Origin of the sequence: Pseudohaliea sp., from assembly GCF_040217025.1 — a bacterium.
GTDB lineage: Bacteria > Pseudomonadota > Gammaproteobacteria > Pseudomonadales > Halieaceae > Pseudohaliea.
In genome coordinates, this window is sequence record NZ_JAVJOA010000008.1 from 968,045 (window position 1) to 1,197,154 (window position 229,110).

The following is a 229,110-nucleotide window of genomic DNA, read 5'->3' on the forward strand; positions in this document are numbered from 1 at the left end:
CACCCGGGCAAGGCGGATCGCGCAGGCTGGGGCACAATTCACAGTTTCGGCGCGCTTTCGATGCAGAGGATTCAGAAATCCTCCGACCAGTCGTCCTCGAAATCGGAGAACTCGTCCTCCACGACGCCGTCGCGCAGCCGGGCAGCCCGCTGCTGCAGGTAGGCATCGCGGATGAAGATGTAGCGATCGCCGGACATGAGCTGGTCCGACTCCAGCAGCCGCGCGCGTCCGTGGACGATGCCGACGGTGAACAGGCTCCAGGTCACCGTGGAGTCGTCGAGGTAGAAAGGCACAGAGGCAAAGGTATCGACCAGCGTGCCGGTACCGCTGCGGATGGTGCGCGGGCCGAAGAGCGGCACCACGACATAGGGCCCCTGGGGCACGCCCCAGGCGGCGAGGGTCTCCCCGAAGTCGGCGCGGTGGCGCTCGATGCCGAGCTCCGTGGCGACGTCGAAAAAGCCGAACATCCCGAGCGTGCTGTTGACCAGGACCCGCCCCGCGGAATCCCGCGCACCGGACCACTTGCCCTGCAGCAGCGAATTCACCGCCCGGTTCACGTCGAGCATGTTGCCGAAGAAGTTGCCGATGCCCATCTGCATGCTCTGCGGGACCACGTAATCGTAGCCCTTTGCCGCCGGTCGCAGCAGGAAGGTATCGAGCATGTCGTTGAAGGCGAAGATGGGGCGATTGATCGCTTCCAGGGGATCCACGTCGCTGCCCTGCGCGAACTGGGCGCAGGGCAGGGCGAGGGTTAGCACCAGGATCAGACGAGCAAGCATTTTTGTTCCCCGAAAACGTAACCGGCAATCTTAAGCCGGCGGCCGCGGCGGTACAATATCACCATCCTCACGATCGTCACCGTGGCATGCCAGCGCGAGCGCGGCGAACTCGGCGAGCTGGCCGCGCCCGTGCTCACGGAGCGCCGCGGGGGCGAGCGGCAGCTCGGCCGCCAGGTCGTCGGGGAGCCGGCCACCCCGCCGCCCGGGTGTCTACTGCACTGTCTTGAGAAGACGGGCGGTGGCGGGTGTTAATTCCATGAAGCGAACGTACTCCTGCCGGTCACCACGGCTCTGCATGGGAGTCTCCGGTGCCGACCGTCGACTCATCTCAGCGCGGGTGCGCGGCCAGCCAGGCCTCGCAGTCCTGCCACTGGCGGGCCAGGCGCTTGGCCGAGACGGGGCGGGACGTGCCCAGCTGCTGGGCGAACAGAGAAACTCGAAATTCTTCCAACATTTCGCTGTAAGTCATTATTTCTTCTGACATAAGCCGCACATGAGGCCGCTCGGAAAGCAGCGTGGCGAGCGGCGCGCCCAGGGTCTCGAGCTGCGCCCGGGCCTGCTCGTCCTTGCCCGGCTGCGCCGGCAGTCGTTCCAGCCGGTGGTCCAGCGCCTTCGCGTAGCGGGGGTACTGCGCGAACCGGTCGAACGGGGTGGCCAGGATGAAGCCCGGCCGGAAAAGGTCCGCGAGCTGGTCCTCCACGTCGGCGACCGCCTCGGGCCACTGCCCGGCCAGCTTTGCCAGCCGGGGCCGCGCCGCCGCGAGCGGTCGAAGCGTATTGCGAAGCCGCTGTTCCAGCTCGTTGGCGACCGCAACGAGCCGCCCGTTGCCCCGCTGGACGGCAGCCTCGAAGGTCTCCGGGTCGCGGCAGTCACCCGCGCCCAGGGCGCAGGCCTCGAGCACCGCCGCCGCGAGGAGATCGTCGACCAGCGCCTCGCGCTCGAGGCCGGCGGCCGCGAACAGCAGCTGATCCTCGTTTGCGCGCAGAAGCTGCTTGCGCAGGTTGCGCAGCGGCCGCGACAGCTGCAGGGCCGCGAGCCGCGCCAGGCCCTTGCGATGGCTCGCCAGCGCATCCTCCGCATAGTCGAAGAGCCGGATGGCGACGCTGTCGCCGCGGTCCTCGAGCGCCGGAAAGGCCACGATGGCGACCCCGGCCTGCTCCTCGCTCCAGCGCGCGGGCAGCGCGCCGAAATCCCAGGTCGTGATACCGGCCCGCGCAGGCCCCGGGGCACCGGGGCCGGTCACGGCGGCGGCGGTCTCGTCGCGGAAACGCGCAACCAGCGCGTCCAGATCCCGGGCCTGCGCCAGCAGCCTGCCCTCGGCATCCACCACGCGCACGTTCATGCGGTAGAAATCGTCCAGGGCCGAGGGATCGAAGTCGGCGGCCTCGACGCGACAGGCGCCGAGGCGGGACAGGACCGGGGCGAGCGCCTCGGGCAGCGGCCGGTCCGCCGGCACCAGGTCGCCGAGGGCGGCGGCCACTGTATCCGGGACCGGCACGAGGTTGCGCCGGATACGCTTGGGCAGGCCGCGCACCAGCGCCTCGCACTTCTCCCGGAGCAGGCCGGGGACCAGCCAGTCAAAGCGATGGCGCGGCACGCGGTTGAGCAGCGCGACCGGCACCGTGACCGAGACGCCATCCGCCTCGCCGCCCGGCTCGAAGCGATAGGCGAGCGGGTAGCGCTGTCCCTCCCAGGTCAGCTCGTCGGGGAACTGCGCTTCCAGGTCGTCCCCCGGCATGCGGGCGGCGAGCTCCGCCCGGGAAAGGCGCAGGCCGGCATCGGCCCCGGGGGTGCGCTTCAGCCAGCGCGCGAGCTTCGCCGCCGTGGTGATGTCCGCCGGCAGCCCCTCGTCGTAGAACGCGAACAGCACCTCCTCGTCCACCAGCAGGTCCCGGCGCCGGATCCGGTTCTCGAGGTCCTCGAGCGCCGCGGCCTCGGCGAGGTTGTGGCGCAGGAAGGCGGGCTGTTGCCGCCAGCGCCCCGGCACCAGGCCTTCCCGGATCAACAGTTCCCGCGCCAGCGGCGGGTCGATGGGGCCGTAGTGCACCGTCGTGCCATCGCTCACCGTCAGCCCGAACAGCGTCACCCGTTCCGTGGCCACCACCCGGCCGCTGCCGCGCTGCCAGCGCGGCTCGTAATGGTGGCGCTTGAGCAATGCGGGGTTCGCCGAGAGCAGCCAGTCCGGCTCGATGGCGGCGGCCGTGCGCGCGAACACCCGGCTGGTCTCCACCACCTCCGCCGCCACCAGCCAGGGCGGTGGCTTGCGATGCAGCGTGGAGCCGGGAAAGACCCAGAGCTTGCGGTTTCGCGTGCCCAGGTATTCACGCCCCTCGTGGCGCTGCGCGACGTTGGCCAGCAGGCCGGGCAGCAGGGCCCGGTGGATGGCGGTGTAGTCCGGCTCCTCGGCGAGCCGCGAGGGCACGGCGATACCCTGCTGGCGGCAGGCGATGCTGAGCTGCCGGTGGATATCACGCCACTCCCGCATGCGCAGGAACGAGAGATACTCCTGCTTGCAGAGCTTGCGCAGCTGGTTCTGGCTGAGCGCCTGGCGCTGCTCCTCGAAGTAGCGCCAGAGCTGCAGGAAAGCGAGGAAGTCCGAGCGCGGATCGCGGAAGCGGGCATGCGCCTGGTCCGCCTGCGCCTGGCGGTCCGCCGGGCGCTCGCGAGGGTCCTGCACGGCGAGGGCACTGGCGATGACCAGTACCTCCGGCACGCAGCCGTGGTCGCTCGCCGCGAGGATCATGCGCCCGGCGATCGGGTCGACCGGCAGCCGGGCCAGCTTCCGCCCCAGCGGCGTGAGCCGGTGCTGCGGGTCGACGGCGCCGAGCTCCTCCAGCAGGCGGTAGCCCTCGCGCACCCCCTTGCGCTCCGGCGGCTCGAGGAACGGGAAACGCTCCACCGCGCCCAGGCGCAGGTCCAGCATCTGCAGGATCACCGCCGCCAGGTTGCTGCGGCGAATCTCCGGGTCCGTGAAGGCGGGCCGGGACAGGTAGTCCTCTTCACTGTAGAGCCGCAGGCAGACCCCCGGGCCGATACGCCCGCAGCGCCCCTTGCGCTGGTCCGCGCTGGCCCGGGAGATGGGCTCGATGGGCAGGCGCTGGATGCGGGAGCGCGGACTGTAGCGGTTGATGCGCGCCTCGCCCGGATCGATCACGTAGCGGATCCCGGGGACGGTGACCGAGGTCTCGGCCACGTTGGTGGCGAGCACCACGCGCAGGCCGCGGCGGCTACGCGGGTCGAAGACCCGGGCCTGCTCCGCCTGGCCCAGGCGGGCGTAGAGCGGCAGCACGTCGAGGCCCGCCTCGCCGCGCAGCGCATGGGCCAGCTCGCGGATATCGCGCTCCCCGGGGAGAAACACGAGCATGTCGCCGCGGGGCCCCCAGGCACCGTCACGCACCTCGCGCACGCGCTCCGCCAGCGCCTGCGGCGGGTCCCGGTCGGTGCCGGGTTCCGGCGGCAGGTAGTGGGTCTCCACGGGGTAGGAACGCCCGGGCACTTCCACCACCGGCGCCCCGTCGAAATGCCGGGAGAAACGCTCCACGTCGATGGTGGCGGAAGTGATCACGACCTTCAGGTCGGGGCGCCGGGGCAGCAGCCGGTGCAGGTAGCCGAGGAGAAAGTCGATGTTGAGGCTGCGCTCGTGGGCCTCGTCGATGATCAGCGTGTCGTAGGCCCGCAGCTCCCGGTCCCGGCGCAGCTCCGCGAGGAGAATACCGTCGGTCATGAGCTTGACCGCGGTCTCGGGGCCGACGTTGTCCTGGAAGCGCACCTGGTAGCCGACCAGGGCGCCGAGGGGTGTCGCCAGCTCCTCGGCAATGCGCCGGGCCACGTTGCGCGCGGCGAGGCGCCGCGGCTGCGTATGGCCGATGCGCTGCTGGCGGCCGCGGCCGAGCTCCAGGCAGATCTTGGGCAGCTGGGTGGTCTTCCCGGAGCCGGTCTCGCCGGCGACGATGACCACCTGGTGACCGCTGAGCGCCTCGGCGATCTCCCCGCGCAGCGCGGCGACCGGCAGGTCCTCGGGGTAGTGGATCGGCGGGATGGCGCGCAGCGTGGCGGTGGCTTCCGGCTCAGTCATCGCGAAGGGTGGCGCACCCGCGGGCGCACCGCGGCGTCAGCCGTTGTCGGGGGCCTTGTCTGCGGCCTTCTCTGCGGCTTGCTCAATGGCCGCCTCACCGGCCGCCAGCTCCGTGGCCCCGCCGGCCGCCGGCTGCTCTGCGAACTGGCCGCGCTCCAGGTACATGAGCTGGAGCACCACCGAGGGCTGGCCGCTGCCGGCATCGGCGCCGAGCACGAGCACGCTCGCTTCACCCTCCTCCACGGTCACCGCGGAGATACCGAAAATGACCACGTTGGGATCGTGCTCGGCGTGGAAGGTCTTGACCGGTTTCTCCTCGCGCAGGGCGTCGGCGATGTTGGCGACGAGCAGGGTCACGCCCGCACGGAAGGCGCCGAAGTTGAGCCGGCCGCGGTACTCGCTGTGGTCCAGGGCTACCTCGAACCGGACCTCGGAGCCGTCCTCCATGCGCACGCGGGTCAGCGGCACCGGCTTGCCCTCGCTGATCTCGCGGTAGAGGTTCTTGGCCTCCGTACGGGTCGCCTCGAGGAATACCTTGTGCAGCAGGTTCACGGACAGGGTCAGGAACTTGTCCGTGGGAAGCGTGTGGGTCTGGGTCCCGGCCATGCTGGTCTCGCGCGTGTCGCGTTCCGGTGTGGGTTGCGGTGTAAAGAGCCGCGAGTCTAAACGCTGCGGCGGGCCATGGCCAGCGCCCGCCTCTGCTATCCTTGCGCCCCTCACGCCGCCGGCCCCGCGACCAAGATGGACCCACAGCAAGCCCCCTGGCGCCCCCTGGCCACCGCCGAGCTCGACTGGGAGCCCGGCGGCGCGCCGCGCTCGCGCCGCTACGGCGACATCTACTTCTCACCCGATGACGGCCCGGCGGAAAGCCGGCACGTGTTCCTGGCCGGCAGCGGGCTCCCCCGGCGCTGGCGACAGCACGACGCCCCCGTGTTCCGCGTCGGCGAACTCGGATTCGGCACCGGCCTGAATTTCCTGGTGACCCTCGCCGCGCTGCAGCGGGAGGCGCCGGCGGGGCTTCGGCTGCACTACTGGGCGGTGGAGGCCGAACCCCTGCGGGCGGAGGACCTCGCGCGCTGCGCCCGGGCGCTGCCGCCGTCCCTCGCCGCGCCGGCCGCGACGCTGGCCGCCCAGTACCCGCCGCCGGTGCCCGGCGTGCACCGCCTGTGCTTCGACGACGGCCGCATCGTGCTGGACCTGTACTGGGGCGACGCCGCCGCGGCCCTTGCAGACCTCGCCAGCCACGGGCGCCGCTGGTTCGACGCCTGGTACCTGGACGGCTTCGCCCCGGCGCGCAACGCCGCGCTGTGGGAGGAGGCGCTGTGGCGGGACCTGGCGCGCCTCAGCCGGCCCGGCGCCACGGTCGCCACCTTCACGGCGGCGGGCCGCGTGCGCCGCGGCCTCGCCGCGGCCGGCTTCGCCATGGCCAGGCGGGAGGGCTTCGGGGCCAAGCGCGAGTCGCTTCACGGGCAACTCGCCAGCCCCCCGCCGGCTGCGGCGGAGGACGGCACGCCCTGGGACCTGCCGGAGAACCCGGCCCCGGCGCCGTCCAGCGCGCTGATCGTCGGCGGCGGCATCGCCGGAGCCTGTGCCGCCGCCGCCCTCGCCCGCCGCGGCGTGGCGGTCACGGTGCTCGAGGCCGGACCGGTGGCCGGCCGCGGATCGGGCAATGCCCAGGGCGTGCTGTTCACGCGCCTGTCGCACCGCCACGCGCCGCTCACGGACATCGCCCTGCTCGCCTACCTCGACGCCGCCCGCAGCTACCGGGCGCTGTTCGACGCGGGCAGGCTGCGTGCCGGCGACGACGGCGAGCTGGACGGCTGCTTCCACATGGCGGGCCCCAAGGTACGCCTCGACCAGCTCGCGCCGGCGCTCGCGGCCGTTCCCGAGCTCGCCGAGGTGCTTGACCCGGCGGCCGCCGCAGAGCGGCTCGGCGTGACGCCCGCCGCCGGCGGACTCTGGCTGCCGCACTCGGGCTGGCTGCACCCCGCCGCCGCCTGCCGCGCCCTGCTCGCGGGTAGCGGTATCACGCTGGTGGAGCACTGCGGCGAGGTGGCGCTCGCGCGGGAGGACGGCCGCTGGCGGGCGCTGGCCGAGGGTGGCCGCCACTGGTCCGCGGACATCGCGGTGGTCGCGGCCGGCGTCACCAGCGCGGACCTCGCGGACCTTCACTGGCTGCCGCTGAGGCCGATCCGCGGCCAGGTGAGCGCGCTGCCGGCGGCGGCGGTGACGGGCAACCTGCGCGCACCCTTCTGCCACAGCGGCTACGTCACACCGCCGCGTGACGGCATCCTCAACTTCGGCGCGAGCTTTGCCCCCGGGGACGCGGACCGGTCGCTGCGCCGGGACGAGCACCGACACAATCTCGAGGCCCTGGCCGACGCCGTGCCGGCCTGGGCGCCGGCGCTCCGGGCCGTGGACGCGGCCTCGGTCGCCGGCCGCGCGGAGCTCCGCTGCGGCGCCCCGGACTACCTGCCGCTCGCCGGCCCCGCACCGGTACCCGCCGCCTTCCGGGAACGCTACGCCGGCCTCAGCCGGAATGCCCGAGCCGCGGTGCCGGCGCGCGCGCCCTGCGTGCCCGGCCTCTATCTCAGCACCGGGCACGGCTCGCGCGGCCTGAGCAGCGCGCCGCTGGCGGCAGAACTGATCGCCAGCCAGGCCTGCGACGAGCCACCGCCGCTGCCGCGGCCCCTGGCGCGCGCCCTCGCCCCGGCGCGCTTTATACTGCGGGAACTGATCCGCGCCGGGGGCACCCCATGACCCGTGATTTCGTCTCCGTTCTGTCCGGCTTCCTGGCCTGCCTCTCCGGCGTCCTTGCCAGCGCCGCGCTGGCGGAGGCGCCGACGCAGTACGGCTACCGGGTGCTCGAGCAGCGCCCGCTGCCCCGGGACAATTTCGTCCAGGGCCTCGAGTTCGACGGTGACACGCTCCTGGTCGGCACCGGGCAGTACGGCCAGTCGCGCATCCGGCGCTACGCGTTCCCGGCGATGACCCTGCTCGCCGAGCAGCGCCTGCCGCCGCGGCTTTTCGGCGAGGGCATCACCCGCTACGGCGACCGCATCTTCCAGCTCACCTGGCGCGCCGGCTTCGGGGTCGCCTGGGACGCGACGGAGCTTAAGCCGGTGGCCCGCTTCGCGCTGCCCGGGGAGGGCTGGGGCCTGACCCACAACGAGACCTCGCTCATCTACAGTGACGGCAGTGCCACGGTGCGCTTCCTCGACCCGGCCACGCTGCAGCCGACCCGCGAGCTGGTCGTACGGCGCGACGGCAAGGCGCTGCCGCGGCTCAACGAGCTCGAGTGGATCGACGGCCGGCTCTGGGCCAACGTCTGGACCACCGACCGCGTCGTGATCATCCACCCCGACAGCGGCAACGTCGAGGCGGAGGTGGACCTGGCGGGGCTCCTGCCCCTGCCGGAGCGGCGCCGCGATACGGACGTGCTCAACGGCATCGCCCGGGACAGCGCCGGGCAGACGTGGGTGACCGGGAAGCACTGGCCGTGGCTCTACCGCATCGAGCTGACGCCCGCGGGCACGCGCGCACGGGACCTGCAATAACGCTACAATGGCGCCTTTTCAACCGACGATTAGCGGAGCGCCATGAATATCGCAGAAACCCGCCGCCCGGTCGGTCACCCGGCCTTCGAGGGTATCCGGGAAGCACGCATCCCCGCCCTCAACCTGACGGTGCAGCACTTTGTCCACCGGGAGACCGGCGCCCTCCACTACCACCTCGCCACGGACAACCCGGAGAACGTCTTCCTGGTCGCCTTCCGCACCGTGCCCGAGGACTCCACCGGCGTCGCCCACATCCTCGAGCACACGGCACTCTGCGGCAGCGAACGCTACCCGGTGCGCGACCCGTTCTTCATGATGCTCCGGCGCTCGCTGAATACCTTCATGAACGCCTTCACCAGCTCGGACTGGACCGCCTACCCGTTCGCCAGCCAGAACCGGAAGGACTTCGCCAACCTACTCGACGTGTACCTGGACGCGGCCTTCTTCTCCCGGCTGGACCCGCTGGACTTCGCCCAGGAAGGACATCGGGTGGAGTTCGCCGAGCCCGAGGACCCGTCGAGCGACCTGGTCTACCGCGGCGTCGTCTACAACGAGATGAAGGGCGCCATGAGCTCGCCGGTGGCCACGCTGTGGCAGACGCTCTGTGAACACCTGTTTCCGACCAGCACCTACCACCACAACTCCGGCGGCGATCCGGCCGCCATCCCCTCGCTCAGCTACGAGCAGTTGACGGCGTTCTACCGCAGCCACTATCACCCCTCGAACGCCATCTTCATGACCTTCGGTGACATCCCCGCCGAGGAGCACCAGGCCGTGTTCGAAGAGCGCGCTCTCGGGCGTTTCGAGAAACTGGAAGAACACATCGCCGTTACGCCGGAACAGCGCTTCCCGGCGCCGAAGCAGGTGACCGCGCCCTACGCCTACGACGAGGGCGACGAGCTGACCGGCAAGACGCACGTGGTTCTCGGCTGGATGCTCGGCGAGAGCGCGGACCTCGAGGCGATGCTGGAGGCACAGCTGCTCACCAGCGTGCTGCTCGAGAACAGCGCCTCGCCCCTGCAGCATGCCCTCGAGACCACGGACCTGGGCAGCGCCCCCTCGCCGCTCTGCGGTCTCGAGGACGGGATGCGCGAGATGGTCTTCTGCTGCGGCATCGAGGGCAGCGAGGCGGAACACGCCGACGCCATCGAGGCGCTGGTGCTCGACACGCTCGAGCGGGTAGCGCGGGAAGGCGTGCCCCAGGAGCACGTGGAAGCGGTGCTGCACCAGCTCGAGCTGCACCAGCGCGAGGTCGGCGGCGACGGCTTTCCCTACGGGCTCAGCCTCATGATGCAGGCCATCGGCAGCGCCACCCACTACAGCGACCCCATTGCCGTGCTGGACCTCGAGCCGGCCCTGGAAGTCCTGCGGGAAAAGATCGCCGACCCGGGCTACCTGCCGGCCCTCGCCCGGCGCCTGCTGCTCGACAACCCGCACTGCGTCACCCTGGTGATGACGCCGGACCCGGAGCTCTCCGCCCGCCGCGCCGAGGAAGAAAAGACGCGCCTCGCCGCCCTGCGCCAAACGCTGGATACCGCCGGCGAGCAGGCGATCGTCGAGCGCGCTGCCGCCCTGAAGGCACGGCAGGCCGCCGAGGACGATGCCAGCCTGCTGCCGAAGGTAACCCTCGAGGATGTGCCGGCCGAGCTGCCGCGCCTCGCCTACCACGAGGATGAAGCCGCGGGGCTTCCGGTGACCACCTACGAGACCGCCACCAACGGGCTGGTCTACCAGCAGCTCGTGGCGCCGCTGCCGGCGTTCGACGACGAGGAGCTCGCGCTGCTGCCCCACTACACGGGGACGGCGACAGAGCTCGGCCTCGGCGACGCCGACTACCTGCAGACCCAGCACCGGCAGTCGGCCGCCGTGGGCGGCATCAACGTGTACACGAGCATGCGCGGCGACGTCGATGACGCGCAGCGGGTCCGCGCCACCCTGGTGCTGTCCAGCAAGGCGCTGCAGCGCAAGGCGGGCGACCAGCTGGCGCTCATGCGCGACACGCGGGAGGCGCTGCGCTTCGACGAACTGCCGCGGCTGCGCGAGCTCGTCGCCCAGCAGCGCGCCCGGCGCGACCAGTCGGTTACCGGCCAGGGTCACAGCCTTGCCATGGCCGCCGCCTGCGCGGGCATGAGCCCGATGGCGCGGCTGCAGCACCGGTCCACGGGCCTCGCCGGCCTGCGCAGCCTCCGCGCCCTCGACCGGGCCCTCGGCAACGACAGCGAGCTGCAGGCCTTTGCCGGCCGGCTCGGAAAGCTGCACGAACGCCTCACCGCGGTGCGGCCGGAGCTGCTGACGGTAACGGAACCGGGCAGCCGGGGGGAATTGCTGGAGGCGGCGCAGTCGCTGGCGGTCACGCTGCCCGCGGGCACGACTGACGGCCTCGCCCTCGCCCCGGTGCAGGAGCGCCGCGGCGAGTGCTGGCTGACCAATACCCAGGTGAATTTCTGCGCGCAGGCCTATCCCACGGTACCCGTCGGGCACCCGGATGCGGCGGCGCTCACGGTGCTCGCGGCCTACCTGCGCAACGGCTTCCTGCACCGGGCGATCCGCGAACAGGGCGGCGCCTACGGCGGCGGCGCTTCCCAGGACTCGAGCATCGCGGCCTTCCGCTTCTTCTCCTACCGCGACCCGCGGCTCACGGAGACGCTCGACGATTTCGACGCCTCCCTGCGCTGGCTCGGGGAGCGCGCGCCGGACCCCGCGGCCCTGGAGGAAGCGGTGCTCGGCGTCATCGCCAGCTTCGACAAGCCCGGCTCCCCGGCCGGCGAGGCGCGGCAGGACTTCCATAACCGCCGCTTCGGCCGCAGCCACGAGCAGCGCATGGCCTTCCGCCAGCAGGTCCTCGCGGTCAGCCACGACGACCTGGCCCGGGTTGCCGCCGAATACCTGGTGCCGGAGCGCGCCAGCACCGCAGTCATCACCGGCGCGGCGCAGCGCGACGCCACCGCGGCGCTCCGCGAACGCCTGGACCTGGCGCTCTGCGAGCTGCGCGACTAGCTCCTGCCGCGAACGCGGGCCTGCGGCGAGCCGAAAGCCGGCCGGGTCAGGGCGGGCGCAGCTGTGGCAGCGGGCGGCGCAGGCTGAAGTAACCCGCCGCCACCGGCGTTCCCGCCGGCGCAGCGAGCAGGAGCAGGCGACCCCGCCCGTCTTCGCCGATAAAGTCACGCTCAAAGGCGGCGCGCGACAGGCGCACGTTGCCGCGCGCCGGGTCGGCCAGCTCCACCGCGCCCGGCGAAACCCCGCGCAGCACGGCGAAATGCGGCTGCCCCCGCGGCGCCAGCCAGGCAATGACCGGTGCCCGCAGCGCATCGAGCGCGCGGGCGCTTACCGCAACGCCGGTCGCGGCAAGGCCGCGCGCCTCGGCGAGGCTGGCGAGCGCCCGCAGGGAGACGCCCTGCCGCCGCAGGCCATCGCTGCCCGCAGCCTCGAGCAGCTCCGCTTCGCTCGTCGGTCGCAGGAAGTAGTGAGTCAGCAGGGTCGCCAACGCGGCGGTGCCGCAGCTGAAGTCGCGCTGCTGGCGCACCACGCCGGCGTCGCGCAGCGCGACCCAGGACTCGAAAGCGGACGCCCCGTGCGGCCCGCACAGAAGCGCCAGCGCAACGACGCGGCGGAGCAGCCGCCTCAGCTGCCGGCGAGATCCTCGAGCGCTCTGCCGGTGTCGTCCGCCAGCTCGCGCCGCGCCCGGCGCTGCGCGAGCACCGCGCAGACAACACTGCCGAGGGCAAAGGCACCCGCGAACGCAGCTAGGCAGGCCATGCCGAGCGTCGGCCGCCCGGCGAGGAAGCACAGGATCGCGATGCCCGGCAGGGCCGACAGGTAGATAAGGCTCGTGCCGAAACGGTAGCGCCAGTACAGGTTGCGCCGCGCGCGCAGAGCCGCCTCCCGTTCTCCGCTTGCGATCAGGTCTGTCAGGGGATGTTCCATGGGCACACCTCCATTGGCCGCGGCCGGACGCTGAACCGCGGCCCCGGGGGCCGCGGAAGCGCTTCACTTCAGGTTCGTGGTGCCCGCGCAGCTCAGGCACCCTCCACCGGCGGCGGTGTAATTGGGTACGTAGACACCCCAGAAATACGCCGACAGCGCGAGGTCAGCCCCGACCACGCCGAACACGAAAGCGGGCAGCCATCGCCCCTTGGTACTTTCCAGCTCCCCGGGTGTCAACCGCTCGACGGCCCCCGCGGGCAGCCCGGCAAAGGACGCCTGCAGCGGGTCGACCGCCTCCGCCGGCCGGGCTGCCGCGGTGGACGCCATGGCGACGAGGCCGCCGGCGAGCAGCAGGGAAGACAGCGTGCGGGTAGGGGTCGGTTGCTTCATTCTGCCTTGCTTCATGGTGTGATCCTCCTTGATCATCGTTGGCTATCCCGGGCGATTGCCCCGGATCAGAACGTCTGCAGCAGTTCGAGGGACAGGGCGCCACCGCTCTCGGCGGCGCCCAGCGGCAGCCGGCCACGCAGGAAGAGCGTGCCGCCCGCCCAGGGGCCGACAGCCAGGCCGAGGTCGACGCTGCTGCGCAGGCGCGTGCCCCCGATAGCGCGGCGGGCGATGCGGTCCGGCTCGCGGCGGCTGAGGCCGAAGCCGCCGATGAGCGTCACCCGGTCGTTGACCGCGAAATTCACCGCGGCATCGGCCGAGAACAACGCGCCGGGGCGACGGCGGCCGGCAGCACCCGCGACGGGCGCTTCGCGCTGGTAGCGGGCGGCGAGGGAGAGAACGACCGGGTCCAGGGGCCGGTACCAGGTCGCGCCGAGGCTGCCGCGGGTCGCGCGCTGCCACCCGTCGCCGGAGCCCAGCGGCCGGCCGAGCGCTGCGACGCGCGCGTCGAGCAGCAGCGAACCGGCGACCCCGCGGGCGGCCAGCCAGTTGGCACCGAGCACGAGACGCTCGCCCGTACCCGTTGCCGTGAACTGCCCGTCCAGCTCCCGGCGCAAGCTGCTGCGCTCGTAGCGCGCGTTCAGCTCAAGGCGTGGCGTCAGGCCGTAGCGGAGGCCGAGGGACGACTGCTCGACCGTGAGCTCATGCCAGGCGAGGGTCGGCCCTTGCGGGCCGGGCCGCAGCGCCGGCTCCCGGTGACTGCCGCGACTGCTGCCCAGGGTTGCCGTCAGGCGGTGCTCGCTGACCAGCAGTGCCTCGATAGTGAGCGGCAGCTGGGCTCCGGCCGGTGCTGACAGGGCGCCGGCGAGCAGGCCGGGGACCAGGGGTGGCAGCTGTCGGGTTGCCGGCGCCATGGCACATTCCTCGGGAGACGCGTTCCCCCCAGCTTCGCAGCCCGCGACGCCGAAGTGGACGCCCGTTCCGGTCACTCTTCAGCCCTTTGTGCGCGGGCTTGCCGATGACGGAAGCGGGTTCCATACTGCGCCCCGCATCCGAACACCCGCCGCTGGAGGCCCCATGCAACCGCGACCTGCCCTTCTCCTCCTGTTCATTGCCGGCCTGCTCGCCGGCTGTGCCTCGCTGACCCGGGAGGCGCAGGACGCGGTCCTCGCAGAGCTGCCCTCTCCCTATGGCGTGAGCTTCAGCGACCTGCGCCGCTATCCCGGGGAGGTTGTCTGCGGGCGCTACACGGCCCCGGATGTCCAGGGCCTGCGCAACCGGACCGACGATTTCATCTATACCGATGGCACCGTCTACCGCCGCCCGAGCGCACAGCAGAAGGCGCTTTTCTGTACCACGGAGCCCGCGGCAGCGCTCGAGCGGGAGCTGGGCATGGAACCCTGGGAGGACGGCGACGGCACGCTCGGCACCATCCGTGCCGACCTGCATGTCCTCAGCGAGGCGATCGCCGCCCATGCCGAGGCGAAGGGCGATGTTCCCTTCCAGGGTCTCGAGGAGCTGGCACCGCCTGCGGCGACCTTCCTCCCTGCCCTGCCGAAGGACCCCTGGGGCAACGCCTACCACTACGAACTCGGTCTCGGCGGGCGCTCGCAGCGCGACTACCGTCTGTACACCCTCGGTGCGGACAACCGCCCGGGCGGCACCGGCGCTGACGCGGACGTCACCCGGGAGCACCTGCCTTACCTCGACCGGCTGGACCGGCTCTGAGACTCAGGCGGGCTGCAGGGGGAAAAAGACCGGCAGCAGCAGGAGCACCGTGCTCGAATAGGCGAGCGTGACCGGCAGGCCGAAGCGCAGGTAATCGGCGAAGACGTAGCTGCCGAGGTTCTGCACCATCAGGTTGGTGGTGTAGCCGTAGGGCGTCAGGAAGCTCGCGCTGGCGCCGAAGGCCACGGCGAGGGCAAAGGGCGTGGGGTCCAGGCCGTAGCTCATTGCCAGGCCGTAGGCCACGGGAAAAGCCAGCGCGGCGGCCGCGTTGTTGGTCATCACCTCGGTCATGACCAGCGTACCCAGGTAGACGCCGGCCAGGGCAATGAGCGGCCCCCGCCCGGCCACGGCATCGTGCAGGCCGTCCGCCAGCAGCGCCACCAGCCCCGTATTGGTCAGCGCCTGCGACAGGGTCAGGGCCGAGGCGATGATCAGCCAGAGGCCGAAGGGGAAGCGCCGGCGCAGCTCGCTCGCGCGCACGATCTTCAGGCCGACCATCGCCATGAGCAGGAGCGCCAGGCTCTTGACCAGCGGCACCAGCTCCAGCGCCGCGAGGGCAACGGCGAGCAGGAGGCCCACGCTCATGAACAGGTCCTGCCAGGGCCGCGTGGGACGGCGCAGGGCGCTCTGATCCACCACCAGGAAATTCTTGTCGACGTTGCGGCGGGAGGCAAAGTCCGCGCCGACGGCGAGCATGAGACTGTCGCCGGCCTGCAGGGTGATGCTGCCGAGCTTGCCCGACAGGCGCTTGCCGCCCCGCCGCAGGCCGACCACCGCCGCATCGAAGAGCGAGCGGAAGCCGCTCTCCTTGATGGTGCGCCCCTCGACGGTGGCGCCGGGCAGGAGAATCACCTCGGTGAGGTTCCCGCGCAGCAGGCCCTCCTCCACCGCGAACAGCGACAGACCGGGAAAGCGCTCGAGCACGCTCAACCGGGAGATGTCGCCGGAGAAGATCAGCTTGTCGCCCGCCTCGATGTACTCCTGCGGCGACACGGGGGAGATCAGGTGGTCGCCGCGGACGATCTCCACCAGGAACAGGTCATCCAGCTCGCGCAGACCGTTCTCGGCGATGCTCCGGCCCACGAGCGCGGAGGCTTCACCGACCTCCGCCTCCACCAGGTACTCGTCGACGCGCACCGATTCCCGGCGGTGCGACGGCAGCAGCCGGGAGGCGAGCAGGATGACCAGCAGACCGACCAGGGCGGCGCAGCCACCGACCGGCAGGAACGCGAAGAAGGGCAGCCCCTCGCCGCTCACGTCCTCGAGGAAGCTGCTCACGATCAGGTTGGTGGAGGTGCCGATCAGCGTCGTGGTGCCGCCGAGGATCGCCGCGTAGGACAGCGGCATGAGCAGCCGCGAGGGCAGGTGGTCCCGGCTGGCGCGCACCGAGTGGGCCAGGGTGGCGACCACTGCGGTGTTGTTGACGAACGCCGAGAAAAGCCCCGTGACCGTGCACAGGCGCAGCAGGCTGCGGTAGTAGCTGCCGTTCACGAGCCGCGTCGACAGGCGCTCGAGCCAGCTCAGTTTCTCGAGGCCTACGGACACCAGGAGCAGCAGGATCAGCGTGACGAGGCCCGTGTTGGAAGCCTTGTCGAGGAGCTGCCCGGTGTCGACCAGGCCGAGGAGGTAGGCGAGCGCCATGGCGCCGGTAAACAGGGCGACGGGCCTTACGCTGGTGAAAACGAGACCGCTGAACAGGCACAGGAAGATAGCGGCGATCGCGACTTGCTCGAGCATACGACCCGTGACCCTGGAAGAAGCGCCAAGGATACGCGGTCGCAGCACCGCGGCTCAAGGACCGGCCCCCGGCGTTCCGCGGGCCCCGGCTCAGGTCAACAGCAGCGGCAGCGCCGTGGCGATACCCACGGCGCTGCTGGCGAACAGCACCGTGCCCACCCGCAGCCCGAGGGCCCGCCCGCCGAGGACCCAGGCCACGGCGCCCTTGGCCGCGTTGTTGGCGGCTGCCGCGAGCACCATAGCAAACGCCGCCACCTCGGCGGCAAGCTCGCTGCTGCTCATGCGGCCGAGCGACAGCGTGATCGCATCGACATCCGTGATACCCGAGGCAGCAGCCAGCGCGATCACGCCGCCTTCCCCGAAGGCCTGCCGGAGCGCCTCACCGAGCAGCATGATCAGTGCGAGCAGGGCGCCGAACCCCAGCGCCGCCCGCCACTCGAAGGGATTCTTCAGCGGTGAAGCCAGGTCGACGCGGGCGTGCCGGGCACGGCGCCAGTAGAGGCCGATGGGCAGGTAGACCACCAGGCCCATGGCGAGGGCCGGCAGCGCGAGCGGCTCGAGCAGCGAGCGGTTGAGCAGCGTCGCCACCAGCACCATGCGCGGCAGCATGGTGCCGCAGGCCAGCAGCACTCCGCTGGCCAGCGCGGGCACGGCATCTTCATTGCCGCGCGCCGCCCGCGACAGCTGCAGCGTAAGCGCCGTGGAGGAGGCGACGCCACCGGCGAGACCGGTGACCAGCAGGCCACGGCGCGTTCCCGCGATGCGCACGGCGAAGTAGCCGACGAAGGAGATCCCGGCGATCAGGATCACCATCCACCAGATCGCGTGCGGATTGAGCGCCTGCCACGGCCCGAAGCCCCGGTCGGGCAGCACCGGCAGCACGACCACCGTGAGCAGGAGCATGAGGATGCCGGCTCGCAGCTCCCTGAGTTCCAGCGCACCGAGCCAGCGATGCAGCGTGGGCTTGTAGCTGAGGAGCAGCGTCGCCACGACTGCCGCGGCCGCGGCCACGCCCGCCTGCCCCCGGGTCGCCAGGGCGCCGAGCAGAAAGACGAGCAGTCCCGCCGCCAGGCTGGTGATACTGATATCCGGCGTGTGCAGCGCCTCCACCACGTGGGCGACGGTCAGCGTCGCCACCAGCCCCAGGAAGACCAGCCCGAGCAGGAGCGCACCACCCTCCCCCGTCAGCAGCCCGGCAGCGCCCCCGAGGAGACCGATGAGCCCGAAGGTCCGCACCCCGGCGACGCGGCCGCCGTCGGGCGCCGAACGCTGCTGCCAGCCGCGCTCGGCGCCGAAGAGCAGGCCGATGCCCAGGGCCACCGCGAGGTGAAAGAAGTCCGGGTCCACGCTGTCCATGGCTGCAGTCTCCCGCCGGCGGGCGCCCAAGTCCATGGCCGGGCGCCGGCGCCGCCTTTTGCGCTAGACTGTGCCCCCCGGTCAAAACCCAGCCAACCCGCCCCGACAGCCAGCAGAACACAGCAGGAGGACCTCTTGAGCAAACGCATTCCCCGCTCTGCCGACAACGACTACAGCGAAGAGATCATCGCCGAGCGCCAGGCCTTCATCGAGGCCAACACGCCGGCGCGCCTCGAACATACCCGGCGCTATTCCTTCGACCCGCCGGAAATGGCCGGCAACATCGAGAACATGTTCGGGGTGGTCCAGGTCCCCATCGGTCTCGCCGGCCCGCTGCTGGTCAACGGCGAGCATGCGCAGGGCGAGTTCTACGTGCCCATGGCCACGGTCGAGGGCACCATGCTGGCGAGCTACAACCGCGGCATGAAGGTAATCCGGGAGGCCGGCGGCGTCACCACGACGGTCGTCGGCGAAGCCATGCAGCGGGCGCCCTGCTTCGTGTTCCGCGATGCGCGCGACGCGCGCGATTTCGAGCAGTGGCTCGTCGAGCATGAGGACGCGATCCGCGCGGTCGCCGAGAGCACCACCTCGGTGGGCAAGCTGCGCGAGATCGAGCACTACAACGCGCACAACTTCGTGTTCACGCGCTTCGATTATTCGACGGGCGACGCCGCCGGCCAGAACATGACCAGCCGCGCCACCTTCGTGGCCTGCGAGTGGATCCGCGAGCAGTACCCGAAACTGAAGAACTACCTGCTGTCCGGCAACTTCGACACGGAGAAGCGCACCTCCGCGGTCAACTCCCTGAAGGGCCGCGGGCGCCGCGTCACGGCGGAGATCACCATCCCCCGCAAGGTCCTCGAACGGAACCTGCGGATCACGCCGGAGGCCATGCACTACGGCCAGGGCATCACCACCCTCGCCTCCTTCCTGACCCAGTCGTCCAACAACGCGGCGCACCCGGCCAACGGCCTCGCCGCGCTCTACCTGGCGACCGGCCAGGACATCGCCAACATCGGCGAGTCCAACCAGTGCACCACCTACAACCGGGTGACCCGCGACGGCGACTATTTCTTCTCCGTGACCCTGCCGGCGCTCATCGTCGCCAGCTATGGCGGCGGCACCAACCTGCCGACCCAGCGCGAGTGCCTGCAGATCATGGACTGCCACGGCAAGGGCAAGGCGCTGAAGCTGGCGGAGATCGCAGCGGGCCTGGTGGTAGCCGGTGAACTGTCCCTGGGTGCCGCCACGCGGGTGGACAAGGAGACGCGTCAGAACGAGTGGGTCGACGCCCACGAACGCCTGGGTCGCAACCGCTGAAGGCATCGCTGCCGCGGTGTCGCCAACGTGGTTGCAGTGACCGGCGAACAGCGCTAGGTTGGCGGTGACTCGATCAGGGAGAGATCAGCCGCATGGTCACCTACGCACTCACTGCACTCACCGTGGTCGCGCTGCTGCTCTTCCTGCTGGGCAGGAACAAACGCGGCGCCGACCACTCGGGCCGTCGTGCCTTACCCGTGCGTCACACCGGTCCCTACGCGGCGGTGTCCCTGGAACCGGCACCGATCGCCTGCGATGCCGCCCAGCGCTTCGCCGGCAGGCGCTATCTGCGCGACGAGGCCCCGGGCGTCCCGCTCCGGGACTGCGACGGCCGCCGCTGCGGCTGCCGCCTGGTCACCCACCCAGACCGGCGCCAGCTCGGCACGGACCGGCGCCTGGGTCTTGGCCTGCAGAGCGAACGCTACCTGACCAGCGGCAACAACGATCGTCGGCAGGCGCCTCGCGGCCGCCGCAGCAGCGACCTCGCAGCCATCTGACCGCAAAGCCCCCCCCCGGAGAAGGAGCACCGCGCCATGAGCCATACCGCCCTCGGCGTGCGCGCCTATCGCCGCGGCCTCGCGGAGCTGGGCAACGGCAGCTGGGCCTGGCTGCAGCCCGACGGCGGCTGGGGCTGGTCCAACGCCGGTCTCGTTACCGACGGCGACCAGTCACTGCTGGTCGACACGCTCTTCGACCACCGCCTCACCGCCGAGATGCTCGCCGCCATGCGCGACGCGTCGCCGGCGGCACGGGAAATCGACCAGCTGCTGAATACCCACTCGAACGGTGATCACTGCAACGGCAATGCGCTGGTGCCCGAGGCGGACATCATCGCCTCCCGGGCCTGCGCGGAGGAGATGCCGCACGAGAGCCCGGCCATGATGCAGGGGCTGCGGGAACAGGCCCCGGCGCTCGGCGAGGTCGGGGAGTTCTTCCTGCACTGCTTCGGGCGCTTCGACTTCGACGGCATCGAGCAGCGCCTGCCGACGCGCACCTTCGAGGGCGAGCTCGACCTCGCGGTCGGCGACAAGCGGGTGCACCTGAAGCAGGTGGGCCCCGCGCACACGGCCGGCGACGTGATCGCCTGGGTCCCCTCGGAGCGCCTGGTCTACACCGGGGACATCCTGTTCATCGAGGGCCATCCCATTTTATGGGCGGGGCCGGTTCAGAACTGGCTGGACGCCTGCGACCATATCTTGGCCCTGGACCCGGCCCTGGTCGTGCCGGGCCACGGCCCGGTCACCGACGCCCGCGGCGTTCGTGCCGTGCGCAGTTACCTCGTGTACCTGCGCGACGAGGCCCGCAAGCGCTTCAACGCCGGCATGCCGGCGCTGGAAGCGGCGCGGGACATCAACCTCGCGGACTACGACAGCTGGGGCGATGCGGAACGCATCGCCGTCAACGTGACCGTGCTCTACAAGGAATTTGCGGGCGACACGTCACCGAATGACGTGCTCGCCCTGTTCGGCCTCATGGCGCAGCTGCACCGGGACCGGCGCCGCTGACCGGCGCTTTCGCCGACGCTTTCACAGGCGCTTTGACAGGCGCTTTCGGCCCGAAGGCCAGCAGGACGTTCCCGGGCATGTGCTCGTAGATGCCGTAGCCCGACGTCACGTAGAGCATACCATCGGCAAGGACCGGCCCCGCCGCACCGCCAAAGGAACCGCCCCGGCCCTCATAGCCGCCGAGGGCATCGAAGGAGCGCACTGTGTCGTAGGACCAGAGCAGGTCGCCGCTGTCGGCGTCATAGGCGCGCAGCACGCCATCCATCGCGCCCGCGAGTACCGCCCCGTCGATCGCCGACGCCGGCGCCGAGATGCCCGGCTGGCAGTGCTTGCGCTCACCGCAACGGTCTTCGTGACGATGAAACCAGGCAATTTCACCGCTGGCCACGTCCAGCCGGTACATGCCGGGGCGCGCTTCACCGGGCCAGCGCGGACCGCCGTAAAAATCGGACACGGGCACGTAGAACGCATCCCCGGCCACGGCCATGCCGAAGTGGATGCCGCCCTGGATACCGCCGCGGCCGAGCTTGCGCTCCCAGAGCAGCGCGCCGCTCCCGTCCGGGTCCAATGCGTAGACCTTGCCGGATTTCTGACCTGCCAGCACCACGTCGTCGCCATCGCCCGTGCGGGCGATTATGGTCGCGGCCCCGAAGTCGTAGTCCGGGCCGTCCTCGGCCGGGCAGTTCGCATCCTCCTCGAGCTCGCAGGCGATGTTCCAGGCATCGCCCTCGGTGACCTGGGTCACCCAGGCGATGGCGCCATCGGCGAGGTCCATGGCGATGATGGCGTCGCTGTGCCCTTCCGACGGCGAGGAATAGTTCTCGCCCGTGCCCACGTAGAGGCGGCCGCGGGCGGGGTCGATGCTCGGCGTATTCCATACCGGCGCGCCGGACGGTGCCAGGATCGTCGTCCCGGCGGCATTGGTGCCTGCCGCTGCAGGTGCCTCGGGGATCGTGTGGGACTTCCAGCGCCGCTCGCCGCTGTGGGCATCGTAGCGGACCACCGCGCCGCGGAAGGAGCAGCACTCGTAGCCCGGGTCCGCCGCCGCGGTGACCTCGAGGGAAGACAGGGAGACATAGAGAGCGCCGTCGTGCAGCGCGGGGGCGGCGGTAATCGTGAGGCTCGGGTGATCGTCCGGCCGGTCGCGCCAGAGCAGCTCACCATTGCGGGCATCGATGGCATAGACGTAGCCCACCAGGTCGCCGAAGTAGAGATAGGGCGTCTCCGGGTCCGGGTCCGCGACGATGCCGGTGCGTACCTCGGCAACCGTGGGGAACTGCCAGCGCAGGCAGCCCCGCTTCGCATCCAGCGCGATCACACCGCTGCTCTGGCTGCCCAGGTAGACATTGCCGTGCGCCACCGCGGGCTGGGAGCGGGCGCGGATGGCGTCGGGGAAGCGCACGGCCCACTTGAGCTCGAGGTTGTCGAGGTCGGACGCGGTCATGCCGGCCAGCGACGGCGGGAAATAGCGCTGGTTGCCGTTGTTCACGCCCCAGGCACCGACGCGCACGACGCCAGGCTCGATGGCGGTGGCCTCGCAGCGCGGGGCCACTTCCGCCGGCACCGCCGCCAGGTCCTGCCCCGAGAGAAACTCGGCCACGGCCTCGCGCTCACCGCGGCTCAGAGCTGAGGCCTGCGGCTGCATGATGCCCTCCTCCATGGCGGCCAGGATCACCCGCGCCGACATGAGCTGCAGCATGGTCTTCTCCGGTGCCTTCTTCACGGCGCCGCCGTGGCAGCTGGCGCAGTGCTGCTCATACACGGCAGCGCCATCGACCTGCCCCGGGTCCGTCGCGGCGGCCGCCCCGGCGGCGAGGGGCAGCGCGCCGGTCGCGAGGCTCGCGGCGAGCAGTGCCGCCGCGCCGCGCCTACGAGGCTGACGGGGATGGAGAGCCTGCAACATGGTGGTGTCCTCTTGTCGCTGTTCAGTCAGGTCGTTCTGTTCACCGGGAGTGCGCGTTCCCGCCGGCGCGAGCAGCCACCGAAGGCGCCGGCTGCGCTACCATGGTGGCCCCGCACGCATGGACGTCCAACCAGGGCAGGGAGAAGCCATGGCACTCGATCCGGAAGTCATCCCGCTGCTCGCGCAGCTCGAGGTGGCCGGTTTCCCGGACCCGGACGGGGCAAGCCTCGAGGAACTCCGCGCCGCCGCGGTGTTCCCGCCGCCGGAGGTGCCGACACCGGTCGCCGCGGTGGAGGCGCTGCAGGCGCCCGGGCCGGCGGGACCGGTTCCGGTGCGCTTCTACCGGCCCGAGGGGCCGGGACCGCACCCGCTGGTACTGTTCTTCCACGGCGGCGGCTGGGTGGTCGGTGACCTCGACAGCCACGACGAGACCGTGCGCCGTCTCTGCGCAGGCAGTGGCGCGGCCTTTGCCTCGGTGGCGTACCGGCTCGCGCCGGAAGCGCCCTTCCCCGCGCCCCTCGAAGACTGTTACGCGGCCGCTGCCTGGGCGGCGCAGCATGCCGACGGCCTCGGCATCGATCCCGCGCGTATCGCCGCCGCCGGTGACAGCGCGGGCGGCAACCTCGCCGCGGCGCTCTGCCTGCTGGCGCGGGAGCGCGGCGGGCCCTCGCTCGCACACCAGGTGCTGATCTACCCGGTGACCGGCGCCGACTTCGACACGGCTTCCTACCGCGAACACGGGGAAGGGCTTTTCCTCACCCGGGCGATGATGCAGTGGTTCTGGGACCAGTACGTACCGGACCCGGCACAGCGGACTGACCCCCTCGCCGCACCGCTCGCAGGCGATGCCACGGGGCTGCCGCCGGCCACCATTCTCACCGCTGAGTACGATCCGCTCCGGGACGAGGGCGCGGCCTACGCGCACCACCTGCAGGCCGCCGGTGTGCCGGTGACCTACCGGGACTTCCCGGGGATGATCCACGGCTTTCTCGGCATGACCGGCGTGCTCGGCCAGGCCGGGACGGCCCAGGCCTGGCTCTGCGCTCAGCTGCGCACGGCGCTGGCTGCCTGAAGGACAGGGCCCGTGGGCTGGTCGGCCGGCGCTCAAGGCAGCGGATCCACCCGGTAGCCCGCACGCGGGAAATGGATCGCTACCCGGCCGAGCGATGCATCGTCGCGGAGGATCGCGATCTCCCCGGCGTCGAGCACCAGCAGCTCGCCGCAAGTGGGGTCCCGCCCGTAGTCGTCGGGCGCCACCCGCACCCTTGATCCCGCCGCCAGCCGCGGCCAGGCGCCCTCGGCCACCTGCGGCCCGGTAGACGGCTTCGCCTCGCGGGCAATCCCCAGCGCAGCCTCGGCGTCGAGCTCGCTGCGCTCGCCGTGGCCGAGCGCGGCCACCCGTGCCTCCCAGTCGCGCAGCCGCGCAAGCGGCGCCAGCAGTTCGTCACCCCCGGCGATGTTGCCGCGGCACATCCACACGGGACTGAAACAGGCCAGGTCCGCCCAGCCGGGCGCGTCGCCGAGGAGCCAGGGCCGGCCGTCCGCCAGCATCTGATCGAGCTGGGCAAGGCCCGCAGCGAACTGGGAGAAGAAATGATCCGGCGGGGCGCGCAGGTCATCGTCCTCGAGGAAGTCGAAGAACGCCATGCGGTCCTCGAGCACCGGCGCGGGAATCTGCTCGTTGGTACCCATCGACAGGGCCGCACCGGGCTGGAACAAAGCCGTATCGCTCCAGTAGCCGAGCGCCAGCGCCACGCCCTCAGTGCCACCGGGAAACAGGCTGGGCCCCGGAAAGCGGCGCTCGAGTTCGCGGACGATGTGCCGGGTGTCGCAGTACACGTCGGCGCCGATCTGCAGCACCGGCGTCTTGCGATAACCCCCGGTGAGCGCCGTGAGCGCCGGCTTGGGCATGACCATGGGGATCTGCACCGACTGCCAGGCGAGCCCCTTCAGGCCCAGCGCCAGGCGCACTTTCTCGGCGAAGGGTGACGGGTCGTGGTGATGGAGAATGAGGTCGCTCAAGGGCACTACCCCGATCAAGCTTGACGGTTGCAGGACGCCCGCCGCCACCCGAACGGGCGACGACGGCGCGATGAAAACAGGTCCAGTGGCGGCCCGCGGGCCGCCACCGGCGGTCAGCTGCCTCTACCAGCTGAAGTCGATGCCACCCTCGATGCCGAGAGTTACCGGCTGACCGTAGTAGGACATGACCCACAGGTTGGCTACCGGCAGCTCACCGAGACGGTACTCCTCGTCGGTGAGGTTCCTGCCGAAGGCACGAACCCACCAGGCGCCGTTGTCCGGGCGGAAGGTCACCGCGGCGTTCACCAGCGTGCGCTCGTCGGTGATGCCGTCCGGCGTGTCCGGCACCGCCGTGTAGGCGTAGGTCGCCTCGTCGACGTAGTTCACGTTGAGGTTCCAGTCCATGTTGCCGCCCATGAAGCGGTGGTCATAGAGGAAGTCGACGTTGTAGGTCCACTCCGGCGCCCGGGCGACCGGGTTGCCGTCGAGAACCGTGTCGATCGTGCCGTCGAAGTTGGTGTCGGCCTGGAACTCGTTGAACTCCGACTCCAGCCAGCCAAGGCTGCCCTGGATGCGGAAGTTGCTGCTCAACCGCCAGGCGCCCTCGAACTCCATGCCGTAGACCTCGATCTCGGCGGCGTTGAAGAAACGCGTCTCCTGGAAGGTACTTTCGTTGACGCCGTCGCCGTCCCGGTCCGCCTCGATCTCCGCCAGCAGCTGCTGCTGCGAGTCGTCGTAGGTGACGTAGAAGCCGGTGAGGTTCAAGCGCAGGCGGCCGTCCATCCAGTCGGAGCGCATGCCGATCTCGTAGGAGTCCGCAGTCTCCGGGTCCGTCGGGCGGGCCTGGATCGGCTCGATGGGGTTGCCGCCGGTACCGGTCTGGTCGTTGTAGCCACCGCTCTTGAAGCCGCGCGAGTAGGTGCCGTAGAAGTACAGGTCGTCCGTAGGCTCGTAGCTCAGCGTCAGGCGCCAGGTCGGCTCCTCCCATTTTTCGTCATCGCGCACGACACCCGTGGGGAAGCGCTGGAAGTCCGCGGCATTCAGGGGTTCGCCCAGTTCACGCCAGGTGAAGTTCGGGTCGAAACCGCCATCGAGAGCCTGGATGAAGACCTGGTTGCGGCCGGTCCACTCCTTCTCCTCTTCCGTGTAGCGCACGCCAGCACCGAGGGACCAGGTGTCGTTGATCTGCCAGGTGCCGTCAAAGTAGATGGCCATGGCCTCGGCATCCTGGCCGTTGGAGAGGACCTGCGGGTTGTTGTTGAAGAACAGCGGATCGCCGAAGAGCGCGCCCGCGTCGAGGGTCATGTCGACGAAGCCCAGCACCTGGGCGACCGAGAACAGCGTCTCGTCCTCCTGGTAGAAGGCGCCGGCGACGAAGTTGAAGGGACCTGACAGGTCCGAGGAGATCCGCGCCTCGAACTGGGTGGTCTCTCGCTCGTCCTGGCGCGTCGCGTCGAAGAGCGAGACCGGGCCGACTTCACCGGTGTAGGTATTCGCCAGCCAGGAATCCGTCTCGCGGCGGCCGCCGAAAAAGCTCAGCGTGTAGGCGTCGCTCATCTGCCAGTCGACGTTCAGGTAGAGCCCGTCCACGTCGATCTCGTGGCCTTTGGAACCCATGTCGAGAAGGACACCTTCGCGATTCGACACGCCGGCCACCTTCACCCGGTCGCCGCCGGGGTCCCGGGTGAAGCCCAGGGCGTTGAACACGTAGGCACCGTCCGGCGTCTCGTTCACCGAGGGCGGGGTGTCGCCGCGGTCGCGCACCATCTCGTAGGCGAGGTTGATATCCAGGCCATCGGTCGGCTGCCAGCGGAACTTGAAGCGGCCGGAGAAGATATCCGTACCGCCGATATCGCTGCCGTCACCCTGGCCGGTGGCGCCGACCAGCGGGTAGTTGACGCCGAAGTCGGCCACCGGGCCGAAGGAGGCGCCATTCTCGTAGTAGCCGTCGGACTCGGACTGCATGACGGCGGCGCGGAAGGCGGCCGTCTCGCCGAGGGCGAGGTTGGCGATGGCCCGTCCCTCGAGGCGGCCGAACTCGGCCACCTGGCCGCGGACGCTCAGCGTGTTCGCACCGAGCTCCGGCCGGTTGGTCTTCACGTTGACCACGCCGCCGGTGGTGTTCTTGCCGAACAGCGTGCCCTGCGGACCGCGCAGGATCTCCACGCTCTGGATATCGAGCATATCCACGTTCGCCGTCTGGATGTGCGGGATGACCATGTCGTCGACGATCACACCGACCTGGTTCTCGAAGTAGAGGATAATGCCGTTCTGACCGACGCCGCGGATGGCGAAGTTGGCCGAGTTGAAGCCCGGCTGCTTGCCGTTGACCACATTGGGCGCGTACATCAGGACATCGCCAAGATCGGTCGGCGCCAGCCGGTCGACCTCGGCGCCGGTGATCGCGGTCACCGCCACCGGCGTGGTCTGGATGTCCGTCTCGGCCCGCCGGGTGGCGGTCACGAGGACCTCCTCGAGCTTGCTGTCGTCTGCGGCCTGGGCCAGGGCGGTTTCACCCGTGAGTGCCAGGGCGGGGGCCATGGCAACGGCCAGGGCCAGCTTCGTGCGCTGCCAGCTGCGGCAGCGGTTCTTCGGGGCTTGGGCTTGCATTGTTATGCTCCTTTATGGGCTATGCCTGTATGAATCCAACGACTTGCGGTTTCCTGAAACACCTTCGATCTCTGCTTTCCTGGCTTTCCTGCCTGCTTCGCTACCTGCTCACCACCAGCTACACTGCCGCGCCTAGGACGCAGCCAGCCGCCGCTCCAGCTCCACGTGGAAGTGGCGCAGCCGCTGTTCCTGTTCACCCCAGAGCTGGCCGGCGAAACCGCGGGAACGCATGCCCTGCTGTACCACGGGCAGCAGGGACGCGTCCTGGCTCAGTACGAGGCCCAGCTGCGGGTCTTCTTCCAGGATGTAGTGTTCCGTGGCCGGGCGCACGGCGCCGGTCACGTCCGTGTCCTCCGGCAGGCCCATCCACGCCGGCGGACTGTAGTCCGGGTCTTCCGCCGGCAGCATGAGCGTCATGGTGTCGTAGTAGAAGCGCTCCGGATCCGTCTCGTGCGGAATGAAGCGCATGAGGAATACCGCCTCCGGGTGACAGCCGATCTGCACGTTCGGGAAGATGCCCGTCGCCCAGCTGTCCGAGAGCTGGCCGTCGGTGAAGCGCTCGTACTCGAGGCCGAGGCGGTCCGAGCGCTCGCGCTTGGCCTGCTGGATGGCGCGGCGCACGTCAGCGGCGGTGCCGTCGAAGCCCGTCGGGTCGATGCCGGCATCCTTGAGCATGGCCTCGAGCCCGTCGTTCACCGTCGACTGGTCTGCGGCGCGCGGGCTCGGCTGCCCGAGGGGAACGATCATCCGGCTCGCGCCGTTCGGGTAGAGATCGTACTGCACGTTGAGGTCGCCCATGACGCCACGGGTCTCCGGGTGCACCGCGTGCAGATGGTAGCTCTCGTAGAACGCCTCGACGCCGACCTTCCAGTTGGCGCCCCACTCGCTGCGCACGTGGCGGACCACTTTCATGCGGTCGATGCGGTAGGCCTCGAGGTAGCCCTCCGGCAGACCGATGGCCTCGGCGAGCGGCGGCGCCTCGCCCTCGCTCATGTTGATGAAGACGATACCGGCGTGGACCTCGCAGTGCACGGCCATGAGGCCGGGGCGGTGGGCGACCACCTCGGGGCGGAAGGTCTCCTCGTCCGTGATCCGGCGCAGGCTGCCGTCGTTATTGAAGCTCCAGCTGTGGAAGGGGCAGACGATGACCTTGCGATTGCCGCGCTCTTCCGAGAGCAGGCGCGAGCCGCGGTGGCTGCACACGTTGTAGAAGGCGCGTACCCCGTCCTCGGTCAGCGTGACGATGATCGACTCGTCCCCGATGTTGAACAGGAAGTAGTCACCGACCTTCCCGAGATCCGCGGTGACGCCGGCGATCAGCCAGCTCCGGGTCCACAGCCGGTCCCACTCCTTCCGCATGTAATCGCGGCTGAAGTAGCCTTCCTTGCCCGCCCGCTCGACGCCGTTGTCGATGTAGGGCTGCTTCGCTTCCAGGGAGTCCGCGGGCGCATCGGGGTTGATGATAGCGACGGGAATGGCATCGGCATTCATTTCACACCTCCATTTTCGTCCAGCCGGAACACCGGCAGGGAAAGATCTTCTGACCATTGTTCAAAGCAGACCGTGACCGGCGCGCCGACTTTCACGGCTTCCGGCTCACAGCCGATGATCACTGACATCATGCGCGGCCCCTCGGCGAGGTCGACCAGTGCAATGGTGTAGGGCGCTTCGTACGCGGGCGACAGGCCCCGGCGCACCACCGAGAAGCTGGCCACCGTGCCGTGCCCGCTCGCCGCCTCCCAGGCCGGCGCATCGGCGCCGCAGGCGGTGCAGAAGGGCCGCGGGTAGAACTGCCAGTGGCCACAGGAGGGGCAGTGCTGCAGGCGCAGCTCGCCCTCGCGGCAGCCGGCGAAATAGGGGGCCGCGAGACCGTCGGTACGCTGGGGCTGGATCCGTTCCACCTTACACCTCCCGGCCCAGGACGAGCGTCGCGTGGCTGGACATGATACCGCCCTGCGCGTGCACGAGGCCCGCCTCCGCGCCCGCGACCTGGCGCTCGCCGCACTCGCCGCGCAGCTGGCGTACCGCCTCCGTGAGAGCGAACATCGCGCCGGGATTGCCGGGATGGCAGTGGGACAGCATGCCGCCGTGCGTGTTGACGGGCAGCCGGGCGCCGGGGCCGGTGCCCTCGCTAGCGAGGTAGGTACCGCCCTCACCCTTTTCGCAGAAGCCGAGGTCCTCGAGTTCGACGAGCACCGTCGGCGTAAAGCAGTCGTAGAGCTGCGCGAAGGCGAGGTCCGCGGGGCCCAGGCCGGCCATGGCGAAGGCTGCCGCGCCGGACTCCCGCGCTGCAGAGGCGGTGAGGTCCCGGGCCTGGCTGATGTGTTCGTGGCTGTGTCCCTCGCCGAAGCCGAGGCAGTAGACCGGCGGCCTCGCCAGGTCGCGGGCGCGGTCGGCGCGGGTCAGCACCACGGCCGAGCCTCCGTCGGAGACCAGGGAGCAGTCCAGCAGCCGCAGCGGGTCGGCGATGGGCCGCGAGGCGAGCACGTCGTCGACGGTGATCGGGTCGCGCTTCTGCGCCGTCGCGTTGCGCGCAGCATGGGCGCGCGTATCGACGGCAATGCGCGCGAAGTGCTCGGGACGGGTGCCATAGCGCGCCATGTGCGCCTGCGCGATCAGCGCGTAGTAGGCGGGCACCGTCGGCCCGTAGGGCTGCTCGAAGTCCGGGTGCCCGGTCGATGACTGCATGCGCATCGCCTGGTCGCGGGTGAGGCCGCTGCGCAGGCTGTCCGCCATGGCGAGGACGACCGTATCGACCTCCCCCGCCAGGATCGCCGCGGCCGCGTGGGCCAGGGCCGTGACGGTGGTGCCGCCGCCCGTGGGCAGGGTCAGGCACAGCTTCGGGAACAGCTGCAGGTACTCCGCCATCGCCTCCGCGTGGTACAGGATCGGCTGCGCCATGGCGTTGCAGGTGATGAGGCCGTCCACGTCGCCGAGGGCCAGGCCCGCATCGGCCACGGCACCGCGGATCGCCTCGGCGCAGAGCTCCGTCGGCGTCACCCCGGGGACGACGCCGACCGCCGTGTCGAAGGCGCCAACGAGGGCAGTGGCGGCCCGCAGGCTCACGACGCGCCGCCTCCGCCGAGGCGTACGGTCGCCTCACCCGGTACCAGCGTATCGCCGGAATCGTTGCGTACCCACAGGGTCAGGGCGGCCGTACCGGCGGCTTCGTCGACCGACGTGATCTCGCCGCCGACGTGCAGTGCGTCGCCGACGTAAGCTGCGCCGCGGTTGGAGTAGCTAATGCGCTCGAGGTCGCCGTCGCCGTCGAGCCATTCCTCGACGCACTGGTGCAGCCAGTCACCGAGAAGCGGGCCGGCCACCACCAGGCCCGGATAGCCCTCCACCTCCGTGGCATAGGGGTAGTCGAAATGGATGCGGTGGGCGTTGTAGAGCACCGCGTTGTAGAGGAACAGCTGGATCTCGTCGCAGCTGCGGGTGAAACCCGGCAGTGCATCGCCGGCCTTGAGCTCCCGATTCGCCGTCACAGTCGTCACCGCAGGATCCTCGTGGTCTTTTCCCGGATTACCAGTTCGCCCTCGTCGTTGCGTATCTCCATGACCAGCTCGTAAAAGATGAGCGGCCCGGAACGGCCGCGCTTCTCGTAGATATCCGTGAGGGTGCGCGTCGCCGTCAGCCAGTCGCCGGGACGAACCGGTTTCAGGTACTCTATTTCGAGCCCGCCGGCCATGGCCTTCTCCAGCGGGAACTTCGGCAGCAGCTTGTCGATGAAGACGCCGTCCGGCGACAGCTCGTCCATGGTCACCACGTCCCAGAACAGCGGCACGTGGAACATCGGCGGCGCCACGTCCCCGTCGAGATAGCGCTGCTGCCGGTTGCCGGTGGCGATCGCGTACTTGCGGATCTCCCGGCGGGTCACGAGCTCGCGCCGCGGCGAGTCCTGGCGGCCGATATTGGCGAGGAGCTCCGGCGTCAGGAGCGTTTCCTCTGCGGCCGTGTTGCTGGAACTAGACATTCTTTCCGTGCTCCCGCCAGTAGGGTTCGCGCAGGTCGCGCTTGAGAATCTTGCCCGTGGGCGCCTTGGGGAGGCTCTCCACAAAGTCGACGGAGCGCGGCTTCTGGTAGGAGGCCAGGTGCTCGCTCGCGGTCGCGATGATCTCCGCCTCGGTGGCACTCATCCCGGGCTTCAACACCACCACCGCCTTGACCGCCTCGCCCCACTCCTCGTCCGGCACCCCGAACACGGCGGACTCGAGCACCGCGGGGTGCTGGTGGATAGCAGCCTCCACCTGGGTACTGAAGATGTTCTCGCCACCGGAGATGATCATGTCCTTGGCGCGGTCGACGATGTAGACATAGCCGGCCTCGTCCCAGGTGGCGACGTCACCGGTATAGAGCCAGCCGTCACGCAGGGTCTCTGCGGTCTGCTCCGGCTGGCGCCAGTAGCCGACCATGTTTGCCTCCGAGCTGACGATGATCTGGCCGGGCGTCTGGCCGTCCCGGGGCACGTCGTTGCCCTGGCCATCGACAACGCGCAGCGTCGTCATGAACGCCTCGCGGCCGCAGGAGGACAGGCGCCCGGCGTGCTTGCCCTCGACCGCTGCCTGGTGATCCTCCTGGGACAGGAAGCTCATGGTCATGCCCTCGGTCTGCCCGTAGCCCTGGATGATGGTGCAGGGAAAGGCCGCCAGGGCCGCTTCCACGACCTTTCGCGGCATGGGCCCGCCGCCGTACTGGATGTTGCGCAGGCTCGACAGGTCGAAGCGGTCGAAGTCCTCCACGGCCATCATCCAGTTGAGCATGGTGGTGACCCCGAGGAAGGCGGAGACCCGCTCGCGCTCGATCACCTCGAGGGCGAGCCGCGCCTCGAAGTTGATCAGGACCACCGGGCAGCCGTGCGCCATGTAGTTCATGGCGAGGACTACCGGGATATGGAACATCTGGCCGGTCAGCATGTACACGTCGTCGCGCTGCACCCGTTCGGCGACCGTCTGGTTGACCATGCCCGTGAACAGGGACCGGTGCGTGTGCAGGGCGCCCTTGGAGCGGCCGGTCGTGCCGCCCGTGTAGAGGATCAGCACCGGATCGTGATCACCCACGCTGTCGGCGATCGCCGCTTCGGCGTCGCTGGCTGCCCCGATCAGCTCTTCATAGTCACCATCGGGCCCGAAGCGCAGCCAGTTGGGGAGCGACACCTGCGTGCCGAGCGTATCGACGACCTCATCGAAGTCGCCGGCGTAGGCCAGGGCGCGGGGCTCGCCGTCTTCGATGATGCGGGCCAGCTCCGCCGTGCCCAGGCGCCAGTTGAGGGGCTGGAGCACCAGCCCCACCCGCGCGCAGGCGAAGTAGAGCTCCATGTACTCGATGCAGTTCTTCGACAGGACCGCAACGCGATCACCCTTCTCGGCACCTAGGCTGTCCAGGAGGCCGTTGCCGAGACGCCGCACCCGCTCGTCCAACTCGCCGTAGCTGATCCGGCGGTCGTTGGGGATATCGATAAGCGCCGGCTGCTGCGGCTGCATGCGCGCTGTCTTCGCGGGGATGCGACCGATATTCATGGCGGGTCAGTAGGCCTTTTCGAGATCGAGATGCCGGCGCACCAGCTCGCACCGGCTCCCGTCAACGATGACTTCATCGCGGTAGATGCCGGTGCACAGGAGCTGCGCCTCGCCGTGTTCCGTGGCGAACAGCGAGAGGTAGGAGACGACAGGGATGGCGCCGTCCACCGTCGCCTCGCCCGCCGGGGGATAGAAAACGTTCGACACGACATGACGGCGCTTGTCGGTCTGCTCGTCCCAGGCGCCGCGCATGAGGCCCATGATGCCCTCGCGCCCCTCGAAGGGGCCGATGAGGTCACCGCCGGCAATGCGAAGGGAGAACACCGCGTTTTCGGCAAAACAGGCACTAAGCATGGCGTCTTCCTGCTCGTCGAGTGCGAAGGCTGCGCGCGAGAGCAGATCGCCGATGACGGCACGTGCCGCAGGGCCAGGTAAAGGTGTGGCGTCAGCCATACTCGGATCCTCGATTCGCTTATTCGATTTATGGCCGCAAGGCTAAGCCTTATTTGAAGAAGATTCAAACACAAAATTTTGGTAGCTTTGCCGGGCCTCTGCAAGGAAGCCGACCTCTTGGACAGCACCGCCAGCGCGCAACGAGCCCCCCGGAGCAGCCGCCAGGCCCGCAGTGCGGAGCGCCGCCGCCGCATTTTCCAGGCGCTGCACGACTGCGTCATCGACAAGGGTTACACGCGCACGACCCTTGCGGACATCGCCGCCGGGGCCGGCATGTCGGCGAGCCACCTCCTCTACTACTTCCGCGGCAAGGAAGACATTCTCGAGCAGTACTTCGAGAACGTGTCGGAAAAGTTCCTCGCCCGCATCGGCGACCGGGGCGACGCAGCGGCCAGGGACCGCATTGAGCATCTCGCGGACCTCTGGTTCCGCGGCGAGGCCAGCACGCGGACCGAGATCGGCTTCATGCTCGAGTGCTTCGGCGCCGCCGTGCACGACGAAGTACTGCGCGTGACCAAGGCCGAGTTCGACCTGCGCTGCAAGGACCACCTCGTCGCCATCTTCCGGGCCGCGCCGGCCTGTTACCTCGGAGACGATGGCGACGCCGCAGAGGTCGCCTACGCGATGATGATCGGGCTGCGTTCCGCAGTCTATTTCGACCAGGCGATGGACCTGGCAACGGCCCACCGCATCTTCCGCGACACCCTGCTCAAGATCGCCTCGCTAGAGGACGCCTGACCCTCCCTGTGCCCGCCCTGGTGCGGGCTCCATTTCGGTTCTATTTCGGCACTCTAAGGGTCCCATGATGGCCCGGCGCGGCCCTTGCTCGCCCAGAAAAATTTCTTATTAGCACTTGAAAAAATCCAATATGGCACTATGATGCCCTTCGTAACGTCAAATGTTACCTTTCTACACACTTTGCGAATCCTGGAGGATACTGTGAAACACTTCACCTGGCTGGCCATCCTTGCCAGCGCCGTGGCCGCTGCCGAGCCGCCGGCGCAGGACGCCCCGGTTGTCGACATGGCCGTGCTCGAAGTCGAGCGCGATACGACGGCAGATGACGCGCTGGGCGCCCCGCTGAAGCGGATTGCCGAGGAGCTGGACCGTGCCCTGGAACTGCAGCTGGCGCCCGAGGACGAGGCACCGGAGCTCGAGGCAGACTACGTCGCCTCGATACGCTGACCGCCCGTGCAGGCCGGCCGCCGTGCGCTTGCCGGCACCGGAGCGATGGCATAGAATCGCGCCCTCTCTCGGGCCGGCATAGCTCAGTTGGTAGAGCAACGCATTCGTAATGCGTGGGTCGGAGGTTCGAATCCTCTTGCCGGCACCATCTTTACAACACGGTTCCTGGCCTCCCCCGCCGCGTTTGATTGCGCCACGCTGCACTGCAGGCGCGCCGCCAGAGCCTTGCGCACGGCGCTGCGACGCACAACGATGCGACAGGGCACCGCACCGGCAAGTCCGCGCGCGCGCCCGGCCCGTAACAAATCTGATACCCTGCCGTAGCTGACCATGTTAGACGCCCTCGACCCCGTCCTGCTGGCACGCGCCCAGTTCGCCTTCACGGTCGCGTTCCACTTCATATTCCCGGCCCTCTCCATCGGCCTCGCCAGCTACCTGGCGGTGCTCAACGGCCTCTGGCTGTGGACCCGGGACCGAAGCTACCTGGCGCTGTTCCAGTTCTGGATCCGCATCTTCGCCCTGGTCTTCGCCATGGGCGTCGTATCCGGCATCACCATGTCATACCAGTTCGGCACCAACTGGTCGGTGTTCTCCGATCGGGCCGGACCGGTCATCGGGCCGCTCATGGCCTACGAGGTGCTCACGGCCTTCTTCCTCGAGGCGGGCTTCCTCGGCATCATGCTGTTCGGCCGCGAGCGCGTCGGCGACCGCCTGCACATGCTGGCGTGCGCCATGGTCGCGGTCGGCACGGCGCTCTCCGCCACCTGGATCCTCGCAGTCAACAGCTGGATGCAGACGCCGGCGGGCTTCGAGGTGGCCGCTAATGGCCAGTTCCTGCCGAAGGACTGGCTTGCGATCATCTTCAACCCCAGCTTCCCCTACCGCCTCGCGCACACCCTGACGGCCGCCTACCTGACCACGGCCTTCATGGTCGGCGGGGTGGCCGCCTGGCACCTGCTGCGTGGCCACGGGCACAGCGCCCCGGTGCGGCGCATGTTTTCCATGGCCCTGTGGATGGCCGCCATCGTCGCCCCGCTGCAGGTCTTCATCGGCGACCTGCACGGCCTCAACACGCTCGAGCACCAGCCGGTGAAGGTGATGGCCATGGAGGGGCACTACCGGAGCTACCCGGATGGCGCACCGCTGATTCTCCTCGGCCTGCCGGATTCCGCCGCCGGCGAGGTGCGCTACGCGCTGGAAATTCCGAAACTGTCGTCGCTGATCCTGAAGCACGCCCTCGATGCGCCGCTGGCGGGTCTCGACACGGTGCCGCCGGAAGAGCACCCGCCCGTGGGCGTGGTGTTCTGGGCCTTCCGGATCATGGTCGGGCTCGGGCTGGCCATGGCGGGCCTCGGCCTGTGGAGCCTCTGGGCCCGCTATCGCGGCCGCCTCTACGAGGACCGCTGGCTGCAGCGGGCGGCCGTGGCCCTCGCGCCGTCGGGCCTGGTGGCGGTCATCGCCGGCTGGGTCACCACCGAAGTCGGTCGCCAGCCCTGGACGGTCTACGGTGAGCTCACCACCGCCGCCTCCGTGTCGCCGATCGCCGCACCGGCCGTGGCCACCTCCCTGCTGATCTTCGCCGTGGTCTATTTCCTGGTCTTCGGCGCCGGGATTTTTTACGTGCTCCGGCTCATGGTCCAGGGCCCGGACACGGTCAGCGGCCCACCCACGGACGGACCCCTGCGCACCGCGGGCACCGTGCCGGCCGTCCAGTTCCAGGAAGTCGCGTCAAGGGGAGGTGCGTCGTGGACCTGACCATCGCCTGGGCCGGCCTGCTGGTGCTCGCCGTCTTCATCTACGTCGTGCTCGACGGCTTCGACCTCGGTATCGGCATGCTGTTCGCGGCTTTTCCCGAGCGCCGCGACCGCGACCTGCTCATGAATTCCGTGGCGCCGGTCTGGGACGGCAACGAGACCTGGCTCATCCTCGGCGGGGGCGGTCTCTTCGCCGCCTTCCCGATGGCCTACGGGATCTACATGACGGCGCTCTATACGCCGATCATCGCCATGCTGCTCGCTCTCGTGTTCCGCGGCGTGGCCTTCGAGTACCGCTGGCGCACGGAACGCTGGCGGCGCTGGTGGGACCGGGCCTTCATCCTGGGTTCCGCCGTCGCTGCCCTGGCCCAGGGCATCGCCCTGGGCGCCGTGCTCCAGGGCGTTGCCGTGGACGGGCGCAGCTACGGGGGCGGCTGGTGGGACTGGCTGACCCCCTTCACGCTGCTCACCGGGGTCGCGGTGGCGGTCGGTTACCTGCTCCTCGGCGCCTGCTGGCTGGTGCTGAAAACGGAGGGCGAGGTGCATGACCGCGCCCGGCGCATCGCCGTGGTCACGGGCGGCATCACGGTGGCGATGATCGGCGCGGTCAGCCTGGCCACGCCGTTCCTGGAGGCTACCTACTGGGAGCGCTGGTTCACCCTGCCCACGGCGGCGGTGGCCGCGCCGGTCCCCATCCTGGTCGCCGTGCTCAGTACCTGGCTCTACCGCTCCCTGACCCGGGACGGGTACGATCTCGCGCCGTTCCTGCTCACCCTCGGGCTCTTCGCCCTCTGCTTCGTGGGCCTGTGCATCTCGCTCTGGCCCTACATAATCCCCACCTCGGTGACACTCTGGGAGGCCGCGGCCCCGCCCTCCAGCCAGTGGTTCATGCTGGTCGGCGCGCTGGTCATGCTGCCGCTGATCCTGGGCTACACCGGCTACGCCTACTGGGTATTTCGCGGCAAGCTGGACCCGGACGAGGGCTACCACTGATGAGCGGCCAGCCGCTGCCGCCCGCGCTGCGGCGGCTGCTCTGGTTCATCGCGCTCTGGGGTGCGGGCGTGCTGGCCGTCGGCGCCGTGGCCTTCCTGCTGCGCGCCCTGCTGCTCCCCGCCTAGGCCGCGAAGCGGTCCGTCACCGCCACCAGGGCGGCCGCGTTGCCGCCGTCGAAGGCGGAGTGGCCGGCGTCGGGCACGAGGTGGAATTCCGCCTCCGGCCAGGCCCGATGCAGCATCCAGGCCGTCGCCGGCGGGCAGACCACGTCGTAGCGCCCCTGGACGATTGCCGCCGGGATGTGACGGATGCGGTCGATTCCCTCGATCAGTTGTTCCGGGCGCTCAAAGAAGCCGCCGTTGACGAAGTAGTGACATTCGATGCGCGCCATTGCGAGCGCCGCCGCGGGCGCATCGAGCTGGGCCACGAAATCCGCCCGCGGCCGCAGGAAGCTGGTCGACGCCTCCCAGACGGACCAGGCCCGCGCTGCCGCGAGCCGCTCCTCCTCATCCGGCCCGGTCAGCCGCCGGTGAAAGGCCTGCACGAGGTCATCGCGCTCGGCCTCCGGTATCGGCGCGAGGTAGGCCTCCCAGGCGTCCGGGTACATTTCGCTGGCACCGTACTGGTAGAACCAGCGGATCTCCTGCTCCCGCAGCAGGAAGATACCGCGCAGCACCAGTTCGCTGACCACCCCCGGATGGGCCTGCGCGTAGGCGAGGGACAGGGTGCTGCCCCAGGAACCGCCGAAGACCAGCCAGCGCCCGATGCCGAGGGTCTCCCGCAGCCGCTCCATGTCGGCAACGAGGTCCCAGGTGGTGTTCGCCTCCAGCGATGCATGGGGCCGGGACCGGCCACAGCCGCGCTGGTCGAAGAGTACGATGCGGTAGCGCTCCGGGTCGAAGAAGCGCCGCGCGTCCTTGCCCGCCCCGCCCCCCGGGCCGCCGTGCACGAAGAGGCAGGGCTTGCCCGCCGGGTTGCCGCACTGCTCGTAGTAGATCTCGTGGCCATCACCCACCGCCAGCCAGCCGTGGTCGTAGGGATCGATCGGGGGATAAAGGGCATCCATGCGCACGGGCTCTCTGTCTCGGGTTGGTCGGCCCATGATGACCCCTCGGCAACGGGCGCGGCAAGATCGCCCGGCGCGATGCTCAGAAGGCGAGCGATTGCTGCCCCGGGGCCGGCTCCGCGACGGCGGCCGCCGGCGGCCCGGGCGCCGCGAGCGCCGAGAGCGCGATCCCGAGCAGCCGGATGCCCCGCGCCGGCGGCAGCAGCGGCGCGACGGCCGCGGACGCCAGCTCGCGCAGCCGCTCCGGCGTTTCCACCGGCACGGCCACGGAGCAGGCCCGGGTCAGCAGCCGGAAATCCGAGTACTTGACCTTCACGGTTACCGTACGACCGCGCAGCGGCTGCGCCTCGACCCGCGCCCAGAGCGTGTCCGCAATCCGGTCCAGCGCCGCCTGCACCGCCGCGCTGTCTTCGAGATCCTCACCGAAGGTACGCTCCGCGCCGATGGACTTGCGCTGCCGCTCGGGCCGCACCGGGCGCTGGTCTTCCCCTCGTGCCGCGCCGTAGAGGTAGCCGGCAAACTTGCCGAAATGCCGCTCGAGGAAGGCCCGCTCGCAGGCGCGCAGGTCGGCCCCCGTGTGAATGCCCAGCCGCGCCATGCGCTCCGCGGTCCGCGGCCCCACACCGTGAAAGCGCCGCACGGGCAGCGCCGCAACGAAGGCCGGCCCCTGCGCCGGCGTAATCACGCAGAGCCCGTCCGGCTTGTGCTGGTCGGAGGCGATCTTGGCCAGGAACTTGTTGTAGCTGACCCCCGCGCTCGCCGTCAGCGCCGTCTCCTCGCGGATGGCCGCCCGGATGGCCTGCGCCGTCGCCGTCGCGCTGCCCAGGCGAGCCCGGTCGGCGGTCACGTCGAGATACGCCTCGTCGAGCGACAGCGGCTCCACCTGGTCGCTGTAGCGCGCGAAGATGCTCCGGATCTGCCGGGAGATGTCCCGGTAGTGGTCGAAGCGCGGACTGACGAACACCAGCTCGGGGCAACGCCGCTTCGCCGTAACCGACGGCATCGCCGAGCGCACCCCGAACACCCGCGCCTCGTAGCTCGCCGCCGCCACCACGCCCCGGCGCGCCGACCCGCCCACAGCCACCGGACGCCCGCGCAGCGACGGATCGTCCCGCTGCTCCACGCTGGCGTAGAACGCGTCCATATCGACGTGAATGATCTTGCGCGGCGCGGCGTCGGCTTCCTCGGTCATGCGCGAAGCTTAGCCCAGCATGCCCCTGAAAAAGAAAGCCGGGCGCCCTGGGGGGCGCCCGGCCCGGGTCGTTGCGGTCGGGTCTAGAAGCGGTAGGTGCCCTGCACGGCGTAGGTTGCCGGGCGGTCCAGGAACTTGTAGTAACCCATGCCCGTGCCACCGGTCAGCGTACCCGCCAGCGGGCCTTCGCCGCCGTAGGTCACGACGTCCTCGTCCGTAAGGTTCTGCCCCACGAACGCGACTTCCCACTGCCCGCTGGCGGCACCAAGAGCCACGCGTAGGTTGACCCGGGTGAAGCTGTCCTGCTCACTCCGCGGGTCGAGGGTCGGGTTGAAAATGTAAGAGTCGCTGTAATTGAGGTCCAGGGTCGACCGCAGCTCGAGGCTATCGCCGAGGGGGATCACGTAGTCAGCGATGAGTGACCCCGTCCATTCCGGCGTGTACTCCTTGCGCTCGCCGGTAGCATCGCAGGTCACGCCATCGGGCTGCACCGAAGCGGGGTCGAGCACCTCCTGCCCAAACCAGCACTGGTTGTTCTTGAAGTCCGTGTACTCGAAGTCCAGATAAGCCAGTGCAGCTGAGAGCGTGAGCCCTTGCGTAACGAGCCAGCGGCCGTCCAGCTCGACCCCGGAGATTTCCGCCTCGCCCGCGTTCTGTACGTTGAAGCCGAGCACGCCGTCAAACTGGCTGGTTTGCAGATTGGTGTATTCCGTGTAGAAGGCCGCGATGTTCAGCTCGGCCGTGTCGCCGATGCCCATTTTCGCGCCGACCTCGAAACTCTCGGCAGACTCGTCCTCGAACTCGAAAACACCGACGATGTCTTGGCCACCCTGGAGCAGGTTCACCGCGTTGACCACGCTCGGGTCCGGGTGGCCGTTGGAGCGGATGTCGAAACCGCCGGCCTTGAAGCCCTCGACGTAGGTGGCGTAGAGCATCATGTCGTCAGTGGCATCCCATTGCAGTGTCACCAGCGGGTTGAACTCTTCTTCCTGGCGATTGCCGTTGATCGTATCGTACGGCTCGATCGCAAAGGCGCCAAAGAGCGGATTCAGGCCGAACAGGATGTTCGGGGTCTGCCCCGAGGGATCGGTAGCCGGCAGCGGCGCTCCTCCCTCGAAACCGGCCGTTGCGAAATGCACCTGCTGCTTCGTGGCAGACTTGTCCTCTTCACTGTAGCGCCCGCCCAGCACGAGACGAAGGCGGTCGTTGATATTCCAGGTTGCCTGGGCGAACACCGCCCACATGTCACTTTCCTGATTCGCATTTCGCCGAGTGCTGATGTTCGCGAAGGCGGGGTTGGACACTCGCAGGAGGCTGGTGTCACGGACGCTGATCGAGTCAGCGAAGTCGAGTTCGTTGGTCTGGTAATACAAGCCGACGATGTAATCGACAGTTTCTCCGCCCGCCGAGCTGAAGCGCACCTCCTGGCTGAACTGTTCGAACTCCTCGTTACCGAAGGCGTCAAACACCGTCGCGCTAGTGAAGTCACAGTCACAGAGTTGGAAATAGTCGTACTCAAGCCAGCCCGTGGTCGCGGTCAACGTACCGCCCGCGATCTGGTAGTCGAGTTCCAGTACGAAGACATCCGACTGGTTGTCGTGGAAATCACCATTGCCGCCGCGGACCCGGTCGAGTTCACCATCCACGCCGCTGTACTCGATCGGCGGATCGAAGCCGAGCAGGTTGTTACCGGCCGCAACCGCCGTATCGAGAGCTGTGATGTAGTCCACCCCGACCCCGGTACCAGCAAGATCCTCGCGGACGATGCTCTGCGTCATTTCCACGTTGCGGCCGTTATCGTCAAAGTCGGAGCGTTCATACTTTGCCCAGATGGAAAGGCGGTCGGTTGGCTCCCAGAGCAGTGAGCCACGGATGACCGATTCTTCTTCCTGCTTTTCGTCATCGCCGTTGAAGGTATTGGTGTAAGGCCCTTCCACGTCGCGATACAGAATGCCCAGGCGCCCGGACAGGCTGTCAGTGATCGGACCGGAAAGAACCAGCCGGTAGTCCTGTCGCTCCTCTTCCGTCTCATAGAGTGCGGTGATCGAACCCTCGAAGGTGTCCGTCGGCCGGGCAGTGACCATGCTGACCGCGCCGGCGATGCTGTTCTTGCCGAAGAGAATCGGCTGCGGCCCGCGCAGGACCTCGATGCGCTCGAGGTCGAAGAGCGGCGCACGCGCAAGCTGGCCCCGACCGTAGTAAATGTTGTCCACGTACATGCCTGTGGACTGCTCGAAGCCCGGGTTGATGCCGGAGCTCACGCCGCGGATCGTGATGTTGTTCGAGATGCCGCTCTGGTTCATGGAGAAGTTCGGCACGTAGGTCGTCAGCGCCTCGAGGTTGGTGATATTCGCCTCGACGAGCTTGTCACCGCTCACGGCGCTGACCGAGATCGGCACGTCCTGCAGGCTCTCGGCCCGCTTCTGGGCGGTGACGATCACCTCTTCGAGCATCAGGTCCTGGGCCTGGGCGCCGGCCGCGAGGGCCAGGGCGAGGCCCGCGACCAGCGGACGGCGGTGGACGAATAAAGGACGTACTTGCGGTGCGATAGGCATGGCGTTACCCCGTAGTTGTCGTTATTTCACGGGACCGGCGGCGCCGGTCTTTTTATGCAACCGACCCTAGCATAGCAAAACGCCGCCGCACCGTACCTCCAATTTTTGCCAATTTTGCCGCCCTGAGCGGCCCTCAAACCGGGTCAACCTCCCTGCTTGGGACCCACCCAGACCTGCTGTGCGTTGACGAAGGCATGGATGCCGTGCGGGCCGAGTTCACGCCCGTACCCCGAGCGCTTGACCCCCCCGCTGGGCAGCCGCGGGTCGGTTTTGACGATGCCGTTGACGGCGACCTGCCCCGTGTCCAGCCGCGCGGCGATGGCCTCGGCACGCGCGGTCTCGCCCCAGACCGAGGCGGCGAGGCCGTAACGGGTGTCGTTGGCCATGGCGATCGCGGCCTCCGCATCGCCGGCGCGGAGCAGTGCCATGACCGGACCGAAGGTCTCCTCGCGGGCAGCGGTCATCGCCTGGGTCACTTCCGTGAGCAGCGTGACCGGGTAGAAGAAACCGCCGCCGTCGGGCAGTTCACCGCCGAGACGGCAGCGGGCGCCCGCGGCCACCGTTTCCTGCACCTGCCGGTGCAGGTTGTCGCGCAGGTCTTCGCGGGCGATGGGGCCGACATCCGTGCTTTCCTCGCGCGGGTCGCCCACGGTGAGCGCCGCCAGCCGCTCCTCGAGCAGCGCCGAGAGCTCATCGTACACCGCGTCCTCGACGATAATGCGCTTCGCGGCGATGCAGCTCTGCCCCGCGTTGATGATGCGCGACAGCGTGATCACGTCGGCCGCCGCCTCGAGGTCCGCATCGGCGAGAACGATGCAGGGGTCCGAGCCACCCAGCTCGAGCACCGCCGGCTTGATCTCGGCGGCAGCAAGCGCGGCCACCGCCGCCCCGCCGCGGTCGGAGCCGGTGAAGGAGACCGCCCGCACGCGGTCGTCCCGGATGACGTCCGCTACCGCGGCGTGGTCCATGGGCAGGTCCTGGAAGAGACCCGCGGGCGCACCGACCTGCTCGAAGAGCGCCCCGATGGCGGCGGCCGAGGACGGCACGTGTGCGTCGTGCTTCATGAGGCAGGTGTTGCCGGCCATTAGCGCCGGTGCCGCAAAGCGGAAGGCCAGCCAGAAAGGCGCATTCCAGGGCAGCACGCCGAGCACCGTGCCGATGGGCAGGTGCTGCACGTAGCTGTGGGTGGCATCGGACGCCAGGGACAGCGGCTCGAGGTAGGCCTCGGCGTGCTCGGCGTAGTGGTCCGCCGCCCAGGCGGCCTTCTCCACCTCGCCGCGGGCTTCGCGGATGGGCTTGCCCATCTCCTCGGTCATGAGTGGCGCCAGCTGCTCGACGTCGTCGCGCATGCGCTGTGCCACCGCGCGCAGCACCTCACCGCGCTCGGCGAAGCTGGCGCGGCGCCAGTCCCGGAAGCAGGCGTGGCTCGCGGCGAGCGCCGCCTCCACCTGCCCCGCGTCGGCGTAGGGCACTTCCCGGAGCAGGTGACCGGTGGTCGGGTCAATCACTCTCTGCATGGGTGGCTCCCTGGTTCTTGCGATGGTCCGTACGATGCTCGTGATGATGGTCCTCGCCATTGGCCTTCGCGGCACGCGGCGGTGCTGCAGCGGACGGCTTCGTGCTGCCGGCGGCCTTGCCGCTCGCCGGCTTCAGCACGAAGTCCCGATCGAGCGTGAAGAAGCTCTCGCAGCCGTCGGCGGTCACCAGGAAGGTGTCCGAGATGCCGACGGTCTTGTTGCCCTCCACGCCCCACATCCAGGGAATGAGGTGGAAGGTCATGCCCTCCTTGAGGACCCGCGAGTCGCCCTGTTTCAGGCTGATGATGTAGCCCTCGTCCCAGGACGGCGGGAAGGCAATGCCGATCGAGTAGCCCGAGCGGGTGATCAGGCTGGCGCCGACCATGTTGTCGTTGATGATGTTGCGGACCAGGTTGTCCACGTCGGAGACCGTCAGGCCCGGCTGCACCTGCTTGTGCACTTCGTCGAGGGCGAACTTCATGCGTTCCTGGGCCTGCCGCATGACGTCGGTAAGCTCGCCGCAAACCACCGTCCGCATCATCGCCGTGTGGTAGCGGCGGAAACAGCCGCCGACCTCGAGGAACACATGCTCACCCGGCTGCACGGTCCTCCCCTCCCAGGTGGCATGGCCGATCATCGACCGGGGACCCGAAACGACATAGGGCATGACCGCGGGCGGCTCACCGCCGGCGCGGAACATGGCCGCGGAAATGGCGGCGCCGATCTCGTTCTCGGTGACGCCGGCCTCGCAGGCCTCGAAACCCGCGCGCATGCCGGCCTCCGTCGCCGCCGCCGCCCGTCGCATGATCTCGACCTCCGCCGGGGATTTGCGCACGCGGCCCTCCTCGACAATGCCGAAGCAGTCCATGAGACGCCCGTCGAGAAAGTTCGTATGGATGCTGTCCTGGTGGTAGGCGGGGAAGAAGTAGCTGTTGCGCTCGTAGCCCACGTTCTTGCCGTACAGGCCGAACTCCCGCAGCGCACTCAGCAGCTTCTGGATGGCATCCCCGGTGTCCGGGTAGGGCCGGGTCTTCTCCACCCAGGTGCGCGCGTGAACGTTCGACTCCTCCAGGTGGCGGGTGATCATGAAGGGCTCGTCGTCGAGCGGCACGACCAGGGCCTGGAAGAAGGAGTAGCCCGTGGTCTGGTAGTCCGTGAGGTACATCAGGTTTTCCGGATCCGTGATCACCACCGCATCGAGGAGTCGCTCGGCCATGCGCTCGCGCAGTTCGCGCACCCGGCGCTCGTACTCCTCGAAGGGGAAGGTCATGTCATCGCGCTGTCTCATTGCTCCTCCAGGACGGCCTCCAGGTTGCGCAGAAGAATGTCGACCCCCTCATCGAGGTCTTCGTCGGGGATCGTGAGCGGCGGGATGAGCTTGAAGGTCGAGCCGCCCGTGCCGCTGGCACCGACCAGCAGACCGTCACGGAAACAACGCGTGCACACTTCCTTGGTGATGGCCCCGTCGCCGACATCGAGGGCCTGCATCATTCCCTTGCCGCGCACCTGCATGGGGTGATCCCTGCTGTCGGCGAAGGCCTGCAGCCGCTCGGCCATGCGTTGCCCCTTGGCGGCGACTTCCGTCATCAGCGCGTCGTCCTCGAAGTAAGCGAGCGCCTCGCGGCCGGCGACAAAGGAGAGGCCCTGGCCGCGGAAGGTGCCGGTGTGCTCGCCCGGCTGCCAGTGATCGTCGTGCTCGGGCTTGACCAGGTTCATCGCCAGGGGCGTGCCGAAGCCGCCGATCCCCTTCGCCAGGGTAATGATATCCGGGTCCAGCCCCATACCGTCGAAGCTGAAGTAGGAGCCGGTGCGGCCGCAGCCGGCCTGGATATCATCGATGATGAACAGGGCACCCACGTCTCTGGCGAGCTGTTCGACCGCGCGCAGCCACTCGGCACTTGCCACATGCACGCCGCCCTCGGCCTGGATTGCCTCTACCAGGAACGCGGCCGGCGGCTCGAGGCCGGATGAGGAATTCTCGAGCTGGCCGCGCAGGGCGTCGAGCGAGGCCATGCCACAGCCCTTGTTGCAGCCGAGGCAGACTTTCTCGCAGCCGAAAGGCTGCCGCAGCACGTGCTCCAGGGGCACACCGGCGGCATTGCGGAAATAACTGTTGGCGGTGGCGGCCAGGGAGCCGAGGGTCATGCCGTGGAAGCCGGAAGTGTAGGCCACGACGGACTGCCGCCCCGTGACCCTGCGCGCCAGCTTGAGTGCGGTCTCGACGGCGTTCGTGCCCGTGGGTCCCATAAAGGTCATGCGGTAGTTCATGTTCCGGGGCTTCAGGATCGTGTCTACAAAACCCTGCAGGAACTCGCGCTTGGCCGTCGTGTGCATGTCGAGGCTGTGGGCAACGCCGTCGGCCTCGATGTAATCGATGATCGCCTTCTTCATGCGCGGGTTGTTGTGGCCGAAGTTGAGCACGCCGGCACCGGCGAAGAAATCGATATAGGACTTGCCCGCCTCGTCGACCTGGCGGGCGTTGGACGCCGACTTGAAGACCGTGGGGTACAGGCGGCAGTAGCCGCGCAGTTCAGACTCCCACTGTTGAAACACGTCAACTCCCTCCGGAGCGTTCATGGCTGTATTCATTGCCTTTCCTCTGTGGTTGCTTCGTCGGGTAGCGGATGCGCCACCGGGGCATCCGGCAAGGGGGCCCCGGCAAGGCGCGCATACACGCGGGCCATGGGGGCAATCAATGCATCATTGAAGTCGTAGCGGGCGCTGTGGCACGGCACCTGGTGGCAGGCCTGATCATCACCAGCACCCACGAGGGCGAAGGCCCCGGGGCGCTCGCGCAGGTAGTAGCTGAAGTCCTCCGAGGCCATGATCGGCAGGCGCGTCCCGCCGTCGAGCACGGCCGGCCCGAACTCCGCCGCGAGGGCTCCGCGGTAGCAGGCGGCCTCCTCCGCGTGGTTCACGGTGGGGCCGTAGCGCGGAAACAGCTCCACCTCGCAGGCCACGCCATAGCCGGCCGCGGTGCCGGTGGCGATTTCCGTCATGAGTTCACCCAGGCGCTCGCGATCGGCGGCGTCTGCGATGCGGAAGCTGCCCTCGATCACCGCGTCGTCCGGGATGACCGTCGGGTTGCTGCGCGCGTCGATGGACGTGATACTCAGCACCGTCGCCGCCTGGGCCGGCAGGCGGCGGCTGACGATCTGCTGCAGCGCCTGCACCACCGCAGCTGCGGCCAGCACCGGGTCGCGGCAGAGTTCCGGCTGGCTCGCGTGGCCGCCGGCGCCGCGCAGCGTGAGGCGGTAGGTGCCGTTGCCGGCCATCACGACGCCGTCCGGGCAGACCGCCCGGCCGAAGGGAATAGCCGGCCAGTTGTGCCAGCCGAAGACGGCGTCGACCCCGTCCAGGGCACCGTCGCTGATCATGCGCTCGGCGCCGTGACCGCCCTCTTCCGCCGGCTGGAACAGGAGCGTCACCGGCCCCGGCAGGCGGTCCTCCACCGCGGCCAGCCAGGCCGCGGCGGCGTAGAGCGTCGCCGTGTGGCCATCGTGCCCGCAGGCATGCATGCAGCCCTCGCGCCGCGAGCGCCAGGGCAGGCCGGTCTGCTCGTGGATAGGCAGGGCGTCGAGGTCGGCGCGCAGGGCGATGTGGCGGCCGCCGGCAGCGGGCGCGAGGGTCGCGACCGTCCCCGTATCGGCACAGGCGCACCAGGCTATGCCCAGCCCGTCGAGGGCGGCGCGCACCCGCGCCGCCGTGTCGTGCTCGGCCCAAGTGAGCTCGGGCTCGGCATGCAGTGCCCGCCGCAACTCGATGGCGCGTGCCACGGCGCTGTCCCAGGGAGCCGCGCTCATCGCGCGCCTCGCCGGGCCCGTCTCACGATCCTGCGGATCCTGTGAGGGGCAGTCAGCATCCCCCTACCCTAGGGTCCAGCGCGCGCCACTGCAAGTGTTGCACAGGGCAGAATCCCGTCGTGGCCTTGGTGGCCCACAGGCGCTAAGGTATGCGCTCCGCAAGGAACACCGACCAGAAGAAAGCAGTCACAAGGAAGTTTCATGTTCGAATTCAGCGAGCAGTCCCGGGATCTGCAGGCGCGCCTGCAGGCCTTCATGGACGAACACGTCTATCCCAACGAGCACACCTTCGCCGAACAGCTGGCCGCCGCGGAGAACCGCTTCGCCCCGGTCCCCATCGTCGAGGAGCTGAAGGTGAAGGCCCGCGAGGCCGGGCTCTGGAACCTGTTCATTCCCCCCTCCCTGGCAAAGTTTTGTGACCACGAGGGCATCGGCAACTTCGACTACGCCCCGCTCGCCGAAATCATGGGCCGCGTGCTCTGGTCGCCGGAGGTCTTCAACTGCAACGCCCCGGACACCGGCAACATGGAAGTGCTGATGAAGTACGGCTCCGAGGCCCAGCAGGAGCGCTGGCTGCGGCAGCTGCTGGACGGCGAGATCCGCTCCGCCTACGCCATGACCGAGCCGCAGGTCGCCTCCTCCGACGCCACCAACGTCCAGCTCTCCATTGTCCGCGAGGGCGATGAATGGGTTCTCAACGGGCGCAAGTGGTTCATCACCGGGGCGATGTACGAACGCACCGAGATCTTCATCGTCATGGGCAAGTCGGACCCCGGTAACCCCAACCGCCACCAGCAGCAGTCGCAGGTCCTGGTACCCCGCGGTACCCCCGGGCTGGAAATCATCCGGCCGCTTACCACGCTCGGCTACGACGACGCGCCCCACGGCCATGCCGAGCTGCGCTTCAACGATGTGCGCGTGCCGCTCGAGAACATGCTCCTCGGCGAGGGACGCGGCTTCGAGATCGCCCAGGGCCGCCTCGGACCGGGCCGCATGCACCACTGCATGCGTCTCGTCGGCGCCGCCCAGCGCTCCCTCGAGCTCGCCTGCCAGCGCGTGACCCGGCGCGAAACCTTCGGCCGGCCCCTGGCCAAGCACCAGTCGGTTCGCGAGGGCATCGCGCAGAGCTTCGCGGAGATCGAGATGATGCGCATGCTGGTGCTCAAGGCCTGCAAGCGCATGGACGAGGTCGGCGCGCAGGCTGCCCGCGACATGATCGCCGCCGCCAAGATCGCCGTGCCGCTCATGGCCCAGAACGTGATCGACCGCTGTATGCAGGTGCACGGCGCCGGTGGCCTCACGGAAGACTGGATGATGGCCGAGGCCTTCAGCTACGCCCGCTGGTGCCGCCAGGCGGACGGCCCGGACGAGGTCCACATGATGGCGCTCGGCAAGCAGGTGATCGAGCGCTACAGCGGCGAGGCTTGAGCCGGGCGCGGCGCCCTGCAAGGACGGCAGACGGAATGGAAAAGCCTACACACGCAAACCCCCAATGACAGTGAACACCGACAGACAGCAAACACCGGCAACAGGAGAAACCCCTTGAGCGAAGAAGCAGAAGTCCTGACAGAAACCCGGGACGGCGTCCTGGTCATCACCCTCAACCGGCCGAAGGCAAAGAACGCCGTCAACAAGGTCACCGCCGAGGCCGTGAGCGCGGCCCTCGACCAGCTCGAGAGCGACGACAGCCTCCGCGTCGGCATCATCACCGGCGCCGGCGGCACCTTCTGTTCCGGGATGGACCTCAAGGCCTTCGTCACCGGCGAGATGCCGATGGTCGAGGGCCACGGTTTCGCAGGCCTGGTCGAGCGGCAGGTGAGCAAACCCCTGATCGCAGCGGTCGAGGGCTATGCACTGGCCGGCGGCTTCGAGGTGGCCATCAGCTGCGACCTCATCGTCGCCGCCGAAGACAGCCAGTTCGGAATTCCCGAGGTGAAGCGTGGCCTGGCCGCCGCCGCGGGGGGCCTGGTGAAGCTGCCGAAGCAGGTGCCGCCGCGGCTGGCCATGGAGCTGGCGCTGACCGGCGATTTCATCAGCGCCAGCCGCGCCGCCGAGATCGGTCTCGTCAACCGTGTCGTCAAGCCGGGCACAGCACTCGAAGCCGCCACCGCTCTGGCGGTAAAGATCGCGGCCAACGGACCCCTCGCCGTCGCCCGCAGCAAGCAGGTCATCGCCGCGGCCCAGGACTGGAGCAGCGAGGAAATGTTTGACCGCCAGAACGCGCTGCTCCGGGACGTGCTCACGAGCGAGGACGCCATCGAGGGGGCCACGGCCTTCGCCGAGAAGCGCGCCCCCGTGTGGAAAGGCAAGTGAGGGCGCGGCCATGAACGAAGCCTGGATCATCGACGCCTGCCGCACGCCCCGCGGCATCGGCAAGAAAGGCAAGGGGGCCCTCGCCCACCTGCACCCGCAGCACCTCGGGGCAACGGTGCTCGCCGCCCTCGCCGAACGTACCGGCATCGACACCGCCGAGGTGGACGACGTCATCTTCGGCACCAGCACGCAGCGCGGCCAGCAGGGCGGCGACCTCGCCCGCATGGCGGCGCTGGATGCGGGCTACGACGTGCGCTCCTCGGGCGTCACCCTCGACCGCTTCTGCGGCTCCGGCATCACCAGCGTGAACTTCGCCGCCGCCTCGATCATGAGCGGCATGGAAGACCTCGTGGTCGCCGGCGGCTGCGAGATGATGTCGACCTTCGGCTCGGACCCTACCCAGTCGCCCTTCATCGACAGCGACAACCTGCGCCTGCGGGCAAAACACCCGCAGCCGCACCAGGGGCTCTGCGCCGATACCATCGCCACCCTCGAGGGGATCGACCGGGACGCCCTCGACCGGCTCGCCCTGACCTCGCAGCAGCGCGCCGCCCGTGCCGTCGAGGAGGGGCGCTTCGGCCGCAGCCTCGTGCCGGTGCACAACCCGGACGGCAGCCTGGCGCTGGACCACGAGGAGTTCCCGCGGCCCGACACCACCCTCGAAAGCCTCGCGGGGCTGAAGCCGGCTTTCGAGGCACTGGCGGACTACCCGCTGAACGATGACGGCACCACCTTCCGCAGCCTGGTCCTGCAGGCCTACCCGGACCTCGCCATCAACCACGTGCACCACGCGGGGAACTCCTCCGGCGTCGTCGACGGCGCCGCCGCCCTGCTCCTTGCTTCCCCGGACTATGCGAAGGCCCACGGGCTCAAGCCCCGGGCCCGGGTGCGGGCCATGGCCAACGTCGGCGACTCGCCGGTGCTGATGCTGAACGCACCGGTGCCGGCGGCAAGGAAGGTGCTCGAGAGAGCCGGCATGACCCTGGCCGACATCGACCTCTTCGAGATCAACGAGGCCTTCGCCGTGGTCGCCGAGAAGTTCATCCGCGACCTCGACCTCGACCGCGAGCGGGTGAACGTCAACGGCGGTGCCATGGCCCTCGGCCATCCGATCGGCGCCACCGGTTCCATCCTGATCGGCACGCTCCTCAACGAGCTCGAGCGCCAGGATAAGCAGGTGGGCCTCGTCACCATGTGCGCCGCCGGCGGCATGGCCCCGGCGGTCATCATCGAGCGGGTCTAGACCGTGGACCGGGACGAGGCCCCGACACCGCCGGCCCAACCGGCGCAGCCCGCGCCGGCAGCGCCGCCGCCGGGGCGCCCCTGGTACCAGCACTTCGAGACCGTCGGCTCGGTCATGGCCATCGTCGTCGGCCTCGCCGCCCTTTACATGAGCTGGGACCAGGGCCGGGTCATGCGCGAGGAAATCGCCGCGTCGGTCTGGCCCGCGTTGCAGCTCGACGGCTTCGTCACCCGCGACGGCGAGCATTTGCTGCTCGGTATGCGAATACAGAATGCGGGCGTGGGGCCCGCCCTAGTGCAGGGCATGACCCTGCACCACGAGGGCATGCCGCTCGCCGACCTGGCGGCGGTTGCTGCTGCCATGCCGGCCGGCGCGGAGGAGCGAGCCGTGCAGTTGGTGTCCGGGCGAATCCTCGCCGCCGGCGACAGTGTCGACCCCTTTATCTTTGAACTCCCCGGGAACAAGGACGCCGACGCCATCGAACTGATGAACGCGCTCGGCGAGCACTGGGAAGCGACCGTCTGCTACTGCTCCAGCCTCGGCGACTGCTGGCAGGCCGGGCTCGCCGGGGCCATGCCTATGCCGGTCGAACACTGCCCCACGACCAGCGGTCAGTTCTGACGTGGCGGAGCCGGAACAGGACCAACTCCTGGTGCTCACTGCCGACGCCGACGACCTGGTAGCCCGCATGGCAGGCCGGTTGCCGCCGGATCTCACTGTCACGACCTGCCCTGAAGCCGCGACGGCCCGTGAGATCGGGAGCGGCACCACGCTGGCCCTGGCCAACCCGACGTTGCTCGCCGGGTGCCTGGACGCCCTGCCCCGGCTGCGCTGGGCCCAGTCCACCTGGGCCGGCGTGCGACCGCTGGTCGATCACCCGCGGCGGAACTACACGCTGACCGGGGTGCGCGGCATCTTCGGCCAGGCCATGGCCGAGTGGGTCCTGGGCTGGCTGCTCGCGCTGGAGCGCAGCATCCTGCACCGCAGCCGGGCCACCCGCTGGGACGGCACGCGGGACGGCACGGTCGCGGGCAAGCGCCTCGGGATTCTCGGCACCGGGGCCATCGGCCGGGCCGTGGCGAGAGCCGCGGCCGCGCTGGATATCGAGTCCCGCGGACTGAATCGCAGCGGCCATGCGGCCGAAGGTTTCACGGAGACCTTTGCCCTCGCGGAGGCGGCGCGCTTTGCCGCCGGCTGCGACTACCTGCTGGCCCTGCTGCCGGATACCCCCGCTTCGGCGGCGCTGGTCGATCGGGAGTTCCTCGCGGCCCTGCCCCACGGCGCCATCTTCCTCAACGGCGGCCGCGGCAGCACCGTGGATACCGGCGCGGTGGTCACGGCCCTCGGCACCGGCCAGCTGCGCGCGGCCGTACTCGACGTATTCCCGGAGGAGCCCCTCGCCGACGACGACCCGCTCTGGCAGGTAGACAACCTCTACATCACCTCGCACACCGCCGCACCCACGGACCCGGGCGCCATCGTCGAGCTGTTCCTGGCCAACCTCGCCCGGTATCGGGCGGGGGAAGCGCTACGGGACGTGGTTACTTTCGAAAGGGGCTACTAGCCCCCGTCAGGGGGCTCGGGCGGCGCCGGCAGGTTCGCTGGCTTGCGTCCTGGCCGGCAGTTTGCCGACGCCCCCGAGACGGTCGCGCGGATTGATCAGGCACGGTCGCCCCAGGATCAGGTTGTTCGGGTACAGCGCCACCTCGCGGTTCTCGGTGATGAGTCGGGCGCTGAACAGGTTGAGATCGGCGACATAGCCCTCGACGTAGTTGTCGGCGTCGATGATTCTGATGAAAGTGCCGCGGCGGAACGCGGGGTGCAGCATGAGCACAAAATAGGCAGTCACATTGCTGAGCAGCGACCAGGAGGCAAACAGCGCCACGCCGAGGAGAGTCAGCGTCGTACCGGCGATCACCAGCACCGAGGCGAGATCGCCCCAGATAAGCGCCAGCGTCAGCCCGCCGACAATCGTCGCCAGGAGCCGCGCAACGCGTACCGCATTGTCCGCGGCCCCCTCCGTGAAACGCCCGTGATCCGCGCTCGCAGCGAGCCGGGGAGCAGTGACCCGGTTGAAAAGGGCATAGCCGAGCAGCACGACAATCGTGATACCCAGCTGCCAGCTGTGACCGAGGATCCAGCCGGCGAGACTGCTCCATAGCGCGTCGATGGTCATAGCGTTATTCCACGTCCTTATCGGGGATGCTGCGCGGACACTTTACGCCGACAGGCCGTGCGCGGGAAACACCTCGCGGCGGCTGCGTCGAGACGCCCCCACCAGACGAGTTCCCACCAGATGATGAAGCCATCTCTGCGCCGGCGACGTACTACCGAAGACCATGACCGATGACCCCCGCATCCACCGGCTCACCGCGCTCTGCAAGGGCGCGCTGGCCGCGCCCCCCGGCCGCACCCGCATCGCCCTGGCCCTGAGCGCCGGCGCGGTCTGTCACCTGTTTTTCGCCGCGGCCATCGGCTCCATGGCCTACAGCATGTTTTTCGGGCTGACACCGGGGAAGGGAGCTGTGCCTTACCCCTGGGCGCTGCTGACCAACGCTCTCCTGCTGCTGCAGTTCCCCCTATTGCATTCTCTGTTGCTGACGGCCGCAGGCGGGCGGGTCCTCGCGCGTCTGGCCCCGGGCCCCCACGGCGCGACGCTGGGGACGACCAGTTACGCCACCATCGCCTCCCTGCAGCTGCTCGCCCTGTTCTGGCTCTGGTCGCCGTCGGGGATTGTCTGGTGGCGTGCCGAGGGTCCACTGCTACTGGGCTTCGCAACGCTCTACGGGCTCGCCTACCTGCTCCTGGTCAAGGCGGTTTTCGATGCGGGCGTCGAACTGCAGAGCGGGGCCCTCGGCTGGCTGTCGCTGCTCGCCGCACGGACTCCGCGCTTCCCCGACATGCCCACGCTTGGCCTTTTCCGGCGCCTGCGCCAGCCGATCTACCTGGCCTTCGCCCTCACCCTCTGGACGGCGCCGACGTGGACTCCCGATCAGCTGGCGCTGGCGATGAGCTGGACGGCCTACTGCCTGTTCGCGCCACGGCTCAAGGAACAACGCTCTCGCAGACGCTACGGCGAACGCTGGAACAGCTATCGCCGCCAGGTGCCTTACATGCTACCCAGACCGGGTAAGGAGTTCGTCGACGATGGCAAGCCGCGAGCGTAACAATCTCGCCCTCTACAACGATGTCGCCCGCCAGTGGTGGTCGGACGAAGTCCGCTGGCTTCGCACGCTGAAGAACATGGTGCCCGGCAGGCTGCGCTACTTCGACGGCCTGGTCACCTGGTCGGAGAAGGCCGTGCTCGACCTGGGCTGCGCCGGGGGCTTCATGGCGGAGGCGCTGGACGACCGCGGCGCCCGGGTCACCGGTATCGATCCGGCCGGGGACGCCATCGAGGCCGCCCGCGCCCACGCCCACGCCGCGGGTCGACAGATCCGCTACGAGGTCGGTGTCGGCGAGGCACTGCCCTATGCCGACCACAGCTTCGATGCCGTGGTCTGCGTTGACGTGCTGGAGCACGTTCAGGACCTCCGGCGGGTCCTCGCTGAGATCGCTCGGGTGCTGAAGCCCGGCGGCATCCTCTGCTTCGACACGATCAACCGCCGTGCACTGGCGCGCTTCGCCGCAGTGACGCTGGCGGAGGAGGTGCTGCGCCTGCTCCCGCGCGGTACCCACGACCCGGCCCTGTTCATCAAGCCCGGAGAGCTGAGGGCCGGGCTGGAGCGGGCCGGCCTCGTGCCCGGCCCGATCACCGGTTTCGGGCCCCGAGGGATCAACGGCCGGGGCGATCCGACTTTCGGCCGACTGCCCTTCACCGGCATCATCTACATGGGCACGGCGACGAAGCCCGCTGCGGCCCCGGGCGTCGAGACGCGCGACGGCGCTCAGTCGCTCAGAACGTCCACTGCACGCCGACCCGGGCCGTCCAGGAGTACTCCTCGTACTGCAGCAGCCTGTCGCGATCAGGGCCCTGCTGGTAGGCGATGTAGGGCTCATCGGTCAGGTTGATGAACTGGCTGTAAAGCTTGAGCGAGTCGGTGATGTCGAAGTTCGCCGTCAGGTCCACCTGCAGGTGCTCGTCGACGTAGCGGTCCTCCTCCGGGTCGCCACCGAGCTCGTCGAGGTACTTGTCGCGGTAGGCCGCCGTCAGGCGGATGCTCAGCCGGTCCGTCTCGTAGCCGAGGATGGCGTTGTAGGTGTTCTTTGAGGCCGCCGGCAGGTCGATGTCGCGCTCGCCGGTGTCGCCCTCGGCGTCCGTGTAGGTGTAGTTGAGGCCCAGCAGGAGGCCGTCGAAGGGTGCCGGGAGGAAGCTGAATACCTGCTGGTAATTCACCTCTAAGCCGATCACCTGGGCGTCATCGCCGTTCTGGGGGATCACCGCCTCGGTGAAGGGCACGCCGTTGAAGACGCCGTTGTAGGGCGGCGTGTCCTCGTCGAAGACCGTGTTGAAAATGAAGTTCTCGATCTCCTTGTAGAAGATACCGGCCGAGAGCACGCTGGCCTCGTCGAAGTACCACTCTACGCTGCCGTCGAAGTTGATCGCCTCGTAGGGATCCAGCCCCGGGTTTCCGAACTCGCCCTCGCGATCGCCGCCGGATTCCTCCACGGTGAAAATGGGGGCCAGCTGTTCCGGCCCGGGGCGCACGACGCTGGAGAAGAAGCCGGCGCGGAGCACCAGGTCGTCACGGGCGTTGAAGCGCACGCTCAAGCTGGGCAGCCAGTTGGTGTAGCTGTTGTCGTCCTGCGTGGGGGTGACCACCACGATATCGTCCTCGAGGATTTCTCCCTCGAACTCGGAGCCTTCCTCGATGACCTCGGTGCGGTTCGCCGCGACGTCGTTCTCGGTGTGCTCGACGCGCACGCCGCCGATGACCGTCAGGGCGCCGGCACGCCAGGTGCCCATGAGGTAGCCGGCGGTGATGTCCTCGTCGACGCTGAAGTCGCCGACGTTGGACTCGATGGTCGAGTCCAATTCGCTGCGTTCGAAGCGATCGAGGTTGGCATTGTTGAAGGCGCGCACCGCACCGAGATCCATGATCGGCGCCATGTTCTGCAGGCCGTAGCTCTGGGTGCCGAGCACGTCGGCGATGGTGTAGTCCCCGTCGAAGTCCTCGAGGACGTCGATGGTGCCGTCGAACTCCTTGGTGCGCTCGCGCAGCTTGGCGCCGAACTTCACCTCGAGGTCGCCACCGTCCAGCGTGAAGAAGCGCGTGGCGTCGAACTGCAGCGTCACTTCCTCGTCCTGGGACTTGGCGTCGACCACCTCGATCGCGTCCACCTCGTAGGTCGCCGGGTCGAAGAAGGCCCGGTTCCCCTGGAACACGCTGTACACCGGCAGGTCGTCATCGCTGTAGTCGAAGGCGAGGCCAAGGGCGCCCGGGTCCTCGAACTCGGCGACGAACAGGGTCGGGTCCTGCGTGTCCTTCTCGTGCTCCTCGGCGTAAGCGTAGCTCACGCTGTAATCGACGCTCCAGCGCTCGAGGCGGGTCTCGCCACCCAGGCTGAAGGTCTGGATTTCCTGCGCCTCGTAGCGGTCCTTCTGTTCCCGCTCGATCTCGATCGCGCCGTCGGCCGAGCGGAAAGCCGCGGAATTCGCGTCGCCCCCGCTGGGCTCCTCATCGAGGCCGATCACCAGCGCGCGGCGGGACTCGGTGTCCTCGAACAGGCTGTACATGGCGCGCGCGTAGAGCACCGTGCTGTCGCTGGCCTGGTAATCGAGCGACAGCGAGCCGCTGGTGCGCTCGCGGGTCACATCGTAATCCCGGTACTCGACGGTGTCGGCCCAGCCGATACCGCCGTCGGTCACGTCCCAGCCATCGGCCTCGACGTTGTCGGTGGAGAACTCGCGCTCCTGCCAGGACAGGCCGCCGGCCACGCCGAGGCGATCGTTGATCGGGACCGTGAAGTCGACCACGGCTTTCGGTGAATAACGATCGGCCAGGTCGTTGTAGGACTGTTCGCCCTTGATGGAGAAGAACGGCTCCTCCACGTTGAACGCGCGCGTGGTCTTGATGTTGATGTTGGCACCGATGGTGTCGGCATCCAGGTCCGGGGTCAGCGTCTTCACGACCTCGATGGACTCGACCAGTTCGGACGCCACCACGTCCAGGGCCACGGCCCGGGTGCCCGCCTCCGGCGACGGCACGCGCACGCCGTTGACGGACGACGAGTTCAGGCTCGGGTCGAGACCGCGAACGGCGATGAAACGGCCCTCGCCCTGGTCGTTGAGCACGTTCACGCCGGACAGCCGCCGCACCGACTCGGCCACGTTCTGGTCCGGGAAGTTACCGATGGCGTCGCGGGTGATCACGCTCATGATGCGGTCGGACTCGCGCTGGCGCTCGATGGCACCCTGCATCATGGCGCGCTGGCCGTAGACGTAGACCTCTTCCATGCGGTCCATGGCGTCGCTGTCGACGGCCTCCTGCGCTAGGGCGGGCAGTACGGAAGGCGAGAGGACGGCGGCCAGGGCGGCGGCGAGGGGACGCTTGACGAAGAACATGCGGCAGTGCCTTTGAAGGAAAACTGCGCAGAGTCTTGGACACACTTGTTACCGCCTTGTGACGGCGGGCCGCCCCTGCGCGCAAATTCACAAAAGCTTCACGCTACCGTCACCAGCCGGTCGCGAGGCTGTCATGCCGCTGTCATCTTGCGCCTTGCGCTTCGTCCGGCGCGAGCCCGAGCACGGCGGCCACCGCGCGCCAGTCCACCAGCTTGAAATCCTGCGGGGCATCGGGAAGCCGGTTGCGACCATCCTGGAGCACGAGCAGGCCGTCCGGGTAGCCGGGGAGTGCCGCACTCGTCACGTCCAGCCCATCGGTCTCCGAGACCCCGTCGATACCGGCAGCGAGGTCCGCGGTCACGCGAAAATCACCGACCAGGGGATAACCCGGCACGAGGGCGTAGACCGCAAAGCTGTTGCTCCCCTGGCTCGACACCACCAGCCACGCCTGCTCGCCGCGCCGGTAGATGGCCATGCCCTCCACGTCCGGCACCAGCTGCTCGCCGACCTCGATCACCAGCGTCGGCGCTGCACCGTCCGGCGCCGCCCCGGCCACCCAGACGCCCGCGGCCTCCTCGCCGAGGTAGACCTGCGTCGTCACCGGGTCCGCCACACAGCCCTCGGGCTGGCTGGGCAGGCGGAACGCGCGCACGCGCTCGGCGGTCGGCTCTGCGAGCGTGCCGCCGAGGCGGTGCTGCTCGTAGCGGCCGTCGGTGGCGTTCACGAAAACGTAGGCCGCATCATCCGCAGCGTACATACACAGCCCGTAGACGTCGCTGAGTCCCGTGGGCACATCGCCGAGGTGGCGGACGCCGCCGGCCTCGATGGCAAAGAGGGAGATGCTGTCACCGCTGCGGTTGCTGGCGGCGGCGAGGGGAACAGTACCGTCGGCGAAGGCCACCGCGGGCAGCAGGTCCACGTTGTTGAGCCGGCCCACGGCGAGGAACTGGCGCAGGGCGCCGTCGAGGCCATAGACCGCGAGCCCCGCCCGCTTGTCCGTGCCGAGAACCAGGGGCTCGCCGGTCCCGTTCGCCGGCACGTAGATCGCGGGGTCATCGGCGGCGTCGCCGTAGCGAGCCACCGGCACCGTTTCGGCGCTCGCGGCGATGGCCGGCGGGCGCCGCTGCGCCGTTGCCGCTGGTGCCGGCGGGAGGGGAATCCGCGCGACGCGGTGGCCCGGGGCGGCCTCGTCGAAGACCACGATGTCCACGGCATCGACACCGGGTGCAAGGGCCAGCGCCGACGGCTCCCCCATGTCGGCGAGCGGCCACAGCGCGGGTGCTGCCCCGGCAGGCAGGTAGTGCAGCGCACCCGCGTCGCCGTCGAGGACCCAGAGGCCGCCGCGCTCGTCGACGGCAAGGTCCGTAGCCTCTCCCGCGAGCGGACCAACCCCGCTGCCGAGGAGGGCCGGCTCCCGCTCCCGGTCGCCCTCCCAGGCTGCGTCGTAGCGCCAGACGCCGACCGGTTCCTCGGCGATGTAGAGTGCCTCGGCCGCGTCGTCGACAGCACAGGCCTCGGCCTCCGGGACGCCGGGGAAGCGGCGCAGCGGCCGGTTCACGAGAGCACCGGCCGCGGCATCGTAAACCACGCGCTGCTGAACCTCGCCGCGGGCGTCGACGATGAACAGCGTCAGGTCACCGCCGTCGCCGTGCCGGGCCAGGCAGGCCGCGTCGGGGCTTGCCCGGTCGGGTGAGATCGTCAGCCGCGCGGTAACCGCCGCTGTCGCCGGGTCGTACGCGAAGAGACGAACGGCGCCCGCGTCGACGTCGAGGCCGCTGACTAGGATCGTTCTCTCACCCCCGAGTTCCACGCCCCCGCGGGCGTCCAGACTCTCGAAGCGGCCGGCCGCAAGAAGGTGCGTTCCTTCACCGCTCACGCGCAGGAGCCCCGCTTCTGCCGCGACCAGCCAGGTGCCGGGCGCGCCCGGTTCCGCGTGCAGGTCGGCGGCACCGTCCGGGAAGCTGATGGCATCGAAGGCAGGCACTGGTTCGGCCAGGGCCGCAATAGACGCAGTGCAAAGAGACGCAGTGCAAAGAGACAGAAGCAGGCTGGTCGCAAGCAAACGGGCGCGCGCCGGGGCAAACATGGGACACCTCCACTGGGCAGGGGCCAACACGGAAGCACAGACATTGCTGCGCCGCCACCGCGGCACTGTCACAATCGGCGCTCTAGCAACCCGTGACCACTGCCCGGGACCAGGGACAGTGGACGCAAGACGCGGCTGTGTGCTTTGCCGGTCGCCAGCACCGGCCGGTTGGGTGCTGGCGAGAACTGGGGCATGATGGCAGGCAGTTTCGACCGGGCGTGCGCTCGCGCCATGAAGCCGGTGCCCGGCCGGGCGACGACGTACCGTTTTTTGACGCCGCGAGAGAGGAGCGGGCCATGGTCGACAACGCGGCCAGCGAAGCGCTGACGGTGCTGGTCGCCGACATCGGCGGCAGCAACAGCCGCTTTGCTGTCGCGACGGTGACCCGGGGCTGGCCGCGGCTCAGTGACGTGGTGAGCTACCCCAATGCCGGCGCAGCGGGGCTGGAGGCGCAGGTGGAGCGCTACCTCACCGGGCTCTCGACGGCCGCCCCGGACCGCGCCTGCCTCGCCGTCGCGGGCCCGGTCACGGGTGGGTGCGCCCGCCTCACCAACCGACCCTGGTCCATCGACGCCGCGGGCCTGGCGACGACCTTTGCGTTCCGCCAGGTGACGCTGCTGAATGATTTCGCCGCTCTCGCCCATGGTCTCGCCTTCCTGCCGGCGGGCGGCAGCATGGTCCTGCAGGCGGGGGCGAGAGACGCGCAGGGTCCGCTGGCCGTGCTCGGCCCCGGGACGGGCCTGGGTGCGGCCCTGGTCGTCTCCCCGGGCGGGCAGCAGCTGGTGGTACCCACGGAAGCCGGCCACGCCGACTTCGCCCCCGTCGCGGCGCGGGACTGGGCCCTGCGCGAGGCGCTTGCGGCTGCGGCGACCCCGGTCACGGCCGAGTGCGTGCTGCGCGGGGACGGTATTGCCCAGCTCTACCGGGCCCTGGGCGGCGACGAGCGCGACACGGCCACGGTCTGCGCCCTCTGCGGCGACGACGGCCAGGCGGCGGAGGCCATCGCCTGGTACCTGGAACTCCTCGGCCGCTTCGCCGGCAGCCTGGCGCTCACCGTGGGCGCGACCGGCGGCGTCTACCTGGCCGGGGGCGTGTTGCCGCGACTGGCGGGGCAGTTGCCGGGCAGTGCTTTCCTGGCAGGCTTCAATGATCGCGGCCCCCTGGCGCCCTATGCGGGCGCGGTCCCGGTGCGCCTGGTCACCGACCCCGGGGCCGCCCTCGGCGGCGCCGCCATCGCTGCGGCCCGTGATGCATCTGACCGCGGCGGGGCCGCGTAGGAACCCATACATCCTCAGGCACAACGGTGGGGACCATGATCAACCGCAACCTTGGAACAAGCGAACGCCTGCTCCGCCTCGTCGGCGCCGTGCTCCTCTCGGGCTGGCTCCTGGCGCGGGGCAGCCACGACATCCTGAGCGTCGTGGCTGGCGTCGCCGCGCTCGCGCTCTTCGCCAACGCCATCTTCTCGCGCTGCTACCTCTGGGCCCTCCTCGGCATCAACAGCTGCGACCCGGATGACGAGCACTGCGGCGCACCGCCACAGGGGTCCTGATGACCGACATCCTCTACTACGACGGGCGCTGCAGCCTCTGCGCCCGGGAGATTGCGCGGCTCGAAGGGCTGCGCGACGACAGTCTCGCCCTCTGCGACATCCACAGCCTCGACGGGTTGCCGGAGCCCGGCGGCCCGGACCGGGACGCGCTGCTGCGGACGCTGCACCTGCGCACCGCGGACGGGCGCTGGCTCCGGGGCGCGGATGCCAACGTCGCCGCCTGGCGCCACACCCGCTTCGGCTGGCTGTGGAGCTGGCTGCGCTGGCCCCTGCTGCGCCGCCTGGTCGACCCGGTCTACGACCGCTGGGCCGCCTGGCGCTACCGTCGCCTCTACGGGGACGGCCTCGCCGGCGGAGGCTGCGCGACGGGAAGCTGTGATGTTTCTCGAGAGCGCTGAGCTCGCGGCGCTGGAGCGCCGCTACCGGGCCGCGCTGGTTAACGGCATTACCGGCTACAAGCCCGCTAACCTTATCGGCACCGTGGACCGCGACGGACAGAGCAACCTGGCGATCATGAGTTCGCTGGTGCACCTGGGTTCCAACCCGCCGCTGCTCGCGCTGGTCATGCGCCCTGACAGCGTGCCCCGGCATACCCTGGACAACATCCTGGCGACCGGGCACTACACGGTGAATCACGTGGCCGGCGCGTTCGTCGAGCGGGCCCACCAGACCGCCGCGCGCTACCCGCGGGAGGTCTCGGAGTTCGCCGCCGTGGGTCTCGTCGAGCATTGGCAGGAGGGCTTCCCGGCGCCCTTCGTCGCGGCGGCCTCGGTGCGTCTCGGCATGGCGCTCCGCGACCACCAGCCGCTTGCGATAAACGGGACACACCTGGTGATCGGCGAGGTCCTCTGCCTGGAAGTGCCGGATGCCTGCGTGCAGGAGGACGGCAGCGTCGACCTCGCCGTCGCCGATACCGTGGCCCTGGCCGGCCTGGACCGCTACTACCGACCCCGGGACCCCAAGCGGATGGCCTACGCCAAGCCGGACCAGCCGCCCCGGGTGGTGGACGCGGCCATCGGCGACTGACCGGGGTCGTTACCGCGGGCCCGGAATCTGCTAACGTCCACCATCTACCCTGGGTTCCCGGAGGACACCATGCAGGCCAACCAGAACGACCGCTACACCGACTCGGCCGGCCGCCGCAGCGGCGGCTCCCCGGTCCTGGTCACCGCCGCTGCCCTGTTCATCGTCGCCGGCATCGCCTGGCTGGTGCTCGGCCCCGACGATACGCCGCCGGAAGAGCCGGCCACGACCGTCGTCCCGGAGACGCCGGACCCCACGCCGCCGCGCGTCGCCGAACCGGTGGCACCGGATATCCCGGAGCGGGTGGAGCCGGAGCCCGAGCCCCTTGCCGAGGAGCTCAACGAGCCGGCGGCGGAACCCGAGCCCTCGGCGGAGCCCGAAAAACCGCCGCTGACCCTCGACAACAGCGACCCGCTGGTCCGCGACGCCCTCGCCCCCTACGCCGCCGAGGGCCTGCCCTCGGACCTGCTCGGCCACAGCAATCTCCTAGAGCGCACCGTCGCGGCCGTGGACGCTGTGCGCCGCGGCGTCGTCCCGAGCAAGGTGTTCAACCTGCCGAAGCCCGCCGGCGATTTTCGCGTCCAGCAGGTGGGCGGCCGCACCCTGATCGACCCGGCCAGCTACCGCCGCTACGACGCCATCGTCGACGCCATCGTCGCCACGCCCGTGGAGCCGCTGGCAGAGGCCTTCCAGTCCTATCGCTCCCTGCTCGAGACAGCCTACGGGGCACTGGGCTACGCCCCGGACAAGGTGGACAACGCGCTGGTCGCCGCCCTGGACCGGATCATCGCCCTGCCGCTACCGGCGGGGGACATCGAGGTGATGAAGGTGGAGGCCGTGTACGCCTACGTGGACGAGGACCTCGAGGGCATGAAGGCCCTCGACAAGCAGCTGCTGCGTACCGGGCCGGACAACCTGCAGCGCCTGCAGGATCACGCCCGCGAGCTGCGCCGCGCCCTGCTCGAGCCCTGAGCGTTGGCGCCCCGTCCGGTCCCGGCTAGAGGTCGCCGAGGGCGCCGGTATCGAAGCCACGGGCGTGGAGGAAGCGCAGCCGGCGGGCGAGTTCCTTACGGTCCTCCGGCGGCTCCGCCCCGAACTTCTTTTCCGCCACCCGGCGCGCCAGGCGGGCCCAGTCGCAATCGGCGCCGGCCACGGCGCGGTCGGCAAGGCTGCTGTCGATGCCCCGCTCGCGCAGTTCCCGCACCAGGCGCAGGGGGCCATAGCCACGCTCGCTGCGCTGGCGCACATAGGCCTCCGCGAAGCGCGCGTCACTCTGCAGGCCGTCCCGCGCCAGTTGCTCCAGGGCGCCCTCCAGCACCTGCGGCGCGAAGCGCCGCCCCAGCTTGCGCAGCAGCTCCCTCCGGCTGTGCTCCCGGCGCGCGAGCAGGTCCATGGCAGCCTTGCGGGCCGCTACGGGGTCGCGCTCACTATCAGTTTCTTTATGAGCCATGGGCGGAAGGATAGCCGAGAAACAAAAAAAGGGTGCCGGGGATGAGAGTGGGTAAGTGGGTTCCCGGCACCCTGGAGTCAAGCGCCGGCCGGGAGGCCGGCGCAGCGGTTGTGTTTACGCGTCGTCATCCGCCTCGCTGTCGGCCGGCGTCTCCTCGACCGGGGCTTTTGCCGCGGGCTTCTTGATGTCGAGCACCTGCTCGCGGATCTGCGTCTCGATCTCGCTCGCCAGGGCCGGGTTGTCCTCGAGGAACTTCGAGGCATTGGCCTTGCCCTGGCCGATCTTGTCGCCCTTGTAGGCGTACCAGGCACCGGACTTCTCGACCAGGTTGAGCTTCACACCCCAGTCGATGATCTCGGCCATGCGGTTGATGCCGCGGCCGTAGGTAATCTGGAACTCGGCCTGCTTGAAGGGCGGCGAGACCTTGTTCTTCACCACCTTCACGCGGGTCTCGTTGCCGACCACCTCGTCGCCCTCCTTCACCGCGCCGATACGGCGGATGTCGAGGCGGACGGAGGAATAGAACTTGAGCGCGTTGCCACCGGTGGTGGTTTCCGGCGAACCGAACATGACACCGATCTTCATGCGAATCTGGTTGATGAAGATCACCAGGCAGTTGGTCTGCTTGATGGTGGCGGTGAGCTTGCGCATGGCCTGGCTCAGCAGCCGCGCCTGGAGGCCGACGTGGCTGTCGCCCATCTCGCCCTCGATCTCCGCCTTCGGCGTGAGCGCGGCGACGGAGTCGACCACGAGCACGTCGACGGCGCCGGAGCGCACCAGCATCTCGGCGACTTCCAGCGCCTGCTCGCCCGTGTCGGGCTGGGAGACGATGAGGTCGTCCACCTGGACGCCGAGCTTTTCGGCGTAGGTCGGGTCCAGGGCGTGCTCGGCATCGATGAAGGCCGCGGTGCCGCCGGCCTTCTGCGCCTCGGCGATGACCTGCAGCGTCAGGGTGGTCTTGCCGGAGGATTCCGGGCCGTAGATTTCGCAGATGCGGCCCTTGGGCAGGCCGCCGATGCCGAGGGCGACATCGAGGCCCAGGGAGCCGGTGGAGATGGCCGGGATGGCGACCCGCTCCGTGTCGCCCATGCGCATGACCGTGCCCTTGCCGAACTGGCGCTCGATCTGGCCGAGGGCCGCCGCCAGTGCCTTTTCCTTGTTCGCGTTCATGTCCACTCTCCGTCGCTCCCGATGGCCGCAGCCGTCTGTCGTTGTTAAGCACCGCACTAACTACTGTATATATCCTCAGTGCTTTTCGAGGCGATTGCAAGAGGTTCGCGGCCTCAAATCCGGGCAGAATCCGGCCATGTCGCCCGGACCAGCCTGAAAAGGCGACAGGTCCCGGCAGCCGCCGGCAGACCGCCTACGCGGCGATGGGCTGGCCGTCGTCGGCGACGGCGTAGAACAGGCAGTCGGACTGGGCGATACCGGCGTTGGTGGTGATCATGAACAGCTTCAGCGACTGTGCCGGGCGCAGCTCGCCGTCCTCGATGCGCACGAGCCGGTCGACGGCACAGGCCCCCGAGGCATCGACGGCCCGGAAAAGACGCGTCGGCAGCCCCCCGGTCCAGCCCAGGACGACGTCGGGACCGACGCTGCCGAAGTTGTGGTGCTCGATATCCGGGCGCAGGGTGATGTCGTGCCCGGCACAGGGCCGCGGCGCATAGGTGAGGCTGACGCCCTCGCGAAGCTCGAGGCGGACCGGGTCGGCCAGGCGCTCGAGGCCCCGTTCGCGGATACTGCCGGCGAAGACGTCAGGCACCGCCGCATAGCGGCAGAGACCCTCGAAGGCGCAGCGATCGGCGGCGGCATCGAGGCGGCCGCCCACCTCGATGGTCACCGTGGGACAGCGGCGGTCGCTGATCTCCATGAGCGCGCCCAGGTCGAGGCGGGAGATGATCAGGCGCCCGGTGAACAGCGCTGCCAGCGCATCGTGCTGCCGGTCCGGGAAGGTGCAGACGGCGAAGGAAGGTCCCGAGCCGGAAGTGTTGTGCATGTCGACCACCGCCTCCGGGCGGTGCAGCCGCAGCAGCTCGAGGATCTCCTCGGCCAGCCGGCCCTGGGCATCGTCGAAGGGCGGGCGGAAGCAGCGGTTGAGGTCGCGGGCCCGCGGCAGCATGCGGTGGGTGAACAGCGGCTCGGTGAGCGCAGCGGTCACCGAGGCGACGACGCAGACCAGGTTCACGGCCGGCCGCTCTCCCTCGCGCAGCCAGCGCCACAGCGCGCGGGCGCCGGAGGGCTCGTTGCCGTGCAGCAGGGTGACGAAGGCGCGGCAGCGGCTGTCATCGGCGCCGCTGATGAACAGGCAGGCGGGGCCTTCGAGCCAGCGCAGGAACGCCTCGAAGCTGTCGCCGATGGCCGCCGGGTCCGGGTCGCGCAGGAAACGGAAGCGCCTCACAGCGGCCACTCCGCCACCGGCTGGTTACTGTCCGCCAGCGCCATGAAGCGCTTGAGCATCTCGTGCTGGGCATCCGGGGTCGGGAGCCCGCCGTCCAGGCCGTGCAGCGTGTCGAGCTGCCAGGTCGCACCGGTCTGCTGCGCCGCCAGCCGCGCGCCGATCACGCCGAGGTAGTGGCTGATCTCCTCCGCCGGCGTGCCGATGGCCGCCAGGCCCTCGGCGGCCACGGGCAGGCAGGCCTCGATAAGGGCCGTCACCGGCGTCTCGGCGAGGCCGTGCTGGTCCTCGCGCGGCCAAACCAGCTTCGCCGCGAGGCCGTGCTGCGCGGCGCGGTAGAAGTTGTACTCGGCAATGTGGAAGGGCAGGGCCGGCAGGAGGCGGTTGATCCGCGGGCGCAGCCCCTCGGCGAGACCCACCAGGAAGGCGGCGTTGGCGACCATGTCGACGGGCGTCGGCCCCGCCGGCAGCGAGCGCAGCTCGATGCGCAGGTGCCCGCCGTCCACCGGGTCGTAGACCGGCCGGTTCCAGAGCCAGACCGTGGACAGGTGCAGGCGCAGCTCGTCCAGGGACGGCGCCCCCGGGGCCTCGCCCTGGCCGCAGATGGGCAGCAGGGGCGGATACAGCCGCACCTGCTCGGCAAAGAGTTCGTGGGCGCCGCGACGCACCCAGCCGCGGCCGAAGTTCACCCGCGCCGGCTCGCTCCAGCTGTAGCGGTCCCGCTGCCGGCAGTCGATGGACTGCTTGAACAGGGGAATGCGCGTCTCCCGCCAAAGCGCATGACCGAACAGCGTGGGCGAGTTGCCGGCGATGGCCAGGGCCAGCGGCGTGGCCAGCTGCAGCGCATTGTAGGTGTCCGCGTAGACGGCCGGTGCCACCCGGTAGTGCACCTGGAAAGAGGTATTGGCGCCCTCCAGGGTGATGTCCGCCATATCGATCTGCAGCGGGTTGCGGCCGTTGATGTCGATGCGGAAGTTGCTGCCCCGGCGCTCGATGAGCTGCGCCACCAGCGCGTGGTAGCGGCGCCGGTCGGTGATGGAGCCCGGGCCGAAGTCCGCCTCGCGCAGCGTCGGCAGGATGCCGATGGCGACCACCTGGCCACCGTGCGCCGCGGCGTGGCCCTTGAGGTCGGCGAGGCAGCCGAGAATCTCCCGCTCGGTGGCCGAGAAGGCGCCGCCGGCCACCGGCCCAGGGGTCAGGTTGTACTCGAGGTTGTAGCGGTTGAGCTCCAGCGTGAGCCGCGGATCTGCCGCCGCGGCGTACACCTCCTGGTTGACGTGCAGCGGGTTGCCCTCGCCGTCGACGAGATAGAGCTCGAGTTCGGCGCCGAGGGTGGGGGCGCCGACGCCGAAATCCGGCGTATTGAGCAGGCCCTCGAGGTCGCTGAGGTTCTGCTCGAGCCGCGCCTCGAAGGCCCGGAAGTCCTCCGGGTCAAAGGCGGTGCGATCGATCTCGATGCCCACGGCGCCGGCGGCCCCCGCGCCGTCAATACATGACGACAGAGCGGATACTTTCACCCGCATGCATCAGGTCGAAGGCCGTGTTGATCTCCTCCAGGGGCATGGTGTGGGTGATCAGGTCGTCGATGTTGATGTGTCCTTCCATGTACCAGTCGACGATCTTCGGCACGTCCGTACGCCCGCGCGCGCCGCCGAAAGCCGTGCCCTTCCAGGTGCGGCCGGTGACGAGCTGGAACGGCCGGGTGCTGATCTCCTGGCCCGCGCCGGCGACGCCGATGATGCAGCTCTGGCCCCAGCCCTTGTGCGCGCACTCGAGCGCCTGGCGCATGACGTTCACGTTGCCGATGCACTCGAAGCTGTAGTCCACGCCGCCGCCGGTCATGGCGATGAGGTGCTGGGTGACGTCGTCCACGTCCTTCGGGTTGACGAAGTCGGTCATGCCGAACTGCCGGCCCAGGGCCTCCTTGGCGGGGTTCATGTCGACGCCGATGATGCGCGAGGCGCCGACCATGCGCGCGCCCTGGATGACGTTGAGGCCGATGCCGCCCAGGCCGAACACGGCGACGGTGGCGCCGGCCTCGACCTTCATGGTGAAGGCGACGGCGCCGATGCCCGTGGTCACGCCGCAGCCGATGTAGCAGATCTTGTCGAAGGGCGCGTCCTCGCGCACCTTCGCCACGGCGATTTCCGGTAGCACCGTGTGGTTGGCGAAAGTGGAGCAGCCCATGTAGTGCAGCAGCGGCTTGCCGTCGAGGGAGAAGCGGCTGGAGCCGTCCGGCATCACACCCTGGCCCTGGGTCTCGCGGATGGCCTGGCAGAGGTTGGTGCGCGGGTGCAGGCAGAAATCGCACTCCCGGCACTCGGGTGTGTACAGCGGGATCACGTGGTCGCCGGGCTTCACGGAGGTCACGCCCTCCCCCACCTCGACGACGACGCCGGCACCCTCGTGGCCGAGGATGGTCGGGAAGGCGCCCTCCGGGTCATCCCCGGACAGGGTGAAGGCATCGGTGTGGCAGACCCCGGTCGCCTTCAATTCCACCATCACCTCGCCGGCGCGGGGGCCCTCGAGGTCCACCTCGCAGATTTCCAGGGGCTTGCCGGCACCGAAGGCGACTGCTGCGCGTGTTTTCATGGGCGTTCTTCCTTGAAGACAGATACTGGGTTGGAACCCCGGATCATAGAGAGTTTGCCCGCGAGGAGCCAATGGCGGCGGGGCGGGCTCCCGCTGTCCCGCCCGGCCGGCGACGGCGAAGCGCAACAGTCCCGGGAAACGGTCTCCAATGCGGCCTCCGCCAGCCTGTCCAGGGTCCGTCCAGTTTCTGCAACGGCGGGGCGCACTTCCGGGGCGTCCAAAAACGCGCCCCGACGGTATATGTTAAAGCAATTAACATTTATGTTAATCTCCTTAACATTGCCGCGAAGAGGTGACGTCATGGCTGCAGAGGGACGAAGCAGGCGCTGGGCATCGACAATGACCGCGACGGGGGTCGCCGCGCTGGTTACCGCGGTAATCACCGCCGCCCTGCACGCCCGCGTGGACGATCCCGGGGAGCGTCCCGGCCGCGACGCCATGCCCGTGGCGACCGTGGACTTCGAGCAGGTGGGCGCCTTCGAGCGCGAGCAGCGCTTCCTGGGACTGGTCAAGGCGGCCACCAGCGGCACCGTCGGCTTCGAGGTCCCGGGCGCCATTGATGCGATCCTGGTCGACGAGGGCGAGCGGGTGGCCGCCGGCACTGCGCTGGCGCGCCTCGACACGCGCTCCCTGGAAGCCCGGCGCAAGGCCGCGGCGGCGACCGTGGCCCAGGTGCGCGCCGAACTCGAGCTCGCCCGGGCGCGCAGCGAGCGGCAGGCGCCGCTCGCCGCCAGTGGCGCCATCTCCCGGCAGAACTTCGACGACACGCGCCTGGCGGAGAAAGCCTTGATGGCCCGCCTCGAGGCGGTGACGGCGGAGCTGGACAGCCTCAGCATCGACCTCGACAAGTCGGTCCTGCGTGCCCCCTACGCGGCGCGCGTGGGACGCCAGCACCTGGACCGCGGCACGGTCACGGAGCCCGGCCGGGCCGTGTTCACACTGGTCGCCGATGGTGAGCGCGAGGCGCAGGTCGGCATCGCCGTAGAGCAGGCCGGCACGCTGGCGGTCGACCGGGTCTATCCGCTCGAGCTCCGCGGCGAAACGATCGACGCGCGCCTGCGCGGTATCCGGCCCGATGTCGACCCGGTCAGCATGACCGCGGCGGCGATCTTCGTGCTGCCTGCCGGCACCGAGGCCTTCGACGGCGAGCCCGTGACCATCAGCCTGCCCCGGCGGGTCGCGGCAGCGGGCGGCTGGCTGCCGCTGTCGGCGCTGCTGGAGGGCGAGCGCGGCGTGTGGACCGTGCTCGCGCTGCGCGAGCGCGCAGGCGGGAGCGTCGCACTGCGCGAGGTGGTCGAGGTCCTGCACGTCTCCGGGGACCGCGCCTTCGTGCGCGGCACGCTGAACGACGGCGACCGGGTGATTGCCGACGGTATCCACCGGGTCGCACCCGGCACCCGCGTGACCGACAGCGCGGGCGACCGGCTCGCGGGAGCCTGAGCCGTGCTCGCACACAGCCTGTACCGCAACGGTCGCTACCTGTGGCTCGCGATCCTCGTGATCGTGCTGGTGGGGCTTGCCAGCCTGCGCTCCCTCGGGCGCCAGGAAGACCCCACGATCACCAACTACGTGGCCACGATCACGACGTTCTTCCCGGGCGCCGAACCGGCACGGGTCGAGGCCCTGGTCACCCGGCCCCTGGAGGAAGAACTGCGCGCCATCGCGGAGGTCGACGAGGTGCGCTCCACGTCTTCCAGCGGCGTGGTGTCGGTCGTGGTGGAGCTCTACGACACGCTGGCCGATGAGGAGATCGAGCGCGCCTGGTCCGAGGTGCGCGCCGCCATCGACGATGCCACCCTGCAGTTCCCGCCGGGCGTGCTGCCGCCCGCCTTCGACAACAACCGGACCCTTGCCTACGCGCGGATCGTCGCCCTCACCTCCGCGCCGGGCTACGACGTGCCGCTGTCGCTGCTCAGCCGCACGGCCGATGACCTCGCCGAGCGCGCGCGCAACTTCCCGGGCACGCGCCTGGTCGAACTGTTCGGCGAGAGCAGCGAGGAGATCCGCGTCGACCTCGACGAGCAGGCCATGCTGGCCCGGGGCATCGGCATGGGCGAGCTGACCCGGGCCCTGCGCGGTGCCGACCCCCGGCAGGCTTCCGGCCGGGCCAGCGGCCGCGTCAACGACCTGCTCATCGAGGTGGCCGGCGAGTTCGACTCCGCCGCCCGCATCGCCAACGTGATCGTGCGCACCGACAGCCGCGGCGGCGCCGTCACCGTGGGCGACATCGCGCAGGTCTACCGCGCCGAGGAGTCGCCGCCGCGTGCCGCCGCCTTTACCGAGGGGCGTCCCGGTGTGCTGATGGGCGTTGCCATGCACGAGGGGCTGCAGGTGGACCGCTGGAGCCGCGCCTTCGAGGCATTCCTCGACGAGTACCGGGCATCGGCACCGGCGGGCGTGCAGATCGAGACCAGCTACGACCAGGCCGGCTACACGCTGAAGCGGCTGCGGGACGTGAGCCTCAACCTGGTCGCCGGCATGGGCCTGGTACTCCTGGTGCTGCTGTTCACCCTGGGCCTGCGGGCGGCCACAGTGGTCGCCGTCATTCTGCCGCTGTGCACGGCGCTGTCGATCATCTGCATGTATCTCCTCGCTCTTCCCATCCACCAGATGTCCGTCACCGGGCTCGTCGTCGCCCTGGGCCTGCTGGTGGACGGCTCCATCGTGATGACCGACGAGGTGCGCAAGCGGCTGCTCGCGGGCCTGGCGCCGGCCGAGGCGATCGGCGAGGCCGTCTCCCGGCTGCGGGTGCCGCTGCTGTCATCGACGGCGACGACGGTGCTGGCCTTCGTACCCATGGTCCTGCTGCCCGGGGGCGCGGGCGACTTCCTCGGCTCCATCGCCAAGGCCGTGGTGATCATGCTGACCGGATCTCTGCTGCTCGCCCTCACGATCACGCCGGTGCTCGCCGCGCGGCTGCTGCCCGCGGGCTTAGCCGGGCGAGAGCGTTGGTGGGAGGCCGGACTGCCCAGCGGCCGCGCCGGGCGTGCCCTCGCCCGCGCCCTTGACTGGTCCGTGCGCCATCCGGCAGGCTCGGTCGCGCTCGCCCTGGCCCTGCCGGCGGCCGGCTTCCTGTCCTTTCCGACGCTCACGGCGCAGTTTTTCCCGGGCACGGACCGCGACCAGCTCTACCTGCAGGTGTCGCTGCCGCCCGGGCGCTCGATCAACGACACCGACCGCCTAGTGCGCGAGCTCGACGCGCGCCTGCGCGAGGAGCCGCTGATCCGGCGCATCGACTGGAGCCTCGGCGAGAGCCCGCCGCCCTTCTACTACAACGTGATCCGCAGTCGCGAGGGCATCCCGGGCTATGCCCAGGCCATGGTGCTGACCCGCGACGAGAACCGGACCGACGACCTGATCCGGCGCCTGCAGCGCCAGCTGGACGCGCAGTACCCGGAGGCCCGCATCGTGGTCCGTGGCATCGACCAGGGCCCGCCGGTCGCGGCGCCGCTGGAGATCGAGCTCTTCGGCCCGGACCTGGAAACCCTGCGCCGGCTCGGCGAGGCCTTCCGCCTGCGCATGGAGCGGGTCACGGATATCACCCACAGCAGCACCACGCTGGTCGCCGGTGCACCGAAGCTGGTCCTCGAGCTCGACGAGCAGCGCGTGCGCCGCGCCGGCCTGGAGCTGGCCGTGGTCGCCGACACGCTGGATGCCGCCCTGCGCGGCCGCGTGGCCGGGGAACTGCTCGAGGGGACCGAGCGCCTGCCCGTCCGCGCGCGGCTGCGCGAGAGTGACTGGTCGACGCCGGAGCAGATCGCCAGCATCCGCCTCCCGCTGCCCGGCGCCGCGGAGGGACTCAACAGCATCGCACTGTCGACGCTCGGCAGCTTCGAACTGCAGCCGGCGAGCAGCCCGATCTCGCGCAAGAACGGTGAACGCGTGAACATCGTGCAGGGCTATGTCACTCGCGGCGTGCTGGCGGAAGAGGCATTGAAGGAACTGCGCGCCATCCTGGCCGATGACCCCGTGCCGCTGCCCAGCGGCTACCGCTACCAGTTCGGCGGCACCGCCGATGCCCGCGCCAGCGTGGTGCAGAACATTATCGCGCCGATGGGCATGGTCGTCGCGGCGCTGCTGGCCACGATCGTACTCACCTTCAACTCCTGGCGCCTGTCCGCCGTCGCCTTCACCGTGTTTCTGCTCTCCATGGGCCTCAGCCTACTGGCCCTCGCGGTGTTCCGTTATCCCTTCGGGGTGCAGGCGCTGATCGGCGTCATCGGCTCCATCGGTGTCTCCATCAACGCCGCGATCATCATCCTCACCGCGCTGCAGCTCGACGAGCGGGCCATGCGCGGTGATGTCGACGCTGTCTGCGAGGTGGTACTGGGATCGAGCCGCCACATCGTGTCGACGACGATCACCACCTTCGGCGGCTTCCTGCCGCTGATCCTTGAAGGCAGCCAGTTCTGGCCACCCTTCGCGATGGCGATCGCCGGTGGCGTACTGCTTTCCACCGTGGTGTCGTTCTTCTATATTCCGCCCATGTTCATGCTCGCCTATCGACGCCACCACCGCCGGGCCCTGGCGGAAGCGCCGGTGCCCGCCGCCGCGGTCGGCGGCCTGCCGCAGCGCGGGCCGGCGTGAGCCGGGCGGAGAAGAGCTACCACCACGGCGACCTGCGCAACGCACTCATCGTCGCCGCGGCGGAGCTGATCGAGGAGAGCGGCTCCCTCGGCTTCACCATGGCCGACGCGGCGCGCCGAGCCGGGGTCAGCAATGCCGCCCCCTACCGGCATTTCCGCGACAAGGAGGCCCTGCTCGAGGCGGTGAGCCAGCTGGGCTTCTTCGGCCTCGGCGAGACCGCGCGCGAGGTGCGCGACAGGTACCCCGCGGGCAGCATCGAGGCGATCATCGCCCTCGGTCAGAACTACATCGCCTTCGTCACGGAAAAGTCAGCCTTCTATGACCTGATGTGGGGCGACATCGGCAAGCGCGCCTTCGATGCCGACAACTTCGATCGCAAGGCCGTCGGCTTCTTCGTGCTGGTGGAGACGGTGCGCGCCTACCTCGCAGCGCAGGGCGCAACCGACGTCGACGAGCTCGACACCGCCATCAAGCTGTGGGCCCTCGTGCACGGTTTCAGCGCCATCTGCATGAGCGGCAAGCTGCCCTACTTCCATGCCGCGGCCGACGTCCCGGCCATGCTGGACACGGCGACGCGCAGCTTCCTGGCCGGCGTTATTGCGGGTCGGGGGAAGTCGCCGTCGTCGTGAACTCGCAACGGGTCTCCCGCACGAGCCGTTCGGCCGCGGCAAAGGGCGCGGCGAGGTCCGGGTAGGCCGAGAGGCACGACCCGGTCAAGCCCTGGTCGATCTCGGTGTCCGGCGGCAGCGGCGACGGTATGGTCGCGCGGAGGACGTGATGGATCGGCCCGCCACGGTCGGCACAGGCATCCGGTGTGCGGTATAGCACCCCCTCGGCCGCCCGCAGCGCCGTGAGCAGTTCGACCGCCTGCTCCCCGGACAGCGTCCCCTCGCAGGCGCCCCCCGCCTTCGCGGCGGCGAAGCGACGCCGCGACCAGTCCGCGCTGAAGCGCTCGAGCGCGGCCGGGGCGCCGGGCCCGGCGGTCAGCACGACGCGGAAGACCGGCAGCCGCGTGTAGGCCTCCTCGAGCTGAGCGCGGGTCTCGACCCGCGACACCAGGAGTGCATAGCCCAGCGACCCGTAGACCAGCAGCCCGGCGAGACCCGCGACAACCGCCGCGATGCGAAGGCCGGTCGGCGGCAGCCAGACCGCGAGCATGATACCGGCGACGAGCGCCGCGAGGGCGCCGAGCGCTGCCCAGCCCACTACGATCGCGGGCCCGGCAAGACCGCTCCCGGGCGGGACGCAGCAACGCCCCCCGATGTAACCGGCCAGGGCGAAGCCGCAGCCGGCGAGGCCGAGCGAAAGCACAGTACCGAACAGGAAACGGCGGGGGCGGGTCATGGTTCATCCTGCCTGCGAGGTGGACCTTTCAACTCGCTACTCTAACCCAGCGCCATCTGCCGTGCGCGCTGCCTTACTGGCACAGCGCCGCGGCCCTCGCCTACAAGCCCATGGACCGCTGCGCCACGGTCAGGGGCGGCCGGCTGCTGCGCCGCTGGCTGCACCGGGATCCTCCACCGTGCACCTGCTGTGACCAGGACGGCCACACTGGATCGAATCGGCCAGCATGCCCCGGTGCCATTGACCTGGCGCTACATTTCTTCGCGCCGGCTTTTCCACCGCAGAGCGCTGTAGTAATTTGGCGGTGATCTTAAGTCACAGCCACAGCTGCCATGACCGAAAAGCCATCCACTGACGCCGCGGCCGGTAGCGGGCCGCACGCTTCCACCCCTGCTTCGGCGACACAGAGCAGCGCCGCCTTTCGTGGCTACGTGGTGGCAATCGGCGCTTCAGCCGGCGGGCTCGACGCTCTGGAACGTCTGTTTAGCGAGCTGCCCAGTGCTTCCGGTGCAGCCTACGTCGTCATCCAGCACCTCTCACCGGACCACAAGAGCATGATGGACAACCTGCTCGCGCGGCACACGGCGATGCCGGTGACCGTGGCCGAGAACGGCATGTCCCTTTTGCCCGATCATGTTTTCCTGATCCCGCCCGGCAAGAACATGACCATCGCCGGAGATCGTCTCCAGCTGGTACCAAAGAGCCCGCACGGGCTGAGCCTGCCCATCGACCTGTTTTTCCAGTCCCTGTCGGCCGAAGTCAGCGAGCGCGCCGTGGGAATCATCCTCTCCGGCACGGGCTCCGACGGCACCCGCGGCGCGGTCGCCCTGAACAATGCCGGCGGTTTTCTTCTCGCCCAGGACCCGGAAAGCGCCAAGTTCGACGGCATGCCCCGCAGCGTCATCGCCACTGGGCTGGTCGACGAGGTGATGCCCCCGGAAGCCATCGCGGCCCGGGTGACAGGCCATGTCACCAATCACGTTAAACCCAGTGCCAAAGTCGCCGGGAGCGGCGGGCAGCAGGCCAATCCGCTGGAGGGGATCCTCGCGCTGCTGCACGAGGTCGGCGGTGTCAATTTCCGTGACTACAAGGTGGCCACGGTACAGCGCCGGATCGAGCGGCGCATGCAGCTGCGGCACGTGGCAGACATCGAGAACTATCTTCACCTCTTGAGGAGTGATAACAGTGAGGTCAGCACGCTGCGGCGCGATGCGCTGATCCCGGTCACCAGTTTCTTTCGCGATAGCAAGACCTTCGAAGCCCTCGCCGATCGGGTCATCCCCGAAATCGTCGCCGCCCACAGCGAACACGAGCCGGTGCGGGTCTGGATCGCGGGCTGCTCCACGGGCGAAGAGGCCTACTCGATCACTATCCTGTTCCTGGAGGCCTTTGACCGGCTGCGCCGCTGGCCGCAGCTGAAGGTTTTCGCCACCGACGTCGAGCAGCAGTACATCGACATCGCCAGCGCCGGCGTGTATTCCGAGGGCATCGCCAACGAAGTCAGCGAAGAGCGCCTGGAGCGCTTCTTCGAGCACCGGGGCAACCAGTTTGTGCTCAGGGCACCGGTACGCCAGCACATTGTCTTTGCCCGGCACAATGTGCTCGAGGACCCGCCCTTCACCCGCATGGACCTCGTCTCCTGCCGCAACACGCTCATCTATTTCAACGCGCGAGCCCAGGAACGCGCCCTGGGGCGCTTCCAGTATGCGCTGCGCAAGCAGAGCTACCTCTTGCTGGGCTCGAGCGAGAGCCTGGGCGCTCTGGACGACAATTTCCGCTGTCTCGACAGCAAGCACAAGCTGTTCCAGCTGCGCCGGACAGCGCCGCCGCCCCTCGACCTGGGTGCGCCGGGCACCCCCCGCGAGCGACCGAAGCGCACGGGGCGCGCCGCGGTCGGGGCAAACCGTGAGAGCCCGCTCATCGAGGCAGCCCGGTCGGCCCTGCAGGCGGAATACCAGCCCCCGGCGCTGCTCGTTAACCGGGAGCGCGAGTTGCTTCATGTCTTCGGCAACGCCCAGCGCTTTCTGCAGATTCCCGAGGGCAGCACGGCCTGGGAAATCACGCGCCTGCTCACCGGGCGCCTGTCCTCCATCGCCGCCGCACTCCTGCACAAGGCCGTCAAGGAAGGTGTGGCTCTGCGCTCGGACCGGGTAACCGTCGCCGACCGGGATGGCACGACGGTCACGCTGCACCTTTGCGTGAACCCGGTGAAGAGCGAACCCGACGGGGACGCCTTCTTTCTCCTCGTGGTGGAGGAGACAGAGGCGGCCGGGTCCGCGCACCAGCTGGTGGATAGCGGCGACCTCGACGCCGCCGCGAACGAACGGATCCAGGCCCTCGAGCGGGACCTCGAGGCGACGCGGGACAGCCTGCAGGCCACCATCGAAGAGCTGGAGACCTCCAACGAGGAACTGCAGGCCACGAACGAGGAGCTGATGGCCTCCAACGAAGAACTGCAGAGCACAAATGAGGAGCTGCAGTCCGTCAACGAGGAACTGTACACGGTCAATGCGGAGAACCAGGAGAAGATCGACATCCTGAACCGCCTGAATGCTGACCTAGACAACATGACCCGGGCGGCCATGATTCCAACCCTCTTCGTCGACGTGGCGCTGACCATCACCCGCTTTACTGCCGAGGCGCAGGCCCTGTTCAGCATCCGCGAAGGCGATATCGGACGGCCGCTCGCCGATTTCAGCCACTCGCTCGACTATCCGGAGCTGCTCGAGGACCTGCGCCAGGTAATCGCCACGGCGCAGCTCACCAGCCGCGAGGTCCGCGCCCGAGACGGACAGTGGCTGCTGGTCCGTATCCACCCCTACCTCGAGGAAGCGCGCACCATCAGCGGCGCGGTCATTACGATCATCGACACCACCCAGCTCAAGGATGCCCAGCGCCTGCAGGGTACGCTCGATTCCCTGTCCGAGCACATCGCCGTGCTCGATGGCGAGGGCACCATCACCATGGTCAACGACGCCTGGCGGAACTTTGCGCGCGCCAACGGTGACCGGGACCTCAAGGCCACCGGCCCCGGCATGAACTATCTCGAGGCCTGCGCCTGCCTCGGCAACGACAGCGACGATGACAATAGCGCTGGCGAGGCGCGCGCGGGGATTGCCGCGGTACTCGATGAACAGCGCGACAGCTTTACCCTGCGCTACCCCTGCCATTCGCCCACGGAACGGCGCTGGTTCGTGATGCACGCGGCGCCGGTCAAGGGCGGCGGGGGCGCTGTCGTCAGCCATATCGACATCACGCACTGGGTCGAGGAGGAACCGCCGTGAGCGCCCCGTCCGACGGCGGCGGCAGCGCCGACGCGCAGAAGCATGCCGGCGACAGGAAAGTTACCGACCCCGTCACCCACAAGGTGGAGGAGCTGCTTGAAGATCTGCACCAGCACCAGCAGGAACTGGAAGCGCAGAACGAGGAGCTTCGCGGCAAGCAGGCCCTTGCCGAGCAGGCGACGCGGCGCTTCACCGCCCTCTTTCGTAGCCTGCCGCTGCCCGCCCTCGTGATCGACGACGTGGGTGTCATACTCGACAGCAACGAGCTCGCCGAGGCACAGTTCGAATTAGGGCGTGCCAACCTGCGATCGCATTTCTTTCCCCGCTTCCTCCAGCCGGAAGGACAACGCAAGCTGCGCCGGGCAATCGCCGGAGCCCAGCAGGCGGGCACGGATGAAATCGCCCGGGTGTCCCTGCGCGGTCCCGCGGACGCTGGCGAAACCATTGACCTGCACGTGGCCCTGCTCGAGGCGGACACGGGCACAGCGACGCGCTATGCGGTGCTGATCGTGGATCAGACTGCACTCACCCGTGAGCGTGACAGCGCCGAGCGGGCGCGTGCGGAGGCGGTCCGGCTCAACCGCGCCTACGCCATGCTCAGCCACTGCAATCGTCTGATCATCAAGGCACGGGAGGAGGGTCCGCTGCGCGACGAGCTCTGTCGCCTTCTGGTCAAGTTCGGGGGTTACGGCGCTGCGACGATCGTGGAGCGCACAGGCGACGGCTTCCGCACTAGCGCCGGCGACGGCAGGCTTGTCAGCGAAGACCAGCTCGACCGCGTCCCACTGCCGGAGGAAGTCCTGCGGGACCTGCGGCGGGGGACGCAAAGCGTGGTGATCGACGATCTGGCGCTGGGCGTCAGCGGGGCCGTCTGGCAGGCGACCGCCCTCCGCTACGGCCTGCGCACCCTGGCCGCTTTCCCGATCGCCACCGGGCCGGACGACTTTCTCGGCGCGCTGCTCATCTGGGCACGCCTCCCGGGCTCCGTGGAGTCCGCAGAGCGGAAACTCCTCGACCAGCTTGCCGGCGATCTCGCCTGGGGGCTGCACGGGCTCCGCTTACGCCGGGCAATAGACGAGACAGAACGGCGGCTGGAGACCCTGCTGGAAAGCGCCAATACGGTACTCTGGGAGTGGCGGCCACAGGATGACTTCCTGCTGCTCGATCATCGCTGGCCGCAGCTTCGCGGTGAAGCAGCGCCGACGCCGGATCATCCCCCCCTGCGCTGGGAGCAGCTGCTCCCGGCCCACGACAAGGTCCGGCTGGAAGATGCCGTCCGGCGCCTCGCGCCGGAACGGCAGCACGGTGTCTTCTCGCTAGAACATGAGGTACGGCTGAAGGACGACGGCGCGGCCTGGGTGCTCAACCGTGGGCGGGTCATCGAGCGCGACCCGGAGCACGGCCCGCGTCGCATCATCGGCACCCTCGTCGACATCACGGAAAAGCACCGCGCCGAGCGCGAACTGCGGCTCGCAGCGAGTGTGTTCGACAACGCCCGGGAAGGCATCCTTATCGCCAACACGAAAGGCCGTATTATCAGCAGTAATCAGGCGCTCAGCCGCATCACCGGCTACGCCCGTGAGCAGCTGCTCGGACGCGAACTGGCGAGCCTCGCCGCGGCGGAGGATGGCGGCGAGGCGATGCGTAATACGCTGGAACGCGAGGGTGCCTGGAGCGGCGAGGTCTCCGGCCGCCGTCCCGACGGCGACAGCTTCTCGGCACTGGTTACCGTCAGCACCGTCAACGACCGGCGCGACCAGGCGCTGCACTATGTTGCGCTCTTCGCCGACATCGCCGAGCTCAAAGCGCAACAGGCGAGATTGAGCTTCCTCGCTCAACACGATGCGCTGACGGGCCTCCCGAACCGCGCCCTCCTGGCAGACCGGCTGGAGCAGGCCATGGCCCTGGCCCGGCGGCAGGAGCGTCTCCTCGCCATCGCTTACCTGGACCTCGACGACTTCAAGCCCGTCAATGATCGCTACGGCCACGAGGTCGGCGACCAGCTCCTGCTCGACCTCGCCCGGCGCATGAACGCTATCCTGCGCTACAGCGATACGCTGGCCCGCCTGGGCGGGGATGAGTTCGTGATCGTCCTGACAGACGTCGCCGACCCGGGAGCTATCAGCAAGCTGGTCACCCGACTGCTCAATGAGGTCAGCCGCCCCGCGCTGATCGCGGGCCACCAGGTCCGGGTCGAAGCGAGCATCGGGTTGCGCTTCTACAGCGTGGAAGACCACGGCACGGATGCCGAACAGCTCCTCCGCCAGGCAGACCAGGCCATGTACCAGGCCAAGCAGCGCGGCAAGGGCCGCTACGAGGTGTTCGATTCCGCCACGGCCCGCACGGCCCGCGCCCGGCATCAGGAGCTGGAGGAACTCCGCCGGGGCCTCGCGCGTGGCGAGTTCGAACTGCGCTACCAGCCGCAGGTCAATATGTGCAGCGGCGAACTGCTCGGCGTGGAGGCGCTGCTGCGCTGGTGCCACCCGGAGCGCGGCGAAACAGCCCCGGACGCTTTCATGCCGCTGGTGGAGTCGGACGAGCTCGCCATCGACGTCGGGCGCTGGGTGATAGCGTCGGCGCTCGAGCAGCAGCGGCGTTGGCGCAGCGCCGGCCTGCACGTCCCGATGAGTATCAACGTGTCGCCGCGGCACCTGCAGCATCCGGGGTTTATCGAGGATCTGGAACACCACGTGAACGGCACGGAGCGGCTCCAGGCTGGCGATCTCAAGCTCGAGCTGCTCGAGAGCAATGCCCTGGAAGATATCGAGGCCGTATCCACAACGATTGCCCGATGCCGGCGCCTCGGCATCGGCTTCGCCCTCGACGACTTCGGCACGGGCTTTTCGACCCTCAGCTACCTGAAGCAGATCAGCGCAGACCAGCTCAAGATAGACCAGAGCTTCGTGCGCGATATGGGAACGGACCCGGACGACCTCGTGATCCTCGAGGGGGTGCTCGCCATGGCCGGCGCGTTCCGCAAGGCAGTGATTGCCGAGGGAGTGGAGACGGAGGAGCACGGACGCATGCTGCTGCAATTAGGCTGCAGCGCCGGGCAGGGCTATGCCATTGCGCGGCCCATGGCGGCGGATGCGCTGCTGGCCTGGCGGGAGCGCTGGCGGCCACCGAAGAGCTGGCAACGCTGCTCCCCCCTCTCAGGGGCACGCCGCGATCTGCTGCGCGCCCGGGTAGAGCACCGCGCCTGGCAGCTCGCTGTCGTCGACTATCTCCAGGGCATCGGCGATGCCCCGCCGGAAATGGATCACGCGCAGTGCTACCTGGGCCGCGCCCTCGCGCAGGCCGCCCGGGAAGGCATTGCCAGCGCGGGCGGACACCTTCAACACTGCGAGGCAATGCATCGGGAAGTGCACGAGCGCGCCCGCGCCCTGATCGCCGCCTACCGCCACAGCGGCGGGCGCACGCCGGACGGCATCGAGGCCTTCCGGGCCTTTTCCCGGGAGCTTGCCGGTCACCTGAGCGGCCTGCTCGAGGCAGCGGAGACCGACGCCCGGCCGGAGGAAGCCTGAGCCGGGGGTCTCGCCACTGGCCGCCGGTCCGCCGGCTCACCTACAATCGCCCCCTCGACCCGGGACTTGAGCCGTGAGCAGCGAGACCAACGACCAGCACACCCCGATGATGCGCCAGTACCTGACCATCAAGCGCGAGCACCCGAACGAGCTGGTGTTCTACCGCATGGGTGATTTCTACGAGCTGTTCTACGACGACGCGAAGCGCGCCGCAAAGCTGCTGGACATCACTCTCACAGCCCGCGGCAAGTCCGCCGGCGAGGCCATCCCCATGGCCGGCGTGCCCTACCACGCGGCCGAGAGCTACCTGGCCCGGCTGGTCAGGGCCGGCGAGGCTGTCGCGATCGCCGAGCAGATCGGCGACCCGGCCGAGAGCAAGGGACCGGTGGAGCGGCGCGTGGTGCGCATCGTCACGCCGGGCACGCTGTCCGACGAGGCGCTGCTCGACGAGCGCACGGATCAGCTGCTCCTGGCCATCACCGCCCGCGGCGAGGATTACGGCATCGCCCACCTGGACCTGTCCAGCGGGACCTTCCGCGTGCTCGAGGTGTCGGGGGAAGAAGCGCTGCTCGGGGAGCTCGAGCGCCTGGACCCGGCGGAACTGCTCTACGACGAGAACCTGGGCAATGCCCTGGTCACCGCCCGCCCGGGGGCACGGTCCCAGCCCGCCTGGGAATTTGACCTGGAGAGCGCGCGCCGTGCCCTGAAGGAACAGTTCCAGACCCGGGATCTCGCCGGCTTCGGCTGCGAGGACCTGACCCTCGCCCTCGGCGCCGCCGGCTGCCTGCTGCAGTACGTCAAGGACACGCAGCGTTCGAACCTGCCGCACATCACGGCGCTCGCCGTGGAACGGCGCAGCGACAGCGTCGTCCTCGATGCCGCCACGCGCCGCAACCTGGAAATCGACCGCAACCTCGCCGGTGGCGAGGAGCACACGCTGCGCTGGGTCATGGACCGCTGCGCCACGGTCATGGGCAGCCGGCTGCTGCGCCGCTGGCTGCACCGCCCGCTAACGGACCGGGAGGAGCTCGCCGCCCGCCAGGACGCGGTGGACGCCCTCCTCGACGAGCACCGCTACGAGGACCTGCGCCAGCGCCTGAAGCCCATCGGCGACGTGGAGCGCATCCTCACCCGCATCGCCCTGCGCTCGGCCCGTCCCCGGGACCTCACCCGGCTGCAGGTCGCCCTCGACGCGGTGCCCGGGCTCGCCGCCGACCTCGCGGACCGGGACGCGGCGCGGCTCGCCGCCCTGCGCACGGCCCTCGGTGATTTCCCGGCGCTGCGCGACACCCTGGGCCGCGCGCTGGTCGAGAACCCGCCGGCGGTGATCCGCGACGGCGGCGTCATCGCCGACGGCTTCGACGACGAGCTGGATGAGCTGCGCGCCGTCTCCACCCACGCCGGCGACACGCTGGTGGCCATCGAGCAGCGCGAGCGCGAGGCCACGGGCCTGTCCACGCTGAAGGTGGGCTACAACCGGGTTCACGGCTACTACATCGAGATCAGCCGCGCCCAGGCGAAGGACGCACCGGAGCGCTACACCCGGCGCCAGACGCTGAAAAACGCCGAACGCTTCATCACGCCGGAGCTGAAGACCTTCGAGGACAGGGCGCTGTCGAGCAAGAGCCGGGCCCTGGCCCGGGAGAAGGCGCTCTACGATGGCCTGCTGGACCAGCTGAACGAGGCCCTCGCGCCGCTCAGGACCTCGGCGGCGGCCATCGCCCAGCTGGACGTGCTCGCCAACCTCGCGGAACGCGCCGACGCCCTCGGGCTCAGCCGCCCCACGCTCGTCGACGAGGCCGTATTCGAGGTCAGCCAGGGCCGGCATCTCGTCGTGGAGCAGGTGATCGACGAGCCCTTCATCGCCAATGACGCGCTGCTCAACGACGAGCGGCGCATGCTTCTCATTACCGGTCCGAACATGGGCGGCAAGTCCACCTACATGCGCCAGAACGCGATCATCGCCCTGCTCGCCCACAGCGGCAGCCGGGTGCCGGCGGCCGCCGCACGCCTCGGCGTCATGGACCGGATCTTTACCCGTATCGGCGCCGCCGACGACCTCGCCAGCGGCCGCTCCACCTTCATGGTGGAGATGACCGAGACGGCCAACATCCTGCACAACGCCACGCCGCGCAGCCTCGTGCTCATGGACGAGATCGGCCGCGGCACCAGCACCTTCGACGGTCTCAGCCTGGCCTGGGCCGCCGCCGTGCACCTCGCCCGCAGCGTGCGCGCCTTCACCTTCTTCGCCACCCATTACTTCGAGCTGACCGCGCTGCCGGAGAGCTGCCCGACCATGGTCAACGTGCACCTGGACGCCACCGAGCACCGCGATCACGTGGTGTTCCTGCACCAGATCCAGGCCGGCCCGGCGAGCAAGAGCTTCGGTCTGCAGGTGGCAAAGCTCGCCGGTGTTCCCCAGGCGGTGCTCGCTGCGGCGGCGGAGAAGCTGCGTGAACTGGAGGCCGGCCGCGCCTCCGCCGCCCCCGCGCCGGCCCCGGCGCAGAGCGACCTGTTCTCGGACCCGGCGCGCCACCCGGTACTCGCCGAACTGCGCGAGCTGGATGTCGACGCCCTGTCCCCGCGGGAAGCCCTGGCGCTGCTCTACACGCTGCGCGAGCGGCTCGACTGAGTACACCCTGAGCCAGATCAAGAAGACGCCATAACAGCGGGATTCGTGGGGTCTTTTCCCCCCCGGGTGCCCTTCCCGTGACGTCCCCTGGCCGCTAAACTAGCGCCGTTTTCGAATTTGCCAGCAACAAAAGGCGGTGAGTGGTATGACGTTCGTAGTAGGCGAGGACTGCATCAACTGCAAGCACACGGACTGCGTCGAGGTGTGCCCCGTGGACTGCTTCTACGAGGGTCCGAATTTCCTGGTCATCCACCCGGACGAGTGCATCGACTGTGCCCTCTGCGAGCCGGAGTGCCCGGTGGACGCCATCTTCTCCGAGGACGAACTGCCGGAAGACCAGCAGGCCTTCCTCGAGCTGAACGCGGAGCTCGCCGAGGTGTGGCCGAACATCACCGAGATGAAGGACGCGATGCCCGACGCCGAGGAATGGGCGGGCAAGCCGAACAAGCTGGAACTGCTCCAGCGCTGAGTATCCTGCTCCGGGGCGTCCGCCCCGGCGCGCTGCCAACGGGCCCGGAGGCCAGCGAATTTAACCGGCGCGACGCGGTCTGGAAGGCGTTGGCTGGACTGGCTGTCTGGACTAGCTGCCTGGCCTGGCAGTCCGGCGCACTGGCCTAGTGCAGCAGTGCGTCGACGGAGAGCCCCTGGCGCTCCATGATGCGGCGCAGCCGCTTCAGTGCCTCCACCTGGATCTGCCGCACCCGCTCCCGGGTCAGGCCGATCTCCTGCCCGACCTCCTCCAGCGTCGCCGTTTCGTGACCGAGCAGTCCGAAGCGTCGCGCGACCACCTCGCGCTGCTTCTCGTTGAGCTCCTCCAGCCACTGCACGATACCCTCGGCGATATCCCGGTCCTGCAGCAGGTCCGAGGGGTCGAGGGCGGCCTCGTCGGCGATGGTGTCGACCACCGCCGTCTCCGAGTCCGGGCCCAGGGGGGCATCCATGGACGCGATACGCTCGTTGAGGCCGAGCAGCCGCGTGACCTCTTCCACCGGCTTGTCGAGCATGTCGGCGATTTCTTCCGCGCTCGGTTCGTGGTCCAGCTTCTGGGTCAGTTCGCGCGCCGCGCGCAGGTAGACATTGAGTTCCTTGACCACGTGGATCGGCAGGCGGATGGTGCGGGTCTGGTTCATGATGGCCCGTTCCATGGTCTGGCGGATCCACCAGGTGGCATAGGTCGAGAAGCGGAAGCCGCGCTCCGGGTCGAACTTCTCCACCGCGCGCATGAGGCCCAGGTTGCCCTCCTCGATGAGATCGAGGAGCGACAGACCGCGGTGCAGGTAGCGGCGGGCGATCTTCACAACGAGCCGCAGGTTGCTCTCGATCATGCGCTTGCGTGCCGCCTCGTCGCCGGCGAGGGCGAGGCGCGCGAAGTGTTTCTCCTCGTCCGCCGTCAGCAGCGGCGAGAAGCCGATTTCGCTCAGGTAGAGTTGCGTGGCGTCGAGGCTGCGTTCGTTGCTGCCGGCCTCGAACACCTCGTTGTCGGCGCTGGTGTCGGCGGCATCGCTGTCGCTGTCCTCGCCGTCCTCCATGCTGGCGAACGGATTTTCAGCGGACAGGAGCTCCGAGACGTCCGCCGGCTGTGGCCCCCCTTTGCGCGCGTTGCCGTTACCGTGCGCGGCCTTCGATCTTCCCATAAGAGCGCCAGCGTCCTCTCCGCCAGTCGGCGGATTCGATTGCAGTCAGAGAGCCCTCGAAGAGATTACCCAAGGTGGCAGGGCGTGACAAGCCACGTTGACACACCCCGACCGGGTCAGGGCGACCGCTGCGCTCAGCGTTTCGGCAACAGGGACAGGGGATCGACGGGCTTGCCGTCGCGGCGGATCTCGAAGTGAAGCTTGACGCTGTCCGTGCCGCTGCTGCCGCGGGTGGCGATACGCTGGCCGGCAGCGACGTGCTCGCCCTCCCCGACCAGGAGGCGATCGTTGTGCCCGTAGGCGCTGAGGTAGCGCGCATTGTGGCGGACGATCAGCAGCTGGCCGTAACCGGCGATACCGGCCCCCGCGTAGACCACCCGCCCGGCCGCGCTGGCCCGCACCGGGTCGCCCTTCGCCCCGGCGATGTCGATGCCCTTGTGCACGGTAAGGGAGAAACGGCGGGAAACCTTGCCGGCGGCGGGCCAGCGCCAGCTCGATACCCGGGCCTCGGGCGCTGCGCCTGCCGCGGGCCGCGGCGCGGGCGCAGGAGCCGGGCTCGCCGCCGGCTTCGCCGGGGCCGCGCGCGGCGCTTCCTGCGCGGTCCGTGCGGGCGCGGAGGCCACCGGCCGCGGCGCCGGTGCCGCCCGGGCCTTCAGGTCCAGTTCCTGGCCCGGGTAGATCGTGTACGGCGGTGCAATCCCGTTAGCGGCGGCGAGGCGCCGGTAGTCGAGGCCGAAGCGGAACGCGATGCTGTATAGCGTGTCACCGCGGGCCACGGTGTAGCGGCCGCTGCGATCGACGCTGCCGGCTGCGCCGCGATCCTCGATCGGCGCCGGCGGATTGCTGCCGCAACCGGCGAGGCCCAGCAGGAGCCAGAGCACCACCGCCACCGCAGCGCTTCCGCGGCCCGGGCCCATGATTCAGGTACCCGGGTCGCCCCAGCGCCGCTCCAGCTGCCAGACCAGGGCAGCGCCCACGGCCATGAGCAGGAGCGACGGCAGCAGCTGCGGCGCGGCGCCCTGCGCCGCCGCCCAGGCCCCCGGCAGTACCGGCAGCGCCTGGCCCCCCTCCGCGGCGAGCTTCCAGGGCCAGACGGCCAGCAGGGAGCCGGCGAGGAACCCGGTCAGCAGGCCCATGCAGGGGCCGTGGAAGCGGTGCAGCAGCCAGTGCAGGAAGCGAGAAAAGGTGAGCAGGCCGCAGGCCGCGCCGGCGGCGAACAGCCCGAGGGCGACCACGTCGAAGCTCTCGACGGCCGCGAGGACCCGGTCGTACATGCCGAGCAGCACCAGGATAAAGCTGCCGGAAACCCCCGGCAGGATCATGGCGCAGATGGCCAGGAAGCCGGCGAAGAACAGCCCCGCGGCACCGCCGTCCAGGCGCAAGGCCGGCGACAGGGAGACGACCGCGGCCGCGGCCAGGCCGCCCGCCAGGGCGAGGGCGATCGCGCCGTTCCAGTGCGGCACCCGGCGCAGCAGCCACAGGGCCGAGCCGGCGATGAGGCCGAAGAAAAACGCCCAGAGCAAAACAGGGTGCGCCTCGAGGAGCCAGCCGATGAGGTGGGCCAGGGTGGCGACGCTGGTGGCGATACCGGCGAGCAGCGCGAGGAGGAAGGCACCGTCCACGCGGCGGAAGGCTTCTCCCCAGCGCCCGGCCAGGAGCAGCCGCAGCGCGGGCAGGCCGAAGGCGCTCAGGGCGCCGAGGAGACGATCGTAGATGCCGGTGATGAAGGCGATGGTGCCCCCGGAGACACCCGGTACGACGTCGGCAGCGCCCATGAGCAGGCCACGGACGAAGATGCCTCCCAAACCGCCGGCGCTGGTACGCGGTGAAGTTTCGCCCGCCGGGGGCGCGTCGCTCACCGCTGCACCCCCGGGCGCAGGGGCACGAAGCGCACGGCGTCGTAGGTCTCGCTGTGGTAGTCCTCGTCCTCCCGGGTGATAACCTTGAGGTACTGCATGCCGCCGCCCACCGGCAGCACCAGCCGGCCGCCGGGGGCGAGCTGCTCGAGCAGCGCCTCGGGTACCTGCTCCGGCGCGGCGGCGCAGAGGATGCCGTCGAAAGGGGCTTCCTCCGGCCACCCGAGCATGCCGTCGCCGTGGCGGAGGCGCACGTTGCGGAGCTTGAGCAGGCGCAGGCGCTTGCGCGAGGCCTCGAGCAGGGGCTTGATGCGCTCCACGGCGTACACCTGGCCGACCAGCTGGGCCAGGATGGCGGTCTGGTAGCCGGAGCCACCGCCGATCTCGAGCACCCGGTCGAGGCTGCCGCCGGCGAGGAGCAGGGAGGTCATGCGCGCCACGACGTAGGGCTGGGACAGGGTCTGCTGGTAGCCGATGGGCAGGGCCGTGTCCTCGTAGGCACGGTGCGCCATGGCCTCGTCGAGGAACAGGTGCCGGGGCGTGGAGCGCATGACCTCGAGCACCGCGAAATCATCGATACCCTGTTCCCGGAGCCGCTCGATGAGCCGCTCACGAGTGCGCTGCGACGTCATGCCGATACCGGCCAGATCCGGACTGTTCACGGCCCCGCTTGCTCCTTCTGAGAATAATCGACCAGTTCGGCGACCACTGCCGTGGCAAAGCTGCCCGTGGCCAGGGTGAAGGCCAGGGACAGCGAGCCATCTTCACAAAACTCCCAGGCAAAGTCACCCGGGATGACCCGCGCCGCGCGGTATGCGAGCTCGACCCCGGCCCGTTCCAGGTGGGCAAAATCGGCGGCGAGTGCTGCCCAGGCCGCATCCTGCCGGGCGCGGGCCGCCGCATCCTCCAGCCGCTCGCCCCGCCCCGGCAGCGGCAGCGCCAGGTGCAGGTCGCCGGCGGCGGCGCGCGCCGCGAGGTCGGCGCTGCCGTCGTGCGCGAAGAGACTGCGGCTGCCGGCGAGCTGGCAGACATCCCCGGGAGCCACGGTGTCCCAGTCCCCGGCGCGGACGCGTTCGGCAAGCAGCGTATTGAACGCGTGCGAGCGCAGCGCAGAGAGCAGCATCCCGCGGCGGCTGCGGCCGCGGGGGGCGCGGCCGCCGTCGCGCCAGCGGCGCGCCTGCGCAAGGTTGCTGCCGCCGCTGCCGAAGCGCTGTTCACCGAAGTAGTTCGGCGCACCGCGGCGGGCAAGGTCCGCGAGGCGGGGCTCCAGCACCGCCCGGACGTCGCCGCCAGCGGCGGCGGCGAGCTCGCGCAGCCGCAGGCGGAACGTGTTGCCGCGGTGCACACCCCGGCGCAGCTTGCGCGGGTGGCGGGCACTCGCGAGGACAGCGAGCGCGTCGTCTTCGGCGAGCTCCGCCGGGTCCGGGTCCGCGCGGCCTGGCAGTTGCACGCTGAACCACTGCGTGGTCACGGCGTGCCGGTCCTTGCGCCCCGCGTAGCTCACGGCCCGTGGCGCCACGGCCGCCCAGCGCGCGATGCGCCGGGCCACTTCCTCGCTGTCGAGGCCGCGCTTGCGCACCCGGAGAAAGAGATGTTCGCCGCTGCCCTCGGGCTCGAAGCCGAGCAGTTCGTCGACTTCGAAGTCCTCCGGCAGGGCGCGCAGCCGGGCGGTCGCCGCGGCCCGGCCCCGCGGCGAGGGCCAGCCGCTCACGGGCCGGCGGGCAGCAACAGCACCACCGCGTGGGCGGCGATCCCCTCGCGGCGGCCGCAGAAGCCCAGGCCCTCGGTGGTCGTGGCCTTGACGTTGACGGCCCCGGGGTCGACACCGCAATCCGCCGCGATGCGCTCGACCATGGCGCCGATGTGGGGCGCCAGCCGCGGCGCCTGGGCGATGACCGTGAGATCGGCGTTGCCGAGGATGAAACCCGCAGCCTGCACCTGCGCCACCACCCGCCGCAGCAGGTCGCGGCTGTCGGCGCCGGCCCAGGCCGGGTCATCGTCGGGAAAGTGGCGCCCGATATCGCCGGCGCCGATGGCGCCCAGGAGCGCGTCGCAGAGCGCGTGCAGGACGACGTCACCGTCCGAGTGCGCGGCGAGGCCCTGCGCGTGGTCGATGCGCACGCCGCCGAGCATCACGTGGTCGCCCTCGCAGAAGCGGTGGACATCGTAGCCGTGGCCGATACGCATCAGTCGTTCTCCCCCGCCGCCAGCAGGCAGCGTGCCAGTACCAGGTCTTCCGCGGTTGTCACCTTCAGGTTGCCCCGCGGGCCCGGCACCAGGCCCACCGGGTAGCCGGCGGCTTCCATGGCCGAGGCCTCGTCGGTGACGGCGCCGGCGCTCGCGAGCGCCGCGGCGAGCTCTCCCAGGCGGAACAGCTGCGGCGTCTGCGCGAGCCACAGGCTGCGCCGGTCCACCGTGGCGGCGACGGTCCGGCCGTCCTCGCTGCGCTTGACCGTGTCGCTCACCGGCTGGGCGAGGATGGCGCCTTCGCCACTGGCCGCCACCGCGTCGATGAGGGCGCCGAGGCTCTGCGGGTCGAGGCAGGGCCGCGCGGCGTCGTGGACCAGCACCCAGTCTTCGTCGGCGGCGCGCTCGCGCAGGGCGTCGAGCCCGGCGGCCACGGAATCGGCGCGCTCGGCCCCGCCCTCCGTGAGCATGACCCGGGGGTCCTGCAGGCAGGCGAGACCGGCAGCGCGTTGGTCACCGGCGCGCAGAGCGACGGCCACGCCCTTTACCCGCGCATCGGCGAACAGGGCGCGCAGGCTGTGCTCGAGCAGGGTGCGGCCGGCGATCTCGAGGTACTGCTTGGGCAGCGCGGCACCGAGGCGGCTGCCGATACCGGCGGCGGGTATGACGCCCCAGCAGTTCACGGCTCGCGCGGCGGGGACGGCGCGCTGCCGCTCCCCTCCTCCACGAACTGGTAGAAGACCTCGCCGTCGCGCACCAGGTTCAACTCCTCCCGCGCGCGCTGCTCGACCACCGCCTTGCCCGACTGCAGGTCGAGTACTTCCCGCGCCAGGGTCTCGTTGCGCGCCCGCAGCCGGGCGTTCTCGCGCTCGGCCTCCTGGACCTGGCGCTGCAGCCGCTGCCGCTCGGCGAGGCTGCCCTCGGCAAACCAGAGCCGGTACTGGAGAAGCAGGACGAGGCCGAGAAGAACCAGCAGCAGCCAGCGCAAGGGCGCGCCCTCAGCGCGTCAGTTCCTGCCGGCCGCGGTAGGGCGCGTCGCTGCCCAACTCGGCCTCGATGCGCAGGAGCCGGTTGTACTTGGCCACGCGGTCCGAGCGGCAGAGCGAGCCGGTCTTGATCTGGCCGGCACCGGTGGCGACCGCCAGGTCGGCGATGGTGGTGTCCTCGGTCTCGCCGGAGCGGTGCGAGATCACCGCCGTGTAACCGGCGGAGCGGGCCAGGTTGATGGCGTCGAGGGTCTCGCTGAGGCTGCCGATCTGGTTGAACTTGATCAGGATGGAATTGCCCACGCCGCGCTCGATGCCCTGCTGGAGGATCTTCGTGTTGGTCACGAAAAGGTCGTCACCGACGAGCTGGACGCGGTCGCCCAGGCGCTCCGTGAGCAGCTTCCAGCCGTCCCAGTCGCCCTCGTCGAGGCCGTCCTCGATGGAGAGGATCGGGTGCGCATCCACCAGCCCCGCCAGGTACTCGACGAAGCCGGCGCTGTCGTAGTCCTTGCCCTCCCCCGCGAGCACGTAGCGGCCGTCCTTGTAGAACTCGGAGGCGGCGCAGTCGAGGGCGAGCGTGATATCCGTATCCAGGCCGTAGCCGGCATTGGCAACCGCCTCGGCGATGACCTCCAGGGCCGCCGCATTCGACGGCAGGCTGGGCGCGAAGCCGCCCTCGTCGCCCACGGCGGTGGCGAGGCCGCGGCCGGCGAGCACCTTTTTCAGGTGGTGGAAGACTTCCGCGCCGATGCGCAGCGCCTCGGCGAAGGTGGAGGCCGCCACCGGCTGGATCATGAACTCCTGGATGTCGACGTTGTTGTCCGCGTGCTCACCGCCGTTCAGGATGTTCATCATCGGCACGGGCATGGACAGAGCCGGGCCGCCGGCGAGTTCGTTGATGTGGCGGTAGAGGGGCAGGCCCCGGGACTGTGCGGCGGCCCTGGCCGCGGCGAGGGACACGGCGAGGATGGCATTGGCGCCGAAGCGGGCCTTGTTCTCCGTGCCGTCCGCGGCGATGAGCTTCTCGTCCAGCGCCCGCTGGGCACCGGCATCGCAACCCAGCAGCAGCTCTCGGATCGGTCCGTTCACGTTGGCGACCGCCTGGCAGACGCCCTTGCCGAGGTAGCGGCTGCTGTCGCCATCGCGGAGCTCCAGGGCCTCGCGGGACCCCGTGGACGCACCGGAGGGCGCGAAGGCGGCGCCCAGGCTGCCGTCCTCGAGGAGCACCTCGGCGAGAACCGTGGGGTTGCCGCGGGAATCGAGGACCTCGAAAGCGCGCACGCCGTTGATCATGCTCATGGGAACTCCTTGCCGGGACCCCACTGCGTACGGGGTACGAGACCGGCCTCGTTGAAGGTTAGTCGATGGCCAGCGGCGGCAGGCCCTTGACGAGATCGTCCACGGCCTTCGCCTGGGCCAGGAACGGCTCGAGCTGGTCCAGGGGCAGCGCGCTCGGCCCGTCGCAGAGCGCCTTTGCCGGCTCCGGGTGCGCCTCGAGGAACAGCGCGGCGACACCGACGGCAAGGCCCGCCCGGGCCAGCTCCCCCACCTGGGCCCGGCGGCCGCCGGACGCCGCGCCGAGCGGGTCCCGGCACTGCAGGGCGTGGGTCACGTCGAAGACCAGGGGCACGCCGTCACAGGCATCGCGCATGACGCGGAATCCGAGCATGTCGACGACCAGGTTGTCGTAGCCGAAATTCGTGCCGCGCTCGCAGATCATGAGCCGGTCGTTGCCGCACTCGCGGAACTTCTCGACCACGTTCTTCATCTGCGTGGGCGAGAGAAACTGGGGCTTCTTGATATTGATCGCCGCGCCGGTCTGCGCCATGGCGGAAACGAGGTCCGTCTGCCGCGCGAGGAACGCCGGCAGCTGGATGATGTCGCAGACCTCGGCGGCGGGGGCGGCCTGCAGCGGCTCGTGCACGTCGGTGATCACCGGCAGCCCGTAGCGGTCCTTCACCGCGGCGAGCATCGCCAGGCCCTCCTCGAGGCCCGGGCCGCGGAAGGAGTGGATCGACGAGCGGTTGGCCTTGTCAAAGGAGGCCTTGAACACCAGCGGGATGCCGAGGCGTTCGCAGGCGTCCCTGTACACGCCCGCGACCTCGAGGGCGAAGTCCCGGCTCTCCAGCACGTTGACGCCACCGAGGAGCACGAAGGGCTCCCGGTTACCGATGCGCAGGTCCGCTACCGTGACGACCCGATCCGTCATGCTTGCCTCCCGGGCAGCCAGTGCCTAGTTCCGCGCGGCGGCGTGCGCACAGGCGGCCTCGATGTAGCTGGTGAAGAGCGGGTGCCCGCCGCGGGGCCGCGAGGTGAACTCCGGGTGGAACTGGCAGGCGATGAACCAGGGGTGCTCGGGCAGCTCGACCATCTCCACGAGGTTGTTGTCCGCGGACCAGCCGGCCACGCGCATGCCCGCATCCTGCAGCTGCTGCACGTAATTGTTGTTCACCTCGTAGCGGTGCCGGTGCCGCTCGTGGATCGTGTCCACACCGTAGATCTCGCGGACCTTGCTGCCGGGCGCCAGATGGCAGGGCTGGGCGCCCAGGCGCATGGTGCCGCCGAGGTCCGAGCTTTCGTCGCGCTGCTCCGTGCTGCCGTCGGCGTTCTGCCACTCGGTGATCAGGGCGATCACTGGGTGCGCCGCGTGCGGCTGCATCTCCGTGGAATGGGCGCCCTCGAGGCCGCAGACGTTGCGGGCGTACTCGATGAGCGCGACGTGCATGCCGAGGCAGATGCCGAGGAAGGGAATGCGGTTCTCGCGGGCGTAGCGCACGGCGGCGATCTTGCCCTCCACGCCGCGGTCGCCGAAGCCGCCGGGGACGAGAATCGCGTCCGCGCTGGCGAGGACGTCCGGACCGTCGCGCTCGATATCCTCGGCTTCCACGTAGTCCACGTCCACGTCGGCGAGAGCCTGCAGGCCGGCATGGGCGAGCGCCTCGTTCAGCGACTTGTAGGCGTCGGGCAGCTCCATGTACTTGCCCACCATGGCGACGCGCACGCGCCGGCTTTTCTCGGAGAACTCCCGGCGCAGCACCTCGTCCCACTCGGAGAGGTCCGCGGGCGCGCAGTCGAGCTGGAAACGCTCGGTGATGAAGTCGTCGAGACCCTTTGCGTGCAGGGCGCCGGGGATGCGGTAGATCGAGTCGGCATCCATCACCGGGATGACCGCGCGCTCCTCCACGTTGGTGAACAGGGAGATCTTCTTGCAGGCCGACTCGTCGATGGGCACGGTGCAGCGGCAGAGCAGGACATCGGGCTGCAGGCCGATGGAGCGCAGTTCCTTCACCGAGTGCTGCGTGGGCTTGGTCTTGATCTCGCCGGCGGTGGCGATATAGGGCACCAGGGTGAGGTGCATGAGCAGCGCGCGCGAGGAGCCGAGCTCCACCTTCAGCTGCCGCGCCGCCTCGAGGAAGGGCAGACCCTCGATGTCACCGACGGTGCCACCGATTTCCACCACGGCCACGTCGGCGTCGCCGGCGCCCTTGAGGATGCGCCGCTTGATCTCGTCGGTGATGTGCGGGATCACCTGTACCGTGCCGCCGAGGTAGTCGCCACGCCGTTCCTTGGCGAGCACCGCGTTGTACACGCGGCCGGTGGTGAAGTTGTTGCTGCGGCGCATGGTCGTGCGCGTGAAGCGCTCGTAGTGCCCCAGGTCCAGGTCGGTCTCGGCGCCGTCCTCGGTGACGAAGACCTCGCCGTGCTGGAAGGGGCTCATGGTGCCGGGGTCGATGTTGATGTACGGGTCGAGCTTGAGCAGCGTGACCTTGAGGCCGCGGGCCTCGAGCACCGCGGCGAGGGAAGCGGCGGCAATACCCTTGCCCAGGGAGGAGACCACACCACCAGTCACGAAGACGAAACGCGTCATGCAAAGCCCTTCATACGCCGTTGTCAGGGGGCCCACAACACCGCAACGGGCCGGCGTGCCGGGTGCCACGCTCACCGCGCAAGTCCTGCGAAAAAGATGGCTCTAGAGGCTACCAGAAAGGCCCGGGGCGCTCAATTGAAAAGCGCCGCAGGCACCTCGCTCAAGGCGCGGACCGCGCCCCGGCGGGGCACTCCCGGGGCGGGCTTACCCGTCCCGGCGGGCGACGCCGGAGCGGTCCCAGGACAGCGCCCAGGGGCTGCCCTCGGCCCGCCAGCGCTCGCCCGCGGCCAGCACCCGCCCCTCTGCATCCAGCAGCAGCGGCAGCCGGTCGCGCCACCAGGGCGGCACGGCGGCGGCCCGGAGAAGCGCCTTCAGGCGCCGCCGCTGTGACTCGCCGGCCAGCTGCAGGCGCTCACCGCCGCGGCGGAAGGCAAGCACGGGCGGTGCCGGCCCCCGCGGCCCGGCGACTCGCAGCTCGCCCACACCGGGCACCGCCAGCACCTCCCCCGGCGGCAGTGGCCGGGGCGCCGGTGCAAGGAACGGCTGCGGCCTCGGCAGCAGCCAGGACGCGGCGCCGAAGCGGCCGAGGCACCAGCCGGGGCCGGCCACCCGCGGGCCCGCATCGGCCGCCGCGCCGGCGAGCTGGCGCAGGAACTCCTCGAGCGGCGCCCGCGGCCCCGGCTCGCAGCCCTCGGCGAGGAGCCAGGCCCGCAACCTTGCCGCCCCGCCCGGCCCGGCGAGCGCCGCGACCGCCACGCCGGGGTCGCCGAACACGTTGTGCCAGGTCGGGGGCGCCTCGCGGGCCGGCTGCGCGAGGTTGGCGGCGCTGCGGGTCACCGTCGCGCGATAGCCGGGCCAGCGCGCGGCGACGGCCGGCAGGATCACCTGGCGCAGGTAGTTGCGGTCCGGCCCCGGGTCAGCGTTGGAGGGGTCCTCGATCCAGCGTTCACCGCTGGCGGCCACATAATCGAGGAGCGCGCTGCGGGGGAGCGCGAGAAAGGGCCGGCAGAGCAGGCCGGGGCCGAGGGGCCGCTCCGCCGGCATCCCGGCAAGGCCCCGCTCCCCGGTGCCGCGGAGCAGGCGCAGGAGCACCGTTTCCGCCTGGTCGTCCTGGTGGTGTGCGAGGAACAGGCACCCGCCCTCCCCCAGCGCGGCCTCGAAGGCGGCATAACGCGCCGCGCGGGCAGCCGCCTCGGGGCCGCTGCCGCCGCGCTCGACCGCAACGCGCACTGTCTCGAGCGGGACGCCGAGCCGCTCGCACAGGGCGGCGCAATGGGCGGCCCAGCGGTCGGCGTCGGGATGGAGGCCGTGGTGGACATGCAGTGCCCGGAGCGGCGGGCTGCCGCGGTGCCGCGCCTGCCGGGTGGCGAGGGCCAGTAGCAGTGCGGTGGAATCGAGGCCGCCGGAGAACCCGACCAGCCAGTGCCCGTCGTCGCGACCGTCAAGGGCGGCGGCGAGGGCCTCGGTAACGGGGCAGCGCGGGCCCGCCACGGCGTGGCGGGATCAGTTCCCGTAGGACATCAGGCGCGCGTAGCGGGCCTCGAGCATGTCCTCCACGGGGGTCCCGCGCAGGCGCGTGACCTGCTCGACCAGGTGCCCGCCGATGCGCTCGGCCATGAGGTCGACGTTGCGGTGGGCGCCGCCCAGGGGCTCCTCGATGGTGGCATCGACGATCCCCAGTTCCTCGAGCACGCTGGAGGTGACGCCCATGGCCTGGGCCGCGTCCGGGGCGTTGTCCGTGCTCTTCCAGATGATGTTCGCGCAGCCCTCCGGGGAGATCACGAAGTAGGTGGAGTACTGCAGCATGGCGAGATGGTCGCCCACGCCGATGCCGAGCGCCCCGCCCGAGCTGCCCTCGCCGATGACCACGCAGACCACGGGCGTGCGCAGCCGCGACATGACCGCGAGGTTGGTGGCGATGGACTCGCTGATGCCACGCTCTTCCGAGTCGATACCGGGGTAGGCCCCGGGGGTGTCGATCAGCGTAATCACCGGCAGCTCGAAGCGCTCGGCCAGTTCCATGAGGCGCAGCGCCTTGCGGTAGCCCTCGGGCTTGGGCATGCCGAAGTTGCGGTAGACCTTGTCTTTCACCGCGCGGCCCTTCTCCTGGCCGATGACCATTACGGGGATGCCGTTAAGCCGCGCGGTGCCGCCGACGATGGCCTTGTCGTCGCCGAAGCGGCGGTCGCCGTGGAGTTCGTCGAAGTCCGTGAAGATGCGCGGGATGTAGTCGAGGCTGTAGGGACGCAGCGGGTGCCGGGCCACCTTGACGATGTCCCAGGGCGAGAGGTTGGCGAAGATCTTCTCGGTGAGCTTGGTGCTCTTCTTGCGCAGCGTGTCGATCTCTTCATCGATGCCGAGCTCGGCACCGCTGCCCACCTGCTCGAGCTCCTGGATCTTCACCTCGAGCTCGGCAATCGGTTGTTCAAAATCCAGGTAATTGGGGTTCATGGCGACCCTTCCAGCGGCACGTGGGCAAGGGCGCGAGTGTACAAAAATCCGGCGGGGCCTACCACGACCCCGGGAGGGGGAGGACTCAGCCGAGCAGGGTGATCATGATGCCGGCGGCCACGGCCGAGCCGATGACGCCGGCGACATTCGGCCCCATGGCGTGCATGAGCAGGAAATTGTGCGGGTTGGCCTCCAGGCCCACGCGGTTGCAGACCCGCGCGGCCATGGGCACGGCGGAGACCCCGGCGGCGCCGATGAGCGGGTTGATGGGGGTTTTCGACAGGCGGTTCATGAGCCGGGCGATGAGCACCCCAGCGGCGGTGCCGATGGCGAAGGCGACCACGCCGAGGGCCAGGATGCCGAGGGTCTCGAGATCGAGGAACTTGTCCGCCACCAGCTTCGAACCTACGGAAAGGCCGAGGAAGATCGTGGTGATGTTGATGAGGGCATTCTGCGCCGCCGCCGACAGGCGCTCGACCACGCCGCATTCGCGCATGAGGTTGCCGAAGCAGAACATGCCGAGAAGCGGCGCGGCGCCGGGAAGCAGCAGCGCCACGAGCACCAGCAGCAGCAGCGGGAAGAGGATCTTCTCGAGCTGGCCCACGGGACGCAGCTGCACCATCTCGATCTCGCGCTCGGCCTGCGTGGTCAGGGCGCGCATGATCGGCGGCTGGATCAGCGGCACCAGGGCCATGTAGGAGTAGGCCGCGACGGCGATCGCGCCGAGAAGGTCCGGAGCGAGGATGCTCGACACGTAGATGGCCGTGGGCCCGTCGGCACCACCGATGATGCCGATGGCCGCCGCGTCCTGCAGCGTGAAATCGAACACGCCGGCGGAAGACAGGGCGACCGCGCCCACCAGCGTGGCGAAGATGCCGAACTGCGCCGCGGCACCGAGGAGCAGGGTGCGCGGGTTGGCGAGCAGCGGCCCGAAGTCGGTCATGGCCCCCACGCCCATGAAGATCACGAGGGGGCCGGCGCCGCTGGCGATGGTCACCCGGTAGAACTGGTAGAGCACGCCGTGGTTGTAACCCGCGTCCCGGGCCAGGCCCTGCAGGCTCGCCTGGACGGCGCTGCCGGCGCCGTCGAAGGCGGCAGACACGGCCTTGAAGGGGGCATCCGCGGGCAGCCCGAGCTGCCCGGCGAGCATCGCTCGAAGGCCCGCATCGCCGCCATGGAGCGCACTGTCGAAGGCGGACCAGGCGAGGTCGGCGCCGGGGATGTTGGCGAGGATGCCGCCGAAGCCGATGGGCACGAGCAACAGCGGCTCGAATTCCTTGCGGATGGCGAGGTAGAGGAGCAGGAGGCCGACGCCGATCATGATCGCGGCGCCGGCGTCGAGGCGGGCGAGCCCGGAGGCCGCCCAGAGGGCCGAGAGGTCTTCCACCGCTCAGCCCAGGACCAGCAGCGTATCGCCGACGTGCACCGCGTCGCCGGCGACGACGGCCACCGAAACGACGGTGCCGGCGCGGGGCGCGCGCACCTCCGTCTCCATCTTCATCGCCTCGAGGGTGAGCACCACGTCCCCGGCGCTGACCGTGTCGCCGGCCGCCACGGCGACCCGGACGATGTTGCCGGCGAGCGGCGCGGGCAGCGGGTCGCCCCCGCCCGCGGCCGACGGGGCCGCGGGCGCAGCCTCGGGCGCGGGCGCCGCGGCAACGGATGAGACCTCACCGCCCTCGCTCACTTCCACCACGTAGGGCTGACCATCCACCTTCACCGTGTACACGGCCGGGCCGCCCGGCGCCGCCGCGGGGGCGGCGAGCGCCGCAGCCGGCGCTTCGGCGGCGGCCTCGGCATCCGGGTGTGGCTCGAAGGCGTCGGCGTTGCCCCGGTTGGCGAGGAAACGCAGGCCGACCTGCGGAAACAGGGCATAGGTCAGCACGTCGTCGGTGCGCCGCTCGCCGTCGGCAAGACGGATACCCTGCTCCTCCGCCAGGCCCGCGAGTTCCTCCGCCAGCGCGTCCATCTCCGGCTCGAGCAGGTCTGCGGGCCGGCAGGTGATCGGCGCATCGCCCTCGAGCACCCGCGCCTGCAGCTCGGCGTTCACCGGCGCCGGGGTGGCGCCGTACTCGCCCTTGAGCACACCCGCGGTCTCGCGGGAAATGGACTTGTAGCGCTCGCCGGTGAGCACGTTGAGCACCGCCTGGGTGCCGACGATCTGCGAGGTCGGCGTCACCAGGGGGATGTAGCCGAGGTCCTCGCGGACCTGCGGGATTTCCGCGAGCACCTCGTCCATGCGATCCGCCGCGCCCTGCTCGCGGAGCTGGTTCTCCATGTTCGTGAGCATGCCGCCGGGCACCTGGGCGACCAGGATGCGCGAGTCCACGCCGCGCAGGGAGCCCTCGAACTTCGCGTACTTCCTGCGCACCGTGCGGAAGTAGGCGGCGATGTCCGCCAGCTTGTCGAGGTCGAGACCCGTGTCCCGCTCCGTACCCTGGAGGATCGCCACCACGGACTCCGTGGGCGAGTGGCCGTAGGTCATGGACATGGAGGAGATCGCGGTATCGATGTTGTCGATGCCCGCCTCCACGCACTTGAGCGCCGTGGCCGTCGACAGCCCGGTGGTGGCGTGGCACTGCATGTGGATGGGGATGGCGCAGGTCTCCTTGAGGCGCCGCACCAGTTCGTGGCCGGCGTACGGACGCAGCAGCCCGGCCATGTCCTTGATGGCGATGGAGTCGGCTCCCGCGTCCTCGATGCGCCGGGCCAGGTCGAGCCAGGTATCGAGGGTGTGCACGGGGCTCAGCGTGTAGGACAGGGTGCCCTGGGCGTGCTTGCCCACGGACTTCACCGCCTTCAGCGCCGTTTCGAGATTGCGGAAATCGTTCATGGCGTCGAAAACGCGGAACACGTCGACGCCGTTGGTGGCGGCCCGCTCCACGAAACGCTCGACGACATCGTCGGCGTAGTGCCGGTAGCCGAGGATATTCTGGCCGCGCAGCAGCATCTGCTGCTGCGTCTTCGGCATGGCGGCCTTCAGCTCCCGGATGCGCTCCCAGGGGTCCTCGCCGAGATAGCGGATACAGGCATCGAAGGTCGCCCCGCCCCAGGACTCCAGCGACCAGAAGCCGATGTCGTCGAGGGCGGCCGCGATGGGAAGCATGTCGTCCAGGCGCAGGCGCGTCGCGAACAGGGATTGATGCGCATCGCGGAGGACGACGTCGGTAATGCCGAGGGGGCGTTGGCTGGCTTCCATCAGGGGCGTTCCTTGTCACTGGAGTTGGCGTGGCGATGCCTGGCGAGGGCGGCGGTGATCGCCGCGACCACCGCCGGTGAAGGCCCTTCGCCCGGGCCGGCGCCGCCCCGGGTCGCAACGGCCGTTGCCGGAACCGGTGCGGGCGGCGCGAAACACCGGACCAGGGCGGACAGGGCGCTCGTGGCCAGCACGAGCAGGGAGAGGAACAACACGACGGTCAGCATGCCGAAGAGCATCAGGTCCAGGCCCTGTCGGAGCAGGCTTTCGTCCATGGGTCGCGTCTCCCGTGCGGTGGTGCGACGATCATACTGCATGGCCGTCGCGGTCCGGTAGGTGGGTGCCTGCGCGCCCGGCGAAACCCGTGGACCCCGGGGCACCCGCGGCCGGCGACCGGGTATAATCCCGCCATGCGCCTCGTACTCGCCCCCATGGAGGGGGTCATAGACCACACCATGCGCGAGCTGCTCACCGGCCTCGGGGGCATCGACCGCTGCGTGACGGAGTTTCTCCGGGTTACCGAGCGCCTGCTGCCGCCGCGGGTCTTCCACCGCATCTGCCCCGAGCTCGCCGGGGGCGGACGAACCGCCCACGGCGTGCCCGTCTACCTGCAGCTTCTCGGCGGCCAGCCCGGCCCCGTGGCCGAGAATGCGGCTCGCGGCGCGGAGCTGGGCGCCCCCGGCATCGACCTCAACTTCGGCTGCCCGGCGAAAACCGTGAACCGTTCCGACGGCGGCGCCATCGTGCTGCGCGAACCCGGGCGCGTGCACGCGATCACGGCGGCCGTGCGCGCCGCCCTGCCCGCGCAGGTTCCGCTTACGGTGAAGATCCGCCTCGGCTTCGACGACCGTTCACCCTTCCTGGAGGTCGTGCGCGCCATCAGCGAAGCCGGGGCGACGGAGATCGCCGTACACGCCCGCACCCGGCGCGACGGCTACCGCCCCCCGGCCTACTGGGACGACATCGCCGGGGCACGCGCCGTCACCACGCTGCCGATCATCGCCAACGGCGAGATCTGGAGCCCGGGGGACGCGGCGCGCTGCCGGGCCGCCAGCGGCTGTGAAGACCTCATGCTGGGCCGGGGTGCGCTCTGCCGGCCCGACCTGCCGCGACTGGTGCGTGCCGCCAGCCGTGGCGAGGAGCTGGAACCGCTGCCCTGGCCGGCGGTGCTCGAGCTGCTGCGCCACTTCTTCGCGCTCACCCTCGCCAGCTACGATGCGCGCCACGCCGGCAATCCGCTGAAACAGTGGCTGGTCTACCTGCGCGGCTACTACCCGCAGGCGGCGCTGTTCTTCGAACGCGTCAAGCGCCTGCGCGACCCGGCCGAGCTGGCCGAGGCCCTCGCCAGGGCGGCGGACCCGCGCGCCGCGGCGGCCTGAGGCACCCTTGCGGCCGCGCCGCGGCCTGCCCCTATAATGGCCCTTTGCCGGGCCCGGGCCGTACGCGTCGCAGCCGCCCTGTGGGCATGCCCCGGGCAAGGCCGGTGCGCCGGCCGCTTGAAGAAGGATAAGCCGCATGTCCATTGCCGCCGCTCCCGCCGCCTCCGGCGACGCGACCCTCCTCGGCCACCCCCGGGGGCTGTTCGTCTGCTTTGCCACGGAGCTCTGGGAGCGCTTCTCCTTCTACGGCATGAAGTACCTGCTGCTCCTCTACCTCACCAAGTACCACCTGTTCTCGGACGCCGGCGGCCTCGAGGTGCTCGGCAGCTATGCCGCACTGGTCTACGCCATGCCGGTGATCGGCGGCCTGCTCGCCGACCGCTATCTCGGCATGCGCAAGGCGGTGGTCTTCGGCGGTCTGCTGCTCGTGCTCGGCCACCTGGGCATGGCGGCGGAGGGCGAGCAGGCGCGCATGGTCGGCGACGAGGTGGTTCGCGACGACGGCGCCCTGCAGGTGTTCTACTTCTCCCTGGCACTCATCGTCATCGGCGTCGGTTTCCTCAAGCCGAACATCTCCACCATCGTCGGGCGCCTCTACGGCACCGACGACCCGCGCCGGGACGCGGGCTTCACCATCTTCTACATGGGCATCAACATCGGCGCGTTCACCGCCACGCTGCTCTGCGGCTACCTCGGCGAAACCTTCGGCTGGAGCTACGGTTTCGGCGCCGCCGGGATCGGCATGCTGGTGGGCCTGGCGACCTTTCTCGGCGGGCAGAAGCACCTCCAGGGGCTCGCGGAGCCAGCGCGCCCGGCGGTCCTCAAGGAGCGCTCTCTCCTCGGCCTCAACAAGGAGCTGACCATCTACCTCGCCGCCCTCGGCGGCGTGGCCGTCGCCTGGCAGTTGCTGCAGTTCAACGGCGGCGTGGGCATGCTTCTCAATGCCCTGGCGCTGGCCGTGCTCGCGGGGCTGACCTGGTTCATCGCGGTGAAGTGCGACGCAGTGGAACGCTCGCGGATGATCGTGCTGGTCGTGCTGACGCTGTCCAGCGTGCTGTTCTGGTCCCTGTTCGAGCAGAGCGCGGCATCCATGACCCTGTTCGCGGACCGGGTGATGGACCGGGAAGTCTTCGGCGTCACCCTGACCGCGTCCCAGTTCGGGTCGCTGAACGCCTTCTTCATCTTCCTGTTCGCGCCGGTCTTCGCCCTGCTCTGGACCACGCTCGGCCGCCGGGGGCTGGAGCCCAGCACGCCGGTGAAGTTTTCCCTGGGCATCGCCCAGGCCGGGCTGGGCTTCGGCGCGCTGATCCTGGGCGCAGCCAACCCGGACCAGGCCGGCCTCGTCTCGGGCTACTGGATGATCCTCGCCTACCTGCTGCACACCTGCGGTGAGCTGTGCCTTTCGCCGGTGGGGCTCTCGGCGGTGACCAAGCTGTCCGTGCCGAGCATCACCGGGGTCATGATGGGCAGCTGGTTCCTCGCCACCGCCTACTCGAATTTCGTCGCCGCGCAGCTTTCCAAGATCGCCGCCATCGAGACCGTGGACGGCACGGTGGCCGACGTCGGCACGGCGCTCGCCAGCTACACCGCGCTGTTCGGCAAGCTATTCTGGGTGGGCCTGGCGGTGGGGGCGGTGCTGCTCGCCCTGTCACCGCTGCTGAAGCGCATGATGCGCGGTATCCACTGATCGCCACGGGTCGCGGCAAGGGGGAAGGAACCATGGCAGCAAGGGACTTCGACCTGGTGCTATGGGGCGCCACGGGCTTCACCGGCCGTCTCGTCGCCGAGCACCTGGCCGCCCACTACGGCCACGGCGGCCGCTTGCGCTGGGCCCTCGGCGGCCGCAACCGCGACAAGCTGGAGGCGCTCGCCGCCGAACTGGCCGATGACAGCGGCACACCGGCGCTGCTCACCGGCGACAGTGACGACGACGCGAGCATGGCGTCCCTGGCCGGCCGTACGAAGGTCGTCTGCAGCACCGTGGGGCCCTACGCGCGCCACGGCACGCCCCTGGTCGCGGCCTGTGCCGATGCCGGCACCCACTACTGCGACCTCACCGGCGAGGTGCCCTGGGTGGCCATGACCATCGCGCGCTTCGGCGAGCGCGCTGCCGGGACCGGCGCCCGTATCGTGCACAGCTGCGGCTTCGATTCCATTCCCTCGGACCTCGGCACCTGGTTCGTGCAGCGGGAGATGCTGACCCGCCACGGCGTCGCGGGCGGCCGCGTGCGCGGCCGCGTGGGGCGCTCCCGGGGCGGCGCCAGCGGCGGCACCGTGGCCAGCCTCCTCGGCGTCATGGAAGAGGCGGGCCGGGACCGCAGCGTGCGCAAGCTCCTGGCCGACCCCTACAGCCTCAATCCACCGGGCGCGCCCCGGGGCCCGGACCGGAACGACAGCCTGCGTCCGCTCTATGACCCGGTATTCGAACAGTGGACCGGGCCCTTTGTCATGGCGGCGATCAACACCCGCGTGGTGCGCCGCAGCAATGCACTGCTCGACTTCCCCTGGGGGGAAGACTTTGCCTACGACGAGCGCCAGCTCTGCCGCTCGCGCGCCCAGGCCACGCTCCTGGCCGGCGCGCTCGGCGGCGGCATGGCGGCCATGGCCCTCTCGCCCACCCGCCGCCTCGCCGCGCACTTCCTTCCCTCCCCGGGGGAAGGCCCGGACGCCGACGAGCGCGAGAACGGCTTCTTCGAGCTGTTCCTGCACGCGGAGCACCCGGCGGAGCGCGGGCTGGACCTGCGTGCGCGGGTCAGCGGCGACCGCGACCCGGGCTACGGTGCAACGTCGCGCATGCTCGGCGAGGCGGCCGCCTGCCTGGCCCTCGACGACCTGCCCGTGGGCGGCGGCATATGGACGCCCGCCGCCGCCCTTGGCGATGCGCTGCTAACGCGCCTTCGCGACCGTGCCGGGCTTCGCTTCGACCTCGTCTGAGCGGACCGCCGCCGGCGCCAGGGCGCGGTGAGCGACCTCACCTTCAGCGGTGCCCTCCTGCCCGGGGCGGACCCGCGCCGGGCCCGGCTGCAGCTGACGGCGCTGTTCCGGCTGACGGACCCCGACGCGGTGGAGCCCTTCTTCCGGGGTGGCACGTTAACACTGCGCCGGGGGCTCACATCGGGCGAGGCCGAGCGGCTCTGCGAGCGCCTGCGCGCGGCGGGGCTGGACTGCGCGGTCACACACGAGCCCGAGTCGGAACTCGAACCGGAACCCGAGCCCGAACCCGAACCCGAACCCGAACCCGAACCCGAACCCGAACCCGAACCCGAACCCGAACCCGAACCCGAACCGGAGCCTGAGGCTGAACCGGAGCCCAAACCGGAGCCCAAACCGGAGCCGGAGCCGCAGCCAGAGCCAGAACCCGAGCCGGAACCTGAACCGGAGCCAGAGCCAGAACCCGAGCCGGAACCTGAACCGGAGCCCGAGCCCGAGCCTGAACCGGAACCTGAACCGGCCGCACCTGAGCCGGCCGCACCTGAGCCGGCCGCACCCAATCTCTTCCAGGTCCGGCCGGATGCACCGGCGGCGCTGAGCGACGAGGCCGTGCAGCTGCGCTGGCTGACGGCGCTGATCGCCAGTGCTCTCTTCGCCGCGGCTCTCACCGCCGCGATCATCGCCGGGCTGCGCGGATCGGCACCGGCACCGCTCGCGGGAGCGGCCGCGACCGGCGTGGACGGCGCCGGCCAGCTCTACCTGCTGACCCGCGATGCGGTGCTCCTACACGACCGTGCCGGTCACGATCTCCTCCGCCTCGACGCCGGGCGCCTCGGCCTCGCCGATCTCGCTCCGCCTTTCTTCGTCGGCCGCGACGGGTCCCTCGTGCTGCAGACCCGCGCTGGGGATAGCGGGCTGGCCCCGTGGCGCTGCGCGCCCGCGGGCGGCCCCTGCGAGCCGCTGCCCGTGGCCGGCCCGCTGCGGGCGGTGGCCGGCGGTCGGGGAGACGCGCTTCATGTCCTCGACAGCAGCGGCCTGGTCCTGATTGCCGAAGGCAGCGCCCGGGCGCAGGCCGCGCTCGATGCGGAATCGCCGGCGCCGCGGCTCGTGAACGAAGGCGGACTGCTCTACCTCGCCGCCGACGGGCCCCTGGTCGGCGTTCACCGGCCCGACCCGGCGAGCTACGGCGAACAGCTCGACGCGCTCCTGCTGCTACCCGCCGGGTTCACCACCGCGGCCGTGCGGGACCTCGCCTTCTTCGCGGACCAGTGGTGGGCCCTGCTCGAGAACGAGGCCGGCGCCGTGGCCCTGCACCGCTTCGACACGCGCTGGGGACACCTGGGTGCCGTGGTCCTGCCCACAGTGATCGACGCCCGGCGGCTGCAGCCCTGGGGCCGCCAGCTGCTCTTACTCGACCCCGAGCGACCGGAGCTCCAGCGGGTGGACGGCGAGGGGCGTGTCGGCGCGCCTTTCCGCTCGTCACTGTTCTCGGCGCTGGTGCGGGAGCAGCGCGAGACGCTCGCCTGGCGGTCGACGGCGTCGACCCTCTTGCGCTGCGCCCTGGCCGCGGCCCTCGGCGGTGCCCTGCTCGCCCTGCTGCTCGCGACCGATCGTCGCCGGCGGCAGGCCGACGCTCCGGCGCTGCGTCTCGACCGGGAGCTCGGGGCCTTCCTCTGGTTCCCGGCCCTGGCCGCCGCCCGGCGCCGGCGCGGGCGCCAGGCCATCGTGCTGGCAATCGCCGCCGGCGTGCTTGCCGCGGCCGCGGCGCTCGGCGGCCAGCCCGGCGTGGCATTTGCCGGCCTCTCGCTGGCGGCCCTCGCAAGCGGGGTCGCGGGCAGCTGCCTGGCCCCGGCGGGGCACGTTGGCATCGCCGGCCGGCGCCTGCTGGTCACGGACCACCGCGGAGTCTACCAGGGCGGTGCCGCCGACAGCTTCCGCCGCCGCGGACCTTTCCTGCTCCGCGGCGACGTGGTGCTGAGCCTGGGCACGGCGAGCCTGCCCGCCTTCCCGCCGTCCCTCCAAGCCGCGCTCACCCGCGCCGGTGCCGGTGCCGCGGACCCGCCCGGGGCCGGCACCGTCGCGGCGGCCCTGCTCCGCGCCCGCCACCCCCTGGCGCTCGGCCTTGCCGGTGCCGGCATCCTGGCCCTGGTCGGCCTCGCAGCGGCCGTCGCGTAGACGCTATACTGGCAGCTCTTCAACGGGCAGGAGCCAAGCTTGACGGCAGCGACCGACGCACAGCCGGCGGCACCCGGCGAACAGCCGGCCGTGGCGCTTTTCGTCACCTGCCTCGTGGACCTGTTCCGGCCGGAAGTGGGCTTCGCCACCCTGCGGCTGCTCGAGGACGCGGGGTGCCGCGTCTACGTGCCCCGGGCGCAGACCTGCTGTGGCCAGCCCGGCTACAACAACGGCGACTACGAGGGGGCCCGCGCCGTGGCCCGGGACGTGATCCGCACCTTCGAACAGGCCGAGTTCGTGGTCGTCCCCTCCGGCTCCTGCGCCGGTATGCTCATCCACCACTACCCGAAGCTCCTCGAGGGCGCCTGGCGCGAGCGGGCCCGGGCGCTGGCCGAGCGAACCTGGGAACTGACCGCCTTCCTCAGCGATGTGTTGAGCGACGTCCTGCCTGTGCGGCGGCGCGTGCCGGCTGCGCAGGCGCAGGCGGCCGTCGCCTACCACGACGGCTGTGCCGGCCTGCGCGAGCTCGGCATCCGCGAACAGCCGCGACGCCTGCTCGCCGAGAGCGGCATCGCGGTGCGGGAGCTGGAGCAGCCCGACGTGTGCTGCGGCTTCGGGGGCACCTTCTGCGCCAAGATGCCGGCCATCTCGGCCAAGATGGCCGACGACAAGCTCAAGGATGCGGTGGAGACCGGTGCCGACACGCTGGTGGCCGGCGACCTCGGCTGCCTGATCGCCCTCGCCGGTCGCGCGCGGCGGGAGGGGGTCGCGCTGTCTTTCCGCCACGTCGCGGAGCTGCTCGACGGCGAGCTCGAGGCGCCGCCGATCGGTGAGGAAACCCGGGGCTGATGGAGCAGCACAGCGCCGAATTCCTGGCTAATGCCGACGAGGCCCTCGCGGGCCGCGAACGCGCGCAGCTGCGCGAGGCCATGGGGCTGTTCGCTCCTGCCCTGCACAGCGCGGCGGCAAATGCCTACGGTGATTTCGACGCGCTGCGCGAGCACCTGCACGCGGTGCGCCGGCACACCCTGGACCACCTCGATGTCTACCTCGACCGCTACCTCGAGGCGGCGACGGAGAACGGCAACAGCGTGCACTTCGCGGAAACCCCGGATGAGATGAACCGCACCGTCGAGGCCATCTGCCGCCAGCACGGCGCGCGCCGGATCATCAAGGGCAAGTCCATGGTCACGGAGGAGAGCGCGCTCAACGACCACCTGACCGGCGCCGGCTTCGCGGTGCGCGAAACGGACCTCGGCGAATACATCATCCAGGAGGCGGGAGAGACGCCCAGTCACATCGTGGGCCCCGCCCTGCACAAGACCAAAGACGAGATACGCGAGCTGTTCCTGGCCCGCCACGACCTCGGCGAGCGCTCCCTGGAGAGCGCTGGCGAGATGGTCGGCGAGGCGCGGCAGGTGCTTCGCGAGGAGTTCCTCGGCGGCGAGGTCGGCATCATCGGCGCCAACGCGCTGGTCGCCGAGACGGGTTACTCGCTGCTGGTCACCAACGAAGGCAACGGCGACCTGTGCGCCAACCTGCCGCCGGTGCTTATCGTCTGTACGACGCTGGAACGCCTGCTGCCGCGCATGAGCGACGCCGCCGACCTGCTGCGCCTCCTCGCCCGCTCCGCGACGGGGCAGCCCGTGACCTGTTACACCAGCTTCTACTCCGGCCCGCGCCGCCCGGGGGACGCCGACGGCCCCGTGGAAACGCACATCGTGCTCTTGGACAACCGGCGCACGGAGATCCTGGCCAGCGACTACAGCGACATGCTGCAGTGCATCCGCTGCGGCGCCTGCCTGAACCACTGCCCGATTTACGTGGCTGCCGGCGGCCACGCCTACGGCTGGGTCTATCCCGGGCCCGTGGGCTCGGTGCTGACACCGCTGCTCACGTCCCTGGAGGAGAGCCACCTCCTGCCCAACGCCTGCACGGCCTGCGGCCGCTGCGCCGAAGTCTGCCCGGCCAACATCCCCCTGCCGGACCTGCTGCGGGACCTGCGCCAGGAGGAGCGCGAGCAGGCGCTATCGCCGGTGGGCTGGCGCCGCGGACTCGCCTTCCACGCCCGGCTGCTTCGCCATCCCTGGCTCTACCACCGGCTCACGGGCCTCGCCGCGCGGATGCTGGCGCTCGCGGCCCGCGGCCGCGGTGTGCTCAGCCGCGTGCCGTTCGCCGCCGGCTTTCTCAGCGAGCGGGACCTGCCCGCGCCCACCGGCGCGAGCTTCATGGCCCGTTACCGCGGACCGCACGGAGACGAGCGGTGAGCGACGAGGCGCGGGACCGCATTCTCGCCCGCGTGCGCGCCGCGAGCCGGCGGGCCGCCGAGAGCGAGGTTGACGCGGCGCTCGCCGCGCTCGGCCGGGGGCCGGCGCCGCGGCCGCTGCACGGGGACCCGCGCGTCACCCTGCTCGCCCGGCTGCTGCGCAACCAGGCCGCCGTGGACGCCGTCACCGACCGCACGGCCGCCGTCCGCGCCATCGGCGAGTTCCTCGGTGCGCGGCACGGCAGCCGCAAGCTGGTCGCCGGGCAGGACCCGCGGCTGGCCGCCCTGCCCTGGCGCGATGCCGGCCTCCTGCCGCGCTTCGGCGAGGTCGAGCCCGGGGACCTGGCGGCCGTGAGCTATGCCCGCCTCGCCATCGGCGAGACCGGCAGCGTGGTGCTGACCAGCGGCCGCGACAACCCGGGGCGGAACAATCTCCTGCCGGAGGATCACATCGTGCTGGTCAACGGCGAGGACGTGGTCGCCGGCCTCGACGACCTCTGGCCGGCGCTGCAGGCACGCCTCGGCGCCGAGCAGCGCCCGCGGAGCCTGCAGCTCATCTCCGGGCCCTCGAGCACCGCGGATATCGCGCTGGAAATGGTCTTCGGCGCGCACGGGCCGCGCGCGCTGCAGGTGGTGCTGGTGGCGAGAGATGCCCCGGACTGCCTGGCGGCAGCCCGGTCCCTGCCGGGCTAGCCCGCCTACCCGCCGAGCGGGGTATAGCTGAATTTCTGCCCGCCGAGGCTCGCCTCGTACATCAGGCCGCCCTTGGCGATGGTGAAGATTGCCATCCCCTTGCGGTAGCCGCCGTGGACCGTGGAGGCGTTGTGCTGGCCGCCACTGGCGCCGGCGGACGCGCCGCCGCCGGTGGAGGCTTCCGCGGAGACGCCGGCGGTGATCGCCACTGCCGTCGCCTGGGCGCTGAACTCGAAGTTGCCGGAGGTGAACATCTCGAAGGCGCGCTGGTCCTCGAAGAAGATGATCTGGCTGTAGGCCTGGCCGCCGAGCTGGAAGCCGACGGTGACCTGCGTCATGGTCGTATCGCCGACATACTCGCCCTGCGCATACACCCGGCCCTTGCCGTGTGCGCCGCCGATGCCGATGCCGCCCTTGCCGATGGTCGGGAACAGCGCGTAGCCGTAAGCCGATGCGAAGAATGCATCGGTTTCACCCGCGCGCTCGAAGGCGTCCAGGGCCTCGGCGTACTTGTCGTCCGCCAGGGCGGCGGTGCCGAAGCTGACGCCAAGGCAGAGCATCAGGGTGGTTAATAACGTTCTGGTCATGGTGGTTCCTCTCGGGGAAGGGGCTGGGACGCCCTGCGGGCCCATCGAGTGTACGCCAGTGGCCGCAGCGCCGCTATCCCGGCGCCGGCGCGGGAAACGCTTCAACCGGTGTTGCGCATACCGGCGGCAATGCCGGCAATGGTGACCATGACCGCGCGCCGGAGGAGCGGGTCGCCGCCGGCCTCGGCGCCGCCCTGGCCGCCGGCGGCCTCGCGGCTGCGCTCGAGAAGCTCGGCCTGCAGATAATTGAGCGGGTCCGTGTAGACGTTGCGCAGGCCGATGGACTGGCGCGCCCAGGGCTGCGCCTCCAGCGGGACGCCGACGCCGCGCAGGGCGAGCACGGTCCCGCGGTCCGCCGCCATGGCCTCGCGCAGGCGCTCGCCGATCGGCGTCAGCGCCGCCGGCACGAGGTGGCTGTCGTAGTAGGCCGAGATACCGCTGTCGGCCTTCGCATAGACCATCTCCAGCATGGACAGGCGGGTGGCGAAGAAAGGCCAGTCCCGGGCCATGGTCGCGATGACCTCGCCATCACCCGCCTCTACCGCCGCTGCCAGGGCCGCCCCGGCACCCAGCCAGGCCGGCAGCATGAGCCGGTTCTGCGACCAGGCGAAGATCCAGGGAATGGCGCGCAGCGTCTCGATACCCCCACCGCCCGCACGGCGCGCGGGGCGCGACCCGAGGGGCAGCGAGGCGAGCTCCTGCTCCGGGGTGGCGTGGCGGAAATAGGCGACGAAGTCCGGGTCGTCACGCACCACGGCGCGGTAGCGGCGGCAGGAATCCTCGGCCAGCCGGCCCATGACCTCGCGCCAGGCCGGCTCGGGCATCGGCGGTGTCACCAGGTTGGCGCGGCAGATCGCGCTGGTGTAGAGCGCCAGCGTGCGCACCGCGAGCGGCGCCAGACCCAGCTTGACGCGGATCATCTCCCCCTGCTCCGTGACCCGCAACCCGTTCTCTAGCGAGCCCGGCGGCTGTGACAGCAGGGCGTCGAAGGCGGGGGCGCCGCCGCGGCCGATGGTGCCGCCGCGGCCGTGGAAGAGCGTGAGCGCAATACCCTGGCGCTCGCAAAGCCCCAGCAACGCCTCCTGGGCGCGGTACTGGGCCCAGGAGGCGGCGAGCACGCCGGCGTCCTTGGCGGAGTCGGAATAGCCGATCATCACCATGAGCCGCCCGTCACAGTGGCCGCGGTACCAGGGCTCGGCGAGCAGCGCCTCCACCACCTGCGGCGCGCGGTCGAGGTCGTCGAGGGTCTCGAACAGCGGCGCCACCGGCAGCGGGTGGCGGCAGCCCGCCTCGCGCAGGATCAGGTGCACGGCGAGCACGTCGGAGGCATTGCGTGCCATGGATATGACGTAGGCGCCAAGCGCTTCCGGCGGCTGCGCCGCCGCCACCCGGCAGGTCGCCAGCACCTCGGCCGCCTCCGCGCTGGGCTCCCAGTCCGTCGGCACCAGGGGCCGGCGGCTCGCCAGCTCCGTGAGCAGGAAGGCCCGCCGGGCGTTCTCATCCCACTCTGCGTAGTCGCCGAGGCCGAGGTAGCGGGTCAGCTCCGAGAGCAGGCCCGTGTGCCGGGCGCTGTCCTGCCGGAGATCCAGGCGCACGAGGTGAACGCCGAAGCAGCGCACCCGGCGCAGCAGGTCGAGCAGTTTGCCCTCGGCGACGATGGCCATGCCCGAGGCACAGAGGGAGCGGTGGCAGGCGAGCAGCGGCTCCAGCAGCTCCCCCTCCGTCAGCAGGGCGCCGTCGGCCGGCTCGCCCTCGCCACCCTTTCCGCCGCGAGCGTCGAGGCGCACCTCGAGCGCGACCAGCGCCTGCCGCAGCCGCTGCCGGAGCCGGCGCAGCTCGCCCCGGTAGGGCTCGTTGGCGCCGGGGTTGCGCGCGCGCAGCGCCTCGTCCGCACCGGTCATGGAGAGCTCCTCGATGAGCTCCTCCACCGCGCGCAGGTACAGGTCGGCGGCCTGCCAGCGGCCGAGGAGCAGGACCTCCGCGGTCACCGCGGCGGTCACGTTCGGGTTGCCGTCCCGGTCACCGCCCATCCAAGACAGGAAACGCACCGGCGCTGCATCCAGGGGCAGCCCCTCGCCGCAGGCCTTCTGCCGGGCGGCATCGAGGCGGCGCAGGAACTCCGGGACCGCGTGCCAGAGCGAGTCCTCGACCACGGCAAAACCCCACTTCGCCTCGTCGACCGGCGTCGGCCGCTCGGCCCTGAACTCGTCGCCGAACCAGACCTGGGTCAGCAGCTCGCGCAGGCGGCGCTGGATAGCGCCGCGCTCCGAGTCCGTGAGGCCGCCGAGCTCGAGCTGCGACAGGCAGCGGCCGATTTCCCGGTGCTTGTGGATCAGCGTACGCCGCATGATCTCGGTGGGGTGCGCGGTGAGCACCAGCTCGATGGAGAGGCGATCGATGCGCTCGCCCAGCGCGGCAGCGGGAACACCGGCGGCGTCGAGATCGTCGACCATCTCGCGCAGCATGGTCGTCGCCGACGCGGTGGCCGCCATCTGCCGCGAGCTGGCGTACTGCTGCTCGGCGATGTTGGCGAGGTTCAGGAACTGCGCAAAGGTGCGGGCCACCGCCAGCATGCGCTCCGGCGACAACCCGTGCAGGAGCGCGAGCAGGCCCTCGCGGGCCCCGGCCTCGCCCTCCCGCGCCGCCCGGGAACGCTGGCGGATGTCCTCGATGAGGGCGAGGAACGCCTCGCCCTCTGCCTCGGCCACCACCTCCCCGAGGAGGCTGCCAAGCATGCTGACGTTGCGCCGCAGCCCGGCATAGGGGTCGTCGTCGCTCACCCGGTCCAGCCCGCGATCCTCCTGAGCAGGTCGACGACCCGACAGCTGTAGCCCCACTCGTTGTCGTACCAGTTGAGCACACGCAGGTAGCGCCCGTTGGTCACCGACGTGAAGCCGGCGTCGAAGACCGAGGAGTGGCTGTTGCCGATGATGTCAGAGGACACCAGGGGACGTTCGCTGTACTGCAGGATGCCCTGGAGCCGCTCGGTCCGCGAGGCCGCGAGAACGGCGCGGTTCACTTCGTCCGCCGTCACCGTCCGCGACAGCTTGACGAAGAGATCCACGACCGAGCCATCTGACACCGGCACCCGCGAGGCGATGCCGTCGAGAAGCCCGTTCAGCTCCGGCAGCACGACACCCACGGCCTTGGCCGCGCCGGTGGACGTGGGGATGATGTTCTCCGCAGCTGCCCGGCTGCGCCGCCAGTCCGAGTGCGGGACGTCGGCGAGGCGCTGGTCATTGGTGTAGGCGTGGACGGTATTGATAACGCCCTCGAGGATGCCGAACTCCTCGTGCAGGACCTTTGCCATGGGCGCCAGGCAGTTGGTGGTGCAGCTCGCGTTGGAGATGGTGCGGTGCTCGGGCTTCAGGCCCTCGTCATTGACGCCGAGGACGACCGTGTAGTCGATGGCATCCTTGGCCGGGACCGTGAGCACCACCCGCCCGGCACCGGCGTCGATGTGCTGCTGGAGCTGTGCCGCGCTGCGGAAAACCCCGGTGGATTCCACCACGACGTCGATACCGAGCTCGCCCCAGGGCAGCGCAGCGGGATCGCGTTCGCTGAGCATGCGCACGCGGCTCTTGTCGGTAACGATGTGATCGTCCTCGAGCGACAGCGGCCCGCGGAAGGGCCCCATCACCGTGTCGTACTGGAGCAGGTAGCGCAGCGCCTCGTGGTCGAAGAGGTCGTTGATGGCGACCACGTCCACCCCCTCCACGGTTTCGAGGATGCGGAACACCGAGCGGCCGATGCGCCCGAAGCCATTGATTGCAACTTTCAAGGCTGCCATCACGCCACCTCCGTCACTTCACCCAGGTCCCCGTAGAGCCGCGCCACTTCCAGCATGCGCTTGGCATGGCCGCGGTTCTCGTACCAGGACAGGGTCTTGATGAAGTGTTCGCCGGCACGCAGCGTCCCCTGGCTGTCGAAGAGCAGAGACAGTTCGCTGCCGAGCACGTCCGAGGAGACGATGGGATCGTCGACCACACCGATGCGCCCCGGCTGGGCTTCTGCCCCGGCGCGCATGGCCGCGTTCACGTCCTCGGCGGTGACCGAGGCGTCCTCCATGACCAGGGTCACGTCGAGGAGGGACCCCGCCTGCACCGGCACGTTGAGCGTCGACGTGTTGATCTTGCCGGCGAAGGCCGGCAGCACATGGCCGAGCCAGCGGCCGGCGTCATGGGCATTGGGGATGATATTGCGGGCCGCGGACCGGCTGCGCCGGTAGTCGCCGCCGGCGTAGTCCTGCAGCGCCTGGTCGGACGTGTAGGCGTGGACCGTGGTCAGGCTGCCGCACTCGATGACGAACTCCTTCGCCAGCGTGTGCAGCAGCAGGCAGAGCGCCGTGGTCGTCGCCGAGCCGGCGGAAATGAGCCGGTCTGAGGGGTCGATGCTGTCGTCGTTGATACCCGGTATGACGATGCGGTCGATCTCGTCCTCGGGCAGCGAGCGCAGCATCACCCGGGGGGCGCCGCCCGCGAGGTGGTGCCGCAGGACTTCGGCGCTGCGGTAGACGCCGGTGGCATCGATCACCAGGTCGACGCCGAAGATATCCCAGGGCATCTCCCCGGGCTGGTCCGTGGACATCAGCCGGGCGCGGCTGCGCGGGCCGCAGACGAAGTTGCCCTCGAGGTGGTACTGCTCCGGCGCATCGACCTCCGAGCGCAGCAGGTAGAGCAGGATATCGGGCCTGCCGATGTCCGCGATGGCAACGATCTCGATATCCTCGCTGGCCGAACTGAGGTCAAAAAGCTGCCGGCCCGTGCGACCGAAGCCCATGAGCCCCAGGCGCAGCGGCCTTGAGCTGTTCATCTCGCTTTCTCCCGTGAGGTTTGCTGTGTCGGCCGCGGCGGTAATAGCCGCAGACCGCCAATCCAGTGTTGCATCGGATCGGGCACAGCGCAAACGCCGCGCGCCAGGCGATGCAGAAACCCTACGATCCGTGTGGCCGCGGGCTCATGGCGCGGCGGGCGAATCCGCCGCGACGGGTGGCGCGTAAATCACGGGACGAACAAGGAGATACACCATGGAAGCTACCGCCCTGACCCCCCGCGCACCGGTCGACCACGGCCTGTCTCCGGAGGCCCTTGCCGTACGCTCAGCCCTTGAAAGTGCGGGCCTGGAAACCCCCATGGTGCCCACAGGCCTGACCCGGGACGAGAAATATGCGCGGCTGCGCGCCGCCTTCACGGAGGTGGCCGAGACCCTCGGGCTGGACCTCGGCGACGACAGCCTGGCGGAGACACCGCACCGGATCGCGAAGATGTACCTGGACGAAAGCTTTGCAGGGCTCGATTACCGCAGCTTCCCGAGCATTTCCGTCATCGAGAACAAGATGCAGGTGGACGAGGTCGTGCGCGTCGACGACATCCAGCTGACCAGCACCTGCGAACACCACTTCGTCACCATCGACGGCAGTGCCCGGGTGGCCTACCTGCCGCGGGAACGGATCATCGGCCTGTCGAAGATCAACCGGGTGGTGCGCTTCTTCGCCCGCCGTCCCCAGGTGCAGGAGCGGCTGACCCGGCAGGTCCTCGTGGCCCTGCAGACCCTCCTCGACACGCCGGACGTGGCCGTGAGCATCGATGCGGTGCACTACTGCGTGAAAGCGCGGGGTGTCATGGACGGCACGTCCTCCACCCACACCACTGCCATGGACGGCGCCTTCCGCCGGGATCCGGCGCTTCGGGCCGAGTTCCTGCGCCCCTAGGGCCCCCGGCCCCGGAAAGGCGCGTCAGGCCCGCGCTGCGCGCGCCAGCCAGCGATCGAGGCAGCCGGCAAAGCGCTGCTTGTCGGCGGCGCCGAGCGCCGCCGGCCCCCCGGTCACCTGGCCGGCATCGCGCAGCGTAGCCATGAAGTCCCGCATGGCCAGCCGGCCGCGGATATTGTCCGTCGTGAAAGCCTCGCCCCGGGGACTGACTGCCTCCGCGCCGCGCTCGATGACTGCCGCGGCGAGGGGAATATCCTGGGTGACCACGAGGTCGCCCGCCACCACCGCGGCGACGATCGCATCGTCGGCCACGTCAAAGCCCCCTGGAACCTGGCGGAAGCGGATGTTGGGGTCGGGCGGCACGCTCAGGGCATGATTCGCCAGCAGCGTCGTCTCCACCCCGGTGCGCCGGGCGGCGCGGAACAGGATCTCGCGGATCGCCTGCGGGCAGGCGTCCGCGTCCACCCAGATGCGCACGGCCGGCTCAGTGCCAGTGTACGAGGAGCTGGCCCGTCTCCGCGGACTCGCGCGCCAGCCGCTCGGCCAGCTCGCCGAAGCGCTCGTCGATCTTCTCGCGGCGGATCTTGAGCGTCGGCGTGAGCACCTCGTTCTCGATGCTCCAGGCCTCCTCGCTGACGATCACCGCACCGATACGGGCGTGCTTCTCCACGCTCTCGTTGATCGCGGCGACCGTCTCGCGGAAGGACTGCTCCAGCGCCTCCCGCGGCCTCTGCCGGGCGTCCTCGGTGAGCACGGCCACCATGACGGTCTTGGAGAAGCCCCTGCCGAGCAGGCACTGCTGCTCCGCGTGGGGGTTCTCCGCGAAGCTGCCCTCGATCGGCGGCGGCGCCACGAACTTGCCCTGGATGGTCTTGAAGTAGTCCTTCACGCGTCCGGTCAGGTAGATGAAGCCGTCCTCGTCCACCCGGGCCTTGTCGCCGGTGTGCAGCCAGCCGTCCTGGATGAGCTCGGCGGTTTTCTCGGGCATGCGGTAGTAGCCGGGGGTACACCCCTCCGCTCGCACAGCCAGCTCACCCTCCTCGGTGATCTTGTACTCCACCTCGCCGATGGGCTTGCCGATGGAACCGACGCGGCGGTCATCGTGGCTGTTGAGGATCAGCCCCATGGCCTCGGTCTGGCCGAAGCCCTCCATGAGCACCAGGCCGAGCTCCCCCCACCAGTGAATGAGCGCCGGCGGTGTCGGCGCCGCCGCCGTGAGGCAATAGTCCACCTCTCCAAGACCGATCGTGTCGAGCACCAGTTTGCCGATGCCTTCCTTGTCCTGTTCCAGCGCCGCCGTCATGGCGTCCTGGCCGCCGAACTTGGCGATGATGGCCTGCTGGAACTGCTCCCAGACCCGCGGCGGGCCGAAAAACATGTGCGGCCGCGTGCGCTGCAGGTCGCGGAGGATGTGCTCCAGGGACTCGTTGAAGGATACCTCGCCGCAGGTGACCAGGGACGAATACTCGACGATCTGCCGCTCGGCGATGTGCGCCAGCGGCAGGTAGGAGAGATAGCGGGGGTTCTCCCGGGTGCCGAAGGCCGTGGTGAAGCGGCGGATGGGAATCAGGTTGCTCTCGTGGGTCTGGATGACCCCCTTGGGCACGCCCGTGGTGCCCGAGGTGAACACCAGGGCCACCATGTCGTCGGGCTTGCACTCGTAGCCGGGGCTGCGTCCCTCGCCCTCGGCGAGCAGGTCTTCCCAGCGCAGGTGCGGCTCGTCGAGCTCGACGCCCGGCAGGGTCACCAGGGTGATCCCTTCGGGCAGGACGGTCTTCACCGCTTCCCAGTTGCCGGTTTCGCCCACGAAGAGCACCTTCGCCTCGGTGAAGTCCAGCACGTACTGCGCCGTGGACGCCGGGTAGGTCGTGAACAGCGCGACGCTGGTGTTGCCGGAGGCGATGATGGCGAGGTCGGCGAGGAACCAGTGCGGCCGGTTGCGCGACAGCAGCGCCATGCAGTTGCCACTGCCGAAGCGCTCTTCGAGCACGGCGGCCACGGCCTGCACCTGCCGCTGGGCCTCACCCCAGCTGTAGTCTTCGCTGCCCTCTTCCCGCAGGTCGCGCAGCCAGGTGCGCTCCGGGCACTCGCGAGCCCAGTGGGCAAGCTGCGCGGGCAGGGTCTGGTAGTCCATGGGTCTCTCCTTTTCTTATGGTCGAGCTGTCTGTGTTCGGGCCAATCCGCAACACGCCGCCAACCGGCGCACTGTCAATGCAATTCCAGGGCGCGCTGGCCGGCCCCCGCGGGGGTGCCGCGCTGCTCGAGGCCGGTGCCGCCCTGGTCCGGGCGATGCGGCAGGTTTTGCGCGGCGGGCATGGGCAGCAGGTTGCTCGCCCCCCAGCCGTGCTGCGGCAGGGGCCGCAGCAGGTCGTCCACATCCACCAGCGGCGCCACGCCGAGGAGCGGCTGCACCGCAGCACCGCCGCCGACGTCGTTGTCCCACTGCACCCGCGACGCGCTCGCCACCCGGTGCCCGTGGTCAAAGGATAGCAGCAGGAAATCGCCGTCGACGCGGGCGTCACCCCAGTCGACGGTCAGGGCATCGGCGCCGAGAAAGCCGAGGCTGATACCTACCCCGGACTCGGCGATGCGCCAGTGCTCCCAGCCCATCACGAAACCGGCCGGCGTCGCCGAGAGGCGCTGCGGCGGCCCGAGCTCGGCGAGGACCGCCGCAAGGGTACGCCCCCCGGCGTCGCGCTCGTAGGCCGCCGGCAGCGGCTCACCGAGCTGGTAGAAAGCCTGGGAGCAGGCCGTGAGGCCGGCGAGGAGCAAGGCGAGCGGGAGCCGGCGGATGCCGTCAGTCATCGTCCGAGGGCCGCAGCCAGGTCGAGTAATCGGTGAGGCGGTCATCGGCGTCGAAGAAGAAAATGGCACGGTCGTAGCGCGTGTCGACCTCGAAGCGGTTGTAGAGCACCAGCAGGAGCCCTTCACCCTCGGCGTGCTCGTTCAGGTAGTAGAGCACCGTTTCGTCGCCGCTGGCGATGACCTGCGAGGGCGGACCCAGCCGCGCCAGCACGTCGGCCCGCGTTGTCTCGCCCCGCGACAGGCCCGCGAGCGCCGAGGGCTGCCAGTTCACCTCCACACCGCGGTCGTTGCGGTACTGCGCGCAGCCGGCAAGCAACGCCACCAGCGTAAGCAGGAGCGCGGGTTGAAGGCGTCGAAACATCGGCTGTCTACCTCTCTCGAGAGCAGTGAGCATACGGGACGGGACCGGCGCAGGGAAGCGGGCTCACCAGGGAATCGGCTCCCCGGCGTAGTCGACGAAATGCAGCTCGCCATCGGCACGGGCAGCGTCCATGCGCGCGAGGAGTGCGTCGGCTACCCACGCCGGCGAGAACAGCCTGTCTGCCCGCACCCGCGCCTGGAAAGGCTTTGACAGCGGGGTGTCGGTGGTGCCCGGGTGGAAGGCCAGCAGCGCCACGTTCGGGGCCCGGCGGCCGAGCTCCACGGCGGCGGAGCGCAGCAGCATGTTGAGCGCCGCCTTGGAGGCGCGGTAGCCGTACCAGCCGCCGAGGTGGTTGTCGCCGATGCTGCCGACACGGGCGCTCAGCACGGCCACGGCTGCCGCCTCGCTGCGCCGCAACGCCGGCTCCAGCGCGGCGAGCCACAACAGCGGCAGCACGGCATTGACCTGGTACAGGTGCCCGAGCGTCCCGGCCGAAAGCTCGCGCAGGGACTTCTCGGGCCGGTACCCCTCGCCGTGCAGCGTGCCCGTGGCGATCACTACCCGCGCCAGCGGCAGCTCCGCGCTGGCACCGGCAACCTCCGCGGCGGCATCGGTGATTGCCGTCTCCTCCGCAGCGCAAGCCAGCCACTGCACGTTGTCGCGACCCGCCAGGGCCGGCGGCGCCGAAGGCTGCCGGCTCACCGCAATGACCTGACGGTAGCGCTTGGCGAGGGCCTCCGCCGCCGCGCTGCCGATGCCGCCGCCGGCGCCGATGACCAGGGCTGTGTTCGGGTGCTGTTCCATCGCTTTGCGTACGCGGGACCGGGCGCGGCGGATGCCTTCTCGGCGGGCGTTTTCTGCGGGCATTTTCAAGCGGCCACGCCATGCTATCCTCACGCCGCCCGAGGAGGAACCAGCATGACCGACAACACCGCGACCGCCCACCCGCCCTTCCGTCCCGCCGACGTGCTCGACCCGCGCGTCATGGGCGACGAGGCGAGCATGTACGCCCTTTTCGACTACCTGCGCAGCACCGATCCCGTGTCCTGGGTGGAACACCCGGAGTACCGCCCGTTCTGGAACCTCACGCGCTACGCCGACGTGAAGGAAATCGGCAGCGCCAACGACGAGTTCCTGAGCGCCCCGCGCACCGTGCTGGTACCGGAGGCAATGGAGCAGGCCCTGCTCGAGACCTTCGGCAACAAGAACGGCCTGGAGACGCTGATCCACATGGACCGGCCCAAGCACCTCAAGCTGCGCAAGGTGACCCGCGAATGGTTCCTGCCGCGCAGCATCGCCAAGCTCGAGGCGGAGGTGCGGGCGCTGGCCAAGGAATTTGTCGACAAGATGGTCGAGGAGGGTCCGGAATGCGACTTCGTGCGCGACGTGGCACTGCTGCTGCCGCTGCGCGTGATCGTTTCCATCCTCGGCCTGCCGCGGGAGGCGGAGCCGACCATGCTCAAGCTGACCCAGGAGATGTTCGGCGGCCAGGACCCTTCGCTGCAGCGGGGGGAAGACCCCACCGCCGGTCTCGCGGTCATCCAGGACTTCACGGACTACTTCACCGAGGTCATCGCCGAGCGCAAGCGCGCGCCCTCCGATGACCTCGCCAGCGTGCTTGCGAACGCGACCGTGGACGGCGAGCCCATGGAGACGCTGGACCAGATGAGCTACTTCATCATCACTGCCAGCGCCGGTCACGACACCACCTCTGCAGCCATCGGCGGCGGCATGAAGGCGCTCATCGAGCACCCGGACCAGCTCGCCCTCTGGCGGGACCGGCCCGACCTCGACGACCGCGCCGCCCGGGAGTTGATCCGCTGGGTGTCGCCGGTGCGGCACATGGTGCGCACCGCGACCCGCGAGCTGGAACTCGGCGGCAGGACCATTCGCGAGGGCGACAACCTCGCCCTCTGGTACCCGGCCGCCAACCGCGACCCGGAAGCCTTCGACCAGCCCAACCGCCTCGACATCACCCGTGACCCGAAACAGCAGCTCGCCTTCGGCTACGGCTCGCACATGTGCCTCGGCCAGCACCTGGCCACGCTCGAGGTATCCTGCTTCTTCCGCGAACTGCTGCCGAGGCTCGAGGAGATCGAACTGGCCGGTGACCCGGAGTGGATAAGGGCGATCTTCGTCGGCGGCCTGCGCTCCCTGCCGGTGCGCTACCGGCTGCGCTAATTGCCGGACAGGACACTAGCCGCCACGGCTCACCGCTGCACGGCGGGCCGGGTTACAGGTGGCGGCGCACTGCCACCACGTCCGGCTCGTCGCGGCTGTAGACGAGGCGGAAACCGAGCCCCTCGCAGAGGCGCAGCATGCGCCGGTTCGACGCCAGCACCTCCCCCTCCATCACCTCGAGACCGCGGTCCCGGGCGGCATTCATAAGCTGCTGCATGAGCCGCCGGCCCATGCCCTGGTGCTGCAGGTCGTCGGCCACGGTGAGCGCGAACTCGCAGGACTGGCCGTCCGGGTTCGCGACGTAGCGGGCCACGCCGATGATCCGCGGATCGGGGCCGTCGGGGCAGGCGATGGCCACGAGGGCCAGTTCGCGGTCGTAGTCGATCTGCGTGAAGCGGGCGAGCATCATCGGCGACAGCTTGTCGACCCGGTACATGAAGCGGTAGTAGCGGCTTTCGGGAGACAACCCCTCGACGAAGGCGCGCTCCATCTCCGCGTCCTCCGGGCGGATCGGCCGGACGAGGAGATCGCTGCCGTCGGCGAGCTGCCAGTGTTCGGCCATGGCCGACGGGTAGGGATGGATGGCCATGTGGCCATAGCGCCGGGTGCTGGCCTGCCGCGTGTGCACCGTCATGCGCGCGTCCAGGGCGACGGCGCCCTCGCTGCCCAGGCGCACGGGATTCATGGTCAGCTCGATCACCTCCGGCAGCTCGCAGGCGAGCTCCGAGACGCGCATCAGCATGGCGATCAACGAGTCCTCATCGGCCTCGCTGAAGGTGCCGGCCGGCGCGCCGTCCAGCGCCCGGCGCACCAGCTCGCGGGCCAGGAAACCGTTCAGCGGCGGCAGTGCCACCTGCAGCCCGGGCATGAGCGACAGGCCGTCGCGGGCCGCCCCGATGCCGATGTAGGGGCCGAAGGCCGGGTCCCGGGCGAGCACCACGGCCACTTCCCGGGGATCGTCGGCCTCGAGCAGCGGCTCGACGGAGATCCCGTTGATGCGCGCATCGGGGCGCGCCGCCTTCACCCGCGAGATGATGTCCCGGTAGGCGCTGCGCACCTCGTGGGCATCGCGCACGCGCAGCCGCACGCCGCCGACGGCGGCCTTGCGCGGGATGTCGGGCGAGTTGACCTTCATTGCCACGGGCAGACCGAGGGTCTCGGCGGCCACCAGCGCATCGGCCGGTGAGGAGGCGTTGATCGCCGGCGACACCGGCACGCGGAACGCGCGCAGCACCGCCTTCGCTTCCGTTGCCGTCAGCGCCTCCCGGCGCTCGCCGAGGGCGTTCTCGATCATCAGCCGCGCGCCCTCGCTATCCGGCGGCTGCTGCTCGGAGAGCGGCGGCGGCACCTGCAGCAGCACCGCCTGGTTGCGCCGGTAGGCGGCGATATAGGCGAAGGCGTCGACGCCGCGCTCCGGGCTGGTGAAGTGCGGCAGCCGCGCCCCGGCGAGCAGCTCGCGGGAACGGGCGACCAGGTCTTCGCCCATCCAGCAGGCCACCACCGGCTTGCGCGCCCCCTTCGCGGTCTCGATCACGGCCTGCGCGCAGGCGTCCGGGTCGGTCATGCCCTGGGGCGTGAGCAGCACCAGGAGCTCGTCGACACCGGGGTCATCGAGGAGTGCCTTGCAGGCGGCGGCGTAGCGCTCGGGCCCGGCGTCACCGAGGAGGTCGAGGGGGTTCTCCGGCTGCCAGTGCGTCGGCATGAGCGAGCGCAGTGCGGCGTGGGTGCCCGCAGTCGGCTGAGCCAGGGTGACGCCACGGCGCCGCGCCCGGTCCGCCGCCATGCGGCCCGGCCCCCCGGCATTGGTGACCACGGCCAGGTGCTGGCCGGTAATGCGCGTCCCCGCCAAGAGCGTGCGCGCCGCCGTGAACAGCTGGTGCACCGTGTTCACGCGCACGGCGCCGGCCCGCTCGATGGCGGCATCGAAGACGCGGTCGCTCAGCTTGCCCGGCGCGTCCTCGTTGCGGCCGGACTTGAGCACGATGACCGGCTTCACCCGCGCGGTCATGCGCAGGCCGCTGAGGAACGCGCGGGCGTCGGTGATCCGCTCGACGTAGACGAGCACGCTGTGCGTGGAAGCATCCACGGACAGGAAGTCGAGCAGATCACCGAAATCCACGTCCGAGGCGGCCCCCGGCGAGGCGACTGCGGAAAACCCGAAGTCGTTCGAGTCGGCCCAGTCCAGCAGTGCGTTGCAGAAGCCGACGGACTGCGCCAGCAGCGCCACCTTGCCGGGCTGGCTGCGGCTCTTGGCAAAGCTGGCATTGAAGTGCCATGCCGGGCGCAGCACGCCCAGGCTGTTGGGGCCGAGAAGCGGCAGGTCGTGGGTGCGCGCAATGTCCACGAGCTCGGCCTGCAGGCCGGCGCCGGCGGAGCCGATCTCGCCGAAGCCCGCGGACATGACGATGGCCGCACCGACACCGCTCTCGGCGCAGTCGCGCAGGGCGGCGGCGACGCTCGCCGCGGGGATGGCGAGGATCGCCAGGTCCACCGGGCGGCTGATCGCCGAGACCTTCGCCCAGGCGCTGCGACCCTGCACGGCCTCCCGGTTCGGATTGACCGGGTAGAGCTCGCCCTCGAAGCCCCCCTCGATGATGTTGTGCAGCACCCGGCCGCCGACGGCGTCGAGGCGGTCCGAGGCGCCGATGACAGCCACGGAGCGGGGCTCGAAGAGCTTGTGCAGGTAGTGTTTCTTCAAGGTGCGGATTCCGGGGAGAGGCGGGCCCGGGATCGTGCAAGGCCCCGGCTTTTGCGGGAGAATAGTGCCACAGTTGCAGCGGGGGTCGCCATGACCATCGGTTACATTACGCACCCGGATTGTCTCCGCCACGACATGGGCCTGCACCCGGAATGCCCGGCCCGCCTGACCGCCATCAATGACCGGCTCATCGCCAGCGGTGTCGACATGGCGCTGGTGCACTACGACGCGCCCCTCGCCGAGCGCGCCTGGCTGGAACGGGTGCACGACTCCGCCTACCTCGACGACCTGGAGGCGCGCTCACCGCAGGGCGGCCTCGCCTGGGTGGACGGCGACACGGCGATGAACCCGGACACGCTCACCGCGGCCCGGCGGGCGGCCGGTGCGGCCGCCCTCGCCGTCGACCTCGTCATGTCGGGCAAGGAGACACGGGTGTTCTGTGCCGTGCGCCCGCCGGGGCACCACGCCGAGCGCAACCGCGCCATGGGCTTCTGCTTCTACAACAACGTGGCCGTCGCCGCCCTGCACGCGCTCGAGGCTCACGGCCTGTCCCGCGTCGCCATCGTCGACTTCGATGTCCACCACGGCAACGGCACCGAGCACATCGTCGCCGGCGACCAGCGCCTGCTGTTCTGCTCGACCTTCCAGCACCCGTTCTACCCGCACTCCGGCTATGACAGCATCGACAGCAACGTGGTCAACGCCCCGCTGCCCGCCGGCGCGGACGGCGCGGCCTTTGCAGCCGCCGTGGAGGCGGACTGGCTGCCCAGGCTGCGCGCCTTCGCGCCGGAGCTGGTCCTGGTTTCTGCCGGTTTCGACGCCCACCAGGCCGATGACATGGCCGGCCTGAACCTGGTCGACAGTGACTACGCCTGGGTGACCGGGGAACTGTGCGCCATCGCGGCACAGAGCGCGGGCGGGCGCATCATCTCTCTCCTCGAGGGCGGCTACGACCTGCACGCCCTCGCGCGCAGCGTGGAAGCCCACCTCAAGGCGATGCTCGGCTAGTGCCCCGCCCCTATCAGGCGTCCGCGCTGGCCAGCGCCTGCCAGAGCGCGCGGACGGCCGGTGACGGTTCGCCGAGCGCTTCGGCCGCCTCCGCCGGCGCCGCGGCGACCCAGCTCTCCGGCGGGCGCCACTCCCGGCGCCAGGCCAGGAGTGCTTCCGGCGACAGGCCCGGGGCAATGGCGAAGCCCTGGGCGTAGCGGCAGCCCAGGCCCAGCAGCACATCGCCCTGGGCGATTGATTCTACGCCCTCGGCGACCAGCTCCCTGCCGAAGGCCCGGGCCATGCCGACGATGGCGCTCAGCATCGCGAAGTCGTTGTCGCCTTTGAAGAGGTCGCGCACAAAGCGACGGTCGATCTTCAGGCGCTGTGCCGAGAGGTCCTTCAGGTGCGAGAGGGAGGAGTAGCCGGTGCCGAAATCGTCGAGCGCAAAGCGCACGCCGAGGGGCTCGCAGGCGGCCATGACCTCCTGCAGCTGCTCGCGCTCGGCGAGGGCCGAGCTCTCGAGGATCTCGAGGGTCAGGGCGCAGTCGCCGTTATCCAGCTCGTGCTCCTCGAGCAATTCGCGAAGACCGGCGGTGAAGTCCGAGCGGCTTAGCTGGGCGCTGGTCACGTTGACGGCCACGGCGATGGGCTCGCCGGCCGCGCGCCAGCTCGCCACCTGCGCCACCGCCTGGCGCAGCACCCAGTCGCCCACGCGGCGCGCCAGCGGATGACCCTGCAGCATCGGCAGGAACTCCTCCGCCCCGAGGAGCCGGTCCTCCCGCTGCCAGCGCAGCAACGCCTCCACGGCCAGCAGCTGCCCGCTCTGCATGTCCACGATCGGCTGGTAGCACAGCGTGAACTGCCCCTGGTCCAGGGCGCGGCCGATCTCCTCGAGGTAGGCACGCAGGCGCGCATCCTGGTGCCGGTCGTAGAGGCGGTAGCTGTTCTTGCCCGCGTTCTTGGCCTGGTACATGGCCTGGTCCGCCTGCCGCAGCAGCCGCTCGGCGTCTGCGGAATTGCCGCGGGCGAAGAAGCTCAGGCCGGCGCTGGCGGAAAGGGAGACGCGCTGATCGCCGATCGCCAGGGGCTCCGCGAGCTTGCCCAGCAGCCGCTCCACGAGCAGCAGGCACTCCTTGCGGCTGTTCAGGTCCACCAGCACGATCACGAACTCGTCTCCGCCCACGCGGGCCACCGTGTCGCCGCGCCGCACGCTGGCCTGCATGACCTTGCTCACGCTGGCGAGGGCGCGGTCGCCGGTGGCGTGGCCGTGGCGGTCGTTGACGGCCTTGAAGCCGTCCAGGTCGAGGTAGAGCACCGCCAGCTCGGTATCGCGTCGCTCCGCCGCGGCCATGGCCTGCTCCAGGCGGTCGGCGAGGAGGGCCCGGTTCGGCAGCCCCGTCACGCTGTCGAAATGGGCCGTGCGCTGCAGCTGCTCCCGGCGCCGGTACTCGTCGGTGATATCCCGGGCGATGGCGAACAGACCCTCCGTAGCGCGGTCTCTGTCACCCTGGCCGTCACCGTCACCCTCCCCGACGATCGGCCAGCGGCTGACGGACATCCAGCCCGGCGTACCGTCCTCCCGGGTCATGGGCTGGATCTCGTTGAGCAGGGGCTCGCCGGTGCGCAGGATCCTGGCTTCCTGTTCCGCCGTGTGCCGGGCCGTTTCCGCATCGAACAGGTCCGCCTCGGTCATGCCGACCAGGGACCGCCAGTCGTCATGGCCGGTAAGCCGGGCGAGGCTCGCGCTGCAGAAGACGAGACGCCCCCCGGCGTCCTTGAACAGCACGAGGTCACTGGTCTTGTCGAGGAAGATGAGGAAATTCTTGTTCAGCTCGGCCAGGTGCCGCCGCTCATCATCGAGTTCGGCGAGCGCGGCCTGCCGGGAGCGGTAGGCCGCGCGCACGGCCCGGTTCGCACGCAACAGGCCGGCGGCGAGCGCGAGCACGAGCAGGAAGGCCGCGCCCAGCGCGAGCAGCTCCCAGCGATACTGGCGCAGCACGTCATCGAGACGCAGGACCTCCGCCTCCTCGTAGGGCGGCAGGCGGAGCGCCCGGGCCGCCGCGTCCACGGTGCCGTAATCGCCGGGCAGGCCGATGCCGGCCGCGTAGCCCGTGGCTGCGGGAACCGCCAGCGGCTGCGCGCGCAGCAGCGAGCCGAAGGCCAGGCGGACCACCGCGGCATCCACATGCGGCAGCGCCGCCACCGCCCACTGCGGGTAGAGTGGCGTCGAGTTGAGGAAGGGAAAACCGGGCTCGTCGCGCTGGCCGAGGACGCGCACGGACGCCTCGTCCAGCAGGCCGCCGGCACGGAAGTACTCGTAGTTGGCGCTGCGCAGGAACGCCGCGTCCACCTCACCCGCGCGCAGGGCGGCCAGCGCCTCCGGCTGCGTGGCGTAATCCACCATGATCAGCGAGGCGGCCGGTACGCCCGCCTCGGCGAGGGCCGCCAGGGGCGCCAGGTAGCCCCCCGTGTCGCTCCTTCCCAGCGTAGCCAAGCGCTTGCCGGCCAGGTCCGCGAGCGACGCGAGGTCCTCGCGCGCGCTGTTGACCAGCACCAAGCCACCGACCCGGTGTACTTCCGTGCCGTCGGCGCGGCGCACGTAGACCGAGGCAAAGGCCGGCGGCAGGTCGGTGCGCGCGCGCAGCAGCAGGTAGTGGTAGGGGTTGGTAACCACGAGGTCGATCTCGCCCGCGGCCACGGCCGCCTCGAGGGCCGGGCCCCGCAGGAACAGGAAGCGGAGGGCGAAGGGCGCGCCGGTATGCTCGAGGGCGCTCATGAGCGGCGCCATGGCGAGGCGCGCGGAGCGGGCCGGCCCGAGTTCGTAGATGCCGACCGTGAGGGGCATGGACTCGGCGAGTACCGGCCGCGGAGCAGCGGCGGCAGCGCACAGCAGGAGAGCGGCAGCGGCGAACCACGCCCGCTGCAGACCGCCTTTCCGCCTACCGGCTTGCTGACCTCCTGGCACCTGGCTCCGCCCCCGAACGAATCGACCGATTGTCGGCAAAAGTCACGAAGGCGGCAACCGCCGGAATCAGCCGCCGAGGAGCGTCACCAGCTGGTACACGCCAAGGGCGCCGAGGTAACCGGCCAGGCCGTAGGCCGCGAACATCTGCAGGGGCAGGCGCCAGGATCCGGCTTCGCGGCTCAGGATCGCCATGGTGGAGACGCACATCAGGGCGATGGCGAAGAACACCAGGAGCGCGAGACCGGAGGCGAGGCCCAGGTCACTCGCCTGGATGTAGTTCACCAGCGGCACCATGTTTTCCTCGGCGGACTCGATGCCGAACATCGCGCCGAGGGTGCCGACGAAGACCTCCCGCGCGAGGAAAGAGGTCATGATGGCAACGCCATAGCGCCAGTCCAGCCCGAGGGGCTCGAAGAGCGGACCGACGAAGCGGCCGAGCTGGCCGAGCCAGGAGCTGCCGAGGTCCGCACCGCCGTTGGGGAAGTAGCCGAGGAACCAGACCGCCACCGTGACCGTGAGGATGATGCCGCCGGCCTTGGTGATGAAGTGCTTGCAACGCTGCCAGGCCTTGCGCAGCAGCGGCACCCAGGCCGGCAGGCGGTAGGGCGGCATCTCCAGCACGAAGGGCAGGTCCGTGAAGTGGTCTTTGCGGCTGCGGGAGACAAGCCCGGTGACCAGGAGACCGCAGAACATGCCGAAGAAGTAGACCGCAAACATCGCCAGGCCCTGCAGGCCGACGAGCCCGCCAAGGGCCGTGGTATTGGGGATGAAGGCGGCGATCAGCAGCGTGTACACGGGCAGCCGTGCCGAGCACGGCATGAGCGGGATCGCCAGGTAGGTCAGCAGGCGCTTGCGCGGGGAATCGATGGAGCGCGCCGCGTAGATGCCCGGGATGGCGCAGGCAACCCCCGACAGCATGGGGATGAAGCTCTTGCCGGTCAGACCGAAGACGCGCAGCGGCTTGTGGCAGATGAGCGCCGCCCGCGCCATGTAGCCCGAGTCCTCGAGCATGCCGATGACGAAGGTGAGCACGAAGATCTGCGGCACGAAGACCAGGAAAGCGCCGAGGCCGGAGAACACGGCGTCGGCGGTAAAATCCTTGCCCAGCTGCCAGGGTACGAGGGGGACGACCAGCCCCGCCAGCCAGCCGAGGCCCGCCTCCACGGCGTCCATGGCCGGGGCGGCCCAGGTGAAGATTGACTGGAAGAGCAGGTACATGATGGCGAAGAAGGCGAGGCCGCCGAACGCCGTGTGCAGGAAAAAGGCGTCGAGACGCGTCTGCGTGCGCACCAGCAGGTCGCCGCGGGGCCCGTACTTGCGCGCGAGCTGGTGCGCGTTGCCGCGCAGGATCACATCGGGCGTGTGCGCCACGCCGTCGTCGTGGGGCCAGGGGTCCTCCCCGGCCGCCGCCTCGCCGCGCAGCCGGCAGAGCAGCTCGGGCACACCCTTCCCCGTGCGCGCGGAGATCGGCAGCACCGGCGCCGACAGCTCGCGGGACAGTCCGTCGAGGTCCACCTCCAGTCCGTGGCCGGCAAGGATATCCATCATGTTGGCGAGCACGAACACGGGCTTGCCGCGGCGCTCGCACTCGCGAATGACCTGCAGCGTGAAGTAGAGGCTCTTCTCCAGCCGCGTGACGTCGATGAGACAGAGCACGTGGGAGACGTCCGGGTCTTCGAGACCCTGCTGGAACTGCTCGACCGCCACCTGCTCCTCGCCGGAGATCGGCTGCAGCGAATAGGTGCCGGGGTAGTCGACCAGCGTCGTGTCCTCGAGGTCGGAGAAACGCCCGCTGGCCACCTCGACGGTGATGCCGGGGAAGTTCGCGACCTTCTGCGAGAGACCCGTGAGGCGGTTGAAGAGCAGGCTCTTGCCGCAGTTGGGGCTGCCGATCAGGATGACCTTACGTGTCATGGGACTCCAGCTTGATGTGGCTGGCTACCTCGTCGTCGAGGGAAAACACCGTATTGCTCACGCGGAAGACCTTGGGTGAACCGAAGGCCGGGGCCTGCAGACAGGTGACGGTCTCGCCGGGGTGGAAGCCCATTTCCATCAGGCGCACGCGGTAGTGCTCTGCGAGGCTGTCGTCGTAGCCAGCGATCACGCCGCCCTCACCCCTGCGCAGGGACCAAAGGCTCCGGGGCGCCCTGCTGTCCGCGGCGGTCGTCATACCGGCCTTGTTCCCTGCCGCCATGCTGGCTTCCATCCTGGCCTCCCTCTGCAACCTCGCCGTGGCTGTTGCGGTGCCTTCCAACGCCGAGGCATCACGGCGTCGCGCGCTCTCGCTGCTGCGCCGACCAAAGATGCGAATAATAACCGTTTATAGCCAGCAAGTCATCGTGCGTGCCGCGCTCGACCACGCGCCCGGCGCTGAGGACCACCAGTTCGTCCGCATCGACCACCGTGGACAGCCGGTGCGCGATGACCAGCGTCGTGTGGGCGCGCGCGAGATCCTTGAGCGCGTCCAGCACCGCCGCTTCGGAGCGGCTGTCCAGGGACGAGGTCGCCTCGTCGAACACGAGGATGGGCGCGTCCTTGAGCAGGGCGCGGGCGATCGCCACCCGCTGTTTCTCGCCGCCGGAAAGCTTGAGCCCCCGCTCACCCACCGTGGTGTCCAGTCCCTCCGGCAGCTCCGCTACGAACTCCGCCAGGTGGGCGCGCGACAGCGCCGCCTGTACCTCCTCGTCACTCGCCCCGGGACGGCCGTAGCGGATGTTTTCGCGCAGGCTGTCGTTGAACAGCACGGTGTCCTGGGGAACGATGCCGACGGCCTCGCGCAGGCTCTCCTGGGTGAGCGAGCGCAGGTCCTGGCCGTCGATGCGCACCGCGCCGGACGCGGGATCGTAAAAGCGGAACAGCAGTTTCACAAGCGTGGACTTCCCGGCCCCGCTGGCGCCGACGAGGGCCACCTTCTTCCCGGGCGGCACCCGGAAGCTCACGGCGTCGAGCACCGGCCGCCCGTTCGGGTAGTGAAAGGAGACTTCGTCGAAGACCACCTCGCCGCCGCTGACCGCCAGCGGGCGCGCGCCCGGAGCGTCGCGGATCGCCGGCTCGCGGTCCAGCAGCGTGAACAGGTTCTCGATGTTGGCGAGGGAACTCTTGATCTCCCGGTAGACGAAGCCGAGAAAGCCCAGGGGCATGAACAGCTGCAGCATGAACTGGTTGATGAGCACGAAGTCCCCGAGGCTGAGCACGCCGCTGCTCACCTGCCAGGCGGCGAGGCCGATCACGGCGGTCTGCGAGAGCGCGATGATCAGCGCCTGCCCCGCGTTGAGGGCGAAGAGCGAGAGCCGGTTGGAACGCCGCGCCTGCTCCCACTCGGCGAGGGATCGGTCGTAGCGGTCCGCCTCGTAGCCTTCGTTGGTGAAATACTTCACCGTCTCGTAGTTGAGCAGGCTGTCCACGGCGCGCGTGTTGCTGCTCGAGTCGGCCTCGTTCACCGCGCGCACGAAGCGCGTCCGCCACTCCGTGGCGCGGAAGGAGAAGAGCGCGTAGGCCAGCACCGAGGTGACAACCACCCCCGCGTAGGTGACGCCGTAGTTGAACAGGAGGATGCCGGCGACCATGACGATCTCGAACAGGGTCGGTGCGATGTTGAAGACGAAGAAGCGCAGCAGGAAGCTGATGCCCGTCGTGCCGCGCTCGATATCCCGCGCGAGGCCGCCGGTGCGCCGGTTCAGGTGGTAATCGAGCTCCAGGCTGTGTACGTGGCGGAAGGCGGTAAGCCCGATGCGGCGCATGGCGCGCTCGGTCACCCGGCCGAAGAGCGTATCGCGCAGTTCGCCGAAGAAAACGTTGGCAAAACGCGCCGCCCCGTAGGCGAGCACCAGGCCGAAGAGGAGCCGGCCCGCGAGGGCCGGGGCCTCCGCGCCGTCGAGGCCGTCGACGAGGTGCTTGAGCAGGAAGGGGATGGCCAGCAGCGCCCCCTTCGCTGCCAGCAGGCAGGCGAGGGCCAGCCCGATGCGCGGCCAGTTGCCGGCAAGGAGTGGAACGAGCCGCCCCAGGACGCGGAAATCCAGGCGTCCCGAGGGCGGGTCTGTCAGGGGGGTGCCTCGCATGGCTCTGCGCCCGGCGCTTGCGCCCGGGGCTCGCTGTCAGGGATGGGTGCGCCTCGCGGCGCCGCGCCCGTGGCCGCGCCGGCCGCGGGCAGGAGATGCTTCAGTCGACGATGAGCCCGGCGGCATCGGCCGCGGTCAGGCCCAGGGTCTGCACGACCATGTTGAAGAACTCCGCCTCGCTGCTGGAGACACGCTCGTCCGCGTGCATGACCTCCACCAGGCCGCCGACGATGGCGCGCCGCTGATCCTTGGACAGGCGCGGGCTCGCCTCGGCCAGGCACTTGTGCAGGGGTACCATCTCGTACACCTTCGACAGCGCGGCCGTGCGCACATCGGCGCTGGAGATCTCCTCGCCGAGGCGCTCCTTGATGACGCGCTGGACCGTGCTGACCTCCGCCGGGTGCGAGTAGGCGTCGGCATCCGTGGCCCGGGCGAGCACCAGCACGAACAGCTCGCGGAAAATATCCTCGTCGGAAGTCTCCGCCCGCTCACCGAAGAGCTGCCTGACCTTGCTGAAATCCACCAGTGCCATGTTGTCCTCCCGAACGGCGAATTGCGAAAGCGCAGAGCATAGCCTGTTACCCGCGCGATGAACACCACCGCGGGGCGGCGTTCCGGCCCCCCGCGGGCGCGGCCCACCGGGCGTTCGCCGCTGTCGAATTGCAAAGGCGGCGGCGGCAGGCGACACTTGTAGTGACAAGCGCCAACGAAACTGACCCGGAGACACCATGGCAAACGAGGGTTACCACGAACCGGTCGAGGAGCTGTCCGCCGAAACGCGCGACATGCACCGGGCGATCATTTCCCTGATGGAGGAACTGGAGGCGGTGGACTGGTACAACCAGCGCGTCGACGCCTGCCGGGACGAGGAGCTCAAGCGCATCCTCGAGCACAACCGCGACGAGGAAAAGGAGCATGCGGCCATGGTGCTGGAGTGGATCCGGCGCCGCGACCCGTCCTTCGACAGCGAGCTCAAGGACTACCTGTTCACGGACAAGCCCATCGCGCACGGCTGACGCCGTAGCCGACGGAGCGACCATCTTGGCAGGAGCACTGGACACCGTCGGCTGGCGGGAATGGCTGCGCTTTCCCTCGCTGGGCATCGACGCCATCAAGGCCAAGGTCGATACCGGCGCGCGCACCAGCTGCCTGCACGCCTTCGAGCTCGAGCCCTTCGAGCGTGGCGGTGAGCGCTGGGTCGCCTTCGCCATGCACCCGTTCCAGCGCGACGAGACGACCGTGCTGCGCTGCGAGGCACCGGTCGTCGACCAGCGCCGCGTGCGCGACTCCGGCGGCCACGCGGAACAGCGCTATGTGATCGCCGTGCCCATCGGGCTGGGACCCTACACTTTCGACGCGGAAGTCACGCTGACCAGCCGGGACACGATGCTGTTCCGCTGCCTGCTCGGGCGCACCGCGCTGCGCGGCCGCTTCCTCGTCGACCCGGGTCGCTCCTACCTCATCGGCAAGGCACCCCCCGCCGGCGCAGCGCCAGCGCAGGCCGCGCCCCAGCAAGGAGGAACCAGAACATGATCATGAAAATCGGCATCCTGTCCCGTAACCGCAGGCTCTATAGCACGAGCCGGCTGGTGGAGGCCGCAACGGAGCGCGGCCACGAGGTCCACGTCCTCGACACCCTCAAGTGCTACATGGACATCAACTCGGCCAAGCCGATGATCTATTACAAGGGCGAACCGCTCGAGGGCTATGACGCGGTGATCCCGCGCATCGGCGCCTCCATCACCGAGTACGGCACCGCGGTGATCCGCCAGTTCGAGATGATGGGCGTGTACTGTCTCACCGAGTCCATTCCCCTCGGCCGCTCCCGGGACAAGCTGCGGGCGCTGCAGCTCATGTCGCGCAAGGGCGTGGGCATGCCGGTCACGGGCTTCGCCCACGACGTGGAGAACGGCCGACAGCTCATCAAGATGGTCGGCGGAACGCCCGTGGTCCTGAAACTCCTCGAGGGCACGCAGGGCCGCGGGGTAGTCCTCGCCGAGACCTACAAGGCTGCAGAATCGGTCATCGACGCCTTCATCGAGCTGGGGGCGGACTTCCTCGTACAGGAGTTCATCAAGGAGGCCGGCGGTTCCGACGTGCGCGCCTTCGTCATCGGCCGCCGCGTGGTCGCGGCCATGGAGCGCAGCGCGGCGGAGGGCGAGTTCCGCTCCAACCTGCATCGGGGTGGCAGCGCCTCGGCGACCAAGCTCACGCCGGAAGAGCGGCGCACGGCGGTCAAGGCGGCGCAGACCATGGGCCTGTCGGTCGCCGGCGTGGATATCCTCCGCTCCTCCCGCGGGCCGCTGATCATGGAGGTGAACTCCTCCCCGGGCCTGCGCGGCATCGAGGAGGCCAGCGGCAAGGACATTGCCGGGCGCATCATTGCCTTCGTCGAGGAGAATGCGCGTCCCACCAAGAGCGACAGCCGCCGGACGCGGGGCTGACGTGGCGGGGGCACGACGCGAACCCATTGTCATCGGCGGTGTCAGCGTCGCCCCGGGGGAGCACCGGACCGTCGACGTCCCCGTCTCGCCGCTCTACACCCACGACGGTCTGTCCATCAGCGTCCAGGTTATTCACGGCAGCCAGCCGGGTCCCGTGGTGTTCATCTGCGCCGCGATCCACGGCGACGAGATAAACGGGGTGGAGATCATCCGCCGGCTCCTCAAGCACCGCTCCCTGAAGACCGTGCGCGGCACGCTGCTCGCCATCCCGATCGTCAATGTCTACGGCTTCCTCAACCACTCGCGCTACCTCCCCGACGGCCGCGACCTGAACCGCTCCTTCCCGGGCTCCGACGCCGGCTCCCTGGCCGCGCGCGTGGCCAACACCTTCCTGCAGGAGATCGTCCTCAAGTCCGACTACGGCATCGACCTGCACACGGGTGCGCGGCACCGGGCCAACTTTCCGCAGATCCGCGCCGACCTCGACATGGAGGGGGCCCGCGGCATGACCGAAGCCTTCGGCGTGCCCCTGGCGCTGGACTCGAAGATTCGCGACGGCTCCCTGCGAGAGGCGGCCGGGGACGCGGGCATCCCGGTCATCCTCTACGAGGCCGGGGAGGCGCTGCGCTTCGAGGAGATGTACATCCGCGCAGGCGTCAGCGGCATCGTCAACGTGCTCCGGCACCTCGGCGTGCTCCGGCGCAGCCGCCGCAAGTACCCGCTGCGCCCGCCGATCGTCAGCGGCCAGTCGAGCTGGCTGCGCGCCCCGGAGAGCGGCATCCTCAGCACCCTGGTCCCCCTCGGCGCGAAGGTCGTGGCCGGACAGACCATCGGTGTCGTCGCCGATCCCCTCGGCTCCCGGGAAAGCCCCCTCGAGGCCACCCACGACGGCGTCGTCATCGGGCGCACCAACCTGCCGCTCGTCTACGAGGGCGACGCGGTGTTCCACATCGCCCGCTACGGCCGGCGCACGGACCTCGTAGAGCGCCACGTGGAAGAATTCCAGGAACACTACGAAAGCCAGGAGCCCTGACCGGGTGCTATACTTCGCGCGCTGAGCCCGCTTCCAGGGTACTGGCCGGACGTCTCCCTTATGCGAAAAAACCTGATCACCGCCACGCTGATCGCCGTCGGCATATTGCTGTGGCTTTTGACTGGCGTGCTCGGCAGTGACGACGGCGACCGGGCGGCCAACCCGCCGGCGCTCGCCGACGTGCAGCCGCGGGAGACGAGCCGTGAGCCCGTTGCCGTGCGCGCCCGGGAGAGCCGCGCCGAGCCCCGGCAGCGCATCCTGTCCCTGCGCGGGCGCACGGAGAACAAGCGCACCGTGGAGGTCCGCGCCGAGATTACCGGCCGCGTGGTCGAGCGGCCCGTGGAACGCGGCAGCCGCGTTGCCAGGGGCGAGGTGCTCTGCCGTTTCTCCATCGACGACCGGGAGGAAGCCGTGGCCGAGGCGGAGGCCGCCCTGCAGCGGGCGCGCATCGAGCACGAGGGCGCGCTCAAACTGCGCGACAAGGGGCTGCAGTCGGCCACCGCCATCGCGCAGACCGAGGCCAACCTAGCCGCCGCCCGCACCACGCTCAAGCGCCAGCAGCTGAACCTCGAACGCACGACGCTGCGCGCGCCCTTTGCCGGGGTGGTCGAGGCCGTGGCCCTCGAGATCGGCGACTACGCCACGCCCGGCACGGCCTGCGCCACGCTGCTCGACCTGGACCCGATGCTGGTGACGGCGCGGGTCACCGCGGCGGACGCGGTCAAGCTCACCCCGGGGTCGCCGGTGCGCACGGTGACCGCCACGGGCAGGGAGCTCACCGCGACGCTCAGTTTCATCGGCAAACAGAGCGATGCCGCAACACGCACCTACGCCCTGGAGGCGACGGTACCCAACCCGGACTACAGCCTGCGTTCCGGTGTTCCGGCGACGCTGCGTATACCGATAGAGGAGGTTCTCGCGCACCGGGTGTCCCCGGCCCTGTTCAGCCTGGATGACGAAGGCCAGCTGGGCATGCGCCTTATCGATCAGGACAATCGGGTGGAGTTCCGTACCATCGACATCATCGAGGATGGGCCGGAGGGGACCTGGGTGACCGGCCTGCCGCCGGTGGCCCGCATCATCACGGTGGGCCAGGAGTATGTCTTCGAGGGCCAGCGGGTGCGAGTCGAGCAGGATGACCCGATGACCCTGTCTGCCCGGGCGGCACCATGATCGGTTTCATTGACTCGGCCATCAGCCGCACGCGCAGTACCTTGCTGGTGATGTTCATGGTCGTGCTCGTGGGCCTGATCGCCCGCGCCATCCTGCCGATCGCCAACGAGCCGCACGTGGAGGCTCCGTTCTTCTACGTCGGTATTCTCCACGAGGGCATCTCGCCGGAGGATGCGGAGCGCCTCCTCATCCAGCCGATGGAGATTGAGCTGCGCAAGATCGAGGGCATCGAGGAGGTCACCGCACTGGCCTCCGAGGGCAACGCCACCCTGTTCATCGAGTTCGATGCGGACATCGACCTTGACGAGGCCCTGAGCGATGTCCGGGAGGCGGTGGATCGGGGCAAGGCGGAGATACCGAGTACGGCGGAAGAGCCCATGGTGCGCGAGCTCCAGGTCAACGACTTCCCCATGATCCAGGTCAGCCTCATCGGCGACGGCGTGCCCGAGCGCGACGTCTTCGAAGCTGCCGTAATGCTGCGCGATGCGATCGAGACCATCCCCGAGGTGCTGAAGGCGGAGCTGCGAGGCGAGCGCGAAGAAGTTCTTGAGGTCCTGGTCGATCCCGAGGCACTGGAGCAATATTCGGTTTCCAGCGAGGAACTCATCAACACGCTGCAGCGCAACAACCGGCTTATTCCCGCAGGCAGCATTGATACCGGTCGCGGTCGCTTCGCGGTCAAGGTCCCCTCCGTCGTGGAGGAGCCGGAGGATGTCCTGTCGCTGCCGGTGCGCAGCGACGGTTCTACTGTCGTCACGTTCGCCGACATCGCCACCGTTCGCAAGACTTTCAAGGACCGGACCAGTCACGCCCGGGTCAATGGGCGGGAGGCGATAACCGTTGCCGTATCGCGGCGAGCCAACGGCAATATTATCGAGGGCGTGCAGGCGGTCCGCGCCATGGTGGATGAACTGCGACCGCGTATTCCAGCCGCCATAGAGCTGCTCGTGACCCAGGACCAGGCGGAGTTCGCCACGCTGCAGGTGACTGAACTGCAGGGCAACATCTTCACGGCGCTGGCCCTGGTCATGGTGCTTGTGGTCGCGACCATGGGCTTCCGCAGCGGTCTCATCGTCGGCCTCGGCATACCCGTTTCCCTGCTCTTTTCCGTCGCTGTCATCTACCTCCTGGGCTTTACCTTCAACTTCATGGTGATGTTCGGCATGCTGCTCGGCCTCGGCATGCTCATCGACGGTGCCATCGTGGTTACGGAGTACGCCGATCGCCGCATGGGAGAGGGTGTAGAGCATCGGACAGCCTACTCCGAAGCCGTGAAGCGGATGTTCTGGCCCGTAACTGCCTCCACAGCCACCACCCTGGCCGCGTTCCTGCCGCTGATTTTCTGGCCGGGTATCTCGGGCAAGTTCATGAGCTACCTGCCGATTACCGTATTCACCGTGCTGGCGGGTTCCCTGCTCTATGCACTCCTGTTCGGCCCGGTCCTGGGCACGGTCTTCGGCAGGCCGACGATCCACAGCGAAGCCGCGGCGGAGCAGATGCACGAGCTGGAAACCGGAGATCCAACCCGGCTGAAATCGCTGACCGGGGCCTACGCCCGTTTCCTCGACGCTGTCACACGGCGGCCCGGCATTACCATCGGCATCATCGCCCTCGCCCTCTCGACGATTTTCTGGGCCTACGGCCGCTACGGCGTCGGCATGGTGTTCTTTTCCGACTCGGACCCGCAGTTCATCCAGGTATCAGTCCGGGGCAGAGGGAATTTCTCGGCTGAAGAAGTCGACCGCCTGGTCTGGCAGGTAGAGGAGCGAATTCTCCAAATCGAGGGCATCCGCGCTGTTAACGCACGAACGATCCTTCCCGGCAGCAACGGCCTTGGCCGGGGAGTCGACGCTACGGCAGACCGCATCGGAGCGATTTTCGTGGAGCTGCACCCGGAGCAGGACCGGAGCCGTTCCGGTAGCGAGCTATTGCAGGCGATCCGGGATCGCACGAGCGGAATGCCGGGTATCGTGGTCGAGGTCTTCGGCGAGGAAATGGGACCGCCGGTGGGCAAACCGATACAGATCGAAGCGCGCTCCCGCGAGCGGGCTCTCCTCGAGCCGGCTATCGCACGCATCCGCGCGTACCTCGACACGCTCCCGGAGCTCGTGGATATCGACGACACCCGCGCGCTCCCCTCCATCGAATGGCGCATGGAAGTAGACCGGGCGGAGGCATCGCTCTACGGCGCCGACGTGGTCGCCGCGGGCATCGCCGTCCAGCTGGTTACCAACGGCGTCAAGATCGCTGAGTACCGCCCCGACAGCTCCGAGGATGCCGTGGACATCCGGGTCCGCTATCCGGCGCGGTATCGGGGCGTGGAAGCGATGCGCAACCTGCGTCTGAGCACTGCCCAGGGCCGCGTTCCGCTCAGCAATTTCGTGACCGTGACGCCACGGCAGGGTGTGGACACCCTCGAGCGGATCGACGGGATACCGGTGGAGCGCATCCGCGCGGACGTGGTCGACGGCGTCCTCGCCGACACCATGGTGCGACGCATAGAGGACTGGCTCGCGACACAGTCCTTCGATCCGGCTCTGGATATCCGCTTCCGCGGCGCGAACGAGGAGCAGAACGAGTCCATCGCCTTCGTGCAGGTAGCCTTCCTGCTCTCGCTGCTGCTCATGTTCGTACTGCTGGTGACCCAGTTCAACAGTTTCTACCAGAGCACCCTGATCCTGCTGGCGGTCATCATGTCGACAGCCGGCGTCCTGCTCGGCCTGCTGCTGCTCGGTGAGCCCTTCAGCGCGATTCTCAGTGGCGTCGGCGTGGTAGCGCTGGCGGGCATCGTGGTGAACAACAACATCGTCCTCATCGACACGTTCAATTACGTCCGCAATGAACACCCGGAGCTGTCCACGCAGCAGGTCATCGTCCGTTCCGCCTCGCAGCGCCTGCGCCCGGTGTTGCTGACCACGGTGACCACTGTTTTCGGCCTCCTGCCGCTGGCCTGCGGACTCTCCGTGGACCTGATCAACCGCAGCGTCACCGCGAGCGGGCAGATGTCCACCTTCTGGGGACCCCTGTCGCAGGCCATCGTCTTCGGCCTGTCCTTCGCAACGATCCTCACCCTGGTGGCCACGCCGGCCATGCTTGCCCTGCCGGCACGGCTCCGCGAGCTGCTGGGCCGCCTGCGCCGGGGCGGCAGCGAGGCCGTGGCGGCGTCCTGAGCCGTCCGGCCGCCGCTAACGCCGAGCGACAAACCGCCGCGGATCCGGTATGCTCCGCCCCGCACGAGCTGGCCGTGCCCGACTATCCGCCAGCGGTCATCCCGGATATCCCCTATGACTTTTGCCGATCTCGGCCTCAGCGATGCACTGCTGAAGGCCATCGCCGAGCGTGGTTACGACACGCCCTCCCCGATCCAGCGCGGCGCCATCCCAGACATTCTTGCCGGCCACGACCTCATGGCCGCGGCCCAGACCGGCACCGGCAAGACCGCTGCCTTTACCCTGCCCCTGCTGCAGCGCCTCGCCGAGGGCCCGCAGGCGCCGCCGCGTCAGGTACGCGCGCTCGTGGTCACCCCGACCCGCGAACTGGCCGCGCAGGTCCATGACAGCGCGGTGCACTACGGCGCCCACCTGCCGCTGCGCGCGGAAGTCGTCTTCGGTGGCGTCAAGATCAACCCGCAGATCGCGCGCTTGAAGCGCGGCTGCGACATCCTCGTGGCCACGCCCGGAAGGCTCCTGGACCTGCACCAGCAGGGCGCGGTGGCCTTCGATGCGCTGGAGGTGCTGGTGCTGGACGAGGCCGATCGCATGCTCGACATGGGTTTCATCCACGACGTGCGCCGTATCGTCGCCCTGCTGCCGACGAAACGGCAAACGCTCATGTTCTCCGCGACCTTCTCCACGGACATCCGCCGCCTGGCCCAGGGCTACCTGCACAAGCCGCGGGAGGTAGAGGTCGCTCCGGCGAACTCCACGGCCGATACCGTGGAGCAGTGGGTCTACCCGGTGGACAAGGGCCGCAAACCGGACCTGCTCTCGCACCTCATCCGCGAGCGCGATTGGCACCAGGTGCTGGTGTTCTCGCGCACCAAGCACGGCGCCAACCGCCTCGCCAAGCGCCTGGAGCGGGACGGCATCGTCGCCGAGCCGATCCACGGCAACAAGAGCCAGAATGCCCGCACCCGCGCGCTCGAAGGCTTCAAGAACGGCCGCGTGCAGGCCCTGGTGGCCACGGACATCGCCGCGCGGGGCCTCGATATCAGCGGCCTGCCGCAGGTAGTGAACTTCGACCTGCCGAACGTCTCCGAGGACTACGTGCACCGCATCGGCCGCACCGGCCGCGCCGGTGCCACCGGGCACGCCTATTCGCTGGTGTGCGCGGAAGAGGCGGAGTACCTGCAGGGAATCGAGCGGCTCATCCGGCGCAGCCTGCCGCGGGAACAGGTGCCGGGCTTCGAGCCGACGGAACCGCTGCCCGAACCCGGTGCGGGCCGCGCGCGCGCCGGCGGGCACGCCGCGCCGGGCGACCGCCGGCCGGCCGGCGGCAGGGAGGCTCCCTCGGGCCAGCAGCGGCGGCGACGCCAGAGCCGCGGTCGCGGCCGCGGGGCCGCGTCAGCAGCGAGCGGCGGCAACCGCTAGCGGCGCGCCTGGCAGGTCCCTAGAGCCCCGCGGACAGCGCCGGGATGACCCGGTGCAGCATCTCGTCGTTGAGCGAATAGTCCACGGGCACCTCCACGAGGTGCACCGCAGGTTCCTCGAGGCAGCGCGCCAGCAGCGGTTCCAGCTCAGCCGTGGCGCCGACACGCCAGCCGCGGGCGCCGTAGGCCTCGGCGTAGCGCACGAAGTCCGGGTTGCCGTAGTCGAGACCGAAATCCGGCAGCTGCATGTCGGCCTGCTTCCACTTGATCATGCCGTAGGCATCGTCGCGCAGCACCAGGACCACCAGGTGCAGGCCGAGGCGCACCGCGGTCTCCATTTCCTGGCTGTTCATCATGAAGCCGCCATCGCCACAGACCGTGAGGACCGGGCGCTCCGGGTACACGAGCTTCGCGGTCATGGCCGAGGGCAGCCCGGCGCCCATGGTCGCCAGGGCGTTGTCCAGCAGCAGCGTATTCGGATGCGCCGCCGGGTAATTGCGGGCGAACCAGATCTTGTAGATGCCGTTATCCAGCGTGACGATACCCTCGGCGGGCATGGCCGCACGCACGGCCCGGACTAGCCGCTCCGGGCGCAGGGGGAAGCGGTCGTCTTCCTCGGACTCGGCCCGGTGCGCCAGGTAGGCCTCGTGGGCGCGGCGAAAGAGCTCGAAGTTCCAGTGCGGCTGTGGCGCGATGCGTTCCTTGATCTGCCAGATGCTGTTGGCGATGTCGCCCACCACCTCGAGCTGCGGGAAATAGACCGGGTCCACCATCGCCGAGTCGAAGTTCACGTGCATGACCTGGCGCCGGTCCGTGGTGCGCATGAAGAACGGCGGCTTCTCCACCACGTCGTGGCCGACATTGATGATGAGATCCGCCGCCTCCACCACCCGGTGCACGAAGTCGTGATCCGACAGCGCCGTGTTGCCGAGGAAGCGCGGGCCGTGCTCGTCAAGCACGCCCTTGCCCATCTGCGTGGTGATGAAAGGGATGTCCGTCTTCGCCACGAACTCGCGCAGCATCTTCGCGGTCAGCTTGCGGTTGGCCGCCGCGCCGATAAGCAGTACCGGCGACTGCGCCGCCTCGATCATCGCGACGGCCCGGTCGATGGCCTTGTACTCGGCGATGGGCCGGCGCACCGCGCTTGGCGCGATCAGGCCCGCGTCCGTGCTCTCCGCGGCGATGTCCTCGGGCAGCTCGATATGGGCGGCGCCGGGGCGCTCCTCGTGGGCCAGGCGGAAAGCCTCGCGCACCACGGCCGGCACCCGGTCACCGCTCACTACCTGCACCGTGTACTTGGTCAGCGGCTGCATCATGTCAACCACGTCCAGGACCTGGAAGCGCCCCTGCTTGCTGGTCTTGATCGGCTTCTGGCCGGTGACCATGAGCATGGGCATGGCGCCGAGCTGGGCATAGGCCGCGGCAGTGACGAGGTTGGTTGCCCCGGGGCCCAGCGTGGAAAGGCAGACGCCGACCTTGCCCGTGAGCCGGCCGTAGGTGGCGGCCATGAAGCCCGCCGCCTGCTCGTGCCGGGTCAGCACGAGGCGGATGGACGAGGTGCGCAGCGACTCGAGCAGGTCCAGGTTCTCCTCCCCGGGAATGCCGAACACGTACTCGACCCCCTCGGCCTCGAGGGCGCGGACGAACAGGTCCGAGGCTTTCATGGCGACTCCTTCTCCGGCGGTGATCCTGTCGTGGCTACGCGCTGCCGCCGGGGGCAGTTCATTCGCCGGTAGGCGCGAGCAGGTCCAGCGCCATGGCGGTCATGGCGGCGATACCGGTGCGCAGTGTCGGTTCCGGGTCCGGTGCAAAGAACGGCGAGTGCAGGGACGGCAGCGTGGCCTCGCCGCGCTGGTGGCGGTCCCAGAGATCCTGCGGAACGACGCCGAGGCGGATCATGAAGCTGGGGATCTGTTCCTCCGTGCGTCCGTAGCGGGCAAAGTCCTCGCCTCCCATTTCCTTCGGGACCTCGACGAGGTTCTCCGCGCCGATCGCGCCGGCCATGGCGGCGACACCGCGCTCGACCAGCGCCGGGTCGTTCCATAGCGCCGGTGTGTACTCGTCGCGGATCTCCACGTCCGGGGCGAGTTCACCGTCGAAACCCAGGGCTTCGGCCTGCTTCACGGCGATGCGGCGGATGCCGTCGAGCAGCGTGGCCCGCGCCTCGTCCGAGTAGGAGCGCACCGTGAGCTGCAGCGTGGCACTGTCCGGAATGATGTTGTGCTTGGTGCCGGCGTGGATCGAGCCCACGGTCACCACGCCCGGCTCCGTCGGATGCAGTTTCCGGGAGACGAGCGTCTGCAGGTCCATGATGATGGCCGCGGCGAGGACGATCGGGTCCTTCGCCGCGTGCGGGTAGGCGCCGTGACCCCCGACGCCCTTGAGGCGGATATCCACCGAGTCGACGTTGGCCATCATCCAGCCGGGGACGTAACCCACCTTGCCGGCCGGCAGCGTCGCCAGGGTGTGCAGGGACAGGTTGTAATCGGGTGTCGGGAACTCCTCGAAGAGCCCGTCGGCGAGCATCATGCGCGCCCCGGCGCCGCGCTCCTCGGCCGGCTGGGCAATGACCACCAGCGTACCCTGCCACTCACCCCGCCGCGCCGCGAGATCCCGGACCGTGGCCGTACCCACGGTCATGTGCACGTCGTGACCGCAGGCGTGCATCACGTGCACCGCCTGGCCGTCCTGCTCCGTGGCCGTGGCCTCGCTGGCGTAAGGCAGGCCGGTCTGTTCCTTCACCGGCAGGCCGTCCATGTCCATGCGCAGCATGACCGTCGGCCCGTCACCGTTTTCCAGCAAGCCGACCACGCCGTAGCCGCCGACGCCTTCCGTCACCGTGTAGCCCGCATCGCGCAGCTCGGCCGCGATCGTGGCGGCGGTCTCCTCCTCCTGGAAGGACAGCTCGGGGCTCGCGTGGAGCGCCTTGTAGAAGGCGAGCGGCTCGAAGGCGAGGGCGGGGGCAGCGAGAGCGAGGCCGAGGAGCACGGCGAGGACAGTACGTGGCATGGGGAGATCTCCGGGTAGCTTTGCGGCGAGTCTAGCAAATCGGGGCCCGCCCCGCCGTCGGCCTTCCCCGCTCCGGTGCTATGCTGGCCGCCACCCGAAGCAACCGGAGTCCCGCCGTGCGACAACGCCTCCCCGCCACTCTCCTCTGCCTGTTGAGCCTCGCGCTGGCACCGGCCGCCCCTGCCGACCCGGAAAAGAACGCTGAAGCCTTCCGACGGCTGCTGGCAGACCACTGGGCGCGTGCGCAGGAGGAACAGGTGTTCTTCCGCACGGACCCGGACGCCTTCCGCCCGGACGGCGCGCTGCCGGATGTCGGCCCCGAAGGTCGCGCCCGGCGGGAGGCCTTCAACCGCGCCATGCTGGAGCGCCTCGAGGCGATTGACGGCGATGCGCTGGAAGGCCAGGAGCGGCTGAGCTACCGGCTCTTCCGCTACGAGCGCGAGACCGAGGCGGCCAGCTACGCGCAGCCCGGGCACCGCTTCCCGATCACGGCCCTGTTCGGCTTCCACAGCTACTTTGCCGATGCGCCGGCAAACATGGATTTTTCCTCCGTGGCCGACTATGAACGGCTGCTCGAGAGCTTCCTCGACTATCCGCGCTACAACCGGCAGCAGATCGCCAACCTGCAGGAGGGCATCGACAGCGGCTACACGCAGCACTGCGCGGCCATGGCCGGCTACGGGAGAACGATCAGCCGCTACCTCGTCGAGGACCCGGCCGACAGCGCCATGTACGAACCGTTCACCCGCTTCCCGCAGACCGTGCCGGCGCGCGAGCGCGAACGCCTCGCGGTGGCGGCCCGCACTGCCCTCGCCGACGCCGTGCTGCCTGCCTACGCGGCTTTCCTGCGCTTCTACGAGGAGCGCTACGCCCCGGCCTGCCGCGGGATGGAAGCCATCACCGGACTGCCGGGCGGGTACGACTACTACCGCTACCTGGTCCGCTACTACACGACCACCGCGATGACGCCGCGGGAAATTCACGACCTGGGCCTCGCAGAGACGAAGCGAATCCGGGCGGAGATGGACGCGATCATCGAGGCCAGCGGCTTCGAAGGCGACTTCCGCGCTTTCCTCGACCGGCTGCGGGAAGACCCCGCCTCCTACGCCGAGAGCCGTGAAGACCTGCTGGAGAAGATTGCGCTCATCGCCAAGACCATGGACGGCATGATGCCGCGCTTCTTCGGCAGGCTGCCGCGCATGCCCTACACGATCCGCGAGGCCGGGGGCCGCGGCGCCTTCTACGCCAGCGGCACCGCCGACGGACGCAACCCCGGTGTCTATTTCGTGAACGCCACCGATTACAAGGCCAAGCCGCTGTACACGCTGGAGGCGCTCACGCTGCACGAGGCGGTGCCCGGGCACCACCACCAGATGGCGCTCGCCCTGGAACTCGACCTGCCGCCCTTCCGGCGCACCCTGTACCACGCCGCCTTCGGCGAGGGCTGGGGCCTGTATGCCGAGAGCCTCGGCAGGGAGGCCGGCTTCTATACCGACCCGCGCTCGGACTTCGGCCGGCTGACCTACGAGATGTGGCGCGCGAACCGGCTGGTGGTCGACACGGGGCTGCACGCCTTCGGCTGGACACGCCGCGAAGCCATCGACTTCATGCTCGCGAACTCGGCGCTGACGGAAGCGGAGATCACGGCCGAGGTGGACCGCTACATCACCTGGCCCGCGCAGGCACTCGCCTACAAGGTCGGCGAGCTGCGTATCCAGGCGCTCCGCGACCAGGCCGAAGCAGCGCTGGGCGAGGCCTTCGACCTGCGCGCCTTCCACGACCTGGTGGTCGGCAACGGCTCCCTGCCGATCGCCCTGCTCGAGGACCTGGTGTCCGACTGGATCATTCGCCGACGCTAGTTTCCACGCGCAACGCGGCCGGCGCCAGACCGGCACACTGGAATAGAACGGCCGCGGCGAAAGAAGACTTAGGGCGTCGGCAACGCCGGCAGCAGAGTGACCTCGAACTCCGAATTATCGACCCGCAAGGGCTTGATGGCCTCGTAGGCCGGATCATGCCAGAAGGCCCGGGCCGCCGCAGCGCAGGGAAACTGCGAGACCACCATGCCTCGCCCCGCGGGTGGCTCGCCCTCGAGAATCTCGAGGATCGGGCTAATCGCCAGGTAGTGACCACCGTGCTTGTCGTAGAGACCGCTCTGCGCCAGCGCCGCTGCGTAGGCACCGAACGCCTCGCGATCGTGAATCTCACCGTAGACCAGCATGATCACCGGCTCGTCGCAGGCTTCCCCGATGGCGGGGTCCGCCAGCGCGCCGGTCGGCAGCCAGCAGAACATCAGGGCGATCAGGAGACGCAGGGCGGGGGCTGGGTTGGACATGGTTCACCTCCTCAGGCTTGTCGGACGGCCGGCGGCCGCTGCACCGCACCGTCGTCCGCGGCAGCGGCGACGATGGCGGCATAAAGGGTATCGGCCGCCGGTGACAGGGGCCGCTCACTGCTGGCGACCAGGCTCGCGTGCCGCGTCACCCCGGGGCTGTCGACGGACAGCACGTGCACACCATAGCTCTCGCGCACCAGCCGGTTTGCCAGCAGCGCCGGCGACGTCATGATCAGCAGGTCGTTGCTGGCAAGCAGGCGCATGCCGACCCGGTAAGCATCGGTGCCGATGAAGCGGGTGGGCGGCGCGAGGCCGCGGGCGACAAAGGCCTCGGTTATCACATCGACATCGGAGGGCCGCGAGTACGGCACCAGCCACGGGTAGCCCTGCAGATCCTCGAGCGTCGGGCTGGCGAGCCTGGCGGCCGGGTGCGCCGCGCGGCAGGCGACCACGTCGCGCGCGGAGTAGATCACGCGGGCCTCGAAGCCCGCGGGCAGGGTCATGTTGCTGACGCCAGCCGCGAGGAAATCGAACTCACCGTTGTAAAGGCGGGCCATGAGCTGCTCGGAGTAGCCCTGCACGAGATTGACCCGCAGGTCCGGCCGCTCGGTGAGGATCGCGCTCACCGCCCGCGCCACGATGTCCTCGGCGAAGGTTTCCCCGATGCCGAGGGTCACCGTCCCGGAACGCGCGCTGGCCAGGTTGCTGATGTCGCGGCGCGCACGCTGGTCCGCCGCCAGCTGGGCGCGGGCATGGGGCAGCAGGGCGTGCCCGGCGTCGGTCAGCCGCGTCACGCCGCCGGGGGCGCGGTCGAAGAGACGGGCGTCGAGCTCCTTCTCGAGCGCAGCGATGCTGGCGCTGACCGCCTGCTGGGTCAGGCCGACCTGTCGCGCGGCCTCGGCCAGCGAGCCGGAATCGACGACGGCGAGGAAGCGCTCGAGCTGCCGTAGCTCCACCGGGTGCCTCTCCTTCAGTTGACTGCTTCTTGGTGCACTGCTTCCAGCAGGCCTGTTCCGGTGCACGCCTTCCGGTGCACCCCTGCCGGTGCACTGCCTCTAGTGCATTTCTTCGCCACCGCTGACGTTGAGCGCCTCACCGGTAATGAACGCGGCGTCATCGGAGGCCAGGAAGGCGGCGGCGGCCGCGGTATCGCCAGGGAGACCCACCCGACCGAGGGGAATCCGTTCGGCAATGCCGCGCCGGTAATCCTCCGGCGTCAGCCCGCGCAGGGAGGCAAAGTACTCGCTCTGCTTCGCACCGAGGCCCGTGGTGACATGATTCGGGCACACGGCATTCACGGTGATGCCATCGGCGGCCAGGTCGATGGCAGCCGTGCGCGTGAGCCCGATGAGTCCGTGCTTCGAGGCGACGTAGGGTGCCATGTGGCGGAAACCGCTCTTCGCCGCCTGGCTGGCGATATTGACGATACGACCGCCGTTTCCCGACTCGCGCATGCGCGCTGCCGCGGCCTGCGTACAGAGAAAGGCACCGGTCAGGTTCACGTCGAGGACGAGCTGCCAGTCCTCCACGGCCAGTTCAGCCAGCGGCTTCATCACGTACCCCACGCCCGCGTTGTTCACCAGCACATCCACGCTGCCGAAGGCGTCGATCACCGCATCGAAGAGCGCCTCGACCTGTGCGGGCTTGCGGATATCGCAGGGCACGCAGAGCACCTCGGCGCCGCTGCCGCGCAGCCCGGCCGCCACCGCTTCCATCTCGCCAGTGGTACCGATGTGATCCTCGCCGAGGCCGCTATCGGCACGCCCGAGGTCCGTTACCACCAGGCGGCAGCGCTCCTCCGCAAAGCGCTGGAGGATTCCCTCGCCGAGTCCCCCGCTGCGCCCGGAGCCGGTACACACAACGACCTTGCCGGCGAGGCCCTTCATGCAGGGAGCCGCTCCGTGATCATGAACACGGGGTCGGCGGCGAACTCGCGAAACTGCGCGGCCACCTGTTGCACGGCGTCGCCGGCGGCCTCGGCGCGGAAACCGTCCAGGTCGCTGAGCTCGATGATCTCCACGTAATCGTAGGGCGCATCGGCGCCGGCAAGGGTGCCGGTGCAGCGGTAGACGTCGAAGGCATCGCAGTGCTCGAGGCGGCGCACCGTGGCCATGTCGACCTCTGCGGCCCAGCGCTCGTAGGCGGCCACGTCGGCCCCCGACTTCAGGTTGAACAGGACGATGAGGGTGGTCATGCGGCACTCCCTTGCAGTGATCAGGCTGGCGACGGTCTCGACTGCCCGTTTATACAAAACCATTTTGTATTTGACAAGATAAATACAATTATTATTATTCACCTGATCACTGACCGACCGCAGCCCGAGGACAGCGCCATGAGCCGCCCCCTGCACCACGACCTCAATGTCGACTTCACCCAGGCCGAGCGCGCCCGCAAGGACTTCGTGTCCAGCCTGCGCGCCCATGTACTCACGACCATGGCCGGCGGCATGCGCGAGTACTACGAGGACCGCGTCGCGCCCGACCTCGCGCGCCGCAACGGCGAGGCACCGGCCGACGGCCAGGCCATCCATCGCGCGCTGCGCGGTGGCAAGGTTTTCGGTTTCTACAGCGCGGTGCGCACCAGTGCCCAGGAAATGGTCTTCGACTCGGTGATCGCGGGCGTCGAGCGCGACGGCGAGACACTCCGCGACAAGTCCCGGTCCCTGGCCGGCGGCACGGGCGGCAGCCTCGCCCTGGACCCGTCGCTGCCGATACCCCGCAGCGTCAGCGAGATCGACGTGCACCTCGCGCCCGGCAGCTACCACGCCGAGTATGCCGAGGACGACGTCAGCGCCGGCGCCGTGTACGACAACGCGATCCAGGTATTCACCTTCGGCCAGTTCGGCACCGAGCTCAACGATATCGGCCAGACGATGGCCAACTATGTCCGCCTCAAGTACCCGGAGTTCAAGCCGGCGCGTATTCTCGATTGCGGCTGCACCATCGGTCACAACACCCTGCCCTGGGCCCAGGCCTTCCCCGATGCCGAGGTCACCGGCATCGATGTGGCGCCCGGTATCCTGCGCTACGCGCACGCGCGGGCGCGCAGCCTCGGTGTGCCGGTGCACTTCCGGCAGATGGACGCGACGGCGATGGACTTCGAGGACGAGAGTTTCGACGTGGTCTTTTCATCCATGTTCCTGCACGAGTTGCCCCTCAAGGACATCCGCGCCTACTTCCGCGAGGCCTACCGTGTGCTCAAGCCCGGCGGCCTGCTCTGGACCATGGAGCTGCCCCCGAACGCCAGGATGGGCTCCTGGGAGAGCTTCTACCTCGACTGGGACAGCTTCTACAACAACGAGCCCTTCTACAAGACGTTCCGCGACCAGGACTACCAGGCGCTCATCGCCGCCGCCGGCTTCGGCGAAAAAGCCTTCATCGAAGCCACCCTGCCCCGCTACAGCTTCGTCGGTGAAGAGGCCTTCGCCGCCGACATCGGGGCCCCCACGACGTTCGACAGCCAGACCGGGCGCATGGACCCGAAGGGAACGCGCTGGTACGGCTTCGGCGCGTTCAAGCAGGCGCAGGCGTAGTGGGTACAGCAGGCAGACGGCAACCAGGCACAGGAAGGAGACAGGCAATGAGTGAACTGCCAAGGAAAGCACGCGGCCGCCGCAACCAGTTCTTCGCGGCGGACGGTGTCGATGAACTGATCAGCATGGTGCTGGAACTCGCCGCCGACGTGTCGGCCCTGCGCGAGCGCCAGTACATCCTGGAGCAAGTGCTCTCGGCCAACGGTATCGCCGCCGGCGAAGCCATCGAGGCCTGGGAGCCGACCGACGCGGACCGCCAGGCCCTGGCCGAGGCCCGGGAGCGCATGCTCTCCGGCCTCCTGCGCAACCTGCAGGCCCCGCGCGGCACCGAGGTCAGCGAAGCCGCCGCAGCGGCCGAGGAAGAGCACCGGGACAACGCCGCCTGATGCGCACGGCGGCTCGACGGGCGCCGCGATGAGCGAGCAGCCCTACCCCACCCTGTTCAGCCCCTGCGAACTCGGCGGTGTCCCGCTCAGGAACCGCCTCGCCCACGCCTCCATCGTCACGCGCTTCGTCAGCGACGGCGAGGCTACCGAGACGCTGCTCAACTATTACCGGAGCCGGGCCCGCGGCGGTACCGGCCTGATCGTCACCGAGCCCATCGCGATGACCGCCTGGAACCGGGTGCCGACACGGCTGCGCGCCTGGGACGACGGGGCGCTCGACTCGCTGAAGCGCTGCGCCGGTGTCGTCGAGAGCGAGGGCACGCGGCTCCTCGGCCAGGTCCAGGACAGCGGCCGTGGCCGCCACGCGGTCGGACGCAACGACGGCGCCGTTGGCGCCTCTGCCCTCCCCGACGACCTGAGCTGGACCGTGCCCCGCGTCCTCTCGGCGGACGATATCCGCCGCATGATCGACGACTGGGCGGCCGGCTGCCGGCGCCTCAAGGCCGCGGGCTTCAGCGGCGTGGAGATCTCCGCCGGCCACGGGCACCTCTTCCACCAGTTCCTGTCGCCCTGGTCCAACCGGCGCGAGGACGCCTATGGCGGTGACCTCGAGGGCCGCACCCGTTTCCTGCGGGAACTGATCGAGGCCATCCGCACAGCCTGCGGCCGACCGTTCATCATCGGCCTGAAGCTGCCGGGAGACGACGGCGTCCCCGGCAGCATCGACCTCGCCGGCGCCCACGCCATCACCGCGCGCCTGGCGCAGGAGGCGGAGCAGTTCGACTACTGGACCTGGGCCTGGGGTGCGCACGCCAACAGCCTGTACCGGCACCTGCCCGACGCCCACGGCGAGCGGCACCCCTACCTCGACGCCATCCGCGAGCTGCGCCAGGCGGCGCCGGCGGTAGCCAGCGGCGCGATCGGCTACCTCACGGACCCGAACGAGTGCGAGACCGCACTCAGCGACGGCACGGCGGACCTTGTCTTCCTCGGCCGCCCGCTGATCACGGACCCGGCCTTCGGCCGCAAGGCCGAGAGCGGGCGCGAGGCAGCGATCCGCTACTGCGTATCCTGCAACACCTGCTGGCGCACGATCATCGAGGGCAGCCGCCTCGAGTGCGACAACAATCCCCGCGTCGGCAGCGAGGACGAGGACGACTGGCAGCCGGTGCAGGTCCGGCGCCAGCGCCACGTCGTGGTGGTCGGCAGCGGCATCGCCGGCCTGGAGGCCGCGCAGACGGCGGCGCGGCGCGGGCACCGGGTGACACTGGTCGGCGCCTCGGAGGAGCCCGGCGGCAAGACCCGCCTGCACGCCGAGCTGCCCGGGGGCGAGAACCTGAGCTCCATCTACGATTACCAGTACCTCGCCGGCCGTCGTGCCGGCGTGGCCTATCGCCTGGGCGAGGCCGCCGGCGCGGACAGCGTGCTCGCGCTCGCGCCCGATGCGGTACTCCTGGCAACCGGCGCGACGGCGGCGCCGCCGGCATGGATTCCCGGGGAATACCTCGAGATCGGTGCCGTCCCCGACGCCCGCGCCATGGCCCGCGAGATGCTCGGCCGCAGCGGCAGGGAGCCGGGCCGGGTGGTGCTCTTCGACCAGGATCACACGGAGATGACCTACGCGCTGGCCGAGCTGCTGACGGAGCGCTTCGAGGCCGTGAGCATCGTCACGCCGCGGGAGCGCATTGCCAGCGATGTCTCGCTCATCAACCGCCAGGGTATCTACCAGCGCCTCTACGAGCGCGGCGTGGAACTGGTCACCAGTTGCGTACCGCGGGACCTGGACGCGCTCGAGGAAGCGGCCCTGGACGTCGTCAACGTCTACAGCGGCGCGGTGACCCGCCTGCCGGACGTGGTGGCAGTGACCTACGCCACCTCCCGCGTGCCGGACAATGCCCTCGCCGCGCCGCTGGTGGCGGCGGGCGTCGAGGTCATCCCCATCGGTGACTGCCGGGCGCCGCGCACGGTGCTGGCGGCCACCCGGGAGGGCTACGAGGTGGCGCTGGCGCTCTGAGCAGCGGGCCCCGGGTCGGAGTCGGCGTCGAGGAAGTCGAGCAGTTCGGCTGCGACAGCCTCCGGCCAGAGCTCGAGGAAACCGTTGCCCCAGTCGGGATAATCCCGTCGCTCGCCGTTCGCCAGCAGCGCGTCGACGCGGCGCGTGTGCGTCACGAGATCATCGTTGATGTTCATCACCAGCAGCGGATGGGTGAGCGCGACGAGTTCCCGCGCGTAAGCCGCCGTGTGCTCGAAGGCGGCGCGGTGGCCCTCCTCGTAGTCCTCGCCGGCGCGCAGGTTGTCCGCCAGGGAGGCGGCGGCCATCGGCAGCGTCATGCCGGGCCCGCGGAAGCGGAGGATCCGCTCCCACATGATGCGAAAGCGCGTGCCCGCCTCGTCGAGGGGCAGCGGCGCGAAGAACGCGTGCAGCTCCGCCACTTCCCCGGCGGTGAACAGCGGCGCCGAGATGTTGACCAGGCGCGCGACCTCCCCGGGGCGCCGGCTCGCCGCGGCCACCGCCACCATGGAGCCCGTGTGGTAGCCCACGAAGTGCACCGGGCGCGGTAGCGCCAGGGCATCGATGACTTCCCAGGTCGCGGCGGCGTAGTCCGCGATGGAAACGCTCGCCGGGTCTGCCGGCGGGTCCGAGTCCCCGTAGCCCGGCAGGTCCGGCGCGATAACCCGCCGGCCATCGGCGAGCAGCGGCAGCACGCGGGCGAAGCTGCGACCGGACTTGGGCACCATGTGCAGGCAGACGATCGGCGGCAGGTCGCCGTCGGTGCCGGCCTCGCGCAGGTGCGCCTGGCCCGTGCTGACATCGACAAAACGGCGGCGGACGGTGCGGGGCATGGCTGACTCCGGTGCTTGCCTGAAAAGCTTATTGATATAACATCATACCTTTTAGCCGGAGCCCTGCCCATGACCGCCCAGGACGCCCTCACGCTCCTCCACCTGCTGCTCTTCTGCTACTGGCTGGGTGGGGACATCGGGGTCTTCTACTCCGCGGGCTTCGTTGTCGACGCCGAGCGCAGCCGCGAGGCGCGGCTCACCGCGGCGAAGATCATGCTGGGCATCGACCTGGTCCCCCGCATCTGCATGAGCCTCATGCTCACGGTCGGCGGGCTGCTCTCGGAATACGCGGGCATCAGCCACCCGCCTTGGCAGCTCGCCGGCATCATCCTTCTCGGGCCGCTCTGGCTGGGCATGGTGCTCGTGCTGCATTTCGCCCACGGAGCCGCTTTCATTCCCCTGCTGACGCGGGTGGATTTCCTGTTCCGCTGGCTGGTGATCGCCGGGATCATCGCCTCCACCGCCTGGTCCACCGCCAGCGGCCGGCTCGCCGATGCGCCGTGGCTCGCCGGCAAGCTGCTCGCCTTCGCCTTCCTCGTCTTCTGCGGGCTGATGATCCGCGTGCAGTTCAAGGGGTTTGCCACCGCCTACGGCAAACTCGCCGCCGGGACGCAGACCGCCGCCGACGACGCCGCCATGGCGGCGAGCCTCGCCCGGGTCCGGCCCTGGGTGGTCATGATCTGGGCAGTACTGCTGCTCGAGGCGTTCCTCGGCGTGGTACAGCCCGGCTAGAAAAGCTTGACCAGCGCCTTGCCGGTATTTTCACCGCGCATGAGACGACAGAACGCCGCCGGTGCCGCCGCGATGCCCTCGGCCACGTCTTCCCGCACCCGCAGCGCGCCGCTATCGACCAGCGGCACCAGCTCGTCGAGGCAGGCCTCGCGCCGGTCCTCGTAGTCGTAGACCACCAGCCCGGTCACGGTGGCGCGGGCGCGGATCCAGTCCCCCGGGGGCGGCCCCGGACGACGGCCGCTGCTGTTGTACTCGGCCATGAGCCCGCAGAGGACAACCCGCGCACCGACCGCGAGCCTCGCGGAGGCGAGGTCGAGCAGCTCGCCGCCGACCAGGTCGAAATAGATATCGATACCCTCGGGACAGAGCGCATCCAGCCGCGCCCCCACATCCTCGCTGCGCCGGTTGATGCAGGCGGCGTAGCCGAGCTCGGCGACCGCGTAGGCACACTTCTCGTCGCTGCCCGCGATCCCGATGACGCGACAGCCACGGGCATTGCCAAGCTGTCCGACGACGGATCCCACGGCACCGGTCGCCGCGGCGACCAGCAGGACATCGCCGGGCGCCGGGACGGCCTGGCAGTACAGCCCGGCCCAGGCCGTGAGCCCGGGCATACCGAGGGCCGACAGCGCCAGGGAAGGCGGCTGGATGCGGTCGGGCACCGGGGCCAGCGCCTCGCCGTCCAGCGCGGCCCACTCCTGCCAGCCACCGAAGCCGCGCACCCACGCGCCGTCGGCAAAGGCCGGGTGCTTCGACGCGACGACCTCGGCCACCGTTTCGCCCCGCATCAGGTCCCCGGGATGAATGGCACCGGAGAGGTGACGCCCGGCGAGCTGGCTGCGCATGTAGGGGTCGAGGGAGAGGTAGCGGTTGCGCACCAGCACCTCGCCGGGGCCCGGCTCCGGCCGGGGCACCTCGGCGAGGCGGAAATCCGTCTCCACGGGCACGCCCGCCGGCGTCGCCGCCAGCAGCACCTGTCGATTCATGGTCATCGCTCCGTCTCCGCAAGCAGTGCATCCACCGTGTCGCCGAGCGCCGCGTAGCGCGCCTGCACGCCCGCTCCGGCATGCACCATGGTCACGCAGGGGGGCAGTGCGACGTCATCGAGCCGGTCGCTCCAGGCGGCCAGGGGGCCATCGGGCCAGCGGATGATCCGGGTGGGTACCGCGAGGCCCTGCAGCCGCTCCGGGCGTTCGTTGGCAAAGGCGGCGCGGTAGGCCCGGTCATAAGCCGGGCCCGCGCGCAGCGTAGCGAGGACGGAGGCCTGGGTCGCGGCGGGGTCCGCGGCAGCCGTACCGGCGGGCGCTGCGGTCCAGGGAAAGCGCAGGCCCGAGCGCACGGCGAGGTCCCAGGCCGCGGCAAGGTGGCTGCCGTCCGGCCGCGGCGCGAGGTCCGGGAAATAGCCGGCCAGGAGCGCCTCGCGCTCCGCATCCTCGAACAGGGCCACGTTCTCCAGCACCAGGCCGGCACAGCGGCCGGGATGTGCACGGGCGAACTCGATGGCGAGCTGGGCGCCGGTGGCGGAACCGTAGATTAGCGGCCGCTCCAGGGCCAGGGCGTCGACAAAGGCGAGCAGCGCGGCGACGTAGGGCGCCAGCCCCTCTCCCGGTGCAAGCGCCGGAGGCAGGGGGTCCGAATCGCCGTAGCCCGGGGTGTCCGGCGCGAGAGCCCTCGCCCGCCGGGCGACAACCGCCGTGGCCGGCGCGAGGAATGCCGAGGACAGCGGCGACGGGTGCAACAGGACGACCGGCGCGCCGGCCCCGGCAACGCGGTAATGCACCTGCCAGGGCCCGGCATCGCTGTCGAGCGTGGCAAAGGCGCGCAGCGGCTTCACGGCAGACCGAGAGAACCCGGGTTGACCCGCCCCTCGGGGTCCACGGCGCGCTTGAGGGCAGCCACCAGCTCGAAGGCCTCGGGTCTCAGCCCGTCCCGGTAACGGTAGGCCTTGCCCACCTGCAGGTGGACCGCGCCGAGGGAGGACAGCAGCGCCACCAGTTCCGCGCGCAGCACCGCGACGTGAGCCCGCGCCTCCGGGTTCGCCGGGTGCCGCGGCAGCCGCGCCAGGTGTTTCGGCTCGATACTGTCCTCGTGCAGCGGATAGAGTTCGTCCGGCCAGAAAAAGACCGGCTCCAGCACCACCGCGTGCGTGGACACCGTCGCCAGCAGGTAGCCGGTGCCCACACCGAGCGCAACGCTGCGCTCCCGGTGCCGCTCGAACAGTTCCTCGACGGCCTCGTACGCCGCCCGGATGCGCGAGTGCGGGAACAGGCCGTGCACCGGCAGCCAGCGCTCCCCTTCCGGCCCGAGCATGCTGTTCAGCGGGCCGAAGGGGTTGGCGCGGGTGATGCGCGGGATCGAGTTCTCGATCTCCCGCCCGCCGCAGCGCTCGCAGACGAGCCGCGCCGCACGTACCCGGTCGGCCACGGCCTCGGGGGTGCGGTCCTCGAAGACCAGCTGTACCGAGTAGTCCACGTCGTCCATGTAGCCGCGGCCGGCGAGGGCCACCCTGGCCCCCTCGCGAAGGCCCCCGACCACCGAACCAGCGGACTTCATGACGCCCGCCAGGGCCTTCATGTCGGCGGCGAGGCGCTGGCGCTTCATGCGCTGGCGCTGCAGGAACGGGTCGAAGGCAAAGCACTCCATGGGCAGGTTCTGCCGCGACAGCTCGCTCATGGCGGCGATCGTCGCCTCCGCGCTCGCGAAGTCGAAGGCGAGGTAGTCCCGGGCGGGCAGTACCGGCATGAGCCGCAGGGTCGCCGTGGCCTTGAAACCCAGGGCGCCGGTATCGCCGGTGAACAGGCCGGTGAGGTCCGGGCCGAAGTGGCGGAAGAAGGGAGGCGCCTCGGCCTGGGCGGCTGACCCCGTGCGCAGCAGCGAGCCGTCGGCGAGCACCACGTCGAGGCTGAGCACGGAATCCGCGGCAGAGCCGAACTGTCCCGAGCCCCAGAAGATGGCGTTCTGCGACAGGCCGCCGCCGACCGTCGCCTTCAGGCCGGACAGCGTGCCCCAGTAGGGCGTGCGCAGCCCCTCGGCCTCCAGGGCCTGGTGCAGGGACGCCCAGGTGCAGCCGCACTCGACGGTAACGGTCATGTCCTCGCGGTTGACCTCGAGCACGCGGTCCATGCGCCCGAGGTCGATGATGATCGAGCGCGGGCCCGCCGGCACGTAGCCGCTGGTGTAGGACATGCCACCGCCCCGGGGAATCACCGCGAACCCCGCGGCCGTGGACAGGCGCACGGCGGCCTGCAGCGCTTCGCTGCTGCCGGGGCGGAGCACGGCGGCGGCGGGTTCACCGCGGCTGTACACATCCTGCGCGTACCAGTCACAGGCCGCACTGTCCCGGAGGACCCCCTCCCGGCCGAGGGCCTCTTCCAGTGCAGCCCACGGTTCAGTGGTCGCCATTGCCGGCTCGCTCATGGTGCCCTCCCCGGGCTCGTGAAAAACCCTGATGCTAGCGGACTTCCGGCTGCGCGGGGTAACCCGGCCGCTGCCGGCGCCGAAGCCGTTACCGCTTCACCGGACACCGTATAGAACTCGATGATCGCCCCGTCAGGCGTCTTCACCTGGAAAGCCTCGACCGGCCCGTAAGGCGCCAGCGGAAAGCGGGCCGGCGGCCGGGCCAGCGGCCAGCCGCGCGCCGTGACCTGCTGCGCGGCGCGCTCCGCATCCGCCACCGGGAAGCGCACGGCGAGGATGCCGAGGTTCGGCGCCGTGCAGCGGTCCGCGTAGTCACGACCCTCGAGGCCCATGATCTCGATGGTCTCCATGCGGCCGAACTCGCCGGGCACCGGGTAGACGATGCCAGCCCGGTAGGGGATTTCCGTGGTCAGGTTCACCGGGATGCCCAGCGGCATGTACTCGGGCGTCTCGGCAAGGTACGGCTTGCCCTTGTAAAAGGTCGCAAAGCCCAGCACGTCCGTGTAGAACGCGTAGGCCGCGTCCCGGTCCCGGACCATCTGCATCATGTTGAAGGGACCGGTCATCCGCTCGAAGGGCGGGATAGCCTCCGGAAGCGGCGGCGACAGGCGCTCGTAGCCCTGCACCTGCACCCCGTCCGGGCCGCGGTAGACCACCACCTTGAGCTTCGAGCTGCCAAAGACGAGATCGGTGATCGGCGTTTCCGTCCACCAGCCGAGGGCAATGGCATCGTCGTAGATCGCCTGCATGTCCTTCATGCGGATCATGATGCTGAAGTAGCAGCCCGTGTCCCAGGCCCGGGCCCCGGGACGCATTGGCTCCCGGCGCCCGGCATCGTCGAAGCGGACCAGGCGCACGAGACCCGTCCCCTGCCCCGGCGGGCCCAGGAGCAGGGCTTCACCGCCGGCCGCCGCCGGCAGCGACCAGGCGGCGATTTCAGCCGGGTCCAGGGCACCGCGCCACTTCTCCTCGTAACCGCCGATCTCGCGGAAAAACCGGGCCGTACGCTCCAGGTCGGTGACGCTGACCACCACTTCCTGCCAGGGGCGGGTGGTCACCGGCGTCGGCGCGGCGGTCGCAGCCGCCACGCCGGCGAGCGCGAGCAGCAGCGCCAGGCATCGAACCAGGGCAACCATGTCAGCGCGCCCCGCCGCGGACGGCGGCCAGGTCACGGCGCAGGACCTCCAGCAGCATCTGCTCGTACCAGCCGCCGACCTGCTCGCCGGCGGCGGCGAGGTAGGCGTCCACCTCTTCTGCCGTGGCGACATCGTCGCAGGCGTCCAGGCGACCGGCGAGAAAATCATTGCTGTAGCCGATGCGCGCGGCCTTGAGGCCGGCATCCGCCGCCCGCTTCATGGTCTTTGCGGCGGCACAGGCGTCGCCTTCACGCTGGTGCATCAGCCCGAGCACGAACTGGGCCTGTACGTGCCCTGCCCCGGCGGCCTCCTCGAGGTGCGGCAGGCCGACACGCCAGTCGCTGCCGTTGCGGTCCGCGTGGTAGACCAGCGCGCGCCCCAGCTGGTAGTGGAAGCGCGGCTCGGCGGGATCCTCCTTCACCGCCTGCTCGCAGGCGGCGATGGCGCGCAGGGTGTCCACCGCCTTCGAGCTGACGCCCGGTCCCACGTGGTACGGGTCAGAGGGATGTGCCGCCTCCCAGTCGCAGGCCGTCAGCGTCTGGGCGCCGGCGGAGCCGGCAAAGAGCAAGCCGAAAAAAGCAAGCAAGAGTCGCATGGGTTTCTCCTCAGTCGGGTTTCACTTGCAGGATGATCTTTCCGTAGTGGCGGCGCTCGCCGATCATGGCGTGCGCACGGGCGAGCTGCGCCAGGGGCAGCACCTCGCCGACGACAGGCTGGAAGCGGCCGTCGGCAAAGCGCGGCAGTGCGTCACGGCGGAAACCGGGAAGCGTCTGCGTCGGGTACTGCGGGCTGGTGCTGATGCTCATGGACAGGAGCTGCATGTTCACCATGCCGATAGCCAGGTTGAAGGTGATGTCCTTGCCGCCGGTGCTGCCGAACATGACCACCTTGCCGTCCATGCCCATGCTGTCGAACAGTTCCTGTGCCGTCGCCTCGCCGATGGTCATGAGGGCGACATCGACACCGGCGCCGCCGGTGGCGTCGCGCACCCGCTCGCTGATGCGCTCTTCCCGGTAATTGATGGCGAGGTCGGCGCCCGCCGCCCGTGCCGGTTCGAGCTTGTGGTCGCTGCTGGCGGTCACCGCAGTCCAGCAGCCCGCCGCCCGCGCGATCGGCAGCGCGGCGCTGCCGACGCTGCCGGCCACGGCCTCGATGAGCACCCGCTGTCCCGGCTGCACGCAGGCCACCGTGTGCAGCGCATGCCAGGCGGTCAGCCAACCCACGGGAATAGCGGCACCCTCGACGAAGGAGAGCCGGTCGGGCAGCGGCATGAGATGCGCCTCGTCGAACAGCACGTAGTCCGCGTGACAGCCACGGGCGCGACCGAAGACCCGCTGCCCGACCGCGAAGCTTTCCACGCCGGGCCCCAGGGCCGCGACCGTCCCCGCCCCCTCCATGCCCATCACGAAGGGCAGCGGCTGGCCGCTGTAGCTACCCGCGCGCATGCGCGTCTCGGCAAAGTTCATCCCGCTGGCATGAACTGCCACCAGCACCTGGCCGGGGCCCGGCTCCGGGATGGGCAGTGACTCCCACTGCATCACGTCGGGCCCGCCGAATTCCCGCACCACCCAGCCCTGCATGGTTTCGCTCATGCTTTTCTCCCGCTCAGCAGTCGATCGATGTCCTCCACCTCCAGCCCCGAGGGCACGGGGGTGAGGAGCAGGTACAGCAGCCCGGCGCCGACCAGGGGCACCCCGACCAGCAGGGCATAGCCCTGGGCCCAGCCGATGGTCTCGATGCCGCGCGCGACCATGAGCGGCCCGGCGGCGGAGCCCAGGGTGACCGCCAGCGAGCCGCAGGTCGCCATGGCGGTAGCCCTGAGCCGGGTCGGAAACACCTCTGCCAGGTAGGCAAATTTCACGGCGGCACTGCCGTAGAAGAACATGCTCATCAGCGCATAGGCGATGAGCAACTCCGTGAACCCCTCGGCGACCCAGACGAGGCCCTGGAAACAGCAGGCCCCGGTGAGCGTCCACAGCACCACCGTCGTGCGGCGGGTGAGCAGGAATTCGCCGACGAAGGCGGCGAGGAGGTAACCGAGAACGCCGATGGCATTGCCGGCGCCGATGAGCACGGAGAAGTCGAAGGCCTCGAAGCCCCGAACCTCGCGCAGGTAGCTGGGAAAGAGAAAGATAGAGGCCGCGTATGCCCAGACGAACAGGAACTGGGAACAGAAGAGAAGCACGGCCCGGGAGCGGATGCCCGGCGCCAGGAGGTCGCGCACGCGCGCCGGCACGGCCCCCGCCGCCCGCGCCTCGGCAAAGCGCTGCGGTTCGCGCACGACCCGCCGCACGAGCAGCGCCAGCGGCAGGCTGACCAGGCCGAAGAGAAACAGCCAGCGCCAGTGATAGTCCTCGAGAATCCAGGCGGCCCAGACCGAGGCCAGGGCCCAGCCGAGGGGATAGCCGACCTGCAGGATGCCGAGGAAGAGCCCGCGCACGCGCGCCGGAAACTCCTCGGTGATCAGGGCGCCGGTGATCGGGTAGGTGAGGCCGCCGACGCCGATGCTGCTGCCGCGCAGGACCGTGAGCACGGCGGGGTTGGGGGCGATGGCATGCAGGGCGACGAGCAGCGACGACACCACCAGGGATAGCTGCAGCATGAGGCGGCGCCCCAGCCGGTCCGTGAGCACGCCCAGCACGACGATGAGCAGGCCGCCGAGAACGAAGGCCGCGGACACGATCCCCATGACCCCGCTCAGGCTGAGGCCGAACTCGGCGCGGATGGCCGGCACGGCGTAACCGAACAGGGCGAGATCCATCTGCGCGGTGGTATAGGCCGCCAGGGACAGCGCGAACACCGCCGCCGGGTATCCGCGGAGTGCCCCCGGGGCTAGGACGGCTGCGCGCTCACCAGCCACTGGTAGCCGTCCGGGGCATCGAAGGTGAAAGCCGGGTCGCCGAACTCGTCCTCGGCCACGGGGCCGGCGAGCGGCGCGCCCGCCTCGAGAACCGTCTCGCGCAGGGCGCCCGGGTCCGCGCTGCCGACGGCGTACAGGCAGAGGCCGCGGCTGCCGGCGCGCGACAGGTCACGGCAATCCTCGCTGTCGCGCTCACTGCTGTAGAGCTGGAGCAGGCCGCTCGGCACGCCCGGTGCGCGGATACGTTCAACCTCGAAGCACTCGCCGGCTGCCAGGTCCAGTGCCGCGGCTGTCGCCGGGTCGTCCCCGGAGCGGTGCTGCTCGCCGAAGGGCGCCGTCTCGAAGCCGAAAGCCGTCTTGTAGAAAGCGCTGTCGAAGGAACGCGGTGGCTGGATGATATTGGCATGGCTGCCCTCGGTATTGCTGAACGGCAGCGTGAGATCGAAGGTGCCGAAGCCGGGGCGGTCGAAGCCGCCGCGCTGGATGAAGGCGAGGCGGTAGTCCTCGCTGAACACCAGGGTCTCCCGAAGCCCGACGAAGGGAGCTTCCAGGCTGACCGCGGGCGCGGGCTTTGCCAGCGGTGCAGCGACCAGCGGCGAGATCCAGAAAGCGCCGCCCCGGGCGGCTTCGCCGAGAAAGCTGTCCCGCAGCTGCAGGATGTCCTGCGTGTAGAGCCCCATCCACCGTCCGCCGGTAGTGATCGGCGGGCGCGTCCCCAGGCCCTCGTTGCGCAGCCGCTCCCAGGCCTGGAGCCGCACGTGGCCGGTGCCGTGGGTCTCACAGCCCGCGTGGGCGAGGCGGCAGCCGGTCACGGCGGCGCGGTGCCCGTAGAGCTGCTCACTGGCCTCCGCGGCGAGCTCGCCGCGCGCGCACTCCCGGAAGCCGAGCTGCTGCCAGAATGCAAGCTGCCGGGGAAGGGCGTCACGGGTCGTGCCGAAGACGAACTCGCGGATGCCGCGGTCGGGGCGGCCGCTCACAGGTCGCCGCCGATCTCGATCAGCGTCCTGCCGGTCAGCTCGCGGGCCTCCCAGGCACGGTGCGCCTCGGCGAGTTCCGCCAGGGGATAGCAGCGCCCGATGGGGATGGACCACTGGCCGCTGGCGAGCGCCTCCTGCATGGCCGCCTTCTCGCGACCGCCCGAGTGCGCCTGGTGGACGTACTGGACGAAGCCCTCGACGGCGCAGCACTTGCCGATGAGCGCGGAGATGGAGAGGTCGCCGCCCTTACCTGCCGTCGCGCCGAGGAAAATGATCTTGCCGAGGGGCGCGATGCACTCGAGGTTGCGCAGGGCGTTGTCACCGGCATTGCCGTCGATAATGAGGTCGGCGCCCTTGCCGCCGCTGGCGGCCCGGACCTGCTCGGGCCACTCCGGCTGCAGGTAGTCGATGCGGTGATCGGCACCGTAGGGCTGCAGCCACTCCAGTTTCCCGGGGCCGCCCGCCAGGGCGATGACGGTCGCGCCGGCACTTTTTGCCACCTGGGTGACCAGCACCCCCACGGCACCGGCCGCGGAGTGCACCGCCACGGTCATGCCGGGCTGTACCCGGCCGGCGCTGTGCACCAGCAGCCACGCCGTGTAGGCGCAGGTGGAATAGCTCGCGGCCAGGCGCCAGTCGAAGGCGTCCGGCACCGGCTCGAGGCGAGCGGCATCGGCAAGCGCGAACTCGGCGTTTCCCCGCCACAGCCCGTTCACGGCGACCCGCTGCCCCTCGAGCGCCGGGTCGACGCCTTCGCCGACGGCGGCCACACGCCCGGCGTATTCGAAACCGGGAACGAAGGGGAAGCCCGGGTGCATCCAGTCGATGCGGTTGGCGCGGGCATGGTTGTCGAGCGGGTTCAGTGCCGCATAGGCGACCTCGATCAGTACCTCTCCGGCACCGGGCTCGGGAACCGGGCACTCCTCGATGGCGATCGCATCGGGCCCGCCCGCTTGGCGGATCATGGCTGTTCGCATGGCTACTCCTTGCTTTGCGGCTCAGGTTCCGTCGCGCTTCCGTCGGCGACATCGAAAAGCACGATGCGCACACCGTCCGGGTCGAGATACATCGCCTCCGTACCGATCACCCGGCCGTCGAAGGCCCTGAGCGGCGTCGGCGGCACGACCACCGGCGTGCCGGCGGCGCGCAGGCGGCGGTCGACCTCGGCGATCGCGTCGGTGTTCACCACCAGCGCCGGGGCGTGCCTGCGGTTGGCCTCGCGGTCCACCGCCAGGCCGTCCGCCGCCACCAGCCCCAGGGCGCGGGGCTGGCCTTCGCCATCGAGCAACACGAGGGTCGGCGTGACGCCGGCGGGGATTCGAAACATGCGCCGCAGCGCCGGCGTGTCGTACTCCATGCGGGCGGCGACGCGGAACCCGAGCAGGTCCCGGTAGAAGGCCAGCGACGCCTCGAGGTCCGCCACGGTGAGGGTGGCGCGCGCCAGCGTGGCCCCCTGGGCACCGAAGGACAGCAGGAGGGCGGCAAGCAGCATGGCGATGGGGCGTGCCCGATGACGATGCATGGTCTTTCCTCCCGCTCGTGGAAGCGACATCTTGAATCGACGCTTGAGACTTTTGACATAAAGCGCTATTAATATATCAATATAACTTTGCTGGCGGGAAATACAACTGCCCGCCGGCAGCAGAAGTGCTGGAACAACGACAAGAACGAAGGCCCGCACCGCGGGTGCGCCTCGCAAGAATAACCACGGCCTGTCGCCCGCGGCAGGCCCGACAGGCTGTCGTACGAGAGGAGAGACCTTGTGAAGAAATCCAGACTTACCTGCGCCGTCAGTGCGGCCATCGTTTCCTGCGGGACCCTGAACCCCGGCGGCGTCCTCGCGCAGGAGAGCGCCGGAATGATCGAGGAGATCACCGTCACGGCGCGGAAGCGGGAGGAATCCCTGCAGGAGATCCCGCTCTCCCTGTCGGTGTTCGGGCAGGACGAGATCCTCGCCGGCGACATCCGCGACCTCGAGGGCGTGGCGGACTACACGCCCGGCTTCCAGTTCATGAACCAGGGCAACCAGCAGCCGGGCCGCTACAACACGCAGCTGGCGTTTCGCGGCCTGACCACGGCGCAGTTCTCGCCGTCCTTTGCCACCGGCGCCCTTTTCATCGACGGCATCTACGTGCTCAACGGCGGCACTTCCCTGGCGCTGATGGATCTCGAGCGCGTTGAGGTCATCAAGGGGCCGCAGGCAGCGTACTTCGGGCGCAATACCTTCGGCGGCGCCGTGAACCTGATCACCCGCGACCCGAACATGGAGGAAATCGCCGGTGAGGTCTCGGTGCGCACCACCAACCGCGCCAACAACGAGATCAATGGCATCCTCGAGGTACCCCTGGTCAAGGACGTGCTGTCTGCGAGCATCAGCGGCCGCTTCTACGACAAGCGCGGCCACTGGGTGGCCACGGACGGCGGCCGCATGGGCAACGAGGAAACGGAAACCTGGAACGGCGTGATCAAGTGGAACGCCACCGAGAACCTCGAGTTCAAGGCCCGCTACTCCTACTCCGAGGACAGCGACGGCGCCCCGGCCCAGGGTTTCGTATCCGGCATCCTCAATGACACCTGCACGGGCACCACCATCGACAGCCCCGAGGGGCCCGCCAATCCGCAGCGCTACATCTGCGGCACCGTGCCCTACGGCAATGACATCGCGGTCGACCCGGGCAACAACGGCATCTCGGCGAATACCTTCATCCCGGACGGCCTGGCGCTCGGTACCGGGCAGACGGTCACCGAGTACCTCCTGGACCAGCCCGAGGATGTGTTCGGCAGCCTGCCCGACATCAACGACATCGGCCTGAAGCGCGAGACCGAGCGGATCACGCTCAGCGCCGCCTACAATTTCGACAACGGCTACAGCATCGACGTGTCCTACGGCCGCAACGAGCAGGACGCCATGTGGATCCGCGACTTCGACACCTCGGACCGGCTCAACTGGTTCTCCAGCGACCCGCAGGTCATGGATGACGAAAGCTTCGAGATCCGCCTGTCGAGCCCGCAGGACGGCCGTTTGCGCTGGCTGGTCGGCTACAACAGCTACGAGCAGGAATTTTCCTCTTCCGGCGGCGGTGGCAACGCCACCCTGTCCTGCTTCTCGGTCGTCTCGGCACCGCTGCTCGACGACTTTCCGGGGCTCTGCGTCGGCGGGCAGCCGGGCATTTTCAACCTCGGCTTCCCGAACACCGCCCAGAACACCGACGAGGCCGAGGTAGAAGGCTGGTTCGCCGCCGTGGACTTCGACATCACCGACACCCTGACGCTCAGCCTGGAGGGGCGCCTGCAGGAGGATACGCTGACCAAGGGTGACGGGTTGTTCGCGCCGGGCGCACCGACGCTGGAGGAGACCTACGACGACTTCCTGCCCCGGGTCATCCTGCGCTGGACGCCGACGGAAAGCACCAACCTCTGGGCCAGCTACTCCGAGGGCCTGATCGCGGGTGACTTCAACGTGTTCTTCCTGCAGGCGGACGAGCGCGAGCGCGCCCAGTATATCGAGCAGGACCCGTCCATCTCCGAGGCCCTCGACGCCGAAACGCTGGAAGCCTGGGAACTGGGCCTCAAGCAGGAACTCTTCGGCGGCCGCGGCCAGCTGAACCTCGCCGTCTATCACTACACCTGGGAGAACATCAAGGGCCGCTCCTCGTTCCTGATCAACGAGACCTGCACGGAAGCCGAGGTCGGCGACACGGGCTGCACCGCGGAACTGGTCGGCCAGCCGAAGGAGATCATCAGCGGCAGCGGCGAACCCGAGCCCTTCTTCAACGCGAGGAACGTGCTGATCCCCGGCGACGCGACGATCCAGGGCCTCGAGGTGGAGTTCTGGTACAACATCACCGAGAACCTGTCCTGGCAGATCAACGGCTCCTACATCGACTCGGAGTACGACGACTACGTCTTCAACTTCGTGCAGCCGGTGGCGGGCTTCTCGCAGATGTCGGGCAACCAGACACCGCGGCAGCCGGAGCTTTCCGGCAACACCTCGCTGACCTGGGACTTCACGCTCTTCGACATGCCCGCCTACGTGCGCGGCGACGTCTTCTACCAGGGCGAGACCTACGTGGACGAGTCGAACCTCGCCAAGATCGAGGATTACTACCTCGTCAACGCCCGCGCCGGTGTGACCATCCAGAACCTGAACATCGAGCTGTTCACCACTAACCTGACCGACGAGGAAGCCTGGATGACGGCGGCCCGCTGGACCGACTGGGGCAGCCCGACACAGTTCGCATTCCTCACCGCCAAGCAGGGCGTGGTCGGCTCGCCGCTGGACAAGCGGGAGTTCGGTCTGCGGCTCAATTACCGCTTCTGACGCGGCACCGTCTCTCCCCCCATTGCCCCGGCCTCGAGCCGGGGTTTTTTTAGCTTCCCGGCTGCTTTCCGGGGCGGAGAAGCAAGGCCAGCACGGTGCCCATCGCCATGACGGCGACCACCATGAGCCAGGCGCTGCCGTAGCCGCCCCAGGCATCGTGAGCGAGGCCCGTGGCATAGATGCCGGCGGCGCCCCCGGCCGCCTCGAAGACGCTCACCGCGCCGTTGATCTTGCCCGCATCCCGCAGCCCGAAAAGGTGCAGCAGCATGAAGTTGTAGAGCGTGTGCAGGCCGCCCCAGCCGACGCCGGTGAGCAGCAGGCAGGGAAAGACCCAGCCCGGCAGCTGGCTCACGCCGACGAGACCGGCGAGCATGAGCAGCATCTGCAGCTTGAAGAAACGGAAGGGGTTCACCCGGTCGGCGAGCCACCCGGACGCGAGCTTGCCACACAGGCCGGCGAGGGCCAGTGAGCTCAGGGCATAGCTGGCGGTTTCCGGGCTGTAGGACAGGCTGCGCATGTAGAGAAACAGGTGGGAGAACAGCGCCAGGATCGCGAAGTAGGTAAAGGCCCCGGCACAGGCAATGAGATGGAACTGGGGGCGGCGCAGCGCCTCGGCAAAGGTGACCCCGCTGCGCTCGTCCTCACCCCCGGCGCGTGCCGGGCTGCCGCGGTGGCGGTTGCCGAGGAGCACGAGCACGAGCAGGAACATGAGCGCCGGCAGCAGCGCTTCCACGCGCAGCGCCAGGCGCCAGCCCAGGCTGCTGTTGAGCGCATTGGCGAGGGGCGGCAAGAGCATGCCGCCGAGGCTCGTGCCCGCGATCGTCATGCCGACGGCGAGGCCGCGGCGGTGGCTCATCCAGGTCGCGGCGGCGACGATATTGGTCATGTTGCCCGCGCTGGCCGCGACCAGCGCGAACACGCCGTGCAGCAGGTACAGGTGCCCGAGACGGCTGGCATAACCGTAGCTCCAGTAGGCGAGCGCCAGCAGCGCCATGCCCAGCAGCAGGAGCGGCTTGAAGCCCCAGCGGTCCACCGCCCAGCCGGCGACGAGGACCAGCAGCGAGGCGCCCAGGAAGGTGATGGAGTCCCGCGTTTTCAGCTGGCTCAGGGTCCAGCCGAACTCGTCCAGCAGCGCTTCGTCGAAGACCGTGATGCCGGCGTTGATCATGCCGTTGCTGGTCGCCACGAGCAGCATGCACAGCACCGCCACCAGCCAGGGGTACCACGCCATCGCCTGCAGGGACCGCACGGGAGCCTTCACGCACCACCGTCGGCGGCGGGATCGATGCGCACCATGCGCACCCCGGCATTGCTGCCCTCGTAGAGGCTGATCAGTGCCGCGGGCATGCGCTCGATGCCCTCGTCGATGTCCTCCAGGGGGCTCAGTGCGCCGCTCCTGATCCAGCCCGCTATGGTCTCTTCGAGCTCGCGGAACTGCGGCTCCCAGTCGTAGACGAAGAAACCCTCGAGCTTGGCGTCCATGAGCCCGATGCGGTACAGGTTGCGCGGCCGGTGATATTCCTCCGGCGTCTTCAGGTACTCGGAGATCCGCCCGCAGACGGCTATGCGCGCCCGCCGCCGGATACGGCCGAGCACTTCGTCGAGCAGCTCGCCGCCGACGTTGTCAAAGAATACGTCGACGCCCTCGGGGAACAGGGCATCGAGCCGGGCCGGCAGGTCGTCTTCCTTGTAGTCGATGGCCGCGTCGTAGCCCAGCCGGTCCGTGAGCAGTGCGCACTTTTCAGGGCCGCCGGCGATGCCCACCACGGTCGCGCAGCCGAGGGCCCGCGCCATGAAGGCCACCTGGCTGCCGACGCCCCCGGCAGCACCGGACACGAGCAGCCGGTCACCGGCACGGAGCCGGCCGATGTCGCGCAGGCCGATAAGCGCCGTGAAGCCCGACAGCGCCAGGCTGCTGATGCCGTAGGACAGGCGCAGGTCCGGGTGTCCCATGCGCAGCGGCATGAAATAGGGATCAGCGCCATCGATGAGCCCGTACTCGCGCCAGCCCAGCTTGCACTGGACGGCATCTCCCTCCGCGTAGTCCGGGTGCCGGCTGCCGACGACGATGCCGACGCCGCGGCCGTGCATGACGTCGCCGATGGCCAGCGGACGCTCGAAGCCGGTCTCGTTGGAGAGGTAGCGCAGCATCACCGGCGCCACGCCCAGGTACTGGGTCCTGAGCAACACCTCGCCGGGGCCGGGCTCGGGGCGCGGGGCCTCCTCGAGGCGAAAATCGGCTTCGCTGACACGACCCTCCGGGCGGCGGGCAACCACCCACTGGCGCATGGTCGCGCTCATGACCCGGGTTCGAGCAGCGCGTAGATGACGACCGGGTGGCCGTCGTGATCGTAGAAGGCCGCTTCGCTGCGGGCCGGACCGTTCGGCGGTGCCGGATGGTGCCGGGGTTCGCAGCAGGCCAGGCCCAGACCCCGGGCCCGCTCCAGCGTCGCCGCGACCGAATCCACCTGGATGACGGTGGCGGCCGCGGGAATCGACGGCGCGCGCAGCACTTCGCCGGGCACCTCGATCAGCGCCAGGGTGCGCAGCTGCGCCGCGCTGCTCAGCGTGGCGAAGCGCGTCGACACGTCGCGCGGCAGACGGAAGATCTCGTAGGAGTAAGCGTCGGGACCATCCTCGCCCACGTGGGCCACCTCGAAGCCGAGCAGGTCGCGGTACACCTCGAACGCCGGCTCCAGCGCGCGAACGAGGAGGCAGGCGCGCTGGAACCAGGGCAGCGGGCGCTCAGGGTAGCCAGCGGCTGACACGGTCCAGGAGCTCTTTCATGGCGGGCCGGTCCGCCGGGAGTTCCTCCCGCGGCCGGTCCATGTGATTCAGGGGAATCTCGTCGACATACTGCTCGTAGACCGGGGCAACGACGGCGAGCGGGTAGCGCGGAATCCGCCGGCCTTCGCGAAACTCGGCGATGGGGATGACGGCGCTGATGATCGCCTCGTCATTGGACGGTTCTTCCGCGAGCACGTCGCCGCCCGGGCTCACGATCAGGGAACCGCCGCCGTAGCGCTCGTAGCCGCTGCCTTCCGGGAAGGTGATATTGGACATGGCGGAGTAGACGTTATGGAACCGCGCGCTGGCGATAACGTCATCCCGGGCAAACAGCGTCGCCGTGCGGAACAGGATCTCCGTACCGCGCATGGCGAAGGCGGCGAACACGAACGGGTCGAGCTGGACCGTGCTCACCGCGATGTTGCCGTACTCGGTGCGCAGCACCGGGAACTCCGCCTCGACGCCGTAGAGGGCGCGGTAGCGGTCGCGGACGCTCTCTATCGTCGTCGTCGGAATCTCCCCGTCGTCACTCAGCCGCTTCACGTTCCGTGTTTTCCAGAAGGTGCCGGCGATACTGCCGTCCCGCCCGACCACCGTGTTGATGCTGAGGATATGTCCCGGCCAGTCCTCGTCGTCGCGAGCGTAGCTGCCGAAGATGATGTAGCTGTCGCACGCCTTCGCGAGTTCGCCGATGGCCGCCGTCTCCGGGCCCGGGATCTCGATCGTGTAGCGCAGCTTGTCCTCCCGCCCGGCGGTCGAATAGCCGGTCAGCGGGAACTCGTTGAAGAGGATGAAATCCGGCTTGTCGCCCTCGCCGCAGGCGCGGTCGATGAACCCCGCCATGATCTCGAGGTTGGCGGCGAGCCCCTCCGCGGGCGACGGGTAGTCCTCGAGGTTGCGCACCCCGTTCTGCACCACCTTGACGACAATGCGCTCTTTCGCCAGTGACCGGGTGGCGTAGCTGCCGTCCGGCTCGACGAGGCGGGGCGGGTCGGCGGCGACCGCGAAGCAGGCGAAGGGCAGGAGGATAGCGGCGGACAGGCGGTGCAGGGTTTTCATGGCATTTGTCTTTTTGATATGTGTTTATATCATTAGCATAGCGGTTTACCCCGCGACTTTGAAAGCCCCGGCTGCACGGGGAGCGTACGAGGAGACCGCGATGACGCACGCCATGCCCGGGCGAGGGCTGCGACGGGGGCTGACGCTCGCCCTGCTCGCCGCGGCCCTGCTGCTGCCCGGGGCCTTCGCAAAGGCCGGCGAAGAGACAGCGCCGGGGCTGCTGTCGATTCTTGCCGCGACCGTGACCACGCCGGCGTTAGAGGACAGCGTCGGCCTGTACCGGGATGCGCTCGGCTACCGCGTGGTCGAGCGCAGCGTGGTGTCGCCCGGTCTTGCACGCAGCTGGGGCGCACCGGCCATGGCCGGCCGGGCGCAGGCGGTGCTCGCGCCGGCATCCGGCGAAGCGGTGTTTCTCCGCCTCGTCGCCGGGACGCCGGTGCCCGGTTACAGTCCCCTGACCACCACCGGCTGGAACGCCATCGAGCTGCTGGTGCAGGACCCGGATGCCGTCGCCAGGCGCCTGGCGGACACCGCATTTGCCCGGCTGGGCGCCCCGGCCTTCCTGGCGCCGGGGTCCACGATCAGGGCGACGCAGTTCGTCGGCCCCGCCGGTGAAGTGTTCTACTTCACCGCGGATACGGGGCCCGCAGCGGACTCGACACTGGCGCGCGCGAGAAGCGCCGTGGACCGCCCCTTCATCCTCGTCCTAGCCGGCGAGGATGTGGACTCCCTTGCCGCTTTCTACCGGGAGCGCTTCGCGCTGCCACAGGCCTTCCGCAGCCGGCTTCCCATACCGATCATCGCCCGCGCGCAGGGCAGGGACGAGAACGAGGACTTCCCGCTGGTCCTGCTGCGCCTTGCTGCCTTCAGCCACTCCCTGGAGCTGGACGGCTACGGAAAAGCCCCCGCCCGCCCGACGGCCGCGGGCGAGCTGCCGCCGGGCGTGGCGCTGGCAACCTTCCTGGTCGCCGACCTGGATGCCCTCGGCGACCTGTCGTACCTGGCCCCGCCGTCGGTGCAGCGGACCGCGCCCTACGCCGGCCGCCGCGCTGCTACCCTGCGCGGGCCCGCCGGCGAACTGGTCGAACTGGTCGAGCGAGAACCGGTCGCGGGAGAACCGATCGAGAGAGCGGCGCGGCCGGACTGAGGGCGGCGAGGCGAGAGGCGTCCTCCGCATGAGCACGCCCTTCACAAACGCCTAAAGATATAACATTATGTGTCTTTGCCTGCGGCGCGCGTCGCGGGCGACAGCCGGACCGAGGAGCAGTCCCATGAGCGCCTACAAGGAATTCCGCATCGGCTGGCCTGTCGTCCTCGCCTCCATGGTCGGCATCGCCTTCGGCATGTCCCCCCTGCCCTTCTATACCATCGGCGTCTTCGCGGGCCCGCTCGCCGGCGAGTTCGGCTGGGGAATCGGCAAGGTCATGACCGGGCTCGCCGTCTTCACCGTGGCCGCCATGATCGCCTCTCCACTGATCGGCACCCTGTCGGACCGGCTCGGGGTCCGCCGCGTGGCCCTGAGCTCGATTTTCCTGTTCTCGCTGAGCTTCATGGCCTTCGCCCTGAACAACGGCTCCATCGTCCTCTACTACACGCTCTGGGCGCTGCTCGCCTTCTGCGGTGCGGGCACGCTGCCGATGACCTTCACCCGCGCGATCTCCGGCTGGTTTCACGAAAAGCGCGGACTGGCCCTCGGCATCGCGCTGATCGGCACCGGGGTTTCCGGTGCGCTGACCAAGCTGTTCGCTGCCTGGGTCATCAGCGAGGCGGGCTGGCGGGCGGCCTACGTGGCCGTCGGTCTGCTGCCGATGCTGATTTCCCTGCCCATCGGCCTGCTGATGTTCCGCGACATCGACGACCCGAAAGCTTCGGAGCGCGCGGCCAGGCTGGTGCGCCTGCACAACGACGGCAATGTCACCATGAAGCTGTACGGCCTGACGCTCCGCCAGGCCCTTGCCGACTGGCGGTTCTGGCTGCTGGCGGCGGTCTTCGTGCCCCTGTCCTTCGCCATCGGTGGACCGATTCCGAACATGGAGACCCTGCTCGGCGCCAAGGGCATGAGCAACAGCGAGGCGGTCTTCCTGGCCAGCACGCTGGGCTACGCGGTGTTTGCCGGTCGCCTCCTCGGCGGCTTTCTCCTCGACCACCTCTGGGCGCCGCTGGTGGCCTGTGTCCTGCTGATGCTGCCGGCGCTGTCCATGTTCCTCATGACCGGCGATGACCTGCGCTGGAGCACGACCCTGCTCTCGGTGCTGCTCCTTGGCCTGGCCGCGGGGATGGAGTACGACCTGCTCGCCTACCTCGTCTCCCGCTACTTCGGTATCCGCGCCTATGCGGGGATCTACGGCATGCTCTACGCATTCTTCGCGCTCGGCGCCGGTTTCGGTCCCGCGATCTTCGGACGCAGCTTCGAGGCCACGGGATCCTACAACGCCGCTCTGACCTTCTCCATGTGGGCGTTCATCTTCTGCTCCCTGGCGCTGCTGCTGCTCGGCCCGTACCGCGACGACAAGCTGCGCGCCATGGTCGACTGACGGCGGGCGCACCCATCAAGGCGGTTCCCGGCATGCCCCTGCTCGCGGTGATCAGCGGGCTCTCATCCTTTTCCCTGGCCATCATTCTCCCGGCGCTCCCCGCCCTGGCCGGGGTGTACGGCACCGACTACGCGGGCATCCAGTTCCTCGTGTCCGCCTACCTGCTCGGCCTCGCCCTCTCGCAGCCCCTGTGGGGCCAGGTCACCGATCGTATCGGCCGGCGCCCGGTGGTGCTGCTCGGCTTTACGGTCTACGTGGCGGCCAGCCTCGCCTGCCTGGTGGCCGAGAACCTTGAGCTGCTGATGCTGCTGCGGGCGCTGCAGGCAGCGGGGGCCAGCACCGGCACGGTGGTCGCCCGCGCTATCATCCGCGACACGCACGACGAGGCCGACGGCGCGCGCGCGATGTCCTGGGTGTCCATCGGCCTCGGCGCTGCACCGATCATCGCCCCCGTCATCGGTGGCGTCCTGCTCATCCGCGGCAGCCCCGGGTCGATCTTTGCGGTGATGGCGGTCACCGGCGCCGTGCTCTGGCTGCTGCTCTACCTCCGTCTTCCCGAGACCCTGGAGCGGGAGCAGGTGCAGCTGCTCGACTGGCGCCGGTTCCTCGACGGCTACCGGGCGCTGCTCACGAACCGCGGCTTCCTCGGCTACACGGCGGTGTACGGCTTCGCACAGGGGGCGTTCTTCGCCTTCCTGACCGTCGGCGCCGCCGTGTTCGCCGACAGCTTCGACCTGGGCCCGGGAGTGTTCGGCGCGGTCTGGGGCACCATGGGTTTTGCCTACGTGCTCGGCGCCTTCGGCGGCGGGCGCCTCGCCAGCGGTGTGCGGCGCCCGCTGCTCCTGCCGGTCGGCGTCAGCGCCACCCTCGCCCTCGGGCTGGCCGTACTGGCCTTCGACGCCTGGCTGGGCCCGCGGCTGCTGACGGTTCTCGTGCCGCTGTTCCTGATGATGCTTCTGTCCGGCGCGGTCACGCCCCTGGTGATGGCCGGCGCCGTCTACCAGGTGCCCGGGCTGGCCGGCACCGCGGCGGGGCTGTCGAGCGCCCTGGGCATGACGATCTCCGGCGCCTTCACGGTCGCCGCAGGCATGGTCTACGGCGGCGACTTCACGCCCATCGCCCTGCTCATCGCCACCGGCAGCCTGCTGACGTTCCTGAGCTGGCTGTCGATCCGCCAGCGCTGACCGGCCGCGCCCTGTCTCAGCCTGCGTCCGCGCGCGCCGCGATGGCCCGCCGCAGCTGCGCGATGAGCGCGGTCTTGTAGAAATCGCTGGTCGCTGCCTCGGCGCGGTCGAGCAGCGCGAGCAGGTCCGCATCCGTGTAGCGGGGATACGCGCCGCAGTCGTCGAAATAGCCGAGCAGGGCATAGTGCGGGAAGCCCAGCAGTCCCGCGAGGCGGCCAGTGCGGGCGGAACGCAGGATCAGTTCGCCCCCGTAACAGGCATCCGGCGGCGCGCCATCCCAGCCCGTGGTGCGGATGTACCCCATGACGAACAGCGATTGCGGATAGCCGGCGCGCAGCGCCGCCTCGCGGTGCGGGATCGCCTCTTCGTGGCGCCCCGAGTAGCCATAGGCGCGGCCCAGCTGGTACTGCAGGCGCGGATTGCCGGGGTCTTCAGCGACGGCACGGCGGCAGGCCTCGATCGCCGCCGGCTTGTCCATGCCCGCGCGCGTGACGCCCTCGCCGACGCGCTCGGGATCGTCGTAATGCGCCGCGAGGCGGTCGCACTCGGTGGGCGTGCGCCTGTACGCCTCGCGTTCATAGCTGCCGATCTCGTCGACGGGCACGGCGATCGTCACCGGCCCGGCCGCGGGCTCCGCCGCGAAGACACTTCCGGCAGCGAGCAGGCCGGCGACTGCAAGGCCGCGACGAAGCGCGGCGGTGATCGTTCTGGACATGGGGTGGTCTCCTCCCGGTGCGGGACTATGCTTCAGGATCAGGGCTCGATGACCTCCAGCGAGGCCAGCTCGTAGTGCGTCTGCATGTAACCGCCCGCGCCGGCGCGGAGCAGCAGGTAGTCGTCGTCGGCCGTGCACCAGACGTCGTAGGGGGGGTGTTCTTCCGGCAGGTTGCCGGCCGTCCCCGTGACCTGGAAATGGCGGGCACGGAAGTCACCGGCCTCGACGCTGATGTCCTCTTCACCGACGTAGACGAGCGCGAAGCCCGTCACGAAGAACATCGGGCCGGTGGCACCCCGGTGATCCGGTGAAGTCAGGAAGAGGTCTTCGAAGAAGACAGTGCCGGGCCCCTGGGCCAGGTCGTACAGCTTCATGAGCAGCGCATCGCCGAGAATCGGGTGGGCCTGGAGCCAGCGCACGGGCTTCGGCGTGTCGATGCGCTGGGTGATGCGGCCGTCGCGCCGGTTCCAGGTCTCGCACTCGGCATAGCCGTCCGCGAAACGCATCCAGCCGCTGCCCTCGAACTCCCCGCCCACGGTCAGGCGCACGGCGCAGTCGAGGGGGCTGGAGTCGTCGTGGCGCAGGGCGAGGCTCACATCCCGGGTGACGCTCGGGGCATCATCGATCTCACAGTGGGCCAGCAGCACATCCACGCCGTCCGGCTGCTGGGACAGCGTGAAGAACTCGCGGCCGCGCTCCTCGCCGGCCCGCTCGGGCTGGCGACTCGTGTAGCGCAGGCTGCCGCGCAGGATCCGGTTCGGGCTCATGGCGTGTCTCCTTGCCGGCGCCGCCTTGTCGAGGAGCCGGCGCGCTGGTTTAGTGGGCTGGCGATCGTGTGCTGGAAAAGCTCACCGCCATTGTATTAATGTTATATTTATAGATCAATTTCACGGGAGGCAGCCATGGAACAGAGCGACAAGACCGCACGGGAAATCTACGAAGCGCTCAAGGCCAACCCCACCCGGGCCCGCTTCGGCTTCGGTGAGAAGGCCATCCTGGTCAACGTCGATCCGCAGAAAGCCTACACGCGCACCGACCTGTTCAAGACGGCCTATGAAACGGACCCGAAGCAGCTCGACTACGTGAACGACCTGGCCCGCCGCTTCCGCGCCCTGGACTGGCCCGTGGTCTGGACCTACGTCGCCTACATGGACTCCGGGGAGGACTGCGGTGTCTGGGGCACGCGCACGGATACGCCGGATTCGCTGCAGAACATCAAGTTCGGCTCGGAGCGCGCCGAATTCGACGACCGGCTGGAGATCGATCGTGTGCGCGACGTGATCTACTGCAAGAAGATGCCCTCGGCGTTCTTCGAGACGCCGCTGTGGTCGCTCTGCGTCTGGCATCGCGTGGACACGGTGATCATCACCGGCGGCTCCACTTCCGGCTGCATCCGCGCCACCGCGGTGGATTCCCTGTCCCGCGGCTATCGCACCATCATCCCGGAGCAATGCGTGGCCGACAAGCACGAGAGCTATCACTTCGCAAACCTGACGGATCTCGCGATCAAGTACGCGGATGTGCTGGACGTGGAGGAAGTCACTAGCTGGCTCGACAGCCGGCAAGCGGCCTGAGGAGCGAACCATGCGCGAAGACCCCGGCCTCTACGACTACTGGCCCTACGAGGGGCGCCCCGCGCTGCGCTGGCCGGACGGCGCCCGCGTGGCCTTCTGGGTGGCACCGAACATCGAGTTCTACGAACTCGACCCGCCAGCGAACCCGAAGCGCCAGGCCTGGCCCCTGCCCTACCCGGCCGTACCCGGCTATAGCATCCGCGACTACGGCAACCGGGTGGGCCACCAGCGCCAGATGGAAGTACTGGATCGCTTCGGCATCCGCGGCTCGATCTCCCTGTCGGCCGCCCTCTGCGAGCACCACCCGGAGATCATCGAACTCTGCGCCGAGCGCAACTGGGAGTTCTTCAGCCACGGCATCTACAACACGCGCTACACCTACGGCCTCAGCGAGGACGAGGAACGCGCGATGATCCTGGATGCCATGGATACCATCGAGCGCCACACGGGCCAGCGTCCCGCGGGCTACCTGGCCCCGGCACTGTCGCACTCGGAGCACACCATCGACCTCTTCGCCGAAGCGGGCGGCCTCTACACCTGCGACCTGTTCCACGACGACCAGCCCACGCCGGTGCATACCCGCGGCGGCCAGCGCTTCCTCTCGGTCCCCTACTCGCTGGAGATGAATGACACGATCGCCTACGTGGTCAATCGCATCGAGCCGCGGCGCTACGGGCAGCTCCTGCGAGACAACTTCGATCGGCTCTATGCGGAAGGCGAGGAGAGCGGCACGGTCATGTGCATCCCCACGCACAACTACCAGGTCAGCTGTCCGCACCGGCTGCGCGCCTTCGAGGAGGCCCTGGAATACATTACCGGCCACAGCGACGTGTGGGTGACGACCGGGCGGGAGATCGCCGAGTACTACCTCGAGCACCACTACGACAAGGCCCTGGAGGACATCCACAGGCGCCGGGAGGCCAGCACATGAGCGACGCAACAGGACCCCTCGACTACCCCATGCGCCGCTACGGGATGGACCACGACCGCTACGACTGGTCGATGCTGAGCGAGCGGCCGCCGGTGCAGTGGCCCGGGGGGGCGCCGCTGGCGCTCTGGGTCAATGTCTGCCTGCAGTTCTTCCCGCTGGACCAGGTCGGCAAGCCGTTTCCTCCCCCTGGCGGCATGACCATGCCCTACCCCGACCTGCGCCACTACACGCTCCGCGACTACGGCAACCGGGTGGGCATCTTCCGCGTCCTCAAGGCGCTGGACCGCTTCGGCGTGCGCCCCACCTTCGCCGTGAATACGCGGCTGGCAGAACGCAACCCGTATCTGCTAGGCCTGCTACGCGAACGCGGGGACGAGCTTCTCTGCCACGGCTGGCACATGGATGCACCCCACTATGGCGGCGAGGAGCCCGGGGCAGAGGAAGAACGCGTCCGCCGCTCCCTCGGACGGCTGCGGGAGCTCAGCGGACAGCCCGTGCGCGGCTGGCTGAGCCCGGCGCGCAACGAGAGCCCCGACACCCCGGAATTCCTTGCCGGAGAGAACGTCAGCTACTTCTGCGACTGGGTGAATGACGACATGCCCTATCGCTTCCGCACCGACCGCGGGCCCCTCTGGGCCATGCCCCTGTCCAACGAGCTGGAGGACCGCTTCATCCTCGTCAACAACCTGCACAGTGAGGCCTCCTACGAGGAGCAGGTCTGCGATGCCTGCGATTTCCTCCATGCGGAAGGCCGGCGCGCCGGCGGCCGGATCCTGGCGCTGAACATCCACCCATGGCTCCTCGGCCAGCCACACCGCATCGGCCGGCTGGAAGCGATTCTCGCCCACATCACGGGGCGCGAGGGGGTGTGGTCAGCGCCGGCGGGTGAGATTCTCGACGCCTTCGTCGCGCAGCAGGGCGGCTGAAAGCGGGCGGGGCGAGCGTCGCGCCGGCGCTCTCCGGGGCGACACGGACGCTCAGACGAACTTGGTGGCGCCGAGAAACGCGACGCTGCCGATAACGATCCAGTAGACGTAGGCGATGCTGCGGCCGAAGCGGATCGACTTCTCGAGACGGTTCTCCACCTCTTCGTTCGGACCCTGCGCCAGCACCCGGAACATGCCTGTCCATTCCCGCATGATGAAGCGCAGTTTCAGCCCGATGACCAGGGCGACGCTGTAGAGGAAAATCTTCAGCGAGAACCACTTCTGCATCTCGCCGGCATTGAACGGCCCCTTGCCGAAGAGTGAGGCAATGGCTGCGATCATCAGGGCCGGAATGAGCACGAAGCGGATACGCTCGTCCCACACCGTCAGCTTCACGCCGCGGTCGGTCTCGCGATAGATGAAAGCCGCCCAGCACAGCCCCAGCCAGCCGGCGACGAAGAGCCACATGGCCACGAGGAAGGCGCCGCCGTAGGGCTGAACACCCCAGAGATGACCCATGTGCATGCCGAGCGGCAGGAGCAGGATGATGCCCGTGCGGGCGAGGATGTCGATCCGGTAGGCCGTTTCCATGTGCCGGCGCCGCTCGTCCATGGGCAGCTTGCGGTTGACCACGTTGTAGGACGTCTGGAAGACGCCCCACTCCCCGCCCAGCCAGTAAACCATCGCGACGATGTGCACCCAGCGCAGGACCGCCAGCTCCGTAATACCCATGATCGTTCTCCGCTTTCGGGGCAAGGCCTATTAGCCATATTGTTATATCATTATACATGTCACCCCCGGGCACGCCAAGAAAGGAAACCGGACATAGGCTATACGCTCTATTTGATATATCATTATACCAATTAGCCGCTTTCGCGAGGCCGCCATGAGTGACACCACCACCCTGTTCAGTGAACAGGACCTCGAGAATCTGAACAAGGAATCCCCGACGCCCCTCTACTTTCAGCTCTACAGCCTGCTGAAGGCCCGCATCCTCGACGGCACCCTGCCCTTCGGGCAACGCATGCCCACGGAAGAACAGCTGGCCTCCACCTTCGGCGTTTCCCGCATCACCGCAAAGCGCGCCATGGACGAGCTGGCCGGGGAGGAACTGGTCGAGCGCCGCCGGGGCAAGGGGTCCCACATCACCTACCGCTACTCGCCGCGGCCGGTACAGGCGCCGTTGACCGGCATGCTCCAGGAGATCGAGAGCATGGCGCGCAACTCGAGCGCGAAGATCCTGGAGTGCAAGATGCTGCAGCCGCCCCAGCACATCCGCGATGAACTCGAACTCGAGGCGGGGGCGACGGCGCTGCACCTGGTCCGCGTCCGCGAGCGCGAGGGGCGGCGCTTCGGCTACTACGTCAGCTGGACGGCGGGGGTGAAGATGCCCAAGAGCCGGCGGATCTTCGAGCGCACACCGCGGCTCACCTACTTCCGTGACAACGGCCTGGAGGTGACCCACGTCACCCAGACGCTGAGCGCCGAGGCCGCGTCACCGGAGGCCGCCAAGGCCCTGGGGGTGCCGGTGGGCAGCCCGCTCCTTTCCCTGGTCCGCCGCTCCTACAACAAGGTCGGCGAGCGGGAGCACCTGCGCGACCACCTGCGCGTGCTCTACAACCCGGAGAACTTCCAGTACAAGATGGACCTGAAGATCGACTGAGCCCGCGCTCAGATGACGCCCCACTCGACGAGGGCCTCGATCGCCCGCTGCTGCATCGCGAGATAGTGCTCCCGCCCCGGTACGGCGCCGTCCCCCAGCAGGTTGTTCGGCGGGTAGATGCTGCCGGCATAGGTCGCCGCATAGAGTTCCAGGCGCTGCCGCGCCAGCAGGTTGGTCATGGCCGGCTTGCGCCGCACGCGGCGCAGCGCAGCGATGTCGATCTCCGCATTGCCGCACATGGACTCGCCCGTATCCGCCGCGGCGAGGACGTCACCCTTGTAGTTCACCACCTGGGAGGCGCCGTCGGTGGAGGCCGCCGGGAAGGGTATGCCCTCTATCCCGGCGCTGTTCGCGGAAACCACGTAGACCATGTTCTCGTAGGCCCGCGCCCGCTTGGCGATGTTCTTGGGAGTGAGCAGCGGACTGCCCACTTCGCTCGAGGAATGGCAGAGAACCTCCGCACCGCGGAGAGCGAGGCAGCGACTGATCTCCGGGTAGAGGATTTCCTCGGAGGCCACGCAGGCCAGCCGGCCCAGCGGCGTGTCCGCGACCGGGAACAGGGCCTCGGCCCCGTAGATGTCCAGGTAACGGTCGAGCAGGTCGTGCGGTGTCGGCGCGAACATCGAGACGAGGCGCCGGTAGCGCAGCACCAGGTCGCCGTTGTCGGCGATGATGAAGCTGGTCTGGAAGTAGAGCCCCGGAAAATGGGGATCGGTCTCGTAACCGTTCCCGGCGAGATAGACCGCGTTGTCCTGGGCCACGCGGCCGAGCGCCTCGTACTCGGGCCCGTCCGGCGCCAGGCAGGCGCGGGCGATCCAGCGCGCCGGCGGCTCGCCCATCGGAAAGCTGGTGAGGAAGTACTCGGGCAGCACCACGAGGCGGACCTCGTCGCCGCTGAAAGTCCGGACGAAACCCTTCGCCCCGCGCAGCTGCTGGCCACAGCGCTCGATGCCATCGAGGAGGTGCTGCCGGGCGTCGGCCTCCGACGCCACCCCGTTGATGGCGTCGCAGCGCATCTGCAGGGCGAGGGCGCCATAGGGTTCCGGGGTCATCGGCCGCCCTCCAGCGTTTCCTCCGCCAGGCCTTCCACGAGGATGACGCGGAAGTCGCCGGTGCCGGCGCGCAGCGCCTTGGCCTCGACGTACTCCGGTGACTCCCAGAAACGCCGGGCACTGGCGGCATCGGGCCAGCGGTGCAGCACGACCCGGCTCTCGCCCCAGTCACCCTCGAGCACCTCCTGGGCACCGCCGAGGGCAAGATACTCGCCACCGTACTGGGCCACGATCTCCGGTACCCGGCGCGCATAGGCGGCAAAGCGCTCCCGGTCATGGACCCGGGCCTCGACAACGACATAGGCGGGCATGGTTTCCTCCTCTATGAGTCAGCGCCGGCAGACACGGTCTGCAGGCGGTCTTTGGAGACGCTGCCTGCCGACATCCCGGGCAGACCGTCAGCAAATGTTATATTGCCATATCTATATAACATATACTAAAGTGCAGGGCATCCACGCAGCACCGGGAAGGTAGCCCCGTGAGCGACAGCGCCATCGGCCCCAGCCTCAGCGCCACCCTGGTCACCGACCGCCTCGACACCTGCGTGGCTGCCTGGGCCGGGTTCCTCGACCACCACCCGGGGGCGGAGTCCCCGCTCCCCGACGGCACCGCCCGGCGCTGGACGGCACCGCGCCTGTCCGGCGCCCGCAGCGTCTGGTTGCACAATGCCCTGGGTGAGCCCTGGCTGCGGCTGGTCGAGGATGAGGTCGCCACGCCCCGGCCACCGTTTCGCCACCCGGGCTGGCAGGCCCTCGAGATCGCGGTTGCGGATGTCGACGGCCTAGCGCGCCATCTCGCCGGCTCACCATTCACCTGCCTCGGCGAACCCGCCAACCTCGATGTGTCCGACGCCATTCGCGCCATGCAGGTTCTCGGACCGGCCGGTGAGGTACTGTACCTTACCGAGGTCCGCGATGCGGTGCCCGGTTTCGAGCTGCCCGTGGCCCGCTGCCCGGTCGACCGCCTGTTCATTCCCGTCCTCCTGGCTCCCGACCGCGCGTCGGCCAGCGCCTGCTATGGCGCCCTCGGCGGACCGGCGCCGCTCAACTTCGACACCCGCATCGGCGTCCTCAACCGCGCCCGGGGCCTGGCCGCTGACACCCGGCACCCGGTGGCGACGCTGCAGCTGGCCGGCGCGAACCTGATCGAGATCGACGAGGTGCCCGGCCTGCCGGGCCCGGCCGCCGGACTGCCCCCGGGCATCGCATCGGTCGCCTTCGCGGCACCGTCGCAGACGGTTCCCGCCAACGCCGACGGCTACCTCGGTAAAGGGATCGACGAAGATGCGCCCTACGCCGGCCACAGCGCGTACAGCTTTCGCGGCGCCGCGGGCGAACACTTCGAACTGATCGAACACTGAGCAAGCAACCGCAAGGAAAGGAGAGAGACCATGAAAACGATACAACGCCTGGCCGTCGCTGTGGCCGCCAGCTTCACGCTCGCAGGCTCCGTAGCCGCCGAGCAGATCGACCCCGCGACGCCGGAGGGTTACGTGCAGATCCAGCGCAAGATCCAGTGCTCGCTGGAAGACGAGTCCCCGCAGGTGTACCGCTGGTCGGGCCGCGGCTACGCCCGCGTGCCCGGTGAACCCGACCGCCACCTGTTCAACCTCGACGGGATGAACGTGCGCCAATGCGTGACCATCGAGGACCCGGAGCGCGGCACGGGCTACCGCATGGTATCCCGGGAGATCATGCTCTACCTCGACCCGGAAACGAACGAGGTGCTGCGCAGTTTCGACAACCCCTGGACCGGCGAGAGCAACGAGGTCATCCACGTGGCCAACGACCCGGTCAACGGGCGCCCGACCTTCGGCGTCGATGCCGAGGGCGAGCCCCGGGCGTTCGAACTCAACGACATCAATGGCCAGTACCTGATGGCCGTCGAAGTTCCCCTGTTCTACCGCAACCCCCTCGGCGGCGACTACCAGCAGTACATCGGCGGCACCTACCACGCCACCGAGATCTTCGATTTCAACGGCGACACGGCCGAGCTGCTCGATGCGGGCCAGCCGGTGGCCTACCCCGTCGTGTCCTGGGTCAGGCTCGCGCAGTGGCTGCCCTGGATGGAGATGGGGGACCGCGCCGGGCTGCTCTACTTCAACGCCATGGGCCGCAAGCTCGAGTCCTTCGACCAGCTGAGCGACACCATGAAGGCGGAGATCGCGGCCAACTACCCGACCTTCACGGCACCGCCGCCGGTGACCGACAAGCGGCGCAACGAAACGTCCTGGACCTACATGAAGAAGATCATCGACAAGCGGGCGGACGCCGAATGAACGGCAGGGAGAATACGATGAAGACCTGGCAACGGCTATGCGCCGGGCTGCTCTTCTGCCTGGCCGGGGCCGCCACCGTGGCGGCCCCGGTCGGCGAGGACCAGCGCACACCCATCGACCTGCGGCGCACGACCCTGGTGGTGGCGGACATCGACCGCTCCCTGGCGTTCTACCGCGACGCCCTCGGCATGGTGGTCACCTACGACAACATGATCATCACCCCCCGGGATGCGGACCCGGCGGACGCCGACTACGTCCGTCGGCTCGTGTTCCTGCGAGCCAATGACGACTACATCGGCGTGATCGGCCTGCTGCAGTACATCAAGCCGAAGAAACCCCGGGTGGAGCTGGCCGATACGGCCTTCCAGGAGGGCACCACGGTGCTGGTGTTCAACACCAGCGAGCTGGAGGCGAGCTTCGCAAAGGCCCGGCAGGTGCCCGGCGTGGTCGTGCTCGACGAACCGGAGCTGGTCACCTACCCGTCCTACGGCGGTGACGGCACCATCAGCGTGCTGGTGAGCGCACTGCAGGACCCGGACGGTTTCACCATCGAGCTCAACCAGCTCCAGGAGGAGCTGCACTGACCCGGGAACGAAACCCCGTTAGCAGCACGGCGAGGGCGGCGGCGAAGGGCAGCACCCGTTCGGCAATGTCGCCCGGCGCCGAGGGAGCGAGGGAGAGGGCCACCGCGAGCACGAAGCCGGTCCAGACAGAGCCCAGCGCCCGCGGGGCCGTCACCGTGCCACCGGCTAGGCGGACGAACACAAGCGGCCCGAAGGCGGAACCCAGCGCCACCCAGGCGAACAGCACCCGGTCGAAGATCCGCTCGGGGAGGTAGAGCGCGACCGCAACGGCCAGCGCGACGACGGCCGCGACGCTGAGCCGAGAGACGAGCATGGCGCGGCGCGGAAAGCGCCGGTCGAGCCCCAGGTCATGGGCAACGGCAGAGGCGGCCACCAGGAGCTGGCTGTCCGCCGTCGACATGATCGCGGAGAGCACCGCCGCAAGCAGCACCGCACCGAGCAGGGTCGGGAAAAGGCTCTCGGTCAGCACGAAGAAAACGGTCTCGGGGTTCGCAAGCCCCGGGTGCAGGATGTGTCCCGCCAGGCCAAGGAGGGCCATACCGCCGAAGACGACCAGGTACCAGAACAGGGTGATGACCCGCGCCTGGCGCAGCGCCCGCACGTCGCGCAGTGCCATGAAGCGGACGAGCAGGTGCGGCTGTCCGTAGGTATTGACCGCGCCGACAGCGAGGCCGCCGACAACGATACCGGCGCCCACCAGCCCGGCGTTGCCGCCGGTAAGGCTGAGCTGCGCGGGCGTGCTCACCGCACGCAGGCCCGAGGCAAACCCGTCCAGCCCGCCGCAGGCGATTACGGCGGCCACCGGCAGCAGCAACGCCGTCGCCGCCATGAGCAGGCCCTGGATCGTGTCGGTGACGCTCACCGCCCAGAAGCCGCCGAGGAGCGTGTAAATCAGGATGATGGCGGCGCCGACGAAGATGCTCTCGCGCATGGACAGCTCGAAGGTCGCTGCAAAGGTATTTCCCGCCCCCTGGAACTGCGCGGCAACATAGAAGACGAAGGAAACGAGCACGATGAGCGAGATGGACAGGGCGAGCAGTGACCGCGCGCGTCCCCCGGTCCCGTGCAACAGGAAATCGGTCACCGTCAGGTGATCGTGCTCGCGGCTGAAGGCCATGAGCCGGGGCGCGATCCAGTACCATGCCACCAGCATGCCGATCACCGTGCCCAGCACGATCCACAGGGCGGAGACGCCGATCACGTAGGCGACGCCGCTCATGCCCAGCAGCGTCCAGGCCGAGGAGGCACTCGAGGAGTAGCTGATGGCTGCGACCCAGGGCCCGAGCTCGCGGCCGCCGAGAAAGAAATCGCCCTCGTCGCGGCTGCGGCGCGCGGCCCAGATGCCGACCCCGACCAGGACCAGCTTGTAGACCACGAGCGTGACCAGGACGGCGCCGCTTCTATCCATCGCCTTCCGGTTGCCGGCTGAGGATGTAGTCAACCAGCCGCGGCACCTCGGCCGGCGCCAGGGGGCTGTGGAAGAGCATCCAGTTGCCCGGCACCAGCGCCTCGGTGGCGACGATCCAGGTCGTGAGCGTGCCGCGGTTCCAGGTCAGTTCCGAGGCCTGGAGGGCCGGGGAATAGCGATAGCCCGGCTGCGAGGCGGCGCGGCGGCCGGCCAGGCCGAACAGGTTGGGGCCGACCTTGTGCGCGGCGCCGGGCGCCAGGCTGTGGCAGGCGGCACAGGCGGCGAACGCCTGCTCGCCATCGAGTTCGCCGGCCTGCGCGCCCAGCGCAGCCAGCAGCAGTACACCGAGGAAGCGCCGCCCCCTCACGCCAGCCGCCTCATCACCTCGAGGGCGGCGCGCTCGCCGGACTCCATGGCGCCCTCCATGCCCGGGTTGGCCCGGGCCGTGTGCTCCCCGGCAAAGAACAGCCGGTCGCCCGGACGCTGCAGCGCCTCGAAGTGGCGGCTCACCTGCCCCGGCCCCCACAGGGCCCAGCTGCCGCCGGTCAGCGGCTCCTCGGCCCAGCGCACCACCTGCCGCAATTCAGCGCGGCCCCGTGCCGCGGGGTTGAAGCGGAAGAAGTCATCGGCCAGCAGCTCCGTCGCTTCCGGCCCCCGGTAGCGGTCACAGCTGTCGCCGTTCACCCACACCGTGAGGTTGTAGCGCTCCCCGCCCGGCAGCGGGCGCACGAAAAGCCGGCCGAGCGGCCCGTTCGTCCACCAGCCCGCGGGCTCGCCGCTGTCAGCCCAGTAGGGCTCGCGCACGAGGAAATGCCCCTGCACGACCTTGTGATAGGCAATGGCGGTGAGCGCCTCCCGCTGTGCCGCGGGAAGCGCCGGTTCAAAGCGCACACCGCGCAGGGCCGGCACCGGCAGGGTGCAGACCAGGGCTTCAGCGCTGAAGTGCCGCCCGTCGGCCAGGTCCACCTCCACCCCGCCGCTCCGCTCCCGCACGGCCACGGCGCGCGCACCCAGCACCGGCGGCACGGGGAGGGACCCTGCGAGCGCCTCGGGCAGGCGCATGTTGCCTCCGGCCACCTCGCGCACGGGCTGTCCCATGGCGACCGCCCGACGGAAATTCGCGCCCACGCGCAGCAGGCTGAGCATCGAGGTATCCGCCAGGCGGTTGCCATAGCTGTTATTGGCGTCGACCAGGGCGAGGGCCGCCGCATCGTAACCGCGCTGGCCCAGGTAGTCCGTGGCCGCTACCTCCAGCGCCTCGTGGGCACCGCTACACCAGTCCGGCCCGGCGGCAACGGGGTTGTCCCGAAGCACCGGGCCCAGCAGGCGCGTCGGGGGCACGGCACGCAGGTGCCCCGCCAGCGGATTGAAAGGGCTGTCGGCCCAGGCGCCCGCGGCGATCTTGTGCCCGTCGATCGCGTAGCCGCTGTCGAGGTTTTCCGGCGGGACCTGCAGCGGCACCCGCAAGCGCGCGGCGGCATCCAGCACCCGGCCGTAGTTGGGGCCGATGACGTTGGCCCCGCCCTCGGGGTGGCCGGGGACTGCATCGAGCGTCAGCACGCGGCCGCCGACGCGATGCCGTGCCTCCAGCACGGTCACCCGGTGTCCCTGCGCCGCGAGCAGCGACGCGGCGGCCAGTCCCGCCAGGCCCGCGCCCAGCACCAGCACCTCGCGGGGCGCCGCCGCCAGCGGGCGTGCCAGGGCCCCGGCGGCGGCAGCGGCCAGCAGCTGACGGCGGTTCAGCACGACAAAAAAGCCCGGCGGGGCCGGGCTGCGGAGCGCTCGCGAGGCACCGTCAGAAGCGCGCCTGGGCGGTCACCCCGAAATAGGTGTCACGCCGTGCCGTGCCGACGAAATTGCGCCGCAGGGAGTCGCCCGCGTCGGCGTAGCGGAGCACGAAGGGCGAGGCATCCTCGCCGCCGAGGTTCTTGCCCCAGAAGTTGATCATGTAGCGGTCGTTCATGAAGCCGAGCCGCGCGTTGATCACCTCGATATCGCCGGTTTCGGCGTGGTTCAATACCTGCGCGAAGCGGCTCTCCTCGTAGGAATAGTTGGCCCCGGCAAACCACTCCCAGCCGTTGCCGAAGGGGCGCCGGTACTCGACATCGAAGAAGGCCGTGTTCTGCGAGGTCCGCGGCACCTGGTTGCCCTCGATGGAGCCGAGGGCCACCGTGTCCGTGGAGCACTCGGCACCGGGGAACTGGACGCCGGTGGAGCAGTTGGTCAGGCCGTCGTCGGCGACGTCATTGAGCAGGCCCTGGTTGAGGTCCTGGCCGTCGGTGAACTCCGGGTCGATATAGGCGTAGTTCGCGGTCAGCGAGAGCCCCGGGATAGCCGCCGGCATCCACAGCATTTCCAGCTCGACGCCGAACAGTTCCGCGTCACCCGCATTGACCGTGGCGGACGTGATTTCTCCGGCCCCCTGCACGTTCTGCGTCAACTGGTAACCCTCGAGCTCATTGAAGAACACCGACGTATTCAGCCGCAGCTGGCCATCGAGAAACAGGCTCTTGCTGCCAAGCTCCAGGGAGGTCAGGTCCTCTTCATCGTAGGAGGGCACACCACCCTCGATGGCTGCCGCGCCGTTGAAGCCACCCGGCTTGGTGCCCTCGGCGTAGAGCACGTACAGCAGGTGATCGTCGTTGATCTGCCAATCCAGGGTAACCCGCGGCGTGAAGGAGTCGAAGGTCTCGTTGCTCACGGTCGTGCGGGTGATCGGCCCGCCGAGCACCTGCGAAATGGCGACCTGGTCGATTTCCTCCTCCTGGTAGCGCCCTTCCACGGTCAGCGTGAGCCGCTCGCTGAGGTCGTAGGACACAAGGCCGAAGATGGCGCGGTTCTCGAGCTCACTGCTGGAGCGGTTGCGCGGCGGCGGGGCCACCGCCGACGGGGGCGTGACCGGGAAGGCGGTGATGCAGATCGGGTTGGCGGCGCAGATGGCCGCCTCCTCCGCCAGGCGCGCACCGAAGCTCGCGGCCGCGAGTGCATCGGCGTTCGCGGGCAGGACCCGGTTATCCGAGTTGCTGCTGTCCTGGCTGAAGTAATAGGCGCCGATGCTCGCGCGCAGCCGGTCGCTGTCATAGTCGAAGCGCAGCTCCTGCGACCAGTCCTCGCTCTCGTCGTCGAAGGAGAAGGTGAAGTCCAGCGCGCCGGCGGTTACCAGGCCGTAGGGCGCCGGCGGCGGCCCCAGCGGGAAGCGCGCGAAGACGCTGGTCTGAAAGCTCGTGGGGCCGTAGTCCGCCTCGGTGATCTGCGTGGCATCGCGGTCGTTCCAGCCGGTGATCGAGGTCACCGTCCAGCTGTCGTTGAGCTGGTGCTCGATCTTCAGACTAAGCTGCGTCTGCTCTACCCGGTCACCGGCGTTCGGTGCCTGCACCGAGTAGTCCGTGGTGATATCCCGGGGCTCCACCTTGCCGCAGTAGTAGCGGCCGACGCCCAGGTAGTAGGAACCGTTGTCCTGGAAGCAGTTGTTTGCGGAGGCGGGCTGGCGGAACAGCGCCGGCTGGCCATCGTCCAGCTCCGAGTAGTAGGCGCGGAAGCGGATGTCCGTACGCTCGCCGGGCGTCCAGCGCAGCAGGCCCGAGATGGACTGGCTCTCCTGCTCGCCCACACCCGCGCCGTCGAAGGTACTGTTGAAGATCGCGCCGCGCTCGTAGTAGCGGCCGGCCAGGCGGCCGGACAGCACACCGTCGATGAGCGGGCCGGATACGGACCCGGTCACCTGGTACTGGTCATCCTCGGCCACCTGGAGCTGGACGTTACCGCCGACCTCGTCGCCCGGGTCCTTGGTGATGAAGTTGATGGCGCCGGCGTAGGTATTCCGGCCGTAAAGCGCGCTCTGCGGGCCCTTGACCACTTCCACGCGCTGCACGTCCTGGAGGTCGTAATCGGCGATGGAGCCGGTGATGTAGACACCGTCGATGAAGTACGCCACGCCGGACTCACCGAGAATGTTCGCCTGGCCCCGGATCACCGGGCGGTTGGCAGTACGCGAGAAATCGTTGTCGAAAACCAGCCCGGCCGTGACCTTGGCGAGGTCGTCGAGGTCATTGAGCGCCAGCTGCTGGATATCGCTGGCACCGATGGCGGAGACGGCGACCGGGATATCCTGCAGGCTCTCTTCCCGCTTCCTGGCGGTGACGATCACTTCCTCGAGTACCAGGCTGTCTTGCTGCGCCAGAGCGACCGGCGCCGCACCGAGAAGGCCGTAGGCCAGGGTGCTGGAGGCGATCACCGTCGCCAGTGGTTTCCTGTTAAAGGTCATGACGAACCCCCGTTGAATGTCGTTATTGCTTGTCGGGCCGGAGCCCGCCTTATCCCCTGCCCCTTACGCTAGCAATGTCATAAACATATATCAATATGTTGTTTAGGGAAATTCTGCCGCCCGTCAGTCATGGCTGTGATCGTGACCGTGGCCATGATGGTGGTGATGCGGGCTGTCGTCGTGGTGGTGGTGATGGCCGTGCCAGTGGTCGTGCCGGCGGCCGTCCGACTTGTGCTCGGCGTGGTCGTGGCCGGCCTCGCTGCCCCGCCGCTGCATGGTCTGCTCGAAATCCTCGGGCCCGTGCGGGTGGTTGTGGTCGAAGGACAGGGCCCACTGGTAGAGCAGCGGGTCGCGCTGGTAGACACGCGCCAGGGAGCGGTTGGCGTTCTCTACCGGCGTCGACCAGGGGTTGTAGTGGAAATGGTTGAACAGCTTCGAGTCCGTCCGGCCCAGCGCGATGCAGCCGTACTCGGAGGCGAAGGCGCCGTGATTGATGTAGGCGGGACGCCAGAAATAACCCCCCGTGGGAATATCGCCGAACTGCATCATCCAGGAGGTGCCCCAGAGGTGATAGGACTCCTCCGCGCAGTCGTGATAGGAGATGTTGTCCTGGTAGAAACCCGGGGTCATGCAGTAGAGGAAGGTCATGGCGTGGGACATCGGGTTGAAGTTGAGCAGCTTGATCAGGCAGCCGGCGGCCACGGAGGGCTTGGCCACGTTACCCATGGCCCAGGGGATGTCCATGTAGGAATCGACGTCGTGGTACAGGTTCACCTGCGCCAGCGGATGGTGCTCGGTGGCCTCCACGTGGCTAGGCTCGCCGGTGTTCACCATCTCCAGCAGCAGGCAGCCCTGCGGCGCACTCACTTCGGGCATGGCATAGCCCGCCGGGATGAAGAAGTAGTGCCCCTTGCGGCAGGTACGCCCGCCGACCCGGAGCTCGCCCTCGATGATGATGAGCTCGCGCTCGGACCAGGCAAAACCCGGGGCCTGGCGGTAGCCGGCGTCGAGCTGCACGGTCATGGAGCAGGCCCCCGTGTCGGGGTCGAAGCTCAGCATCTTGTAGTGCATACCGCGGGCGAAACCCGGCAGCGTCATGTGCTTGAAGGCCGCGTCGCGGTCGCAGAAGGGCTCGATGTGTGGGCGCATGGTGTGTGTCCTCGCTGGTGGAAACTCCCGGGTGCGTGACGACCCGTCTATTCCTCTTCGTGGCCGTACTTCCAGACCACCCGGTCCTCCCGGCCCGCCGGCTGCACCGGCAGGTCCTCCGGCGCGATCCGGACCTTGTCATCTCCGTCCTGGTTGAAGCCGAGGGTGGTAATGCGGTCGAAGAACTCCTGGTACCACTGCTCGCGTTTCGGGCCTAGCTCCTGCATCTCCCTCGCGATTCTCTCGAAGCGCGCCTCCTGCTCCACGCGCTCTTCCTCGATCCAGGTCTCCACTTCCGGGGTCTTCTCGTGGTCGATGTAAAGGTTCTTGAAGCTCATCGCTCTACCTCCTTGCTATTTCTTGTCAGTCAGGCCGCGTCAGTCAGCGGGCCGGCGCGCCTCCCCTGCCGCGAACATTGCCTCGATCTCCGTCTCGGCGAGCCCCGCCTCGCGCAGCACTTCGGCGCTGTGTTCACCGAGCCGCGGGGCGAGGCGGCGAATGCTCGCCGGCGTAAGCGAGAAGTTCGCCGGCGGGCTGCTCATGCGCACGCGCCCTTCCGTCGGGTGCTCGAACTCCTGCCAGAACCCGGAAGCCACCAGGTGCGGATCTTCGATCAGATCATCGAGGCTGTTCACCACCATCATGGGCACGTTGCTGTCGCCGAGGAGCTCGATCCACTCGGCGCGGTCCCGGCCGGCGATGATCTCGCCGGTCACCCGGTAGGACTCGTCGATATTGGCAAGACGGGTGGCCATGTCCGTGAAGCGCGGATCCTCGACCAGCTCCGGCCGGCCGGCGACCTCGCAGAACGTGCGCCAGTGGTTGTCCCAGTAGGGCAGGACGGCGAGGTACTGCCCGTCCCGGGTGCGGTAGGGCCGGCGATGCCTGGCCATCAGCCGCACGTAGCCGGCCTTGCCGATGGGCGGCTCGAAGGTCTGGCCCCAGAGATGCTCGGTCATGACAAAGGAGACCATGGACTCGAACATGGGCACCTCGATTTCCTGCCCTTCCCCGCTGCGCTCCCGGTGCAACAGTGCGGCGAGTACCGCCTGCACCACTATGAGCCCGGTGGTCTTGTCCGCAATGATCGTCGGCAGGTAGCGGGGCTCACCCTCGACCATACTTTGCAGCACCGCCACTCCGCTGGCCGCCTGGATCGAGTCGTCGAGAGCTCCCTTGTTGCCGTAGGGGCCCTTGCGGCTGTAGCCATAGGTCGCGCAGTAGACGACCTGCGGATTGACCGCGCGCACGGCCTCGTAGTCGAGGCCGAGGCGCTGCATGGCCTGGGGTCGGAAGTTGTGCACGACCACGTCGGCGTCGCGGATGATCGCGAGCGCCGCCGCCCTCCCCCGTTCGCTCTTCAGGTCCAGCGACACCGAGCGCTTGTTGCGGTTGCAGGTCAGGTACAGCGACCCCATGTCGTCGTGGTTGCGATGAGGCCCCAGGTTCCGATTGGTGTCGCCGGTCGGCGGTTCGATCTTGATCACGTCGGCACCCAGGTCTCCCAGCATCTGGCAGGCGTAGGGGCCGAGCACCACGCTCGTCATCTCGACGACGCGAACCCCGTCCAGCGGGGCACTCACGGCAGACGCTCCTCGAGTCCGTAGACCCGGCGCACGTTGTCGCGCAGGAACTTGCGACGGACCTGCGGCTTCAGGCCCAGGGCATCGATCTCGCCGATGGTGCGCTCGAAGCGGAGCACCGGGAAATCGGTGCCGAAGATGACTTTATCCTGACCGTAGGAGTTGAGGTAGTGCACGACGCTCTGCGGCCAGTACCTGGGGCTGTGCGCATCCGTGCAGAGAAAGACGTTCTCGTGCTTCCAGGCCATGGCGATCATCTCGTCGTGCCAGGGGATGCCCACGTGAGAACCGATGAGCTTGAGTTCCGGCAGGTCGCAGGCGATATCATCCAGGTAGATGGGCCGGCCGACGGAGCGGCAGCGATGCTCCTTCGAATAGATCAGCGACTGGCCCACCTGCATCTGGATCGGCACGCCGAGCTCGATGCACTTCGCGTAGAACGGGTAGTAGCGGGCATTGTTCGGCGGCAGGTCGAACCAGTGCGGGTAGAGGTGCGCGCCGATGAAACCCCGGTTGCGCACCGCGTCCTCGAGGGCACGGACCCCGTCCATGCCGGTAAACGGGTCGATACCGACCAGCCCGAAGAAGCGGTCGGGGTAGCGAGCTACCGCGTCCGCCACGACCTGCGGCGGCATGTGATAGCAGCCGGGCAGCCCGACGCGCCCCGCCTTGGCGGCGACCAGGAACGCGCACTCGATGCCGGCGGCGTCCATGCCCTCGAGCATCTGCTCCAGGCTGATGCCCGAGGAGTCGTGCTCACCCTTGACCTTGCCGATGAAGAACTCGTCGGTCCAGCCGGGCCGGTGGGAGAGCGCCTCGGCGGTCCAGATATTGACGACGGCGTCGATGGCCTTGTACGTCATGCGCTTCTCCCTAGAGTCCGAGCACGGTGATAGCGAGGCCGCAGCAGAGGACGACGCCGCCCGCGATCGCCTGGCCGAAGCGGGCGAGGCCGGGGAACTGCAGCCGCTGCGCGCCCCAGAGCGCGACCGCCACGGCGCCTAGCATGGTGGCAATGGTGACCAGCGCGAACACGCCCGTGACCGCCATTACGCCCGCTGCGCTCTCGCGCGCGGCGGGGAACATGAGCAGCGGGATCAGCGGCTCACAGGGTCCCAGGACGAAGACGATGAACAACGCCCAGGCCACGAGACCGCGCTGCTGCACGCCGTCTTCCGCCGCGTCGGGTCCGGTGTGCGGGTGGCTGTGTTCCGCGTGGTGGCCGTGGGGATGGCGGTGTCGCACCGCGCCGTGGCTGTGCCAATGACTGTGCTCGCGCGAGCGCTGCGCGCGGCGAAGGCCCCAGCTGAAGTAGACCAGGCCGAAGGCGACCAGCGCCCAGCCCGCGAGGTCGCCGCGCAACCCCTCGATCCACTCGAGGGTGCCGAGCCGGATGCCGAGGTACAGGCCCAGGAAGCCGAGCAGGACGGAACCGACGATATGGCCGCTGCCACAGAACAGGGTGACAGCGAGAGCCCGGCGCAGGGACCAGCCACGGCCCCGGGCGAGGGCGACGAAGGGCAGGTAGTGGTCGGGGCCGAGCAGCGTATGCACGAGGGCGATGGAAGCCGCCGCCGCCATCAAGGCAATGATTTCAGGCGTCATGCAACGCCATCTCCTTCCCCCCGGTGGCGCCGGGCGCCAACCAGATGTCCTATTGTTAGGTCATTATGTTATTTGTGGCCGGGAGGGCTTTGACCTGCATCAAGGTCTCTCGACCCGCACCCGGCAATATGTCATATTCATATACCTATAATACATTTTTGTCCATGGCGGCCCGCCGCCGCATGCTCCCGGAAATGATGGCAAGCACTCTTCTCGACAAGCTCTGGGCCCTGCACTGCGTCGCCGACCTGGGCGACGGCGAGTCCCTGCTCAACATCGACCGCGTGTTCCTGCACGAGCGCACGGGCAGCATCGCGCTGCAGGGCCTCGCGGACGCCGGCCGCTCGCTGCGCGACCCGGGCCGCGTGTTCTGCACCATGGACCACATCGTCGACACCTACCCGGGGCGCGGCGACGAAACGGCCATGCCCAGCGGGCGGGACTTCATCGTCGCCACCCGCGCCGCGGCCCGGGAGGCCGGCATCAGGCTCTTCGATGTGCGCGACCCGCAGCAGGGCATCGTTCACGTCATCTCGCCGGAGCTCGGTATTGCCCTGCCCGGCAGCACGGTAGTCTGCCCGGACAGCCACACCTGCACCCTCGGCGGGCTCGGCGCCCTGGCCTGGGGGATCGGCTCCACGGAGGCGGAACACGCCATGGCCACGGGCACGCTGCGGGTGCGCAAGCCCCGCAGCCTGCGCGTTACCTTCGACGGCGAGCTGGCCCCGGGGGTCACTGCCAAGGACATGATCCTCCACCTCATCGGCCGGGAGGGCGCGGGCGGAGGCGCAGGCCACGCGGTGGAGTTCGCGGGCAACGCTGTGCGCGCCCTGCCGGTGGAGGCGCGCATGACCCTGTGCAACATGGCCGTGGAGTTCTCGGCGTTCACCGGCTTCGTGGCACCGGATGCGACCGCCGCCGCCTACGTCGAGGGCCGCGAGTACGCGCCCGCGGGGAGCGAACTGGCCCTGGCCCGCGCTCACTGGCGCGAGCTGTTCAGCGACGACGATGCCCGCTTCGACCGGGAGCTGGTCATCGATGCATCGGCCATCGCGCCGACGGTCACCTGGGGCACGAGCCCGGAGCACTGCCTGCCGATCGGCGAGCCGGTGCCGGACCCCGCCAGCGAGGCAGACCCGGCGCGCCGCGAGGGCATGCGCAAGGCCCTCGGCTACATGGGCCTGGCGCCGGGACAACAGCTGGCCGGGCTGCCCATCGACGGCGCGTTCATCGGTTCCTGCACCAACAGCCGACTCAGCGACCTGCGCGCCGCCGCAGACTTGCTCCGCGGCAAGCGCGTGGCACCCGGGGTGGCCGCTGTCTGCGTGCCGGGCTCGACGTCCGTCAAGCGGGCCGCAGAGGCCGAGGGCATCGACCGGGTCTTCCGCGACGCCGGTTTCTCCTGGCGCGAGGCCGGTTGTTCCATGTGCTTCTATGCCGGCGGGGAGACCTTCGGTGCCGGCAAGCGAGTCATCTCGAGTACCAACCGCAACTTCGAGGGCCGCCAGGGGCCGGGCACCCGCACCCATCTCGCCAGTCCGGTCACCGTCGCCGCCTCGGCGGTCGCTGGCCACATCACCCGTGCAGAACGGCGCGTGGAGGCCGCCTGATGGAGCCGCTCTCACCGCTGCGCCGGCACACGGGCATCGCCGTGCCCCTGCTGCGCAACAATATCGACACGGACGCGATCATCCCCTCGCGGGAAATGAAGCGCGTGTCGAAGCACGGGCTGGGCGAGGGGCTCTTCGCAGCCTGGCGCTACACGCTCCCCGGCAGCCGCGAGGAGGACCCGGCCTTTATCCTCAACGAAGCGGCCTACCGGGACGCCAGCATCCTCCTCGCCGGAGCGAACTTCGGCTGTGGTTCCTCCCGGGAACACGCCGTCTGGGCGCTGCACGAATACGGCTTCCGGGTCATCATCGCGCCCTCCTTCGGCGGCATCTTCTACAGCAACTGCGTCCGCAACGGGATCCTGCCGGTGGAACTCGACGAGGCGGCCATCGCCGGTCTCGCCGACGCGATCGCCGCGGACCCGCCCGGCCGTCCGCTCACCGTCGACCTCGAGGCCGGCCAGGTGATCGACCCGGAGGGCCGCAGGCTGGGATTCACCATCAACCCGGGGCACCGGCGCATGCTCATGGAAGGCCTGGACGTGATCGGCCTGACCCTGGAGCGAGCCGCCGACATCGACGCGTTCGAGAAGGCGGACCGGCAGCGCCGGCCTTGGATCTACCGCTGACTCAGGTACCGGCAGCGACCCGGCCGTCGGCGAGCAGCGCCGCGATGCGCTCCTCATCGTAGCCGAGGGCCGCGAGGACCTCGCGCGTGTGCTCCCCCGCGCGCGGAATGTCCCGGCGCAGCGTGAACTTTGCACCGTGGAGTTCGAGCGGCAGGGCCGGCAGCCGGGTGGTCTGCCCGGCGTTGTCCCCATCCGTCAGGGTCACGGTCTGCAGAGCGCCGGTCGCGTTGAGGTGCGGGTCGTCGAACAGGTCTGCGGGACGGTTGATGGGCGCAAAGGGCACCCCGGCGCTCTCCAGCCGCGCCATGAGCGTCTCCTTGTCCAGGCCCCTGAACAGCGCCTCGATGACCGGCAGGATCCGGTCGCGCTGGCGAACGCGATCGTTGTTCTTCGCGAGACCGGGGTCGGCGGCGAATTCGGCGAGACCGAAGGCCTCGCAGAACCGCTGCCAGAGCGTGTCGCTGACCACGCCCACGAAGACGCGCTCGCCGTCCGCGGTCTCGAAGATGTCGTAGACCGACCAGGCCGAGCGGCGCACCGACATCGGCGGCGGCACCTCGCCGGAGACCGCCTGCTGCGCCATGTGCTGACCGACCATGAACGCCGTGGTCTCGAACAGCGAGCTCGTCACCTGCTCTCCCTGGCCGCTGCGGTGCCGGCGCTCCAGGGCGGCGAGGATACCGATGACACCGAACATGCCGCCCGTGATGTCGATCACGGAGGACCCCGCGCGCATCGGCCGGTCCGGCAGGCCCGTCATGTAGGCGAGGCCGCCCATCATCTGCGTAACCTCGTCGAGTGCCGTGCGCTGCTCGTAGGGTCCTGACAGGAAACCCTTCAGCGAGCAGTAGACCAGCCGCGGGTTGAGCGCCGACAGCTGCGCATAGCCGAAGCCGAGGCGATCCATCGCGCCGGGACGGAAGTTCTCGATGACGACATCGGCATCCGCTACCAGGCGGTGCACGACCTCGATACCCTGCGGGGACTTGAGATCGACGCAGATGCTCTTCTTGTTGCGGTTGTACATGGGAAAATAGCCGGCGCCGGAACCGCCCAGGCGGCGGGTGTTGTCACCGCCCAGCGGCTCGACCTTGATTACCTCCGCGCCGAGGTCTGCGAGAATGACCCCGACGGTGGGCCCCATGACCATATGGGTGAACTCGATGACCCGGATTCCCTCCAGCGGGGGCGATGCCTGCGCCATGCCAGCCTTGCTCCTCGTCCCGTGTAGCGGGCAGCCGCCTGTACCCGGCAACCACCCTTTTGTTATTATGATATATCATTAGTTCATTTACTGCGAACCCGTACGGTTCCTGCAGCCGTCGAAAGCGCCGCCGAAAGCGCCTGCGAGAGGGCCCGGGAGAGGCGGCGAAAGCAGCAGCCAGGGCGTCAACGGAGGAGAGCACCGTGGCCATCGATATCGAGATCAGTGAAGTCGGCCCCCGGGACGGGCTCCAGAGCATCCGCTCCATCATGCCCACGGAGGCCAAGAAGGCCTGGATCAAGGCGCAGCATGAGGCGGGGACACCGGAGATCGAGGTCGGCTCCTTCGTCCCGCCGCAACTGCTGCCCCAGCTGGCCGACACCGCCGAGGTCGTCCGCTACGCCACCACCCTGCCGGGGCTGCGGGTCGCCGCCCTGGTCCCGAACCGGCGCGGACTCGAGGGCGCCATCGCGGCCGGGGCGCAGAAAGTCTCCATTCCCTTCTCCATGAGCGAGACCCACTCGGTACGTAACGTGAAGAAGACCCATGCGCAGATGCGCGAAGAGATTGTCCGCTGCCTCGAGCTCCTCGCCGAGACACCCGCGGAGCGGCGGCCCGCCTTCGAAGTGGGGCTCGCCACCGCCTTCGGTTGCACCATCGAGGGGCCGATCCCGGAGGACCGGGTCATCCGCATGGCGGCAGACCTGGTCGACCTCGGCGTGGCGGAGGTCGGCCTGTCCGATACGACGGGCGTGGGCAACCCGCGGCAGCTCGAGCGGCTCGCCCGGGGCATCTGGTCCGCCTGCGGGCGGGAGCGGCTGACCGGCGTGCACCTGCACAACACCCGCGGCCAGGGCCTCGCCAATGCGCTCAAGGCCGTGGAGCTCGGCTTCACCACCATCGACAGTTCCCTCGGCGGTATCGGCGGCTGCCCGGCCGCCCCGGGGGCCTCGGGGAACATCGTCACCGAAGATCTCGTTTTCCTGCTCGAGGCCATGGGCCTGCGCACCGGTATCGACCTCGAGGCGCTCTTCGCCGTGCGCGAGCTGGTGCAGGCGGCGCTGCCGGACGAGGAACTCTACGGCTTCGCCGCCGCGGCAGGACTGCCGCTCGGTTTCACGGGGGCCGCGGCATGACGGCCGGCGGCAACGGGACCCTGCCGGTCACGAACCCGCGCACCGGCGAGATCGACTACCGGGTCAAGGCCTGGTCCGCCGACGAGATCGCCGGCGCAACGAGCAGCTTGCGGGATGAGGCCCGCGCCTGGGAGGCGCTGGGTGTCGATGGCCGTTGCGCGGCCCTGGAAGCCTGGGGCGAAGCGCTCGCTGCGCGCCGGGGCGAGCTCGGCGAGGCACTCACCATCGACACGGGGCGCCGGACCTTCGCCCACTTCGAGGTGCAGAAAGCCATCGACCTGATCAGCCACTGGAGCCGGCGGGCGCCGGCACTCGCCGCGGAAGCCCGGGGCGGGCAGTCGGCACAGGTGCCCAGCGTGCACTACCGGCACCGCCTGGTGCCCTACCCGGTGGTCGGCATCATCAGCCCCTGGAACGTGCCGCTGATCCTCGCACTCATCGACGCCGTACCCGCCCTGGCCGCCGGCTGCACCGTCCTGCTGAAACCCAGCGAGGTGACGCCGCGCTTCACCGTGCCCCTCGTCGAGGCGCTGACCGAGGTGCCGGCGCTCGCCCGGGTACTGCGTGTCGTCACCGGTGGTCCGGCAACCGGCGCCGCCGTCATCGACCAGGCGGACGCCGTCTGCTTCACCGGCAGCGTCGCCACCGGGCGTCTCGTGGCGGCGCACGCCGCACAGCGCTTCATTCCCGCCTTTCTCGAGCTCGGCGGCAAGGACCCGGCGATCGTCACGGCCACGGCGGACCTGGACAACGCCGCCCGGGCCATCGTGCGCAGTGCCATCGGCATGACCGGGCAGGCCTGCCAGTCTCTGGAGCGCGTTTACGTGCAGGCGGCGGTCTACCCCGCCTTTCGCGAAAAGGTCGTAGCAGAGGCAGAGCGCGTGCAGCTCAACTGGCCGGACATCGATAGCGGCCAGATCGGCCCGCTGATCTTTCCTCCGCAGGCCGAGAAGATCCAGGCCCAGCTCGACGACGCCGTGGCCCGCGGGGCGAGGATCCTGTGCGGCGGGCGCATCGAGCGTCACGGCGGCGGCCGCTGGTGCCTGCCGACGGTGCTGGAGAACGTGAGCGACGAGATGCAGCTCATGCGCGAGGAGACCTTCGGTCCCCTGATCCCGCTCGTTCCCTTCAACAGCAGCGACGAGGCAGTCCGCCGCGCCAATGACTCGAATTTCGGCCTGTCCGCGGCGGTCTTCGCCGGCACCGAGGACGAGGCCATCGCTATCGCGGAGCAGCTGGAGGTCGGCGCGGTCAGCATCAACGACGCCAGCCTGACCGGCATCGTCAACGATGTAGAGAAGAACTCCTTCCGCCTGTCCGGTCTCGGCGGCTCGCGCATGGGCGACAGCGGCTTCCGCCGTTTCCTGCGCAAGCGGGCGCTGCTCATACAGACGGCCGAGGCCGCCCCGATTACGCTGTTCAGCGAAGGGCAGGTGCCCGCCCAGGAACCCGGGTCAGGACCCTAGCCCAGCGCGATACCGAGCGCCAGCAGCGCCGGCGTCACCAGCGTGAGGGCAACGTGCTGCGCCATGTGCGGTATCAGCGCCGGGACTTCGTCGGCGTGGCGGGTGAGGCCGCGGAACGCCAGTGCGGCGACCGGCAGCGTGAGCAGGGTGAGCAGTACCCAGCCGGGCAGCGCGTCGAGGGCTACCGAGAGCAGGACCGAGAGGTAGGCCGCAGCCAGGAACAGGCCGTAGACACTGATACCCGCGCGATCGCCCCAGGCCAGCAGCAGGTGATTGCGCCCGGCCCAGCGGTCGGCCTCGCGGTCCGGGAACTGGTTGATCAGCAGCAGGTCGCTGACCAGGAACAGCGGCACCAGGGACGCGGCCGCGGCCGTGGCGCCGTAGTGGCCCGTCAGCGCGAAGTACACCCCGAGCACCATCAGAGGCCCGAAGGCGACCCCGGGGGCGAGCAGGCAGAGCAGCGGCGAGCGCGTGAGCCAGCGCGTGTAGAGCACGATCGTCACCACGCCGAGGAGTCCCAGCGGAAGCAGGGCCGCGCCGCGCAAATCGACGAAATAGAGCCCCACCAGCAGCACCACGAACAGGCTGACGAGGCCCGTCACCAGCGCGTAGTGGGCCTTGTCCGGATGCGCCGGCAGCGTACCGGTGCCGCCGCTGAAAGGCGTGCGCTCGGTGCGCAGGTCGAGGCCGCTGCGGAAGTCCTCGTACTCGTTGAGGGCGTTGACGCTCACGTGCGCGGCGAGGGCGCCGGCTGCCGCCAGCAGCAGGTGGGGAAGCTCGATGGCGTAGCCGTCATGGACGGCTGCCGCCCAGCCGAGGGAGACGCAGACCGGGACCAGCAGGAGGAACGGGGCTCGCATGGGGCCGAGGGTGGCGGCCAGGTGGGCGTTGATCACGGGGAATCCTTACAGACAGCAGGACGCAGGTCCTATGATAAAGGGTAACGGGCCAGGGCTGCACGCAACCGATCGAAGCCCTTGTAGTGCGCGAGGGCCGGCGGTGCCGCTGCGACCGCATCGCCGAGCGCGGCCAGGGCGCCCGGCCGGTCCACCAGCGCCTCGAGCGGGTGCAGGAACACGCGGATGGTAAATACGACGGCCCCGGTGCGCGGGAGCCGCACCAGGGTCTGGCGCTCCACGCGGTAGTAGAGCGACGCCCCGGGGTCGGAATCCGCGGAGGCCCCGGCGCGGCCGTCATGGAAGAGACCGGGGTCCGCCTGCAGCGTCCAGTTGAAGCGCTGCACGGGGTGTGCCGGGCGCAGGTGATCGAAGAAGCGATCGATGCGCGGCGACAGGTCGTCGTGGATACCGGGGATCGGGTCGTGGATCTGCCGCAGCGGCCGCCCGAGCTTCTCGGCCAGGCGCCAGTGGCTCGGGCTGCACAGGCTGGCGGCCGTGAGCCGGTAGCCACCCTCGCCCCGCTCCATGATGACGAGATCCTCGGCGACCAGCAGCGACAGGGACCAGAGCGGGTCGGCCGTGGCCGGCGGCCAGGGTACGGAGAAGCCCGCGGCCGTGCAGTGGATGGCCTCCTGGTCGCGCCGGTAGGCATCGCCGTGAGCCTCCAGGAGGTGGCGCAGCAGCTGCTCCGCCAGCTCTTCCTGCGCCGGCAGGGAACCCGGCAGCCAGCGGTAGACGGCAGCCATGTCGTCGGCGGCCAGCGCCTGCTTGTGCGCGTGGAAGCGGCCCAGGCTGGTATCCACCTCGATCCAGCTGCCACCGGCGAGCGGCGACAGGCCCATGGCCAGGAGCTCCGGCCGGGTGCAGTGCGGCAGATAGCGCGGGGCGCTGTCGTCGAGGATCACGGGCGCTCCTTCCCGAGGGGCTGACGGGGCGCTACCGTAGCGGATACTTCCCGCGGACGCGAGAACCCGCCATGCGACTTTTTTTTGGTCTCGACCCGCTCGCCGGGGACAAGCGCGCCATCGACAGCTGGCGGCAGCGGGTGGCCTCGGCGGACGGCCGGCCGGTGCCGCCCGCGAACTTCCATCTCACCCTCGCCTTCCTCGGCGAAGTGGACGAACGCCGCCTCGAGGCGCTTTGCGACGCGGTCGACGGACTCGCCCTGCCCGGGGCCGGTGAACTCAGCCTCGACCAGGTGGGCTACTGGCCGCGGCCGGGCATCTTCTGGATCGGGCCCGCCGCTCCGCAGTCCGCCCTGGAGGCCCTCGCCGGGGACCTGGGTCGCGCGGGGCAGGCGGTGGGCGCGGGACGGGAGCGCCGGCGTTTCGTGCCCCACCTCACGCTCTACCGCGGCTGCCGCGTGCCGCCACCGGCGCCGGCCGAGCCACCCGACCTGCCCTTCCGCTATCGCGGGGTCACCCTGTTCGAGTCGCGGCGGGGGCGGGACGGCGTCCGCTACGAGCCGGTCGCCGCCTGGGAGGGCGAGGGCAAGGGCCCCGCTTCAGCAACGGGACGCTGCGATGATGCTCAGCGATAACCGCGCGCGAACGCGGCATCGAGGTCCGCCAGGAGGTCGTCCACGGCCTCCAGGCCGGCGTGCAGGCGCAGCAGCGTCTCGCCGGGCGCAAGCCGCCCGCTCGCCAGGTCCCGGGTCGGGACCATGGGCAGGGCCAGGCTTTCGAAACCGCCCCAGGAATAGCCCATGCCGAACAGCTCGAGGCCGTCGAGGAAACGGGCAAGGCACGCCTCGTCGAGCCCGGTGAGCACGATGGCAAAGAGACCGGAGGCACCGCGGAAGTCGCGCCGGAAGATCTCGTGGCCGGGGCAGCCCGGCAACCCGGGGTGGAGCACCCGCGCCACCTCGGGTCGCTGGCCCAGCCACTCGGCAAGCGCGTAGGCGGCGCGCTCGTGCGCGGCGAGGCGCACGGCGAGGGTACGCAGCCCGCGGCGCGCCAGCCAGGCATCATCCGGCGCGAGGTGAACGCCATTGCCCAGGACGTAGCTCCGCAGTCGCTCGTACAGCGAGGCGTCCGCCGTGGTCGTGACGCCGAACATGGCGTCCGCATGGCCGTTCAGGTACTTGGTACCGCTCTGGATCGCCAGGTCGACGCCGTGCTCGAGGGGGTTGAACAGCAGCGGCGTGGCCCAGGTATTGTCGATGGCCGTGAGGGCGCCGGCTGCCCGCGCCACGGCGGCGATGGCGCCGACGTCCTGTACCTCGAAGGTCACCGAACCCGGCGATTCGAGGAAGACGAGGCGCGTTTCCGGCTCGAGCCAGTCGCGCAGGCCCTCGCCGCAGCAGGGGTCGTAGAACGTCGTGCGGATGCCGAGGTCGGCCAGCCGTCCGCGGCAGAGCTTGCGGGTGGGGCCGTAGCAGCTGTCGGGCATCAGCAGGTGGTCACCGGGGCGCAGGAAACACTGCAGCACGTCGGCAATGGCGCCGAGGCCCGAGGGCGACAGGACAGCGCCCGCGCTGCCATCGAGGGCCGTGAGCGCATCCTCCAGCGACCTGGTGGTCGGCGTGCCGAGACGCCCGTAGTAGAGACGCTGGCGGTCCAGGGGATCGGCCTCGCCGGCGCGCAGCGCCGCAACGTCATCGAAGAGCACGGTGGAGGCCCGGTACACGGGCGTGGCGACAATGCCCCAGCCGGTGTCGACATCGTGCACGAGGCGGGTTTCGGGGGCGACGCGTTCGGGCTTCATCGCGGGTCTCCGGCCGGCGCGGCCGTCTGGACGCCACCGGCATTGTCTGCAAGAGTAGCGACGGGTGGCGGCCAGGTGGTGCCGCCGACCTGCCCGTGACCACGCCCGTCATCACAAGAGCCGCATCATGCCGAAAATCATCCTGCACCACTACCCGGAGTCCCCCTTTGCGGAGAAGATCCGCCTGCTGCTCGGCTACAAGCATGCGAACTACCAGGCCGTCACGATCCCGGTCATCATGCCCAAGCCGGACCTCCTGCCGCTTACCGGCGGCTACCGGCGCACGCCCGTGATGCAGCTCGGGGCCGACATTTACTGCGACACGTCACTCATCGCGCGGGTGATCGACGAGCTCCTGCCGGACGGCACGATCTACCCGCCGGGGAACGAGGCGACGGTGGCGGCAACCGCCCGCTGGACCGACAGCGTCTTTTTCCGCACCTGTATCTCCGTGGCCTTCCAGCCCCGGGCGCTGGCCGAGAGCCCGCTGTTCCAGGACCAGGCGGCCGCCGAGGCCTTCCTGCGCGACCGCGCCGAACTCGCCGGCGGCGCCAGCCTCACCCTGCCCCCGGAGACCGCGCTGCCCCTGTTCCACAACCACCTGGGCAACCTGGACCGCCAGCTCGCCGGTAGCGCTTTCCTGTTCGGCAACCAGCCGACGGAGGCGGATTTCTCCAGCTACCACTGCTGCTGGTTCGTACACCAGAACGCCGCGCTCGCCGGCGAGTTCGACCACTACCCGAACCTGCGCCAGTGGATGTCCGTGATGCGGGAGTTCGGGCACGGCGAGCTGGAGACGATCAGCGGGGAGGAGGCCCTCGATGCCGCGGCCGCGGTGTCGCCGCGCGTCGCCGAGGGCCAGTCCCTGGAGGCCCTGGACGGCCTGCGGCCCGGTGAACAGGTCGAGGTGATGCCGACGGATTACGGCTTCGACCCGGTCCGCGGCGTGCTCATGCAGTCGAGCGTGGAGCACCTGAGCCTGCTTCGCGAGGACCCCCGGGTCGGCACCGTGGCCGTGCACTTCCCCCGCGTGGGCTACCAGGTCACCCGCGCGGCGGACAAGGGCTGACTCAGAGGAAAGCGCCCCAGTAGCGGTACACGAGCGTGCCGAGGAAGGTCCCGAGGGCATAGCCCAGTACCCCCACCAGCACCCCGGGCGTCACCAGGCTGTGCCAGCCCCGCGTGGCTGCCAGCGCCGGCGCCGTGGTGGCGCCCAGCACCGCCGCGTTGGATGCCGTCACCAGTTCCGGCACCGTGAGTCCGAGCAGCCGGCCCAGGCTGAAGGTCACCAGGGCATGCAGCGTGAGCAGGATCAGCACCAGGGCGATGAGCAGTGGCGCGACGGCGAGCATTGCCGGCACGTCGGCGCCGGCGGCGATCGCCGCAAAGAACACGAAAGAAAGCGCGACGCCGAGCTCGAAGCTGCCTGCCAGGCGCTCGTGCAGACCGGGTACCGCCGTGGCCAGGACCAGCGTCAGGGCCGAGAGCAGCACGTAGCGCCAGCCGTCGAGCTCGAGGGCGGCGACCAGGGTGTCGGTGACCGCGACCAGCACCAGCGAGGTCGCGAGCGCCAGGCACAGCGTGGCGGCGGTCACCGCAGGTGCGGGCCCGGACTCGGCGGCACCGGTCTCCCGGTGCGCCGGGAAGCGCCGCGCGAGCCAGCGCCAGCCCGGCGCAAGGGCGAGAAAACCGAGGTAAACCGCGCTGAACAGGTTGTCTGCGGCAGTCGCCGCCGAGAAGAAGGAGGCGTCCCGGTTGAGGCCGGTAAGCTCTCCCAGCGCCGCGTAATTCACTGAGCCGCCGACGTAGGTGGAGGTAAACAACCCCGCCACCGCGGGCTCGCGCAGCGCTGGCGCCAGCCCCGCGGCCGCGCCGAGGCTGCCGAGGTCCAGCACAAGCGCGGCAACGGTCACGCCGGCCACCGTGCCCAGGGCGGCGACCAGGAAGGCCACCGTCAGGCGGGCACACTCGCGGAACAACCGCCGCAGGTCCGCCTGGAACAGGAACAGCGGGATCAGCACCGGGACCAGGTAGGTGAACACGAAATCGTAGGCCGGCGCGGCGTGGGGAATGAGTCCCAGGTTCGCGGCCGCGATCGCCCCGAGGATCGCGATCACCGCCCCGGTGAGGTGGCTGCCGATACGCGTCCGCTCGAGCAGGAAGGCCGCGCCGGCGATGGCGAAGAGGCCCGCCATGACGGCCAGGTGCTCGCCGGGGGCCACCAGGCTCACCGGCGACCCCCGCGTGCGGGGGCCGCCTCAGCCACCGATCGGTGATCCCGGCGGCAGCTTCCGGGCCGGGGGCGGCGGCGGAAAGCCCTGGCCGGCTTCGGTCGCTTCGATCAGCGCCAGCTGGTAGGCATAGAAGGCCGCGTAGCCCGGCGCCGGCCGCAGCTGCCGACGGAAGAAGCGCGCCACCCGCTCCAGCACCGCATGCGCCTCGGCGCGGACCTCCGGTGCCACCGCCTCGGCGGTGAGCAGCGAACGCCAGTGACCCAGGAGCACCGCCGCGGCGCGCTGGGTCAGCAACCGCTCCTCGCCGCTGTGCACGGGCGTTACCAGCGCCGCCTCGAGACGGCGGAAGAGCCCGTCCACGCCAGGCTGCGCCTTGTCGACGGCATGTTGCCAGGCCATCCGCGCGAGGCGCTCCGGGTGCAGGAGGACGCCGAGGGTGTGCGCGGCGCCGGCCTCGGCCAGGGAAACGGGGTCGGGCAGCGCACCCATGTAGCTACCCGGGTTCTCCCGGGTGCGTTCATAGCCGTAAGCCTGCGGCGGCAGCTGCGCCCGCAGCTCGGCCGGCAGCGCGAGCTGTGCCGGCGCGAGGGTCGCCAGCAGCGCGTCCAGCGCCCGCTGCTGCTCAGCCGCCGGCATCGGCTGCTGGCGATAGGACCGGCCCGGCTCGCGGACGGCGTAGCGGTAATCGACACCGCCGAGCCACTTGCCCACGGCCTCGACCTGGTAGCGGTGGTAGAAATAGACCGGGACGAGGATGCCCTCGAGCGCCGAGTAGGGTGTACCCGTTTTCAGGGTCTGCTCGCCGAGACGGCCGAGGGCGACCCCGCGCAGGGACAGCATGCGCTCGAGTTCCGCCACCGCGTCCGCGCCGTTGTCCCAGAGGTGGCTGCGCGGGTGGAAATCCCGCGCCTCGCGGGAGTCCGGGTCGGAGATGAACTCGAAGCCCGCTTCCCGCCCCTCGCGCACGAAGGCCGCGAGGGCCGCGCGCTCCTTGCTGCCTTTCCCGAAATGGCCGTAGCCGTAGGTGATCGCGCGCTTGTCCCAGGCACCGATGCCGGTGTCGTAGGCGCCGGCAAGCGTGACCTCGCCGTTGTCGTCGAGACGGATCAGCGGCTGCGGGTAGTCCATGACCGAGGCCCGGTCGCGGCCGCTGGCGGCGAAGTTGTGGGCGAGACCCAGCGTGTGGCCCACCTCGTGCGCGGAAAGCTGGCGGATGCGCGCGAGCGCCATGGCGGAAAGCTCCGATGCCGGCTCCTCCCCCGTCTCGAAGGGCGAGGTCATGCCCTGGGCGATGAGCCAGTCCTGGCGCACGCGCAGGGAACCCAGGGTGACGTGGCCCTTGATGATCTCCCCGGTGCGCGGATCGAGGACCGAGGACCCGTAGGACCAGCCCCGGGTGGCCCGGTGCACCCACTGGATCACGTTGTAGCGTACATCCATGGGGTCGGCCTCCGGCGGCAGCAGCTCGACGCGGAAGGCGTCCTCGTAACCGGCGGCCTCGAAAGCCTGGTTCCACCAGCCCGCCCCCTCGAGCAGCGCGCTGCGCACGGGCTCGGGGGTGCCCGGATCGAGGTAGTAGACGATGGGCTCGACCGGCGCGCTCCGGTCGGCGCGGGGGTTGCGCTTCTCGAGGCGGTGCCGGGGGATGTAGCGCTGCGTTACCGGCTCGTCGACGGGGGTCGCGTAGTCGCGGTAGCTGAAAGACCAGAAGCCGGACTCGGGGTGGAAGGCGCGGGGCTCGTAGCCCGGCTCCGGCAGGGCGACAAAGCTGTGGTGCATGCGCACGGAGAAGCTGTGCGGATCCGGGGCCACGGCCTCGAGAAACTCGCCGGGGTCGTCCCCGGTAAAAGTGATCGTCGCCTCGAACTCGCTGTTGCGCGGGAAGCCCTTCGTCCGCGGCAGGTAGAGGGCGGAGCGGTCCGGGTCCACCTTGAAGGTCCCCTGCTCTTTCGCCGCGAGATCGCGGGCGAGCCCGCGGGCATCGCGGAGCAGGAAGTCCGTCGCATCGACCAGGACGGCGCCGTCATGGCGCGCCACCACGGGGAACCCCCAGAGCACCGAGCTGGCGAAGGCCTCCTCCACCGCCGCCCGCTCCTCCGCGCTGTCGGTCACCGCGCGGAACGCCGTGTTGCGCCGGTGCAGGAGCACACGCTCACCGGCGGACTCGAAGCGCACCAGCGCCGCGGGGCCGCTGTCCAGCTCGCCGCGGTCGAAACCGAGGTCGTTGGAGCCGACGCCCTGGGGCAGGCCCGTCTGGTAGATCATGTCCTCGCCGAAACGGTCGATGGCGAGGTACAGGCGGCCGGCCTGCCGGTCCACGTAGAAGGGCAGAAAGCCGGGCACGGCCTGCATGTCGCGGGTGTAGTCGGCGATGGCGCCGCCCCCGGCGGGCGCCTGCGGGTCACCGCCGCAGCCGGCGATGAGCAGCGTGGCGGCCAGGGCGAGGAGCAGGCGCTTCATGCCTCACCCCCCTGCGCGCGCACCAGCCGGGCCGTGGTTGTCGCCGTGGCCGTGAGCCGGCCGTCGGCGGTGAACAGCTTGCCGCTCATGAAACCCGTGCTGCGGCCGGCGCGATCGATGAACCCCACGGCGTGGTAGCGCCCGGCGCGGGAGGGCTCGAGGAAGCTGACCTTGATTTCCAGCGTGGCCACGTTGCTGACTCCCGGGACATGGGCGAAGGCGGCATGGGACATGGCGGCGTCGAGCATCGCGGTGACAAAGCCGCCCTGGATGATGTCGACCGAGTGGCAGTAGTCCCGGCTGATCTCGAAATGCATGGTGCAGCTGGCCTCGTGGTGGTCCACGGCGGCGACGTGCCCGCAAAGCAGGTCGAGGAAGCCCGGTCGCATCGCGTTCATGCGCTCGATGACCGCCGAGCTGTCGGGCAGGCTGCCGGTCTCGTTCGCGGTCTGGTTGTCAGCGGCGTCCATGGCGTGTTCCCCTTCCTCCATCCTGGTGGCTGGCTGGCCCGCGATCATAGCCCAGCGCGCCCGGTCGGTACCATGGCAGCCCCGCACCGGCTGGCGCGACAGCGCGGCTGCGGGCTTGCATTGGCGCCGCATCCGGTTCAGGATACTGGATCATTTTCCACTATATTGGACAGCACAGCGAGCACGCTCATGGATGCACTGGTCAAGCGGGAGGCCGCGCCCGGCCTCAGCCTCGAATCCGTGCCGGAGCCGGCGGTCGGTATCAACGACGTCCTGATCCGCGTCAGGCGAACGGCCATCTGCGGCACGGACATGCACATCTACAACTGGGATGCCTGGGCCCGGAAGACCATTCCCGTGCCCATGGTCGTCGGCCACGAGTTCGTCGGCGAGATCGTCGAGGTCGGCAGCAACGTCAACGACTTCCGCCCGGGGCAGATCGTGTCCGGGGAGGGGCACGTGGTCTGCGGCCGCTGCCGCAACTGCATGGCCGGGCGCCGCCACCTCTGCGCGCACACCAGCGGCATCGGTGTGAACCGGCCGGGCGCCTTCGCGGAGTACGTGGCGCTGCCCATGTCCAACGTCTGGGAGCACAGGCCCGGTATCGACCTGGACGTGGCCGCCCTCTTCGATCCGCTGGGCAACGCCGTGCATACGGCGCTGCAGTATGACCTCCTCGGCGAGGACGTGCTGATCACCGGCGCCGGACCGATCGGCGCGATGGCCGCCGCCGTCTGCCGCCACGCCGGCGCGCGCCACGTCGTCATCACCGATGTCATCGACGAACGCCTGGCCCTGGCCGCGCGGCTCGGCGCGACGCGCACGGTGAATGTCACCCGCGAGAAACTCGCCAATGTCCAGGCCGAGCTCGGCATGCAGGAGGGCTTCGACGTCGGCCTGGAGATGTCCGGCAACAGCGCCGCCTTCAACGACCTCATCGCCAGCATGTGCCACGGCGGCAAGATCGCCATGCTCGGCATTCCCGGCGAGAACACGGCCATTGACTGGAACACCGTGATCTTCAACATGCTGACGTTGAAAGGCATCTACGGCCGCGAAATGTACGAGACCTGGTACAAGATGTCGGTCATGGTGCAGAGCGGCCTCGATGTGTCGCCGGTGATCACCCACCGCATGGACTACCGCGACTACGAAGACGGCTTTACCGCCATGAACGCCGGCAAGGCGAGCAAGGTCATCCTGAACTGGGATGACGAGCAATAACGGGGAGCAGAGCGATGTACGGCAACTTCCGGGAGCACCTGGCCAGCGAACTCGAGGACATCGAGGCGGCGGGGCTGACCAAGCACGAGCGGCTCATCGCCACAGCGCAGGGGGCCCACGTGGGCGTCGCCGGCGACGGCGAGGTGCTCAACCTCTGCGCCAACAACTACCTGGGGCTCGCCCAGCACCCGGCGGTGAACGCCGCCGCAAAGCAGGGCCTCGAGGACTGGGGCTACGGCATGGCCTCGGTACGCTTCATCTGCGGGACGCAGACGCTGCACAAGGACCTGGAAAACGCGCTCAGCGCCTTCCTCGGTACCGAGGACACGATCCTCTACCCCTCCTGCTTCGACGCCAACGGCGGGCTCTTCGAGACGCTCCTCGGCCCGGAGGATGCGGTGATCTCCGACGAGCTCAACCACGCCAGCATCATCGACGGCGTGCGCCTGTGCAAGGCACAGCGCTACCGCTACCGCAACAGCGACATGGCGGACCTCGAGACGCAGCTCAAGGCCGCGGACGCCGCCGGCGCCCGCTTCAAGCTGATCACCACGGACGGCGTCTTCTCCATGGATGGCTACATCGCCCGCCTGGACGCCATCTGCGACCTCGCCGAGCGCTACGGCGCGCTGGTGCACTTCGACGACTGCCACGCCACGGGCTTCGTCGGTGCCACGGGACGGGGCACCCATGAGCTCACCGGCTGCATGGACCGGGTCGACATCATCACCGGCACGCTCGGCAAGGCCCTCGGCGGCGCCAGCGGCGGCTACACGGCGGCGCGCGGCGAGATCGTCGCCCTGCTGCGGCAGCGCTCGCGCCCCTACCTGTTCTCCAACACCGTCGCGCCGCCGGTCGTGGCCGGTGCCATCAAGGCGCTGGCCCTGGTCGACGAGGAACCTGCGCTGCGCGAGCGCCTGGCGAACAACACCGCGCGCTTCCGCGAGGGGCTGCAACGGCAGGGCTTCGAGCTGCTCCCGGGGGAGCACCCGATCGTCCCGGTGATGCTGCACGACGCGGCGCTCGCCGCGCGCTTTGCCGACGAGATGCTGAAGCTCGGGGTGTACGTGGTGGCCTTTTCCTACCCGGTGGTGCCCAGGGGAAAGGCGCGGATCCGCACGCAGATGTCCGCGGCGCTGTCCGACGACGACATCGAGCGGGCCCTGGAGGCCTTCGCGCGGACCCGGGAGACTCTCGGGCTCTAGATCAATTGCGGAAGTCGGTCTCGACCTCGGCGGCGAGGTACAGGAAAGCCGCATAAGCGGCCACGTTCTGCGCCAGCGCGGCGGGGTCGATCTTGTCGAGTGTATCGTCCGGCGTGTGGTGCAGGTCGAAGTAGTCCCAGCCGTTCTGAATCAGCCCGACCACCGGCACGCCGGCCTCGCGCAGGTACTTGAGGTCCGGCCCGCCGCGGGCGGCATTGCTGCCCGGGCCGATACCGAGCGGGTGGAGCACGTCGCGGATCGCGGCGGCAGTGGCCAGCGCCTCGGGCCCCACCGCCGTGTCGAAGCGCCAGATGCGACCGGCGCCGAAGTCTGATTCCGCGGCAATGACGTGCCGGTCCAGCGCCTCCGCGTGCTGTTCCGCGTAGGCCTTGGCACCGACCAGGCCGACCTCCTCGGCCCCGAACAGCACCACGCGCACCGTGCGTCGCGGCGCTTCCGGCAAAGCCTTGAGGAGCCGCGCCGCGGCCACCACGATGCCGACGCCGGCGCCGTCGTCCACCGCCCCGGTGCCGAGATCCCAGGCGTCGAGGTGCGCGCCGGCGAGCACGATCTCCTCCGGGGCTTCCCGCCCGCGAAGCTCCGCCACCACGTTGCCGGAGCGCGAGGGCGGCAGCAGCTGCGGGGTCAGCACGAGACGGACCGTGACGCTCCCGGCGCGGGCGAGCGCCCGGCGAAGCTGGTCCGCATCCGGGGCGGAGAGCGCTGCCGTCGGCACGCCGCCGCCCTTACCCTCGGTGAGGCGGCGCATCTGGCCCGTGTGCGGGAAGCGGTGCGAATCGGTGCCCACGGAACGGATCAGGGCGCCGACGGCCCCGAGGCGTTCCGCCTCGTAGGCCGTGGCCCGGCGCTTGGCGACCGCGACACCGTAACCGGAACCGTCCTGGGTGCGCGTCATCGGCTCGTCTACGAAGACGATTCGCCCCGCGAGCGACCCGTCAGGTGCCGCCTGCAGCGCCGCCAGGGACGGGAAGGCGGCGACCTCGCCGGCCACACCGCCGGGACCCGTGGACGTGCTGCCGCCCAGGGCGGTTAACGCGAGCGGCTGCGGAAAGGGCTCGACGATCTCCGCCCGTTCGTCCCCGCGCACCCACAGCGGCACGTCGAAGGGCTCGACGCGGACATTCGCGAAGCCTAGGTCGGTCAACTGGTCCACCGCCCAGTCCCGTGCGCGCGCTTCCTGCGCCGTACCGGCGAGGCGGGGCCCTACCTCCGTCGTCAGCGAAGTCACCAGCTCCATCGCCAGCGCGTCACCGCGGGCCGCGGCGATGAGCCCGTCTGCGGTCGCGCGCACCTGCGGCGGCAGCACCGGGTCCGTGGCGCCGGCGGGCAGTACCGGGAGCAGGAAAGAGCAGGCAAGAATGGCGGAAAGCAGGCGCATGGAAGGTTCCTGTGATTGAGGCAAGCGCCTATGCTGCCACCCGCGCCGGGGGGGCGCCAGTGCCGCCACGAGGCAGCAATCAGCGAGGCCCCGCCACCACGGGCTCGCGACTCAGGCCCGGAAGCTGATCGCCGCCAGCGATTCCTCGTCGGTACAGGTGATCGTGCTGGTCTTGAAGTTGAGATCCACGAACAGTTCGCAGAAGTGCTCGCCGCGGCGCCACGCCATCGCGACGCTGGAGTCGTTCGAGTACAGCAGTTCGAAGCTGCCGTCGAAGGCCGGGTGCCGGTTGCGGAAGCGCATGAGCGCCAGCAGGCGCTGCACCACCGGCTGCTGCACCGCCCGGTCGACGCCGTCGAGGCTGTAGTAGCTGCGGTTGATATCGCGGAGCTCGCCCGTGTGCTCCATGAGTCCCGTGTCATTGCAGCCGGCGAGGAGCCCGACGTAGTAGACCTGGGGAATCCCCGGTGTGAAAAACTGGATCGCCCGCGCGGCGATGTAGGCATCGTCGTTCTGCATCAGGGCGTCGTAGTAGGTGCAGGTGAGCTGATAGATCGCGCCGACGCTGTGGATGTTGGCGGCGGACTTGCGCAGGATCGGGTCGGCGCTGCGCGCGTCGATGTTGTTGATCAGGACCTTCAGCTTGTCCTCCGGCAGGATGCCCTCCACGTCCGGGATGCAGATGCCGTCGTGCGTATCCAGCACGGTGATCATGTTGCGCGGGCACATGCGCAGCCACTGCTTCAGGTGCGTGCTGTTCGCAGCGAGCAGGCTGTAGAGCAGAAGCGGCGGCAGAGCGAAGCCGTAGGGGCGCATGTCCCGGCGGCTGAGCGCGTACTGGTAGCTGTAGTGGTCGTGAACCTCCGGCAGGCATTCCGCGCCGTGGGCCTTCGCCACGCCGTTCACCCACTCGAGCAGCCGGTAGACATCGGGCTCCACGAGGAAACAGCTGGTACCGATACGCTTGCTGGTGTAGCCGAAGGCATCGAGGCGCAGGAGCTTCGCGCCGCGAGCCGTGAGGAAGGTGATGTAGTCCTCCATGAGGCGGTAGGCCAGCGGCGCGTCGTAGTTGAGATCGACCTGGTGCTCCGTGAAGGTGCACCACACCCGCGCGCTGCCGCCGTCGTCAAAGTTCACTTCCCGGAAAGGCTCTTTCTCCTTGCGGATGTGGATCTTCGCCAGGTCGTCCGGGGTGATCTCACCGAGCTTGTCGACGTCGACAAACAGTTCCGCCCAGGGCGATTCGAAGCCCCTCGCACGGAAATCACGGAACTGCTCCGACTCGTCGGAGATGTGGTTGATGGTGAGGTCCACGCACAGGTCGAAGTCGGCGGCGAGGGCCTCGATGTCATCCCAGTCGCCGTAGCGCGGATCGACTTCCTTGTGAGTCAGCGGCGAGAAGCCGGCATCGGCATTGGACGGGTAGAACGGCAGCAGGTGTACACCGCCGATGGCGTCGGCGAAATGGCGATCGATGACCCTGCGCAGGTCCTTGAGGTCCCTGCCCAGCCGATCCGGGTAGCAGATGAGCTGTACCGCGTTGCGCAGCGCCATGGCGCTTTCTCCCCGGCTCTCGCCTCCCTTCAGCCGCCGCGGGCGTGCGCGTGGACGGCCTCCATGAACTCGCTGCCCCAGAGCGCGATATCGTAGTGGCGCACCGAGTCGAAGGCCTCGGCCAGCCGGCTGCGGGCCTCGTCGCGGCTGAGGGTCAGGGCCAGGTAGCAGGTCGTGACCAGTTCGTGCGGGTCGTGCGGGTTGGTGAGGATAGCGCCGCGCAGCTCCGCGGCGGCGCCCGCGAACTCCGACAGCACCAGCACCCCGCAGCCGCCGGTCTTGCCCTGGGTGGCGACATACTCCTTGGCGACGAGGTTGAGGCCGTCGCGCAGCGGCGTGATCCACATGACATCGGCGACGGCGTAATAGGCCACGAGCTGCTCGAAGGGCACGCTGCGGAAGAAAAACTGCAGCGGCATCCAGCCGATCTGGGCGAAGCGGCCATTGATGCGGCCGACGGTCTGCTCGATCTGCGTCTGCAGCTCGTCGTAGATCGTCATGCCCTGCGCAGCCGGAACGCAGATGGTCACCAGCGTGACCTTGCCGCGCAGTTCCGGGTTTTCCTCCAGCAGGGTCTCCCAGGCGACGAGTTTCTCCAGGATGCCCTTGGTGAAGTCGAGCCGCTCTACCGAGAGCACCAGCTTCTGGCCCTTCAGTTCCTCGCGCAGTTCGCCGATGCGGGCCTGCACCGCCTGGTCGTCGAGGGCGCTCTGGACGCGGCCGAGGTCCAGGCCCACGGGATGCGCGCCGAGCCCGATGCGCCGCCCGGCGACCTCGATCTCGGCGGTCATTTCCTCGAGGCCGACAGCACAACCGTAGGTGAAGAAGCGCGGTGCGCAATTGACCTTCTCAAGCACCTCAATGGGCATGACGCCCCGGGCCACGTCGACGAAATTCTCCGCCTGCCGCGGAATGTGGAAGCCGATGTAGTCGCACTGCAGCAGGCTGCCGACGATCTGCCGGCGCCAGGGCAGTACGTTGAACACGTCCGCGGAAGGGAAATAAGTATGGTGGAAGAAGGCGATAGTCAGGTCCGGGCGCAGCTCGCGCAGGTAGGCGGGCACCATCCACAGGTTGTAGTCGTGGATCCAGATGACCGCGCCCTCGGCGGCCTCGGCTGCAGCGCGCTCGGCAAAGCGCCGGTTCACCTCCAGGAAGACGTTCCAGTGCTCCTCGTGGAAGCTCGCCCGCTCCCAGAAGGTGTGCAGCGTGGGCCAGAAGGCCTCCTTGGAGAAACGCTTGTAGAAGATCTCGACATCCGCCTCGGAGAGCGCCACCCGCGCCGCCACAAGCTTCGGGTAGCGCTCGAGGTCGACATCCGTGTGCACCTCGAAGGGTCCGAGGTCCGGGTCGTCGATGGCCCAGGCCACCCAGGAGCCGGCGCGGCCGTCGGCGAAGAACGACAATAGCGTGGGCAGGATACCGTTCGGGGATTTCGGCCGCCGCCGCTTACGTTCCCCGTCCTCGACGAACTCCTCGTAGGGCAGCCGGTGATAGACGATGACCAGGTCCGACTTGCCCGTCCGGCTCACGGCCTGCAGTTCCGCATCGACGCCTTCGCTGCCGAGGAAACCGAAGTAGTGGAAGGCCTCGAGGATGCCGCCGGCGCCGGGCTCGCGCGCGTGGTAGACCCGGGCGAGCTCCTGGGTGGCGAGCAGCAGGCCCTCCTCCGAGTCGCCCACGCAAACGCCCTTGAAGCCCTGTTCGTACATGGAAAGATCGTTCAGCGTATCGCCGGCGACCATCACTTCTTCCGGGTCGAGGCCGAGGTGCGCCACCAGCCGGGTCAGCGTGCGCCCTTTATTGACTCCTTTGGGCAGCACGTCAAAGTACTTGCCGGCCGAGAAGAGCAGGTCACAGCCGAGCTCTGCCACGCTGCGGCGCACGGCCTCGTCGATGTGATGCTCCTCGCAGAAGTAGGAGCAGCGCCGCTCCTGCGGCACCTCCTGCCGCTGCAGTTCCGTGAAGCGCGCCAGCGCCTCCGCGACGACGTGTTCGCCGGGCCAGAGCTGGTCGATGGGTTCCTGCAGGGCGAGCACGGGCTGCTGGGTGGCCCCGTGAACCACCGTCGCGCCGACGTCGCTGATGATGTAGTCCGGCTGCGGGATGGTGGGGTCCGCGAGGAGCGGGAGGACGTGCTCCAGGCCGCGACCGGTCACGAAGACGAGGTCGATGCCCGGGTGGGCGGCGATCAGCTGGTAGAGCCTGAGGCGACCCTCCTGGTTGCCGCCGAGAAAGGTGCCGTCGAGGTCTGTGGCTAGAAGCATAACGCTTGGCGCCTTCCGGCCGGTCGGTGTCGGGGACGCACCCCGCCGCCGCGGCCCGCGCCGCTGGTTCCTCCTGTGGGAAAATGCTCGGCTTTGACGCGCCCGCCACCGGCGAACGCCTTGCCAGCAAACACTACCACAGGCATGGGAGAGCGGCCAGCGGACGCCCCGGGAGAGAGCCCCGGGGCGGCGTGCTAGAGCCGGGTGACCACGGCCCAGGTCCCGGAGAGCAGCAGCCCGAGCTGGCAGAGCATGCCGATGGCCATGCCCGGCCCGCGCTTCGCCGGGTCCTTTACATAGGCGTTGCGGTAGAGGATGCGGCCCATGAAAAAGCCGAGGCCGAGGAGCGGCGCCACGAGGGGCACGCTGAACCAGTACGCCGTGATCCAGAGCGCCGGCAGCACGATGACCAGCTGCTCCAGCGTATTCATCTGCACGCGGTAGGCGCGGTCGAAGTCCGGATGGCCGCTGCAGGCCGGTGCCTCGATGCCGTGGCGTACCCGCTCACGGCCCACCAGCATGGCGAAGGCAAGATACTGGGCGAGGAGCAGAAGGGTGACGAGCGCGGTAAACTCCATGGGGGGCTCCGGTCCGGGTTTGCCGTAGCATAGCCCGCCCGGGCCCGCCCTGCACGGGCAGCGACGGAATCCGGGTACAGCGCCGTAGAAGGGGCCAGGCACAGCGGCACCCCGGGGCAGCGCAGGAGGAGGAACGCCATGGCTGAAAGACTGCTTCGCGGCGGCGCGCTCGCGCTCCTGCTACTGCTGGCGGGCTGCGGCGGTGGCGGCGGTGGTGGTACCAGCGCGCCGAACACCGCGCCCCCCGCAGCGGACACACCACCACCTCCGCCTCCGGAGCCGCCGGCGGACGATCCCCCGGCCGACGACGAGGGGATCCTGCGCGGTCTCTACGGTGCGTCCCGCCTCGCCGCCCGGGCGACCTTCGGCATGGAGCTCGAGGCCATCGAGGCGATCGAGGCGCGGGGGGAAGCCAGCTGGCTCGAAGACCAGTTCGTCCTCCCCGTCACCCACCACTCCCCGGTCGTCTCCGAGCTGCTCGCCCGCGAGGCCGCCGGCGACTTCGAGCAACTGCGCGCCGACAACGACAACCTGCAGGCCCTGTTCGGCCGCATGGCCTGGTGGCACACCACGCTCACCGCCGAAGACCAGCTGCGCCAGCGCACGGCCTACGCCCTGAGCCAGCTCTTCGTGGTGTCCGATGGCTTGGATATCCTTTTCCTGTACCCCTACGCCACCAGCGACTACTACGACACGCTCCTCGACCACGCCTTCGGTAACTTCCGCGACCTGCTTCTCGCGGTCACGCTGCACCCGGCCATGGGCGTCTACCTCAGCCACCTCAATAACGCGAAGGCGGACCCGGAGGCCAACATTTTCCCGGACGAGAACTACGCCAGGGAGGTGATGCAGCTGTTCAGCATCGGCCTGTTCGAGCTCAACCCCGACGGCACGGAAAAGCTGGACCCACAGGGGCAGTTGATCCCGACCTACGACAACGACGCTATCCGCGAGTTCGCCCGGGTCTTCACCGGGCTGTCCTGGGGCGGCGACAACCCGCGCTTCGGCTCCGATCGCGCCACCTTCCGCGAGCCGATGCAGCTTTTCGAAGCCTTCCACGACGACGGTGCCAAGACGCTGCTGCGCGGCACGACGCTGCCGGCGGGCCAGGGCGGCATGGCGGACATCGAGGCGGCCGTGGACAACCTCTTCGAGCACCCGAACACCGGGCCCTTCATCGGCCGCCAGCTGATCCAGCGGCTGGTGACCTCCAACCCCTCGCCGGCCTACGTCGAGCGCGTAACGCGGGCCTTCAACGGGGAAGGCGCCAGCCCGCGGGGCGACATGAAAGCCGTGCTGCGGGCGATCCTGCTCGACCCGGAGGCGCGTGCGCTGCCCGACCCGGCCGCCGCGGCGGGCAAGCTGCGCGAGCCGATCCTGCGCCTGCTGGCCACGCTGCGGCAGCTCGGCGCTTCGAGCCCGGACGGCTTCTACGCCAACACCGGCTTCTTCGTCCAGCAGCAGCTGCAGCAGCACCCGCTGTCGGCACCGAGCGTGTTCAACTTCTACCTGCCCGATTACCAGCCCATCGGCGAGATCGCCGCGGCGGGGCTGGTGGCCCCGGAGTTCCAGATCACCAACGCGAGCTCGGTGGTCGCCCTGGCCAACGTGCTGCAGGCAGCGGTGCTCGGCGACTTTGTCAACGACCTGCGCGAGCCGCCCTTCAGCGCCGCCACCCTGGATCTCGACCCCTGGGTCGCGGTGGCGGACGACGTGAACGCGCTGCTCGAGCGGATGGATTCGGTGTTCACCTACGGCACCCTCTCCGCCGCCACGCGCAGCGCTATCGGCGACGCCGCCCGGCAGATCGACGACCCGCTGCTGCGGGCACGCGTGGCCCTGTACCTGCTGCTCATTTCCCCCGATTACGCCGTGGAGCTCTGACCATGCTGACCCGCCGACGCTTCCTCTACCACGGCTGCGCGGCCAGCGCGGCGACCATGACCGCAGGCAGCGCGCTGCTCCAGCTCGCCGGCGCCCGCCGCGCGGCCGCCCAGCCCGCCGGTGACTATCGCGCCCTGGTCTGCATCCTGCTCGCCGGCGGCAACGACTCCTTCAACATGCTCGTCCCCGACGACAGCGAGAGCTACGCGGGCTACGCCGCGCTGCGCACGGACCTGGCGCTGCCCCGGGACAGCCTGCTGCCGCTGCCGGGGACCGATGCGCTCGGCCGGCGCTACGGGCTGCACCCGGGCATGCCGGGACTGAAACAGCTGTTCGAGCGCGGCGAGGCCGCCTTCGTCAACAACGTGGGCACACTGCTCGCCCCGGTGGATTTCGAGGCCATCGCCAGCGGCAGCTGGCCGCTGCCGCTGGGCCTGTTCTCCCACGCGGACCAGATCGAGCAATGGCAGACGGCGGTCTCCGATGCGCGCATCGCCGAAGGCTGGGGCGGCCGCCTCGCGGACCTGTTCCCGGAAAGCAACAATGCCAACGGCATTGCCATGAACATCTCCCTTTCCGGCAACAACGTGTTCCAGGGCGGGGCCAGTATCGCACCCTATGCGGTGACCACCGACGATGCCGGCGCCGTCAGCCTCGCCGGCTACAACGACGGCACGCCGGGCGGCGACTTCACCCGCGCCGTGGTGGATCAGCTGCTGGCCGCACCCCAGGGCGCGCTCCTGCGGCGCGCCTACCGGGACAGCCTCGCCGGGGCCATCGAGGCGCAGCAGTTCTTCAGTGCTGCCCTCGCCGAGGCACCGCCGCTGGCGACGCCCTTCGCCGGAGACCCCTTCTCGCTGGCGCTGCGGCAGGTCGCGCGTATCGTGGCCATCCGCGAGACCCTCGGCGCATCGCGGCAGACCTTCTTCATCACGGTGGGTGGCTGGGATCACCACGACGACGTGTTGGAGAACCAGGCGGAAATGCTGCCCATGATCGACGGCGGCCTTGCCGCCTTCCGCGATGCGCTCGCGGAGCTCGGCATGCTCGATCGCGTCACCACGTTCACCACTTCCGACTTCGGCCGCACCCTCACCTCCAACGGCAAGGGCTCGGACCACGGCTGGGGTGGCCACCAGGTCGTCATGGGCGGTGCGGTCAAGGGCGGCGGGTTCTACGGGGAGTACCCGGACATCTACCCGGGCAACCCGCTGGACGTCGGCCGGGGCAGCTTCGTGCCGACGCTGTCGGTTGACGAGTACTTCGCCGAGCTGGCGCTCTGGTTCGGCGTCGCGCCGGGGGACCTCGCGACGGTACTGCCGAACATCGGCGCCTTCTACAGCCCGACGTCAGGCGCGGCGCCGGTAGGCTTCATCGCCTAGCGCCCGTGTTGGAGGTCCGCTCAGTTCAGGCGGCGTGAGGGTTCGCCCGCTCGATGAGCGCGTCGACATCGACGCCCCGGGGCAGCGTGCCGAAATTGCGGTCGCCGCTACCGCCGAGGCGGGAGCGGATGAAGCCGTCGGCGACAGCCTCGTTCCCCGCCTGCAGCAGCAGGCTGCCCTGGGCCACCAGTGCCAGCCGGTCGACCAGGGAGCGGGCGCGATACTCGAGCTCGTCGCCGTTGCCAAGGGCCACCTCGAGCTCGGCCACGGCGGCGTCGAGCACCGGGTGGCCGCCTGCGGTCCGGGCCAGCTCGCGGTGCCAGGCATCGAGGGCCTCGGGGCTCTTTGCCACGGCGCGCAGCAGGTCCAGCGCCTGGACGTTGCCGGAGCCCTCCCAGATGGCGTTGATCGGCGCATCGCGGTAGAGCCGCGCGAAAATGAAATCCTCGGTCACGCCATTGCCGCCGAAGCATTCCATTGCCTCGGACACGTGGAACGGGGTGCGCTTGCAGATCCAGTACTTGCCGGTGGGCAGGCCGAGGCGAAGCAGCAGCCCCTCGTGCTCGTCGCTGGCGAGGCTCCGGTCCAGGGCCTCACCCATGCGCAGCGTCAGTGCCAGGGACCCCTCCAGCTCCAGCTGCAGGTCGGCGAGCACGTTGCGCATCAGCGGCTGGTCCACCAGGCGCTTGCCGAAGGCGCTGCGGCCCAGGGTGTGGTTCACGGCCTGGGCCACGGCCTGGCGCTGCGCCGCGCTAGAGCCGATCATGCAGTCGAAGCGGGTCATGGCGACCATCTCGATGATCGCCGGTACGCCGCGGCCCTCCTCCCCGACCATCCAGCCGAGGGCCCCGCGCAGCTCGATTTCCGAGGAGGCATTGGCGACGTTGCCCATCTTGTTCTTCAGGCGCTGCACCTGGATCGGGTTCTTGCTGCCGTCCGGCCGCCAGCGCGGCACCAGGAAGCAGGACAGGCCGCCGTCGCTCTGCGCCAGCACGAGGAAGGCATCGCACATGGGCGCGGAGGTGAACCACTTGTGGCCCACGAGTTCGTATTCGCCCCCGGGACCGCCGGTGCCCAGCGCCCGGGCAGCCGTGGTATTGGCACGCACATCGGAGCCGCCCTGCTTCTCGGTCATGCCCATGCCGATGGTCAGCGCGCTCTTCTCCGTGTGCGGCACGTTGCGCGGGTCGTAGCCCCGCGCGAGCACCTTGGGCAGCCACTCCTCCCCCACGGACGGCGTAAGCCGCAGTGTCGGCACGGCGGCAAAGGTCATGGTCAGCGGGCAGCCGTGCCCGGACTCCACCTGCGCCTGCAGGTAGTACTGCGCGGCGCGGGCCACGTGGGCGCCGGGCCCGGGGTCCGACCACGGCTGGCTGTGCAGCCCCGCCTCGAGGCCCAGCGCCATGAGCCGGTGGTAGGCCTCGTGGTAGCGCACCTGGTCGACCCGGTAGCCCTGGCGGTCGTGGCCGAAGAACTGCGGCTTGTGCTCGTTGGCGAGAAAGCCCCACTCGATCACCTCGGCGCTGCCACAGCGCTCGCCGTGGGCCGACAGCGTGTCCTCCGCCCACGCCGCGCCGTGGCGCGCCACCCCCTCGCGCAGGGCGGTATCACCGGCATAGCTGTTGATGCCCTCGAGGGCCTCGGACTGGTTGAAAACCTCGTGCGTGTGCGCGAGATGGTCGACGGAGAAGTTGCTGTTATCGGTCGTCATGGCGGGCTCCTGCCGTGGCGTTGCATCGGGCCGAGGCGGCATCAGTCATGGTACCAGAGCCCCACCCCGCCTGCCCTTCCCGCCTGCCGAGCTACCTAGCCGCCGTGGTGCGCCGTGCCGCAGTGCCAGCAGAAGTCGAAGGTAGCGGGACTCTCGCTGCCGCAGCGCGGGCAGGTCCAGTCCGCCTCCTCGATGGCCGCCTGCGCCCGCTCGATGGCGAGGCGCGCCCGCTCCGCGTCGCGGCTGCGCCGCACCCAGAGCTCCGGCCAGGTATCGATGGGCGCCAGCTCCCCGGCCGCGCCGGCGGCGTACTCGTTGTGCACCACGCAGGGAATGCCCAGGCGCTCGAGCGCATGGCGGGCCTGGGCCACCAGGAGGGGACTGGGATGGGTGTAGACAAGTTGCACGTTGCGCACCACGGGCCGGGCTGGCCGCATTGTAACCATCCGGTACCCCGCTTGTCGGCCCCGTGCACCCGGGCTACGATTCCCACTTATTGCGCTCACTCATTTTAACGCTGCCTGGCCACCCCTCGGTAGGGGTTGCGCCAGTGGCCCTGGCGGACCCGGCATGGGCTTCACCCTCACACGCGAACTCCCTAATCACGGAGCTCCCAGCCTGCTCCCCGAGGTTGCCTTTTCACCGGACGGCGCCACCTTTGCGGCCTCAGTGCAGGAACACAACGAGGTCCGGCTGTATGACACGGCGAGCGGGGAGTGCCTGCGTACCTGGTCCAGTCCGGAGGCCGGCTTCGGCGAGCCCCACGGGCTGGTACTCACGGAGCGTCATCTCCTCGTATCCAACCGGCACTACTTCAGCGCGCCCAGCGACATCCGTGTCTACCGGCTTGCCGCGACGGATGATCGCCCGGTCGACTGCCTCACCACTCCCTTCCCCGGGCTTGTCGAGGCACACAGTCTCGCGCTGTCCCGGGGACGCCTGCTGGTCACCTATTGCGAGGGCGATGGCAGGACCGGCGGCGTGGTCTGCTACGGCTACGACGACGAAGCGGGGAAGCTGGGCAAGCCGCTGTCAGTGGTCGAGGACTGCTTCCGCACGCTCGGCGATCCCAAGGGCGTGAGCTTCCTCGATGGCGGGCGCCGCGCCATCGTGTCCTTCAACTCCCTCAAGACCAATCCAGTCCTCCTGGAACTGTACCTGCGGTACCTGCGCCGCTGGTACCGGAACCGTGGGCGTACCGCCGCGAGCATCCTGCGGCATGCCGCCGGAGTCCTCCGGGGCCGGCCCGTCAACCAGCGCAGGCCGCTGCCGATCCTCAAGAACGGCCTGGCGTTCTTCACCATCGATGAAGCGGGCCGGCTGAGCCCGGCACCGGAGCGTGTTATCTTCCGGGACACGTTCTGCCGGCTGGAGAACGTGCATTGCCAGGGGAACACCTGCGCGGTCGCGGACACGATCAACGGCCAGGTTCAGCTGTACGACCTTGCCACGGATCCAGGCCTCAGCTGCCCCGGGCAGGTCATACAGGAGGGTGTGACACTTCCTCACGGCGTCAAGGTCTCACCGGATGGGCGTACCCTCGTTGTGAGCAACTATGGCCTTCGCGCCTGGCGGCAGGAGATTCTCTGGCACGGCTGGAGCAACCCTCGAAGCGATACGATTTCCATCTACAGGCGGGCCTGACGAGGGTCATCCTGACACTAGCGGCGCTGCACCGAAGGGCTGAGCAGCCCGGCGCGAAGGCGCAGCGCCCGCCTAAGCAACGGGTGTACAGGCCTGCGGGCACCTCGCGTGTACAGGTCTTCGGGGTGCAACAGGTTTTCAAGCGGCGCACCCGCGAGGTAGCGGCCGTAGTTGTGGGCGATGATGTCAACCTCGGCATGCTCCCGGTCCGCCACCTGCGGCGTGACGTGGGGCGTGAGGAGCACGTTTCTCCTGCGCCAGAGACTGTCCCAGGGCGGCAGAGGCTCCGGGTGCGTGACATCGAGGCCGGCCGCCGCTAACCGACCCTCATCCAGGGCCGCCTTCATGGCTCTTGTATCGACGAGCCGTCCCCGGGCGACATATACCAGCATAGCGCCGGGCTTCAGCGCCTCGAATTGCCGCACACCCAGCATGTGGTGGCTGCTGTCGTTGAGCGAAGCTGCCAGCACGAGGACATCGGCCTCGACAAGCAGTGTCTCGAATGCATCTCCCGCCGCCCGGCTGTAGGCGGGGATCCCGAGGCCGCCGTCACCAAGCGCCCGTCGGCGGAAGGCCCGGACCTGCATGCCCAGCGCCTGGCACCGCGGCACCAGCGCCCTGGCCGTATGGCCGAGACCTACGACAAGGACCTTCCGGCCTACCAGGCCGCGGAGTTGAGCGGCGTTGCGCAATCCCCACGCGCGGCGACGCTGGGCGGTCAGCAGCGCGTGACTGTCGTAGGCGAGCGACAGCATGAAGAACAGCGCGTGCTCGGCGAGTACCGGCGCCGAACGCCCCGACGCCGAAGTGACATGGAAGGGCGCGGTGACGATTTGCTGGGACGCGCAGCGATCGAGACCGCTCTGGTTGCAGTGCACCCAGCGCAGTCGATCATGCTCCAGAAAGGACTCGTCGGGCGTGCCCTTGAGTACCACTATCTCCGCTTCCAAAAGATGTCGGCGCAAGCCTGTGCGATCCCGCGGCGACAGGAAGACAGTCTCTGCAGGCCGGAAAAGAGCCTCCAGGCGAGCGCGCTGCGCCTCGCTATAAGGCGACGCCACGACGACACGGGTCGGCGCAGCTGGCGCGGGAACCTGCGGGCCGCCCGCGTCGCGCTCGATTGCTTCCAAGAGACAGGCCTCCGTAGCAATGCCGTCCCGGCGGGACCAGGATACGGTCCACCTGTTGGTGGCAAGGCTACCACAGAGGCCGGGCTGTCAGGGCCTTCCAGCCCGGGCCCGAGCCGGCCGCTCGAGCGCGAGGAGCGAAACGCGACTAGTGCCCAGCGTAAGTCGCCTCGAGAAAACGCTCGCGGAGCCGCTCGCGATCCGCTGCGTCCACGCCGATGCGCTCGTCGAGGTAGGCCTCGACCGAGCCGAAGTCCTTCTCGACCTGATCCAGGGCGAAGCGGAGGAACGGTACGCCATCCTTTGTGAGCAGGGGCTGCGCGGCCCTTGCCTGGTCGCCCTCGCTGTAGCGCAGCATCAGCTGCGCGAAGAAATTGTCCTCGGCCGCTACCGCGAGATCCACGTCGCCGCGCTCAACCTCGGGCCGGCGGTAGCGCGTCGACACCAGGTAGTCCTGCATCACCACCTCGCGCGGTACGCCCAGGGCGAGAAGCAGCAGCGCGGAGCTGAACCCCGTGCGGTCCTGGCCCGCCGAGCAATTGACTACCAGCGGTACGTTGTCCGCGAGCAGCTCATCGAAAAAGAGCTTCAGCTGGGGCTCGAGCTGGTAAGGGAAGCCCCGGTAGAGTTCACCCATGCCGCGCGGCTGGCCGTCGTCTCCCATCATGCGCTCGACGATCTCCCGCATGCTGTAATCGTGCGCCACCAGGTCGATGCCCTGCGCGGTAGCCCAGCGGTTGGGGTAGAGTTCGCGTTCTTCGGTAGAACGCAGGTCGACGACCCGCCGGAAACCGAAACCGGCCAGGTAGTCCTGGTCCGCTGCCGTGAGGCCGGTCATCACGCCGGAGCGGAACAGCAGGCCGCGACGCACCTGGCGACCGTCAGCGGTAAAGTAGCCGCCGAGGTCGCGGAAGTTGGAGCCGCCCTCGAGCGGCAGCAGCCGGTCGTAGGCGACGGTCGGTGCCGTCGCCGTGCCGCTGTCGGCGAACGCCGCCAGCGGAGTCATCGTGGCCAGGAGAGCCACGGCCAGGCTACCCGCGCCGGCGCGCAGGGTATTCATCAGGCCGGATGCGAAAGCCATGGGGAACTCCTAGTAGTTGATGCGAAGGCCGAAGAGGTAGTAGCGGCCGAAGCTCTCGGCCTGGTTGATTGTGCCGTTGCCCGCGAAGCGCACGTCCGTCTCGTCCGTGATGTTGTTCAGGTTGGCGTAAACGGAGGCGCGCGCGCCGGCGAGTTCGAGCGGGAGCTCGTAGGCGATCGTCGCATCCACGCGTTCCATCTCGCCCCAGTACTCGCTCGGGTCCTCGATGGGCGAGATCCACTCGTCCCGATACTGGTAGTTGAGCCGGGCCGAGAGACCGTAGTTCTCATAGAACACGGACGCGTTGTAGATCAGCTCGGAGGTCCCCGGCAGGTCGAGCTGGCGACCGTCGAGGGTCTCGAACTCACTGTCCACGAAGGTCACGTTGGCGCTGAAGCCGAGGCCGCCGAAGACACCGGGCAGGAAGTCCTGGCCCGAGAACATGAAGTTCGCCTCGACGCCGCTCAGCTTGCCGTTGTCGCCATTGGTGGCACCGCTGAAAGTCCACGCCTCGCCCGCTGCCGTGGGCAGGTAGGCACCGCCGTCGACGGTGGTCACATCCTGGTAGATGACGTTGTCGATCTCGCGGTGGAAGGCGCCCAGGGACAGGATGCTGGCCGTGGCGTAGTACCACTCGAGAGAGACATCCACGCCGATAGCTTCCTCGGCGTCGAGGAAGGGGTTGCCACCGCTGACTTCCTGCTCCGTGGGGTTTACCGCGGCGGCGGCGCGCCACTCGTTGTAGGTCGGCCGGTTGACGCCGCTCGAGGCGGAGAGACGGAACTTGAGGTCTTCAGCCAGGTCTACGTTCAGATGCGCCGAGGGCAGCACGTTGATGAAATCGTCCTCGACTTCCAGCGGCTCACCACCCGCGGGACCGGCGCTGGTGTAGTCGGTTTGCTCGACGCGTACACCGTAGACGACGTTGCCCCACGCGAAGCGGGTCGTGGCCATGAGGTAGGCAGCCAGAATGTCCTCGTCGATACCCACCAGCAGGTCGTCTGCCGGGTCTACCGGGCCGAGCCCGCCGGCGGCTTCCCAGGCGGCGCGCAGACCCCGGTTGTCGTAATAAGTGCCACCGATGCTGTTCGTCGTGTTGGATTCCCAGGGGACGCCGGTGTCGAACGCGCCGATGTCGGGCACCGGGAAGCCGAAGCTGATGCCCTGGCTGATGGCATAACCGCCTGATTCGCGCTGGTCGTACTGCACGCCCAGTGCCACCGTGCTGTCACCGAACAGGCTGGTATCCCGCTCGGCATCCAGCTTGAACTTGGTCGCCTCGATGTCGAGGTTCTGGGCTACGTCGAGGCCCAGGGTCACCGCGTACTCGAGGGAGGGCAGCGGTGCGGCGAGGTCCAGCAGCGGGTCCTCGCGGTCGGCGAGGTCGAAGCTTCCGAACACCGGCGCACCGGTGCTGAAGGGGATCGGCAGGCGGACATCGAACTCGGTCTCGGTGTAGTTGAGCCGGGCTTCCAGGCGCCAGTCGCCGACGACGAAGTCCGCGCCCAGCGTGTTGGTGTAGGTGGAGTTCTCGTAGCTGCCGTCCTCGAGGAGCCGGTCGGCAATCATCAGGACGTCGCTGCGCTGTTCGCCGGGCTGGGGGTCCGCCACCGAGAAGACCCACTGGTTGCGCTCTTCCTCATCGAGGAATTCGCTGTACAGGCTTGACAGGAAGAGGGAGCGCAGCGTGCCCTCCCCGCGGTACTCGATACGGCCGCCATAGCCCGTGTCCTCGCGGTTGACGAAATAGCTGCGGTAATCCAGCTCATTGACGATGAGCGCACCGTTGTCATCGAGGGCGAGATCGTACTCGCGGTTGTCGGTGACCTGCTCGCGCCGGTTCCTTGAATAAAAGCCGACGAGGCCGAAGCTGTCGTTCGACCAGGAGGCCCGGAAACTGGTTCGCTCCACGTCACCGCCACCGAGGTCCTGCTCGCCCATGCCGACGTCGCCGGCGAGGGAAAGCCCTTCCGCGTCAAAGGGACTGAAAGTCTGGATGTTGATGTAGCCGGAAACCGACTCACCCGGCATGCTCGGAAGAATCGCCTTGTTCGCATCGATGCGGCTGGTGATCGTCGCCGGGAAGCTGTCGAAGCGGGGAATGCGCCCATTCTCGGCACCGGGCACGTCGATGCCGTCGAAAGCAATGCCCGTGTAGCGGAAGGGCGCACCGCGCAGGTTCAGGTAGCGCGCCTGGCCCTGGTCCCGCTCCACGGCAACGCCGGGGAGGCGTGACAGGGAATCGGCGATGTTCTGGTCCGGAAAACGGCCGATGGTGTCGGCGGAAACCACGTCGACGAGGTTGTCGGCCATGCGCTTGGCGTCGAGGGCGGCCTGCTGCGCATCGCGGATCGGGGTGGCTACGACGAAGACCTCCTCGATCCGGTCCGGCTGCTGGGCGAGGACCGGGGCGGAAACGGCCGTGCCGGCAAGGGCGAGTGCGGTGTAAAGCGGGTTGCGTAACAGCATGGCTGGCGGGCTCGTAGGTAGACGACCCCAACAATCTGCAGGGCGAGGATTTCACTCCGATGACCCATCGGTGACAATGCGATGAAGCTTTCGTTTCGGGCCCGCAACCGCTCGCCCGGTGGATGCCGGCCGGCCGTGGCGTACACTGGATGCTTTTCATGAGAAAGCTTCCATGCAATGCCGCTATTCCCGCCCGGTAACCGCTGCCCTGTTGCTCAGCCTCCTCGCGCCGCCCGTGGCCGCTGAGTCGCTAACCGTGCGTGTTGCCACCTTCAACGCGTCCATGGAGGGCGGCAACTACGTCGCCCGGGGCGAAACGCCCACGGGTGGGGAAATGGCCGCGGCGCTCGCCGGCGGCGACCACCCGCAAGTGCGCAACGTCGCCGCCATTATCCGCCGGGTGCGGCCGGACATCCTGCTCATCAACGAGTTCGACTACACGGCTGACCCCGGCGGCGCCATAGACGCCTTTCGCACCGGCTACCTGGAGGCGCCCCGGGCTGACCTGGAGCCCGTGGCCTACCCGTATGCGTTCGCGGCACCGGTGAACACGGGAGTGGACTCGGGCTTCGACCTCGATCGCGACGGCGTCGCCAGCGGCCGCGGCCAGGACGCCTGGGGCTACGGCCTCTACCCCGGGCAGTACGGGATGCTGCTCCTCAGCCGCTATCCCATCGACCGCGCGAACGCCCGCACCTTTCAGCACCTACGCTGGCGGGCGATGCCCGGCAACCTCCTCGCCGGGCTGCGCGCCCCGGACGGCTCGCCGTGGTACCCGGCCGAGGCCCGGGCCCGCTTTCCGCTGTCGTCCAAGTCGCACTGGGACGTGCCGGTCGTTGTCGACGGCGCCACGGTCCACATACTGGCGAGCCACCCGACACCGCCGGTCTTCGATGGCCCCGAAGACCGCAACGGCCGGCGTAACCACGACGAGATCCGCTTCTGGACCGAGTACCTGTCGGCGGCTGAAGACGAGAACTGGATCCGGGACGACGCGGGCGGGACCGGCGGTTTCCGCGGCGAGCGCTTCGTGCTGCTCGGTGACCTGAACAGTTCGCCGGTGGAGGGCGACAGCCGGCGGGATGCGATCCGTGCCCTTCTCGCCCATCCCGCCGTGAACGCGGGCCTCGTACCGACCGGCGCCGGGGGGAAAGCCGCACGACCCGGAAACGCTCACGCGCCCGCGCACACCGCGGCCTGGGGGCAGCGCGCCGACTACGTCCTGCCTTCACGCGCCGGCT

195 protein-coding genes and 1 tRNA gene (1 of these 196 running past the window's edge) are annotated in these 229,110 nt (G+C 69.5%); 79 read left to right on the forward strand and 117 right to left on the reverse strand.

The features are described from left to right. Positions 1-71: 71 nt before the first annotated feature. Positions 72-779, reverse strand: a complete 708-nt coding sequence (locus RKE50_RS08660) for an MlaA family lipoprotein (protein ID WP_350035901.1) — start codon at positions 777-779, stop codon at positions 72-74. A gap of 81 nt (positions 780-860) precedes the next feature. On the opposite strand from RKE50_RS08660, the gene RKE50_RS08665 reads away from it, so the two are divergent. Next, positions 861-1,031: a hypothetical protein gene (locus tag RKE50_RS08665; RefSeq protein ID WP_350035902.1), complete on the forward strand. Its 171-nt coding sequence runs from the start codon at positions 861-863 to the stop codon at positions 1,029-1,031. 76 nt (positions 1,032-1,107) lie between these two features. On the opposite strand, the gene hrpA is transcribed toward RKE50_RS08665, so the two are convergent. Together hrpA and RKE50_RS08675 are read right to left on the reverse strand one after the other, a co-directional pair. Further along, positions 1,108-4,854: an ATP-dependent RNA helicase HrpA gene (gene hrpA / locus RKE50_RS08670; protein ID WP_350035904.1), complete on the reverse strand. Its 3,747-nt coding sequence runs from the start codon at positions 4,852-4,854 to the stop codon at positions 1,108-1,110. Between the two features lie 36 nt (positions 4,855-4,890). Then, complete coding sequence (locus RKE50_RS08675) at positions 4,891-5,460, reverse strand: hypothetical protein (protein ID WP_350035906.1); 570 nt, start codon at positions 5,458-5,460, stop codon at positions 4,891-4,893. Positions 5,461-5,595: 135 nt separating this feature from the next. On the opposite strand from RKE50_RS08675, the gene mnmC reads away from it, so the two are divergent. The 3 genes from mnmC to RKE50_RS08690 are packed head-to-tail and all read left to right on the forward strand — an operon-like array spanning position 5,596 to position 11,408. Continuing rightward, a complete protein-coding gene (gene mnmC, locus RKE50_RS08680) occupies positions 5,596-7,614 on the forward strand; it encodes a bifunctional tRNA (5-methylaminomethyl-2-thiouridine)(34)-methyltransferase MnmC2/FAD-dependent 5-carboxymethylaminomethyl-2-thiouridine(34) oxidoreductase MnmC1 (protein ID WP_350035907.1) in 2,019 nt (672 codons plus the stop codon). Continuing rightward, complete coding sequence (locus tag RKE50_RS08685; protein WP_350035908.1) at positions 7,611-8,411, forward strand: glutaminyl-peptide cyclotransferase; 801 nt, start codon at positions 7,611-7,613, stop codon at positions 8,409-8,411. The genes mnmC and RKE50_RS08685 overlap by 4 nt, the downstream gene beginning before the upstream one ends. A 42-nt stretch (positions 8,412-8,453) precedes the next feature. After that, positions 8,454-11,408, forward strand: a complete 2,955-nt coding sequence (locus RKE50_RS08690; protein ID WP_350035909.1) for an insulinase family protein — start codon at positions 8,454-8,456, stop codon at positions 11,406-11,408. Positions 11,409-11,454: 46 nt separating this feature from the next. On the opposite strand, the gene RKE50_RS08695 is transcribed toward RKE50_RS08690, so the two are convergent. The 4 genes from RKE50_RS08695 to RKE50_RS08710 form a co-directional block, all read right to left on the reverse strand. Next, positions 11,455-11,937, reverse strand: coding sequence for a C39 family peptidase (locus RKE50_RS08695; protein ID WP_350035910.1), 483 nt, complete (start codon positions 11,935-11,937; stop codon positions 11,455-11,457). Positions 11,938-12,032: 95 nt separating this feature from the next. Further along, complete coding sequence (locus tag RKE50_RS08700; protein ID WP_350035911.1) at positions 12,033-12,335, reverse strand: hypothetical protein; 303 nt, start codon at positions 12,333-12,335, stop codon at positions 12,033-12,035. Between the two features lie 63 nt (positions 12,336-12,398). Next, on the reverse strand, positions 12,399-12,740 hold the full coding sequence (locus tag RKE50_RS08705) for a hypothetical protein (RefSeq protein ID WP_350035912.1): 342 nt from the start codon (positions 12,738-12,740) through the stop codon (positions 12,399-12,401). 50 nt (positions 12,741-12,790) lie between these two features. Then, positions 12,791-13,636 carry a hypothetical protein gene (locus RKE50_RS08710; RefSeq protein ID WP_350035914.1) on the reverse strand — a complete coding sequence of 282 codons (846 nt, stop codon included), beginning with the start codon at positions 13,634-13,636 and terminating at the stop codon, positions 12,791-12,793. A 163-nt stretch (positions 13,637-13,799) separates the two neighbouring features. Between RKE50_RS08710 and RKE50_RS08715 the strand changes: the two genes are divergently transcribed. Next, the gene (locus tag RKE50_RS08715; RefSeq protein ID WP_350035916.1) at positions 13,800-14,450 is read left to right on the forward strand and encodes a type II secretion system protein GspG; all 651 of its coding nucleotides are present in this window, start codon (positions 13,800-13,802) and stop codon (positions 14,448-14,450) included. Between the two features lie 3 nt (positions 14,451-14,453). On the opposite strand, the gene RKE50_RS08720 is transcribed toward RKE50_RS08715, so the two are convergent. Both RKE50_RS08720 and RKE50_RS08725 read right to left on the reverse strand, forming a co-directional pair. Beyond that, positions 14,454-16,187 carry an SLC13 family permease gene (locus RKE50_RS08720; protein ID WP_350035918.1) on the reverse strand — a complete coding sequence of 578 codons (1,734 nt, stop codon included), beginning with the start codon at positions 16,185-16,187 and terminating at the stop codon, positions 14,454-14,456. A gap of 90 nt (positions 16,188-16,277) precedes the next feature. Further along, the gene (locus tag RKE50_RS08725) at positions 16,278-17,579 is read right to left on the reverse strand and encodes an MgtC/SapB family protein (protein ID WP_350035919.1); all 1,302 of its coding nucleotides are present in this window, start codon (positions 17,577-17,579) and stop codon (positions 16,278-16,280) included. A gap of 99 nt (positions 17,580-17,678) precedes the next feature. On the opposite strand from RKE50_RS08725, the gene RKE50_RS08730 reads away from it, so the two are divergent. The 3 genes from RKE50_RS08730 (at position 17,679) to RKE50_RS08740 (ending at position 20,368) form a co-directional block, all read left to right on the forward strand. Then, positions 17,679-18,863, forward strand: a complete 1,185-nt coding sequence (locus RKE50_RS08730; protein WP_350035920.1) for a hydroxymethylglutaryl-CoA reductase — start codon at positions 17,679-17,681, stop codon at positions 18,861-18,863. 92 nt (positions 18,864-18,955) lie between these two features. Next, positions 18,956-19,360 carry a hypothetical protein gene (locus RKE50_RS08735; RefSeq protein WP_350035921.1) on the forward strand — a complete coding sequence of 135 codons (405 nt, stop codon included), beginning with the start codon at positions 18,956-18,958 and terminating at the stop codon, positions 19,358-19,360. Positions 19,361-19,396: 36 nt separating this feature from the next. Further along, a complete protein-coding gene (locus RKE50_RS08740) occupies positions 19,397-20,368 on the forward strand; it encodes an MBL fold metallo-hydrolase (RefSeq protein WP_350035923.1) in 972 nt (323 codons plus the stop codon). Here the strand turns inward: RKE50_RS08740 and RKE50_RS08745 are convergent. Continuing rightward, positions 20,334-22,271 carry an outer membrane protein assembly factor BamB family protein gene (locus tag RKE50_RS08745; protein WP_350035925.1) on the reverse strand — a complete coding sequence of 646 codons (1,938 nt, stop codon included), beginning with the start codon at positions 22,269-22,271 and terminating at the stop codon, positions 20,334-20,336. The genes RKE50_RS08740 and RKE50_RS08745 overlap by 35 nt on opposite strands. A 148-nt stretch (positions 22,272-22,419) precedes the next feature. Here RKE50_RS08745 and lipP1 point away from each other — a divergent pair, with 148 nt between their 5' ends. Continuing rightward, on the forward strand, positions 22,420-23,343 hold the full coding sequence (gene lipP1 / locus RKE50_RS08750) for a LipP1 family hormone-sensitive lipase (RefSeq protein WP_350035927.1): 924 nt from the start codon (positions 22,420-22,422) through the stop codon (positions 23,341-23,343). A 32-nt stretch (positions 23,344-23,375) separates the two neighbouring features. Here the strand turns inward: lipP1 and RKE50_RS08755 are convergent, their stop codons facing one another. The 9 genes from RKE50_RS08755 to RKE50_RS08795 form a co-directional block, all read right to left on the reverse strand. Beyond that, entirely contained in the window at positions 23,376-24,293 is a 918-nt protein-coding gene (locus RKE50_RS08755) for a glutathione S-transferase family protein (RefSeq protein WP_350035928.1), read from the reverse strand. A 123-nt stretch (positions 24,294-24,416) separates the two neighbouring features. Beyond that, positions 24,417-26,903, reverse strand: coding sequence for a TonB-dependent receptor (locus RKE50_RS08760; protein ID WP_350035929.1), 2,487 nt, complete (start codon positions 26,901-26,903; stop codon positions 24,417-24,419). Between the two features lie 132 nt (positions 26,904-27,035). Further along, entirely contained in the window at positions 27,036-28,394 is a 1,359-nt protein-coding gene (locus RKE50_RS08765; protein WP_350035931.1) for an aromatic ring-hydroxylating oxygenase subunit alpha, read from the reverse strand. Next, on the reverse strand, positions 28,391-28,804 hold the full coding sequence (locus RKE50_RS08770; protein WP_350035932.1) for a Zn-ribbon domain-containing OB-fold protein: 414 nt from the start codon (positions 28,802-28,804) through the stop codon (positions 28,391-28,393). The genes RKE50_RS08765 and RKE50_RS08770 overlap by 4 nt, the downstream gene beginning before the upstream one ends. Position 28,805: 1 nt before the next feature. Further along, a complete protein-coding gene (locus tag RKE50_RS08775; protein WP_350035934.1) occupies positions 28,806-29,969 on the reverse strand; it encodes a thiolase C-terminal domain-containing protein in 1,164 nt (387 codons plus the stop codon). Continuing rightward, entirely contained in the window at positions 29,966-30,400 is a 435-nt protein-coding gene (locus tag RKE50_RS08780; protein WP_350035936.1) for a hotdog family protein, read from the reverse strand. The genes RKE50_RS08775 and RKE50_RS08780 overlap by 4 nt, the downstream gene beginning before the upstream one ends. Beyond that, a complete protein-coding gene (locus RKE50_RS08785; RefSeq protein WP_350035937.1) occupies positions 30,397-30,879 on the reverse strand; it encodes an FAS1-like dehydratase domain-containing protein in 483 nt (160 codons plus the stop codon). Before RKE50_RS08785 ends, RKE50_RS08780 begins: the two co-directional genes overlap by 4 nt. Beyond that, positions 30,872-32,422 carry a class I adenylate-forming enzyme family protein gene (locus RKE50_RS08790; protein ID WP_350035938.1) on the reverse strand — a complete coding sequence of 517 codons (1,551 nt, stop codon included), beginning with the start codon at positions 32,420-32,422 and terminating at the stop codon, positions 30,872-30,874. Before RKE50_RS08790 ends, RKE50_RS08785 begins: the two co-directional genes overlap by 8 nt. Positions 32,423-32,428: 6 nt before the next feature. Further along, positions 32,429-32,875 carry a nuclear transport factor 2 family protein gene (locus tag RKE50_RS08795; protein ID WP_350035939.1) on the reverse strand — a complete coding sequence of 149 codons (447 nt, stop codon included), beginning with the start codon at positions 32,873-32,875 and terminating at the stop codon, positions 32,429-32,431. A gap of 117 nt (positions 32,876-32,992) precedes the next feature. Here RKE50_RS08795 and RKE50_RS08800 point away from each other — a divergent pair, with 117 nt between their 5' ends. The 6 genes from RKE50_RS08800 to RKE50_RS08825 all read left to right on the forward strand — a co-directional run bounded on the left by RKE50_RS08800 (position 32,993) and on the right by RKE50_RS08825 (position 36,932). After that, complete coding sequence (locus RKE50_RS08800) at positions 32,993-33,613, forward strand: TetR/AcrR family transcriptional regulator (protein ID WP_350035940.1); 621 nt, start codon at positions 32,993-32,995, stop codon at positions 33,611-33,613. 201 nt (positions 33,614-33,814) lie between these two features. Continuing rightward, a complete protein-coding gene (locus tag RKE50_RS08805) occupies positions 33,815-34,060 on the forward strand; it encodes a hypothetical protein (protein WP_350035941.1) in 246 nt (81 codons plus the stop codon). A 72-nt stretch (positions 34,061-34,132) separates the two neighbouring features. Beyond that, positions 34,133-34,208, forward strand: a tRNA-Thr gene (locus RKE50_RS08810). A 182-nt stretch (positions 34,209-34,390) separates the two neighbouring features. Next, positions 34,391-35,815, forward strand: a complete 1,425-nt coding sequence (locus RKE50_RS08815; RefSeq protein WP_350035943.1) for a cytochrome ubiquinol oxidase subunit I — start codon at positions 34,391-34,393, stop codon at positions 35,813-35,815. Beyond that, on the forward strand, positions 35,806-36,807 hold the full coding sequence (gene cydB / locus RKE50_RS08820; protein ID WP_350035944.1) for a cytochrome d ubiquinol oxidase subunit II: 1,002 nt from the start codon (positions 35,806-35,808) through the stop codon (positions 36,805-36,807). The genes RKE50_RS08815 and cydB overlap by 10 nt, the downstream gene beginning before the upstream one ends. Continuing rightward, a complete protein-coding gene (locus tag RKE50_RS08825) occupies positions 36,807-36,932 on the forward strand; it encodes a DUF2474 family protein (protein WP_350035946.1) in 126 nt (41 codons plus the stop codon). Before cydB ends, RKE50_RS08825 begins: the two co-directional genes overlap by 1 nt. Here RKE50_RS08825 and pip read toward each other — a convergent pair. The 7 genes from pip to doeB2 form a co-directional block, all read right to left on the reverse strand. Then, complete coding sequence (gene pip / locus RKE50_RS08830) at positions 36,929-37,873, reverse strand: prolyl aminopeptidase (RefSeq protein ID WP_350035948.1); 945 nt, start codon at positions 37,871-37,873, stop codon at positions 36,929-36,931. The genes RKE50_RS08825 and pip overlap by 4 nt on opposite strands. 82 nt (positions 37,874-37,955) lie before the next feature. Then, positions 37,956-39,065 carry a DNA polymerase IV gene (gene dinB, locus RKE50_RS08835; protein ID WP_350035950.1) on the reverse strand — a complete coding sequence of 370 codons (1,110 nt, stop codon included), beginning with the start codon at positions 39,063-39,065 and terminating at the stop codon, positions 37,956-37,958. Between the two features lie 83 nt (positions 39,066-39,148). Next, positions 39,149-41,620 carry a TonB-dependent receptor gene (locus tag RKE50_RS08840; protein WP_350035952.1) on the reverse strand — a complete coding sequence of 824 codons (2,472 nt, stop codon included), beginning with the start codon at positions 41,618-41,620 and terminating at the stop codon, positions 39,149-39,151. 143 nt (positions 41,621-41,763) lie between these two features. After that, positions 41,764-43,137 carry an NAD-dependent succinate-semialdehyde dehydrogenase gene (locus RKE50_RS08845; RefSeq protein ID WP_350035953.1) on the reverse strand — a complete coding sequence of 458 codons (1,374 nt, stop codon included), beginning with the start codon at positions 43,135-43,137 and terminating at the stop codon, positions 41,764-41,766. Then, positions 43,121-44,425: an ectoine hydrolase gene (gene doeA, locus RKE50_RS08850; RefSeq protein ID WP_350035955.1), complete on the reverse strand. Its 1,305-nt coding sequence runs from the start codon at positions 44,423-44,425 to the stop codon at positions 43,121-43,123. Before doeA ends, RKE50_RS08845 begins: the two co-directional genes overlap by 17 nt. Next, positions 44,422-45,726 (reverse strand): aspartate aminotransferase family protein, encoded by a 1,305-nt coding sequence (locus RKE50_RS08855; protein WP_350035956.1) that lies wholly within the window; start codon positions 45,724-45,726, stop codon positions 44,422-44,424. Before RKE50_RS08855 ends, doeA begins: the two co-directional genes overlap by 4 nt. Further along, entirely contained in the window at positions 45,723-46,940 is a 1,218-nt protein-coding gene (doeB2, locus tag RKE50_RS08860) for a N(2)-acetyl-L-2,4-diaminobutanoate deacetylase DoeB2 (protein WP_350035957.1), read from the reverse strand. The genes RKE50_RS08855 and doeB2 overlap by 4 nt, the downstream gene beginning before the upstream one ends. A gap of 201 nt (positions 46,941-47,141) precedes the next feature. On the opposite strand from doeB2, the gene RKE50_RS08865 reads away from it, so the two are divergent. The 5 genes from RKE50_RS08865 to RKE50_RS08885 all read left to right on the forward strand — a co-directional run bounded on the left by RKE50_RS08865 (position 47,142) and on the right by RKE50_RS08885 (position 52,060). After that, positions 47,142-48,368: an acyl-CoA dehydrogenase family protein gene (locus RKE50_RS08865; protein WP_350035958.1), complete on the forward strand. Its 1,227-nt coding sequence runs from the start codon at positions 47,142-47,144 to the stop codon at positions 48,366-48,368. 114 nt (positions 48,369-48,482) lie between these two features. After that, positions 48,483-49,253 carry a crotonase/enoyl-CoA hydratase family protein gene (locus RKE50_RS08870; RefSeq protein ID WP_350035959.1) on the forward strand — a complete coding sequence of 257 codons (771 nt, stop codon included), beginning with the start codon at positions 48,483-48,485 and terminating at the stop codon, positions 49,251-49,253. A 10-nt stretch (positions 49,254-49,263) separates the two neighbouring features. Continuing rightward, positions 49,264-50,496: an acetyl-CoA C-acetyltransferase gene (locus RKE50_RS08875; RefSeq protein ID WP_350035961.1), complete on the forward strand. Its 1,233-nt coding sequence runs from the start codon at positions 49,264-49,266 to the stop codon at positions 50,494-50,496. Between the two features lie 3 nt (positions 50,497-50,499). After that, positions 50,500-51,117 carry a hypothetical protein gene (locus RKE50_RS08880; protein WP_350035962.1) on the forward strand — a complete coding sequence of 206 codons (618 nt, stop codon included), beginning with the start codon at positions 50,500-50,502 and terminating at the stop codon, positions 51,115-51,117. A 1-nt stretch (position 51,118) separates the two neighbouring features. Next, on the forward strand, positions 51,119-52,060 hold the full coding sequence (locus tag RKE50_RS08885; RefSeq protein WP_350035964.1) for an NAD(P)-dependent oxidoreductase: 942 nt from the start codon (positions 51,119-51,121) through the stop codon (positions 52,058-52,060). Between the two features lie 6 nt (positions 52,061-52,066). On the opposite strand, the gene RKE50_RS08890 is transcribed toward RKE50_RS08885, so the two are convergent. Beyond that, positions 52,067-52,672, reverse strand: a complete 606-nt coding sequence (locus RKE50_RS08890) for a hypothetical protein (protein ID WP_350035966.1) — start codon at positions 52,670-52,672, stop codon at positions 52,067-52,069. Positions 52,673-52,835: 163 nt separating this feature from the next. Here RKE50_RS08890 and RKE50_RS08895 point away from each other — a divergent pair, with 163 nt between their 5' ends. Both RKE50_RS08895 and ubiG read left to right on the forward strand, forming a co-directional pair. Continuing rightward, a complete protein-coding gene (locus RKE50_RS08895; protein ID WP_350035968.1) occupies positions 52,836-53,663 on the forward strand; it encodes a methyltransferase family protein in 828 nt (275 codons plus the stop codon). Beyond that, complete coding sequence (ubiG, locus tag RKE50_RS08900) at positions 53,644-54,507, forward strand: bifunctional 2-polyprenyl-6-hydroxyphenol methylase/3-demethylubiquinol 3-O-methyltransferase UbiG (RefSeq protein WP_350035970.1); 864 nt, start codon at positions 53,644-53,646, stop codon at positions 54,505-54,507. Before RKE50_RS08895 ends, ubiG begins: the two co-directional genes overlap by 20 nt. Here ubiG and RKE50_RS08905 read toward each other — a convergent pair. Next, entirely contained in the window at positions 54,392-57,001 is a 2,610-nt protein-coding gene (locus RKE50_RS08905; RefSeq protein WP_350035972.1) for a TonB-dependent receptor, read from the reverse strand. The two genes, ubiG and RKE50_RS08905, sit on opposite strands and share 116 nt — an antisense overlap. Before the next feature lie 142 nt (positions 57,002-57,143). Beyond that, positions 57,144-58,985, reverse strand: coding sequence for a phytase (locus RKE50_RS08910; RefSeq protein WP_350035974.1), 1,842 nt, complete (start codon positions 58,983-58,985; stop codon positions 57,144-57,146). 398 nt (positions 58,986-59,383) lie between these two features. Here RKE50_RS08910 and RKE50_RS08915 point away from each other — a divergent pair, with 398 nt between their 5' ends. From RKE50_RS08915 to RKE50_RS08935, 5 genes are all read left to right on the forward strand, one after another. After that, positions 59,384-60,364, forward strand: coding sequence for a glucokinase (locus RKE50_RS08915; protein WP_350035976.1), 981 nt, complete (start codon positions 59,384-59,386; stop codon positions 60,362-60,364). Positions 60,365-60,399: 35 nt separating this feature from the next. Beyond that, the gene (locus RKE50_RS08920) at positions 60,400-60,639 is read left to right on the forward strand and encodes a YgaP family membrane protein (protein ID WP_350035978.1); all 240 of its coding nucleotides are present in this window, start codon (positions 60,400-60,402) and stop codon (positions 60,637-60,639) included. Then, positions 60,639-61,037, forward strand: a complete 399-nt coding sequence (locus tag RKE50_RS08925) for a thiol-disulfide oxidoreductase DCC family protein (RefSeq protein ID WP_350035979.1) — start codon at positions 60,639-60,641, stop codon at positions 61,035-61,037. Before RKE50_RS08920 ends, RKE50_RS08925 begins: the two co-directional genes overlap by 1 nt. After that, entirely contained in the window at positions 61,018-61,665 is a 648-nt protein-coding gene (locus RKE50_RS08930; RefSeq protein WP_350035980.1) for a flavin reductase family protein, read from the forward strand. The genes RKE50_RS08925 and RKE50_RS08930 overlap by 20 nt, the downstream gene beginning before the upstream one ends. 69 nt (positions 61,666-61,734) lie before the next feature. Beyond that, complete coding sequence (locus RKE50_RS08935; RefSeq protein ID WP_350035982.1) at positions 61,735-62,634, forward strand: DUF3014 domain-containing protein; 900 nt, start codon at positions 61,735-61,737, stop codon at positions 62,632-62,634. 25 nt (positions 62,635-62,659) lie between these two features. Here the strand turns inward: RKE50_RS08935 and RKE50_RS08940 are convergent, their stop codons facing one another. The 5 genes from RKE50_RS08940 to RKE50_RS08960 all read right to left on the reverse strand — a co-directional run bounded on the left by RKE50_RS08940 (position 62,660) and on the right by RKE50_RS08960 (position 68,099). Further along, positions 62,660-63,112, reverse strand: a complete 453-nt coding sequence (locus RKE50_RS08940) for a regulatory protein RecX (RefSeq protein ID WP_502937875.1) — start codon at positions 63,110-63,112, stop codon at positions 62,660-62,662. A 114-nt stretch (positions 63,113-63,226) separates the two neighbouring features. Next, positions 63,227-64,282 (reverse strand): recombinase RecA, encoded by a 1,056-nt coding sequence (gene recA / locus RKE50_RS08945; protein ID WP_350035985.1) that lies wholly within the window; start codon positions 64,280-64,282, stop codon positions 63,227-63,229. 193 nt (positions 64,283-64,475) lie between these two features. Continuing rightward, complete coding sequence (locus RKE50_RS08950) at positions 64,476-65,510, reverse strand: M14 family metallopeptidase (protein ID WP_350035986.1); 1,035 nt, start codon at positions 65,508-65,510, stop codon at positions 64,476-64,478. Then, complete coding sequence (locus RKE50_RS08955) at positions 65,507-67,024, reverse strand: glutamate-cysteine ligase family protein (protein ID WP_350035988.1); 1,518 nt, start codon at positions 67,022-67,024, stop codon at positions 65,507-65,509. Before RKE50_RS08955 ends, RKE50_RS08950 begins: the two co-directional genes overlap by 4 nt. Continuing rightward, complete coding sequence (locus RKE50_RS08960; protein WP_350035989.1) at positions 66,993-68,099, reverse strand: S-(hydroxymethyl)glutathione dehydrogenase/class III alcohol dehydrogenase; 1,107 nt, start codon at positions 68,097-68,099, stop codon at positions 66,993-66,995. Before RKE50_RS08960 ends, RKE50_RS08955 begins: the two co-directional genes overlap by 32 nt. A 339-nt stretch (positions 68,100-68,438) precedes the next feature. On the opposite strand from RKE50_RS08960, the gene RKE50_RS08965 reads away from it, so the two are divergent. From RKE50_RS08965 to RKE50_RS08975, 3 genes are read left to right on the forward strand one after another with little or no spacing between them, the layout of a single operon-like run. Continuing rightward, positions 68,439-69,539 (forward strand): efflux RND transporter periplasmic adaptor subunit, encoded by a 1,101-nt coding sequence (locus RKE50_RS08965; protein WP_350035990.1) that lies wholly within the window; start codon positions 68,439-68,441, stop codon positions 69,537-69,539. A gap of 3 nt (positions 69,540-69,542) precedes the next feature. Then, complete coding sequence (locus RKE50_RS08970) at positions 69,543-72,686, forward strand: efflux RND transporter permease subunit (protein ID WP_350035992.1); 3,144 nt, start codon at positions 69,543-69,545, stop codon at positions 72,684-72,686. After that, positions 72,683-73,315, forward strand: a complete 633-nt coding sequence (locus RKE50_RS08975) for a TetR/AcrR family transcriptional regulator (protein ID WP_350035994.1) — start codon at positions 72,683-72,685, stop codon at positions 73,313-73,315. Before RKE50_RS08970 ends, RKE50_RS08975 begins: the two co-directional genes overlap by 4 nt. Here RKE50_RS08975 and RKE50_RS08980 read toward each other — a convergent pair. Further along, positions 73,281-74,030, reverse strand: a complete 750-nt coding sequence (locus RKE50_RS08980; RefSeq protein ID WP_350035995.1) for a hypothetical protein — start codon at positions 74,028-74,030, stop codon at positions 73,281-73,283. The genes RKE50_RS08975 and RKE50_RS08980 overlap by 35 nt on opposite strands. Positions 74,031-74,362: 332 nt before the next feature. On the opposite strand from RKE50_RS08980, the gene RKE50_RS08985 reads away from it, so the two are divergent. The 4 genes from RKE50_RS08985 to fdxA all read left to right on the forward strand — a co-directional run bounded on the left by RKE50_RS08985 (position 74,363) and on the right by fdxA (position 83,939). Further along, on the forward strand, positions 74,363-77,314 hold the full coding sequence (locus RKE50_RS08985; protein ID WP_350035997.1) for a chemotaxis protein CheB: 2,952 nt from the start codon (positions 74,363-74,365) through the stop codon (positions 77,312-77,314). After that, the gene (locus RKE50_RS08990; RefSeq protein WP_350035999.1) at positions 77,311-80,838 is read left to right on the forward strand and encodes an EAL domain-containing protein; all 3,528 of its coding nucleotides are present in this window, start codon (positions 77,311-77,313) and stop codon (positions 80,836-80,838) included. Before RKE50_RS08985 ends, RKE50_RS08990 begins: the two co-directional genes overlap by 4 nt. Positions 80,839-80,944: 106 nt before the next feature. After that, on the forward strand, positions 80,945-83,470 hold the full coding sequence (mutS, locus tag RKE50_RS08995) for a DNA mismatch repair protein MutS (protein ID WP_350036495.1): 2,526 nt from the start codon (positions 80,945-80,947) through the stop codon (positions 83,468-83,470). A gap of 145 nt (positions 83,471-83,615) precedes the next feature. Then, the gene (fdxA, locus tag RKE50_RS09000) at positions 83,616-83,939 is read left to right on the forward strand and encodes a ferredoxin FdxA (RefSeq protein WP_350036001.1); all 324 of its coding nucleotides are present in this window, start codon (positions 83,616-83,618) and stop codon (positions 83,937-83,939) included. Between the two features lie 145 nt (positions 83,940-84,084). On the opposite strand, the gene rpoS is transcribed toward fdxA, so the two are convergent. The 16 genes from rpoS to RKE50_RS09080 form a co-directional block, all read right to left on the reverse strand. Further along, on the reverse strand, positions 84,085-85,104 hold the full coding sequence (gene rpoS, locus RKE50_RS09005) for an RNA polymerase sigma factor RpoS (protein WP_502937876.1): 1,020 nt from the start codon (positions 85,102-85,104) through the stop codon (positions 84,085-84,087). 134 nt (positions 85,105-85,238) lie between these two features. Next, positions 85,239-86,021: a peptidoglycan DD-metalloendopeptidase family protein gene (locus RKE50_RS09010; RefSeq protein ID WP_350036002.1), complete on the reverse strand. Its 783-nt coding sequence runs from the start codon at positions 86,019-86,021 to the stop codon at positions 85,239-85,241. A 3-nt stretch (positions 86,022-86,024) separates the two neighbouring features. After that, a complete protein-coding gene (locus RKE50_RS09015; protein ID WP_350036003.1) occupies positions 86,025-86,963 on the reverse strand; it encodes a DUF368 domain-containing protein in 939 nt (312 codons plus the stop codon). Beyond that, entirely contained in the window at positions 86,960-87,592 is a 633-nt protein-coding gene (locus RKE50_RS09020) for a protein-L-isoaspartate(D-aspartate) O-methyltransferase (protein ID WP_350036497.1), read from the reverse strand. The genes RKE50_RS09015 and RKE50_RS09020 overlap by 4 nt, the downstream gene beginning before the upstream one ends. A 26-nt stretch (positions 87,593-87,618) precedes the next feature. Then, positions 87,619-88,671: a tRNA pseudouridine(13) synthase TruD gene (truD, locus tag RKE50_RS09025; RefSeq protein WP_350036004.1), complete on the reverse strand. Its 1,053-nt coding sequence runs from the start codon at positions 88,669-88,671 to the stop codon at positions 87,619-87,621. After that, positions 88,668-89,147, reverse strand: a complete 480-nt coding sequence (gene ispF / locus RKE50_RS09030) for a 2-C-methyl-D-erythritol 2,4-cyclodiphosphate synthase (protein WP_350036005.1) — start codon at positions 89,145-89,147, stop codon at positions 88,668-88,670. Before ispF ends, truD begins: the two co-directional genes overlap by 4 nt. Next, entirely contained in the window at positions 89,147-89,830 is a 684-nt protein-coding gene (gene ispD, locus RKE50_RS09035; protein WP_350036006.1) for a 2-C-methyl-D-erythritol 4-phosphate cytidylyltransferase, read from the reverse strand. The genes ispF and ispD overlap by 1 nt, the downstream gene beginning before the upstream one ends. Further along, positions 89,827-90,135, reverse strand: coding sequence for a cell division protein FtsB (ftsB, locus tag RKE50_RS09040; protein WP_350036007.1), 309 nt, complete (start codon positions 90,133-90,135; stop codon positions 89,827-89,829). The genes ispD and ftsB overlap by 4 nt, the downstream gene beginning before the upstream one ends. 10 nt (positions 90,136-90,145) lie before the next feature. Further along, entirely contained in the window at positions 90,146-91,432 is a 1,287-nt protein-coding gene (gene eno / locus RKE50_RS09045; protein ID WP_350036008.1) for a phosphopyruvate hydratase, read from the reverse strand. 58 nt (positions 91,433-91,490) lie between these two features. After that, positions 91,491-92,342, reverse strand: a complete 852-nt coding sequence (gene kdsA, locus RKE50_RS09050; RefSeq protein ID WP_350036009.1) for a 3-deoxy-8-phosphooctulonate synthase — start codon at positions 92,340-92,342, stop codon at positions 91,491-91,493. 24 nt (positions 92,343-92,366) lie between these two features. Continuing rightward, on the reverse strand, positions 92,367-94,001 hold the full coding sequence (gene pyrG, locus RKE50_RS09055) for a CTP synthase (RefSeq protein WP_350036010.1): 1,635 nt from the start codon (positions 93,999-94,001) through the stop codon (positions 92,367-92,369). 204 nt (positions 94,002-94,205) lie between these two features. Next, complete coding sequence (gene tilS / locus RKE50_RS09060; protein ID WP_350036011.1) at positions 94,206-95,492, reverse strand: tRNA lysidine(34) synthetase TilS; 1,287 nt, start codon at positions 95,490-95,492, stop codon at positions 94,206-94,208. Between the two features lie 12 nt (positions 95,493-95,504). Further along, entirely contained in the window at positions 95,505-96,452 is a 948-nt protein-coding gene (locus tag RKE50_RS09065; RefSeq protein WP_350036012.1) for an acetyl-CoA carboxylase carboxyltransferase subunit alpha, read from the reverse strand. An 85-nt stretch (positions 96,453-96,537) separates the two neighbouring features. Next, positions 96,538-97,839, reverse strand: coding sequence for a sodium ion-translocating decarboxylase subunit beta (locus RKE50_RS09070; protein WP_350036013.1), 1,302 nt, complete (start codon positions 97,837-97,839; stop codon positions 96,538-96,540). 3 nt (positions 97,840-97,842) lie between these two features. Continuing rightward, the gene (oadA, locus tag RKE50_RS09075) at positions 97,843-99,651 is read right to left on the reverse strand and encodes a sodium-extruding oxaloacetate decarboxylase subunit alpha (RefSeq protein WP_350036014.1); all 1,809 of its coding nucleotides are present in this window, start codon (positions 99,649-99,651) and stop codon (positions 97,843-97,845) included. Then, a complete protein-coding gene (locus RKE50_RS09080; protein WP_350036015.1) occupies positions 99,651-99,923 on the reverse strand; it encodes an OadG family transporter subunit in 273 nt (90 codons plus the stop codon). The genes oadA and RKE50_RS09080 overlap by 1 nt, the downstream gene beginning before the upstream one ends. Positions 99,924-100,058: 135 nt before the next feature. Between RKE50_RS09080 and RKE50_RS09085 the strand changes: the two genes are divergently transcribed. The 7 genes from RKE50_RS09085 to RKE50_RS09115 all read left to right on the forward strand — a co-directional run bounded on the left by RKE50_RS09085 (position 100,059) and on the right by RKE50_RS09115 (position 109,092). Continuing rightward, positions 100,059-101,027 carry a tRNA dihydrouridine synthase gene (locus RKE50_RS09085; protein WP_350036017.1) on the forward strand — a complete coding sequence of 323 codons (969 nt, stop codon included), beginning with the start codon at positions 100,059-100,061 and terminating at the stop codon, positions 101,025-101,027. 136 nt (positions 101,028-101,163) lie between these two features. Further along, complete coding sequence (locus RKE50_RS09090; RefSeq protein ID WP_350036019.1) at positions 101,164-102,714, forward strand: peptide MFS transporter; 1,551 nt, start codon at positions 101,164-101,166, stop codon at positions 102,712-102,714. Between the two features lie 32 nt (positions 102,715-102,746). Further along, a complete protein-coding gene (locus tag RKE50_RS09095; RefSeq protein WP_350036021.1) occupies positions 102,747-103,961 on the forward strand; it encodes a saccharopine dehydrogenase family protein in 1,215 nt (404 codons plus the stop codon). A 27-nt stretch (positions 103,962-103,988) separates the two neighbouring features. Beyond that, entirely contained in the window at positions 103,989-106,133 is a 2,145-nt protein-coding gene (locus RKE50_RS09100) for a hypothetical protein (RefSeq protein ID WP_350036023.1), read from the forward strand. Positions 106,134-106,172: 39 nt separating this feature from the next. Further along, positions 106,173-106,982, forward strand: coding sequence for a (Fe-S)-binding protein (locus RKE50_RS09105; protein WP_350036025.1), 810 nt, complete (start codon positions 106,173-106,175; stop codon positions 106,980-106,982). Beyond that, entirely contained in the window at positions 106,982-108,400 is a 1,419-nt protein-coding gene (locus RKE50_RS09110) for a lactate utilization protein B (protein ID WP_350036027.1), read from the forward strand. Before RKE50_RS09105 ends, RKE50_RS09110 begins: the two co-directional genes overlap by 1 nt. After that, positions 108,397-109,092, forward strand: coding sequence for a LutC/YkgG family protein (locus RKE50_RS09115; RefSeq protein WP_350036029.1), 696 nt, complete (start codon positions 108,397-108,399; stop codon positions 109,090-109,092). Before RKE50_RS09110 ends, RKE50_RS09115 begins: the two co-directional genes overlap by 4 nt. Before the next feature lie 5 nt (positions 109,093-109,097). On the opposite strand, the gene RKE50_RS09120 is transcribed toward RKE50_RS09115, so the two are convergent. The 4 genes from RKE50_RS09120 to RKE50_RS09135 form a co-directional block, all read right to left on the reverse strand. Continuing rightward, complete coding sequence (locus tag RKE50_RS09120) at positions 109,098-109,679, reverse strand: YSC84-related protein (protein WP_350036031.1); 582 nt, start codon at positions 109,677-109,679, stop codon at positions 109,098-109,100. A 101-nt stretch (positions 109,680-109,780) separates the two neighbouring features. After that, positions 109,781-112,459, reverse strand: a complete 2,679-nt coding sequence (ppc, locus tag RKE50_RS09125) for a phosphoenolpyruvate carboxylase (RefSeq protein ID WP_350036033.1) — start codon at positions 112,457-112,459, stop codon at positions 109,781-109,783. Further along, entirely contained in the window at positions 112,456-113,469 is a 1,014-nt protein-coding gene (gene gap / locus RKE50_RS09130) for a type I glyceraldehyde-3-phosphate dehydrogenase (RefSeq protein WP_350036035.1), read from the reverse strand. The genes ppc and gap overlap by 4 nt, the downstream gene beginning before the upstream one ends. After that, a complete protein-coding gene (locus tag RKE50_RS09135; protein ID WP_350036037.1) occupies positions 113,469-114,491 on the reverse strand; it encodes a type I glyceraldehyde-3-phosphate dehydrogenase in 1,023 nt (340 codons plus the stop codon). Before RKE50_RS09135 ends, gap begins: the two co-directional genes overlap by 1 nt. Positions 114,492-114,705: 214 nt before the next feature. Here RKE50_RS09135 and folE point away from each other — a divergent pair, with 214 nt between their 5' ends. Beyond that, positions 114,706-115,389 carry a GTP cyclohydrolase I FolE gene (folE, locus tag RKE50_RS09140; protein WP_350036039.1) on the forward strand — a complete coding sequence of 228 codons (684 nt, stop codon included), beginning with the start codon at positions 114,706-114,708 and terminating at the stop codon, positions 115,387-115,389. Between the two features lie 24 nt (positions 115,390-115,413). On the opposite strand, the gene RKE50_RS09145 is transcribed toward folE, so the two are convergent. The 5 genes from RKE50_RS09145 to RKE50_RS09165 all read right to left on the reverse strand — a co-directional run bounded on the left by RKE50_RS09145 (position 115,414) and on the right by RKE50_RS09165 (position 119,359). Beyond that, entirely contained in the window at positions 115,414-115,866 is a 453-nt protein-coding gene (locus RKE50_RS09145) for a YaiI/YqxD family protein (protein WP_350036041.1), read from the reverse strand. A 7-nt stretch (positions 115,867-115,873) separates the two neighbouring features. Further along, positions 115,874-117,523, reverse strand: a complete 1,650-nt coding sequence (locus tag RKE50_RS09150) for an AMP-binding protein (RefSeq protein ID WP_350036043.1) — start codon at positions 117,521-117,523, stop codon at positions 115,874-115,876. Between the two features lie 74 nt (positions 117,524-117,597). Then, a complete protein-coding gene (locus RKE50_RS09155; RefSeq protein WP_350036045.1) occupies positions 117,598-118,194 on the reverse strand; it encodes a hypothetical protein in 597 nt (198 codons plus the stop codon). Beyond that, positions 118,187-118,555 (reverse strand): hypothetical protein, encoded by a 369-nt coding sequence (locus RKE50_RS09160; RefSeq protein WP_350036047.1) that lies wholly within the window; start codon positions 118,553-118,555, stop codon positions 118,187-118,189. The genes RKE50_RS09155 and RKE50_RS09160 overlap by 8 nt, the downstream gene beginning before the upstream one ends. A 63-nt stretch (positions 118,556-118,618) precedes the next feature. Then, positions 118,619-119,359, reverse strand: coding sequence for an SDR family NAD(P)-dependent oxidoreductase (locus RKE50_RS09165; RefSeq protein WP_350036049.1), 741 nt, complete (start codon positions 119,357-119,359; stop codon positions 118,619-118,621). Positions 119,360-119,473: 114 nt separating this feature from the next. Between RKE50_RS09165 and RKE50_RS09170 the strand changes: the two genes are divergently transcribed. Next, positions 119,474-120,736: a cytochrome P450 gene (locus tag RKE50_RS09170; RefSeq protein WP_350036051.1), complete on the forward strand. Its 1,263-nt coding sequence runs from the start codon at positions 119,474-119,476 to the stop codon at positions 120,734-120,736. A gap of 52 nt (positions 120,737-120,788) precedes the next feature. Here the strand turns inward: RKE50_RS09170 and RKE50_RS09175 are convergent, their stop codons facing one another. Next, positions 120,789-123,434 (reverse strand): bifunctional acetate--CoA ligase family protein/GNAT family N-acetyltransferase, encoded by a 2,646-nt coding sequence (locus RKE50_RS09175; RefSeq protein WP_350036053.1) that lies wholly within the window; start codon positions 123,432-123,434, stop codon positions 120,789-120,791. A 90-nt stretch (positions 123,435-123,524) separates the two neighbouring features. On the opposite strand from RKE50_RS09175, the gene RKE50_RS09180 reads away from it, so the two are divergent. Beyond that, the gene (locus RKE50_RS09180; protein WP_350036055.1) at positions 123,525-124,442 is read left to right on the forward strand and encodes a histone deacetylase family protein; all 918 of its coding nucleotides are present in this window, start codon (positions 123,525-123,527) and stop codon (positions 124,440-124,442) included. A gap of 13 nt (positions 124,443-124,455) precedes the next feature. On the opposite strand, the gene RKE50_RS09185 is transcribed toward RKE50_RS09180, so the two are convergent. The 5 genes from RKE50_RS09185 to RKE50_RS09205 all read right to left on the reverse strand — a co-directional run bounded on the left by RKE50_RS09185 (position 124,456) and on the right by RKE50_RS09205 (position 131,979). Continuing rightward, entirely contained in the window at positions 124,456-127,269 is a 2,814-nt protein-coding gene (locus tag RKE50_RS09185; protein WP_350036057.1) for an EAL domain-containing protein, read from the reverse strand. Positions 127,270-127,455: 186 nt separating this feature from the next. Then, positions 127,456-129,303 (reverse strand): ferrous iron transporter B, encoded by a 1,848-nt coding sequence (feoB, locus tag RKE50_RS09190; protein WP_350036058.1) that lies wholly within the window; start codon positions 129,301-129,303, stop codon positions 127,456-127,458. Beyond that, positions 129,293-129,595: a FeoA family protein gene (locus RKE50_RS09195; RefSeq protein ID WP_350036059.1), complete on the reverse strand. Its 303-nt coding sequence runs from the start codon at positions 129,593-129,595 to the stop codon at positions 129,293-129,295. The genes feoB and RKE50_RS09195 overlap by 11 nt, the downstream gene beginning before the upstream one ends. Before the next feature lie 58 nt (positions 129,596-129,653). Further along, positions 129,654-131,447, reverse strand: a complete 1,794-nt coding sequence (locus RKE50_RS09200) for an ABCB family ABC transporter ATP-binding protein/permease (RefSeq protein WP_350036061.1) — start codon at positions 131,445-131,447, stop codon at positions 129,654-129,656. A gap of 100 nt (positions 131,448-131,547) precedes the next feature. Beyond that, positions 131,548-131,979, reverse strand: a complete 432-nt coding sequence (locus RKE50_RS09205) for a TerB family tellurite resistance protein (protein WP_350036062.1) — start codon at positions 131,977-131,979, stop codon at positions 131,548-131,550. A 196-nt stretch (positions 131,980-132,175) separates the two neighbouring features. Between RKE50_RS09205 and RKE50_RS09210 the strand changes: the two genes are divergently transcribed. The 7 genes from RKE50_RS09210 (at position 132,176) to RKE50_RS09240 (ending at position 140,686) form a co-directional block, all read left to right on the forward strand. After that, positions 132,176-132,463, forward strand: coding sequence for an encapsulin-associated ferritin-like protein (locus RKE50_RS09210; RefSeq protein ID WP_350036063.1), 288 nt, complete (start codon positions 132,176-132,178; stop codon positions 132,461-132,463). Positions 132,464-132,488: 25 nt separating this feature from the next. Further along, on the forward strand, positions 132,489-132,980 hold the full coding sequence (locus RKE50_RS09215) for an ATP-dependent zinc protease family protein (RefSeq protein WP_350036065.1): 492 nt from the start codon (positions 132,489-132,491) through the stop codon (positions 132,978-132,980). A 2-nt stretch (positions 132,981-132,982) separates the two neighbouring features. After that, a complete protein-coding gene (gene rimK / locus RKE50_RS09220; protein WP_350036498.1) occupies positions 132,983-133,891 on the forward strand; it encodes a 30S ribosomal protein S6--L-glutamate ligase in 909 nt (302 codons plus the stop codon). 1 nt (position 133,892) lies between these two features. Continuing rightward, complete coding sequence (locus RKE50_RS09225) at positions 133,893-134,924, forward strand: succinylglutamate desuccinylase/aspartoacylase family protein (protein WP_350036067.1); 1,032 nt, start codon at positions 133,893-133,895, stop codon at positions 134,922-134,924. Between the two features lie 60 nt (positions 134,925-134,984). Next, entirely contained in the window at positions 134,985-136,097 is a 1,113-nt protein-coding gene (locus RKE50_RS09230) for an efflux RND transporter periplasmic adaptor subunit (protein WP_350036068.1), read from the forward strand. Continuing rightward, on the forward strand, positions 136,094-139,267 hold the full coding sequence (locus RKE50_RS09235; protein ID WP_350036070.1) for an efflux RND transporter permease subunit: 3,174 nt from the start codon (positions 136,094-136,096) through the stop codon (positions 139,265-139,267). The genes RKE50_RS09230 and RKE50_RS09235 overlap by 4 nt, the downstream gene beginning before the upstream one ends. A 114-nt stretch (positions 139,268-139,381) precedes the next feature. Then, positions 139,382-140,686 carry a DEAD/DEAH box helicase gene (locus tag RKE50_RS09240; protein WP_350036072.1) on the forward strand — a complete coding sequence of 435 codons (1,305 nt, stop codon included), beginning with the start codon at positions 139,382-139,384 and terminating at the stop codon, positions 140,684-140,686. A gap of 19 nt (positions 140,687-140,705) precedes the next feature. Here the strand turns inward: RKE50_RS09240 and RKE50_RS09245 are convergent, their stop codons facing one another. Next, the gene (locus RKE50_RS09245) at positions 140,706-142,349 is read right to left on the reverse strand and encodes an acetolactate synthase large subunit (RefSeq protein WP_350036075.1); all 1,644 of its coding nucleotides are present in this window, start codon (positions 142,347-142,349) and stop codon (positions 140,706-140,708) included. Between the two features lie 58 nt (positions 142,350-142,407). Next, positions 142,408-143,694 carry an amidohydrolase gene (locus RKE50_RS09250; protein WP_350036077.1) on the reverse strand — a complete coding sequence of 429 codons (1,287 nt, stop codon included), beginning with the start codon at positions 143,692-143,694 and terminating at the stop codon, positions 142,408-142,410. Between the two features lie 116 nt (positions 143,695-143,810). Between RKE50_RS09250 and RKE50_RS09255 the strand changes: the two genes are divergently transcribed. Then, positions 143,811-145,553, forward strand: a complete 1,743-nt coding sequence (locus tag RKE50_RS09255) for a DUF885 domain-containing protein (RefSeq protein ID WP_350036079.1) — start codon at positions 143,811-143,813, stop codon at positions 145,551-145,553. A gap of 68 nt (positions 145,554-145,621) precedes the next feature. Here RKE50_RS09255 and RKE50_RS09260 read toward each other — a convergent pair whose 3' ends face one another. The 4 genes from RKE50_RS09260 to RKE50_RS09275 form a co-directional block, all read right to left on the reverse strand. Further along, a complete protein-coding gene (locus RKE50_RS09260; protein WP_350036081.1) occupies positions 145,622-146,029 on the reverse strand; it encodes a DUF1330 domain-containing protein in 408 nt (135 codons plus the stop codon). Between the two features lie 11 nt (positions 146,030-146,040). After that, positions 146,041-146,985, reverse strand: coding sequence for a LysR family transcriptional regulator (locus tag RKE50_RS09265; protein WP_350036083.1), 945 nt, complete (start codon positions 146,983-146,985; stop codon positions 146,041-146,043). Positions 146,986-147,084: 99 nt separating this feature from the next. After that, a complete protein-coding gene (locus RKE50_RS09270) occupies positions 147,085-147,915 on the reverse strand; it encodes an SDR family NAD(P)-dependent oxidoreductase (RefSeq protein ID WP_350036084.1) in 831 nt (276 codons plus the stop codon). Next, complete coding sequence (locus tag RKE50_RS09275; RefSeq protein WP_350036085.1) at positions 147,912-148,223, reverse strand: RedY/HapK family protein; 312 nt, start codon at positions 148,221-148,223, stop codon at positions 147,912-147,914. The genes RKE50_RS09270 and RKE50_RS09275 overlap by 4 nt, the downstream gene beginning before the upstream one ends. 138 nt (positions 148,224-148,361) lie before the next feature. Between RKE50_RS09275 and RKE50_RS09280 the strand changes: the two genes are divergently transcribed. The 3 genes from RKE50_RS09280 to RKE50_RS09290 are packed head-to-tail and all read left to right on the forward strand — an operon-like array spanning position 148,362 to position 151,961. Beyond that, a complete protein-coding gene (locus RKE50_RS09280; RefSeq protein ID WP_350036086.1) occupies positions 148,362-149,561 on the forward strand; it encodes a class I SAM-dependent methyltransferase in 1,200 nt (399 codons plus the stop codon). A gap of 47 nt (positions 149,562-149,608) precedes the next feature. Further along, positions 149,609-149,947 carry a hypothetical protein gene (locus tag RKE50_RS09285; RefSeq protein WP_350036087.1) on the forward strand — a complete coding sequence of 113 codons (339 nt, stop codon included), beginning with the start codon at positions 149,609-149,611 and terminating at the stop codon, positions 149,945-149,947. 28 nt (positions 149,948-149,975) lie between these two features. After that, positions 149,976-151,961: an oxidoreductase gene (locus RKE50_RS09290; RefSeq protein ID WP_350036089.1), complete on the forward strand. Its 1,986-nt coding sequence runs from the start codon at positions 149,976-149,978 to the stop codon at positions 151,959-151,961. Here RKE50_RS09290 and RKE50_RS09295 read toward each other — a convergent pair. Next, positions 151,937-152,791 carry an alpha/beta fold hydrolase gene (locus RKE50_RS09295; protein WP_350036090.1) on the reverse strand — a complete coding sequence of 285 codons (855 nt, stop codon included), beginning with the start codon at positions 152,789-152,791 and terminating at the stop codon, positions 151,937-151,939. The two genes, RKE50_RS09290 and RKE50_RS09295, sit on opposite strands and share 25 nt — an antisense overlap. A gap of 69 nt (positions 152,792-152,860) precedes the next feature. On the opposite strand from RKE50_RS09295, the gene RKE50_RS09300 reads away from it, so the two are divergent. After that, positions 152,861-153,523 (forward strand): hypothetical protein, encoded by a 663-nt coding sequence (locus tag RKE50_RS09300; RefSeq protein WP_350036092.1) that lies wholly within the window; start codon positions 152,861-152,863, stop codon positions 153,521-153,523. On the opposite strand, the gene RKE50_RS09305 is transcribed toward RKE50_RS09300, so the two are convergent. The 10 genes from RKE50_RS09305 to RKE50_RS09350 are packed head-to-tail and all read right to left on the reverse strand — an operon-like array spanning position 153,520 to position 163,465. Next, positions 153,520-154,515, reverse strand: coding sequence for an NADP-dependent oxidoreductase (locus tag RKE50_RS09305; RefSeq protein ID WP_350036093.1), 996 nt, complete (start codon positions 154,513-154,515; stop codon positions 153,520-153,522). The genes RKE50_RS09300 and RKE50_RS09305 overlap by 4 nt on opposite strands. Next, the gene (locus RKE50_RS09310; protein WP_350036095.1) at positions 154,512-155,357 is read right to left on the reverse strand and encodes an alpha/beta fold hydrolase; all 846 of its coding nucleotides are present in this window, start codon (positions 155,355-155,357) and stop codon (positions 154,512-154,514) included. The genes RKE50_RS09305 and RKE50_RS09310 overlap by 4 nt, the downstream gene beginning before the upstream one ends. Then, a complete protein-coding gene (locus RKE50_RS09315) occupies positions 155,354-156,940 on the reverse strand; it encodes an FAD-binding oxidoreductase (protein WP_350036097.1) in 1,587 nt (528 codons plus the stop codon). The genes RKE50_RS09310 and RKE50_RS09315 overlap by 4 nt, the downstream gene beginning before the upstream one ends. Then, the gene (locus RKE50_RS09320; RefSeq protein ID WP_350036098.1) at positions 156,937-158,076 is read right to left on the reverse strand and encodes a VOC family protein; all 1,140 of its coding nucleotides are present in this window, start codon (positions 158,074-158,076) and stop codon (positions 156,937-156,939) included. The genes RKE50_RS09315 and RKE50_RS09320 overlap by 4 nt, the downstream gene beginning before the upstream one ends. Before the next feature lies 1 nt (position 158,077). Continuing rightward, a complete protein-coding gene (locus RKE50_RS09325) occupies positions 158,078-158,671 on the reverse strand; it encodes a tetratricopeptide repeat protein (protein WP_350036100.1) in 594 nt (197 codons plus the stop codon). 10 nt (positions 158,672-158,681) lie between these two features. Beyond that, the gene (locus RKE50_RS09330) at positions 158,682-159,668 is read right to left on the reverse strand and encodes a quinone oxidoreductase family protein (RefSeq protein WP_350036102.1); all 987 of its coding nucleotides are present in this window, start codon (positions 159,666-159,668) and stop codon (positions 158,682-158,684) included. Continuing rightward, on the reverse strand, positions 159,665-160,876 hold the full coding sequence (locus tag RKE50_RS09335) for an MFS transporter (RefSeq protein WP_350036104.1): 1,212 nt from the start codon (positions 160,874-160,876) through the stop codon (positions 159,665-159,667). The genes RKE50_RS09330 and RKE50_RS09335 overlap by 4 nt, the downstream gene beginning before the upstream one ends. Positions 160,877-160,908: 32 nt before the next feature. Further along, positions 160,909-161,913: a hypothetical protein gene (locus tag RKE50_RS09340; protein WP_350036105.1), complete on the reverse strand. Its 1,005-nt coding sequence runs from the start codon at positions 161,911-161,913 to the stop codon at positions 160,909-160,911. Next, complete coding sequence (locus RKE50_RS09345) at positions 161,910-162,890, reverse strand: quinone oxidoreductase family protein (protein WP_350036106.1); 981 nt, start codon at positions 162,888-162,890, stop codon at positions 161,910-161,912. Before RKE50_RS09345 ends, RKE50_RS09340 begins: the two co-directional genes overlap by 4 nt. A 2-nt stretch (positions 162,891-162,892) precedes the next feature. Next, the gene (locus RKE50_RS09350; protein WP_502937879.1) at positions 162,893-163,465 is read right to left on the reverse strand and encodes a VOC family protein; all 573 of its coding nucleotides are present in this window, start codon (positions 163,463-163,465) and stop codon (positions 162,893-162,895) included. A gap of 210 nt (positions 163,466-163,675) precedes the next feature. Here RKE50_RS09350 and RKE50_RS09355 point away from each other — a divergent pair, with 210 nt between their 5' ends. Continuing rightward, positions 163,676-166,234, forward strand: coding sequence for a TonB-dependent receptor (locus RKE50_RS09355; protein WP_350036109.1), 2,559 nt, complete (start codon positions 163,676-163,678; stop codon positions 166,232-166,234). 49 nt (positions 166,235-166,283) lie between these two features. Here RKE50_RS09355 and RKE50_RS09360 read toward each other — a convergent pair whose 3' ends face one another. The 4 genes from RKE50_RS09360 to RKE50_RS09375 are packed head-to-tail and all read right to left on the reverse strand — an operon-like array spanning position 166,284 to position 170,080. Further along, positions 166,284-167,483 carry an MFS transporter gene (locus tag RKE50_RS09360; RefSeq protein WP_350036111.1) on the reverse strand — a complete coding sequence of 400 codons (1,200 nt, stop codon included), beginning with the start codon at positions 167,481-167,483 and terminating at the stop codon, positions 166,284-166,286. Between the two features lie 8 nt (positions 167,484-167,491). Further along, positions 167,492-168,535: an NADP-dependent oxidoreductase gene (locus tag RKE50_RS09365; RefSeq protein ID WP_350036112.1), complete on the reverse strand. Its 1,044-nt coding sequence runs from the start codon at positions 168,533-168,535 to the stop codon at positions 167,492-167,494. Further along, positions 168,532-169,002, reverse strand: coding sequence for a VOC family protein (locus RKE50_RS09370; protein WP_350036114.1), 471 nt, complete (start codon positions 169,000-169,002; stop codon positions 168,532-168,534). The genes RKE50_RS09365 and RKE50_RS09370 overlap by 4 nt, the downstream gene beginning before the upstream one ends. After that, the gene (locus RKE50_RS09375) at positions 168,980-170,080 is read right to left on the reverse strand and encodes a carbon-nitrogen hydrolase family protein (RefSeq protein WP_350036116.1); all 1,101 of its coding nucleotides are present in this window, start codon (positions 170,078-170,080) and stop codon (positions 168,980-168,982) included. The genes RKE50_RS09370 and RKE50_RS09375 overlap by 23 nt, the downstream gene beginning before the upstream one ends. A 100-nt stretch (positions 170,081-170,180) precedes the next feature. Between RKE50_RS09375 and RKE50_RS09380 the strand changes: the two genes are divergently transcribed. The 3 genes from RKE50_RS09380 (at position 170,181) to RKE50_RS09390 (ending at position 173,798) form a co-directional block, all read left to right on the forward strand. Next, the gene (locus RKE50_RS09380; RefSeq protein ID WP_350036117.1) at positions 170,181-171,227 is read left to right on the forward strand and encodes a hypothetical protein; all 1,047 of its coding nucleotides are present in this window, start codon (positions 170,181-170,183) and stop codon (positions 171,225-171,227) included. A gap of 124 nt (positions 171,228-171,351) precedes the next feature. Continuing rightward, complete coding sequence (locus tag RKE50_RS09385; protein ID WP_350036118.1) at positions 171,352-172,614, forward strand: MFS transporter; 1,263 nt, start codon at positions 171,352-171,354, stop codon at positions 172,612-172,614. A 32-nt stretch (positions 172,615-172,646) separates the two neighbouring features. After that, positions 172,647-173,798 (forward strand): multidrug effflux MFS transporter, encoded by a 1,152-nt coding sequence (locus RKE50_RS09390; protein ID WP_350036119.1) that lies wholly within the window; start codon positions 172,647-172,649, stop codon positions 173,796-173,798. 16 nt (positions 173,799-173,814) lie between these two features. On the opposite strand, the gene RKE50_RS09395 is transcribed toward RKE50_RS09390, so the two are convergent. Further along, the gene (locus RKE50_RS09395; protein WP_350036120.1) at positions 173,815-174,513 is read right to left on the reverse strand and encodes a hypothetical protein; all 699 of its coding nucleotides are present in this window, start codon (positions 174,511-174,513) and stop codon (positions 173,815-173,817) included. Between the two features lie 38 nt (positions 174,514-174,551). Continuing rightward, positions 174,552-175,280: a hypothetical protein gene (locus RKE50_RS09400; protein WP_350036121.1), complete on the reverse strand. Its 729-nt coding sequence runs from the start codon at positions 175,278-175,280 to the stop codon at positions 174,552-174,554. 135 nt (positions 175,281-175,415) lie between these two features. Here RKE50_RS09400 and RKE50_RS09405 point away from each other — a divergent pair, with 135 nt between their 5' ends. Genes RKE50_RS09405 through RKE50_RS09415 form a run of 3 tightly spaced genes read left to right on the forward strand, consistent with a single transcriptional unit; the run spans position 175,416 to position 177,944 of the window. After that, positions 175,416-176,087, forward strand: coding sequence for an isochorismatase family protein (locus RKE50_RS09405; protein WP_350036122.1), 672 nt, complete (start codon positions 175,416-175,418; stop codon positions 176,085-176,087). Positions 176,088-176,097: 10 nt separating this feature from the next. Beyond that, complete coding sequence (locus RKE50_RS09410) at positions 176,098-177,018, forward strand: polysaccharide deacetylase family protein (protein ID WP_350036123.1); 921 nt, start codon at positions 176,098-176,100, stop codon at positions 177,016-177,018. After that, on the forward strand, positions 177,015-177,944 hold the full coding sequence (locus RKE50_RS09415; RefSeq protein ID WP_350036124.1) for a polysaccharide deacetylase family protein: 930 nt from the start codon (positions 177,015-177,017) through the stop codon (positions 177,942-177,944). Before RKE50_RS09410 ends, RKE50_RS09415 begins: the two co-directional genes overlap by 4 nt. Positions 177,945-177,995: 51 nt before the next feature. On the opposite strand, the gene RKE50_RS09420 is transcribed toward RKE50_RS09415, so the two are convergent. Next, entirely contained in the window at positions 177,996-178,676 is a 681-nt protein-coding gene (locus RKE50_RS09420) for a hypothetical protein (RefSeq protein ID WP_350036125.1), read from the reverse strand. Positions 178,677-178,830: 154 nt separating this feature from the next. On the opposite strand from RKE50_RS09420, the gene RKE50_RS09425 reads away from it, so the two are divergent. Continuing rightward, a complete protein-coding gene (locus tag RKE50_RS09425) occupies positions 178,831-179,607 on the forward strand; it encodes a GntR family transcriptional regulator (protein WP_350036126.1) in 777 nt (258 codons plus the stop codon). An 8-nt stretch (positions 179,608-179,615) separates the two neighbouring features. Here RKE50_RS09425 and RKE50_RS09430 read toward each other — a convergent pair whose 3' ends face one another. Further along, positions 179,616-180,659: a nitrilase-related carbon-nitrogen hydrolase gene (locus tag RKE50_RS09430; protein ID WP_350036127.1), complete on the reverse strand. Its 1,044-nt coding sequence runs from the start codon at positions 180,657-180,659 to the stop codon at positions 179,616-179,618. Beyond that, complete coding sequence (locus tag RKE50_RS09435) at positions 180,656-180,970, reverse strand: DUF1330 domain-containing protein (protein WP_350036128.1); 315 nt, start codon at positions 180,968-180,970, stop codon at positions 180,656-180,658. Before RKE50_RS09435 ends, RKE50_RS09430 begins: the two co-directional genes overlap by 4 nt. A 167-nt stretch (positions 180,971-181,137) precedes the next feature. Here RKE50_RS09435 and RKE50_RS09440 point away from each other — a divergent pair, with 167 nt between their 5' ends. From RKE50_RS09440 to RKE50_RS09450, 3 genes are read left to right on the forward strand one after another with little or no spacing between them, the layout of a single operon-like run. Next, entirely contained in the window at positions 181,138-182,019 is an 882-nt protein-coding gene (locus tag RKE50_RS09440) for a hypothetical protein (RefSeq protein WP_350036129.1), read from the forward strand. A gap of 30 nt (positions 182,020-182,049) precedes the next feature. Beyond that, positions 182,050-182,937, forward strand: coding sequence for a DUF1838 family protein (locus tag RKE50_RS09445; protein ID WP_350036130.1), 888 nt, complete (start codon positions 182,050-182,052; stop codon positions 182,935-182,937). A gap of 17 nt (positions 182,938-182,954) precedes the next feature. Continuing rightward, positions 182,955-183,521, forward strand: a complete 567-nt coding sequence (locus tag RKE50_RS09450; RefSeq protein ID WP_350036131.1) for a VOC family protein — start codon at positions 182,955-182,957, stop codon at positions 183,519-183,521. On the opposite strand, the gene RKE50_RS09455 is transcribed toward RKE50_RS09450, so the two are convergent. From RKE50_RS09455 to RKE50_RS09495, 9 genes are all read right to left on the reverse strand, one after another. Further along, on the reverse strand, positions 183,493-184,929 hold the full coding sequence (locus RKE50_RS09455) for a sodium/proline symporter (protein WP_350036132.1): 1,437 nt from the start codon (positions 184,927-184,929) through the stop codon (positions 183,493-183,495). The two genes, RKE50_RS09450 and RKE50_RS09455, sit on opposite strands and share 29 nt — an antisense overlap. Then, positions 184,922-185,296, reverse strand: coding sequence for a c-type cytochrome (locus RKE50_RS09460; RefSeq protein ID WP_350036133.1), 375 nt, complete (start codon positions 185,294-185,296; stop codon positions 184,922-184,924). The genes RKE50_RS09455 and RKE50_RS09460 overlap by 8 nt, the downstream gene beginning before the upstream one ends. Beyond that, on the reverse strand, positions 185,293-186,675 hold the full coding sequence (locus RKE50_RS09465; protein WP_350036134.1) for a flavin monoamine oxidase family protein: 1,383 nt from the start codon (positions 186,673-186,675) through the stop codon (positions 185,293-185,295). Before RKE50_RS09465 ends, RKE50_RS09460 begins: the two co-directional genes overlap by 4 nt. Positions 186,676-186,724: 49 nt before the next feature. After that, positions 186,725-189,193, reverse strand: coding sequence for a TonB-dependent receptor (locus tag RKE50_RS09470; RefSeq protein ID WP_350036135.1), 2,469 nt, complete (start codon positions 189,191-189,193; stop codon positions 186,725-186,727). 123 nt (positions 189,194-189,316) lie between these two features. Continuing rightward, positions 189,317-190,342, reverse strand: a complete 1,026-nt coding sequence (locus RKE50_RS09475; RefSeq protein WP_350036136.1) for a DUF4437 domain-containing protein — start codon at positions 190,340-190,342, stop codon at positions 189,317-189,319. Positions 190,343-190,389: 47 nt separating this feature from the next. Next, entirely contained in the window at positions 190,390-190,680 is a 291-nt protein-coding gene (locus RKE50_RS09480) for a hypothetical protein (protein WP_350036137.1), read from the reverse strand. Positions 190,681-190,719: 39 nt separating this feature from the next. Continuing rightward, positions 190,720-191,925: a CaiB/BaiF CoA transferase family protein gene (locus RKE50_RS09485; protein WP_350036138.1), complete on the reverse strand. Its 1,206-nt coding sequence runs from the start codon at positions 191,923-191,925 to the stop codon at positions 190,720-190,722. Then, a complete protein-coding gene (locus RKE50_RS09490; RefSeq protein WP_350036139.1) occupies positions 191,922-192,788 on the reverse strand; it encodes an amidohydrolase family protein in 867 nt (288 codons plus the stop codon). The genes RKE50_RS09485 and RKE50_RS09490 overlap by 4 nt, the downstream gene beginning before the upstream one ends. Positions 192,789-192,798: 10 nt before the next feature. After that, positions 192,799-193,530, reverse strand: coding sequence for a hypothetical protein (locus tag RKE50_RS09495; RefSeq protein WP_350036140.1), 732 nt, complete (start codon positions 193,528-193,530; stop codon positions 192,799-192,801). A 164-nt stretch (positions 193,531-193,694) separates the two neighbouring features. On the opposite strand from RKE50_RS09495, the gene RKE50_RS09500 reads away from it, so the two are divergent. Further along, the gene (locus tag RKE50_RS09500) at positions 193,695-195,140 is read left to right on the forward strand and encodes a 3-isopropylmalate dehydratase large subunit (RefSeq protein ID WP_350036141.1); all 1,446 of its coding nucleotides are present in this window, start codon (positions 193,695-193,697) and stop codon (positions 195,138-195,140) included. Next, positions 195,140-195,769 carry a 3-isopropylmalate dehydratase small subunit gene (gene leuD, locus RKE50_RS09505; RefSeq protein WP_350036142.1) on the forward strand — a complete coding sequence of 210 codons (630 nt, stop codon included), beginning with the start codon at positions 195,140-195,142 and terminating at the stop codon, positions 195,767-195,769. The genes RKE50_RS09500 and leuD overlap by 1 nt, the downstream gene beginning before the upstream one ends. Position 195,770: 1 nt before the next feature. Here leuD and RKE50_RS09510 read toward each other — a convergent pair whose 3' ends face one another. Beyond that, positions 195,771-196,973, reverse strand: coding sequence for a CaiB/BaiF CoA transferase family protein (locus RKE50_RS09510; protein ID WP_350036143.1), 1,203 nt, complete (start codon positions 196,971-196,973; stop codon positions 195,771-195,773). Positions 196,974-197,176: 203 nt separating this feature from the next. Here RKE50_RS09510 and RKE50_RS09515 point away from each other — a divergent pair, with 203 nt between their 5' ends. Both RKE50_RS09515 and RKE50_RS09520 read left to right on the forward strand, forming a co-directional pair. Then, positions 197,177-198,109: a hydroxymethylglutaryl-CoA lyase gene (locus RKE50_RS09515; protein WP_350036144.1), complete on the forward strand. Its 933-nt coding sequence runs from the start codon at positions 197,177-197,179 to the stop codon at positions 198,107-198,109. After that, positions 198,106-199,575: an aldehyde dehydrogenase family protein gene (locus RKE50_RS09520; RefSeq protein ID WP_350036145.1), complete on the forward strand. Its 1,470-nt coding sequence runs from the start codon at positions 198,106-198,108 to the stop codon at positions 199,573-199,575. The genes RKE50_RS09515 and RKE50_RS09520 overlap by 4 nt, the downstream gene beginning before the upstream one ends. Here the strand turns inward: RKE50_RS09520 and RKE50_RS09525 are convergent. Both RKE50_RS09525 and RKE50_RS09530 read right to left on the reverse strand, forming a co-directional pair. Beyond that, positions 199,572-200,471 (reverse strand): prenyltransferase, encoded by a 900-nt coding sequence (locus RKE50_RS09525; protein ID WP_350036146.1) that lies wholly within the window; start codon positions 200,469-200,471, stop codon positions 199,572-199,574. The two genes, RKE50_RS09520 and RKE50_RS09525, sit on opposite strands and share 4 nt — an antisense overlap. A gap of 32 nt (positions 200,472-200,503) precedes the next feature. Next, positions 200,504-201,379: a heme-dependent oxidative N-demethylase family protein gene (locus RKE50_RS09530; RefSeq protein ID WP_350036148.1), complete on the reverse strand. Its 876-nt coding sequence runs from the start codon at positions 201,377-201,379 to the stop codon at positions 200,504-200,506. Between the two features lie 71 nt (positions 201,380-201,450). Here RKE50_RS09530 and thpR point away from each other — a divergent pair, with 71 nt between their 5' ends. After that, positions 201,451-202,014 carry an RNA 2',3'-cyclic phosphodiesterase gene (gene thpR, locus RKE50_RS09535; protein ID WP_350036150.1) on the forward strand — a complete coding sequence of 188 codons (564 nt, stop codon included), beginning with the start codon at positions 201,451-201,453 and terminating at the stop codon, positions 202,012-202,014. Here the strand turns inward: thpR and metC are convergent. Next, on the reverse strand, positions 202,005-203,180 hold the full coding sequence (metC, locus tag RKE50_RS09540; RefSeq protein WP_350036152.1) for a cystathionine beta-lyase: 1,176 nt from the start codon (positions 203,178-203,180) through the stop codon (positions 202,005-202,007). The genes thpR and metC overlap by 10 nt on opposite strands. Before the next feature lie 127 nt (positions 203,181-203,307). Between metC and RKE50_RS09545 the strand changes: the two genes are divergently transcribed. After that, positions 203,308-204,249, forward strand: a complete 942-nt coding sequence (locus RKE50_RS09545; RefSeq protein WP_350036154.1) for a glutathione S-transferase family protein — start codon at positions 203,308-203,310, stop codon at positions 204,247-204,249. Between the two features lies 1 nt (position 204,250). On the opposite strand, the gene RKE50_RS09550 is transcribed toward RKE50_RS09545, so the two are convergent. From RKE50_RS09550 to RKE50_RS09560, 3 genes are read right to left on the reverse strand one after another with little or no spacing between them, the layout of a single operon-like run. Next, complete coding sequence (locus RKE50_RS09550; protein WP_350036155.1) at positions 204,251-205,411, reverse strand: DUF819 family protein; 1,161 nt, start codon at positions 205,409-205,411, stop codon at positions 204,251-204,253. Between the two features lie 27 nt (positions 205,412-205,438). After that, entirely contained in the window at positions 205,439-207,874 is a 2,436-nt protein-coding gene (locus RKE50_RS09555; protein WP_350036156.1) for a zinc-dependent metalloprotease, read from the reverse strand. Next, positions 207,871-208,344: a PaaI family thioesterase gene (locus RKE50_RS09560; protein ID WP_350036157.1), complete on the reverse strand. Its 474-nt coding sequence runs from the start codon at positions 208,342-208,344 to the stop codon at positions 207,871-207,873. Before RKE50_RS09560 ends, RKE50_RS09555 begins: the two co-directional genes overlap by 4 nt. A gap of 189 nt (positions 208,345-208,533) precedes the next feature. Here RKE50_RS09560 and tdh point away from each other — a divergent pair, with 189 nt between their 5' ends. Next, positions 208,534-209,568: an L-threonine 3-dehydrogenase gene (tdh, locus tag RKE50_RS09565; RefSeq protein ID WP_350036159.1), complete on the forward strand. Its 1,035-nt coding sequence runs from the start codon at positions 208,534-208,536 to the stop codon at positions 209,566-209,568. Between the two features lie 14 nt (positions 209,569-209,582). Beyond that, positions 209,583-210,773, forward strand: coding sequence for a glycine C-acetyltransferase (gene kbl / locus RKE50_RS09570; RefSeq protein ID WP_350036161.1), 1,191 nt, complete (start codon positions 209,583-209,585; stop codon positions 210,771-210,773). 1 nt (position 210,774) lies between these two features. Here the strand turns inward: kbl and RKE50_RS09575 are convergent, their stop codons facing one another. The 4 genes from RKE50_RS09575 to RKE50_RS09590 all read right to left on the reverse strand — a co-directional run bounded on the left by RKE50_RS09575 (position 210,775) and on the right by RKE50_RS09590 (position 216,571). Then, positions 210,775-212,172 carry a M20/M25/M40 family metallo-hydrolase gene (locus tag RKE50_RS09575; protein WP_350036162.1) on the reverse strand — a complete coding sequence of 466 codons (1,398 nt, stop codon included), beginning with the start codon at positions 212,170-212,172 and terminating at the stop codon, positions 210,775-210,777. Positions 212,173-212,283: 111 nt separating this feature from the next. Further along, a complete protein-coding gene (gene gtfA, locus RKE50_RS09580) occupies positions 212,284-213,726 on the reverse strand; it encodes a sucrose phosphorylase (protein WP_350036163.1) in 1,443 nt (480 codons plus the stop codon). 29 nt (positions 213,727-213,755) lie between these two features. Next, positions 213,756-215,993, reverse strand: a complete 2,238-nt coding sequence (ggpS, locus tag RKE50_RS09585) for a glucosylglycerol-phosphate synthase (RefSeq protein ID WP_350036164.1) — start codon at positions 215,991-215,993, stop codon at positions 213,756-213,758. Positions 215,994-216,187: 194 nt separating this feature from the next. Further along, positions 216,188-216,571 (reverse strand): MAPEG family protein, encoded by a 384-nt coding sequence (locus tag RKE50_RS09590; protein WP_350036165.1) that lies wholly within the window; start codon positions 216,569-216,571, stop codon positions 216,188-216,190. Between the two features lie 138 nt (positions 216,572-216,709). Between RKE50_RS09590 and RKE50_RS09595 the strand changes: the two genes are divergently transcribed. Together RKE50_RS09595 and RKE50_RS09600 are read left to right on the forward strand one after the other, a co-directional pair. Beyond that, complete coding sequence (locus RKE50_RS09595; protein ID WP_350036166.1) at positions 216,710-218,455, forward strand: DUF1800 domain-containing protein; 1,746 nt, start codon at positions 216,710-216,712, stop codon at positions 218,453-218,455. A gap of 2 nt (positions 218,456-218,457) precedes the next feature. Then, complete coding sequence (locus RKE50_RS09600; RefSeq protein ID WP_350036167.1) at positions 218,458-219,837, forward strand: DUF1501 domain-containing protein; 1,380 nt, start codon at positions 218,458-218,460, stop codon at positions 219,835-219,837. Between the two features lie 25 nt (positions 219,838-219,862). On the opposite strand, the gene RKE50_RS09605 is transcribed toward RKE50_RS09600, so the two are convergent. Next, entirely contained in the window at positions 219,863-221,548 is a 1,686-nt protein-coding gene (locus tag RKE50_RS09605) for an acyl-CoA dehydrogenase family protein (protein WP_350036168.1), read from the reverse strand. A gap of 95 nt (positions 221,549-221,643) precedes the next feature. Then, positions 221,644-221,985, reverse strand: a complete 342-nt coding sequence (locus RKE50_RS09610) for a putative signal transducing protein (RefSeq protein WP_350036169.1) — start codon at positions 221,983-221,985, stop codon at positions 221,644-221,646. 133 nt (positions 221,986-222,118) lie between these two features. Between RKE50_RS09610 and RKE50_RS09615 the strand changes: the two genes are divergently transcribed. Next, positions 222,119-223,192: a YncE family protein gene (locus RKE50_RS09615; protein ID WP_350036170.1), complete on the forward strand. Its 1,074-nt coding sequence runs from the start codon at positions 222,119-222,121 to the stop codon at positions 223,190-223,192. 17 nt (positions 223,193-223,209) lie between these two features. Here the strand turns inward: RKE50_RS09615 and RKE50_RS09620 are convergent, their stop codons facing one another. The 3 genes from RKE50_RS09620 to RKE50_RS09630 all read right to left on the reverse strand — a co-directional run bounded on the left by RKE50_RS09620 (position 223,210) and on the right by RKE50_RS09630 (position 227,869). Beyond that, on the reverse strand, positions 223,210-224,322 hold the full coding sequence (locus RKE50_RS09620; RefSeq protein ID WP_350036171.1) for an NAD(P)-dependent oxidoreductase: 1,113 nt from the start codon (positions 224,320-224,322) through the stop codon (positions 223,210-223,212). Between the two features lie 145 nt (positions 224,323-224,467). Next, positions 224,468-225,400, reverse strand: coding sequence for a tyrosine-protein phosphatase (locus RKE50_RS09625; protein ID WP_350036173.1), 933 nt, complete (start codon positions 225,398-225,400; stop codon positions 224,468-224,470). A 9-nt stretch (positions 225,401-225,409) separates the two neighbouring features. Next, positions 225,410-227,869, reverse strand: coding sequence for a TonB-dependent receptor (locus tag RKE50_RS09630; RefSeq protein ID WP_350036174.1), 2,460 nt, complete (start codon positions 227,867-227,869; stop codon positions 225,410-225,412). 172 nt (positions 227,870-228,041) lie between these two features. On the opposite strand from RKE50_RS09630, the gene RKE50_RS09635 reads away from it, so the two are divergent. Next, a protein-coding gene (locus RKE50_RS09635; RefSeq protein WP_350036175.1) for an endonuclease/exonuclease/phosphatase family protein crosses the window boundary here: on the forward strand, positions 228,042-229,110 show its 5' portion. The gene runs 128 nt beyond the window's last position; only the first 1,069 of its 1,197 coding nucleotides appear in the window; it begins with the start codon at positions 228,042-228,044; its stop codon lies beyond the right edge, outside the window.

What these genes read in the sequence shown, in the direction of transcription:
- RKE50_RS08660 (WP_350035901.1), bottom strand. Translation starts at nt 779, where the DNA reads ATGCTTGCTCGTCTGATCCTGGTGCTAACCCTCGCCCTGCCCTGCGCC.
- hrpA (WP_350035904.1), bottom strand. Translation starts at nt 4,854, where the DNA reads ATGACTGAGCCGGAAGCCACCGCCACGCTGCGCGCCATCCCGCCGATC.
- RKE50_RS08675 (WP_350035906.1), bottom strand. Translation starts at nt 5,460, where the DNA reads ATGGCCGGGACCCAGACCCACACGCTTCCCACGGACAAGTTCCTGACC.
- mnmC (WP_350035907.1), top strand. Translation starts at nt 5,596, where the DNA reads ATGGACCCACAGCAAGCCCCCTGGCGCCCCCTGGCCACCGCCGAGCTC.
- RKE50_RS08685 (WP_350035908.1), top strand. Translation starts at nt 7,611, where the DNA reads ATGACCCGTGATTTCGTCTCCGTTCTGTCCGGCTTCCTGGCCTGCCTC.
- RKE50_RS08690 (WP_350035909.1), top strand. Translation starts at nt 8,454, where the DNA reads ATGAATATCGCAGAAACCCGCCGCCCGGTCGGTCACCCGGCCTTCGAG.
- RKE50_RS08700 (WP_350035911.1), bottom strand. Translation starts at nt 12,335, where the DNA reads ATGGAACATCCCCTGACAGACCTGATCGCAAGCGGAGAACGGGAGGCG.
- RKE50_RS08705 (WP_350035912.1), bottom strand. Translation starts at nt 12,740, where the DNA reads ATGAAGCAAGGCAGAATGAAGCAACCGACCCCTACCCGCACGCTGTCT.
- RKE50_RS08710 (WP_350035914.1), bottom strand. Translation starts at nt 13,636, where the DNA reads ATGGCGCCGGCAACCCGACAGCTGCCACCCCTGGTCCCCGGCCTGCTC.
- RKE50_RS08715 (WP_350035916.1), top strand. Translation starts at nt 13,800, where the DNA reads ATGCAACCGCGACCTGCCCTTCTCCTCCTGTTCATTGCCGGCCTGCTC.
- RKE50_RS08720 (WP_350035918.1), bottom strand. Translation starts at nt 16,187, where the DNA reads ATGCTCGAGCAAGTCGCGATCGCCGCTATCTTCCTGTGCCTGTTCAGC.
- RKE50_RS08725 (WP_350035919.1), bottom strand. Translation starts at nt 17,579, where the DNA reads ATGGACTTGGGCGCCCGCCGGCGGGAGACTGCAGCCATGGACAGCGTG.
- RKE50_RS08735 (WP_350035921.1), top strand. Translation starts at nt 18,956, where the DNA reads ATGGTCACCTACGCACTCACTGCACTCACCGTGGTCGCGCTGCTGCTC.
- RKE50_RS08740 (WP_350035923.1), top strand. Translation starts at nt 19,397, where the DNA reads ATGAGCCATACCGCCCTCGGCGTGCGCGCCTATCGCCGCGGCCTCGCG.
- RKE50_RS08745 (WP_350035925.1), bottom strand. Translation starts at nt 22,271, where the DNA reads ATGTTGCAGGCTCTCCATCCCCGTCAGCCTCGTAGGCGCGGCGCGGCG.
- lipP1 (WP_350035927.1), top strand. Translation starts at nt 22,420, where the DNA reads ATGGCACTCGATCCGGAAGTCATCCCGCTGCTCGCGCAGCTCGAGGTG.
- RKE50_RS08760 (WP_350035929.1), bottom strand. Translation starts at nt 26,903, where the DNA reads ATGCAAGCCCAAGCCCCGAAGAACCGCTGCCGCAGCTGGCAGCGCACG.
- RKE50_RS08765 (WP_350035931.1), bottom strand. Translation starts at nt 28,394, where the DNA reads ATGAATGCCGATGCCATTCCCGTCGCTATCATCAACCCCGATGCGCCC.
- RKE50_RS08785 (WP_350035937.1), bottom strand. Translation starts at nt 30,879, where the DNA reads ATGTCTAGTTCCAGCAACACGGCCGCAGAGGAAACGCTCCTGACGCCG.
- RKE50_RS08790 (WP_350035938.1), bottom strand. Translation starts at nt 32,422, where the DNA reads ATGAATATCGGTCGCATCCCCGCGAAGACAGCGCGCATGCAGCCGCAG.
- RKE50_RS08795 (WP_350035939.1), bottom strand. Translation starts at nt 32,875, where the DNA reads ATGGCTGACGCCACACCTTTACCTGGCCCTGCGGCACGTGCCGTCATC.
- RKE50_RS08815 (WP_350035943.1), top strand. Translation starts at nt 34,391, where the DNA reads ATGTTAGACGCCCTCGACCCCGTCCTGCTGGCACGCGCCCAGTTCGCC.
- RKE50_RS08825 (WP_350035946.1), top strand. Translation starts at nt 36,807, where the DNA reads ATGAGCGGCCAGCCGCTGCCGCCCGCGCTGCGGCGGCTGCTCTGGTTC.
- pip (WP_350035948.1), bottom strand. Translation starts at nt 37,873, where the DNA reads ATGGATGCCCTTTATCCCCCGATCGATCCCTACGACCACGGCTGGCTG.
- dinB (WP_350035950.1), bottom strand. Translation starts at nt 39,065, where the DNA reads ATGACCGAGGAAGCCGACGCCGCGCCGCGCAAGATCATTCACGTCGAT.
- RKE50_RS08840 (WP_350035952.1), bottom strand. Translation starts at nt 41,620, where the DNA reads ATGCCTATCGCACCGCAAGTACGTCCTTTATTCGTCCACCGCCGTCCG.
- RKE50_RS08845 (WP_350035953.1), bottom strand. Translation starts at nt 43,137, where the DNA reads ATGCAGAGAGTGATTGACCCGACCACCGGTCACCTGCTCCGGGAAGTG.
- doeA (WP_350035955.1), bottom strand. Translation starts at nt 44,425, where the DNA reads ATGAGACAGCGCGATGACATGACCTTCCCCTTCGAGGAGTACGAGCGC.
- RKE50_RS08855 (WP_350035956.1), bottom strand. Translation starts at nt 45,726, where the DNA reads ATGAATACAGCCATGAACGCTCCGGAGGGAGTTGACGTGTTTCAACAG.
- doeB2 (WP_350035957.1), bottom strand. Translation starts at nt 46,940, where the DNA reads ATGAGCGCGGCTCCCTGGGACAGCGCCGTGGCACGCGCCATCGAGTTG.
- RKE50_RS08865 (WP_350035958.1), top strand. Translation starts at nt 47,142, where the DNA reads ATGTTCGAATTCAGCGAGCAGTCCCGGGATCTGCAGGCGCGCCTGCAG.
- RKE50_RS08875 (WP_350035961.1), top strand. Translation starts at nt 49,264, where the DNA reads ATGAACGAAGCCTGGATCATCGACGCCTGCCGCACGCCCCGCGGCATC.
- RKE50_RS08890 (WP_350035966.1), bottom strand. Translation starts at nt 52,672, where the DNA reads ATGACCATCGACGCGCTATGGAGCAGTCTCGCCGGCTGGATCCTCGGT.
- RKE50_RS08895 (WP_350035968.1), top strand. Translation starts at nt 52,836, where the DNA reads ATGACCGATGACCCCCGCATCCACCGGCTCACCGCGCTCTGCAAGGGC.
- ubiG (WP_350035970.1), top strand. Translation starts at nt 53,644, where the DNA reads ATGGCAAGCCGCGAGCGTAACAATCTCGCCCTCTACAACGATGTCGCC.
- RKE50_RS08905 (WP_350035972.1), bottom strand. Translation starts at nt 57,001, where the DNA reads ATGTTCTTCGTCAAGCGTCCCCTCGCCGCCGCCCTGGCCGCCGTCCTC.
- RKE50_RS08915 (WP_350035976.1), top strand. Translation starts at nt 59,384, where the DNA reads ATGGTCGACAACGCGGCCAGCGAAGCGCTGACGGTGCTGGTCGCCGAC.
- RKE50_RS08920 (WP_350035978.1), top strand. Translation starts at nt 60,400, where the DNA reads ATGATCAACCGCAACCTTGGAACAAGCGAACGCCTGCTCCGCCTCGTC.
- RKE50_RS08925 (WP_350035979.1), top strand. Translation starts at nt 60,639, where the DNA reads ATGACCGACATCCTCTACTACGACGGGCGCTGCAGCCTCTGCGCCCGG.
- RKE50_RS08930 (WP_350035980.1), top strand. Translation starts at nt 61,018, where the DNA reads ATGTTTCTCGAGAGCGCTGAGCTCGCGGCGCTGGAGCGCCGCTACCGG.
- RKE50_RS08935 (WP_350035982.1), top strand. Translation starts at nt 61,735, where the DNA reads ATGCAGGCCAACCAGAACGACCGCTACACCGACTCGGCCGGCCGCCGC.
- RKE50_RS08940 (WP_502937875.1), bottom strand. Translation starts at nt 63,112, where the DNA reads ATGGCTCATAAAGAAACTGATAGTGAGCGCGACCCCGTAGCGGCCCGC.
- recA (WP_350035985.1), bottom strand. Translation starts at nt 64,282, where the DNA reads ATGAACGCGAACAAGGAAAAGGCACTGGCGGCGGCCCTCGGCCAGATC.
- RKE50_RS08960 (WP_350035989.1), bottom strand. Translation starts at nt 68,099, where the DNA reads ATGAAAACACGCGCAGCAGTCGCCTTCGGTGCCGGCAAGCCCCTGGAA.
- RKE50_RS08965 (WP_350035990.1), top strand. Translation starts at nt 68,439, where the DNA reads ATGACCGCGACGGGGGTCGCCGCGCTGGTTACCGCGGTAATCACCGCC.
- RKE50_RS08980 (WP_350035995.1), bottom strand. Translation starts at nt 74,030, where the DNA reads ATGACCCGCCCCCGCCGTTTCCTGTTCGGTACTGTGCTTTCGCTCGGC.
- RKE50_RS08985 (WP_350035997.1), top strand. Translation starts at nt 74,363, where the DNA reads ATGACCGAAAAGCCATCCACTGACGCCGCGGCCGGTAGCGGGCCGCAC.
- mutS (WP_350036495.1), top strand. Translation starts at nt 80,945, where the DNA reads ATGATGCGCCAGTACCTGACCATCAAGCGCGAGCACCCGAACGAGCTG.
- fdxA (WP_350036001.1), top strand. Translation starts at nt 83,616, where the DNA reads ATGACGTTCGTAGTAGGCGAGGACTGCATCAACTGCAAGCACACGGAC.
- rpoS (WP_502937876.1), bottom strand. Translation starts at nt 85,104, where the DNA reads ATGGGAAGATCGAAGGCCGCGCACGGTAACGGCAACGCGCGCAAAGGG.
- RKE50_RS09010 (WP_350036002.1), bottom strand. Translation starts at nt 86,021, where the DNA reads ATGGGCCCGGGCCGCGGAAGCGCTGCGGTGGCGGTGGTGCTCTGGCTC.
- RKE50_RS09020 (WP_350036497.1), bottom strand. Translation starts at nt 87,592, where the DNA reads ATGACGTCGCAGCGCACTCGTGAGCGGCTCATCGAGCGGCTCCGGGAA.
- ispF (WP_350036005.1), bottom strand. Translation starts at nt 89,147, where the DNA reads ATGCGTATCGGCCACGGCTACGATGTCCACCGCTTCTGCGAGGGCGAC.
- eno (WP_350036008.1), bottom strand. Translation starts at nt 91,432, where the DNA reads ATGAGCATGATCAACGGCGTGCGCGCTTTCGAGGTCCTCGATTCCCGC.
- kdsA (WP_350036009.1), bottom strand. Translation starts at nt 92,342, where the DNA reads ATGACGGATCGGGTCGTCACGGTAGCGGACCTGCGCATCGGTAACCGG.
- pyrG (WP_350036010.1), bottom strand. Translation starts at nt 94,001, where the DNA reads ATGACGCGTTTCGTCTTCGTGACTGGTGGTGTGGTCTCCTCCCTGGGC.
- RKE50_RS09065 (WP_350036012.1), bottom strand. Translation starts at nt 96,452, where the DNA reads ATGAACCCCAATTACCTGGATTTTGAACAACCGATTGCCGAGCTCGAG.
- oadA (WP_350036014.1), bottom strand. Translation starts at nt 99,651, where the DNA reads ATGGAAGCCAGCCAACGCCCCCTCGGCATTACCGACGTCGTCCTCCGC.
- RKE50_RS09080 (WP_350036015.1), bottom strand. Translation starts at nt 99,923, where the DNA reads ATGGACGAAAGCCTGCTCCGACAGGGCCTGGACCTGATGCTCTTCGGC.
- RKE50_RS09085 (WP_350036017.1), top strand. Translation starts at nt 100,059, where the DNA reads ATGCGCCTCGTACTCGCCCCCATGGAGGGGGTCATAGACCACACCATG.
- RKE50_RS09090 (WP_350036019.1), top strand. Translation starts at nt 101,164, where the DNA reads ATGTCCATTGCCGCCGCTCCCGCCGCCTCCGGCGACGCGACCCTCCTC.
- RKE50_RS09095 (WP_350036021.1), top strand. Translation starts at nt 102,747, where the DNA reads ATGGCAGCAAGGGACTTCGACCTGGTGCTATGGGGCGCCACGGGCTTC.
- RKE50_RS09110 (WP_350036027.1), top strand. Translation starts at nt 106,982, where the DNA reads ATGGAGCAGCACAGCGCCGAATTCCTGGCTAATGCCGACGAGGCCCTC.
- RKE50_RS09120 (WP_350036031.1), bottom strand. Translation starts at nt 109,679, where the DNA reads ATGACCAGAACGTTATTAACCACCCTGATGCTCTGCCTTGGCGTCAGC.
- gap (WP_350036035.1), bottom strand. Translation starts at nt 113,469, where the DNA reads ATGGCAGCCTTGAAAGTTGCAATCAATGGCTTCGGGCGCATCGGCCGC.
- RKE50_RS09135 (WP_350036037.1), bottom strand. Translation starts at nt 114,491, where the DNA reads ATGAACAGCTCAAGGCCGCTGCGCCTGGGGCTCATGGGCTTCGGTCGC.
- folE (WP_350036039.1), top strand. Translation starts at nt 114,706, where the DNA reads ATGGAAGCTACCGCCCTGACCCCCCGCGCACCGGTCGACCACGGCCTG.
- RKE50_RS09150 (WP_350036043.1), bottom strand. Translation starts at nt 117,523, where the DNA reads ATGGACTACCAGACCCTGCCCGCGCAGCTTGCCCACTGGGCTCGCGAG.
- RKE50_RS09155 (WP_350036045.1), bottom strand. Translation starts at nt 118,194, where the DNA reads ATGACTGACGGCATCCGCCGGCTCCCGCTCGCCTTGCTCCTCGCCGGC.
- RKE50_RS09160 (WP_350036047.1), bottom strand. Translation starts at nt 118,555, where the DNA reads ATGTTTCGACGCCTTCAACCCGCGCTCCTGCTTACGCTGGTGGCGTTG.
- RKE50_RS09165 (WP_350036049.1), bottom strand. Translation starts at nt 119,359, where the DNA reads ATGGAACAGCACCCGAACACAGCCCTGGTCATCGGCGCCGGCGGCGGC.
- RKE50_RS09170 (WP_350036051.1), top strand. Translation starts at nt 119,474, where the DNA reads ATGACCGACAACACCGCGACCGCCCACCCGCCCTTCCGTCCCGCCGAC.
- RKE50_RS09180 (WP_350036055.1), top strand. Translation starts at nt 123,525, where the DNA reads ATGACCATCGGTTACATTACGCACCCGGATTGTCTCCGCCACGACATG.
- RKE50_RS09185 (WP_350036057.1), bottom strand. Translation starts at nt 127,269, where the DNA reads ATGCCCCTCACGGTCGGCATCTACGAACTCGGGCCGGCCCGCTCCGCG.
- feoB (WP_350036058.1), bottom strand. Translation starts at nt 129,303, where the DNA reads ATGACACGTAAGGTCATCCTGATCGGCAGCCCCAACTGCGGCAAGAGC.
- RKE50_RS09195 (WP_350036059.1), bottom strand. Translation starts at nt 129,595, where the DNA reads ATGGAAGCCAGCATGGCGGCAGGGAACAAGGCCGGTATGACGACCGCC.
- RKE50_RS09200 (WP_350036061.1), bottom strand. Translation starts at nt 131,447, where the DNA reads ATGCGAGGCACCCCCCTGACAGACCCGCCCTCGGGACGCCTGGATTTC.
- RKE50_RS09205 (WP_350036062.1), bottom strand. Translation starts at nt 131,979, where the DNA reads ATGGCACTGGTGGATTTCAGCAAGGTCAGGCAGCTCTTCGGTGAGCGG.
- RKE50_RS09210 (WP_350036063.1), top strand. Translation starts at nt 132,176, where the DNA reads ATGGCAAACGAGGGTTACCACGAACCGGTCGAGGAGCTGTCCGCCGAA.
- rimK (WP_350036498.1), top strand. Translation starts at nt 132,983, where the DNA reads ATGAAAATCGGCATCCTGTCCCGTAACCGCAGGCTCTATAGCACGAGC.
- RKE50_RS09230 (WP_350036068.1), top strand. Translation starts at nt 134,985, where the DNA reads ATGCGAAAAAACCTGATCACCGCCACGCTGATCGCCGTCGGCATATTG.
- RKE50_RS09235 (WP_350036070.1), top strand. Translation starts at nt 136,094, where the DNA reads ATGATCGGTTTCATTGACTCGGCCATCAGCCGCACGCGCAGTACCTTG.
- RKE50_RS09240 (WP_350036072.1), top strand. Translation starts at nt 139,382, where the DNA reads ATGACTTTTGCCGATCTCGGCCTCAGCGATGCACTGCTGAAGGCCATC.
- RKE50_RS09245 (WP_350036075.1), bottom strand. Translation starts at nt 142,349, where the DNA reads ATGAAAGCCTCGGACCTGTTCGTCCGCGCCCTCGAGGCCGAGGGGGTC.
- RKE50_RS09250 (WP_350036077.1), bottom strand. Translation starts at nt 143,694, where the DNA reads ATGCCACGTACTGTCCTCGCCGTGCTCCTCGGCCTCGCTCTCGCTGCC.
- RKE50_RS09260 (WP_350036081.1), bottom strand. Translation starts at nt 146,029, where the DNA reads ATGTCCAACCCAGCCCCCGCCCTGCGTCTCCTGATCGCCCTGATGTTC.
- RKE50_RS09270 (WP_350036084.1), bottom strand. Translation starts at nt 147,915, where the DNA reads ATGAAGGGCCTCGCCGGCAAGGTCGTTGTGTGTACCGGCTCCGGGCGC.
- RKE50_RS09275 (WP_350036085.1), bottom strand. Translation starts at nt 148,223, where the DNA reads ATGACCACCCTCATCGTCCTGTTCAACCTGAAGTCGGGGGCCGACGTG.
- RKE50_RS09280 (WP_350036086.1), top strand. Translation starts at nt 148,362, where the DNA reads ATGAGCCGCCCCCTGCACCACGACCTCAATGTCGACTTCACCCAGGCC.
- RKE50_RS09285 (WP_350036087.1), top strand. Translation starts at nt 149,609, where the DNA reads ATGAGTGAACTGCCAAGGAAAGCACGCGGCCGCCGCAACCAGTTCTTC.
- RKE50_RS09290 (WP_350036089.1), top strand. Translation starts at nt 149,976, where the DNA reads ATGAGCGAGCAGCCCTACCCCACCCTGTTCAGCCCCTGCGAACTCGGC.
- RKE50_RS09295 (WP_350036090.1), bottom strand. Translation starts at nt 152,791, where the DNA reads ATGCCCCGCACCGTCCGCCGCCGTTTTGTCGATGTCAGCACGGGCCAG.
- RKE50_RS09300 (WP_350036092.1), top strand. Translation starts at nt 152,861, where the DNA reads ATGACCGCCCAGGACGCCCTCACGCTCCTCCACCTGCTGCTCTTCTGC.
- RKE50_RS09305 (WP_350036093.1), bottom strand. Translation starts at nt 154,515, where the DNA reads ATGACCATGAATCGACAGGTGCTGCTGGCGGCGACGCCGGCGGGCGTG.
- RKE50_RS09315 (WP_350036097.1), bottom strand. Translation starts at nt 156,940, where the DNA reads ATGAGCGAGCCGGCAATGGCGACCACTGAACCGTGGGCTGCACTGGAA.
- RKE50_RS09320 (WP_350036098.1), bottom strand. Translation starts at nt 158,076, where the DNA reads ATGGTTGCCCTGGTTCGATGCCTGGCGCTGCTGCTCGCGCTCGCCGGC.
- RKE50_RS09325 (WP_350036100.1), bottom strand. Translation starts at nt 158,671, where the DNA reads ATGCGACTCTTGCTTGCTTTTTTCGGCTTGCTCTTTGCCGGCTCCGCC.
- RKE50_RS09330 (WP_350036102.1), bottom strand. Translation starts at nt 159,668, where the DNA reads ATGAGCGAAACCATGCAGGGCTGGGTGGTGCGGGAATTCGGCGGGCCC.
- RKE50_RS09345 (WP_350036106.1), bottom strand. Translation starts at nt 162,890, where the DNA reads ATGCGAACAGCCATGATCCGCCAAGCGGGCGGGCCCGATGCGATCGCC.
- RKE50_RS09350 (WP_502937879.1), bottom strand. Translation starts at nt 163,465, where the DNA reads ATGTCGCTTCCACGAGCGGGAGGAAAGACCATGCATCGTCATCGGGCA.
- RKE50_RS09365 (WP_350036112.1), bottom strand. Translation starts at nt 168,535, where the DNA reads ATGAGCGCGACCATGCGCCAGTGGGTGGTTGCCCGCCGCCCGGAGGGT.
- RKE50_RS09375 (WP_350036116.1), bottom strand. Translation starts at nt 170,080, where the DNA reads ATGAAAACCCTGCACCGCCTGTCCGCCGCTATCCTCCTGCCCTTCGCC.
- RKE50_RS09380 (WP_350036117.1), top strand. Translation starts at nt 170,181, where the DNA reads ATGACGCACGCCATGCCCGGGCGAGGGCTGCGACGGGGGCTGACGCTC.
- RKE50_RS09385 (WP_350036118.1), top strand. Translation starts at nt 171,352, where the DNA reads ATGAGCGCCTACAAGGAATTCCGCATCGGCTGGCCTGTCGTCCTCGCC.
- RKE50_RS09390 (WP_350036119.1), top strand. Translation starts at nt 172,647, where the DNA reads ATGCCCCTGCTCGCGGTGATCAGCGGGCTCTCATCCTTTTCCCTGGCC.
- RKE50_RS09395 (WP_350036120.1), bottom strand. Translation starts at nt 174,513, where the DNA reads ATGTCCAGAACGATCACCGCCGCGCTTCGTCGCGGCCTTGCAGTCGCC.
- RKE50_RS09400 (WP_350036121.1), bottom strand. Translation starts at nt 175,280, where the DNA reads ATGAGCCCGAACCGGATCCTGCGCGGCAGCCTGCGCTACACGAGTCGC.
- RKE50_RS09405 (WP_350036122.1), top strand. Translation starts at nt 175,416, where the DNA reads ATGGAACAGAGCGACAAGACCGCACGGGAAATCTACGAAGCGCTCAAG.
- RKE50_RS09410 (WP_350036123.1), top strand. Translation starts at nt 176,098, where the DNA reads ATGCGCGAAGACCCCGGCCTCTACGACTACTGGCCCTACGAGGGGCGC.
- RKE50_RS09415 (WP_350036124.1), top strand. Translation starts at nt 177,015, where the DNA reads ATGAGCGACGCAACAGGACCCCTCGACTACCCCATGCGCCGCTACGGG.
- RKE50_RS09420 (WP_350036125.1), bottom strand. Translation starts at nt 178,676, where the DNA reads ATGGGTATTACGGAGCTGGCGGTCCTGCGCTGGGTGCACATCGTCGCG.
- RKE50_RS09425 (WP_350036126.1), top strand. Translation starts at nt 178,831, where the DNA reads ATGAGTGACACCACCACCCTGTTCAGTGAACAGGACCTCGAGAATCTG.
- RKE50_RS09430 (WP_350036127.1), bottom strand. Translation starts at nt 180,659, where the DNA reads ATGACCCCGGAACCCTATGGCGCCCTCGCCCTGCAGATGCGCTGCGAC.
- RKE50_RS09435 (WP_350036128.1), bottom strand. Translation starts at nt 180,970, where the DNA reads ATGCCCGCCTATGTCGTTGTCGAGGCCCGGGTCCATGACCGGGAGCGC.
- RKE50_RS09445 (WP_350036130.1), top strand. Translation starts at nt 182,050, where the DNA reads ATGAAAACGATACAACGCCTGGCCGTCGCTGTGGCCGCCAGCTTCACG.
- RKE50_RS09450 (WP_350036131.1), top strand. Translation starts at nt 182,955, where the DNA reads ATGAAGACCTGGCAACGGCTATGCGCCGGGCTGCTCTTCTGCCTGGCC.
- RKE50_RS09455 (WP_350036132.1), bottom strand. Translation starts at nt 184,929, where the DNA reads ATGGATAGAAGCGGCGCCGTCCTGGTCACGCTCGTGGTCTACAAGCTG.
- RKE50_RS09470 (WP_350036135.1), bottom strand. Translation starts at nt 189,193, where the DNA reads ATGACCTTTAACAGGAAACCACTGGCGACGGTGATCGCCTCCAGCACC.
- RKE50_RS09475 (WP_350036136.1), bottom strand. Translation starts at nt 190,342, where the DNA reads ATGCGCCCACACATCGAGCCCTTCTGCGACCGCGACGCGGCCTTCAAG.
- RKE50_RS09480 (WP_350036137.1), bottom strand. Translation starts at nt 190,680, where the DNA reads ATGAGCTTCAAGAACCTTTACATCGACCACGAGAAGACCCCGGAAGTG.
- RKE50_RS09490 (WP_350036139.1), bottom strand. Translation starts at nt 192,788, where the DNA reads ATGACGTACAAGGCCATCGACGCCGTCGTCAATATCTGGACCGCCGAG.
- RKE50_RS09495 (WP_350036140.1), bottom strand. Translation starts at nt 193,530, where the DNA reads ATGACGCCTGAAATCATTGCCTTGATGGCGGCGGCGGCTTCCATCGCC.
- RKE50_RS09500 (WP_350036141.1), top strand. Translation starts at nt 193,695, where the DNA reads ATGGCGGCCCGCCGCCGCATGCTCCCGGAAATGATGGCAAGCACTCTT.
- leuD (WP_350036142.1), top strand. Translation starts at nt 195,140, where the DNA reads ATGGAGCCGCTCTCACCGCTGCGCCGGCACACGGGCATCGCCGTGCCC.
- RKE50_RS09510 (WP_350036143.1), bottom strand. Translation starts at nt 196,973, where the DNA reads ATGGCGCAGGCATCGCCCCCGCTGGAGGGAATCCGGGTCATCGAGTTC.
- RKE50_RS09520 (WP_350036145.1), top strand. Translation starts at nt 198,106, where the DNA reads ATGACGGCCGGCGGCAACGGGACCCTGCCGGTCACGAACCCGCGCACC.
- thpR (WP_350036150.1), top strand. Translation starts at nt 201,451, where the DNA reads ATGCGACTTTTTTTTGGTCTCGACCCGCTCGCCGGGGACAAGCGCGCC.
- metC (WP_350036152.1), bottom strand. Translation starts at nt 203,180, where the DNA reads ATGAAGCCCGAACGCGTCGCCCCCGAAACCCGCCTCGTGCACGATGTC.
- RKE50_RS09545 (WP_350036154.1), top strand. Translation starts at nt 203,308, where the DNA reads ATGCCGAAAATCATCCTGCACCACTACCCGGAGTCCCCCTTTGCGGAG.
- RKE50_RS09555 (WP_350036156.1), bottom strand. Translation starts at nt 207,874, where the DNA reads ATGAAGCGCCTGCTCCTCGCCCTGGCCGCCACGCTGCTCATCGCCGGC.
- RKE50_RS09560 (WP_350036157.1), bottom strand. Translation starts at nt 208,344, where the DNA reads ATGGACGCCGCTGACAACCAGACCGCGAACGAGACCGGCAGCCTGCCC.
- tdh (WP_350036159.1), top strand. Translation starts at nt 208,534, where the DNA reads ATGGATGCACTGGTCAAGCGGGAGGCCGCGCCCGGCCTCAGCCTCGAA.
- kbl (WP_350036161.1), top strand. Translation starts at nt 209,583, where the DNA reads ATGTACGGCAACTTCCGGGAGCACCTGGCCAGCGAACTCGAGGACATC.
- RKE50_RS09575 (WP_350036162.1), bottom strand. Translation starts at nt 212,172, where the DNA reads ATGCGCCTGCTTTCCGCCATTCTTGCCTGCTCTTTCCTGCTCCCGGTA.
- gtfA (WP_350036163.1), bottom strand. Translation starts at nt 213,726, where the DNA reads ATGGCGCTGCGCAACGCGGTACAGCTCATCTGCTACCCGGATCGGCTG.
- ggpS (WP_350036164.1), bottom strand. Translation starts at nt 215,993, where the DNA reads ATGCTTCTAGCCACAGACCTCGACGGCACCTTTCTCGGCGGCAACCAG.
- RKE50_RS09590 (WP_350036165.1), bottom strand. Translation starts at nt 216,571, where the DNA reads ATGGAGTTTACCGCGCTCGTCACCCTTCTGCTCCTCGCCCAGTATCTT.
- RKE50_RS09595 (WP_350036166.1), top strand. Translation starts at nt 216,710, where the DNA reads ATGGCTGAAAGACTGCTTCGCGGCGGCGCGCTCGCGCTCCTGCTACTG.
- RKE50_RS09600 (WP_350036167.1), top strand. Translation starts at nt 218,458, where the DNA reads ATGCTGACCCGCCGACGCTTCCTCTACCACGGCTGCGCGGCCAGCGCG.
- RKE50_RS09605 (WP_350036168.1), bottom strand. Translation starts at nt 221,548, where the DNA reads ATGACGACCGATAACAGCAACTTCTCCGTCGACCATCTCGCGCACACG.
- RKE50_RS09610 (WP_350036169.1), bottom strand. Translation starts at nt 221,985, where the DNA reads ATGCGGCCAGCCCGGCCCGTGGTGCGCAACGTGCAACTTGTCTACACC.
- RKE50_RS09615 (WP_350036170.1), top strand. Translation starts at nt 222,119, where the DNA reads ATGGGCTTCACCCTCACACGCGAACTCCCTAATCACGGAGCTCCCAGC.
- RKE50_RS09625 (WP_350036173.1), bottom strand. Translation starts at nt 225,400, where the DNA reads ATGGCTTTCGCATCCGGCCTGATGAATACCCTGCGCGCCGGCGCGGGT.
- RKE50_RS09630 (WP_350036174.1), bottom strand. Translation starts at nt 227,869, where the DNA reads ATGCTGTTACGCAACCCGCTTTACACCGCACTCGCCCTTGCCGGCACG.